This window comes from Nocardia colli, from assembly GCF_008704205.1.
In the GTDB taxonomy this organism is placed as follows: Bacteria; Actinomycetota; Actinomycetes; order Mycobacteriales; family Mycobacteriaceae; genus Nocardia; species Nocardia colli.
Genome location: NZ_VXLC01000010.1, coordinates 55,473 through 284,720, shown reverse-complemented (window position 1 = coordinate 284,720; position 229,248 = coordinate 55,473). Strand labels below are relative to the sequence as shown.

Here is a 229,248-nt window from a genome sequence, read left to right as displayed (position 1 = left end):
CAGCGGGTGGACCAGGCCCAGTCGGAAACCGCGGCCGCGCTGGAAACCGCGCGCGATTTCGCCGCGGTGTCCGCGCACGAGCTGCGCACTCCGCTCACCGCCATGCGCACCGATCTGGAGGTCTTACGCACCCTCGACCTGGACGAGGCGCAGCGCGCGGAGATCCTCGCCGATCTGCAACGCAGCCAGGGCCGAGTCGAAACCACCCTCGCGGCCCTGGAACGGCTCGCGACCGGCGATCTCACCAACGAACGCGACCACGTCGCCACCGATGTCGGCGACCTGTGCGACCAGGCCGCGCACGACGCCATGCGGCACTTCCCCGGGTTGAAGGTGCGCATCGACAGCGACACCGAGCTGGTCACGCTGGGCCTGCCCGCGGGTTTGCGCCTCGCGGTGGACAACGCGCTGGCCAACTCGGTCAAACACGGTCGCGCCACCGAGGCGCTGGTCTCCGCGCATCGAGCGCCGAACGGGCACATCGTGATCAGCGTGGACGACAACGGTCGCGGCATCCCGGCGGACGAGCGGCAGGCCGTGTTCGATCGGTTCTTCCGTGGCAGTCAGGCCAGCAAGGGCGGGTCGGGGCTGGGTCTCGCGCTGGTCGCCCAGCAGGCCCAATTGCACGGCGGGCGAGCCTATTTCGACGACGGCACAATGGGCGGTATCCGCCTGGTGCTGGAGCTCCCCGCGCCAACCGCCCCCTGATCGCCGCGCACATCCAGTCCTGCCGCGCACAGCTTCTCGCCCCGCGCACGAAACAGCTGGCGAATCCGTGCGCGGGACACCAGACCCCGCGCAGGACTCGTCGCGCGGGGTTTTGAGCGCCGCGCTGGTTTTCGTGGGCCGCGTGTGAAATCGTCGGCGAATTTGTGCGCGACAAGCGAAGACTTGCGCGGGGCCTTAGCGAACTCTCATAGAAACGCCAACGCTGAGGCCATGTGCGGGTTCTAGGGTCGGCGGGGTGACCGGAAAGAGTGCCCGCTTGGCCCTGCTCGTCGTTGCTCTCGTCAGTGCGGGCGCGCTCGGCGCCGGAATCACCGCGTGCAGCCGATCCGACGACAGCCCCACCCGCATCGCCCTGGTCAATGCCGACGCCGGGCCGACGGGCGCACGAGTCGTCAAAGCGTTGCAGGACGCGGGCGGGTACGAGTGGACCGCGGCCGAGCCGGGCGAGGCGAACACCGACGACTACGCCGCGGTGATCACCCTGCCTGCCGACCTCACCGAATCCATGGGCTCCCTGGCCGGCACCGAACCTCGTCGCGCGAAGGTCACCGTGGCCACGCACAAGGGCGCGGACACCGGCCTGGTGAACGGCGCGGTCACCGAGGTCACCCACCGGGTCGGCGCGGCGGGTGTCGACGCGGCGCTGTCCGCGGTCGGGCAGGCGCGCAGCCAGATGACGCAGGCGCAGTTCACCGCCCAGTTGCTGAAAGCGGGGGTGAACGCGGCGGCTTCGGGCGCCGAGCAGTTCAGCTCGGGCGCCGATCAGCTGCTCGGGTTCCTGAATTTCGCGAAAGAGGGTTCCGCCCAACTGACTTCGGCGATCGCGCTGCTGAACTCCACCGTCGACGGGGCGGCCAAGCAGGCGAATCAGCTTGCCGTCGCGCTGGATTCGACCGGCATCACGATCGCACAGGTGGAGCAGACGGCGAACACGGTGAGCACCGGGCTCGACCAGATCCTGCCGCCGCTGCGCGCGCTGCCGTTCGCCGGCGATCCGGCGCTGGCCGACATCATCAAGAAGCTCGAAGCGCTGCAAGGCATTTCAGGACAGGCCGGGTCCCAGCTCACCGGCCTCGGCGCGCTGGTCGGCGGCGCGGTCGACCCCAGTACCGACCTCGGCACCCTGCTGCACACCGTGGTCGACCGGATGACCAGTGCCAGTGCGCAATTGAACGAGGGCGCAAAACTGGCCGAGGACCTGCCCCGGCTGGCCGACGAGGGCGGCGCCCAATTGGTCAGCGCCATCAGCCAGCTCACCGGCGGCGTCACCCAGTTGCAGACCATCGTCGGCAACCTGAGCACGCAGACGGACAAGGCCGTCCAGGCCCTCCCCCAGCGCAGCACCGCCCAGCAGTCCGCGCTCGCCCTCGCACTCACCGATCCGGTCGAGATCGTGCACCAGTGAACGCGCCGCGGCCCGGGCCCCACCGAAGGGGAACCCGGGCCGCGGTCAGCGTTTTCGGACTAGTTCGCGTCGATCAGGTCGATGACGAAGACCAGCGTCTTGCCCGCGAGGGCGTGTCCGGCACCGGCCGGGCCGTAGGCCAGGGCCGGTGGGATGGTGAGCTGGCGGCGGCCGCCGACCTTCATGCCGGGTATGCCGTCCTGCCAGCCCTGGATCAGGCCGCGCAGCGGGAAGTTGATAGATTCGCCGCGGTTCCACGAGGAGTCGAATTCCTCGCCGGTGTCGAATTCCACGCCGACATAGTGCACCTCGACGTTGCCGCCGGGCACGGCTTCCTTGCCTTCGCCCTCGATGATGTCCTTGATCACCAGCTCGGCAGGCGCGGGGCCGCCCTGGAATTCGATCTCCGGCTTGGTCATTCGGCTTATCCCCTTCGATAGGTGATGGTGGGTGAAACGGTGGAGCTAACGATTGGTGATCTCGCGGTAGTCACGCGCACCGTAGCCGGTGTAGATCTGCCGCGGGCGGCCGATCTTCAGTGGCTCGCTGTGCATTTCGCGCCAGTGCGCGATCCAGCCCGGCAGCCGGCCCATGGCGAACAGCACGGTGAACATGCGGGTCGGGAAGCCCATGGCCTTGTAGATGACGCCGGTGTAGAAGTCGACGTTCGGGTACAGGCGACGCTCGACGAAGTACTCGTCGGTCAGCGCGGCCTCTTCCAGCGACTGGGCGATGTCGAACAACTCGTCGTTGCCCAGCTTCTGCAGGATCGCATCGGCGTGCTTCTTGGCGATCGCGGCGCGCGGGTCGTAGTTGCGGTAGACGCGGTGCCCGAAGCCCATGAGCTTCACGCCGTCTTCCTTGTTCTTGACCTTGCGGATGAATTCCTTGACGTCGCCGCCGTCGGACTTGATCCCGTCCAGCATCTCCAGCACGGCCTGGTTCGCGCCGCCGTGCAGCGGGCCCCACAGGGCGTTGATGCCGCCGGATACCGAGGTGAACAGGTTGGCGTCGGAGGAGCCGACCAGGCGGACCGTCGAGGTGGAGCAGTTCTGCTCGTGGTCGGCGTGCAGGATCAGCAGCATGTCCAGCGCGGCGGCGACCTCGGGGTCGACCTCGTACGGCTCGGCCGGGAACCCGAAGGTCATCCGCAGGAAGTTCTCCACCAGGCTCAGCGAGTTGTCCGGGTAGAGGAACGGCTGGCCGACCGACTTCTTGTACGAGTAGGCCGCGATCGTCGGCAGCTTGGCGAGTAGTCGGATGGTGGACAGCTCGACCTGTTCGGGGTCGCGCGGGTCCAGCGAGTCCTGGTAGTACGCCGAGAGGGCGTTCACCGCGGAGGACAGCACCGGCATCGGGTGCGCGTTGCGCGGGAAGCCGTCGAAGAACCGCTTCAGGTCCTCGTGCAGCAGCGTGTGCCTGCGGATCCGGTCGGTGAAGTCGTCCAGCTGGGCCTGCGAGGGCAGCTCGCCGTAGATCAGCAGGTAGCTGACCTCGATGAAGGTCGAGGTGCCGGCCAGCTGGTCGATCGGGTAACCGCGGTAGCGCAGGATGCCCGCCTCACCGTCGATGTAGGTGATCGCCGACTTGGTCGGGGCGGTGTTCATGAAGCCCGGGTCGTAGGTGACGTAACCCGTGCTGGCCAGGAGCTTTCCCAGCTCGATTCCGTCGTTGCCCTCAGCGGCCTTGGCGACCGTCATCGGGAACTCCCCGCCGGGGTAGGTAAGCACCGGCTTGGCGTCTTCGTCGACGTTGATGATGTTCTCAGCGGGCACGGAAGGATCCCTCTCAGGCTAGAACCGTAGGCACCGTCGCGGTCGGCGCACGATGCACTTGTCTCAACGCTAGACGTTCACCGACGCGGACAACCAGGAGGGTAGTCCTGCGCGACCGCACATTCATCTCTAGGCCACGTGCGGTGGTTGTAGCTCGCCGAACAGCGGTTGCCAGGTATTCGCAGGGCTCATGGTGCCACTATTTCCGCATGTGCGCGGCCTACTCGGTATCGGAGGAATGCCGGGAATGCCACGGCGGCGATCACCACGCCGATCACCACCAGCCCACCGCCACCGGCCGCGGCCACAGCGGTACCCAGACTGGCCGCCGCAAAACCGTGGGCAACATCACCGATTCGCGGCCCACCTGCGACGACCACGATGAACACGCCTTGCAGCCTGCCGCGCATCTCATCGGTCGCGACCTGCTGCAACATGGTCACCCGCAGCGCCGCCGAGACCATGTCCACCGCGCCGCCGAAGGCCGAGCAGAGCAGCGCGAGCCACAGTCCCAGGCCCAGACCGAGCCCGTGTCCGGTGAATCCGACGGCAACCCCGAAGCCGATCATCGCCACGCCCCACAGCGCGATGCAGATCAGCACGGCCAGGCCCTGGCGGCGGATTCGCGGAATCCAGCCGGAGAACACGCCGCCGAGCACCGCGCCCGCCGACATGGACGCGAACAGCAGGCCGAGCGCGACGCCGCCGGTGGTCGGATCGCCGAACGTCTCGTGCGCGATCTGCGGGAAGAGCGCGCGCGGCATGCCGAACACCATGGCGATCACGTCCACCGCGAACGACGCGAGCAGGATCCGCTGCGTCGCCAGATACGCGAAACCGTCCAGCACCGTGCGGAATCCGGCCTTGCGCGCGGTCCCGGTCGGCGGCAGCGCGGGCAGCCGCCACACCGCCCAGACGGTGGCGAGCAGCGCGATCGAGTCGATCAGATAGAGGGTGGACAGCCCGACCACCGGGATCAGCGCGCCCGCAAGCACCGGCCCGGCGATGGCGCCGAACTGCATCACCGTCATGCTCAGCGAATTGGCCGCGGCCAGTTGGTCTTCCGGCAGCAAGCGCGGGATGGTCGCGCTGCGCGTCGGCTGGTTCACCGCGAAGAAGGCCTGCTGCACCGCGAACAGGCCGAGCACCACCCACACGTTGTCGATGCCGGACGCGGCCTGCGCCCAGAACGCCACCGCGGTGAGGCCGGTGCCGACATTGGTGATGAGCATCAGCTTGCGCCGGTCCATCACGTCGGCGAGCGCGCCGCCCCACAGCCCGAACACGATCAGCGGCACCAGGCCGAAAAGCCCGGCCAGGCCGACATATCCGGAGCTGCCGGTGATCTGGAAGATCTGCTGGGGCACCGCGACGATGGACAGCTGCGCACCGATGATGGTGACGACACCCGAGGTCCACAGGCGCCGATAGTCGGGATTTCGCAGCGGTGTCGTGTCGGCCAGCAGTCTCACCGGCGGCAGCATAGCGAGTGCGGGAAGTAAGTCAGGGTTGTAGTCGCTCGACTTTCATCGCCCCGTCCGCGATCAGCACTCGAATCCGGTTGTGCAGCCTGCCCCGTCGGCCCTGCCAGAACTCCACCTCGTCCGGACGGAGCAGGAACCCGCCCCAGTGCGGCGGCACCGGAATCTCGTCGACGTCCTCGAAGCGGGCGATGGTCTCGGCCATGGTGCGGTCCAACTCCGCGCGCGACCCGATCGGCCTGGACTGCCGCGACGCCCAGGCGCCCAGCTGCGAATCGCGCGGGCGGGAACGCCAATAGACCCCGGTGGTCTCGGCGCCGACCCGCTCGATCGCGCCGCGCACATGCACCTGCCTGCCGAGCGCAGGCCAGACGAAGGTGGCCGCGGCGAACGGGACCGCCGCGAGCTGGTTGCCCTTGGCCGAGTCGTAGTTGGTGTAAAAAGTCACACCTTCGGGCGAGAGGCCTTTACACAGCACCGTCCGGGCGACCGGGCGGGGCGTGCCGTCGGTCATCGAAACGGTGGCCAGCACCATGGCGTTCGGCTCGGCGACGCCAACCGCGGTCGCCTGCTCGATCCAGTGGCGTAACAACGGCTCCCAGCCGCCGGCCAACCAGGTTTCGTCCAGATCGACGTCTTCGCCGCTGCCGAACGGGGTGCCCCCGTACTCGGCGCGCATGCCCGCGAGATCGGTGCTCGGCGGGAAATCGGCCGTCTCCTGGCCGCCGGGTGAATTGTCCAGGTCACGCATGGGCCAGACGTTACTCCGGGGTAGCAAGGATCTAAGGTGTTGGTGATCGGCATGTGCTCGAAATTGCAAGGAGAAGTCACAACATGACTACCAGCCCCGCGGTGCCTACCGGCCAGACCGCCGTACCCAGCGATTTCGTCAGCGGCCTGGAGGGTGTGGTGGCCTTCACCACCGATATCGCCGAGCCGGACAAGGACGGCGGCGCGCTGCGCTACCGCGGCGTCGATATCGAGAACCTGGTCGAGGGCCAGGTGACCTTCGGTGACGTCTGGGCGCTGCTGGTCGACGGCGAGTTCGGCCGGGGGCTGCCGCCCGCCGAACCGTTCCCGCTGCCGGTGCACACCGGCGATGTCCGCGTCGACGTGCAGGCCGGTCTGGCCATGCTCGCCCCGATCTGGGGTTACCAGCCGCTGCTGGACATCGACGACGAGACCGCCCGCGACAACCTGGCCCGCGCCTCGGTGATGGCGCTGTCCTACGTCGCGCAGTCCGCGCGCGGCATCTACCAGCCCGCGGTGCCGCAGAAAAAGATCGACGAGTGCACCACGGTCACCGAGCGGTTCATGACCCGCTGGAAGGGTGACCCGGACCCGAAGCACACCGAGGCCATCGACGCCTACTGGGTCTCCGCCGCCGAACACGGCATGAACGCCTCCACCTTTACCGCGCGCGTGATCGCCTCCACCGGCGCCGACGTCGCGGCCTCGCTGTCCGGCGCGATCGGCGCGATGTCCGGCCCGCTGCACGGCGGCGCGCCCGCCCGCGTGCTGCCGATGATCGAAGAGGTCGAGCAGACCGGCGACGCCCGGGCGCTGGTCAAGGGCATCCTGGATCGCAAGGAAAAGCTGATGGGCTTCGGCCACCGGGTCTACCGGGCCGAGGACCCGCGCGCCCGCGTGCTGCGCGCCACCGCCAAGCGGCTGGCCGCCCCGCGCTACGAGGTGGCCGCCGCGCTGGAGCAGGCCGCGCTGGCCGAGCTGCGCGAGCGTCGCCCGGACCGGGCGATCGAGACCAACGTGGAGTTCTGGGCCGCGGTGATCCTCGACTTCGCCGAGGTGCCCGCGCACATGATGCCCGCCATGTTCACCTGCGGCCGCACCGCAGGCTGGTGTGCGCACATCCTCGAGCAGAAGCAGCTGGGCAAGCTCGTGCGCCCGGCGGCCATCTACACCGGACCCGCCCCGCGCGGCCCGGAAGAGGTCGCGGGCTGGGCGGCGATCTCGCACGCCTAGCGCGATAGATAGACGGTATGACCGCGAGCCGAATGTCCTGCACCACTTGGACGTTCGGCTCGCGTAGCATCCGGGGCTGACTTCGGAAAGAGGGCTTACGGATGATGGATAAAGGCATGTCGCGCCGGCGGATGTTCGGCGTCGGCGCCGCGCTGGCCGCCGGGTTCGCCACCACCGGATGTGGCACGGCGCAGAGTGAGACGCCCGCACAGCCCAGTTCGACCGGCCGCTCTCCGGTCGCGGGCAATTCCGCCGTGATCGCCAAGAACGCACCGCCGCCGGGCAATTCCCCGGCCGCGGTGGCCGCCCGGCACGCGGGCGACCACCCGCAGCAGTGGGGCGTGGCGATGCCGGGGATCCTCAGCACGTTCGCGGCCACCGGCAAGCAGATGGCGCTGACCTTCGACGCGTGCGGCGGGGCGGGCAACAACGACATCGACGAGTCGCTGGTGAACTTCCTGATCGCCCAGCAGATTCCGGCCACCTTGTTCCTGAACAAGCGCTGGATCGACGCGAACCAGCAGCGGGCCGCGCAGCTGGCCATGAACCCGCTGTTCGAACTGGCCAATCACGGTGTGGCGCACAAGCCGCTGTCGGTGAACGGGCAGGCCGCCTACGGGATCGCGGGCACCGGCTCGGCACAGGAGGTCGCGGACGAGGTCTGGGCCAACCACGAGCGACTAACCGGGCTGGTCGGCCGCCCGCCGCGGTTCTTCCGCGCCGGCACCGCGCACTACGACGACGTCGCGGTCGCCATCGTGAACGAATTGGGCGAAATCCCGGTCGGTTTCAGCATCAATGCCGATTACGGCGCGACCGCGAGCGCGGCCAAGGTGCAGGGTGCGATGAATGCCGCTGCGCCCGGGGCGATTTCGCTCGCGCACATGCATCGGCCGCAATCCGGGACCGGTGCGGGGATGATCGCGGTGCTGCCGACGATTCGCGACATGGGTTTCACCTTCGTCCACCTCTGACCGAGATCAGTCCTCCCCGAGCGAGGCTGCCCAGTCGACCGCGACGGATTCGCCGTGGTCGACGGTGAAGAAGGCGACCTCCAGGTGCTGGCCGAGATCGACCAGGCCGATCGCGGACAACGGCACCGGTTGCACGAGCCGGACCAGCCACGGGGTCGGTTCGTCCCAGGCGCGCAGCTCGAGGTCGAGGCGAAGCACCGGGTCGTCGCGGCCGGAGTAGTCCGCCGCGACCGGGGTCGCGGCCAGCACGGTGGCGTCGGCGCGGCGGCCGTCGGCGAGGATCTTCGCGATGCTGACCCGGCCGGTCTCGGCGAAATCGGGCACATAGAGCACCAATCGATCCCGGTCGCCCGGATCGACCCGGCAGCACACCACGTCACCGGGTTGCATCCACTCCAGGTTCGCCGCGGGCACCCGCTGGCGAACCCTGGTCTCGTACGGCGGAATTCCGTCGACCAGGACCCGGACCCAGAACACGTGTCCGGGCGCGGCGGGCTCGCCGGCCGTCGCCTTCGAACTCGCCCGCACGCCGAGGACGGTTGCCGAACCCAGCGCGCCGCGCATCAGCAACTCCCGGCGCGCGTTATCGGAGATCGCGCCGACGCGCAGTCCGAAGGATCGTGGTCGTCGACCGAGCAATCGCCACCCCGAGTTCGCCGGCGCCATGTTCATGGGCGCAAAGGTTAGCTGGACTGTGGTCCGCGACACAGCAATTCCACTGCAACCCGAGCAGACCGGGACAATTCCGGCGTGGCGCGGCGACACCGGCGTCCGTGGCCTCGAGCACAGGTGCCGACCCGCACGAACCGGGCAGGTCCGACACGCTTTACCCTGTTCGCATGACCACTGCGCTCCCGACGATTCCCGCCGACCTCAAGCCCGCCGACGGACGATTCGGCTGTGGCCCGTCCAAGGTGCGCCCGGAGCAGTTGCAGTCCCTGGTGACCGTCGGCGCCTCGGTGTTCGGCACCAGTCATCGGCAGAAGCCGGTGAAAGATGTGGTCGCGCGGGTGCGCTCGGGCCTACGCGAACTGTTCGGGCTGCCCGACGGTTACGAGGTCGTGCTGGGCAACGGCGGCACCACCGCGTTCTGGGACGCCGCCGCGTTCGGCCTGATCCGGGAGCGTTCGCTGCACCTCACCAACGGTGAGTTCAGCTCGAAGTTCGCCAGTGTGGCCAAGGGCAACCCGTTCATCGGCGACCCGATCGTCGTCTCGGCCGAGCCGGGCAGCGCGCCGGAGCCGGTGTCGGACCCGTCGGTCGACCTGATCGGCTGGGCGCACAACGAAACCTCCACCGGCGTCTCGATTCCGGTGCAGCGCCCGGCGGGCTCGGCGAACGCGCTGATCGCCATCGACGCCACCTCCGGCGCGGGCGGTCTGCCGGTGAACATCACCGACGCCGATGTCTACTACTTCGCGCCGCAGAAGTGCTTCGCCGCCGACGGCGGCCTGTGGGTCGCGCTGATGAGCCCGGCCGCACTCGCCCGGGTGGACGAGATCAAGGCCTCGGGCCGTTGGACGCCGGAGTTCCTGTCGCTGCCGATCGCGATCGACAACAGCACCAAGGATCAGACCTACAACACCCCGGCGCTGGCCACCCTGCTGCTGTTCGCCGACCAGATCGAGTGGCTCAACGGCAACGGCGGCCTGGACTGGGCGGTCAAGCGGACGCTGGATTCGTCCTCGCGCCTGTACAACTGGGCCGAGTCGAGCGAATTCGCCACGCCGTACGTCAAGGACCCGGCGCACCGCTCGCAGGTGGTCGGCACCATCGACTTCGCCGACTCGGTCGACGCGGCCGCGGTGGCGAAGGTGCTGCGCGCCAACGGCATCGTCGACACCGAGCCGTACCGCAAGCTGGGTCGTAACCAGCTGCGCGTCGGCATGTTCCCGGCGATCGACCCGGAGGACGTCAGCCAGCTCACCCGCAGCATCGACTGGGTAGTGCAGAATCTGGGCTGACGCACTCGGATTCGAGCGCGACACGCCACAAATGACACGCCGCGCCGCGCGGTGCAGTAAGTCGAACAGAGCAGATTAGCGGGGTGCGGGAGTCTTTTTGGAGATTTCCGCACCGCGTGTCTCGCCCCACGGATCCCAGAAGTGCACTACTGTTTCGGAAAGGTGGCGGTGTCGCGGGTCGACGCGGTAAGGAGGTAACGGTGCGTGAACTTCGAGTGATCGGGGTGACGCCCGACTCCACGCACATCGTGTGTATCGACACCGAGTCCGGCGCGAAGTACCGGCTTCCCGCCGACGACAAGCTACGAGCCGCAGCGCGCGGAGACCTTGCCCGATTCGGCCAGATCGAGATCGAAATGGAAGCAACTATGCGTCCTCGCGATATCCAGGCTCGTATCCGTGCCGGCGCCTCCGTCGACCAGGTCACCGAAGAATCCGGCATGCCGGCCAGCCGCGTCGAGCGGTTCGCCTACCCGGTCCTGCTGGAACGGGCCCGCGCGGCCGAACTCGCGCAGAAGGCACACCCCGTCCGCCCCGACGGCCCCGCCGTGGAAATCCTCATCGATGTCGTCACCGCCGCCTTCACCGAGCGCGGTCACAACATCGAGGGCGCCGAATGGGATGCCTGGAAAGACGAAAAAGGCTTCTGGGTCGCCCAATTGCAGTGGCAGAACGGGCGTTCGGAAATCGCCGCGCACTGGCGCTACCAGCCGGACGCGCACGGCGGCTCGGTCTCCCCGCTCGACGACCCCGCCTCCGACCTGATCGATCCCGACTTCGGCCGCGCGCTACGCGGCCTGGCCACGATCGCGCCCGCCGAGCCCGAGGCCGCCGCACCCGCGCCGCAGCCCGAGCCCGCGGTCGAACCGCGTCCGACGCCCGCCGCGCCGCCCGCCCGCACCGCGGCCCGGCAGCAGAGCCAGCCCACCCTGGACGAGTACTACGAACAGCGGGCCGTCGCCGCAGGTGGCGCGAACACGCCTGCCATCACCGCCGGTGCGACCGCGACCCCCACTGCCACAACGACCGCGACGCCCACCGCGGCCGCCCCGGCGCCCGCACCGAGCGCGCCCGCGCCGACTACTCCGAGCACGCCGGCGGAACCCACCGCTCCGGCCGCGCCCGCCGCGTCGACCAAGCCCGCCGCCGAGGAGCCCGCCAAACCCGCGGCCAACGGCAAAGCGCCCGCTAAGCCCGCCCGCACCAAGCGCGGCAAGGCGCCTATGCCGTCCTGGGAGGACGTGCTGCTGGGAGTGCGTAGCTCCGGGCACTGAGTGTGCTTGAAGCTGCCTGCATTTCGATTGCTCAGTCGTCCTGAGGTCTTGTCGCATCCGCATGTCCGGAACGCGCAAACCCTTCGCTCGGCGAATTAGCCAGCGGTATCGCCGCGTTCCGGAAACGACGTCCGCCGACGGATTTCTGGTACGCACTGGCGTGTTCAGGGGCCGAAGGTCCGCCTAGCGACGTTCAGGGCGAGTAGATTTTTCGGTGTGTTGTCGACTGCGCACTGCGGCCCGGACGGTTCAAGAAGACGATGAATTGTTCGACACCCCAGTGCGTTGCTCGAAGTTCGCGGAGCTGATTCGTGCAACCATCGGGAGGTGCCGGAAATGCTATCGAAAGCTTCGACGCTCTGGTACGTCGACGCCCCCGACCCGTTGACGGTCCTGCGCGCCAACCACGATCCGGATCCGGATGCCGCACTGGCGCTGGCGAAACAGTTGCACGGCGACCGGGACGTGCTGCCGATCATGGTCGGCACCCTGGCCGGCTGTGCCGGCCCCGACCTCGACGAGGTATACATCGGTTGCTACCCGGGCGTGACGGTCGTGTGCTCGGCCCAGGCCGCGCGCGTGCATCCGACCGAGATCCCGGAGTTGCTGGTCCGGCCGCTGGCCTCCGAGCACACCTTCCTGGTGTCGTTCGACGCCGCGCACGGCTGGGGCGCGTTCGCGCATTGGGAGCGGGGCGAATTCCGCCGGGCGTTCAGTTCCAGCCGGGTGAACATCCTGGAGGACGAGGGCCTGCCGCTGGTGTGGGAGCGGCCGTATTGGGCCGGCGAGCATCCGGTGCGCTGGCAGGCGGGCGAACTGCCGGACCCGCAGACCCTGCCGTTCGACCCGCCCGATTTCGCCGACGCGGCCAACCACGAATGGCTCGGCTTCCACTACCGCTCCCCCGCCGCCGAGGGCGCCTTGGTCCCCGGCGATGTCGCGGTGTGCGGGTTCACGCTGTATCCGAAAGGCCAAGCGCCCGACCCGGCCACGCTGGTGCCGCCGCAGCACGAGCCGGACCTCGGCGCGCGACCCAAGCGCGGCCTGTTCGGCTGGCTGCGCGGCCACGACCGTGTTTCCTAAGCCGCGATCCCGCTGATCAGCAACGCCACCCAGCCGAGCAGCACACCCACCACGGCGCCGCCGACCACCCACCTGGTCACCGGCGTCCACCGCCACCGCCAGGCGGTCGGCGCGGCCCCGCCGGCCGCGACCAGGTTCACCGCCACCGCGAGCAGCGGATGCACCTCGGCGAGCGCGCGGCCGAAGGAGAACACCGCGACCGCGGCGAGCAACCCGACCATGATCGAGACGGTGATCCCGGCGCCCCAGGGCGTCGGGCCATGATGCGGTGGATAACTCACGTCCGGACCCGCTCGTAGAAGGCCATCGCGGCCGCGGTGGCCACGTTGAGCGAATCGGTGCCCGGTGACATCGGAATTCGCGCCCGCACATCGGTGGCTCGCATCGCGTCCTCGCTCAACCCTGGACCTTCGGCGCCGAGCAACAAGGCCACCCGGTCTCCGGTCATTGCCGCGGCCAGCGTCACCGCGGCGGGGTTCGGAGTTAACGCGATGATCTGGAACCCTTTGCGCCGCAGTATATCCAGACCCCGGGGCCAGTCGGGGACGGAAGCGAAAGGCACCCGCAGCACGTGCCCCATGGACACCCGCACCGCGCGCCGGTAGAGCGGGTCGGCGCACCGATCACCGAACAGGATGGCCTCGGCGCCCAGGCCGGCCGCGTTGCGGAACATCGAGCCGAGGTTCTCGTGATCGTTGACGCCCTCCAGCACGGCCACCGTGCGCGCCGACTCCAGGACCTCGTCCAGGGTGAGCGGTGCGGGGCGCTGGGCGACCGCGAGCACCCCTCGATTGAGATGGAAGCCGACCACCTCCGCCATCACCTCGGCGGACGCGCGGTAGTAGGGCACGTCGGCGCCGGCCAGGTCGTCGGCCAGCTCTTCGCGCCGCTTGTCCACGCCCAGTAAGGCGGTCGGCGCGAACCGGGAATCCAGCATTCGCTGCACGACCACCACGCCCTCGGCGATCACCAGACCCTTCCGGCCCGGCAGATCTGGCCGGCGATCGGCGGACTTGAGGTCGCGGAAGTCATCGACCCGCGGATCGGCGGGGTCGACGATATCGATCACTTCGGCCACGGATACATCCTGCCTGGGCCGGGCGCGCGCCGCCGCCTCCGGTGCGGCCGAGTCGCCCGGTACTAATTCGAATGCGCTGCCGCACGCCGCGTGGGAGTGTCGTGCCATGACGCTGCCAAACGGAATCACCATTCGGTCGGCCACTCCCGCCGACGACGCCGCGATCACGCTGGTCGCCGATACCTCCTTCGGCATGCGGCTGCCCGAGGCGTTCCGGAACCCGGCGACCAGGGTCTTCCCCGTCGAGGGCGCCATCGTCGCGCTGGACGGCGAACGGATAGTCGGGGCGACCAAGGCGGCCAGGATGACGCTGACGGTGCCCGGCGAACGCACGGTCGAGGCGTGCGGGATCGCGGGCGTCGTGGTCGCGCCGACGCATCGGCGGCGCGGGATCCTCCGGGCGATGTACACCGAGCAGCACCGGCGGACCGAGGCGGAGGGCGTGCCGCTGACCATCTTCACGGCCAGCCAGGGCACCATCTACGGGCGCTTCGGCTACGGGCCGACGATCCGGGAGAACGCGGTGCGCATCGATCGCCGGTTCGCCGAGTTCCGGCCGACGGCGCCGGATCCGGGTGGCGTCGTGCTCGCCACGCTGGCCGAGGTGACCGATCAGGTGCAGGCCGTCTACGACCGCTGGCGCCGGCTCGTGCCCGGCGCGCAGGCCCGCCCGGAGACCAGCTGGAAGATGCTGTTCGCCGACCCGGCCGAATACCGCGGCGGCGGCACCGATCTGTTCGCCCTGCTGCATCCGGACGGCTACGCGCTCTACCGCTACACCCGCAGCCAGGACGTCAATGTCGCCGAGGTGGTCGACATGCGGGCGGTGACCACCGACGCGCATGCCGCGCTGTGGCGGGTGCTGGCCGGGCTGGAACTGGTGACGCATATCGACGCGGTACTCAGCGACAACGACCCGCTGCCGTACCTGCTCACCGACATCCGGCTGGTCGGGACCACCGCGCGCTACGACGCACTGTGGTTGCGGCTCATGGACATTCCGGCCGCGCTCACCGCCCGCTCGTATCAGCGCGACCTGGAAGTCGTGCTCGCGGTGACCGATCCGTTCCGCGACGCGGGCGGCAGCTTCGCCCTCACCGTGCGCGACGGCATCGCCGAATGCACGCCGACCAACCGACCGGCTGACCTCGAACTCGGCATCGATGTGCTCGCCAGCATGTACCTCGGCGCCTATCCGGCACGGGTCTTCGCGGAGGCAAACCGCTTGCAGGCCAAGGACTCCGCGACGGTCCGCGCGTTCGGCGACGCCTTCGCCGCCGAACGCGACGCAATGCTCGGGTGGTTCTTCTGACCCATGCCCGGATATCGCGGCTGTGGCCGACGACGCACCGGCTCGGGGGAAACCCTGATGCCGGTGCCCGGTTCGGCTGGCATCCTGTTCACATGGCGCCGATTCGTTTGATCCTCAACGTCCTGTGGCTCGTGTTCGTCGGGGTGTGGATGGCGCTGGGTTACATCCTGGCCGGGATCATCTGCTGCATCCTGATCATCACCATCCCGTGGGGCATCGCGTCGTTCCGGATCGCGGCCTACGCGCTGTGGCCGTTCGGCCGGACCACGGTGGAGCGGCCGGGCGCGGGCGCCGGCTCGCTGGTCGGCAACATCATCTGGGTGATCGTCGCGGGCTGGTGGCTCGCCCTCGGCCACCTGCTGACCAGCATCCCGCTGTTCATCTCGATCATCGGAATCCCGTTCGGCTGGGCCAATTTGAAGCTCATCCCGCTGTCGCTGTTCCCGCTCGGGCGCGACATCGTGGACAGCGACCAGCCGTTCGGGGCGCGCTGACCGCCAGGGGATGGCAGGAGGCCTACTCGGATTCGGCGACTATCTGCTTCATGATGCCGACGGCCTGGGTGAGCACGTCGATCTGATTGTCGGTGAGGCCGGAGAGCTGTTCGGTCATCCAGGCCTCGCGGGCGTGCGTCTCGTCGGCGATGAGCGCGGTACCCGCCTCGGACAGCGACACGATGATCTGGCGACCATCGGTGGGGTGCGGCTTGCGCTCGACCATCCCCAGGTCGGTGAGCGAGGCGATCACGCGCGTCATCGACGGCGGCTGCACGCGCTCGCGCGCGGCCAGCGCTCCCGGCGTCATCTCGCCGTCGCGGGCCAGGGTCGCGAGGGCGGAGAGCTGGGTCAGCGAAATCTGGGAGTCGGCGCGGCGGCCGCGCAGATGACGCGTCAGTCGAACCACTGCCAGTGAGAGTTCACCGGCGAGGGCTCGAACATCGGATGGCGTTGTCACAGAGCTGAACGATACGGGACGGGTGCGCGTCGGACGCGCGTTCTCGCAGCTACGCTGGTGCCGTGACCGAGAATGTGCCGCAGATCCCGCCCCGGCTGACCGATCCGCGTCCGGTGCTCGCGGTCGGCAGCGCGCTCTGGTTGGTGGCCACGGTGGTGGTCTGGGCCAGCGGTGACCGGTGGGCATCGGTGCTGCCGGTCTGCCTGATGGGGCTGGTGGTCGGCGTGCTCGCGCTCGGGATCTTCCTGATCCAGCGGCGCGGGGCGCGCCGGGGCGACAAGGGCGCGCAGACCGGCCTGTAGCGCACGCACGGACGTCAGCCGACCTCGAAGTCGTTGGTAGTACCGGTGAACGGGTGCAGTGCGCCGTCCGGGCTCAGGCTGTCGGCGTAGTGCTGGAACCGGTATCGGCCCGGTGTGGCGTCGGCCGGGATGTCCCAGGTGAACCGGGCCACGGATTCGGCCGCGCCGCGTTTGCTCCAGAAGTACTTCACCGCCCACTCGCCCTCGTTGGCCACCCGCGTCCACTCCCCTGACGCGTTCTGCCGCTGCACTTCCAGGAACGTGCTGTTGCGGCGGGTGTTGTGTTTCGGGTGGGCAGAGACGAATTCGGCGGCGACCTGAGTGCCCGGGGCGTACGACGGGGCAGGCTGGGTCAGCACGTCACCGAAGCCGCGGCCGGGCGGCGTGCTGTCCGGGCCCGCGCCGGGCTGGAAGTTCGGTTGCAGGTTGGACACGTCGCGCGGGGCGGGACCGCGCGGGACCACCTGACGAGCCGCGAATGCCGTTGCCAGGCGGGTGAATTCCTGCTGGTAGGCGCAGAGGGTGTAGCGGCCGAACAGGGTCGAGGCGCCCTCGTACTGCTGCGAGTCGTATTCCTCTGGGGTGGTGACGTATTCGTGGTAGGCGTTCGCGTAGCCCTGCATCAGCACCTGCTCCAGCGGCACGCCGAGCGCGTCCGCCACCGCGCGGCGCACCCGCAGGCCGGACGTGATGGTGAATTCCCCACCGGCGGCGGCCAAGTAGAGCTCGCCGAGCCGAACGATCTGAATCGGCAACACATTCGGCACCCAGGCCACCGGCGGCATCAGGCCGAGCGGCGCGGCGATCGCCTTGGGCGCCTGGGCATCCGCGAGCCAGGCCGGGGCGGGGGTGTTCGCGCCGCCGAGGGCGTCCAGGAAGGGGTTGCGCACGCCCTCCGGGATGGGCGCGCCGGGGAAGCCGGGTCCGTCCTCGATGCTGCCCGCGATGAGCGAGACGCCGGCCGCCGCGGTCGCGGTGTGCCGCGGCTGCCCGTCCGGGGTGAATCGGCCGGCTACGGCGACGTCGGCCAGGTCGATGTAACAAAGCATCGAGTCGACCGGTCCGCTCATCGACTGTGCCTGGGCCAGTGTGTCTTTCGCCGCCTGATACTGGCGCTCGCCGATGATGCGGGTGTTGTCGAACTCGTTCTCGGTGGGTCCGGAGCCGGGGCGCAGGTTCAGGTTCGGGGACATGTCGCCCGCGTTGGTCTGGGCGAAGGCGGCGACGAAATCCGGTGTGCCGTCGAGGTAGCGCACGCCGTGCTCGAGGTGCTCGTAGGCGAATGCCGCGTAACCCTTGTTGTCCGAGCTGATCAGCCGGTTCTCGTTGGTCATCGAGGTGCAGTGGGTGGAGAACCAGGTGATGGCGCCGATCTGCCGGCCACCTTTGATCAGGGACAGGGCGGTCACCGCCGGGTCGATCGCTTCGGGGAAGTGTTGTTTGTCGGCAACGGGATTGAGTTCCCACGCCACCCGGGACCGGTTGACGCTCGCGTCGTGCAGTTCGCCGTGGCCCAGCGCCAGCGAGCCGGGGCCGAGATCGGCGTCCGCGGCGGCGATCGCCTCGACGATGCCGTTGACCTCCGCGTCGTACACCTGCTGCTGAAAACCCAAGATGGACAGGTTGTATGCGTAATCGTTACTGGAGCCGCCACAGGTCGCGTGCGAGTGCGTCGAGGTGAGCACCACGTTCTGCTCGGTGTACCGATCGCCGAAGCGCCGGGCCAGCTCCGCGAGCACGCCGCGGTGCACGGATTGGAAGATCATCCCGTTCTCCGCGACCACGAAAACGATCCGCCGCCCGGCGCTCCCGATGATGAACGCGCGCGCCCGCGGCCGCAGGTGAATACCCGCCGTCTGCTGTTCGAGCTGGGAATATCCCATCATTCCGCATCCCGCGGCAGGCCCGGTGATGTCGGAAATACCGACACCGAGCTCGTAGCCGCCGGAACCCGGGGCGGCCGCCGCCTCGGCGCCGAGCGCGCCGGACATGGCGGGCACCGCCGCGGCGGCGGCGAGCGTCGCCGAACCTGCGACGGTTCGGGCAAGAACGGTTCTGCGCGACAGCGGCATACGCGTCTCCTTCGATCTGATGGCAGCGAACCACACAACTGGTCACTCGTCCAGTCGAGATTTTTCTACCGGCGAATTGACTGCACGCTCCCCGAGCGCTTAACTCCCTGGGGTGTCCTCCCGATTGAGCGTCGAAGAAAGACGGGCCCACCTTATCGAGGCCGCTATCGGTCTTGCCGAAAAAAAGGGCGTTGCGGGCGTGACCACGCGCGATGTCGCCCAAGCGGCAGGAGTCTCGCTTGGAGTGGTGCATTACTGTTTCGAAAACAAGGACGCGCTGATGACCGAGCTGGTCAAGGCGTTGTCGATGGAATTACGCGATTCTGTCGACGCCAATGAAACGGTATGGCAAGACGTCGGAAGTGGAAAAGAAGCACTTCAAAAATTGATCCGCGCGGGACTGGAACTGATGTGGCTCAACATAGAAGCCACTCCGGAACGTCAACTGCTCACTTACGAAACCACCACTTACGCACTGCGCGAGGGTGAGCAAACTCCAGCGAAACTCGCAATCGCCCGCGAGCAGTACAACTTCAACGACTCCACCGTCGGCGACATCCTGGAACACGCGCGCGACGCGACCGGAAACCAGTGGTCGGTTCCGCTGCAATCGTTGAGCCGGTTCACCCTGAATGTGATCGACGGCGTGGTACTTCGGTGGTTGGTGGACAACGACAGTGAGAGCGTGCGGTCGCAGCTGGATCTGCTCAGCCAGATGATCGCGGAGTACGCCGCTTAGCGGTTGTCACTGCGGGACAGGCGGATTCGCCCGCTAGCGCGGTGTCCGGACATGCACGGTGTTGCCGTCGCGCCACCACGGGACCGAGGCGGTGATCTCGATCGCGCCGTGCAGGCGGACTTGCAGATCGTCGTGCAGCATCAGATCGCCCGTCTCCCGGGGCAGCGAGAAGAGTTGCCGCAGTATGACTCCCAGTGGTTCGGCGGACCAGGTGGTGCGGCGGCCGGGGGTCAGGATCTCGGCGGTGACCGACTCGGAGACCAGGGGCAGGTCGAGCAGGGTCGCCAAGGTGGGCGCGGCCTCGATGTCGCCGACTACCAGACGATTCGGGGGCACGGCCAGGCCGAACCAGGGCTGATCGAGGACGAGGGCCTGAGCCGGATCGATGACGTCGCCGGACAGCGCGCGCACCCGATCGGGCAGGGCGAGGTCGGCGAGATCCAGGCGATCTTCGGCCACAGCGGCGGCCAATGTCGCGTGCGTGCGCGAAACCACCTCGGGGGTAGGGGTTTTCGCCGGATCCGCGAGCGCATTGAGCAGGGCCGTGGCCAATTCGGGGGTGATCACGGACGAGTCGGCCAAGATCGCGCGCATCGCGGTGGCGTCGTCGGCGAGACCCGGAACCGCGAAAGTCGGCAGCAGCTCGGCGAATTCGGTATCCGAGGGATGGCGCATCAGGCCGAGCGGCGTGCCGTCGATGCGCGCGTTGGTGCGCAACCACCACCCGGTGTAGCCGTTGCGATCGGTGAGCAGGCGGCGGGTGCGCGGATCAGAAGCCAACTGCCACAACGCCTCCGGCCAGGCGGCGTCGTCCACCAGGTCGAGATCGCGGATCGCGGCGAACTCCGGCGGATCGTCCGCCAGCGTCGACCACCAGCGGTCCTCGTCGTCCAGATCGTGATCCGGGCCGGTCGGATCGGCCTCGGTCACCACGGTGAAGTCCCAGCCGACGCCGATGGCCCGCAACGCTTGCGCGCCATAGCCTTCCACCACGGCGGGATCGATCGCGCTGAACGGTGAATCCTCGACCAGCAGCTCACGCAGCGGGGCGTCGGGCAGCAGCAGTTCGTCGGCCGGGCGCAATTCGCCGTCCACGTCGGGCAATTCGATCAGGCTGAGCCAGGCCGGGAGCGCGGCCGGATCGGCGAGCACGGCCAGGCGCAGGACCGCGTCGATGGTGTCCGCGTCGTCCGGGTGATCCTCCAGCTCGGCGCGTAGATCGGGTTCGCTCAACAGGTCTTCGGCGGTCGCCGACCGCGCGCCGAGCCGGGCCAGCAGCGGATGCGCCGCCTCGGGATGGACCAGCCTGGCCCAATGCACCGGAATCGCGACCTCGAGGTGGTCGTCGAGCACCGTCGTGCGGGGGCCGGTGACCAGGCGCCCGTCGGCGAGCGGAACCGCAAGCGCGCCAAGCTCTTCGGCGGCCAACGGGTCCGCTACGAATACCTCCAGCGCCGCGTACAGCGAATACCACCAGTGCGGTGGGCGCTCCAGGCCGCTGGACAACTCGGCCAATCGCGCCAGTCCGAGCCGGTGCACGTCCAGCACTCCCAGTGCCTCGGCATGCCCGGGGCGGGACAACTCCGGAATCACCAACGGCCCGACCACATCATCGAGCAGACGCGCCAAGTCGTCGGTCAGGCCGGTGAAAGCACTCGCCCGGGTCGGCACGGCCACGTCGACCGGATCGGTAGCGGTTGCGTCGAATACGGCCGAGTCGTCGAGTAATTCGGCACCCGCGCCGGTGGACAGCGCGTTCGGCCATGCCGGTGCACCGTCGGTGTCTGTGGTTGCCGACGAATAGGGGTCGCCGGCCGAAATCTCGGCACCTGTGGATGAATCCGCATCCGGTGCGGCCGACAGGGGCGTTTCTGCGGAGCTGGGTGTGGCGTGTTGTGGCGCAGGGTCGAACAGGGCCGCTGCGGCGTCCTCAGCGGCCTTGCCGCCCGTGCCGGGGGCGACGACGATCGGGAGCCACGCCTTGGTCTGGAGTTCGTGGATCAGCGCTTCGCGGAGCAGGCCGTCGGCCTCGCTGCGGGCGAAGCCCGGAGTGGGGACGAGCACCAGACGATCGCCGGGCGGGAGGGCGCGGGCGAAATCCGCGTAGCCGGTGGCGAGTTCGGTGAGGCGGGCGCCGGGGAGCAGGCGGCGGCGGTCCGGCTGCATGGCGATGTCGGCGATCAGCAGGGCCGGGAGGGAGAGTTCCTCGTCGGAGCGGGTCGGGGCGCGCAGCACGTCCGGGGCGGCGGCGGTCGGCCTGCCGTTGCGCAGCGGGAGCAGCCAGCGGGCGTGTGCGGCGCGGTACTGCCACCAGGCGCGGTGCGTGCCGTCGGGGCCGTCGACGCGGATCTCTTGCAGGTCTTTGCCGAGATCGGTGGTGGTGCTGGTGAATTCCGCCGCTTCGATCGTGATGTGTTGCAGCGCGGGCAGTTCCAGCAGCAGATCGATGGCTTCGTCGTGCAGGCCGGTGAGCAGTGCTTCGGCATCGATGTCCGGGCGCAGGCGCAGCACGACTTCGGTGTCGAAGCCGGGTGCCGGTGCGGCCTCGGCCGGCCAGGCCATCCGCAGCACCGGCGGCGCGAACTCGTCCGCTTGGTCGTTGGCCGCATGGTCGGGGATCCGGATGTCGTTGCGCCGCAGCGCGTCCCAGGTCAAATCGCGGGAGAACCGGAGCGAGCCGGTGGTCGAGCGCAGCTCGATCTCGTCGCTGACCGACAGCACGGCGGTGAAGCCGACGCCGAACCGGCCGACCGCCGTGACGTCGGACTTCCCGGACGCGCGCAGCGCGGTGAGCGCATGCACGCCGGAGAGATCCAGCGGCGCACCGGTATTGGCGATACGCAGGTGCGCACCGTCGAGCCGCACCACCAGCCGGCCCACGACACCGGCCTTGGCAGCCGCGTCCGCCGCGTTCTGCGCCAGCTCGGTCAGCAGCCGGTCGCGGTAACCGGCGCGCACCAGATCCGCCTCGGTCGCCGCGTCCTCACGCAGCCGAGTCGGCGAATCACGCCAGGCGGCAAGCACGCCCGCCCGCAACGCCGAGGTGCCGAACGGATCGGCCGTCCCGGTCAGCTCTGCGGCGATGAGTCAGCCCCGCCGTCGACAACCCGCTCGTCATCAGAGGACACCCGCGCATCAGCCTCCGCGTCACCACCATCGGCAACCACAGTGACCGACCCACTCGGCTCCACCACAACATCGAAGCTGGACTTGGCCTCCGCCACATCGTCAGCCGCAGAACCACTTTCACCGGCTTGCACATCCGCACTAAGCGTGCCCTCGGCAACTCCCGCATCCGCAACCGACGCAACCGACTCGTCGCCGGATCCGGTCTCCACGGCCGAACCCTCCTCGACCGACGCAGCCCCAACATCTGTTGCCACATCAGCTGATTCGACAACCGTCTCGGCGCTGGACACATCGGCCGGTGCCGCATCAACATCCGCCACAACCGATTCGACCTCGACACTCGGCGCAACCTCGGCCGTTGCCGTCTCGGCAACCGGTGCAGCCGATTGGGCCACGGCCGATGCGCCCGACTCGTCAGCGGACTCGGTCTCGATAGCCGGAGCTACCTCGACCGGTGCTGCCACAACATCGGCAACCTCGGCCGCTGCCGCGTCAACATCAGCCACAACCGAAGCGGCCTCAGCGGCCGACGCGGTTTCGACATCCGCGACCACTACCGCATCGGCCGATCCGGTGTCAGCAACAGGAGTCACCGCATTCGGTGCAGGCGCGGTCTCAACCGCTGCCGACGCATCGGTGGATTCGACCTCGACATGCTGGGCTGCCTCGGTCTCTGCCGTATCGGCAACCGGTGCAACCGAATCGGCCTCAGCCGACGTGGTTTCGACATTCTTGACCACTGCCGCGTCGGCTGATCCCGTCTCAGCAACGGAAGTAGCCGCATTCGGCGCAGGCTCGGCCGCAACCGCCGCGTTTGCCGATTCAGCCTCGACACTCGGCGCGACCTCAGCCGGTGCCGCATCGACATCTGCCACCGAAGCGACCTCGGCGGCCGACTTGGTCGCGGCATCCGCGACAACTGCCGCATCGGCCGATTCCGTCTTGGCAACGGGGGTCGCCACATTCGACGCGGGCTCGGCCTCAACCACTGCCGACGCGTCGGTCGATTCGGCCTCGACGCTCGGCGCGGCCTCAGCCGGTGCCGCGTCGGCGACCGGTGCTGCCACAGCAGGCGCAACCTCGGTCGCGCCAGCAACCGAATCGACCCCGGCGGTCGGCGCGGTTTCGGCAGGTGCCGTATCGGCAACGGGAGTCGCCACGTTCGATGTCGGCTCGGCCTCAGCCGCTGCCGCTACATCGGCCGACTTGGTCTCCACGGCCTGAGCGGCCTCGACCGGTGCCGCTGCGACATCTGTTGCCACATCGGCCGACTCGGCGACGGTCTCGGCGGTGGGGGCGACCTCAGCTGGGGCTGCGTCGACATTCGCTACAGCCGATTCGGCCTCGGCGACAGGTGCTTCGGCGGATTCAGTGTCGGCGACCGGTGTCGCATCGGTAATCGGTGCGGGCGATTCGGCCACGACCGACTCTTCGGCGGAATCGGCCTCGGTCGACGGGGCTTCCTCTGCCGCCTTGTCGGTTGTGGCTGCCGCATCAGTTGATTCGGGCTCTGCCGCGGCAGGGGCGAGGAGTTCTTCGGCGGGGATCAGGTCCACGGCTGCGTCGTCGAAGGCCTCGTACAGGGGGGAACCGCCACCGGTGGGGGCGACTGTGTCGGAGTGGGCTCCGCAGCCGTAGGCGACGTGGACTACGTGGCCGTCGGCGCCCATCGCGTTGCCGCAGACGCCGAAGGCGGCGCGCATGGAGCCGGCGAGGGGGAGGTAGAAGCCGCACAGGCCGCAGGTGGAGGGGGCCGCCTTGGCCATGTCGGCGTCTGGGCCGAATTCGGTGTACCAGCGTTCGGCGGCTTCTTCGCGACCTTCGAGGCTGAGCACCTGGGGGCGGCCGAGACCGATCTCCAGGGCGACCTCGTCGACGGCCGGGTCGCCGTTGGCGACGTAGCCGGGTACCAGGCGCGGGTCGTTGGGGGGTGGCGCGAGTAGGTCGCCGGGGGCCAGGTCACCTGGCCGGATGCGCTGGTCCCAGGGCACGAAGTCGGGCGCGACCAGGGCGTCCGGCCCGGGCAGCAGCGCCGATTCGCTCACCGTCGCATACTCGGCCTCCGGTGGGGCCGCCACGACGACCGCCCACTGCCAGCCGCGATAGCCGGGCAGCGTGGCCTCGAAGTGGTGGGTTGCCGCGCTGTCGTCCTCGGCAGCCACGCCGAGATGCGCCCCGACACCGGCTGGTTCCAACTCCAGGAGCGCACGGCGGGCCAGATCGACGGCATCGGCCAGAATCGGCCGGACACCGGACTCAGAAACAGAAACTGCGCTCACGGCCTACATTTTGCCGTATGAAACGCAATCGGCAGACGTTGGCCATCGGTGTGCTGGTCGGTCTGGTCATCTGGGGCGGGTGTGCGGCGGCCGATGATGCGTCGCCCGCGATGAATGTCGAGGTCGTGGCCACCCGGTCGCATGATCCGCGCGCGTTCACCCAAGGTCTCGAAATCGATGGCGACGTTCTCTACGAAGGCACCGGACTGTCGGGCGCGTCGAGCGTGCGCGCGACGAACCGCTTCACCGGCGAGCAGTTGGCCCGGGTCGATCTGCCCGCACCCTATTTCGGCGAGGGACTCACCCTCGCCGGGGACAAGCTGTGGCAACTCACCTGGCAGGACCACACGGCCTTCGCCAGGGACCCGAACACGCTGGCCGAGATCGGCCGCGCGTCCTACGCGGGCGAGGGCTGGGGTCTGTGCACCCGGGCCGGCCGGCTGGTGATGAGCGACGGCACCGACACGCTCACCTTCCGCGATCCGGTCACCTTCGCGCCGACCGGCTCGATCCGGCTGACCAGCCACCAGAACGCGCGGCTCAACGAACTCGACTGCGCCGAGGACGGTTCGGTCTACGCCAACGACTGGCCCAGCGACAACATCCTGCGCATCGACCCTGACAGCGGTCAGGTGCTCGCGCAGATCAACGCGGCCGGCCTGCTGCCGCGGCCGCTCATCCCGAACGGCGAGGACACGCTCAACGGGATCGCCCAGATTCCCGGCACCGACCGGTTCCTGCTGGCGGGCAAGAACTGGCCGACCACCTTCGAGGTCCGCTTCGTGCCTGCCTGATCGCGGTGAGTTCCGGCACACCGATTCGCATGCGAATCGCCGTGCGGGGAAGTCCAGGGAGATGCACCGCCGTCAACGACGCGACGAACGTCACCTTCCGCCGACACCTTCGACAGCGAGTGAACGCCCAGCACCGAAGTACGACAGAATTGAGGATGTGACTACTCCCCGCGAACCTTCCGGTCCCGACCGTGATCGGTGGGACGGCGAGGAGTATCCGCCGATCGAACGGCACCCCGGTTTCGACCGGTATCCGCCGCCGAACACCCCGTCCGGCCGCAGGCCACTGCCGCCGCTGGACCCCGACCGGCTAGCCCGGCGCTCCGACCCGCCCGACCCCGCTGAAGCCGAGACCCGCAGGCACGCCACCCCGCGCCGGGTCTTCCCGCATCGCCCGGAACCGCCGCATCATCAGGAACCGCCGCGCCCGGAGCCGAAGGCCGCGATACCGCCGCCCACCGCGCCGCTGCCCGAGCAATCGGACGAGCCCGCCGACGATTCCCCGGTTCTGCCCGGCACCCAGCGCGTTCCGCGCAAACTCACGGTCACCCGCGTCGCCGCCATGCGCGGCCGCCAGCTGACCGAGAAGGGCATCGCCACCTTCCAGCGCGCGGCCAAGGCCGACGGCGCCGATAAGTCCGGCCTCACCGCGCTGACCTACGCGACTATGGCGAACTTCGCCCTGGACGCCGCGGTCGCGGTCTCGCTGGCCAACACCCTGTTCTTCGCCAGCGCCACCGCGGAGAGCAAGACGAAAGTCGCGCTGTACCTGCTGATCACGATCGCCCCGTTCGCGGTGATCGCCCCGCTGATCGGCCCGATGCTGGACCGGTTGCAGCACGGCCGCCGGGTGGCGCTGGCCACCTCGTTCGCGTTGCGCGCGGTGGTGGCGGTGGTGCTGATCCTCGAATTCGACAGCTGGGCACTGTATCCGCTCGCGCTGTGCATGCTGATCGGCAGTAAATCGTTCTCGGTGCTGAAGAGCGCGGTGACGCCGCGCGTGCTGCCACCCGATATCGACCTGGTGCGCACCAACTCCCGGCTCACCGTGTTCGGCCTGGTCGGCGGCACCATGGGCGCCGGCGCGATCGCCGCGCTGGCCGCCGCCATCGCCGGCTCCAGCGGCGCGCTGATCTTCGCGGCGGTGATCGCCTGTGCCGGAACCTATCTCAGCCTGCGCATCCCGTCCTGGGTGGAGGTCACCGAGGGCGAGGTGCCCGCGACGCTGAGCTACCACGCACCCACCGAGGCACTGACTCCGGAGAAGGAATCCGCGACGCCGCCGCGCAAACGCAGGCAGCCGCTCGGCCGCTCGGTGGTGACCTCGCTGTGGGGCAACAGCGCCATCCGAGTGCTGACCGGGTTCCTCACCTTCTACGTCGCGTTCGTGGCCAAGGCCACCGAACACCGCCCGGCCCAGCAGGCCGCGATGCTCGGCGTGGTCGGCGCGATGGCCGCGCTGGGCAACTTCGCCGGCAACGCCACCGGCGCCCGGCTCAAGCTCGGCAAGCCGACGCTGATCGTGCTCGGCTGCACCGCGGCCTGCACGCTGGTCGCGCTGTTCGCCACATTCGCCAACAACCTGCTCGGCGCGGCGCTGGCCGCCCTGATCGCCTCGTGCACCAGCGCGCTGGCGAAGGTGTCGCTGGACGCCTCGATCCAGGACGACCTGCCGCCCGAGTCGATCGCGTCCGGTTTCGGCCGCTCGGAGACCGTGCTGCAACTGAGCTGGGTGGTCGGCGGCGCGGCGGGCGTACTGCTGCCGACCGACTACTGGAAGGGCTTCGCGGTGATCACCGCGATCCTGGTGATCGGCCTGGTGCAGACCTTCGTCAGCTACCGCGGCCATTCGCTGCTGCCCGGCCTCGGCGGAAATCGTCCGCAACACGCGGAGCAGGAGGTTCCCGCGACCCGGCCGATGCCACACACTTCGAACGCATACCGTCGACCAGGGACGAGCGGCGGCGAGACCAGCCGTATCCAACCAGGGATAGGAGACCCGAGCCAGTGAGCGAGAAGCTCAGCCCGCGCGCGATCGGCGCACTCGTCGTTGCCGCACTACTCGTGTTCACCGTCGCCTTCGTCGGCGTCCTGGTGGTGCTGGTGCGCAACGCGGACGAGCACGATCCGGTGATCACGGCCTACGCCCACGGCAAGACGGTGGACGTCACGCCCTACGTGTACTGCACGGTGCGGATGGAGGACTGCCGCTACGGGCAGACCATCGAGCTGAAGGTGCCCAAGGACTATCCGTTGCAGCTGTCGCTGCCGAAGCAGGTGGCGGACGCGCCGTGGCTGGCCCAGCTGGTCTACGCGCTGCCCAACGGCGACCGGATCGACCGGGTGATCAGCCACGCCAACTTCGACGCCGGCGCGCTGGCCGTCACCATCGACTCGCATCCGGAACCGGATCTGCGGCTGGTCGGGGTCGAATTGCAGCTGCCGATCCTGGCCAGGGACAAGGACACCGGCAAGGAGTTCTATCTGCCGCACGCCGCCTGGTCGATCAGCACCGCCGCGTGACCTCAGCTACGACAATCAGCGCGTGGGCTCACGAAGAGCCCACGCGCTGATTTCTATCGATCAGTCGAAACGAATCAGTGGTCGAGTTCGCGGGCAACCGCGCGGACGACCTCTGAGATGCGCTGCGCCGTCTTGCGATCCGGGTAACGCCCCTTGCGCAGGTCCGGCTGCACCGTCGCCTCGAGCAGGGTGATCATGTCCTCGACCATCCCGTGCAGCTCGTCCGGCGTGTGCTTGCGGGCGACGGGCTCCTTGCGGACGCGCTCGCGCTCCTGACGCTCCTGGCCCTGTCGCACCGACGGCGGGGCCTCGAGCAGCTTCAGGCTCAGCGCCTGCGGGCCACGACGGCCCGCGGCCATGCCGAATTCGACGCGCTGCCCCGGCTTGAGTCCCTCGACGCCATCGGGCAACGCGGACGAACGGACATAGACGTCCTCACCCTCGTCCTGGGAAAGGAAGCCGAAGCCCTTTTCGACGTCGTACCACTTCACCCTGCCGGTCGGCACTGCGCTCACCCGTTCATCATCGAAAAACTCGAACCCCACCGGCCCGAGCACATCTGTTCACGGAACCCGCTGCGGCACAACGCCGGAGAGCGGGTTCTCTTCTGTTTGCGAAAAGAACGCGCCCAGCAGTGATGCGGGACGCGCTTGCCTACGAGTCTACCCCGGTGCCTATAACGCAAGCACATCAGTTTTACGGTCGTCCGGTGACGAACCCTTCCGCTTCACCACCGCCGCACGACGCCGATCCCTCGTCGACCGGGGGCGGGCAGCGCAGGCCCGGAGACTGGTTGCTACAGCTCGCGCTCGGCCTGTTCGCGCTGGGATTGCTGGCGATCGTCGCCATCTTCCTGATCCCGGTGCTCTCGGACGGATCCCCGGGGCTGTGGCTCTACTTCGCCGCGATGCTCGCGCCACTGGGATTTCTGTTCGCGATCTTCTTCGCCCTGCGATCGGGGCGGCGCTCGCGTTGATCGACCTGGACAGGAAAGATTATCGAACCCGTGTTCGGATCGATCTGACCCGAAGGTCACCGGTGCGCTGCGAACGGGTTACCCGGGTCTGTCGTTACCAAATCCCAGTTGTGATCCTCGTCACATAACGGGAAGGTCACGGACCGGTGACGGCCTGACACTCGTCTGAGCGCACCGCGTCTAGCTGCAAAGAAGGGTCTACGTCCGGGCCGAGACCGGGCCGAGACCCGCCCGTACACGCCGGTTACCAAATGGTGATTTTTCCCGCCGATCGTCGTACCGTTCTTAGCGAGCCGGGACAACCGGCACACACCGGGCCCGCCGCACCGAACCTCGCCCCGCGGGACACCGGAAACCCGACGGAAACGTAGGGGCGAGGGCGGGCATGACGACCTCTCAGTCCAGCCCGACCGATGACCTCGCAGGTGCGTCGAGAGGAAGACGAACCCGATATGAGTGGACGCCATCGCAAGCCAAGCTCCACCGGACGTACGGTAGCCAAGGTTGCTGTGACCGGTGCGATCATCGGCACCGCGGGTGTGGCCCTCGCTGGCAATGCCAGCGCGGCACCCGACTCCGACTGGGATCGCCTCGCACAGTGTGAGGCCGGCGGTAACTGGGGCATCGATACCGGCAACAGTTTCCAAGGTGGACTGCAGTTCTCCCCGAGCACCTGGCGGGCCCATGGCGGCGGCGAGTACGCGGCCAGCGCCAACCAGGCCACCCGCGAGCAGCAGATCGCCGTGGCCGAGAAGGTCCTCGCCTCCCAAGGCTGGGGCGCCTGGCCGAGCTGCTCCTCCAAACTGGGTCTGAGCAGCGCGCCCACCCCGCGCTCCGCCCCCACCACCAGCGAAACCCCGCGCTGGAGCCCCGAGCCCGCGCCGCAGGCCGCTCAGGCCGCGCCGGACAGCACCCAGCAGGTCTTCTCGGCCGTCGACCGCGCACTCGAGGTCGTTCAGGGCCAGGGCGTTCAGGTGCCCAAGGAAGCCTTCGACTTCTTCAACGCCGCCAAGGCGAGCAACGCCAAGCTCGATCCCGCCATCGTGAACTTCTACGAGGCGAACAAGGGTCTGCTGCCTTCTTGATCAACAACGAATAAGGCCCCGCATCCTCGGATGCGGGGCCTTATTCGTATCTGTCGGACTTCCCGTCCGGAAAATCAGCGGTTGATGACCGTGTTCGGGTGCATGTAAGGCAGCTGATCCGCCGGAAGCGGGAACTCGGTGTCCTCACCGTACGGCGAGAGCCCACCGGAACGGGTCGACGAGAGTTCGGTGACCGCGTGGTCACCTTCGGCGACCTTGGGCCAGCCGTTGTCGACATACGGTTTCTTCGATTTGTTCACCACAACCCTCATGCTAGCGGCTGGCGACCGCTCCGACTCGTCAGGCCGGAGCTACTCGGCAAACTCTTCGCGTCGGCGACCGGCGGTGCGGGAGTAGGCAAGTCGGCCGGTCCCCGACGAGTTGTCCATCCGCTCGCGAAATCTGCAGTGACCTGGGTATCTGCTGTGCAGTCAACGCCGCACCGGCGCACCCCGATCCGAGACCGTAGGCTGGATCGGATGACCGCGACCTCCCTCGCCGGATGGCTCGGTGCACGCAGTGATGCCCAACTGGTCACGCTGCTCGAACTCCGGCCTGATCTGGCTGTGCCGCTGCCCTCGTCGATGGCCGTGCTGGCCGCGCGGGCCGAGCAGCGTGCCTCGGTGCTGCGCGCCACCGATGACCTGGACACACTCGATTTCGCGATCCTGGAAACCCTTGCGGTGCACGGGGTGACGCGCACCGAGAGCAACGGCGCCCCGCTGACCCGCGCCGAGTTGCACGTGCAGCTGAACGAACGGGTGAGCGCCGCCGCGATCGATGCGGCGCTCGAGCGGCTGACCGCCCGCGCACTGGTCTGGACCAGCGACGATGGGCTGCACCTGATCACCGCCGCGGTCGAAGCACTGCCCTGGCCGATCGGCAGCACCACCGAGATCCCCGACTCGCTCACCGAGCCCGAGGTTCGCGCGGTCCTGCCCGAGCTGGGCTCGGCCGCCCGGGCGCTGCTGGACAAGCTGGCCAGTACCGGCCCGCGCGGGCGCACCAGGGACGCCGCGCCGGGCACCCCGGCCGACCGTCCGGTGCAGCAGCTACTTGCCCGCAGGCTGTTGAACCGGATCGACGACGAGACGGTGGAACTGCCCGTCACGGTCGGTCAGGTGCTGCGCAACGAGCCGGTGACGCACCCGCACGCGCTGACCCCGCCCGCGCCGAAGCCGAAGAAACAGGCCTCCGCCGAGGTGAACGCCGTCGCCGCGGGCGAAGTCGGCGAACTGCTGCGGCACTGCACCGCCATCCTGGATCTCCTCGGTCAGGCCCCGGCCCCCGCCTTGCGCGCGGGCGGGCTCGGCGTGCGCGAGCTGCGCCGGATCGCCAAGCAGGCCGGCATCGACGAGCCGCGGGCGGGTTTGCTGGTCGAACTGCTGGCCGCCGCGCGACTGATCGAAAAGGGTTTGCCGGACCCGCCGCCGGAGGTCGACTCGACCGACGACTTCTGGGCGCCGACTCCCGCGGTCGACGCCTGGCTGGAGGCGCCGCTCGCCCGGCGCTGGGCCGCCCTGGCCATCGCGTGGCTCGAGCTGGACCGAATGCCCTGGATGATCGGTCTCCGCGACGCCAACGACAAACCCCTCGCCGCGCTCTCGCTGGAGCTGCGCACCCCGCACGCGCCCCGCGACCGGCACGCGATACTCGGCCTGCTCGCCGAATATCCGTCCGGCAGCGCCCTCACCCCCGCCGACCTCGGCCGGGTGCTCGCCTGGCGGCAACCGCGCTGGCGCAGGCACTTTCGGCTGGAGGCGGTGGAACACACGCTGGCCGAGGCGGCGTCGCTCGGCTTCGTCGGCCGCGGCGCGCTCGGCTCCCCGGCCCGCGCGCTACTGCACGGCTCGTCGACCAGCGCGGCCGACGCCGAGGCGGCGATGGAGTCGGCGTTGCCCGCGCCGGTCGATCACGTGCTGGTCCAGGCGGATCTGACGGTGATCGCCCCGGGCCCGCTCACCGCGGACCTACAGCAGCGGATCGAACTGGTCGCCGACGTCGAATCCGCCGGTGCGGCAACGGTTTACCGCATCGGCGAAACGTCCGTGCGGCGGGCGCTCGACGCCGGGCTCACCGCCGCCGAACTGCACGCGCTGTTCACCAAGCACTCGCGCACCCCGATCCCGCAGGCGCTGACCTATCTGATCGACGACGTCGCCCGGCGGCACGGACAGCTGCGGGCCGGCATGGCTCAATCGTTCCTGCGCAGCGACGACCCGGCGCTGCTGGCCCAGGTGCTCGCCGCGCCGGTGGCGGGCACGCTCGCGCTGCGGGCCATCGCGCCGACCGTGGCGATCGCCCAGGCGCCGCTCGGCGAGGTGCTCGAGCAGCTGCGCGCGGCCGGTTTCGCGCCGGCGGGCGAGGATTCGGCGGGCATCATCGTGGATCTGCGGCAGCGCGGCGCGCGGATCTCCGCCCGGCCCAATGCCCGGCCGCCGTGGCGGCCGATGCCGCCGAGCACCGAACAGCTGGAACTGCTCGTCACCGAACTCCGCGCGGCCGAACGCGCCACCAGTGCGCGCTCCGCGCAATCGGTGCGGATGGACGGCACCCGCACCAACACCGCAGCGACCCTGGCCCTGCTGCAACTGGCGGCGCGGGTGCGGCGCTCGGTGAATATCGGCTACGTCGACGCGTCCGGGGTCGCGACCCAGCGTGTGGTGGAACCGCTCAAGGTCGGCAACGGCCAGCTGGACGCGCTCGACCCGGTGACCGGCTCGGTCCGGCACTTCACGCTGCACCGGATCGCGTCGGTCGCCCTGCTCGAATAATCAGGCCTTGGGCTTGGCCAGGCAGAAGGTGGTCTTCGGCGCCTCGGAGATCAGCCGGAAGCTGTCCGCGTCGGCCCCGCACAGCAGCTCGTCGGCCTCGCCGTCGATCCGCTTCACCACCTTGAAGGTGGCCTCGGTGGAACCGCAGTCCACGTTCTTGACCCCGGCGGCGCTGCTCTCGTTGTAGCAACTGCCCTGCTTGAAGTTGGGCGCCAGGCACAGGAATGCGGTGCCGCCGGCGAGGTTCGCCTGGTATGCGGTGTAGTCCGTCGCGCAGTCGACCTTCTTGTCGGAGCTCTGCGCGATCTTGTAGACCGCCTTGTCGGACGAGCAGTCGACCGTCTCGGTCTTGGCGTCGGCCGAGGCACCCTTGACGATGCAGTCACCGACCTTGGCCGCCCCGCCGGACTTGCTGTCGTCCTTGGCCGACGAACAACCGACCAGCGTGACGATTACCGCCGCCACCGCGACGAGGGCAAGCACCACGCGTGCCAGCAGCCTCGCTCCTGGAAACTTCACCTGAAAACCTCTCTCACCGAACACATTCACGCCGCTCGCGAACGCGGTGAGGATACCCGGACGCGGACCGCATCGGCTCTACGGGTGATATCGAAACTTGGCTGACGTGCGGACTACCAGGTGCTCCACAGGCCGAGGAGCGCGAACCCGAGGATGCTGGGCAGCAGGCGGCCGAGCAGTTGGAATCCAAAGCTATTCACTAGCAATGCCTTTCGCGTATGACCCATAACGTGGACATTCGTCCAACACGTGGGTTCTGTCGCTCCGGCGGACCGAGTCGTTACGCTTGGCCAGTATGACGCTGGACGAGGTTGCCCGCGACTTGTACGGACTCGCCCCGGGCGAGTTCGTCGCCGCGCGCACGGCCAAGGCCGACGCGGCCAAGGAGGCGGGCGACAAGGAGCTCGCGACCGCCATCGGCAAGCTGCGCAAACCCACGGTCACCGCGTGGACGGTGAACCTGCTCGCCCGCGAGGCGCCCGAAGACGTGGAAGCGCTGCTCCAGCTGGGCGCGGCGCTGCGTTCGGCGCAGCGCAAACTGTCCGGCGCCGAGCTGCGCAGCCTGAGCGGGCAGCGGCAACAGGCGGTCAACGCGCTGGCCAAGAAGGCGGGCGCGCTGGCCGCCGAGCACGAGCGCCCGGTGAACGAGGGCGTGCTGCGCGAGGTCGGGCAGACGCTGAACGCGGCGCTGGCCGATCCGGAGGTCGCCGAACAGGTGCACGCCGGAACACTGGTCACCGCGGCGACCTACGACGGGTTCGGCCCGGCCGGTCCCGGGCTGGTCGCGGTCGACGACGCCGAACCGGCCGGGGCGCCCGCCGAGGACAATCCGCGCCACGATCTGGACGACGCGCTGGAGTCGCTCGAAACCGCGCGCGCGGCAAGGGATTCGGCCCACGACGAGGCCGACCGCGCGGCAGATCAGCTGGGCGACATCGACTCCCGGATCACCGAACTGAAGGAAGCGCTCGCCCAGGCCGAACAGGAACGGCAGTTCGCGCGCGCCACCGAACGCGCGGCCCAGGACCAATTACGTTCGGCGCAAAAGCAACTCGACCGCGCCGAACGCTGGGTGGAGCGGGCGCGCGAGCGCGTCGACGGTGAGTGAGCCTCAGCCGCGCAGGCTGCCCGGATAGAGGTGCTCCTCCGGCGGCGGCGTGTTCGTGTTGAGCCAGGCGTCGAAGAACCCGGTCAGATCCGTCGGCGACTTCGACTGCACGAACGCGCGGAACTCCGGCATCGACGCGTTCGCGTAGGCGTGTGCGGCGTTGAATTCCCGTACCGCGGCGAAGAATACGGCGTCACCGAGCTGCCTGCGCAGCGCGTGCAGGAACAGCGGCCCGCGGTAGTAGACCGAGGTGAATTCCTTTCCGGCGCCGGGGTTTGCCAGCGGGATCTCCCAGAACTCGCTGTTGCCCAGGTACGTCTGGAGGGTCTGCCGGTATTCCGCGTCGACGTCCTTGCCCTCTTTCTGCTCCGGCCACAGATAGTCGGCGGTGTAGCTGGCGAAGCATTCGTTGAGGCACACGTCCGACCACTGCCGCACCGACACCGAATCGCCCCACCACTGGTGGGTGATCTCGTGCACCGCGGTCGGCAGGTCGGTCCACGGCGCGTAGATCGGCCGGGTCTGGGTCTCCAGCGAGAACATGATGTCGGCGTCCACGTAGATGCCGCCGGACGACTCGAACGGGTAAGGGCCGTAGAGGCTTTCGATGAAGTCGAGGATCTCCGGGAGGCGCTGCTCGGTCTCCCGGTTGCGTTCGGCCTGCGGGGCGAAGGCGCTGATCAGCGGGGCGCCGTTGGCCCGGCGCTGCTCCAGGAAGCTGAACTTGTCGATCGCGATGGTGGTCAGGTAGCCGATCACCGGCTGGTTGGCCGCCCAGCTGACCGTGCGCCGCTCGCCGCGCACCTCGTCCTGGGTGCGCAGGCCGTTGGAGACGACCTCCCATTCCGCGGGGACGGTCGCGTGCACCGCGAAGGTGGCCTTGTCCAGCGGGGTGTCGTTGAGCGGGTACCAGGTGGTCGCCGAGTGCGGCTCGCCCGCGGCGAACGCGCCACCGCTCGGCGCGTAGGTCCAGCCGTTGCCCTCGGTGTTCTGCGCGATGCCCGCGTAGTCCACGGTCACAGTGAACGGCAGGCCGGGCAGCAGCGGGATCGACGGGGTGATGGTGAGTTCGTGCTCGCCGTTGCGGTTGAACCCGGCGGGCAGGTTGTTCACCGTCACCGTGCGCACATCCGGGCCGGCGAAGTCGAGGTTGAACGCGCGCAGCGCCTGGGTCGAGACGGCGTCGATGCGGGTGCTCCCGGCGAGCTGGTGGCTGGCCGGGTCGTAGTCGAGGGTGACGTCGTAGTGGCGGGCGTCGTAGCCGCCGTTGCCGTCCTCCGGGTAGTACGGGTCGCCGAGGCCGGACGATCCGGTGAACGGATCGGGGGGCGGGGCCGCGGCGGCGGGCACTCCCGCGGTGACGACCGCGCCCACGACCACCGCACACATCCAGCCGGACAACCTCATTCGACAACCACCCCTCTTACTTCCGGTACAGCCGTACCAACCCCGATGGATGGTAGCCGGTTCAGTCCGTGCTTCCGCTCAGTGCCACCGACGCGCCGAGCCCGACGATCATCATCCCGCCGGCCCCGCCGACCGCCTCCAGCCTGCGCGGCGAGCGGGCGAACCAGCTGCGCGCCGAGGACGCGAGCAGCGCCCACGCGCTGTCGGAGACCACCGCGATCGCCAGGAAGATCGAGCCGAGGATCAGGAACTGCAGCGGCAGCGACCCGGCGGCCGGATCGGCGAAGTGCGGCAGGATGGCCGCGAAGAAGATGATCGCCTTCGGGTTGGTCACGCCGACGATCACGCTCTGGCGCAGCACCTTCGCGTCCGGCACCAGGTCGACCTTGGCGCCCAGCGCGTCGAGCAGCGTCTTACGCTCGCGAATCGCCTGCACGCCGATGTACATCAGGTACAGCGCGCCGGCGAACTTGATCACGGTGAGCGCGAGCGCGGAGGCCATGAGCAGCGTGCCGAGCCCCACCGCGACGAGCAGCAGCGCGACGAACACGCCCATGCAGTGTCCGATCACCGAGAGCAACGCCGCGCGCCTGCCGAGCGTGAGCGCCCGCCCGATGGTGAACAGCACCCCGGGCCCGGGGACGATGATGAGGACGGTCGCCGCCGCGAGAAACGCCAGCAGGTTGGACATCGGAACCATCTTCGGAGTCTAAGCGGCGGCGCAACCGGAAAATCGGCGATTGTTCCGACGTCAGGAACCGAGATCGTCGGGCAGCTGGTGCGGATCGAGCAGCAGCCGCTTGGCCGGCGCGCGCCGGACCTTCTCGGTGAGCGCGAGATTGTCGGTGAGCAAACGCCATTCGGCGTCGCTGATCGCGGCGCGGGCACGCTCGATGACCTCGTCGTCGGTGGTGCCCCAGGCGATCGGCATGGCACTGACCGACTGCCAGCGCTCGCCGACCTGCCGCGGCGCCCGGTCGGTGCGCACCGCGACTGCGGGCACCCGCTCCCCCGCGGCCATCTCGTGCCCGGGCAGCGTGCGGACCCGGCGGATGACCAGCGCGTAGCGCGGATCGGCGGCGTCCGGCTTGGCCACGTCGACCAGGGCGAGCAGCACCACGCTGGCCGGGTAAGTCTCCGAGACCACCGCGGGCACCAGCTCACCGTCGGTGTAGAGCTTGTCGATGCTGGCGTGTCGCGCGGTCCAGAAGGCCACCCACAGCGAGACCACCGCGCCGAGGATGAACGCGATGGTCAGCAGGTAGGCCCACGGGTGGTCCAGGTAGATCAAATACGCCGCGCCGGCGGTCGCGATGATCGCCGCGGCTATCGCCCCTATACGTAGTCGACGCTGATCGGCGAAGACTTCGTTGACCGCTCGGGCATGCTTACGGTCCACCGGGAATTCGAAGCGTCGCACGTCCCTATTCCTAGCACAGTTTACGGAGGAGTTGCCTCCACTTATCCGATGGGCGGACCGAGCAGGTCGTCGGCGTCCATGATTCGGTAGGCATACCCTTGTTCGGCCAGAAAACGCTGACGGTGCGCCGCGTATTCGGCGTCGAGGGTATCCCGAGCCACCACCGAGTAGAAATGGGCTTGGCCGCCATCGTGTTTCGGCCGCAGCAGCCGGCCAAGGCGCTGCGCCTCCTCCTGGCGGGAGCCGAAGGTGCCCGAAACCTGCACCGCGACCGAGGCTTCCGGCAGATCGATGGAGAAGTTCGCCACCTTGCTGACCACCAGCACCGGGATATCGCCCTGCCGGAACGCCTCGAAGAGTTCTTCGCGCTCTTTGGTTTTCGTCGAACCCTGGATCACCGGCGCGTTCAGCGCGGCGCCCAGCTCGTCGAGCTGGTCGAGGTAGGCGCCGATCACCAGGGTCGGCGCGTCCGTGTGCTTGGCCAGGATCGACTGCACCACCGGGATCTTCGTGCGCGCGGTCGAGCACAGCTTGTAGCGCTCCTCCGGCTCGGCGGTGGCATAGGACATCCGCTCGGCGTCGGTGAGCGTGACCCGCACCTCGATGCACTCGGCGGGGGCGATCCAGCCCTGCGCCTCGATGTCCTTCCACGGCGCGTCGTAGCGCTTCGGGCCGATCAGCGAGAACACGTCGCCCTCCCGGCCGTCCTCGCGGACCAGGGTCGCGGTGAGGCCGAGGCGGCGGCGCGACTGCAGGTCGGCGGTCATCCGGAAGACCGGCGCGGGCAGCAGGTGCACCTCGTCGTAGATGACCAGGCCCCAGTCGCGGCTGTCGAACAGCTCGAGGTGCCGGTATTCGCCCTTGGTGCGGCGGGTGATCACCTGGTAGGTCGCGATGGTGACCGGGCGGATCTCCTTGCGCTCGCCGGAGTATTCGCCGATCTCCTCCTCGGTCAGCGAGGTGCGGGCGAGCAGCTCGCGGCGCCACTGCCGGCCCGCGACGGTGTTGGTGACCAGGATCAGCGTGGTCGCCTTGGCCTTCGCCATGGCGGCGGCGCCGACCATCGTCTTGCCCGCGCCACACGGCAGCACCACGACCCCGGAACCGCCTGCCCAGAACGAGTCGGCGGCCATTTCCTGGTAGTCGCGCAGGTGCCACTTGTCGTCGGAGTAGTCCAGTTCGATCGGATGCGCCTCGCCGTCGACGTAGCCGGCCAGATCCTCGGCGGGCCAGCCGATCTTCAGCAGCATCTGCTTGATCCGGCCGCGCTCAGAGCCGTGCACCACGACCGTGTCGTCGTCGAGCCGGGCGCCGAACATCGGCGCGAGCTTCTTGTGCCGCAGCACCTCCTCGAGCACCGCGCGGTCCAGGCTGACCAGCACCAGCCCGTGCGCCGGATGCTTGACCAGCTGCAACCGTCCGTACCGGGCCATGGTGTCGACGATGTCCACCAGCAGCGGCTGCGGCACCGCGTACCGGGAGAAACTGACCAGCGCGTCCACCACCTGCTCGGCGTCGTGCCCGGCCGCCCGCGCGTTCCACAGCGCCAGCGGCGTCACCCGATAGGTGTGCACGTGCTCGGGCGCGCGCTCCAATTCGGCGAACGGCGCGATGGCCTGCCGCGCCGCGTCGGCCAACTCGTGGTCGACCTCCAGCAGCAGCGTCTTGTCACTCTGCACAATCAGTGGACCGTCGGTCACAGCCCCTCCTCGCATCGATTCCGGACCATTCTCCCTGAGACCCCCGACAGCCCGGCACGGCCGGTCCCCTGACCACGACAATTACCGTTGCAGCACCCGGTCGAACTCGGCGGGCCAGCCCTCCGCGGGGCCCGGCGGGTCGGTGGGGAGACGGGCGGCCAGCCAGTGGTCGCGGCTGCGGCCGCGTTGCAGGCTGCCCTGCCGGGCCAGGCCCTCGTAGCGGAAACCGGTGCGCCGGGCCACGGCGGCGGAGGGGTAGTTGCCGACGAACGCGCGCCAGCTGATCCGGCGCAGCGCCATGCCGTCGGGCCGGAAAGCGTAGTCGCAGACCAGGTTCACCGCCTGGGTCATCAGGCCGCGCGAGCGTTCGCCCTGCGCCAGCCAGAAGCCGATCTCGGCCGAGGACTCGTCCCGCTCGCCGAGCCCGATCATGCCGACCACGGTGCCGCCCTCGTGCAGGCGCAGCGCCCAGGTCGGGCTGCGGCCCGCCCAGCCGGGGCGGACGATGTCGTCGACGAAGGTCTGCGCGTTGTCCCGGGTATAGGGCACCGGAATGGTCACCCACTCGCCGATGGACGGGTGCTGACAACACTCGGTGATGGCGTCGATGTCCGCGGCGATGGGGGTCGATAGCCAGACCGTTCCGTTCGACAGCGCGTGTGCGTCCATCGAGTCATGTTGTCACGAATCGCCGGACCTGAGCATCGGCTTTCCCGCGGGCCGGGCCGGGATACCGCGGTAAACCGACCGGCCCGGAGATCGTAGAATCTCCCTGATGGTTGCCGCTCTGCTTGCCGGATTGTTCGAATCACATCGAGCGCATCTGCTCGCGGTCGCGTATCGGCTGACGGGCAGCGTCGGCGACGCCGAGGACGCGGTGCAGGAGAGCTGGCTGCGCCTGGCCGGCGCCCACCAATCCGAGATCGACGATCCGCGCGCCTGGCTGACCACCGTGGTGAGCCGAATCTGCCTGGACCGCTTGCGCAGTGCCGCGGTGCGCCGGGAAAGCTATGTGGGGCAATGGCTGCCGGAACCGGTGGTGACCGCGCGCACGCCGTCGAGCACGCCGGATCCGCTGGAGGCGGTGGTCCGCAAGCAGGAGTACCGGCTCGCGGCCATGGTCGTGCTGGACCGCCTGACCCCGCCGCAGCGAGTGGCTTTCGTACTGCACGACGGACTTTCGGTGCCGTTCGACGAGATCGCCGCGATCCTCGACGTGTCGGCGGAGGCCGCCCGCCAGCTCGCGGTGCGAGCCCGCAAGGCGGTGGCGGACACGCCGCCGCCGGTGCCGGATGCCGAGCACGAGGCCGCGGTGCAGCGCTTCCTGACCGCGCTGCGCTCCGGTGACGTGCGCGCGGTTACCGCTGCGCTGCACCCGGATTCGGTGGTGATCGGCGATGCCGACGGCACCACCTCGACCGCGGTGAACATCCTGCGCGGCGCGGATCGGATCGCGCGCTTCTACCTGGGCCTGGTGCGCAAGTACGGCTTGGACGGCAGCGCCGTGGATCCCGCGTACAACTACGAATTCGCCTCGGTCAACGGACAATTGGGCATGGTCGTCACGGCGGACTACGGACATCCGCCGCGGGTCATGGGTTTCACCATCCGCGACGGACTGGTCTGGGGCACTTACGATCTCGCGAATCCGGCCAAGCTGACCGGCATTCGACTGGGCTGAGCCCGCCGGGCCGGCCCCCTCATGACCGGCCCGGCGGGCTGCCGTCAGGGAGTGGCCGAGCCGGAGAACCAGTTGCCGGTGGACGAGCCGAGGCCGGGGTTGCCGGTCGAGGAACCGAGCCCCCAGTCCGGGGTACCGGAGCCGAAGCCCGCGATGAAGTCCTGCATGACGTGCCGAAGCAGACCGAGTGCGGATCCGGCGACCTCCGACGTGGCCGGATTCACAACAAGGTCGAGATATGAGGCCATGAATGCCCCTTTCGAGATACCCGCAGATCGCGGGACTGTGAGGTAGAACACGGCGAGGCTAGCCGCCGTTGGGAAACCGCACAACCATGCAGGTAGAAGGCTCAAAGTTGAAGTGAAGCATAGCTATTCGCTATTGAATAGCAACAATAGCGAATGCTGGGCTAGTCTCCGACTATGCCTCCGCAACCCGCCACCGTTGCTCGCCTGCGCCCCTTCGCCTCCACGATCTTCGCGGAGATGACCGAACTCGCCGTCCGGTTCGACGCGGTCAACTTGGGCCAGGGCTTCCCCGACACCGACGGCCCGGCCGGCATGCTCGAGGTCGCCAGGCAGGCCATCGCCGACGGCCTCAACCAGTACCCGCCCGGGCGCGGGATGCCGGTGCTGCGCCGCGCCATCGCCGACGACCGCGCCCGCCGCTACGGCACCCACTACGATCCCGACACCCAGGTGCTGGTGACCGTCGGGGCGACCGAGGCGATCGCCGCCGCCATCCTCGGCCTGGTCGAGCCGGGCGCCGAGGTCGTGCTGATCGAGCCGTACTACGACTCCTACGCTGCCGCAGTCGCTTTGGCCGGCGCGCAACGTCGCACCGCGCGCCTGGTCGCCGACGGCGATCGCTTCGTGCTCGACCTGGACAGCCTGCGCGCCGCGATCACGCCGGCCACCCGGATGCTGGTGGTCAACTCCCCGCACAACCCGACCGGCACCGTGCTCGGCCGCGCCGACCTCGAGGCCATCGCCGAGATCGCTTGCGAGCACGACATCCTGGTGCTCACCGACGAGGTCTACGAGCACCTGGTCTACGACGGCACCGAGCACATCAGCCTGGCCACGCTGCCCGGCATGGCCGAGCGCACCGTCGTGGTGTCCAGTGCGGCAAAGACATTCAGCGTCACCGGGTGGAAGACCGGCTGGGCGTGCGGTCCGGCGCCGTTGATCGACGGCGTACTCGCGGCCAAGCAGTTCATGACCTTCGTCGCCGGCGGCCCGTTCCAGCCCGCGGTCGCGCACGCGCTGAGCCATGAGCTGGAGTGGGTGGCCGGGCTGCGGGACACGTTGTCCGAGAAGCGGCTTCGGCTCGCCGCCGCCCTGGCCGACACCGGGCTGGAGGTGAAGCAGAGTCCGGGCGGCTATTTCGTCTGCGGCGACATCACCCCGCTGGGCGCGACCGACGGCCTCGCCTTCTGCCGCGAGCTGCCGAAGCGGCTCGGCGTAGCCGCCGTCCCGGTCAGCGTGTTCGCCGACGATGCCGCGTCCTGGAGTCATCTGGTGCGCTTCACCTTCTGCAAGCGCGACGAGACGCTCGACGAGGGCGTGCGCAGGCTCCGCGCGGGCGGGCGATAAAACTTGTCATACCCTGTCAGGTTTCGCTGACAGGGTATGACTCATGGCAACTCAATACTTCACCGCGACCAGCCTCGACGGTTACATCGCCGACGAGCACAACTCGCTCAGCTGGCTGTTCGAGGTAGCCGACGACGGCGGCGCCGAGCACAACATCACCGAGTTCCTGGCCGGCGTCGGCGCGATGTGCATGGGCGCGACCACCTACGAATGGATCATGGCCAACGACCCGCCGGAGAACTGGGCCAAGGTCTACGGCGACCGCCCGTGCTGGGTGTTCACCCATCGCACGCTGCCCGCCATCCCGGGCGCCAACCTGCGGTTCGTGTCCGGCCCGGTCGAGCCGGTGCACCGGGACATGCTGGAAGCCGCAGGCGGGCAGCACATCTGGATCGTCGGCGGCGGCGAGCTGACCGGACTGTTCGCCGACGCCGGGCTGCTCGACGAGATCATCGCGGGCGTCGCGCCGGTGACCCTCGGCGCCGGCGCGCCGGTGTTGCCGCGCCGAATTCTGGCCTCCCGCATGCAACTCGTCGACGTCGAGCAGATGGGTCAGTTCGCGCAGCTGCGTTATCGATTGAAGTAGCCCGCGCCCCTGATCTCCCGCACGTCGCGGGAGATCAGGACGGGTGCGGCGAGGTCGGATCGACCGGCGGCCTGGTCCGCGGATATCGGCGGGCTTGCGGCGCATGCCAGCCGAAGCGCAACGCGAGCAGCCGGAAGGCGATCGCGCCGAGCGCGGCCAGCGCCCCGGTCCACGCCTGGTAGACGCCGAAGTGCAGCAGCGTCGCCGTGGCGACGGCGCCGGCCAGCGCGGGCACCGCGTAGATCTGGTCCGGCCGAAGCACATTCGGCGTCTGCCCGCCGAGCAGGTCGCGGATCACGCCGCCGCCGATCGCGGTGACCAGGCCGAGCAGCGCCGCCGAGGGCGCGCCGAGGCCGTGCGAGTAGGCGATGACCGTGCCGGTGACACAGAACAATCCGAGCCCGAACGCGTCGGCGACCTCGAGCGGTCCCCTGGTCAGCCGCCGCGACGGATGCCAGAAGAAGATCACCGCCGCGGCCAGCACCGCCGTCCACAGATAACTGAGATCGACGAACGCCGCGGGCGGGGTGCGGCCGATCAGCAGGTCCCGGATGACGCCGCCGCCGAGCGCGGTGGCACAGGCCAGCACCACGATGCCGAAGATGTCGAAATCCCGCCGGACGGCCAGCAGCGCACCCGAACTCGCGAACGCGAACACCCCGAACAACTCCCCCGCGTGCTGCACCGCACCGGCCGCCGACCCGAACGGGCCGGCCAGCGCCGCGGCATCGAAATCCACCATGCCGCTCACCGTGTCATATCCCGGCGCGCGCTCCGCGCCGACAGGCCCGTGCGGTCAGGCGGGGGTGGGGCGGGCCCGGTCGGTGGCGAGCAGGACGGCGATGGCGCCGAGCATGGTGCCCATCAGGTAGCGCTGGACGCGCAGCCAGAGCGGCCGGCCGGTGAGGAAGGTCGCCAGGCCGGCCGCGCCGAGCACGATCAGTCCGTTCACCGTCAACGCCACCACGATCTGCACCGCGCCGAGGATCAGGCTCTGCAACCAGATCTGCCCGTGTTCGGGCGCGACGAACTGCGGGATCAGCGCCATGTAGAGGATCGCGATCTTCGGATTCAGCAGGTTCGTCAGGAACCCCATCACGAACAGCCGCCGGGCCGGATCCGCGGGCACCGTCGTGGGCTCGAATATCGAAGTGCCACCGGGCCGCAGCGCCTGCCAGGCCATCCACAGCAGGTACGCGGCACCGGTCAATTTCACCGCCAGGTACAACCCCGGCACCATCGCGAACACCGCGGTGATGCCGACCGTCGCCGCCACCAGGTACACCCCGAACCCCAGCGCGACCCCGCCCAGCGACACCAAACCGGCGCGGCGGCCCTGCGACACGGTCCGGGAAACCAGGTACATCATGTTCGGCCCGGGCGTCAGGACCAGCCCCAACGCCACCGCCGCAACACCCAGAACTGCCGCCATCTCGATCACGCTGTCGATCCTCGCCGACCGGCGCCGACCGGTCGCGGTCCACTTCAGACTTGCTGGTCTGGTGAGCTCGGCACCGCGTTGCCGGCCTCCCGCACCCGAGCACCGCGCGGGAGGCCGAAACCGGTGTGGCAGTCAGGGATTGCGGCGCTGCCGCACCGCCTCGGCCAGCGTGTCGAGCTGGCGGGCGGTGGTGTCCCAATCGAGGCAGGCATCGGTGATGGACTGGCCGTAGGTCAGTTCGCTCGCGTGCCCGAGGGTCAGATCCTGCCGGCCTTCCACCAGGAAGCTCTCCAGCATCACGCCGACCACGCCGGGTTCGCCGGCGCCGAGCCGGGCGGCGATGTCGGTGACCACGTCGACCTGCTTGTTGTGGTCCTTGTTGCTGTTGCCGTGGCTGGCATCGACGACCACCCGCTGCGGCAGTCCGGCCTTCTCCAGCCGCATGCCCGCCTCGGCGACCGAGGCCGCGTCGTAGTTGGTGCCGGAGGTGCCGCCGCGCAGGATGACGTGGCAGTCGGGATTGCCGGTGGTGCGGATCAGCGCGGCGCGCCCGTCCAGGTCGGTGCCGGGGAACACGTGGCTGGCCGCGGCGGCGCGGACGCCGTCGACGGCCACCTGCACGTCGCCGTCGGTGCCGTTCTTGATGCCGACCGGCATGGACAGCGCGCTGCTCAGCTGACGGTGCACCTGGCTGGCCGCGGTGCGGGCGCCGATCGCGCCGTAGGCGACCAGGTCCGCGATGTACTGCGGGGTGATCGGGTCGAGGAACTCGCACGCCACCGGCAGGCCGAGGCCGGTGATGTCGACCAGCAGCTTGCGGCCGATGCCGAGGCCGGTGTTGACGTCGAACGAGCCGTCCAGGTGCGGATCGTTGATCAACCCCTTCCAGCCCAGGGTGGTGCGCGGCTTCTCGAAGTAGACCCGCATCACCACGTGCAGCCGGTCGTCCAGCTCGGCGGCCTTGGCGGCCAGGCGGCGCGCGTAGTCGAGGGCGGCGGCGGGGTCGTGCACCGAGCACGGGCCGACGATCACCATCAGGCGGTCGTCCGCGCCGTTGAGCACGTCGACGGTGGCCGCGCGGCCGCGGCGAACGGTGTCGGCGAGCGCGTCGGTGATCCGGTGGACCTGACGGACCTCGGCGGGCGAGCGCAGCGGACTGACGCTGAGAGTGCGTTGATCGTCCAGGTCGGAATGCCGTGGATCGACGTCGACAGCGGTTGTCATGTGGGTTCCTTTTCTTCGGCCGACCCACGGACGTGAAACCCCGTCGAGCCGGTCTTCCGGCTCGGGGTGGAATGTCGTCAGCGCAAGTGGTTGCCGCAGACCAGCCCACCCGGGGCCGGCTTGCTAAACCAGAAATAGACGCGCTGCACGTCAGGCACTGTACCAGGCAGATATCGAGAGGTGGCTCGATCGTGCCGCAGGCCACAGCACGGTCGAGCCGGCTTGCCTCACCCCCACTGGCCGGGCTGGTAGTCGCCGGCCGGGGTGCGGGCGATGACGTTGAGCCGGTTCCAGGCGTTGATCATCGCGATGGCCGAGATCAGGGCGGCGGCCTGGTCCTCGTCGTAGTGCTTGCGCACCTCCTGCCACACCTCGTCGCTGACGCCGGCGCTGTCCGCGATCCGGGTGGCCTCCTCGGTCAGCGCGAGCGCGGCCCGCTCGGCCTCGGTGAACACGGTGGCCTCGCGCCAGGCGGCGACCAGGTTGAGCCGCACCGAGGTCTCGCCGTGATGCGCGGCGTCCTTGGTGTGCATGTCGGTGCAGTAGCCGCAGCCGTTGATCTGGCTGGCCCGGATCTTGATCAGCTCGTGCGTGGCGGCGGGCAGGGTGGAGTCGTTGATGATCCGGGCGGCGTTGTTGAGCCGCTTGATGAAGCTGCCGGCGACCTGGTTGCCGAAGAGGTTGATGCGAGCGTCCATGATGTTGCCTTCCTTCGTGGTTGTTCTTGCGTCTTCGTAGAGAGGACGACACGGGTAGGCGATGTGTGACATCGAGGCGGCTACTTCGCGAAATCGTAAGTGACGCCGGTCAGTCTCTCCGACAGCTCCCACAGGCCACGGGCGACGTTCTCGTCGCGCGAGGCCTTCGTCGAACCGGAGCGGCCCGGGTAGCCGCGCAGCCCGCGCCAGCCGGTCGGCCCGTAGTAGCGGCCGGGCTCGACGTCGGTCGTCGCGGCGTAAAGCGTGGACAGCGCGCCCATTTCGGCGCTCTGCGCGAGCAGCAGGTTGCCGAGCCACATCACCGCGTCCTGGATCGACTCGGTGTGCGACATCAGCTCGGTCGCGGCATAACCGGGGTGCGCGGCGACCGAGATCTTCGGCGAGCCCGCCGCGCTCAGCCTGCGCTGCAACTCGTAGGCGAACATCAGGTTGGCCAGCTTCGCCTGCCCGTAGGCCGGCCAGCGCCGATACGGGCGCCGCTCCCAGTTGAGATCGTCCAGATCGATCTTCCCGATGACGTGCGCACCGCTGGCCACCGTGACGATCCGCGCCGAAATCTTGTCCAGCAGCAGCCCGGTCAGCGCGAAGTGGCCGAGATGGTTTGTGCCGACCTGCATTTCGAAACCGTCCGCGGTGCGCGCCTGCGGCAGCGCCATCACCCCGGCGTTGTTGATCAGCACGTCGGCCCGATCCGTCGCCTCGGCGAACTCCCGCACCGACGCCAGATCCGCGAGATCCAGCTTCCGCACCACCGCCCGCTCGCCCAGTTCCGCCGCGACCTGCTCCCCCTTGGCCACGTTCCGGCAGGCCAGCACCACGTCCGCCCCGGCCGCCGCCAATGCTCGTACCGTGGCCGCCCCCAGCCCGCTGTTCGCACCGGTCACAATGAACTTCCGACCGGCCTGATCGGGCATCGCCGAGGTATCCCACCTGCTCATGGCGGGGAGTCTAAACCGAGACGCTGCGTCATACCTGGGCCAGCACAGCGGCGATCGAGACTTGCTCGAATCAGCACGCGATCGTGAGATAGGGTTGCCTTACCTATGTTCACCGAGCTCGGCTCGGGTTAGCCGTGAGGTACGACCGTGACTTCGACATCCACCCCGCATCGCGATGGTTATGTGCCCTTTCCGACCGAGGCCGGCGAGGCCTATCGGGCCGCCGGATATTGGGACGGGCGGGCGCTGGGCGAGCTGCTGCGGGAGACGGCTCGGCGGCATCCGCATCGGCCCGCGCTGCTGGAGGCGGACGGCGTGCGCAGCTACGCGTGGCTGGACGCGGAGTCCGATCGGATGGCGCACGGGCTGCTCGCGCTGGGGATTTCGCCCGGCGATCGGGTAGTGGTGCAGTTGCCGAATGTGCCGGAGTTCGCGACGGTGCTGTTCGGGTTGTTGCGGGCCGGGATCATTCCGGTGCTGACCCTGCCCGCGCATCGGCGGGCCGAAATCGAGCATCTGACAGCGCTTTCCGAGGCCGTCGCCTACATCGTGATCGATCGGCTCGGGGATTTCGACTATCGGGAGCTGGCCGCCGCCGTGCGGGAGTCGGTGCCGTCGCTGCGGCACGTGCTGGTGCTCGGCGAACCGGGATCCGGCGTCGCCTTGAATTCGGTGCCGCGCGAAGGCGATTCGCTGCCGGTGATCGATTCCAGCGATATCGCGCTGATGCTGGTCTCCGGCGGTACCACCGGCTTGCCGAAGCTGATCGCCCGCACGCACGACGACTACGTCTACAACGCCACCGCCAGCGCCGAGGTGTGCGCGCTGACCGCGGACGACGTCTACCTCGCGACGCTGCCTGCGGCGCACAACTTCCCGCTGGCCTGCCCGGGGATTCTCGGCACCGTGAGCGTCGGCGGCGCGGTCGCGTTCATCACCGATCCCAGTCCGGAGAGCGCCTTCGCCGCCATCGAGCAGCATCGGGTCACGGTCACCGCGGTGGTCCCGCCGCTGGCCCAGCTGTGGTGTGCCGCAACCGAATGGGAGGAGGCCGACCTGAGTTCGCTGCGGCTGCTCCAGGTCGGCGGCGCCCGGCTGGCCGAGGTCAACGCCCGCGAGGTGACCCCCGCGCTCGGCGCCACCTTGCAGCAGGTGTTCGGCATGGCCGAGGGGCTGCTCAACTTCACCCGGCTCGACGACGCCGCCGAACTGCTGCACACCACGCAGGGGCGGGCGCTGTCCCCCGCCGACGAGATCCGGGTGGTGGACGCGGACGGCAACGACGTCGCGCCGGGCGCCGAGGGCGAGCTGCTCACCAAGGGGCCGTACACCATTCGCGGCTACTACCGCGCACCCGAGCACAACGCGCGCGCCTTCACCCCGGACGGCTACTACCGCAGCGGCGATCTGGTGCGCAGGCTGCCGAGCGGGCACCTGATCGTCTCCGGGCGGATCAAGGACGTGATCAACCGCGGCGGCGAGAACGTCTCGTGCGACGAGCTGGAGGAGCATCTGCTCGCGCATCCGGCCGTCCGGCACGCCGCGGCGGTCGGCCTGCCCGACGCCGCGCTCGGCGAAAAAGTCTGCGCCGTACTGGTTGTCGACGGCGAGATGCCGAAACTGGCCGAGATCAAGACCTTCCTGACCGAACGCGGCCTGGCGACCTACAAGCTCCCCGACGTCCTGCGGCGCGCGGACCGGTTGCCGATCACCGCCGTCGGAAAGATCGACAAGAAGGCGTTGCGCGCCACCGCGGGGTGAGCTGCTCGATATGGAAAAGACAATGGGCAGCGCATCTTTCGATGCGCTGCCCGAAGATCCGATCGAACGGCTACTGCGCCTGCACCACATAGGGCGCGATGCTGCCCAGCTTCTCGCAGGTCTCCTCGAATTCCCGCTCCGGCCGCGACTGCGCGACGATACCCGCCCCGGCCCGCAGCCAGGCGCCCTCGGTGGTCTGATAGATCGCCCGCAGCACCAGCGTCGCCTCCAGCGCGCCGGTCGGCGAAATCGTCACCACCGCACCGGAGTACAGCCCGCGCGCGTCGTGGTCGAGCCGGAACACCGAGTCGATGCCCTCGGCCTTGGGGATCCCGGACGCGGTGACCGAGGGGAACAGCACCTCGAGCGCGTCCCAGCTGGTCCGGTCGGCGGCCAGCGTGCCGCACACGGTGGAGGAGATGTGCTGCACGCTGCCGCGCTCGCGCACCGCCATGAAGTCGGTGACCGCGACGGTGCCCCGGTCGGCCACCGAGGTCATCTCGGCGAACGAGGTCTGCACCGAAATCGCGTGCTCCACGATCTCTTTGGGGTCGGCGAGCAGGTCCGCGCGGGCCGCCGCGTCGACGTCCGCGCCACGGCCGAAGGCTCGGGTGCCCGCGACCGGCTCGGTGGTCACCTTGCGGTCCTCGTCCACCGACGCGACGAGTTCCGGGCTGAACCCGGCCGCCTCGAGCCCGCCGAGCCGCAGCAGGAACGAGCGCGCGGGCGTGTTGTGCGCGCGGCCGAGCCGATAGGTGGCCGGCACGTCCACCACGAACGGCAGATCGACCTTCCGGGACAGGATGACCTTCTGATACCGGTTCGCCTGGATCTCGCCGACGGCCTCGGCGACCCGGCCCGCGTAGCCGGTCGGGTCGAGCCGGATATCCGTCGGATGCGGCTGCGGCAGTTCGCTTTCCTGCGATTCGGTGATCAGGTCGTGGATGTCGCCGGTCTCGGCCGGCGTGGCGCCGGAGATCCGGATGCCGTATTCGCCGATCCGCACCTCGATGCGCGGAATCATCAACTGCACCAACGTGGTCCGCGGGTCCAGATGCGCGGTCGCGCTGTAGGCCCACGCGCAGAACTCGAATCCGATCCAGCCGTAGGCATTACGGCCGTCGAGCGGCAGCGCGGCGAGCGCCCGGTCGACGACTCCCGCCGGGCGGCCCTCCCATGCGGTCGCGGTGGTCTGCCCGTCCCAGCTGACCCGCAGTTCCTCGACATCCAGCTCGATACCGCCGATCGGATCGGCGGCGAATACCCACTCACCCGGTCGTTCGTACATCACGTACTCACCGAACCGATCGGCCCCCGCCAGCCGGGACATCGCTGCCGCCGGATCGGTCACATACTCCACCCGCAAGCGTTCGTCCGTGGTCGACAACGATCCTCCAAAGTTCTAACTGGCCTTGCTTTGGAGGTAAGGTTAGCATTACCTGACTGACTGCATACTGTGCCCGCAAACACATCGAACGACCACCGAAAGATCACTTCGCCGGACTTGAACGGTCATTTCGCCGGCACGGCAAGGGCCGAACGCTCGACGCTCAGCAAACTCTCCGCGCTGTGTTCCGCGTGGTACGCGGCCGCGCCACCGCGCAACCCGAACAGCCGCTTCGAGTAGAGCAGCCAGACCACCGCGGCGATGTTGACCAGCAGCGCGCCGATCCGCAGCACGGTCACCTTCTCGGTCAACTCGTAGATCTCCAGCGGCAGGAACAGACTCGTCGCGACGACGGCGAAATACTCGCCCCAGCGCTTCATCAGCCACAGCCCGAGCGCCTCGATACCCTGCAACCCCGCATAGCCGAAGACGCCGACGGCCACCCACAGCAGCGTCGTATTCGACAGCGAGAAGGCCTGATCGATCAGGTGCACGATCTTGGATCGATCGACATCCCAGCCGAATTGGTCGGCCAGCGGGCGCAGCAGCGGCAGATCCTGGTCGAACGCGGCCCGCATCGTCTCCCGCGACGTCCGGAACTTCAACACCGCGAACGCCACACCGATCAGCACCAACCCGCGCAGCAGTCGCTCGATCGCCAGCGCGCGCATCAACCAGCGATCGCGCAGCAGCCGCCCGCGCGGCACCTCCGGCGCGTGGTCGGCCGGACCGGACCCGACCGGGTCGCCCGGCACGAAGGTCCCGCAGCGCAAACAGCGCCAGGCCACCCCGGCCACGGTGTCGACCCGCAACCGATCGGCCAGGTCCGCCTCGTCCGGTGCGTAGGTGTAATGACCGTGCCAGCCACATGCGCGCAGCGCCCAATCCATAAGCGCAGCGTAATTCGCACTCGCCCGGAACGCGGGATCATGGCCGCGCGTTCAACTTGCGGGCCCGAGTGCCTGCGCGGAATCGCCCTAGGGGGATTCAATAGGGAGATCTTCTGTCGGAGGGAATCGGTAATGATCGAGCACCGTGGCGGATCGCCCGCGGATATTGAGCGAGCATCGGCACCGGGGTCGGTGGTGGCGCTGGTCGACGCGGCCTCCGGCGTGGAGCGCGAACTCATCGGCGCCTGGTTGACCGAGGGCGGGATCGCCAAGGAGTTCGGCACCGACGCGCCGATCACCCAGCTGGATCTCGATGCCGGCGCGGTGGCGTCGCGGCTGGTCGGCCGCCACGACGATCCGCTGGTGGTGCCGGTGCGGGTGCTCTGGCGGCCGCCGGAGCGCGACGGCGTACGCCGGATCACCTTCGCCGACATGGCGCTGCTCACCAACCCGCGCAAGCCGAATCGACTGGCCCAGCGCAAGCTGGCCGGCCAGCCGAACCGGCACGTGGTGCTCACCGGGCAGCCCGCGCTGCTCAGCGAATTGCGCACGAACAACCCCGAAGCCGCCGCGCTGGTCACCAAGGGCACCGCCGAGCCGTTCGCCCGCGCCGTCGTGCGCGCGGCCGTGGTGGCGTTGGAACGGGCCGAGCGCACCATCATCGGCGACCGGTACAAGGTGCCCCGGCTGGTGGCCGAGGAGATCCTCGACTCCCCCGACTTCGTGCGCCGGCTCGAACTCATCGCCGACCAGATCGGCGCCGGCCCGCACGAGGTGTACCGGCGCGCGGAGAAGGCGCTGAACGAACTCGTCGCCGCGCAAAGCAGATTGGTCTCCGACCTGTTCACCCAGGCGATGCGGCCGATCCACGCGTCGACCTGGAAGGTGGACTCCGACGATTCGGGGCTGGCCGGGCTGCGCGACCTCAACCGCCGCTACCCGCTGGTGTTCCTGCCGTCGCACCGGTCCTACGTCGACGCGTTCGTGCTCGGTGATGTGCTGGCCCGCAACGACTTCCCGCCGAACCACGTGATCGGCGGCGCGAACCTGAGCTTCTGGCCGATGGGCCCGATCGCCCGGCGCACCGGAACCGTGTTCATCCGGCGCAGTTTCGGCGACGACGAGGTGTACAAGGCGGTGGTCGAGGAGTACTTCGCCTACCTGCTGGCCAAGCGCTTCAACCTGGAGTGGTACTTCGAGGGCGGCCGCACCCGCACCGGCAAGCTGCGCCCGCCGCGCTACGGATTGCTGAATTACCTTGCGGCGGCGGTCCGCGCGGACCGGGTCGAGGACGTCATGCTGGTGCCGGTGTCGATCACCTACGAGCGGCTCAACGAGCTCGGCGCCATCTCGACCGAGCAGGTCGGCGGCAAGAAGAAGCCGGAGGGGCTGGCCTGGCTCGCGCGTTACGTACGCAGCCAGCAGCATTCGGCCGGGCACGTGTATGTGCGCTTCGGCGAACCGCTTTCGGCACGCGACCGGCTCGCCGCGCACGGCGATCCGCTCACCACGCCGCCGCTGACCATCCCGCTGCATCGCACCGAACCCGCGCCCGCCGGGCTCACCGAGACCGGACAGGGCGCGCCGGACGCACCCGACGTCGCGGAGCTGGAACGCAAAGCCGTGCAGCGGTTGGCGTTCGAGATCGCCGTCGGCATCAACGCGGTCACCCCGGTGACGGTCAACGCGCTGGTCACCCTCGCGCTGCTCGGCGTGCACGAGCGCGCGCTCACCCTCGGCGAGGTGCGCACGGTGCTCGCGCCGGTGCTCGGCTACATCGAGGAGCGGAATCTGCCGCACGGCGAGCTGGCCGCGTTGCGCGACGATCAGGGCCTGGCCGTTGTGCTGGAACAACTCTCGCTGGCCAAGGTGGTGACGGTCTATCGCGGCGGGCTGGAGCCGGTCTATTCGATCGAGGCGGGCGCGCACCTGGAGGCCGCGTTCTATCGCAACAGCGCCGTGCACTGGTTCGTCAACCGCGCCATCCTCGAGCTGTCCATCCTGGCCGCGCTGGACAGCGACGGCGCCGACCAGCTGACCACCGGCTGGGACGAGGCGTTCCGGCTGCGCGATCTGCTGAAGTTCGAGTTCTTCTTCCCCGAGCGGGCCGAGTTCGCCGAGCAGATGACCGCCGAGATGCTGCTGCTGGATCCGCAGTGGCACAGCCACACCCGGGACAACACCCTCGGCTCGGAGGTGATGGCCAAGCTCACCGGTTCCGGATTCATGATGGCGCACCGGGTGCTTCGCTCGTTCTTCGACGCGCAGCTGGTGGTGGCCGAGCGGCTGGCCGACCGGGACCCCGAGGTGGAACTCGACCGCAAGCAGTTCATCGCCGACTGTGTCGCGGTCGGCAAACAGATGATGCTGCAACAGCGGCTGCACAGCCCGGAATCGGTCTCCACCGAATTGTTCACCAGCGCACTGAAACTCGCGGACAACTACGGGCTGCTCGAAGGGGTGTCGCACGATTCGGCCAAGCGCCGCGCGGATTTGACCGAGCGGCGGGTGGAATTCGCCGATCAGCTGCGCACCATCGGGACCCGCATCTCCCGCGCGGCGGCGCTGGATCCGTCCAATCGGGAGACCCGGTGAGCGCGGAGCTCGACGGCGCGCTCGCCGAGATCCGTTCCGGGCTGACGGGCGCGCAGATCGCCGCCATCTTCGACTTCGGCGGCACCGTCGTCGACGGCTTTCCGCGGCCGGGGACGTTCCAGCGGCTGTTCCGCCGGCGCGGCACCGAGGAGGTGCTGCTGCGCGGTATCCGCAACGGCGCCACCGACGGCGAGTACGGCCGGTTCCTGAACCAGCTCGCCGAGGCGCTCGCGGGCAGATCCGAAGCCGACCTGGACGCGCTGGGCGAGCGGTTGTTCCGGCGCACGGTGTACGGACATCTGTATTTCGAAGCGTGGCAACTGATTCGGACGCATCAGGCGGCCGGGCACACCATCGTGCTGGCCAGCTCGCTGACCCGTTTTCAGGTCGCGCCCGCGGCGGCCGAGCTCGGCATCGAGCATGTGCTCTATACCCCGATGGCCGCCCAGGACGGCATCCTCACCGGCTATCCGGACGGAAAGACGTTGTGGCGCAACGGCAAGGCCGATGCGGTCCGGGAATTCGCCGCCGGCCACGAGGTGGACCTCACCCGCAGCTATGTCTACGCCGACAGCACCGCCGATCTGCCGCTGCTGTCCCTGGTCGGTCATCCGACTGCGGTGAACCCCGACCAAGAGCTCACCTCGGTGGCCGCCGAACGCAATTGGCCGGCCCTGCGCTTTCACCCGCGCCAGGGTGCGCGCCCGGCCGACTATGCCCGCACCACAGCGGGTTTCGCTGGACTGCTCGGCGGCGCGTTCTACGGCGTCGCGTCGAAGTCACCGACCAGGGACCATCGGCAAATGGCCGATGCGCTGCTGGAGCACGCCGCCGGAAACACCTTGAGCCTCGCCGGAGTGCACCTCCGGGTGAGCGGCGCCCAGAACGCGCGCGCACCGCGGCCCGCGGTGTTCCTGTTCAACCATCAGAGCCAGTTCGACATCATCATCGTCCCCGAGGTGCTCCAGGGCGGGGTCACCGGAATCGGGAAGAAGGAGCTGACCCGCAACCCGGTCTTCGGCCCGCTGATGCGCTTCGTCGGCGTGACCTTCATCGATCGGTCGAGCACCGACAAGGCCAAGGCCGCGCTCGCGCCGGTCGTCGACACGCTGCGCGGCGGACTGTCGATCGCGGTCGCGCCCGAGGGAACCCGTTCCTACACACCGGATGTCGGGCCGTTCAAGAAGGGTGCCTTCCACATCGCCATCCAGGCGGGCGTGCCGGTCATCCCCATCGTGATCCGCAACGCGGGCGAAATCTGCTGGCGCAACTCGATGGTCGCGCGGCCCGGCACCGTGGATGTGGCGATCCTCGATCCCATCGATGTCAGCGGCTGGGATCCGAATGACCTGGACGACAAGGTCGCCGCGGTTCGCCAGCTGTATGTGGACACGTTGCTGGACTGGCCGAAGCCCGACTGATTCGCGCGAACCTCCGCGGACCGCGCCGAATTCCGTTGCGGCGGTTACCGGCCGGAGTGATACAGGCCACACCGGCGCGAATTGACCTCAAGAATTGTTGAGGTTTGATGATTGTTCTCAGCACCAAGCAGCACAGCTTCGGATGAGGAGAACATCATGACCATCGCTCAAACCTCCACCCCCGCACTGCGTATCCCCGCGGTCGGCCGGCCGACCGCCGTCGTGGGCAGCGTCGTCGCCGCGGTCGCGGTCAACCTGATCGTCTGGCTGCTCGGCGAAGCCGCCGGCGGCTCGTTCGAAGTGGTCGACCAGGGGGTCACCACATCCGTCGGCGCGGGCGGGGTGATCGTCTCCTCCGGCCTGCCGCTGCTCGTCGGCATGACGGCGGCCGCGCTGGTGTCGTACTTCTGGACCGGTGCGCTGCGGGTGGCGCAGATCGTCGGTGCCGTTCTCGCCATCGCGACCATCGGCTTGACCATCGCCGCACCGTTCGACGCCGTGACCACCGTCGCGCTGTCGGTCATGCATGTGGTGCTGGCACCGGTGCTCGTCGTCGGACTGGAAGCGATGCGCCGTGGCCTGTCCGCCCACTGAACCGGCAATGACGTAGGGCCCCACATCCATCGCGGATGTGGGGCCCTACGCCTGTCTGTCCTAGACCGAACGGCCGAAGAGCAGCTTCCACGGCATCAGCGCCGACTCCAGCTGCACCTTCAGGCTCATCTTCGAGGCGCCCAGGGTGCGCTCCTCGAAGCGGATCGGCACCTCGGCGATCTCGATGCCCTTCTTGACCGTCCGATAGTTCATCTCGACCTGGAACGAGTAGCCGTTGCTGCGGATCGAGGCCACGTCGATCGCGCGCAGCGTGTCCGCCTTCCACGCCTTGAACCCGGCCGTGGCGTCTTTCACGCCGAGCCGCAGGATCAGGTTCACGTAGAAGTTGGCCCACGCGGACAGCGCCTTGCGGTGCCACTTCCACTCGTCGGCGGTCGAGCCGCCCGGCACATAGCGCGAGCCGAGCACGACGCCGGCGTCGGTGGTGGTCAGCTTCTCCAGCATGGCCGGAATCACCTCGGCCGGATGCGACAGGTCGGCGTCCATCTGGATCACCACGTCCGCGCCCTCGTCCAGCGCCCGGGTGATGCCCGCGATGTAGGCCCGGCCGAGGCCGTCCTTCTCCGTGCGGTGCAGCACGCCGACCACGTTCGGCAGCTCGGCGGCCAGCTTGTCGGCGACGTCACCGGTGCCGTCCGGCGAACTGTCGTCGACCACGAGCACGTGCAGGTCGGGTACCGGCAGCGCGGTCAGGCGCTGCACCGCAACCGGCAGATTCTCCCGCTCGTTGTAGGTCGGCACAACAACGGTAACCCTCAAGGGTCGCCCTCCCTGCTGATCCTGGTCCAGCTCGCAGCCCACGTCAGGACCACCGAGCAATCGTTTGAGTTCGGAGAAACCGTACTTGATACAGCTGAAGCAGGCCTGAGTGGATCTACCTGGTGACCGATATCGGGCAGGCATCCGCGCACGTCACAAGATCACTTTTGCGCCGCGGCCGCCCGCCCCGCGTCCACGCTCGCGGTCAGATCACTTGTCGCACACCGGACTACCGGCCTCGGTCAGTCCTCGTCCCCGGAATCGGCCTGCGCATTGCGCGCCTTGACGATCTCCAGTGCCCGTTCCGCGGTCGCCTGGTCCGGGTACGGCCCCATCCGATCCTGGAACCAGCACTGCCTGCCCTTTTCGGCCCGCTTGTGCTTCAAGCAGTAATACCAGCGCTCAGCCATGCCCCCAGCATTCCACCGTCAGCGCCCGTTCAACCCCATTTCCAAGATCATCGGGCCGGCTCGCGATTCGCGAGCCGCTCGCGGCATGGGTTACCAGAGGTGGCGGAAGTGGACGAGTGCGTCGACCACCAGAACTGTGCCGAAAAGCACGAAAAGAACACGTAATGCGGGTGGGGCGTAGCGAGTGAGGATCCGCACCACGGCGCGGTAGACGCGCCGCGCCCGCGGGGTCCGGCGCAGGGACAACAGCAGCACCAGCAATGGCGGCAACAGCGCCAGCGCGCAATACGCGACCACGATCAGCGGCCACAACACCGGCAACGGATCCTGCGCCGAGATCATCGCCAGCCCCGCCAGATACGGCACCGCCGTCGGCGCCTGCACGAGACCGATTGCCATCCCGACGAATCCGAACAACCACGGCCGCCGCCGCACCGCCGCCGCCCAGGCCGGCGGCTCGGTCCGGTTAGCCACCGGAACCCGGCTGATGGCGATCAACACCATCCCCAACCCCAACTCACCCCAATACCGCACCCCCGGCGTCAGTTCGAACTCCACCAGCCCCGTCAGGAAGTTCAACCCGAGCACCGTACAGATGCCGAAAGCGGTGGTAACCGCGAAAACCCCCGCGATGAAACTCACCCCACCCGGCACCGGCGACCGCCGCCCGATCCGGCTGTCCGCCACCACCGCCGTCGTAACCCCCACCAGCAGCACATCCAGCGAATCCAGAAACGCGAAACCCGCGAGCGCTAGAAGGAGGGTCAGCATGACCCGGCCAGCCTACGGGAGCGCCGGACCACACCCCCACGACGCCGAGCGGGACCTGACGGTGGCGCTACTCGCGTTTCGCCGCCGCCAGGTCCCGCTCGCGGTGAATCACTCGGTGGGCGGGCCCGCCTGGGGGCCGACGAGGGGTTCGAAGGTCGCGGAGTAGGTGTCGAAGCGGGATTTCCAGTCGACGGGCTCGAGCCCAGCCAGGCGGTCGAGGCACTCGTCCCAACCGGCGGCGTTGCGGGCCGCGGAATCGGCCGGCAGCTCATCGATCAAGACCAGCAGAGTCCCGCTCCCGTGCGGCGTCAGCTCGAACTGCAACCGTTCCTCGCCCCAGCTGAACGCAAGCAGCTTCGGCTCATCGACCGCGAATACCTCACCGCTGAGCGTACTTCCACCCATCTCGTCGCCGAAGTCGAACGTGATCGCCGCCCCCACCTCCCACACACCGCCGACCACCTCCACGTCGCACGGGAACCAGGCCCGCAACTGCTCCCGCTCCGTGATCGCCTGCCACACCACCGCCGGCGGATCCGCCAGCTTCCGTTCCAGCCGCACCGCCGGCCGCGCCCCATCGGTACGAAGCTCTGCCTGACTCATTCCTGCCTCCGTCGCTCGAGATGTTCTTCCAATAGATCGAGATGCGTGCTCCACAACCGGCGATAAGGCGCCAGCCAATCGTCAACCCCCACCAGCGGCTCCGTCCGAATCCGATACACCCGCCGCTGCGCCTCCACCCGAACCTCAACCAACCCCGCCTCCTTCAACACCCGAAGATGCTTCGAAACCGCAGGCTGACTAAGCCCCACCCGCCCCACCAACTCCCCCACCGGCTGCTCCCCCTGCCGCAAAACCTCGAGGATCGCCAACCTGCTCGGCTCCCCCAACACCTGAAAAACGCTAGCCGTGGTCACCCCTACATATTCCCCTACAGTTATATAACTGTCAAGGCATACAAGAGAGAAACGGATACAACAGCCAGACCCAAGGCCAGCTCGCGCGGATTGCATTACAAGGGAGGGAGTCCGGGAGGAGAACCACACCAAGCAGATCTCGACCAGGTCGAATCCGCAGCCCGCCCCCAAAAGGCGACCACAGCCCAAGGGGGTTCGGGGGGCGAAGCCCCGCCGAGCGGGGCGTGGGGGTTGCACCCCCACAAGAAACGAACAAAACGAGCCCCGCACGCGCACTCCGCGTGCAGGGCTCGCCTACGAGTTTTGTGGCCAGGGCCGGGATCGAACCGGCGACCTTCCGCTTTTCAGGCGGACGCTCGTACCAACTGAGCTACCTGGCCGCAGGCACCCGAGTTGAATGCCATACGCGAAACGCCGGATTGCTCCGGCGCCTCACTTGCGACCCTGACGGGACTCGAACCCGCGACCTCCGCCGTGACAGGGCGGCGCGCTAACCAACTGCGCCACAGGGCCTTGCATACTACCAACGGTCCGAAGACCGTACCCCCTACGGGATTCGAACCCGCGCTACCGCCTTGAAAGGGCGGCGTCCTAGGCCGCTAGACGAAGGGGGCTCGTCTCCGGATTTCTCCGGAACCGGCTTCAACGGCTATCCGTTGGGAGCCCGGTTAGCTTATGACAGACCGGACTCGATTCCCAAATCGGCTGTTCAGAGTCCCAAACTGAGCTCTTCGAGGCGGGCGTGGGTGCGCCAGCCGTCGTTGCGGAACTTCTCCGCCCACTCGGTGGTGGACATGGACTCGATGACCACCTCGAGCGCCTCCTCGAAGCGCGCGCGCAGATCGATGCCGGTGCCGTGCGCGTCGACCATGTAGCGCTGGCCGGCCAGCGCGGCGGTCAGTGTGCGGGTGAACCGGTCCGCGTCCGCGTCGGCGCGCAACTGCCCTTGGTCGATGGAGCGGACCGCGAGCGCGCGGACGGCGCGCCCGAGTATTCGCCCACCGCCGGTTTGCACGTCCCGATAGAAGTCGGGCTCGATGATCAACCGGTATTCGGCCTGCACGATGATGTCGTGCTCGAGCCGCAATGCCATCTCGTCGATCATGCCGTGCATGACGTCCAGTGGTCCGAGATCCGTTCGGCCGAGCCAACGCTCGGCCGATGCGCGATAGCGTTCGACCGCCGTCTCCAGTACGGCGCGTGCTAGATCTTCCTTGGAATCGAAATGGAAGTACATGGCGCCCTTGGTGGCACGCGACCCTTCCAATATGCGGTTGAGCGATGCAGCGGCATAGCCGCTCTTCCCGAACTCAACGGCGGCGGACCTGATAATCGCCGCACGTGTCCGGCGGGCCCGCTCTTGCTGCCGTGCCATGCTCGAAACGCCTCCGAAGCCTACTCGCCGCCAAACAGCCACCCCCAAAGGAACGGGCCCTTGGCGCGAAGTTATGAGTTTTATCAATACTTCAAACCGGGTTTTCGCCCAGTTTCAAACTTTCGGTACGAAAACTTGCGAAAAACCTGAAACACACCAGCTGGTATAGTTTTCCTGCCCGGGTGCGCCGCAGGGGGTGCGCACCCGGGTATTTCTTCGTCTCGGATCTGCCTCCTGCGGCGTTGTCTCCAGGGAAGTCACGATCGGCCGGACCGCTCGCGACACGTTCGGGCACATCAACGATAAGCCGAATTCCGAATCACCGGACGAGTAGACGATTCTTACGGAATTCATCAAGTCGTCACCGTACCCGGAATCCCCTTCCGACACGCGGCAAACCGACGAGTCAGGTAACTGACCGGTTCGGTTTACTGTTACAGCAAACATCAAGCAACCAAGCTTCCCTCTGTGCTCGTTCCCCCAATTCGACAGCGTCCCAGCAACGTTCACCCGAGGAGACCGGCCGACCGGAGCGCGGGCCATCGTGGGCAGCCCGCCCGCTCACCCCACCCGCACATGCGCCCGAGCTCAGGCCCCTCACCCCCCGCAAATCCAAAGACATTGCTAGCCAACATGATTGGATGGTAGCCAATTCTCGGCGCAATGAACAAAGTTGGGTACCAAATGTTTACCGGCGAGATCGCGAGCCACACATCGCGCGTTACTAGGCGCGACAACAAGTCTCGGCGTCAGATTGCCACTACTCGCCGGCCCTTGCGATCCGAGCCGCCGCCGGCCCGCGACTCGCCCCGCTCCCCCATTTGGGCCATCGCGCCGCGCCCACTACACTGGCCCACCGCGCCCCTATAGCTCAGTTGGTAGAGCTACGGACTTTTAATCCGCAGGTCGTAGGTTCGAGCCCTACTGGGGGCACTCGTCGGGCGCCCGGTCTACCGGGCGCCCGCTCTCGTTTCAGCTGGACTGTCGCCGGCTCCGGCGGCCGGGCCATACTTGCAACGCGCCCTCGGCGCGCGGGTTCGAAACACCACACTCCCTCCGGGCATTCCCCTACTGTGAGCGCGACACGGGCAATCCCGGTCATCCCTCGACAAGGCGGAGCTGATGACTTCCTTCGATGATTTGCTCTCCCAGGTACCGATCGGCCAGATCGCCGCGAAGCTCGGCGTCGACGAGAGCACCGCGACCAACGCGGTCAAGGCCGCGCTGCCCACCCTGCTCGGCGGTCTGCAGGCGAACGCGACCCAGCCCGACGGCGCGGCCTCCCTGGTCGGCGCCCTGGACAACCACGGCGACCTGGTCGAGGGCGAAGGCCAGGTGGACATCGACAAGGTCGACGTCACCGACGGCTCGAAGATCGTCGAGAACGTCTTCGGCCAGGAGAAGAACACGGTGATCAGCACCCTCGGCGCGACCGAGGGCACCGGCGGCAACGACCTGATCGCCAAGCTGATGCCGATTCTCGCCCCGATCGTGCTCGCCTACCTGGCCAAGCAGATGACCGGTGGCGGCGGCAACGCGGCGCCGCAGACCCAGCCGGCCGGCAACGGCGGCATCGGCGACATCGGCGACATCCTCGGCGGCCTGCTCGGCGGCAGCAGCAAGAGCGGCGGCATCGGCGGCGCGATCGGCGAGGCGCTGGCCAAGAATGCCGGCGGCGCGCTGGGCAACGTGCTCGGCGGCCTCTTCGGCGGGAAACGCTGAGCTGGGCGCACTATGCAATTTGCCCCGGCGTGTGCAGTGCAGCACGCCGGGCTAACACTTCTCGGCCCGTAGCGATAGTCCCCTCGCTGCGGGCCGAAGCCATACACTCGACAGTGGTCGCCGAACGCCAACGACGGCGTATGACGTGCATCACGGGGCATCAACAGGCATTCGGATGCGTTTCGCATCACACCTACGGTGCCGTAAGGTATGGCCGCACGGCATCGGTCTACCTTGGGGGGATGACCTGCTCGACCGGACGCACAGACTGAAGGGTTCATACATGGCAAGGGATCTGACTCAACTCGAGCTTCTTACGGAGTTGGAGCCGGTTGCCGCAGAAAACGTCAACCGGCACTTCTCCTTGGCAAAGGAATGGCATCCGCACGACTACGTCCCGTGGGATGAAGGCCGCAATTTCGCCGCACTCGGGGGCATCGACTGGGATCCTGAGCAGTCCCGGTTGAGCGAAGTCGCGAAGGCCGCCATGGTCACCAATCTGCTGACCGAGGACAACCTCCCCTCCTACCACCGCGAGATCGCCGAGAACTTCTCCCAGGACGGTGCCTGGGGTACCTGGGTCGGCCGCTGGACCGCCGAGGAGAACCGGCACGGCATCGTGATGCGGGACTACCTGGTGGTCACCCGCGGCGTCGATCCGGTCGCCCTCGAAGAGGCGCGGATGATCCACATGACCAACGGTTTCGCGTCGCCGACCGAGGCCGACGCCGGCTTCCTGCACTCCGTCGCGTACGTGACCTTCCAGGAGCTGGCCACCCGCGTCAGCCACCGCAACACCGGCAAGGTCTGTGACGACCCGATCGCCGACCGCATGCTCCAGCGCGTCGCCGCGGACGAGAACCTGCACATGATCTTCTACCGCAACATGTGCGCCGCCGCGCTCGACCTGTCTCCGGACCAGGCGATCGAGGCCATCACGCTGATCCTGGAGAACTTCCAGATGCCCGGCGCGGGCATGCCCAACTTCCGCCGCAACGGCGTCCTGATGGCCAAGCACGGCATCTACGACCTGCGCCAGCACATGGAAGAGGTGGTGCAGCCGGTGCTCAAGAAGTGGAACATCTTCGAGCGCGAGGACTTCACCGGCCGCGGCGAGGCCTGCCGCGAGCGGCTCGCCGCCTACCTGGACAAGCTCGGCAAGGACGTGCTGAAGTTCGAGGAGCAGCGCGACCGCATGCTCGCCCGCGAGGCCGCCAAGGCCGACCGCCAGATGGCGAGCAGCACCGCGAGCTGAGCTCGCACCCCGATCGACCACGAGCCGCCGTCCGGAGCACCGGACGGCGGCTCGCGTATGTCCGGCTAACGCTGTATCCAGCAATTATCTGCTTTCGAGGTTTATTGCGTCGAAGATCGAACTTCGACGCAATAAACCTTCAAACGTTGCGCGCACCGCAATAGGATTCTGCGCGGTACCGCCGTTCACATTCACGAACGCATTCGCCGCGCAGGTGTCGCTATGTTCGCCAACTGGGGAGCGGTATTCGTCGTCGCCCAGTTCACTCGAACATTCATGTCCTGGCAGTTCGGTGTCGCGGTGCCCGACCCATGTATTCGATCGATATCCGTTCGGCCTGCGGCCGCCGGCGTTTCGATCGGCGATATCGCCGCGGGCAAGCGCTGCGGTCATCGGATTCGGGCGGCTCGGTCCTTACCCGCGGGACCTGCGAATTCCTACCGTGGGGAGAAGACGACGGCGTCGGCTGCGCGAAGGGACGGGCGAACATGGCAAAGCACCGCTCACGGTGGATGGATGCGGAAATGGATGCGCTGGCGGAGCTGTCGCGCGACTTCTTCGGTAAAGAGTGCGCGCCGCACGAGGAGCGCTGGGCCGAGCAGCAGCACATCGACCGCGAGGTGTGGTTGCGGGCCGGCCAGCTCGGCCTGCTGTGCCCGAGCGTGCCGGAGGAGTTCGGCGGCGGGGGCGGGGACTTCCGGCACGACGCGGTGATCGCCATCGAACAGGTGCGCGCGCTGGCGCCCAGCTTCGGCGGTCCGGTGCACAGCACGATCATCGCGCACTACATCGCCGGATACGGCACGGACGAGCAGAAGAAGACCTGGCTGCCCAAGCTGGCCTCCGGCGAGATCGTCGCGGCGATCGCGATGACCGAGCCGGGCACCGGATCGGACCTGCAGGCGATCCGCACCACCGCGACGGTGCAGGGCGACGAGTACGTGGTCAACGGCGCGAAGACGTTCATCTCCAACGGTTTCCTGGCCGACCTGGTGCTGGTCGTCGCCAAGACCAACGAGCAGGGCGGCGCGGGCGGGCTCTCGCTGATCGCGGTCGAGACCACCCGCGAGGGGTTCCGGCGCGGGCGCAATCTGCACAAGATCGGCCAGCACGGGCAGGACACCTGCGAGCTGTTCTTCGACGAGGTGCGGGTGCCGCGGACGAACCTGATCGGCGAGGCGGAGAACCAGGGTTTCATCCAGCTGATGCAGCAGCTCGCGCAGGAGCGGCTGATCATCGCCGTCACCGCGATGGCGACGATGGAGAAGACGGTCGAGCTGACCCTGGAATACACCAGGGAGCGCACCGCCTTCGGCAAGCCGCTGTTCGGCTTCCAGAACACCAAATTCACGCTGGCCGAATGCGATACGGCGGTCACCGTCGGCTGGAGCTTCCTCGACGACTGCGTGGAGAAGCACGTCCGCGGCGAGCTGGACATCCCCACCGCGGCCAAGGCGAAGCTGTGGCTGTCCGAGCAGCAGAACATCCTGGCCGACCGCTGTTTGCAGCTGTTCGGCGGCTACGGCTACATGGCCGAGTATCCGATCGCGCGGATCTTCACCGATTCGCGGATCCAGAAGATCTACGGCGGCACCAACGAGATCATGAAGGAGATCATCGCGCGCGGGCTCTGAGCGCGCCGGTCCCGCTGCGCCGCTTCGTGATTGCCGAATCCGCCGACGATCGCCGCGGCAACGCCGACACTGGGTGTATCGCGCCGTACCGGTCGGCCGTTCGCACCGGCCGTGGCCGATCGAATCAGGAAGGCCGAGAACATGACCAGTGCACCCCACGGCGACGCCCCGCTGACCGGGAAGGTCGTCGCGATCACCGGCGGCGCGCGCGGGATCGGCCGGGCGACCGCCGAGGCGTTCCTCGGGGCAGGCGCCACGGTCGCGATCGGCGACATCGATGTGGAGCTGGTCGACAAGACCGCCGTGGAGCTCGGCGCGGACCCGGACGCCAAGATCATCGGCCTGCCCTTGAACGTGACCGACCGCGAGTCGTTCGCCGTGTTCCTCGACACGCTGGAAAAGGAGCTCGGGCCGCTGGACGTGCTGGTCAACAACGCCGGCATCATGCCGACCGGGCTGTTCGCGGACGAGGACGAGGCGATGACCGACCGGATCGTCGACATCAACCTGCGCGGGGTGATCACCGGGTCGCGGCTGGCCACCAGGCGGTTCCTGGCGCGGGGCAGCGGGCATCTGATCAACATCGCGTCTTTGGCAGGCACGCAAGGGTTTCCGGGGCTGGCCACCTACTGCGCGACCAAGCACGCGGTGGTCGGCTTCACCTCGGCGCTGCATCTGGAACTGAAGGAACACGGCGTGCAGGTCTCGGCGGTGCTGCCGGGCATCGTGCGCACCGAGCTGTCCGCCGGGGCGAACATGCCGGGCTGGATCGAGCCGATGACCACCGTCGATCCCGAGGATGTCGCGCAGGCCATCGTGCGGACGGTGGTCAAGGGCAAGCCGCTGGTGACCGTCCCGCGCAAGCTGGCCGCGATCATCAAGACCGCACAGCTGCTGCCGTATCGAGCGCAGCTCGTGGTCGCGCGATTCACCGGCGCGACAACGGCTTACGCGCAGCCCGATCCGGAAATCCGGGAGCGGTATCACCGCCGGCTGCGCGATCAGTAGCGATCCGCTGCCGCGCAGGAAGATTCAGCCGGCGGTCGGCGCGGACCCGCGATAGGAGCCGGGCGGGCTGCCGGTCCAGCGGCGGAACGCGCGCCGGAACGCGCTCGGTTCGGAGAAGCCGAGCCGCGCCGAGAGCGCCTCGACGGTCTCGTCGCCGCGCACCAGGCTGGCCACCGCCGCGTCGCGCAGGATGTCCTCGCGGATCTGGGTGATCGAGGTGCCCTCCTCACCGAGCTTGCGGCGCACCGTCTGTGGGCTCATGGCCAGCCGTTTGGCCACCTCGTCGGCGGTGGGCCAGCGATCGCCGGCGGTCTTGTCCCGGACCCCGTGCAGGCCGCGGGTGAGGATCTTGCGCACCTGCTCGGCGAGCGAGGTGCCGTAGTCGCGCCGGGACAGCACGTCGATCGGGGCGTTGCGGGCCCAGTCGATGAGGTCTTCCTCGGTCCGGGTGAGCGGCGCGTTCAATAGTTCGCTGTCGAAAGTTATTGCGGCGGTGGCGGCGTCGAAGACCAGCGGGGCGCCGAAGACGAGGTCGTAGTCGGCGATATTGCGCGGCCGCGGATACGGGAACTCGACCTGGCGCAAGGCAACTCGGCGGCCGATACCCCAGGAGACCATCCGGTGGATCGCCGCGAGCAGGAACACGGCGAGCAGCTCTTCGCCGGCGGCCAGCACGCTGGTGTCGAGCGTGCACCGGGTGCGTTCGCCGTCGGTGGTCACCGCCATCGGCGGCAGGCCGGGCAGCAGGCGCTGATATTCGCCGAACCGGCGGATCGCCGCGCCCAGATCCGGGCAGGCGATGAGGCCGAAGCCGACCAGCCGGACCGATCCCCGTGGCACCGGCGCCGGGCCGAGGCCGAACAGTTCGTCATCGGTGATCCGCCACAGCTGGCGCATGGTCGCGGCCACCTGATCGACCGTCACCCGCGCCCGGTCCTGGGCGAGCAGCTCGGGCGCGACGCCCACGCTGCCGAGCAGCTGGGTGATGTCGACGCCCTGCCGCTGCGCGGTGGCGACGGCGGAGCGCACGAAGTCGATCGGCACCGTCCTCGCCGCCACCAATACCTCCTGCGTCCCTGGTCGAGGCGAACCTACCAGGCCGGATGCGGTGAGCGCGGCGGTCACCGAACGTGCGCCGCGCGGTCATCCCGGGGGCCCGCCCGGATTCCTAGCGTTGCTGGTATGAGCAACGACGCGTCGACCAGGCCGGGTTCGACCTCGGCGCCGGACGGGACGACCTTCAACCTGGACCGGCTGGGAAACTGGGGTGCGCGCGACACCTTCGTGGTGGACCAGGAACGCACGATCGCCTACGCCGCCGCGACCAACGATCCGATTCGCCAACACCTCGACGGGACATACGCGCCACCGGTTTTCGCGGTGGTGCCGATCACGGTGATGATGGCCGACGCCGCGATGTCGGTGGTGCCGGACGAGCTGATGCTGCGAATCCTGCACGGCGAGCACGACTTCCGCTTCCACCGGCCGATCGAACCGGGCGAGACACTAGAGGTACGGGCCCGGCCGATCGGAATCGAGGGCAAATCCTCGGGCGTGGTCGTCACCTCGCACATCGAGACCTACAGCGGCGACGAGCTGGTGAACGAACAGTACTTCGTCGGCTTCTTCCGCGGTGGCGAATTCGACAGCGCCCGCGGCGAACCCAGCCCGGCGCACGCCTTCGACGAGCGGCTGCGCGCCCGCGAGCCGGACTTCCTCGCGGCGCAGACCTTCGACCCGGATCAGACCTTCCGCTACGCCCAGCCCGCGGGCGACCCGATGCCGATCCACCTGGTGGACGAGTTCGCCAAGGCGATGGGGTTGCCCGGCATCATCATTCACGGCCTGTGCACCATCGCGTTCATCTCGCACGCGCTGATCACGAGGATCAGCCCGGAGGATCCGACGCGGCTGAAAAGGCTTGCCGTGCGGCTGAGTTCGCCGGCGTTCCCACAGCAGACCATCAACACCGCGGTATGGGCGACCGAGCGGCAAGCCGGGCGTGATCGCTACGCGTTCGAAACTTGTTCCGACAACGACCAATTCGTCATCCAGGACGGGCTCGCAGAGTTCGAGGCCGTAAGCGACAAGGAAACGATATGAGCAACCGGGTTTTCGTCATCGGTGTCGGCATGACCAAGTTCGAGAAGCCGGGCCGCCGGGAGGGCTGGGACTACCCGGCCATGGCACAGGAGTCCGGCACCAAAGCGCTGGCCGACGCGGGCATCCGCTACGACCAGGTGCAGGAGGCCTACGTCGGCTACGTCTACGGCGATTCCACCAGCGGGCAGCGCGCCGTCTACGAACTCGGGCTGACCGGGCTGCTGGTGGTCAACGTGAACAACAACTGTTCCACCGGATCCTCGGCGCTGTACCTGGCCGCCAGGGCGATTCGCGGCGGGCTGGCCGACTGCGCCATGGCGCTCGGCTTCGAGAAGATGCAGTCCGGCTCGCTTGAGGCGGGCTACACCGATCGGGAGCAGCCGCTGCTGCGTCACATCGAGGCGCTGGCCCAGCTGCGCGAGTTCGCGATGCCGGTGGCGCCGTGGATGTTCGGCGCGGCGGGGGTCGAGCACATGGAGCAATACGGCTCCACCCGTGCGCATTTCGCCAAGATCGCGGAGAAGAACCACCGGCACTCGGCGAACAATCCGTACGCGCAGTTCCAGGATGTGTACACGTTCGACGAGATCGCCGCCGCCAAAATGGTTTACGAGCCGCTCGGGCTGACCCGGTTGCAGTGCTCGCCGACCTCCGACGGTTCGGGCGCGGCGGTGCTGGCCAGCGAGCGTTTCGTCGACGAACACGACCTCGGCGCCCGGGCCGTGGAGATCGTCGGCCAGGCGATGGTGACCGACCTCGAATCCACCTTCGCCACCAAGACGGCGCGCTCACTCGTCGGCGTCGACATGACCGCCGCGGCCGCCCGAAAGGTGTACGCGCAGGCCGACATCGGCCCGGACGATCTCGACGTGATTGAGCTGCACGACTGCTTCTCCCCCAACGAGCTGCTCACCTACGAGGCGCTCGGCCTGTGCGGCGAGGGCGAGGGACACAAGCTGGTCGACGCCGCGGACACCACCTACGGCGGGCGCTGGGTGGTCAATCCGTCCGGCGGCCTGATCTCCAAGGGTCATCCGCTCGGCGCCACCGGCCTGGCCCAGTGCGCCGAGCTGACCTGGCAGCTGCGCGGCGAGGCCGACGCCCGCCAGGTCGGCGACGCGAAAGTCGCACTCGCGCACAACATCGGCCTCGGCGGCGCGGCCATCGTCACCGCCTACCGCCCCGCCGAACGCTGAATCCGGCACCACGCCAACCGCTTTACCGAAGTAGAGGAGAACGACCATGGCACAAGCCAAGGTGTCCAAGGAGTTTGCCGCCGCGCCGGAGAAGGTGTGGGCGGTGCTGTCCGACCCGAACCGGTTCGAGGAGTGGCTGACCGTGCACACCAAGTGGAAGGAGCCGCCGCCCGCGCAACTGTCCATCGGAACGACCATGACCGAGGTGCTCACCATCATGGGGATGGCGAACACCATCACCTTCACCGTGGACGCCTACGACGCGCCGAACTCGACGAAGTTCTCCGGCGTCGGCCTGGCCGGCGCACAGATCAGCTTCACCCTCACCGTGCAGGCCCAGGGCGACAACGCTGCGCTGGTCACCATCGACGCGGAATTCATCAGCCAGATGATGGTCGGCGCGATCGGCGGCGCGATCGAACGCGCCTCCACCAAGGAACTCGACGCCTCCCTCGCCAACCTCGCCGGTCTGCTCGCCTGACCACGCTCTCCCCCTCGAAAGGAACATCATGGGTTCGCTGGACGGACGCGTCGCCATCGTCACCGGCGCGGGGCGCGGCATCGGCCGGGCACACGCGCTGCTGCTGGCCGCCGAAGGAGCCGCCGTCGTGGTCAACGACCTCGGCGGTGACAACGAGGGCGTCGGCGCCGACGCCGGGCCCGCGCAGCAGGTGGTCGAGGAGATCGTCGCGGCGGGCGGGCGCGCGGTCGCCGACGGCGCGAACATCGCCGACTGGGCGGGCGCGAAAGCCCTTGTCGAGCAGGCGATCACCGCCTTCGGCGGGCTGGACATCCTGGTCAACAACGCGGGCATCCTGCGTGACGCGTTCATCGCCGCGATGGACGAGGCGCAGTGGGACGCGGTGATCGCGGTGCACCTCAAGGGGCATTTCGCGGTGCTGCACCACGCCGCCGCGTACTGGAAGGCGCAGTCGAAGGCCGGGCAGCAGGTCGCGGCGTCGGTGATCAACACCGCCTCCGCGTCCGGCACCTTCCTGCCCAATCCGGGCCAGGCCAACTACGGCGCGGCCAAGGCGGGCATCGCCGCGCTCACCCAGGTCGCCGCGCTCGAACTGGAGCGATACGGCGTGCGCGCCAACGCGATCGCCCCCGTCGCCCGCACCCGGCTCACCCTGGCCACCCCCGGCATGGGCGCCATGTTCGCCGAGGAGGTCCCCGCGGGCGAGTTCGATGCCTTTGCCCCGGAGAACATTTCCCCCCTCGTCGCCTACCTCGCCCAGGAGAAGTGCCCGATCACCGGCAAGGTCTTCGCCGTCCAAGGCGGCGCGATCTCGGCCCTCAACGGCTGGACCGCCACCGGGACCATCGAAACCGACGGCCCCTGGCAACTGACAGATCTGGCCGACCGCCTCCCGGACATCGCCTGATTCACCGCACTCGCCGGCACGGCCCCACGCGCCGGCGAGTGCGGTGCGCCGCCGCCGGTCCCGCGCACCAGCTGCATTGCCCGTGCGAGCAGGCCGTTTCGGGGGCGCACAGGCCCGTTACGTGCGGAAATGAGAGACTGGACGGCGTGACGATGACTACCGGGGCGAAGAGTGCGCTGCGGATCGGGCCGTATCCGGTCGATCCGGCGGTGGTGCTCGCGCCGATGGCGGGCATCACGAATCTGGCGTTTCGCAAGCTGTGCCGCGAGTTCGGTAGCCCCACCTCCATCTATGTCTGCGAGATGATCACCGCGCGGGCGGTGGTCGAGCGCAACGAGAAGACCCTGGACATGATGGCCTTCGACGCGGACGAGTCGCCGCGCTCGATGCAGCTCTACGGCGTCGACCCGGCCACCCTCGGCGAGGCGGTGCGGATCATCGTCGGCGAGGGCAAGGCCGATCACATCGACATGAACTTCGGCTGCCCGGTGCCCAAGGTGACCAAGCTCGGCGGCGGCGCGGCGCTGCCGTACAAGCGGGCGCTGTTCAGCCAGATCGTGCGCGCCATGGTGGCCGCCGCCGAACCGGCCGGCGTCCCGGTGACGGTGAAATTCCGCATCGGCATCGACGACGAACACCTGACCTACCTCGATGCCGGGCGCATCGCGGAAGCCGAAGGGGCGCAAGCGGTCGCGCTGCACGCCAGGACCGCCGCGCAGCGCTACTCCGGCCAGGCCGACTGGTCGGCCATCGCACGGCTCAAGGAAGCCGTCACCACGATTCCGGTGCTCGGCAACGGCGATATCTTCTCCGCCGCCGACGCGGTCCGGATGATGGCCGAGACCGGCTGCGACGGTGTCGTGGTCGGCCGCGGCTGCCTCGGCCGGCCGTGGCTGTTCGCCGAGCTCCAGGCCGCGCTGCGCGGAGAGGCCCTGCCCACCCCGCCGAATCTCGGCAAGGTCGGCGAGGTGCTGTACCGGCACGGCACGCTGCTGTCGGAGACCTTCGGCGAGGACAAGGCCATGCGTGACCTACGCAAGCACATGGCCTGGTACCTGATGGGCTTCCCGGTCGGCGCCGATCTGCGCCGCGCGTTCGCCACGGTGTCCAGCCTCACCGAGCTGGAAGACCTTGTCGGGCAGCTGGATCCGACCGCGCCGTTCCCCAGGGACGCGGAGGGTCCGCGCGGAAGACAAGGCTCCCCAGGCAAAGTCGCGCTGCCGCACGGCTGGCTGGACGACCCGCAGGACCCGGCCGTACCGCACGCCGCCGACGTAATGCACAGTGGCGGCTGAGAACCGGACGATAGCGCACCGCTGATACCCAGGCGAACCGACGCCGGTTCGGGTATCCAAATCAGCGTGTGGCAAATTCGATTTCGCACTCAGGTGGCTCACCGTGGCGGAATCGTTATCATTGCGGAATCGGTCAAGCCGGTCGAGTACGGCCCGAGGCGGCGACGTAGACGAAAAGCGAGGTTCGTTGGTGGGTGACGATCGGCACGGGCGTTCGCCACGGCCCGGAGATCGCGCCCCGTGGGAGCGCTATCCCACGGAGGACAACGACCGAGACGGCTCCCGGTCGTCCCGGCGATCCCGGCATACCGACGCCACCGCCGACGCGGGCTCCGCCCCGCTCACCGTGCAGGATCTGGTGCAGAAGGTCGACAACGAGCGCTCCGGCCGCCGTGGCCGCCGCGCCGCCCAGCCTCCGGAAACCGGTGCGGCGCCGAGTCGCGGCCCGCGCCAGCCTGCTCCCACCGGATCCGAACCGCGTCCTGCCGAACCAACTCAGCGCCGCCCGGCGGAATCAACTCAGCGCCGCCCGGCGGAATCAACTCAGCGCCGCCCGGCGGAACCGACTCAACGCCGCCCGGCCGAACCGCCGCGCCGCCAAGACCCGCCGCGCCAGCCGGACCAGGCCGCCCGGCGCCCGAGCGAGCCGACCCGTCGGCAGCCCGCACCGGGCCGCCCGGCCGAGCAGCCACCCCGGCGTCCCGCCGACACCCCGCCGCCCCGCACCGCGGGCTCACCGGTCGCTCAGGACATCGCGGGCGCACCCGCGGCGCGCACGCCGAACCGGCGCGGCGAGGACAGCCGCAAAGCCACCCCCACGGCCGCCAGGGCGAAGCAGGAAACGGCCGAAGAGGTCACCGACATCCTGCCGCCGCTGGCCGAGACCACCCGGGCCAAGCGCAAGCAGACCGACTGGCCCACCAACGACGAATCCGGTGCCGCACAACCCAAATCCGTCGGCGCCGCGCCGCTGTCCCGGCTGGCCGCCAGCAAGCAGCGCCGCAACAAGCGGCTGCGCCTGGCCGGGCGCAGCGCCCTGACCATGTTCGCGGTACTCTGCCTGCTCGTCACCGGCGGCGGCTGGAGCTACCTGCGCTCCACCGGCAACAACTTCACCCAGATCTCGGCGATCGACGACAACAGCGACGACGTGGTCGACTCGGACGCACAGCTCGGCGACGAGAACTATCTGCTCGTCGGCACCGACACCCGCGCGGGCGTGAACAGTCAGGTCGGCGCGGGCACACTCGACGACGCCGAGGGTTCCCGCGCGGACACCGTCATGCTGGTGAACATCCCGAAGAACCGCTCGCGGGTGGTGGTCGTCTCGTTCCCGCGCGACCTCGACGTCACCCGGCCGCAGTGCAACGGCTGGGACAACGACAAGGCCCAGTACACCGCCGAGACCTTCCCGTCGGCCATCGGCGACAAGCTCAACGCGGTCTACGCGCTCGGCGGCCCCAAGTGCCTGTTCACCACGATCCAGCGGATGACCGGCAGCGCGATCAATCACTTCATCGCCGTCGACTTCGCCGGCTTCGAGGCCATGGTCGATCAGATCGGCGGCGTCGAGGTGTGCTCGCCGAAGCCGATCAACGACGAGATCCTCGGCACCGTGCTGGAGACCCCGGGCAAGCAGAAGGTCAACGGCTCGACCGCGCTGAACTACGTGCGCGCCCGGCACGTCTACGGCGAAGAGCGCAGCGACTACGACCGGATCAACCGGCAGCAACGCTTCATGGCCTCGCTGCTGCGCGGCGCGCTGTCCAGCAAGGTGCTCTTCGATCCCGGCAAGCTGAACGGCTTCATCAACGCGTTCACCAACCACACCTCGGTCGACCGGGTCACGCCCCAGGACCTGCTCACCCTCGGCCGCTCGCTGCAGAAGCTGGACGCGGGCACGGTCACCTTCCTGACCATCCCAACTGCCGGCACCACCTCCTACGGCAACGAGATCCCGCGCGAGCAGGACATCAAGGCGATCTTCAAGGCGATCCGCGACGATCAGCCGCTGCCCGGCGAGAAGAAGATCACCCCCGCCCCCGGCTCCATCCCGTCCGCGCCGCCGACCCCGCCCAAACTGACCGCCGTCGATCCGAGCACGGTGTCGCTGCTGGTCTCCAACGGTTCCGGCACCTCGGGCCTGGCCCAGCGGGCCGCGACCAAGCTGGGCAACCAGGGCTTCGGCATCTTCAACATCGGCAACTACTCCGGCGGCAGCGAGGTCACCTCGAAGGTCCGGTACGGGGCCGGGCAGGAGGCCGCCGCGGCCACCGTGGCCAGCGCGATCCCCGGTGCGCTGATGGAATCGGCCAGCGACCTCGGCGGCATCGTCGAGGTGGTTATCGGCGGCGACTTCAACGGCACGGTGCGCACGCCGACACCGGTGGGCGACCCGATCTCGAACATGCCCTCGATGGCGCCTGCGACGCCGGTCACCCTGCCGTCGGATCTGGAGCACGTCAACGCGGCCGACGAGACCTGCAAGTAAGCACGGACCCGACCTGCGGCAACACCGTCGCTACCGTTCGGCACCGGTCATTCACCCTCCGTTCGTGACTTGGTCAGCGCTGGGAACTAATGTCTGGTTTTATGCGTGTCATCTACAACGAGCAAATGGCCGATCTCGCCCACCTGTTGGGCGAGATGGCCGGGCTGGCGGGCTCGGCCATGGACCGGGCCACCCAGTCGCTGCTCCAGGCCGACCTCGCTCTGGCAGAGCAGGTGATCACCGAGTCCGACCGGATCGCCGAACTGATCCAGGATGCCGAGGAACGGGCGTTCGCTCTGCTCGCGCTGCAGGCGCCGGTCGCGGGTGACCTGCGGCAGGTGGTGAGCGCGATCCAGATCGTGGCCGACGTCAACCGGATGGGCGCGCTCGCGCTGCACGTGGCCAAGGTGGCCCGGCGGCGCCACCCCAACCACGCGCTGCCCGAGGCGGTCAACGGCTACTTCGCCGAGATGGGCCGCATCGCGGTCAACATGGGCGCGGGCGCCAAAGAGGTGCTCGAGACCCGCGATCCGGAGCGCGCCGCGCAGCTCAACGAGGACGACGAGGCGATGGATGATCTGCATCGTCACCTGTTCACGCTGCTGATGGACCGCGACTGGAAGTACGGCGTCGCCGCGGCCGTCGACGTCACCCTGCTCGGCCGCTACTACGAGCGCTTCGCCGACCATGCCGTCGAGATCGGCCGCCGGGTCATCTTCTTGGTTACCGGCGTATTGCCGCCGGACCCGGACGCCGAGTCCTGATCGGGAACTGCCTGCCATCCGAACAAGATGGCAGGCAGTTTTACCTTGCGGGACTTGACGTCTCATGGGCGGGGAATGAAAGATTGGCCACGTAGCTGAGCGGTGGATGACTCGCTACGCGGATGCCGTTATGGGAGTTGCGGCACAGAGGGGGCGGACATGAAGGTCGATCCAACCGAGCTGCGCGCATTGGCCGCGTCGATGGACAAGATCAGTGGCGAGATCGCCGCGCTGAAGGTGAACACGACCATCAGCGCGCTCGGTGCCGCGCTACCCGGCTCCACCGTGACCGACGCCTGCACCACGGCCGGCGCGACCATCGAGGCCGGCTGGCTGCGAATGGCACAGCGCGGCAAGGCGATATCCAACATCGCCAAGGGCGGCGCCACCAACTACGAGGTGACCGACACCGACTTCCAGGCGAGCCTGAAGAAGCTGGGCGGCGGGCAATGAAGAGCGGCGACCAGAATCCGACCCTCAGCCAGGTCCAAAACCAATGGCAGCCTTGGAAACTCAACGAGGCCGGCGAGGAAATCAAGACGCGCAATACCGATTTCGGGACGCTGATCGATCAGACGGTCACGCAGATCCGGGACGCGGGCTCACATTGGAGCGGCGATGCCTATTACGCGGCATACGACCGGATAGCCGGAGATCGCGACACTGCCAACAAAATGGCACTGGAGACGACCGAACTCGCCAATGCGCTGATCAACGGCGGCACGACGCTCACCGGATATCGGCAGTCGTTGCTGGACAAGGTCACCGAGGCGACCACCGCCGGATTCAAAGTGTCCGACGATTGGCAGGTCACCGCGTCGGGTGACAGCTCTGACGAGGAAGACCTGCACACCCATCAGACGGCGATCACCACCGCGCTCAACGAGATGGTCGGCACCCAGGCGGGCATCGTCACTGCCATCGAGCAGGCGAATACCGCGGTGCAGACGCAGAGCTCGGCGCTCGGCGAGGGCGATCCGATCGACACGGTCACCGGCTCGCCGAAATCGACGCTGACCGCGCAGGAGATCAGCGCCGACCAGCCCGCGAGCACGGTTCCCGCGGCGACTCAGGAAAAGGCGCAGGACCAGCAGGTGCCCGTGGCGGGCAGTCCGAAGAGCGTCGTGGACGACAAGTCCGAAGTTCCGAAAACGACCGAGCAACCCAAGACGACCGAACAACCAAAAACCACCGAACAACCAAAAACCACCGAACAACCAAAAACCACCGAGCAGCCCAAAACGACCGAGCAACCAAAAACCACCGAGGAACCCAAGACCACCGAACAGCCCAAGACCACGGATCCGGCGGACACCACCAAGGTTGGGTCCGGTTCGGCCAACGACCCGAATTCCTGGACTCCGGCGAACGTCATCAGCATGGTCACCGCGGTCGGCACGATCACCGGCAATGTGCCCACCCTGATCGAGTCCATCGGCAAACTCGACGACGATTGGGACGACATCATCAAGGCAGGCGGCGAGGCAGGCAAGAACCTCGTCGACTCCGCGGGCGGCGCGGCCGAAAAGTTTGCCACCGCCGCGGACAAGATCATCACCAGCGTGGATCACGCGGTCGACAACACACCCGCCACACCGGCGACGAACAACCCCGGCGCCACCCCCGACAACCCGGCGGGCACCACCGACAAGCCCCAAACCCCGCCGTCCGACGCGCCCACCGGACAGCCCGCCGGACAACAGCCCCCGGCCAACGCCCCCGCCGGACAACAGCCCCCGGCCAACGCCCCCGCCGGACAACAACCGCCGGCCAACGCCCCCGCCGGACAACAACCTCCGTCGAACACGCCTGCCGGACAACCGCAATCGCCGGCCAACACGCACACTCAATCAGCCGAACAGGCCCCGGCCGCGAACAACCCGGCCACCTATACCGCCAACCCCGCCGCGACCACACCGGCGAGCAGCAGCCTCTTCGGCCTCCCGTCACCGACCCGCGGCAACGAATCCGATCGCGAACACCGCCCGAACAATTACGTGATCGAAACGACCGAAACCGAAGCGGCCGAACAGTAATCGGCCCGAAATAGGCGCGATACTGCAATGCGGAACCGCGCCTTAATATTTCGCGCTCACCGACCGCAAGATCACCACAAGCGAACCTTAAGCCCGGCCCGACATAATTTACATCGAGGCAAGGGAGACAACAGGATTCAGCCTCGCGCAAGCAATTCACAAAATGGAGGGGAACCATGTCACGCATCAAGCAGAGCCTGCTCACTGGCGCCACCATCGCGGCCGCGGCTTTCGCCATGACGGTCGGCGGTACCGGCCTTGCAAGCGCCAGCCCGCAGGTCGGCCAATCGCAAGGCTCGTGCACCTACACCATCGACGTCTTCCCGGTCGGCGGCGTCGACCGGGACGCGTACGGCAACGTGCATTTCATCAACATCGGCCGCAATGACAACAGCGGTGTCAACTGCCGCTACAACATCGAAATCAAGTTCCGGGTAAAGGCCACCGGCGCGACCTTCGTCGCGACCCATTCCGGGCATTCGCTGAACGACGTGCAAGAGGTCGACGGTGGCGGCCTGCGGACCTTCCAGGCCGGCCTCCAGGTGTGCACCGACAGCGGCTGCTCCCCGTGGGCTTATTCCACCATCGACCGCAACCGCTGATCCGGGAAATGCGAATGGCCCGCGCACTGCGCGGGCCATTGTTCGTATATACCAACCGATCTCGGACTAGCCGAAGCGGCCGGAGATGTAGTCCTCGGTCGCCTTCTGGCCGGGGTTGGAGAAGATCTTCTCGGTGTCGTCGATCTCGACCAGGCGGCCGGGCTTGCCCTGGGCCTCCAGGTTGAAGAAGCCGGTCTGGTCACTCACCCGGGCAGCCTGCTGCATGTTGTGGGTGACGATGACGATGGTGAATTCCTTCTTCAGCTCGGTGATCAGGTCCTCGATCGCCAGCGTGGAGATCGGGTCCAGGGCCGAACAGGGCTCGTCCATCAGCAGCACGTCCGGAGACACCGCGATCGCGCGGGCGATGCACAGTCGCTGCTGCTGACCGCCGGACAGGCCGCCACCCGGCTTGTCCAGACGGTCCTTGACCTCGTTCCAGAGGTTCGCGCCGCGCAGCGAGCGCTCGGCGACCTCGTCGAGCTCCTTCTTGTTGCGCACGCCCTGCAGCTTCAGCCCGGCCACCACGTTGTCGCGAATCGACATGGTGGGGAACGGGTTCGGGCGCTGGAACACCATGCCGATGGTGCGGCGCACGCCCACCGGGTCGACCTGCGAGCCGTAGATGTCCTCGCCGTCGAGCAGCACCGCGCCCTCGACGCGGGCGTTCGGCGTCACCTCGTGCATGCGGTTGAGCGAGCGCAGCACGGTGGACTTGCCACAGCCCGACGGGCCGATGAAGGCGGTGACGCTGCGCGGCAGCACGGTCAGGTCCACGTCGGCGACCGCGTGGAACTTTGCGTAGAAGATGTTCAGGTCTTTGACGTCGATCCGCTTGGCCATCTGAGTTTCCTATCGATTCCGCGTGAGCAGCTTGTTGACGACCGCGGCCGCCGCGTACAGCAGCGCGATGAGCAGGATCAGTGTCAGCGCCGCACCCCACACCCTGGCCCGGCCCTCCGGCTCCGGGTTCGCCAGCTCCTGGTAGATCAGCAGCGGGAGCGAGGCCATGTTGCCGTCGAAGAGGTTGGTGTTGATCGACTTGCTGTAGCCGACCAGCACCAGCACCGGCGCGGTCTCGCCCATCACACGGGCGAGCGCGAGCAGAATGCCGCTGATCATGCCGGGCAGCGCGGTCGGCACCACGATCCGCGCGATGGTCTTCCACTTCGGAATACCGAGCGCATAGGACGCCTCACGCAGCTCGTCCGGAACCAGCTTCAGCATTTCCTCGGTGCTGCGCACCACCACCGGAAGCATCAGCAGCACCAGCGCCAGTGACACCGCGAACGCGCTCTGCGGTGCGCCGAAGGTGGCGATCCACAGCGCGAAGATGAACAGCGCCGCGACAATGGACGGCACGCCCGCGAGGATGTCGACCATGAATGTGGTGGTCTTGGCCAGCATTCCGCGACCGTATTCCACCAGGTAGACAGCGGCCATGATGCCGAGTGGCACCGCGATCACCGCGGCGACCGCAGACTGCACGATGGTGCCGTAGATGGCGTGATACACGCCGCCACCGGACTGGTCGGGCAGGATACCCTTCTGCGACTTCTGCCACCAGTCAAGGGAGACAACCGATTCGAACCCCTTGCTCACCACCATGATGAGCACCCAGGCCAGCGGGATCAGCGCGATCGCGAAACACAGCCAGACCAGGCCGGTCGCGATGTTGTTGCGGATCTTGCGGCCGGTGCTGACGTCACGGAAGGTCGGCGCCTTGATCGGCTTGTCGAGCGTGGTCGTGGTCATCACCCGTTCACCCTTCCGCCCGCGGCGAGTCGCGCCAGCGCGTTGACGACGAAGGTCAGTGCGAACAAGACAAAGCCTGCCGCGATGTAGGCGCCGGTCGGCAGCGGCGAGCTGAATTCCGAAGCCGAGGCGGCGATTCGAGAGGCGAAGGTGTAGCCGCCGTCGAACAACGACCAGCCACCCGCCTTCGCCGCGGTGTGCAGCACGACGAGCACGGCGATGGTCTCACCGAGCGCACGACCGAGGCCGAGCATCGAACCGGCGATCACACCGCTGCGGCCATAGGGCAGCACGGTCATCCGGACCATCTCCCACTTCGTCGCGCCCAGCGCGTGCGCCGCCTCTATGTGCGCGGCGGGGGTGAGGTTGAAGACCTCACGCGACACCGACGTGATAATCGGCAGGATCATCACAGCGAGCACGACGCCCGCGGTGAAGATGGTGCCGCCACCGGAGATCGACACGTTGCCGTCGGCGAACAGGAAGAACCAGCTCAGGTTCTTGTTCAAGAACCGTTCGGCCGGCTCTAGCTGCGGCGCCAGCACCAGCACGCCCCACAGGCCGAATACGATCGACGGCACCGCGGCGAGCAGGTCTACCAGCATCGCGAACGGCCGGGCCAGCGGCTTCGGCGAGTAGTGCGTCAGGAACAGGGCAATGCCGACACCGATCGGCACCGCGATCACCAACGCGAACACCGCGCTCAGCACAGTGACCATGAACAGGTCTCGGATGCCGAAGCGTAGGTGGTCCGCGTTGGTGGTGTTGAACTCGGTGCTGGTGATGAAGTTGGCCTCGTTCGCCATGACCGAGGGCACCGCGCGGATCAACAGGAACAACGCGATCAGCGCGATAGCGGCGACGATGGTCGCGCCCGAAGCGGTGGCCAGAGACCGGAAGACGATCTCGGCCCGGTTGCTGTGGGCGGGACGAGCCTTTTTGGCCGGCTCGGTGCCAGGTTCACTCGACATAGGGGGAATGTCTCCGGCCGCCCGCGGGCCCGTCGAATCCGACGAGCCCGCGGCGGTCACCTCAGGGTGCACGGTCATGGCTACAACAGTGCGATCAGGAGATGGCGTTGATCGCGGTGGTCAGGCGGGTCTTGAACTTGTCCGGGATCGGGACGTACCCGGCCTCGTCGAGACCCTTCTGGCCGTTGGTGGTCGCCGAGGTCAGGAACGCCTTGACCGCCTTGGCGGTGTCCGCGTCCTTGTACTTCGAGCAGACGATCTCATAGGTGGCGAGCATGATCGGGTAGGCGCCGGCCTCGGTCGGCTTGTAGAACGAGCTGGTGTCGAGCACCAGGTCGTTGCCCTCGCCCTTGACCTTCACGCCGTCGATGGACTTGCCCGCCGAGGCCGCGGTCAGCTTGACCGGGTCCTTGCTCGCCGAGGTGATGATCTGCGCGATGGACAGGTTCTGCGACTTCGCGAACGCCCACTCGTTGTAGGTGATCGAGTTCTTGGTGCTCTTGATGGCGGCCGAGGTGCCCTCGTTGCCCTTCGCACCCTCACCGACACCGCCGGCGAACGCCTTGCCCGCGCCCTTGCCCCACGCGCCGTCGGCGGCCGCGTCCAGGTAGAGCTGGAAGTTGTCGGTGGTGCCCGACTCGTCGCTGCGGAAGATCACCGAGATCTTGTCCGAGGGCAGCTTGGCGCTCGGGTTGAGCGCCTTGATCTCCGGGGCGTCCCAGGTGGTGACGGTGCCGTTGAACACCTTGGCGGCGGTCGGGCCGTCCAGCACGAGGTCGGTGACGCCGTCGATGTTGTAGGTGATGGCGATCGGGCCGAAGACGGTCGGCAGGTTCCAGGCGGGCGCGCCGCAGCGGTCCTGCGCCTTGGTGGTCTCGTCCTTCTTCGCGTTGAGCGGCGAGTCGGAGCCGCCGAAATCGGTCTGGGCTCCGAGGAACTCGTTGACGCCCGCGCCGGAGCCGCTCGACGTGTAGTTCAGGGTGTTGCCGTCGCAGTTGGCCTCGTAGGCCGCGACGAAGCGGTCCATGGCGTTCTTCTGCGCCGAGGAGCCGCTCGCCTTGAGCGCCTTCTTGCCACCGCAGGCGATGTCCGACTTGGCAGTGGTGCCGCCGTTGCTGGTGCTGGTGTTGTCGTCGCTGCCACAGGCGGCGAGCGTCATGGCACCAACGGCCAGCACACCAACGAGGGCGCTGCTGCGCTTGAGATTCACTATTCCTCCGGAAAGGCGTCCTACTCGTCCGGTCCCTCACCTGGCCCGGACGGGTGATGTGGTGCTGTTCGCGGGGAACTCGCGCACCAGGCAGCCGTGGGCTGCCCACCAATCAACGTAAAGTCACGTGGTTGACAGTTGGACCGACCTGAGTGAACGGCGAGTGAACAGGCAAGCGCGATTGAGCCCGTTATGTGTGACATTTGCCGCAGTTTTACTCAGACGCCCCCGACGGGGCCCCTGCTATTCAGCTGAGGCCGCCGAATAGGCGACATCGATGTGCGCCGGAGTGAACCCGAGCCGGGTGTAGGTATGCACCGCGGCGGTGTTGTCGGCCTCGGTGTAGAGCAACACCTCGGCGAGGCCGCGTTCGCGCAGATGATGCAGGCCGACCAGGGTCAGCAGCCGGCCAAGCCCGCGGCCCTGCGCGGCCGGATCGATGCCGACCACATAGACCTCGCCGACCGCCGGGTTCTCGTCGTAATGCACCTTGGTCCAATGGAATCCGAGGACGCGGCCGGGATCGGCGGTGTCCGTCGCGAGGAACAGGCCCTTCGGGTCGAACCAGGACTCGGCGCGGCGTACCTCGATATCGCGTTCGGTCCAGCCGCCCTGCTCCGGATGCCAGGCGAACGCGGCGTTGTTCACGCGCAGGATTTCGGCGTCGTCGGCGGGCCCCGCGTAGGTGCGGATGGTCACCCGGCCGCGAGCCGTGATTTCGGGTAGCTCGGGCGTTGCCAGGGGTCGGCGCATCTGCCAGAGCTCGCGCGCGGTGCGCAATTCGAGCCGGGCCGCGACCGCCTCGGCGGCGGGCAGATTTCCGTGTGCCCAGACCCGGGTGCCCGGTCCGCCCTCGGCAAGTGCCGCGGCGACCAAACCGGCGCCGATGCCGTGCCCGCGGGCCGGCGGATCGACCGCGACCTCGGCCATCGCCGGGTGTTCGCCATGGGCCGGAACGAGATTCGCGTAACCCGCGATCGCGTCGTCGCGCACGGCGATCAGATGCCGCACCGCGGGGTCATCGCCCGCGCTCAGCGACAGGATGGCCTGTTCGGAAACCGGGGCCACGCCGTCGGCGGCGACCGCGCGTTCGAGCAGTTGCCGGACGTCCGCGGCGGCGGCCGCATCCAGCCGCTCGGTCCACTCTGTTGCCACGCCGTTCATCGGGCTCCATTCCTCGCGCTCGGCGGCATCCCGAGTGGGAGCCCTACCCGGACAACGTCATTGCGCAGCCCAGCATTTCGCGACCGGCCGAAGCCGATCCGCGTCTCGATCGCGGTGCGTCGAACACCGCGTCCGGCGCGCTGAACGCGACGCGAACACATAATGACGCGACGGTGTTTCGGATTGTTCGGCGGGCCCGCCGAACTCACTGCACGGAGCCGTTGACCGGAGCGAGCGGCGCGTCGTCGGTGCCCTCCGGCTCGTCCTCCGGAACGGGCGCCGAGTCGCCCTTGGTCGCCGTCCGCGACGGGCGCACCGCCTTGTAGCCGACGTTGCGCACGGTGCCGATGAGCGATTCGTACTCGCTGCCGAGCTTGGCCCGCAGCCGCCGGACGTGCACGTCGACCGTGCGGGTGCCGCCGAAGAAGTCGTAGCCCCATACCTCTTGCAGCAGCTGGGCCCGGGTGAACACCCGGCCCGCGTGCTGCGCGAGATACTTGAGCAGCTCGAATTCCTTGTAGGTCAGGTCGAGCGGACGACCGCGCAGCCGGGCGGTGTAGGTGCCCTCGTCGATCACCAGCTCGCCCAGGGTGATCTTGCCGGAGTTCTCCGGGCTGGCCACGCCGCCGTTGCGGCCGACCAGCAGGCGCAGCCGGGCGTCCAGCTCGGCCGGCCCGGTGCCGGGCAGCAGGATGTCGTCGAGTCCCCAGTCGGCGTTCACCGCGACCAGGCCACCCTCGGTGAGCACGGCGACCACCGGCACCGACGACCCGGTGCTGCCGAGCAGGCGGCACAGGCCGCGCGCGGCGGCCAGGTCGGTCCGGGCGTCGACCAATGCGACGTCCGCGGTCCCCGCCTCCAGCAGCGAACTGACCTCGGTCGGCGCCGGACGCACGTTGTGCGCCAGCAACGACAGCGAGGGCAACACCGCGTCGGGGTTGGGGTCGGAGGTCAGCAGGAGTAGCTCCACAAGCTCTCCTCCCATCTCGTAGCTCCGTTGGACAACAGCCGCACTGCCGGGGGCCACGTCGCTGATCACAGGTAATTCGGATGCAAGATTAGCGCGTCAACCCCGATGACCTCGCCATCCGGGTCGCCGAGCCACGCCGAGTGATATGTCTGATACCAGAAATGCACTGTCGCGCCTGCTTCCCGATGCGACGACGCCCGCAACCGCTCTATAAGGTTCAGCAATGCGCAAGCTCATCATCGGGCTGCTGATTCTCGCGGGACTGGCAGTGGTCATTGATTTCAGCGTCGCCGCCTATTCGGAATACCGGGTCTCGCGCGCGCTGCGCCAGGGCACCGATCTGCCCGCCGATCCCGCGGTCGCGATCCGCGGTGTTTCCTTCCTCGTGCAGGCCGCGGGCGGTCGCTATGACGATGTCTGGATCCGGGCGAGCGGCAATCTTCCGCATACGCCGGGGGAATACGAATTCGAGGCGAATCTGACCGGCGTGCGGATCCCGCTGCACGATCTGGTCGACGGCAGCCTGAAAGACGTGCCCGCGGAGCAGGTCGACAGTTCGCTGCGGATCGGGCCGACCGAGCTCGGCCGCTTGTTCACCATCCCCGACCTGCAGGTGAAGGGCCCGCCGCAGCGGGACAAGTCCGACGGCACGGGCGGATCCGGCGGCTCCGGCATGACCTCGACCGACGACGAACCGCTGTGCCTGTTCGGCAGCCTGCCGGAATTGCCGAGCGCCCAGTACGGCACCGACAAGGTCTTCGTGCAGGCCGACCTGTCCCTCGACGGTGACCAGGTGAAAGTCGTCGCGACCGGCTTCTGCCCGCAGGCGGGCAACGACAAGACCATCCCCGAGGAGGCCATCCCGGCGGCCACTCGCTCGGCGGTGCTCGCGCGCTTCACCCGTACTATCGACATCAAGGAATTGCCGTTCGGTGTCCATCCCACCAAGGTGAGCGCGCAAGGCGGATGGATCGTAGTGGAGGGCAAGGGCGTGAACGTGACGATCGACCTCGACCGATTGCAGCGATCATGATCGAAATCACAATTCTGGCAGTGATGTTGCTGGCCGCGCTGGCGGTGGGCGTTCTCCTGCGCCGCCGCGACGGCAAAGTCCGCGCCGCCGACGTCACCGAAACCCGCTCGGCCCGGGCCGATCTGCTCGCCGCCGTCGGCGTGACCGGCTCGGTGCCCGCGGTGCTGCACTTCTCCGCGGACTGGTGCGGGCCCTGTGCCGCGGTGCGCCGCGTCGTCGCCGACGTCACCGGCCAGCTGGCCGAGTCCGCGCAGCCGCCGCTGGACATCGAGGTCGACATCGACGCCGAGCCGGTGCTGGCCAAAGAACTGAACGTGCTCTCGCTGCCGACCACGTTCGTCTTCGATAGTGAAGGCCGCGAACGCTTTCGGATCTCCGGCGTGCCGAAGGTGACCGATCTGCGTTCCGCGCTCGAGCCGCTGACGCTCGCCGCTTAGCCGCCTTGACAGGATTCCCGGGCAGCTGTGATCAACCCGGGGTCCTTTTCTCCCGCCCGATTAGGTAAACTGCATTCGTGCTTTACAACCACGAGCTGATGCTCACCCGACGCCGCACAGTTGATCTGTGCCGCCTCGGTGGTTGTTGCTGCCTGTGCCGCTGAGCGGTCGGCTTTCCCAGATTTCCTGACGCCGACCTCTGTCCGCCGTGCGAGTGATCTCGATGATCCCCCGGCGAACTGGCAATTTTCCAGCCATCAGTCGCATCCAGCGCAGGAGTACGCACAATGTCCACCGAAATCGGTAAAACTTCGCAGAATCAGTCAATTGCCAACGGGCAGGTCGATGTTCGCGGACCCCGCTTCGCCGCGTGGGTCACCACCGCCGTCCTCGTTCTGGTGCTGATCGCAGCCATCTTCTCCCCCATCGCCGCCGCGATACTCATCGCCATTCAGGCCGTCGTCTTCGCGATCGGCGCCGCCTACGGTCCGCGCAAGCATCCGTACGGCCGGATCTACGCGAAGTTCGTCGCGCCCCGGGTGGCCCCGACCACCGAGACCGAACCCGTGCCGCCGCTGAAGTTCGCGCAGCTGCTTGGCCTGGTCTTCGCGGCGGTCTCCCTGCTGGGCTTCGCGCTCGGCTCCACAGTTGTCGGCGCGGTCTTCGCCGGCTTTGCCCTGTTCGCCGCGTTCTTGAACGCGGCGTTCGGGATCTGCCTGGGTTGCCAGATCTATCCCCTGGTCGCCCGTTTCCGCCGGATTACCCCGTCCCCGGCACCGAACTGATCCGCAAGTCATCTCTGAAAGGAACAACATGGCTCGCTCCGATGTCCTGGTCTCCGTGGACTGGGCCGAAGAGAACCTCAACGCCCCCGGCATCGTCTTCGTCGAGGTCGACGAGGACACCTCCGCCTATGACGGTGGCCACATCGAAGGTGCCGTCCGGCTCGACTGGAAGAAGGACCTGCAGGATCAAGTTCGTCGTGACTTCGTGAACCAGGAGCAGTTCTCCGATCTGCTCTCGGCGCGCGGCATCTCGAACGACGACGAGGTAGTCCTGTACGGCGGCAACAACAACTGGTTCGCCGCGTACGCCTACTGGTACTTCAAGCTGTACGGCCACAACAACGTCAAGCTGCTCGACGGTGGCCGCAAGAAGTGGGAACTGGACGGCCGCCCGCTGTCCACCGACGGCGTCAGCCGCCCGGCCACCCAGTACAAGGCCGCCGCCCCCGACGTGACCATCCGCGCGTTCCGCGACGAGGTCATCGCCGCCATCGGCACCAAGAACCTGGTCGACGTCCGTTCGCCCGACGAGTTCTCCGGCAAGATCCTGGCGCCCGCGCACCTGCCGCAGGAGCAGAGCCAGCGTCCCGGCCACATCCCCACCGCGATCAACGTGCCGTGGAGCAAGGCCGCGAACGAGGACGGCACCTTCAAGTCCGACGACGAGCTCACCGAGATCTACCAGGAAGCGGGCTTGGACGGCGAGAAGGAGACCATCGCCTACTGCCGCATCGGTGAGCGTTCCTCGCACACCTGGTTCGTGCTGCAGGAACTGCTCGGCCACAGCAATGTCAAGAACTACGACGGGAGCTGGACCGAATACGGCTCCCTCGTCGGTGCACCGATCGAGTTGGGAGCGTAAATATGTGCGCAGCACCTACCCAGGGCCAGGCCATCCCCGCCGGCGTCGACGTGGAGAAGGAGACGGTCATCACCGGCCGCGTCCTGAGCACCGACGGTCAGCCGGTCGGCGGCGCGTTCGTGCGCCTGCTCGACGGCAACGGTGACTTCACCGCCGAGGTCGTCGCCTCCGGCACCGGCGACTTCCGCTTCTTCGCCGCGCCGGGCGCGTGGACGTTGCGGGCGCTCTCCTCGGCCGGCAACGGCTCGGCGGAGGTTCGCCCGGAAGGCGCGGGCATCCACCCCGTGGACGTCGCGGTCGCCAAGTAAGCCGACCGTACGCAGCCGACGGCCCCGGGCTTCCCCAACTATGACGGGAAGCACCGGGGTCGTCTGCGTATAGAGCAGCGGATGTCGTTAGACTCCAAATGTGGTCCTCTTCTTCGAGATTCTGCTGGTGGCCGTCGCCATCCTCATCGGCTGGTTCGGCCTGTACGTCTTCTACCGGCTGTTCACCGAGTCATGAGCGATCTCGCTAGCGAGGGTTCTAATCCGGCCGAGCAAGCGAGTGAACAACTGAACGGCAACGGCTCCGCCGATTCGGCTGCTCGCCGAAGCGGCGATCAAGCCGTGTCCGAGGCCGTCGAGCGGGCGAAGTCGACCGGCTCCCGCAACATTCCGGCGCTGCCGGATCTCCCACTGCCGGAGGACACCGCGAACCTGCGCCTCGGGCCGGACCTGAGTTCCTCCATGCTCGCGCTGCTGCCCATGGTCGGCGTCTGGCGCGGCGAGGGCGAGGGCAACAGCCCCGAGCGCGGCGACTACCGCTTCGGTCAGCAGATCATCGTGGCGCACGACGGCGGCGACTACCTGTCCTGGGAGTCCCGCTCCTGGGTGCTCGACACCGAGGGCAACTATTCAGGCCCGGATCTGCGCGAGAGCGGTTTCTGGCGGGTCGGCATCGACGGCAACGACGAGGTGATCGAGCTGCTGCTCACGCACAGCACCGGCATCGTCGAACTGTTCTACGGTCAGGCGCTCACCCAGTCGTCCTGGGAGCTCGCCACCGACGTGGTCATCCGCAGCCAGTCCGGGATCGTCGTCGGCGGCGCCAAGCGCCTCTACGGCATCGTCGAGGGCGGCGATCTGGCCTACGTCGAGGAGCGAGTGGTGGCCGACGGTCCTTTGGAACCACGCCTCTCGGCCCGCTTGCAGCGCTACATCGGCTGATTCGCGGGCTTTCCGCCGCTTGTTCGAACCTGCTCCGAAAAAGGAACGACCCCCGAGCCTTACCGGTGTAATGGTTAGTTACACGGGTCCCGTTCGGACTCAAACGGGGGCTCGGGGGCCGGGTGACTGCGTGGAATTCGCTAACGCTCGCGCGGCGAATCACCTGCAGCGGTGGCGCTAGCGCGCAGCCACCTCACGAGTCCTTTGAACATACATTCGTCGAACCACCTCCTTCCTTGTGTACAAACGAATCTAGCCACGAGTCAGCGAGTCGGCAACGGAATTTCTCGATGAGCTGAAGTGGGGACTCCACGGTCCGTGAAATCCGCCGTGACCTGGGCTGATGCGTCGACGTGGACGATGGCTTCGGCGCGGTTGCCCGGCGGCAGTTGATGTGTGACGACGACCACAGTTCGATCGGGGGCGACCAGTCCGCTGTCGGCATCGAGCAAGGCGCACAACAGGTCTGCGCCCGCCTCGGCCTCGAGGTGCTCGGTGGGTTCGTCGAGCAGCAACACCCTGGCCGGGGACACCAGCGCTCGGGCGAGCAGGATGCGGCGGCGTTGACCACCGGAGACGGCGGCGGCGCCACCGACCACACCGGTGTGCACGCCCTTCGGCAGCGAATCCAGCCAGTCACCGAGACCTACTGTGCGCAAGGCGGTTTCGGCCTCGTCCTCGGTGACGTCGCCGCGTGCGACGCGCAGGTTCTCCAGCACGGAGGTGCCGAAGAGGTGGGCGTCTTCGGCGAAGAAGGTGACGCCGGGCCGGGGGGTGTCGAACAGGCCGGCCCACAGCATCAGCAGCGTGGTCTTTCCCGCACCGCTCGGTCCGACTACGGCGATTCTGCGGCCGGCGGGTATCTCCGGAAGTTGTTGGGACAGTTGCACTTCGAGCGCATCAGCAGTTGATCGGTTGTCGACCGCCGCGTCATTGTTCGAGCGAGCGCCGCCGTCGAGCCGGATCAGCCGATGCAAGGCCGCACGGGCCGTAGTCAGTGCCTGTGCCGCGGCAGGGAGCGGACCGACTGCTTCGAAGGCCGAGAGCGGCAGCAGGACGAGCACGGTGAGCGCCATCGGTGTCATCGCGCCCGGTGCACCGCCGGACGGTCCGTAGAGCGTAATTCCGATCAGCAAGGCCCCCAGCACGCTCGCACCGATCGAGAGCGGGGTGGCGGCGGCCGACCACGCACTGTGCGCGGCCGCCTTGTCTTCCGCCGCGACCGCACGCTGAGATGCATTGTTAGCAGCGCCGAGTGCCGCGTCCAGCCGGCCCGCGACCCGCAGTTCCGCCGCGTGATCCAGCACCGTCAGCGCCTGCGCGGTGAACTCGGCCCGGTCCGCATGCACGGCCCGTTCCGCCGCACGCGCCGCCTTAGCCGACAGCCACGGCGCGAGAATCCCCGAAAGTGCCAGTGCCCCCGCCAGAATCGCGGCCGCGGCCACCGAAATCGTGGCGAGCAGGCCGATCGCGACCGCGGACAACACGGCGGCGACCGCGACCGGAACGAACACTCGAACCACGACCGCGCCGAGATCGTCTATGTCGCTACCGATCCGGACGAGCAGATCACCACGCCGCAGCGGCCCTTCAGCACCGGGCCGGCCCGCATCCGACCGTTGTGGCCTGCGCAACCAGAAGTCCGAGCCCGCCAACGTCCGATAGACCGTCGTCCGCGCCGTGGCCATCGCCCGCAACGCAACATCATGCGTAGCAAGCCGTTCCAGATACCGAGCCAGCCCCCGCGAAATCCCCAACGCCCGCACGGTCACCACCGCGATGCTCAAATCCAGCACCGGCGGCATCTGCCAGGCCCGAGCAATCAACCACGCCGCAAGCGCCGCCAACCCCAGCCCACTCCCGAGCGCCAGCACGCCCCACGCAACCGCCACCACCACGCGCCACCGAGACAACTCGAGCAACGCCCACATCCGCCGCAGATCGCCACGCACCGAAGCCCCCTCCGTCGCCGCGGTCATCGCCGCACCATGCCTGAACCGCCTGTTGCGGCATGCACATCAACCATGCGTGGCCGCCTGCCGATGCCGAGCGGGTAGTGGCCGCCACCCAGTCGGATCGCCGCTGCGCCGCTCATCAGATCGTCACCTCGGCCAGATCGGCGGCTGCCGCGCGCACCCGGACAACGTGGTCGCCCGCGGCGAGAACTGTTGGGCGGTGGCCGATCACGAGGACGGTGGCGCCGTCGCGGGCGCGTTGGCGCAGGGCCGCGAGGACGGCGGCTTCGCCGTCGGTGTCGAGGTGGGCGGTGGGCTCGTCGAGGAGCAGGATGGGGCGGTCGGTGGCGAGGACTCTGGTGAGTGCGAGGCGTTGGCGTTGGCCCAGGGAGAGGCCGACGCCGCCGGGACCGACGACGGTGTCCCAGCGGTCGGGCAGTTCGTCCAGGACCGTGTCGAATCCGGTGGCGACACAGGCGGCTTCGAGGTCGTCGACGACGCGGGTCGGGCCGTGGGCGGAGGGTGACTCGGCCTGTGCGCCGAACAGTTCCAGGTTCTCGCGCAGGGTGCCGGGCACCAGGACCGGTCGCTGTGGCAGCCACGCCACCTGGGCCCACCACTCGTCCTGATCCAGGTCACGCAGGTCTACGCCGTCGACGGTCACCGACCCGCGGTCCGGCGCGATCAGGCCGAGGATCGCCTGCACCGCCGTCGACTTCCCGCTGCCGTTCGGTCCGGCGAGCACGGTCACCGCACCGGGGCGCAGTTCCACCGACAACTCTTCGGGCGCAAAGCCGTTGCGCGCCGCGACGGAAAGATCCTGTAGTCGGACGACGCCGGAACAGCGCCACGGCTCGGCCGCATCGCCGATCCGGTCACCCGAATCGGCTGCCTCCGGCGCGGATTCGAGGACGGCGAAGGCCTTGTCCGCGGCCGCCATTCCGTCCTGTGCGGCATGAAACCGCTCCCCCACCATCCGCAGTGGCAGATACACCTCAGGGGCCAGCACCAGGGCAACCAGGCCCGCGTACAGGCTCATCTCACCGAACACCAGCCGCAGGCCGATGGACACCGCGACCAAGGCCACGCTCAATGTCGCGAGCAACTCCAGCACCATGGAGGAGAGGAACGCTATGCGCAGCGCCCGCATCGTCCGCTGCCGCAACCCGTCGCCCAGCTCACGCACCCGTCCGGCCATCGAGCCGGGCCGCGTCTCCGTCGAATCGGCGACGCTCGCAGCAGAACTCCCGGATTCACCGCGCTCGCGCCCCAGCGCCCGCAGCGTGGGCATGCCGGCGAACAGATCGAGCAGTTGATCCGAAAGCCGCGTCGTCGCCGCTAGAGTCGCCTCGGCCCGCCCCTGCGTCAGCAGGCCGATCAGGATCATGAAGACCGGAATCAACGGCAGCGTGACCACCACGATCAGGCCCGCGACCGGATCATGAATCGCGATGACCGCCAACACGATCGGCGGGACCAGCACCGCAAGCAGCAGTGCGGGAACGTATCCGATCAGGTATCCGCGCAGCCCGGACAGTCCGGTCCCCACCACGACCGCGAGTTCGGTTCTGCGACTTTCGAGTTCCCGCGGCGACAACCGCGCCCCGGCGGTGAGCACGGCGGTCTCGAGCTCCGCCACCACGCCCGCCCCGGCCCGGTGCGCCAGCCGCGATTGCACCCAGGTGGCGAGCACCCGGCAGCCGACGGCGAGCGCGAGCACGAGCAGTTCCGTCGTCCACGCGCCGAGCGTGCGCCGGCCGGGATCGGTGACGACCCCGGCCAGCACCCGGGCCAGCATGACCGCCGCGACCACAATCGATCCCGTGATCACCACGGACAGTGCGACACTCAGCGCCAGGTAGCGGCGGGCCGAGCGGGCATACCGCCACAGGCGCGGATCGACGGGCGGGCGAGCCATGACTCACTCCTTCGCGGAGCCGAGCGGCAAGCCGACCGGTGCCGGAATCTGATCGACGGTGATCCGCTTGCGGAACACCCAGTACGTCCAGCCCTGGTAGAGCAGCACCACCGGCGTGACCAGTACGGCCGCCCAGCTCATCACCTTCAGCGTGTACGGCGTCGACGACGCGTTGTGAATGGTCAGGTCGAACGCGGAATCGATGGTGGAGGGCAGCACATTCGGGAACAGCGACCCGAACAGCAGCGTGGTCGCCGCCGCCACCACGACGGTGGTGCCGAGGAACGCCCACCCGTCGCGATCGGCGAACACCGCGACCGCGGCGGCCACCAGCCCGATCACCGCGAGCGCCAACGGAATCCAGGTCCAGCCGGTGCCGTAGGCCAGCTGGGTCCAGAGGCCGAACCCGCCGACGACCACCGCCGTCGGCGCCAGCAGCAGCTTGGCCGTGCGCTGCGCGTCGTCGCGCACCTCGCCGCCGGTCTTCAGCCCGAGGAACACCGCGCCGTGCAGGGCGAACAGCAGGCCAGTGGTCAGCCCGCCGAGCAGTGCGTACGGCCCGAGCAGGTCCCACACCGAGCCGGCGAACTGCTTCTTCTCGTTCAGCGGCACCCCGCGCACGATGTTGGCGAACACCCAGCCCCACGCGAGTGCCGGTATCCAGGAACCGATTCCGATGCCGAGGTCGCAGCGCGCCCGCCAGCGCGGGTCGTTGATCTTGCCGCGGTATTCGATCGCGCAGATCCGCAGGATCAGCGCGACCAGCAGCAACAGCAGGGCCAGGTAGAACCCGGAGAACATGCTGGCGTACCACTCCGGGAAGGCGGCGAACATGGCGCCGCCCGCGGTGATCACCCAGACCTCGTTGCCGTCCCACACCGGGCCGATGGTGTTGAGCACCACCCGCCTTCGCGTGTCCGAGCCCCGGCCGAGGATCGGCATCAGCATGCCGACGCCGAAGTCGAAGCCCTCCAGCACGAAGTAACCGGTGAACAGCACCCCGATCAGCACGAACCAGAACTCTTGCAGACTCATCGTCGGCTCCTAGTAGGCGAACGAAAGTTGTTCGACGGCAGGCTCTTCGGCGCGATGCCGACCCGGACCACCGGAGTCGCCGGGACCGTCGCCGACCACCGGGGCCGGATCCGGTCCGTGAATCACGTAGCGCCGCATCAGGTAGAACCAGACGATCGCCAATCCGCCGTAGAGCAGCGTGAAGACGATCAGCGAGAACAGCACCACGCCGGCCGAATGGTTCGACACACCCTGCTGCACCATCAAGCGCAGATTCAGATCACCCGTCGGATTCGGCGCGACAACCCAAGGCTGGCGGCCCATTTCGGTGAACACCCAGCCCGCGCTGTTGGCCAGGAACGGCGTCGGAATCATCAGCAGGCTGAGCCAGGAGAACCAGCGCTGGTCCGGCACCCGGCCGCGGCGGGTCAGCCACAGCCCGGCCAGCGCGAGCAGCGCCGAGCCCGCGGCCAGGCCGATCATCGCGCGGAACGACCAGTAGGTGACGAACAGGTTCGGCCGGTAGTCGCCGACGCCGTACTTCTCGTTGTATTCCTTTTGCAGATCGACTACACCGGGCAGGGTGACGCCGCTGAACTCGCCCTTGGCCAGGTACGGCAGCACCACCGGCACCTCGAGCACGTGCGTGACGCTGTCGCAGTTGTTGTGCGTGCCGACGGTCAGGATGGAGAAGTCGGGGTCGGTTTCGGTGTGGCACAACGATTCCGCCGAGGCCATCTTCATCGGCTGCTGCTCGAACATCAGCTTGCCCTGGGTGTCGCCGGTGAAGAACAACCCGGCCAGCGAGATCAGCATCACCCAGATGCCGACCAGCGCCGCGGGCCGCCACATGGTGCGCGCCTCGGCCAGCTGCGCGGCATCGCCGCTGCGCGCCTTGCGCACCATCCACCAACCGGCGATGCCCGCCACGAAAGTGCCTGCCGTGACGAAGGATCCGGCGACCACGTGTGGAAAGGCCGCCAGCAGTGTGTTGTTCGTGAGCACCGCGACGATGCTTTCGAGTTCAGCGCGCCCGGTCTCCGGGTTGAACCGCGCCCCGACCGGATGCTGCATGAACGAGTTCGCCGCGACGATGAAGTACGCCGACGCGTTCACCCCGATGGCGACCATCCAGATCGCCGCCAGGTGCGCGAGTTTCGGCAATCGCGACCAGCCGAAGATCCACAGCCCGAGGAACGTCGACTCCATGAAGAAGGCGACCAGCCCCTCCAGCGCGAGCGGCGCGCCGAACACGTCACCGACGAACCGGGAGTACTCGCTCCAGTTCATCCCGAACTGGAATTCCTGCACGATGCCGGTGGCGACCCCGAGCGCGAAGTTGATCAGGAACAACTTGCCGAAGAACTTGGTCAGCCGCAGCCAGTGATCCTTACCGGTGATCACCCAAGCGGTCTGCATGGCGGCGACCAGAGGAGCAAGTCCAATAGTCAGCGGCACCAAGAGAAAGTGGTAGACCGTCGTGATGCCGAACTGCCATCGAGAGATGTCCAGGGCGTCCAACACGACCTCCTCGTCGTCTACGACATTACGTAGTAATACTACGTCCGAGGAGGTCCGGAACAATGAGTCCTACGCCACGACACGCCTACCAGTTCAACTCCTACCAGCACGTTTACTGCTCGCATCGACGGCGATAGGACCGAGATCACGCCGTGACAGCTGATTTCGTCAGCACATGGGTAACTCACCGGGTACCGGCCGACTCGCCCACAGCACTACCGCCGGTCGCCAACGGCACCGGCGAGGCACACGAATCTGGCCTGAATACTCGGACAGGCGGATGAGCCGCCCGAGGGAGTTAGTTGTCACCAATCGCCGATGGCGCCCGCTCGCTCGATGCCGCGATCGACCAGATCGATGATCTCCTGCGCGTTGTCCGGGGCCGACATCCGCAGCCCGTCCAGCGAATTCACGCGGGCGGCGAGCGAGATGCTGGACATCATCCAGACGCTGTCACAGGTGAGCAGATCGGCGGTGAACAGCGACTTGTAGACGCACTCCCAGCCGGCCTTCTCCGCCTCGGCGAACAGCGCGCGCTGGGTGACGCCCGGCAGCACACCGTTCTTCGCGGGCGGGGTGATCAGCTGCTTGTCCCTGGCGATCACCACGGACGAGCGCGGGCCTTCCAGCACCCGGTTCTCGGTGCTGGTGAAGATCGCGTCGTCGGCGCCCATCCGCGCGGCGAACCGCAGTGCCGCCATGTTGGACGCGTAGGACAGGGTCTTCGCGCCGAGCAGCTGCCACGGCGCGGCCTGTGCCAGGTCGATCGAGATACCCCGGGACAGGGTCACCACCGAGACGCCCTCGGTGCGCGCCTTCTGCACCCGATCCGGCACCGGCAGCACGAGCACGTACGCGGTGGGCACCGGAACGGCGGCGGCGAGATCGCCGGACGTCACCTTCTCGGCCACCCCGGACAGCTCGCTGTCGCGGCCGCGGGTGAGCACCAGCCGCATCACGCCCTCGCGGTCGGTTCCCCACTCCTTGGCCGCCCGCTCGACCGCCTCGCGCCACCGGCCGATTTCCGGCTCGGGTAGATCCAGCGCCTGCGCCGAGCGACGCAGCCGGCCTAGATGAAATTCGATCGCGCACGCGTTGCCCGCGCGCACCAGCACCGTTTCGAAAATACCGTCGCCACGCAATACGCCGATATCGTCCGCATACAACAACGGCGCGTCCGCGTCCCGGACCGCGCCGTCGAGTGAGACAAGAACCCGATCTACCATGCGTCGAGACTAGGCGGTTCGGCAATGTCTCGCCTAGGTCACGGAAGACTTCGCAGCATCTTTTACAAGCTGCCGCCCGAGGTTCACGCGCAGGCCGCGCGGACGACGGCCGGACCGTCTCCCCGCTGCCCCGGTTCGGGCACCCGAGCGCGACCCCGCCTACAGTGGAAACGTGTCCGTGGTCGTTGCGCCCAGCCCTATCCTCGCTGTTTCGGGAGCCGTCGCGGGAGCGCCGGGTTCACCCGACGCCGCCGTCGCCTGGCACTACGGTGATCCGCTCGGTGAACAGCGGGCCGCGGTAACCCGCACGGCGGTCATCGATCGGTCCCATCGTTTCGTCCTCCGGATCACCGGCGCCGAGCGCCTGACCTGGCTGCACACCATCTCCAGCCAGCACATCGCCGGCCTCGGCGACGGGCAGTCGGCGGAGAACCTCGACCTCGATCTCAACGGCCGGGTGCTGAACCACTTCGTGCTGACCGAGCTGGACAGCGCGGTCTGGATCGACACCGAGGGCGACCGCGGCCAAGCGCTGCTGGACTTCCTGAAGAAGATGGTCTTCTGGGCCGACGCCCAACCGGCCGAGGCGGACTACGCGGTACTGAGCCTGCTCGGACCGAAGGCCGCCGAGGTGCTCGCGACGCTCGGCGTCGCGACCGTGCCCGGCACCTACGAAGCGGTCGCGCTGCCGGACGGCGGGTTCGTGCGCCGGATGCCGTGGCCGACCGCCGACTCCTTCGATCTGGTCGTCCCCCGCGATCGGCTCGCCGAGTTCTGGACCCGCCTGACCGAGGCCGGCGCCGAACCCGCGGGCATGTGGACCTTCGAGGCCCTGCGGGTCGCCGCTGTGCGCCCGCGGATCGGACTCGACACCGACGAGCGCACCATCCCGCACGAGGCCCGCTGGATCGGCGGCCCCGCCGAATTCGGCGCGGTGCACCTGGACAAGGGCTGCTACCGCGGCCAGGAGACCGTGGCCCGGGTGCACAACCTCGGCAAGCCGCCGCGGCACCTGGTGCTGCTGCACCTGGACGGCTCGGCCGACGAGCGCCCCGAGATCGGCGCCGACATCACCGCGGGCGGCCGCGCGATCGGCCGCCTCGGCACCGTCATCGACCACTACGAACTCGGCCCGATCGCGCTCGCGCTGATCAAACGCACCGTCCCGGCCGACACCGCGCTCACCGCCGGCCCGGCCGCCGCGGCCATCGACCCGGACTCGGTGCCGTCGGACGACTCACCCCAGGCGGGCAGGCTCGCCGTCGATCGGCTCCGCGGACGCTGACCCGACCATGACCGCCGAATACCGAAGGGGCGCAAGCTCCACGTCTCGCGCTGAATCACGCCCGAACCGCGAATTCCCGGCCCGACGACCCGACGAGAGGAGTGCCGCCGATGCGAACCGATGACTCCGGCGAGGTCGTGGCCGTCTGCGTGGTGCACGCCGAGCTCGACGTGCCGGGCCGGGTCGGCAAGTCCGCGATCGACAAGCGCCCGACGCCGGGCCGGGTAGCGGTGCGCGCCCTCGGTCTCGACGGGGATCACGTGTGCAACACCAAAGACCACGGCGGCGTGCACCAGGCCGTCTACGCCTACGCCGACGAGGACGCCCGGCGCTGGGGCAACGCCCTGGATCGGGAGCTGCCCATCGGCTGGTTCGGCGAGAACCTGCGCATCGCCGGCCTCGCGGTCAGCGACGCGGTGCTCGGCGCCCGCTGGGCCATCGGCGACACGCTGCTCGAGGTGAGCGCGCCGCGGGTCCCGTGCGCCACCTTCCAGCACTGGAGCGGAGAAGCCCAGTGGGTCAAGCGATTCACCATGCAGGCCGACACCGGCGCGTACCTGCGGGTGCTGACCGAGGGCACGATCGGCGCGGGTGACCGGGTGTCCGTGGTGCACGTCCCGGACCACGGCATCACCGTCCGCGACCTGTTCACCGGCGACGACCCCGACCTGCTGGCCATCCTGCTCGCCGCCGAGCCGACCATTTCCGACGACGTGCGCAGGCAAGTCGAACGGCACGCCCGCAGACACGCCAACGCCGACCGCGCGGCGCAACGACGCGCCGACGAATCCGCCGAACCGGCCACGCAGCGTGGCACCGAACTCGACACGGGAGCGCAACTGTGAGTGTGGAACTGGTCGAAGTAGTCCGCTCCGGCTTCCGCGAGTGCGTGCACCGCGGCTCGGCCGTCATCCTCGATCCGACCGGCGAGCCGACGCTCACCCTCGGCGAGGTGCACCTGCCGATCTTCCCCCGCTCGACCAACAAGCCCATGCAGGCGATCACCCTGCTGCGAAACGGGTTCGACCCGGTCGACGACGCCGAGCTGGCCATCTCGACCGCCTCGCACTACGGCGAACCTGACCATGTCGCGCTGGTCCGCCGGCTGCTCGACCGCTTCGGCTTCGACGAGAAGTCCCTCGAATGCCCGCCGGATCTGCCGGTCGACGAGAAGGCGCGCGCGGCCGTGCTCTCGGGTTCGCACGAACCGCGCCGGATCTACATGAACTGCTCGGGCAAGCACGCCGCGATGCTGGCCACCTGCAAGATCAACGACTGGCCGACCGAGGGCTACCTCGACGAGGCGCATCCGCTACAGCAGGCGGTCATCGCCACCGTCGCCGATCTCACCGGCGAGCCGGAGACCGATCTCGGCATCGATGGCTGTGGCCTGCCGATCATTCCGGTGTCGCTGGTCAACCTGGCCCGGGTGTTCGCCACCATGGCGACCGCGGATTCCGACGCGCCGGAGCGGCGCGTCGCGGACGCCATCCGCGCCCATCCGCGAGTGATTTCGGGCACCAACGCACCCGATCTGCTGACCATGCAGGCCACCCCTGGACTGGTCTGCAAGATCGGCGCGGACGGGGTGCACGCCGGTGCGCTGCCCGATGGAACGGCCTTCGCGTACAAGATCGAGGACGGCAGCGACCGGGCCCGAATCCCCTTGACGCTGGCAATTTTGCAGCGGATCGGCGTCGACTGGACCGACGCGCACACCGAGCTGGCGGCCCCCGCGGTGCTCGGCGGCGGCGCCCGGGTCGGCGTGATCCGGGCGATCCCTGGGGTGCTCTAGCCGGACCGGCCGAGGGCGACAACCGGGCAAACGGAACCACTTCGGAGGTTCTTCACCCACTCCTGGAAGCGGGACGGCCGGACACACGCTAAAGTGTCTGTCAGGAAGAGTATTAATTCGAACGGGGCCGCCAACCAAACCCCAGGCCGCCCCGCAGTGACGCGAGGGGGTCAGCCATGGGCCGTGGCCGGGCTAAGGCAAAGCAGACCAAAGTCGCACGCGAGCTGAAGTACAGCAGCCCGCCGAGCGACTTCGCGAGCCTTCAGCGCGAGCTTTCGGGAAGCCCCCACTCCCAACGGAGTGGTGTGCTGTCCGATGAGCACGACGCGGACAAGTCCTCATCTCAATTCGAAGAGGACGACTACGACGACTGGCGCCGCTGACTCGGAGCAACGTTCGAAAGGGGAGGTCAGCGTGCCTCCTCTTTCTGCCGTTGCCGCGCGTTGACGGATAACGCCGAAAAGGCTTAGAACACACCAGCGTCCCGCATCTGAGCGATGCGGGACGCTGGTTTGTGTTTGTGTACGGGTCTCAGAACCGCGGGTGTTCGCCCACCAGAACGGCACGCAGGGCGTCGGAATCCTTGGCCTTCTTCACGGTGCCCAGGGTCCAGCACTCGATGTGCCGCGCGGTCAGCACGGCGAGCGCCCGGTCCACGTCCTCGGGCGCGACGATGGCGACCATGCCGACGCCCATGTTGAACGTCTTCTCCATCTCGACCCGCTCGACCCGGCCGCGCTGGGCGATCATCTTGAACACCGGCGCCGGGTTCCAGGTGCCGCGATCCAGCTCGGCCACCATGCCCGCCGGCAGCACCCGTCCGAGGTTGGCAGCCAGTCCGCCGCCGGTGACGTGGGCGAAGGTGCGCACGTCGGTCTCGGCGATCAGCGCGAGGCAGTCCTTGGCGTAGATCCGGGTCGGCTCCAGCAGTTCCTCGCCGAGCGTGCGGCCGAACTCCTCGATGTGCCCGGTGAGCGACATCCGGTCGATGTCCAGCAGCACCTTGCGGGCCAGGCTGTAGCCGTTGGAGTGCAGGCCGGACGAGCCCATCGCGATGACCACGTCACCGGGACGCACCCGGTCCGGGCCCAGTACCGCGTCGGCCTCGACCACGCCGACACCGGTCGCGGACAGGTCGTAGTCGTCCGGGTCCATCAGGCCCGGGTGCTCGGCGGTCTCGCCGCCCAGCAGCGCGCAGCCGGCCCGGACGCAGCCCTCGGCGATGCCGGAGACCAGCTCGGCGACCTTCTCCGGGACGACCTTGCCGATGGCGATGTAGTCCTGCAGGAACAGCGGCTCGGCGCCGCACACGACGAGGTCGTCGACGACCATCGCGACCAGGTCGAGGCCGACGGTGTCGTGCTTGTCCATCGCCTGCGCCACCGCGATCTTGGTGCCGACCCCGTCGGTGGACGCGGCGAGCAGGGGTTCGCGGTATCCGCCCTTCAGCGCGAACAGTCCGGCGAACCCGCCGAGGCCGCCCTGGACCTCGGGTCGGCTCGCCTTCTTCGCCAATGGCCCGAACAACTCGACTGCGCGGTCACCTGCCTCGATGTCCACGCCTGCCGCGGCGTAAGAGGCACCACCACTGGGGGTCTGTTCAGTCATTTTCGGGGAAAGCTCCAAACCGAATCGGCGGATAGATGCCTGCTCACGCTACCGGAGCCCGATAACGACGTTGCACCGGTATTGGCTCGCCCTATTGACAATCGGGCGAGCCAAACCGTATTGCGACAATCAGCCTGCGGCGTTGGTCGCGAACAATGCCGCGCTCTCCGCCCGGCGTCTGCGCTGCTCTACCGGATCGGGCACCGGTACCGCGGCCACCAGACGCTGGGTGTACTCCTCGGTCGGCGCCCGCAGGATGCGATCTCGATCACCCTGCTCGACCACCGCGCCGTTGCGCAGCACCACGATCCGGTCGGCCAGCTGGTCCACCACCGCGAGATCGTGGCTGATGAACAGGCAGGCCCAGCCGCATTCGCGCTGCAGCTGCCCGAACAGCTCCAGCACCGCGGCCTGCACCGAGACGTCCAGCGCGCTGGTCGGCTCGTCGGCGACCAGCAGGTCCGGGTCCAGGACCAGGGCCCTGGCCAGGCTGGCGCGCTGACGCTGACCGCCGGACAGCTCGTGCGGATACCGGCGTTCGGTGCCCGCCGGCAGCTGCACGTCATCGAGCAGTTTGCGCACCCGCGCCTTGATCTCGGCCGCGCTGCCCATCTTGTGCACGAGCAGCGGCTCGGCCACGCACTCGCCGACGGTGAGCCGCGGATTCAGCGAGCTGGCCGGGTCCTGGAACACGAACCCGAAGCGCCGCCGGATCGGCTTCATCTTGCGCCCGGACATGCCGGCGATGTCCTGCCCGCGGATCTTCACCACGCCCGAGGTCGGGCGCTGCAGCGCGGCGACACAGCGGCCGATGGTCGACTTGCCCGAGCCGGATTCGCCGACCAGGCCGAGGGTTTCGCCGGGTCCGATGCAGAGGTTGACATCGTCGACCGCGCGGAACGCGGGCCGCCCGAACGAGCCGGGGAACTCCACGACCAGATCGCTCACCTCGAGCACCGGCTCGGCGGTGGTGGCCACCTCGTCGGCCGGACCGTGCGCCAGCTGCTCGGTGCCGAGGTGCGGCACCGCCGCGAGCAAGGCCCGGGTGTAGTCCTCCTTCGGGCTGGCGAACAGCTCGTCCACCGGCGCCTGCTCGACCACCTTGCCGTTGCGCATCACCACGACGCGGTCGGCCAGGTCGGCCACCACGCCCATGTTGTGCGTGATCAGCACGATGGCGCTGCCGATCCGGTCGCGCAGATCCCGCAGCAGCTCCAGGATCTCCGCCTGCACGGTCACGTCGAGCGCCGTGGTCGGCTCGTCGGCGATGATCACCTTCGGCTCGCAGGCGATCGCGATGGCGATCACCACGCGCTGCTTCTGGCCGCCGGAGAGCTGGTGCGGGTAGTAGTCCACCCGGTGCTCGGGGTCCGGCAGGCCGACCATGCGCAGCAGTTCGATCGCGCGCGCCTTGGCGTCCTTCTTGCTCATCTTCGAGTGCGCGCGCAGCGCCTCGCCGATCTGGAAGCCGACGGTGAACAGCGGGTCGAGCGCGAGGCCCGGCTCCTGGAACACCATCGAGATGGCGCCGCCGCGCAGCGCGGTGAGCTGCCGCTCGTTCATCGAGGTGATGGCCTCGGTGCCGAGCGTGACCAGACCGCGCACCCGCGCGGTCAGCGGCAACAGGCCCATCGCGGTGCGCGAACTCACCGACTTGCCCGAGCCGGACTCGCCGACGATGGCGAGCACCTCGCCGGGATACACCTCGTAGGAGACGTCGGTGACCGCATAGACGGGTCCGGCGTCGGTGGCGAAGGTGACCGACAGTGATTCGATGGACAGGGCCGGTTTGCTGCGGTCGGTAACCACGGCTGGCTCGGTCATGATGTCTCCTTCCCGGCAGTGCTGTCCTTGGTCGGATCGACCTCGGCCCCAGCGGTTTCGACGCCCGCGACGGTGATCGCGTCGCCGGGCGCGGCGGACACCGCACGCCGGGTGCGCAGCACCGGGTTGAGCACCTCGTTGAGGCTCTCGCCGACCAGGGTCATGCCGAGCACCACCAGCACGATGGCGAAACCGGGGAAGATACCGGTCCACCAGATGCCGTTGGAAACGTCCGACAGCGCCTTGTTCAGGTCGTAGCCCCACTCGGCGGCCTGGGTCGGCTCGATGCCGAACCCGAGGAAGCCCAGACCCGCCAGGGTCAGGATGGCCTCGGAGCCGTTGAGCGTGACGATGACCGGCAGCGACTGGGTGACGTTGGCGAAGATGTGCCGGAACAGAATTCGCGCGGTGGACGCGCCGGTGACCCGGGCGGCGTCCACGTACGGCTCGTTCTTCACCGAGACGGTCGCGTTGCGCACCACTCGGAAGTATTGCGGCACAAAGACCGCCGTGATCGCCACCGCCGCGGACAGCACGCCGCCCAGGCTGGTCGATCGGCCGCCCGCGACCACGATGGACACCACGATCGCCAGCAGCAGCGTCGGGAAGGCGTACATCGCGTCCATGAACAGCACCAGCACCCGGTCGAACCAGCGGCCGAGGTAACCCGACAGCAGGCCGAGCGGCACGCCGATGAACAGCGACAGCACCAGCGAGATCACGATCACGAACAGCGCGGTGCGCGCACCCCAGATCACCCGGGAGAACACGTCCTCACCGCGCACCGAGGTGCCGAACCAATGATCCGCCGACGGCGCCTGCTGACGGACGAAATCGACACCGTCGGAGGCGCTTTGGGCGAACCCGTAGGGCGCGATCAGCGGCGCGAAGATGGCCGCGAGCACGAACACGGCGACCAGCGCCAACCCGAGGATCAGCGTCGCGCGTTGCAGGCCCGCGGTCATGGTGAACAGCCGGAGGCCGGGGATGCCGCGCCGGCCCGGCGGTACCACCGGCGCGACGACGGGCTCGTTCAGCAATTCCGGTGCGGTCATCAGAACCTCACCCTCGGATCGATCAGTGCGACAAGGGTATCCACCAGGAAGCTCATCAACGCGACGAAGATCGCGATGAACGCGACGATGCCCTGCACCGCCACGAAGTCCCGGGCGGACAGATACTGCGCGAGCTGATAGCCGAGGCCCTTCCACTCGAAGGTGGTCTCGGTCAGCACCGCGCCGCCGAGCATCATGGCGATCTGCATGCCCATCACGGTGACGATCGGAATCATCGCGTTGCGGAACGCATGTCGTCCGGTGACCACCCGCTGGGAGAGGCCACGGGCGCGCGCGGCATCCACATAATCCGAACGCAGCGTCTGGATCAGGTTGATCCGCACCAGCCGCAGGAAGATGCCCGCGGTGAGCAGTCCGAGCGCGATCGCAGGCAGGACAGCGTGTTTGAGCACATCGATGATGTAACCCGTGTCCCCGTAAAGGAATCCGTCGATCAACATGACGTTGGTCTTCGGCGAGACATGCTGCAGTTGCAGTTCAACATTCGTGCTCGCGCGACCCGCCACCGGCAGCCAGCCCAGCTTCACCGCGAAGACCAGCTTCAGCAGCAGGCCGACGAAGAACACCGGCGCCGCGTAGGCCAGGATCGCGAACAACCGCAGACCGGTGTCAGAGATCGAATCCCGGTGCGTCGCCGCGTATCTGCCCAGCGGGATGCCGATCGCGAAGGCCACGATGAGCGCCCAGAACATCAGCTCGGCCGACGCCGCACCGTAGGTGGTGATCACGTCGCTGATCTGCCGGTTGTCCTGCGACTTACCGAAGTCCCCTTGCAGCAGCCCGGAGATGTAGTCCCAGTACTGCGACAGGATCGGCCGGTTCAGCCCGGCCGCCTCTTTGCGAATCTCGATCTGCTCCTGGGTCATTCGCCCACCCATGGCCGCACTGATCGGATCGCCCGCCACGCGCATCAGGAAGAACACGACGGTGGCCAGGATCCACGCGGTCACCGGGATCAGCAGCAGTCGCACGCCGAGGTAACGCAGCAGGGCGAGCTGGCGCGAATCGCCGCCGCCCTTCCGTGGTCGGGGCACGCCGAAGCGCCGGGCCCGGGCCGGCGCTGGCTTCGTTTCTGGAGCAGCTATCGTCCCGGGCCCGGCTTCGCCGGATGTCACTTGCTCAGCACCGTGTAACGGAACTTGAAGGACGCGTCGAGAGTCTGTTCAACGCCCTGCACGTTCTTGCCGGAGACGGCGATCTGCTTGCCGGACAACAGCGGGAGGATCGGCACGAAGTTCTGCGCCAGGTCCGTCTGCACACCCTTGAGGATCTCGAGCCGCTTGGTCTTGTCCGTGGTCGTGGTCTCCGCGAGCAGCTGGGCGGTGATGCCCGGGTTCTCGAAGTGCGACTGCAGGAAGTTGTTCGGCGCGAAGAACGGGGTCAGGTAGTTGTCCGGGTCCGGAAAGTCCGGGAACCAGCCGAATTGGTACAGCGGGTAGGAGTCGCGGGCGCGCTCACGCTGGTAGCTCACCCATTCAGTGGACTGCAGGTTCACCCGGAACAGGCCGCTGGCCTCGAGCTGCGACTTGAGCGCCGCGTATTCCTCGGAGCTGCTCGAACCGTAGTGGTCCGGGTTGTACTGCAGGTTCAGCTCGACCGGCGTCGCGACACCGGCGTCGGCGAGGAACTTCGCCGCCTTGTCCTTGCTCGGGCCCGCGCCGTAGATGTCCTTGTACGGCTCGGTCGCACCCGGAACGCCCTGCGGGATGGACGAATACGCGGGCAGGTAGGTGCCCTTGTAGACACCCTCGGCCAGCGCGGCGCGGTCGACGGTGGAGGCGAGCGCCTTACGCACGGCCAGCTTCTGCTCCGGCGTGCCGCCCGGCATGGTGTTCATGTTGAACACGATGTAGCGCAGTTCACCGCCGGGCCCCTCGTGCACCGCGACCTTGCTGTCGCCGCGCAGCGAACCCACGTCGGTCGGGGTGAAGGAGCGGTAGCCGACGTCGAGCGACCCGTTCTGCAGGTCGAGCTTCATGTTGTCGGTGGTGGCGTAGTACTTGGTCGAGACCGTCTTGGTCTTCGGGGTACCGAGGATGCCGTTGTAATCCGGGAACGCCGTGTACTCGACCAGCTTGTTCTTGTCGTAGCTGGCGATGGTGTAGGGACCGGAGTAGCCCTTGTTCTTCACCACATCTTCGTCGGCCATCACCTTGTCCGGCGAGTAGACCTTCTCGTCCACGATCGGACCGGCCTGGGTCGGCAGGATCGCCGGGAAGGTCTGGTCGTTGGCGACCTTCAGGGTGAAGTTGACCGTGCGGTCGTCCGGGGCCTCGGTCTTCTCGAGATTGCCGAGCAGCGAGGCGGGGCCGTTCGGGTCGTTGATCTTGAGCATCCGGTCGAAGGAGAACTTGACGCTCTTGGCCGTCAGCGGGTTGCCGTTGGCGAACTTCAGGCCCGCCTTCAGGGTGCAGGAGTACACCGTGGGGGAGGTGAAATCGCACTTCTCCGCGGCGTCCGGCTTCGGCGTCGCGTCGCCGGGCGCGAAGTTCAACACGTACTGGTAGAACTGCGTTTCCGCGACCAGGGAGCCGTTGTCATAGGCGGCCGCCGGGTCGAGGGAGAAGATCTTATCCGTGGTGCCGGCCACCAAGCCGCCACCACCACCACTATCACCGGTCCGGCCCGAACCGCAGCCGGCCAAGGCGGACGCAACCAGCGTCGCCAGGCCGACGGCCGCGATGGTTCGCGTCCGGGTCCGGCCCCCAGGTGTTCTAGAAACCAACATCAGGGCCCCACTTCTCGAGCGCCGCACCGCGTTGTCCTGGATCGCAGGACAGGTGCGGACACATATGAACTTCCGATCTGACGGGCACCGTACCCACGAACCATTTCCGGCACGTTGCGTTTTCACAGAAAAATGATCGGGAGATTAGGTTGCGTTGCAAAATGCGCATCGCAGGGGCCAGATCACCGGACGAATGTCCAGGAACGCGCCCTCCCGGCGGTTGACGTGTCACAAGTACGCCAGGGCACGCCGACGGACAAACAGCGCGGGTTACCGCGACGCGCGTGATCGACCCGCCGTGCGCACACCATGTTTTGGGCAGGACCGAGCACGCCGGAGGGCAGTCGACGATGACGGGAAATCCGCTCGAAATCGAGACAACGATGTGCTCGAAAACCGGGCGGCTATGTGCTCGACCTCGCGACAGCTATATGTCGGAGATACCGGCACTCGATGGGCAGCCGTGTAACACGACCGCCCGATGGATCAGGGACGGCTCAGCGCGCTAGCGTTGGCGTTCTCGCCCAGCAGCAAGGCCTCGGGCTGCCCGGTGAGCATGCCTTCGAGCACGTTCTTGCCGATGGCCGCCTCGGTGGGCAGCGCGATCGGGTAGGTGCCGTCGAAGCAGGCGCAGCACAACCGCGAGCGCGGCTGTTCGGTGGCGGCGATCATGCCCTCGGTGGAGATGTAGCCGAGGGTGTCCGCGCCGATCGAGCGGCGCACGCCCTCCACCATCTCGTCGAAGCTGCCCTCGGCGCCGGAGCCGTTGGCAATCAGCTCGGCCGGCGAGGCGAAGTCGATGCCGTAGAAGCACGGCCACTTCACCGGCGGCGACGCGATCCGGACGTGGATCTCCAGCGCGCCCGCCTCGCGCAGCATGCGGATCAGTGCGCGCTGGGTGTTGCCGCGCACGATCGAGTCGTCCACCACGATGAGCCGCTTGCCGCGGATGACCTCGCGCAGCGGATTGAGCTTGAGCCGGATGCCGAGCTGGCGAATGGTCTGACTCGGCTGGATGAAGGTGCGTCCGACATAGGCGTTCTTCATCAGGCCCTGGCCGTAGGGCACGCCGGAGCCCTGCGCGTAACCGACCGCGGCCGGAGTACCGGATTCGGGCACCGGGATCACCAGGTCGGCGTCGACCGGATGCTCCTTGGCCAATAGTCGGCCGATCTCGACCCGGGTGGCGTGCACCGAGCGGCCGGAGATGGTGCTGTCCGGCCTGGCCAGGTAGACGAATTCGAAGACGCAGCCCTTGGGTTCGGGGTTGGCGAAGCGCATCGACCGCACGCCGTCGGCATCGATCGCCAGCAGTTCGCCGGGTTCGATCTCCCGGACGAACGCGGCGCCGACGATGTCCAGCGCGGCGGTTTCGCTGGCAACAACCCAGCCACGGTCGAGCCTGCCCAGGCACAGCGGGCGCACGCCGTGCGGGTCACGCGCGGCGTAGAGGGTGTGCTCGTCCATGAAGGTCAGGCAGAACGCGCCCTTCAGGGTCGGCAGCAACTCCATCGCGGCCTGCTCGATGCTGGAGTCGGCGGAGGCGTGCGCGAGCAGCGCGGTGATCACGTCGGAGTCCGACGTCGCGGCGATCGGCTGCGGGCGGCCGTTGGCCACCGTCGCGCCGATGAGTCCGTATTCCCTTGCCCGGCCTGCCAATTCGGCGGTGTTGACCAGATTGCCGTTGTGCCCCAGGGCAAGTCCGGAACCGACCGAGGTGGTGCGGAAGATGGGCTGGGCGTTTTCCCAGGTCACGCCGCCGGTGGTGGAGTAACGGCAGTGCCCGACGGCGATGTGGCCCGGCATGGCGGCCAGCGTCTGCTCGTCGAATACCTGACTGACCAGCCCGAGATCCTTGAAGACCAGGATCTGTGAACCGTCGGATACCGCGATGCCCGCCGCCTCCTGCCCGCGGTGTTGCAGCGCGTACAAGCCGTAGTACGTGAGCTTCGCCACGTCCTCGCTCGGCGCCCAGACTCCGAACACACCACACTCTTCGCGTGGCTCGTTCTCGACCTGATCGGAGGTGGCGGAAATAGCGTCAACCGGCAGTTCGGCCTTGGTCACCGTTTGCTCCCTGTTCGGGCGGGCTGGGGGCAGCACCCAGTCTACGGGTGAAAGTTCGATCACGATCACCCCCACCGCATACGAGCAGCAATCGGCGTGGCGTGCGGACCGGGAAATTCGGCCTCGGCAGCTGTTACGGTGCGAGCCGTGACGACTACCGACAGCGCGGATTCAGGCAGCGGGACGGGATCGACCACCGGGACAACCCCGCCGCCACGCAGGCCGTGGGCGCGCATGGTGCTGTTTCCGATGGCCGTGCTCACACTGCTGACCGCGTTGCTCGGCATCATGTATCTGGATTACGTCGTCGATCCGGAGAAGAATCTGCACGATTTTCCGATCGCGCTGGTGAACCAAGATGTGGGCGATGTCATCAAAACCGCCGATCGTCAGCAGCAGGTGAACTTCGGTAACCAGATCACCGACGCGCTGGCGAAGGGGGTGCCTGCGGACAAGGTCGACCTGCGGGTGCTCAGCATCAGCGAATCCGAGCGGCAGATGCAGTCCGGCGAGGTCTACGGCGCGCTCATCATTCCGGGCGACTTCAGCAAGCGGCTCGGCATCCTCGGGGTCGGCAGCGTGATTCCGGGTGAGATGGAACGCCCGATCATCACCATGCAGACCAATCCGCGCACCGGCGCGTTCGGCACCCAGATCGTGCTGCGGGTCGGCAATCAGGCGCTGACCGAGGTGAACAAGCAGGTCGGCAAGCAGCTCACCGATCAGGTGACCGAGCAGCTGAAGCCGCAGCCCGGTGGGCCGCCGGCGCCCGAGCTGTCCGGCGCGGCTCGGGTCGCGCTCGCGGATCCGGTGAAAGTCGTTGTCCAGCAGTACCATCCGCTGCCCGACGGCACCGGCCAGGGGCTCAGCGCGTTCTTCTACTCGCTGCTGTTGCTGCTCGCCGGGGTGGTCGGCGCGATGGTCATCCACACCATGATCGACGCCCAGCTCGGGTTCATCCCCACCGAATACGGGCCGTGGTTCGTGCACTATCCGCCGACGCCGATCTCCCGCTTCCGCACCCTGCTGATCAAGTGGGGCGTGATGGTGGTGACCGCGAACATCGTCTCGGCCGTCTTCCTGATCGTCGGCAAGATCCTGGACATGCCGATCGATCACCCGCTGGCCCTGTTCCTCTACAGCGCGCTGGCCATCATCGCCGTCGGCGTCACCGGCCTGTCCACGCTGGCCGCCATCGGCTCGGCCGGCCTGCTGGTGAACCTGATCCTGTTCATCATTCTCGGCCTGCCGTCCTCCGGTGGCACCGTCCCGATCGAGGCAACCCCGCAGTACTTCGGCTGGCTGGCCTCGTTCGAACCGATGCACCAGGTCTTCCTCGGCGTCCGCGCCATCCTCTACTTCGACGCCAGCTTCGAAGCCGGCCTCAGCCGCGGCGTCTGGATGGCCGTCCTCGGCCTCGCCATCGGCCTGCTCTTCGGCGCCGTGATCTCCCGCTTCTACGACCGCAAGGGCCTGCACCGCAGCAGCAACCGCGCCGCCGCCTGATTCGCCGGTAGGTCAGTCCTCGGCGCGGGCGATCGGAAGCCAGTGCGCGACTTCGGGGGCGCGGCTACCCGAGGCGGTGAGGGCGCCGGAGTCGAGGGCGGTGGCGAAATCGAGCAGGCCGGTGGCCAGGAGAAGCCAAGTGCGGGGGTCGGTTTCGACGACGTTCGGCGGGGTGCCGCGGGTGTGGCGCGGGCCTTCGATGCATTGGACGGCGACGAACGGGGGGACGCGGACCTCGACCGAATGGCCGGGGGCGGAGGCGGCCAGGGTGCGGGCGGTCGTGCGCACCGCGGCCGCGAGTTCGGTACGCGCGGGGGCGGCGACCGAGTCGTCGCGGAGCCATTCGCTGACTGCGTCCACTGCTGAGCGCAGCTCTGCCGGACTCACCGATTGTCTTGCCACCCGGCCGAGATTACCGGCTCAGGGCAGGTCCGCGGCCGGTCGGGAGGTGCGGGATCGCGGAAAGGGTTGTGCGACCGGATCGCTCGCTCTTACAGTAAGTAAGCAATTACTTATCGGGGTGTGTCATGGCTGACTCCACGCGGGATCGCGTCATCGCGGCGGCGTTGCGCCTGTTCGGGGAGCAGGGATTCGCGCGGACCACGGTGACCCAGATCGAGCGGGCCGCGGGGCTCTCGGGTGGGTCGGGGGCGATGTACCGGCACTTCAAGTCCAAGGACGAGCTGCTGGTCGAGGCGGTCCGATCGCGGCTGACCGAGCGGGGCGAATGGGCGGCCTTCCTCGCGCCGGACTTCTCCGTGCTGGCCTGGCTCGAATCGCTGGAGCCGCGCGGCTCGACCGCGGACAAGCTGACCCTGCTGTTCCGGATCGGCCTGGCCCGGCTCGAGCACGACCGCGACGTCAACCGAATCCTGATGCGCGACAACTCGATCGGCACGGACGTGCTCGAGGTGTTCCGGCGCGAGGAGTACTCGGTCTTCGTCTCGGCGGTGCTGCGCGGGCTGGCCGAACTCACCGATCCCGAGTCGCGGGAGGATTGGGAGTCCGCCGCCGCGGTGATCGTCGGCGCGGTCGCGCACTACTGGCTGATCAGCGACACCTTCGGCGGCCACCACCCGACCGCGGTCGATCCCGATCGCTATCTGCGGTCCATCGCCGAAATGGTTGTCGCCCGGCTGCATTGGACGGACGAATAAGGGAGAGGGAACACCATGAACACGCATGTCACGGTGATCGGCGGGGGCCTGGCCGGATTGACGGCGGCCATCGCGGTCGCCGAAACCGGCGCCCCGGTCCGGCTGTACGAGGCGCATCAGACCCTGGGCGGGCGCGGACGCGCCACTGCCCCACCGTATGTCGTGCACGACGGTGCGCACGTCTTCTATGCCGACGGCCCGCATTACGCCTGGCTGAAGCAGCGCGGATTCGTCGGCGATCTCGGCTGGCCGCGGCTCGGCGACTGGGCGCGCGCGGGTTTCCGGGTCGGGGGCCGCGTGCGATCGCTGCCGCCGGTGCGGATGCTGCGGGCGCAGGCGCGCGGCCGGCTCACCGCGCCGGTCGACCTGGACTTCCGCGGCTGGGCCGCGGATCGGTGGGGCGAGCCCACCGCCGAGCAGCTGGCCAACGCGATCAGCGTGGTGACCTATGACGCCGATACCGGCCGGCTCTCCGCTGCCTTCGTGTGGGAACTGTTCCAGCGCGTCTTCGGTGCGAACGTGCCGGCCGTGCGCTGGGTACGCGGCGGCTGGCAGCGGGTGATCGATCAGATGGCCGCGCACGCAACCGAACTCGGCGGCGCCATCGAAACCGGCGCACGGATCGACCGGCTGCCCACCGGCGGACCGGTCATCGTCGCCACCGATCTGAACGCGGCCCGAACGCTGCTCGGTGACGACAGCCTGCATTGGACCAGCGGTCATTGCGCCCTGCTCGATATCGCCGTCCCCGCGTCGCGCGGCGACCGCACCCTGGTGTTCGATCTCGACGAAGGCGGCCTCCACGAGAGTTACACCATGCAGGACGACACCATCGCGCCGCCGGGCGAATCGCTGTTCCAGCTCCAGATGCCCACGCGCACCGGCGAATCCGCCAGCATGACGCTGACCCGGCTGGAGCTGTTCGCCGACACCGTCGTGCCCGGCTGGCGGGACCGCGCCACCTTCCAGCGTTCCGCGACGGCGAAGGGCCGCACCGGTGCGCTCGATCTGCCCGGCCAGACCTGGCGCGACCGGCCCGCCATCGATCGCGGCGATGACGTCTATCTGATCGGCGACCAGGTCGCCGCGCCGGGGATGCGCGGTGAAATCTCCATCAACAGCGCCTTGCTCGCCGCCCGCGCCGCGACCCGGACCGCGAAGACCGACGCCTGACCTGTTTTGCGCATGCCGAAGGGCCGGGTAGTGGCCCGGCCCTTCGGTTTTCGCGAATGATCAGTGCGCGCCGGCCGGCTGCTTGGGGGTGACCCGCATGCCGACGAAGCAGGCTTCGGTGCCGTCGTCCAGGGTCTCGAAGACGACGGGCATGTAGTCCTCACTGAAGGAGGGACCCGCGCCCGAGGCCGCGAAGACCGTCGCCGAGACCGGGGTGAGCTCCATGCTCAGCGGCGGGGACATGTCCTTCATGCCGTCGACGAATTCGTACAGCATGTGGGCGGAGCCGTCGTCCTGCTTACTGACCGTGATGACCACGCCCGCCCGCAGGTAGGTGCCGACGAACGGATCGATGGACACCGGAACCGGCGGGTCGGCCGGAGCGAACGGCTCGGGCATCTCGACTCCGGCCAGCTCGGCGAGCAGTTCGCGGAACAGCGCCGCGTAAAGCTGGCGCGCGCCACCACCATTGGTGAGCAGCGCGACGGCGACTCCCGCCTCGGGGACCGCCCGCAGGTACGCGTACTGGCCGATCGCGGCGCCGTCGTGGCCGAAGCCCTTGATGCCGTTCCAGTCGTAGAGCGTCCAGCCCAGCCCCCAGCCGTCCGCGCTGACGGTCCACTTGTCCGGCACCTCGACCTCCAGATTCTGCATCGCCGCAACGGTTTCCGGAGTCAGCACCGCCGTTCCGCCGGCGGCGCGACCACCCTCCAGGTGCAGGCGCGCGAACCGCACCATGTCCCCCGCCGAGCTGATGACCCGCCCGGCCGGCGCGAACGAGCGCGGCATGAGGTCCCACTCCGGCGCCGGATCGGGGTACTGCCCCGGTTCGCCGAGGTGGCTCATCGCGGTGCGGAATTTCAGCGCCTGCTCCGGCAGCGTCACCAGGTGGTCGAGGCCGAGCGGCGTGGCGAGCAGGTCTTGCACGGCCTGGTCGAAGGTCGTGCCGGTCAGCACCTCGATGACCCGGCCGAGCACCACGTAACCGAGGCTGCCGTAGGACATCGCCGTGCCCGGCTTGCAGTCCAGCGCGACTTCCCGTGCGGCCCGGACATATTCGGCCAGGCAGTTGTCACCGCGCCCACCGTCGAAGGCGAAGTCGTTGGTCACCCCACCCGTGTGGTTGAGCAGCTGCCGGATGGTGATCACCGCGGTGGCTTCCTCGTCCGGGGTGCCGAACTCGGGCAGCACGTCGACCACGGCGGCGTCCAGATCGAGCTTGCCCTGATCGACCAGGCGCATGATCATCGTCGCGGTGTAGACCTTGGCGACCGAGCCGCACAGGAACACCGAGTCGGTGCTGACCGGAACGCCGGTGCCCCGATGCAGGACGCCGCTGGCGATCTCGTAGACCTTGCCGTCGACCAGGATGGCCAGCGCCGCGCCGGGCACGTGGTTGGCGATCCGGAGCTCGTCGAGGCGCTGCTGCCACCGCGCGACCGAGAAATCGCGCCCGGCCGAGTCCGCGCCGCCCCACTCGCCCTGCACTTTCCAGTCGCCCTCGGCGCTCCAGTTCACGTTGCTCGACATGTTCTTCTCCCTGCTCTGAATCTGATCTGCCGTACGTTGTTCTCCGTTGCGAACACTGTACGCACAGCGGAACGTTGTGCGCAATAGCGCATGACGCACTTCCACGTTTTGGCTGATCAACGGGATATCGACGGCTCTTCAGAGCAGCGGATCGACAGATTCGGAGGCGTCGCTACGGAAAAATCGCGCCGACAGACGTGAGCACGACCTCGCGGAACTACGGCTTCGCGGACGTGCCGAGGAGCCGGGCGATGCGGGGCGCCACGGCACCGCCGACGTTGACGGCCAGGTGCAGCAGAGCCGGGGCGGTGGCGCTGCCGGTGCGCCGGCGCAGCCGGCCCAGCGCGACCCCGCCCGCGGCCGTCGCGGCGACCGTGACCGGGATGCCGTCGCCCGCGGCCCGAGCCGGGTGCACATGCCAGAGGCCGAAGGTCAACGCACCGAGAACCGATCCGGCCCGAGTGCCGAACGTGTTGTCCAGCAACGGATCCAGCGTGGCGCGAAAGATCAGCTCTTCGCTGTAGACCGTACCGATCGGGATATGCACCGCGATCCATTCGGCCGGCGATACCTCCGGCCCACGATCGTCGAACTCGTGCAACTTGCTCCGCACCGACGGAATCGCCAGTGCCACACCGTAACCAGCGGAAACCAGCGCGGCCGCAACCGCGCCGTACCGAAACCCTTTCGCCGAGAACCAATTCGGCGATCCGTGAAAAGTTGCGCCGTAGCCGGTGGCGAATGCCGCGTTGGCGGCGGTCCGGCCGCGCACGCCGAGCCCGAGCCGCGGCAACACCCAGTTGCTCCAGGTCAACGGAATAACCACGGCGGCAACAGTTTCCGGAACCTTACTCATTTGGTCTTCCGCTCGAAGTCCTCGGCCGCCTCGATCTCCGCCCGGATCCGGTCGGACATCGCCGCGGTCCAATCCGGCGGCGCGGCGATCGCCGCCCACCCATCGAGCACCAGGCTGCCGTAGCGGTGCCCGTGCCCGTCGGTGACGCCCTGGGCATTGGTGAGATCGGCGGCGACCTGCCAGAAGGTCACGAACGGCCACCAGCGCATCTGCGAGGACACGTCCGCGCCGCGCGGCTCGGACAGCCAATCCGGCTGGGAGAAAATGAGATCCGTCGACCACCAGACGATCGGGTCGGACGCGTGCTGTAGGTAGGCGATCCGCGGCGGCCGCCACTCGGTGGACGGGCGGGCGAGATCGGCGCTGTCCGAGGCGAATCGCACCACCAGTCCGTCCGCGTACACCGGCTCGACCTCGCGCGAGCCGGGGTCGCGCCGCGAAACGAACTGTTCCCATAGTCGATTCGAGTTCGGCGGCCCGACCCACAGCGCGCCGTCCACCTTGGTTCGCAGATCCGCGAGCCCGTCGAAGGCGGCCTCGGACCCCTGCGAGCCCAGGCTCTCCCCGTACACCAGCAGCTTCGGCCGCTGTTCCGGCGGCCGCGCGCGCCAGTGCGCGTAGATCGCGTCGAACATGGCCCGGCCCGCGGTCGCGGCCTTGCTGCGGTCCGCGAGGAACGACAGCACGCTGGGCAGATACGAATACTGCGAGGCGACGATCGCGCTGTCGCCGCCGTACATGTACTCGACCGCGGCGGCCGCCATGCCGTTCACCCAGCCGGTGCCGGTGGTGGTCACCACGACTAGCACCTTCCGGTCGAACGCGCCGGTGCGCTCGAGTTCGGCGGCGGCCAGTTCGGCCGGCTCCTGGTCGGCCTCGGCCGATTCCAGTCCGACATAGGCGCGGATCGGCTCGCGGGCCGGCTTGCCGGTCACCTCGCTGATCTTGCTCGCGGTCGGCCCGTGCGAAACGAACCAGCGCCCTTCGTATCCGAGGGTCTCCCACTTCGCCAGCGAGGCCGGGCTGCCGGAACGTTCGGGCTGCACCGGCTGGATCGCGTTCGCCGAGCTGTGGTCGTTGCGCACGCTGAACGCCGAGTTCGCCACCGCGAAGAAGGCCCGCGAGGCGACGCCGTTGAAGATGGTCACGGCCAGCACCACCAGCACGAGGAACCCGGCGGCCGGCGCCAATTCGCGCGGCACCCGCACCCACTTGTTGAGCAGGCGGGCCAGGAACCGGATGATCTCGCGCACCGTCCGATACACCGCGACGACCGCCATGCCGACGGACAGACTCAGCAATCCGGTGCGCAGATAGGCCGGCGTGGTGGTGCCCTCCATGCCCATCAGCGCGGTGATCTCGCGCTGCCAGCGCGCCGACTGGACCAGCATCAGCGCCGCATTGAGCGCGGCGGTGATCAGGACCGCCGACTTCACCGCGTAGCGCACCCAGGTCGGCGGCGGCGCAATCTTGGTCAGCCGCGGCCGCACCCACAGCCGGAACAACCACTCCAGCACGCAGCCGACGCCATAACCGAGCGCGGCGTTGATCCCGCTGATCAGCCCCTGGAACAGCCAGTCCCGCGGCAGCAGCGACGGCGTCACCGACAGCACGAAGAACACCGTCGCGAAGACCAGCCCGACATAGTTCAGATCGATGATGTCCTCCGCGCGCCGCACGATGACGACGCCGCGCGCACGCAGCTTCGTCAGGGTGGAGGCGGACTCGAGCACCCGAACAGTATGGCGTTCCGGTACCGTCGGCGCGGCGATGCCCTGGCCGCCACGCGGTGGCGTAGACGCAGATCACTGCCGACCGGCAACTACCCAGGCCGCTCGAGTAGTTGTACACGGTTGCCCGCCTGCGCGTGTCGGCAGAATTTCTCGCATGAGCACTCCCAACGCCCAGTCGAAAACCACTTCGGCCTTCATCGCGCAAGCCGCGATCGCGTTCGGCGTCAGCTTCTTCGGGGTCGGCGTCGGCATCTGCTATCTCCCACTGGACATGTGGCAGCGCGGGTTTCTCGCGATGTCGCTGCTGTTCCTGGTGACCAGCACCTTCAGCCTGGCGAAGGTGGTGCGTGACCAGCACGAGGCCGCGACCGTGCACGGTCGCATCGATCAGGCACGGCTGGAAAAGCTGCTCGCAGAGCACGATCCGTTCAACACCGTGACCTGACGCGCCTGGGCGGGCCCGGTGCACGAGGGGTCCAGGTCCGCCCAGGTCCGCGTCCTACCAACTCATTTGAGCGAGCGTTCCCGAATCGCGGACTGCTCCAAGTAGTTCCGGATCCGGTCGGACAGGTCCGCGGACCAGTCCGGCGGTTCGGCCAGCGCGGCCCAGGCGTCGAGCACCAGCGTGCCGTAGCGATGGCCGTGCCCGTCGGTGACGCCCTGCGCGTTCGGCAGGTCCGCCGCGACCTGCCAGAACGTGACGATCGGATACCACGCCATGGTCGGCGACACGTCCGAGCCGCGCGGCTCGCGCAGCCAATCCGGCTCGTTGAACAGCAGATCCGGCGACCACCAGACCACCGGATCGGACGCGTGTTGCAGATAGGCGATGCGCGGGGTGAGCCAGGTGCTCGACGGCTGCCACAGATCGCCGCGGCCGTCGGCGAAGCGCACCACGAGTCCGTCCGCGTAGGTCGGCAATACCTCGGGCGAGCCCGGATCCCGGCGGGCGACGAACTCGCCCCACAGCCGGTTCGAGTTGGGCGGCCCGACCCACAGCACCCCGTCGGCCTTGGTGCGCAGGTCGGCCAGGCCGTTGAACGCGCCCTCCGACCCCTGCGAGCCGAGGCTCTCGCCGTAGACCAGCAGCTTCGGCCTGGCCTGCGCCGGCCGCGCCGACCAGTGCTCATAGACCTTGTCGAACACCAGCTTTCCCATCCGCGTCGCCTTGGCCTTGTCCGAGAGGAACGACAGCACGCTGGGCAGATACGAATACTGGGTGGCGACGATCGCGGTATCCCCGCCGTACATCATCTCGACGGATTCGGCGCTGGTCGAGTCGACCCAGCCGGTGCCGGTCGTGGTCACCACCACCAGCGCCTTCCGCTCGAACGCGCCGGTGCGCTCGAGTTCGGCGACGGCCAGCTCGGCCTGCGCCTCCGGGCTGTCCGCCGATTCCAGTCCGGTGTAGACCCGGATCGGTTCGCGCGCGGGTTTGCCGGTGACCCTGGCGATGTCGTCCGCGGTCGGCACGTAGGAGACGAACCAGCGGCCCTCCGAGCCGAGCGTCTCCCACTTGGCCAGCGAGCTCGGGCTGCCGGAACGTTCGGGCAGCTGCGGCTGCACGGCATTGGGTGAGGTGTGACTGTTGCGCACGCTGAACGCCGAATTCGCCACCGCGAAAAAGCCTTTGGCGAGCACGCCGTTGAACAGCGTGACCGCGAGGATGGTGACGATCAGGAACCCGATGGGCAGCGCGAACTTTCGCGGGATGTGCACCCACTCGGTCAGCTCGCCGGCCACCCAGCGCACCAGCCACCGCACGGCGCGGAACACCCCGATCACCAGCGCGATCACCGCCGCACTCAGCGCGCCGGTGCGCAGGAAGCCGGTGGTCGTGGTGTCGTCCATGCCCATCAGCTCGGTGATCTCGCGCTGCCAGCGCGCCGACTGGATCAGCATCACGATCGCGACCACCACGCAGGCAACCACCACGAGCGCCTTGACCGCACCGGGCACCCAGCTGGGCAGATCGGCGAAAACCTTTGTCACGGAGGCGGGTAGTCGCGGCCGGACCCAGCTACGGAACGCCCACTCCAGCAGGCAGCCCACGCCGTACCCGATGGCCGCGTTGACCCCGCCGATCAGCCCCTCGAACAGCCAGTCCCGGGGCAGCAGCGACGGCGTCAGCGACAACGAGAAGAACAGCGTGGCCACGACCAGCCCGACGTAGTTCGGGCGGAAGAAGCGCTCGACAGTGCCGACGATGTCGCCGGCACCACCGGCCAGACGCGTTGAGACCGCTTCAGCCTCGGGCGCCATCAGATCGCGCTTGCCCCGAACAACTTCGGCAGCGTGCCCTCGTGCGCGGCCCGCAGCTCGTCCATGGGGACGGAGAACTGTCCTTGCACCTCGACCGAATCCGTGCCCTGGTCGACCACGCCGATACGCGTCCACGGCAGGCCGCGGGCGGTGCACATCTTAGTGAACCGGGTCTCCTCCGAACGCGGCACCGCGACCAGCACGCGACCGGCGGACTCGGAGAACAGCGTCACGAACGGATCGGCATCCTCGGGCAGCAGCACCCGGCAACCGGTTTCGCCGGCCAGCGCCGCCTCGACGACGGTCTGGATCAGCCCGCCCTCCGAAAGGTCGTGCGCGGCACTGATCATGCCGTCGCGCGAACCCGCGGTGAGCACCTCGGCCAGCAGCTGCTCGCGGGCGAAGTCGACCACCGGCGGCACACCGCCGAGGTGATCGTGCACGACCTGCGACCAGATGGAGCCGCCGAATTCGTCGCGGGTATCGCCGAGCAGGATCAGCGTCTCCCCCGGCTCCAGGCCGAGCCCGGTCGGGATGCGCCGGTGCACGTCGTCGATCACGCCGAGCACGCCGACCACCGGGGTCGGCAGGATGGCGGTCTGCCCGGTCTGGTTGTAGAAGCTGACGTTGCCGCCGGTAACCGGAATGCCAAGCGCCACACAGCCGTCCGCGAGGCCGCGCACGGCCTGCTGGAACTGCCACATCACGCCCGGATCCTCTGGCGAACCGAAGTTCAGGCAGTTGGTGACCGCCTTCGGGGTGGCGCCGGTGGTGGCGACATTGCGGAAGGCCTCGGCCAGCGCGAGCTGCGCGCCGGTGTACGGATCCAGCTTGGTGTAGCGACCGGACGCGTCGGTGGCCAGCGCGATGCCGAGGCCGGTCTCCTCGTCGATCCGGATGACGCCCGCGTCCGCGTGCTCGGCGAGCACCGTGTTGCCGCGCACGTAGCGGTCGTACTGCTCGGTGATCCACTTGCGGCTGCACAGCTGCGGGCTGGCCAGCATCTGCAACAGGGTCGCGCGCAGTTCGTCGCCGGTCTTCGGGCGGGCCAGCTTGTCGGTGCTGTCCGCGATCAGCGCGTCCTGCTCGTCCGGACGCTGCACCGGGCGCTCGTACACCGGGCCCTCGTGCGCGACGGTGCGCGGCGGCACGTCGACCACGGTCTCGCCGTGCCAGGTGATGACCAGGCGGTCACCGTCGGTGACCTCGCCGATCACCGTGGCCAGGGTGTCCCACTTGCGACACACCGCCATGAACGCATCCACGTTCTCCGGGGTGACCACGGCGCACATGCGCTCCTGCGATTCGCTGGAGAGCACCTCGGCCGGGTTCATCCCGGTGGCGCGCATCGGCACCTTTTCCAGGTCGATGTGCATGCCGCCGTCGCCGGCGGCCGCGAGTTCGGAAGTGGCACAGGACAGCCCGGCGCCGCCGAGGTCCTGGATGCCGACCACCAGCTTGGCCGCGTACAGCTCGAGACAGCACTCGATGAGCACCTTCTCGGTGAACGGGTCGCCGACCTGCACGCTGGGCAGCTTCTTGCGGCCGGTGCCGGACTCGTCCCCGGAGAAGGTGTCCGAGGCCAGCACGGAGACGCCGCCGATGCCGTCCAGGCCGGTGCGCGCGCCGAACAGAATGATCTTGTTGCCGGTGCCGGAGGCGAAGGCCAGGTGCAGGTCCTCGACCCGCATCACGCCCGCGCACAGCGCGTTCACCAGCGGATTGCCTTGGTAGGACGGGTCGAACACGGTCTCGCCACCGATGTTCGGCAGGCCGAGCGAGTTGCCGTAACCGCCCACGCCGCGCACCACACCGTCGACCACGCGCCGGGTGTCGGCCGCGTCCGCCGCGCCGAAGCGCAGCTGATCCATGACCGCGATCGGCCGGGCGCCCATCGCCATGATGTCGCGCACGATGCCGCCGACGCCGGTCGCCGCGCCCTGATACGGCTCGACATAGGACGGGTGGTTGTGGCTCTCCACCTTGAAGGTGACGGCCCAGCCGTCGCCGATGTCGACCACGCCCGCGTTCTCGCCGATGCCGGCCAGCATCGAGGAGCGCATCTCCTCGGTGGTGGTCTGGCCGAAGTAGCGCAGGTGCACCTTCGACGACTTGTAGGAGCAGTGCTCGCTCCACATCACCGAGTACATCGCCAGTTCGGCGTCGGTCGGCCGACGGCCGAGAATTTTCTTGATGCGGGCGTACTCGTCGTCCTTCAGACCCAGCTCTTTATAGGGTTGCGGCACGTCGGGAGTTGCTGCGGCTGCGCTGACGGTGTCGACCTGCGAAGTCACGGGATACAGCGTCCTTTCGACATGATCCGGTCGGGCCGGGAACGCGAAGCTGGGGATTCGCCTGGAAGTTTAGCTGTGGCGGTCGATGGGCAGCGTGGCGCATCGGCATCCCGCCCGGTTCGCCGTATTCCTGTGCGCGAGGTCACAGGCCGCGGGCGGGATCGCGCGCGCCGACGGGGGTCACACCACGGTCACAGATACTCTGGGCCCGTGAACGAACGATCGGGGGTTGCGGATTCCGCTGAGCCGGTTGCCTCGAAGAACCTGACCGGCGGTGCGTCCGCCGAACCGACCGCCGCCGAACCCGCCGCGTCCGGGCGCGTTCCACTCTCGCGCGAGCAGCTGCACTGGCTGCTGGCCGCGATCGGCCTGTTCGCCGCGTCGGCGGTGCTCTCGCTACTGGTCCACTGGTGGTCCGGCTATATCGATCTGCAGGTGTACCGCAACGGCGCCCGGGTCTGGCTGGACGACGGCGAGCTGTACGGGCCGATGCCGCCGGTCGCGGGCATCGGACTGCCGTTCACCTATCCCCCGCTGGCCGCGCTGTTCTTCGCGCCGCTCGCGCTGATCCCGCTGCCGGTGGCCGAGGTGCTGGTCCTGGTGACCTCGCTGGCCAGCCTGGGCGCGACGCTGTGGGTGGTACTCGCGCGGATCCGGCCCGAGCTGCCCCGGGTCACCGTCGTGACGATCGTGATCGGCGCGGTCGCGCTGCTGCAAACGTTCGAACCGCTGCGCCAGACCTTCGGTTTCGGCCAGATCAACCTGGTGCTGATGGCCGCCATCACGCTGGATTGCCTGGTGCGCAAGCCCTTCTGGCCGCGCGGCATGCTGATCGGCATCGCGGTGTCGGTGAAGCTGATCCCTGGCGGGTACCTGCTGTACTTCCTGCTGCGCAAAGACTGGAAGGCCGCGGGCACGCTGGTCGTCTCCGCGATCGGCGCGGTAGGCCTGGGTTTCCTGCTGTTCCCGAGTGATTCGGCCGAGTACTGGTTCCACACCCTGGCCGACACCGGCCGGATCGGGCCGCCGTACTTCGCCGGCAACCAGTCGATCAAGGGCCTGACCTTCCGGCTGGGCGTCGCCGACTCGGTGGCCACCGTGCTCTGGATCGCGCTGTCGCTGGTGGCGATCGGGCTGGCCGCGATCTGGATGCGCAGGCTGATCGAGGCGGGCGCGAACGTGGCCGCGCTGCTGGTGAATGCCGCGGCGGTGCTGCTGGTTTCGCCGGTCTCCTGGTCGCACCACTGGGTGTGGATCGCGCCCGCGCTGGTGGTGACCGCGGACGCGATCGTGCGCGGCCGGCGCAGCCCGCTGTTCCTCGGCTCGGTCGGGCTGCTGACCGTCATGTTCATCATCGGGCCGCAATGGCTGCTGCCGCACTCCGAGGACAAGGAACTCGGCTGGGCCTGGTGGCAACAGCTCATCGGCAGCAGTTACGTCCTCGCCACCCTCGCGGTGTTCGTCGTCGCGGTGGCGACCTATCACCCGGTGACGGCGGGCGTGAGGAAAGCGGCCAGCGCCGCGGCATAGGCCGCGACGTCCGCGGCGCCCATCATTTCGCGCGCCGAATGCATGGCCAGCTGGGCCGCGCCCACGTCGACCGTCGTCATGCCGGTGCCCGCGGCGGTCATCGGCCCGATGGTCGATCCGCACGGCAGATCGGCGCGATGCACGTAGCGCTGCAACGGAACTCCGGCCTGCGCACAGGCCAGCGCGAACGCGCCCGCGCCGACGGCGTCGGTGGCGTAGCGCAGGTTCTGGTTGACCTTGAGCACCGGCCCGCCGTTCACCTGGATCCGGTGCGCGGGCTCGTGCCGCTCGGCGTAGTTGGGATGCGTCGCGTGCGCCATGTCGCCGGAGGCGCAGACCGAACCGGCAAGCGCCGCAAAGTATTCGGACCGGTCGCCACCGCGGGACAGCACGATCCGCTCCAGCACGGTCGGCAGCAGATCGGACTGGGCGCCGCGATCGGACTGGCTGCCGACCTCCTCGTGGTCGAAGGTGGCGAACACCGGAATGGCCGCGCCCGGTTCCGCGCTCGCGGCGAGGAAGGCGTGCAGGCCCGCGTAGCAGGTGCCCTGGTTGTCCAGCCGGGGCGCGCTGACCAGATCCTGGTCGCGGCCGACGATCCGGCTCGGCGCGAGATCGTGCGTCATCAGTTCCCAGCCGAGCAGCGCGGCCGGATCGACCTCCGCGTGCTCGGCCACGAAGGCGAGGAACGAGCGCGGCTCGCCGCCGACCCCCCACACCGCGTTGACGTGCCGCTGCGGATCCAGCGTGACGCCCTTGCGGTCGTCGGACAGGTGAATGGCCAGCTGCGGCACCCGCAGGATCGGCTCGTCGATGCGAACCAGCTTCTCCCGCACCGTGTTTCCATCCCGCACGCTGAGCCGGCCGGAGAGGCCGAGCTCGCGATCCAGCCAGGAATTGAGCCACGCGCCGCCGTAGGGTTCCAGGCCGACCAGCTGCCAGCCGGCCGAGGTCAGATCGGGATGCTGCTTGACCCGCAGGTTCGGGCTGTCGGTGTGTGCGCCGACCACCCGGAACGGGGTCACGCCCGCGGCGTCCGCACTCGCCCACGCGATCAGCGAGGCGCCGCGCACCACGTAATGCTTGCTCGGGCCGTCCGCTGGCCACGACGCCGATTCGTCGAGCCGGGTGAAGCCGTTGGCGTCCAATTCGGCGGCCAGCGTGCGGCAGACGTGGAAGGGCGAGGGCGACTCGTCGATGAACGCGCACAACCCGGTGGCCGTGGCAGCAGTGGTGGAAACGGGCATGCTGCGATCCTAGGGTCAGGTGATCTTGTGCGCGGAAGGTGCTGATCAGGGCAGGGCCGGTGGCGTCCCCGCCAGGCGCGAACGCCGACCTGCCCACCTACTACCTGCTAAGTCATCCGCTAAGTCATCCTGCTGCTGCTCGGTACTACTGGTGGAGCGGAACTACTGGGCGTACGTGTCGCAGGTCGCGCCGACCCGGCCCATCTTGGCGCCGAGGTCCGGGCTCTCACCCATCGCCTGGTCCAGGCCGTTGGTCAGCTTCTGGCCGACCAGCTGCTGCAGCGTGTTCGCCCGCATTTCCGGCGCGACCTCGTAGGCCATCTTCAGCATGCCCTTCTGCATCGGCGAGGCGTCCAGGCGCGCGGCCATCTCCGGCAGTTCCGCGTGGATCGCGGCGTCGATTTGCGTGAAGGAGCACTGCGAGGTGAGCAGCGGTGACAGATCGCCGATCATATCCGCCGACGCAATTCCCGTTCCGAACAACGAAGCACCTGCGGCGATCCCGCTGATGGCGAGAGAGGCGAAGGCGTAACGCGGGTTGAGCATCTTCATGAATTCACCCTTCGGAGAGCTCGATCGGATGTTCGGGGCTGAATACCCCGGCGGTGATGGTACCCAAGGAATTCCGCGAGCCTCCGGCCACGTCCGGTAAGCGCACGTTCACCCCGCATTCGCCGAGCTCCATTTGCCTGCCGGACATGGGCGGATCGCTCGAATTATTTCCGTACGGACAGGTCAGGGACCGTTGGCGCGTCGAACATCGTTGCGCCCCATGGCGGGAACCGATACGGCCGCATGTCAACTGACCAGTTCGTAAGGCATTCTACGTAATTCGGACATTACATCGTGTCGCCGCACGAACCGTACTCGCGACGTGCTAAAAGCTTGTCCTATGAATTGGAGCGTAAACGCAGAAGCGCACAACTCCCGCAGATCACGTTCCGTAGCCACCATCGCGGCGTCCGGACTGATCGCCTGCGCTATGACCACACTGGGTGTATCGACGGCCGCGGCCGATCCGAGCGCCGATGCGAAACTCGTGAACACTTCGGTCAGTTCTCCGGACGGTTCCCGGATAACCGGCACAGAGTCCATGGACGATCGCAATATCCGACTTCAGGTTTATTCCGCGGCAATGGACAAGACTTTTCCGGTCGAGGTCCAACTGCCCGCCGATACTTCGGTACCGCGCCCCGCGCTGTATCTGCTGAGTGGCGCCGGCGGCGGGATCGACATCGCCTCCTGGCAGGCGCAGAGCGATGCCCGCGAGTTCATGGCGGACAAAAACGTGAACCTGGTGTTGCCGATCGGTGGCATGTTCAGTTATTACACCGACTGGATCAAGGATGACCCGGTACTCGGGCGCAACAAGTGGAAGACCTATCTGACCGAGGAACTGCCCCCGCTGATCGACGCGGCCCTCGGCACCAATGGCGTGAATTCGATCGCCGGCATCTCCACCTCGGCCACCACCGTGCTCGCCCTGCCGATCGCCAAGCCGGGTCTCTACAAAGCCGCCGCCGCATACAGCGGCTGCGCCCAGACCAGCGATCCGCTCGGTTCCCGGTTCGTGAAATTCGTGGTCGACGGATACGGCAATGCCAACCACGAGAACATGTGGGGGCCGACCGGATCGCCCGAATGGCTGGCCAATGATCCGTATATCAATGCCGAGGGCCTGCGCGGCACGGATCTGTACATCTCCTCGGGCAATGGCCTGCCGGGTCGTTACGACACCCTGGATGGCCCGCATACCCAGCCGGGCGTGAGCGGGCTGGCGAATCAGATCATCATCGGCGGCATGATCGAGGCGGCCACCAACAACTGCGCGCAGAACCTGCGGACGCGGCTGAACGAACTCGGTATCCCGGCGACCTACGCGCTGCGCGATTCCGGCACGCACTCGTGGGGCTACTGGCAGGACGAGCTGAAGGCGTCCTGGCCGGTGCTCGCGCGCGGCATGGGCTTGCCTGCCTAAACCGCTACCACCAGCTGCTGGACGGTCCTGGAGGACCGGGTAAGGCCCGCACCGCGGCCGCCCGGTCCTCCTTTGCGTTACCGGGTACGAGTTGCTGTGCGGGACAGGCAGGTACGCGGACGGCGTGGGCGTGCGGAGTTGTCCGACAGGGCGGCAAGCATTTTCGGGGAGACCGAGCGGCGCGGATCCGCGACCGTTCCTCGGGTGAGCGCGGGTGGGATTCTCCGAGTTACGACATCAAGAGTCATCCACGCAGACGCGCAGGCAATACATCGGGCCGTTCAAGTGCACGAGCGGTCTGTCCGGAAAACGAGACGTGCCGGACGCCTGCAGTGCGTCCGGCACGATCTCGATCTGTCCAGCTAGGCAGGGGCCCAGCCGGGCGGGTGCAAACTAGACGACCGCGATGATGATCGCCAGAATCACACCGAGGGCCGCGACAGCAGCACCGAGAAAACTACCAACACCGGGGAGCAGCATTCTTCCTCCTGTTTATGGATTGATCCACTGCAACGAGCAGTGGCGAGCATTGCCAATGTGTGGCTGGTGAATGTCGAACAACCTCACTCCGGAGGTGTTCATGATCTCGGCCGGCGCGGAGACTGCCAGTTGGACGCTCGATTCTGCGGAGTATCCGACACGATCTCGATCGCAGCAGGCCGGAGAGGTTTCTAGCTAGACGACGGCGATGATGATTGCGAGAATCACGCCGAGGGCCGCAACGGCAGCACCCAGAAAACTACCAACACCGGGCAGAAGCACAGTTCCTCCTGTTTGTCGGTCGAGCTTGGTGATCAGTGTGTCTAACTGCCTCGACCTCGGAAACTCGGCCGAGGTTTCGCCTCACCGTGGAGGCATGCAGAACTCAGTTGGCCGAAGCCGACCGATTTAGACGACGGCGATGATGATCGCCAGAATCACGCCGAGGGCCGCGACAGCAGCACCGAGGAAACTACCAACACCGGGGAGCAGCATTTTTTCTCCTGTTTGTCGGTTGATCAATTGATCGAGCAGCGGCGTGCACGCATACTGCCGAGTGGAGACTGTAGAACATCTACGGCCGATAAGAAAATCGGCCGAGGCCGCCTCTCTGCGGAGACGGCTTCGTGATCTCGATCGATCAGCTCGGGGAGCTAGATGACCGCGATGATGATGCCGAGAATCACGGTCAGAGCGGCAACAGCGGCACCGGCCATACTTCCAACAACGGGGAGCAGCATTGTTCCTCCTGATAGTAGGTCGAACCATTTGATCGATCAGTGACGGCTTGCCACTGGCGATTTCAGACTGTCGACTTCCTCGACATATCAGAAAGTAGCCGACGTTGCCTCACATCGGAGGCTTTTGACGAACTCGGTCAGCTGGAAACTTAGATGACCGCGATGATGATGCCGAGAATGACGGTCAGCGCGGCAACAGCGGCACCGGCCATACTTCCGACCACGGGCAGCAGCATTGTTCCTCCTGATAGTAGGTCGATCCATGGATGACTTAGCGTTGGTGATCATGCCAACTGTCAAGGAACAAAGGGCAATCCGACCCGGCGTGTCGGGAAATTCGCCGGGACACCCCCGTTGTGGGCGGCGAATTTTATTGGACGCCAATGCTCAATAATCGAATTGGACGATCGACCGACCAGCCGAATGCTCAACCGGCGCAAGCAAATCCATCGAACGCAGCCCCCATCGGGCAGCCCCATACCATCCATCCCACGCAATACGCAAAAGCGCAGGAGTGCAGAGAATTTGTCCGGCGGCCGACAATGGGCGCCAGAACGCGCTGCGGGACACCGGAACCGCCCGCGGGATCAGCGGAACGAACCGCGCCGCCCAGGCGCCGCCGGCGATCATCGCGCACAATCAGAAAGATTTGCGCTTCTGATCCGTCGCGCAGTTCATGATCAATCAATTCCACGCAGAATTAAAGAACGAACAGTCCGATCCATCGATGACCGACAGATCGGACTTTCGGGACATTCGTCCGTGAATCCGTGCTACTCCGGGTTCGTGGAAACAAGTTCCAGTAAACGCATCAGTTCCGCGTACCGGCGCGCACCGATCCGCGACCGCAGTTCCTGCTCCGCCCGCGCCTCCTCGGCGCGCACCGAAGCGACCAGTTCCGCGCCGAGCCGGCTCAGCCCGATCAGGATCCGCCGGCGGTCGTCCTGCGCCGCCAGCCGGAAGATCAAACCGCGCTCGGCCAGGTAGTCCGCGTGCCGGGTGGCCGAGGACGGGGCTAGCTGCGACCTGGCCGCCAGCTCGCTCATGGTGATGCCGGTCTCACTGGAGAGATTCGACAACATCGACCACTGGTCGGGTGTTAGCTGCCTGGCACACAGTGCGGCGTCCAAGTGACGCAGCCAACCGCGTTCCGCGGCACGCAGCGCACCATGCAGCGTCGAATATCCGCTTACAATGGTCGTCATTGTTATTCCTGCCTGCCATGAATTTCGCTCTAACGAGAAGAAGAGTACCGAATGCCGGCGTTCGGCGAGAGCCCAGAGGGCACTATCGAGATCCTGAACATAGTCCCGATGCAGGGACCTGGCGGTATCGTGGCCCCCTCCTGCGACGCGGCGATTTCGCTTGCCGTCGACGAAATCAACCGGGGCACAGGAATTCTCGGCCGCGAAATTCGTACTACGAATATTGATGGCGGCCGCCCGCCGCACGAGGTGGCGAGCGAGGTTTCCGCGCTGCTCGCCACCGGCATGGTGGACGCGATCACCGGTTGGCACACCTCCGCGGTGCGCCGGGTGGTGGCCAAGGCGACCGCAAGCCGGGTGCCCTATTTATTCGCCACCGGGCACGAGGGTCTGCCGGACGAACTACCCGGCGTTCTGATGCTCGGCGAGCACCCGGCAGGGCAGACCTTGCCCGCTTTGCACTGGCTCGCCCGCGAGCACGGCATCCGCCGCTGGGCCATCATCGGCAACGATTACATCTGGCCGCGCGAGTCCGCCAAGGCGATCCGCAACAGCCTGTCCGACCCCGCCGACGTGGTGCTGGAGCGGTTCGTGCCGCTCGGCGCACCCGATTTCGGCGACTTCCTGTCCCACCCGGCGCTGGACAAGGCCGACGGCGTGGTGATCCTGATGGTCGGCGCGGACGTGTCCCGGTTCAACCGCCAGTTCGCCGCGACCGGACGCGCGGCCAGTCAGCTGCGGATCAGCCTCGCGGCCGACGAGAACGTGTTACTGGCCGGCGGCGCGAGCGCCAATCACAACTTCTATGTCGCGTCGAGTTTCTTCATCGACGAGCACACCTCGGACGGGCGGGATCGGGTCGACCGCTATCGCAAGCTGCACGGCGAATTCGCGCCCGCGCTGACCAGTTTCAGCAATATGACCTACGAGGCGATCCACACGCTGGCCGGGCTGGCCCACGCGGTCGGCTCGCTGCGGGTGCCGGACGTGCTGGGCGCGATCGATCACGGCGTGCTGCTGGAGACCCCGGGCGGGCAGCGCGCGTTCCAGGGCAACCAGGCCATCCAGCACGGCTATATCGCCCGCGCCAACGGCGTCCGGTTCGACATCGTCGCCAGAATCACCTGAGCCGCACCCTTTTCGGCCTCCCGCGCGCGGACGCGCGGCGGATCGAAAAGTGTGCGGCTCGTGGTGGTTACGCGGAGACCAAAGTGTCCAGCACCGAGAGGAACAGGCCGAGGCCGTCGTCGCTCGGGCCGGTCAGTGCCTCGGTGGCGTGTTCCGGGTGCGGCATCAGGCCGACGATGCGGCCGTCGGCCGACGCGATCCCGGCGATGCCGCGCTGCGAACCGTTCGGGTTGTCGCCGGCGTAGCGGAAGACCACCCGGCCCTCGCCCTCCAGTTCGTCCAGCACGGCGGTCGAGGCCTGGAAGCGGCCCTCACCGGACTTCAGCGGGACCAGGATCTGCGCACCGGCCTCGTAGCGCGAGGTCCACAGCGTCGACGCCGATTCCACCCGCAGCCATTCGTCCCGGCAGATGAAGTGCAGGCCCTCGTTGCGGGTCAGCGCGCCGGGCAGCAGCCCGGCCTCGCACAGCACCTGGAAACCGTTGCAGATGCCGAGCACCGGCAGGCCGGTCTTGGCGGCGCGCACGACCTCGCCCATCACCGGCGCGAACCGGGCGATGGCGCCCGCGCGCAGGTAGTCGCCGTAGGAGAAGCCGCCGGGCACGATCACCGCGTCGACGTTCTTCAGATCGGCGTCGGCATGCCACAGGCTCACGGCCTCGGCGCCGGCCAGGCGCACCGCGCGGGCCGCGTCGACATCATCGAGCGTCCCCGGAAAGGTGATGACTCCGATGCGCGCGGTCATGACAGCCGCGTGACTTTCCACTCTTCGATCACGGTGTTGCACAGCAGTGCCTCCGCGATCTGCTCGAGCTCGGCGTCACCGACACTGTCGTCGACATCGAGTTCGAATCGCTTGCCCTGCCGTACATCCGAGATGCCCTCGAATCCCAGGCGCGGGAGCGCACCGACGATGGCCTGTCCCTGGGGGTCCAGGATCTCGGCCTTCGGCATCACCTCGACCACGACTCGTGCCACGCGTTGCTCCTCATGTGGTGGTGGGGGGTTACCTGAGCAGCGTAGTTGTTTCGGCGGACGTGCCCGACTCCGGGTGGCGCAATAGCATGGCGGAATGCGCATAGCTCACTTCGGCCACTCCTGTCTGCTCGTCGAGCTACACGGCAAGCAGGTGCTCTTCGATCCGGGCACCTTCTCGCACGGTTTCGAGGGGCTCACCGGCCTGGACGCCATCGCGATCACCCACCAGCATCCGGACCACATCGATCCGAACCGGATCGAGGCCCTGATCGACGCGAATCCCGGTGCCCGGCTGCTGTCCGACCCGCAGACCGCGCAGCAGCGCGGGGAAAAGTGGGAGGCGGTGCACGCGGGCAACGTGCTCACCCTCGGCGAGCTCCAGATCACCGGGGGCGGCGGCAGGCACGCGGTGATCCACCCGGAGATCCCGGTCGTCGACAACACCGTTTTCCAGCTGGGCACCGCCGACGATCCGGCGGAACTGGTGCATCCCGGCGACTCGCTGTGGGTGCCGCCGGTGCCGGTCGGCGTGCTCGCGCTGCCGGCCGCCGCGCCGTGGATGAAGCTCAGCGAGGCGGTGGACTACCTGCGCGCGGTGACGCCGCGCGCAGCGCTGCCCATCCACTACGGCATCATCGAGCAGGCGGCGCAGGGCATCTACTTCGGCCGGCTGGCCGAAATGGGCCCGGCCGGTACGGAATTCACCGTGGTGGAGCCGGAAGACCAGCGCGAGTTCTAGGTCTCCCGGCTCGGCCCGCTACCCGGACCGGTCGGCGTAGTCCAGCAGGAACAGCGCCTCGGCCAGTGCCATGTGCTCGATCTCGGACGGATCCACGCTCTCGTTGGGGGCGTGGATCAGGCACGTCGGTTCCTCGACGCCGAGCAGCATGATCTCGGCATCGGGGTAGGTGTCGGCGAAGACGTTGCACAGCGGGATCGATCCGCCCTGCCCCTGTGTGGTGGCGGCGCGGCCGTAGGACGCGGCCAGCGCCGTCTCCATCGCCTCGCGCGCCGGGCCGCCGTTGCCGGAGCGGAATGCCGCGCCGATGCCCTCCAGTTCGATGGTGAGTTCGGCATTCCACGGGGTGTTCGTCTCGAGGTGCGCGACCAGCGCCTTGTGCGCCTGCTCCGGATCGGTGCCCGGCGGGATGCGCAGATTCAGCCGGGCGCGCGCGGAGGGCTGCACGGCGCCGGTCGAGCCGACCACCGGCGGGGCGTCGATGCCGAGCACCGTCAAAGCCGGTCGCGCCCAGAGCATGTCGGCGACGGTGCCGTCGCCGATCAGCTCGACGCCGCGCAGCACGCCCGCGTCGATGCGGAACTGGTCCTCGGGATACTGCACGCCGGACCAGCGCTGGTCGTTGGGCAACCCGGCCACCGTGGTGTTGCCGTGCTCGTCGCGCAGCGTGGCCAGCAGCTGGATCAGCGCGGCCAATGCGTCCGGAGACGGTCCGCCGAACATGCCGGAATGCAAAGGGCCGGCGAGGGTTTGCACCGTGACCACGACATTCACGCTGCCGCGCAACGTTTCCGTCAGGGTGGGCACGCCCGCGGCGAAGTTGCCGCAGTCGCCGATCAGGATCGTGTCCGCCCGCAACAGGTCCGGGTTGGCCTCGACGAAGCGTTCCAGCCCGCCGGTGCCCTGCTCCTCGGAGCCCTCGGCCACCACCATGACGCCGAGCGGCAGGTCGGGACCCAGCGCGCGCAACGCGGTCAGGTGCATGACGATGTTGCCCTTGCAGTCCGCCGCGCCGCGGCCGTACCAGCGGCCGTTCTTCTCGGTCAGCTCCCAGACCGGGGTGCGCCAGGCGCCGCTGTCCAGCGGCGGCTGCACGTCGTAGTGGCAGTACAGCAGCACCGTCGGCGCGCCGGGCGGCGCGGGCCGGGCGGCGATGACGGCCTTGCTGCCGTCCGGCGTCTCGTGCAGGCCCGCCCTGGTCAGCCCGGCCGCGACGAACGCGTCGGCCACCCACTGCGCGGCCCGCTCGCATTCCTCCGGCGGGAACTGCCGCGGATCGGCCACCGACTTGAACGAAACAAGCTGCGTCAGATCGGTTTTCGCCTGCGGCATGAGCGCGGCCACCTTCGCGCGCAGCTCTGCGGTGCGAGAATCGTCGGTCATTGCCAGCGCCTCACTTCTTCGTCGTCGCGCGGCCGACACGCCGCTGTTCCACTCTGGCACGAACCGTCCAGCACAACGGTGGAAATCTAGTCGACCGAGCAGTTCGTGTCGCCCGACTTCCGCCGGCCCGGATCGGACCGGTGTGGTTGTGTTGGGTGACGCCAGCACGCGAGCCGACACTGCGGAGGTAATCCGATGTCCCCAAGCGCAGACTCCGACGACCTGTTCGCCCTGCCCGGCATGAGCCGGGTCGCGCCCAAAGGCGGATTCCCGCAGGGCGAACTCTTCGCCGAGGTGGCCTACGAGATCGTGCACGACGAGCTCATGCTCGACGGCGTCTCCCGGATGAATCTGGCCACCTTCTGCACCACCTGGGTGGACGAGCAGGCGCGCAAACTGATGGTCGAGTCGATGGACAAGAACATCGTGGACAAGGACGAATACCCGCAGACCGCCGAGCTCGAGCGGCGGTGCGTCCGGATGCTCGCCGACCTGTGGCACTCCCCCGACCCGGCCGGCACGCACGGCACCTCGACCACCGGGTCCAGCGAGGCCGCGATGCTCGGCGGGCTGGCCGCCAAGTTCCGCTGGCGGCAGCGCGGCGGCACCGGCACACCCAATTTCGTGTGCGGGCCGGTGCAGGTCTGCTGGGAAAAATTCGCGCGGTATTTCGATGTCGAGATCCGGCAGATTCCGCTGCGCGGGGACCGGCTGACCATGCATCCGGACGACGTAGCCGCCTACTGCGACGAGCGAACCATCATGGTGGTGCCCACTTTCGGTCAGACCTTCACCGGGCTGTTCGAGGACGTCGCGGGGATCAGCCGCGCGCTCGACGAGTTGCAGGAGACGAGCGGCCTGGATATCCCGATCCACGTCGACGCGGCGAGCGGCGGCTTCCTCGCCCCGTTCACCGCGTCCGATCTGGTGTGGGATTTCCGGCTGCCGCGGGTGAAGTCGATCAATGCCTCCGGGCACAAGACCGGGCTGGCGCCGCTCGGCGTCGGCTGGGCGATCTGGCGCGAGGCGGCCGACCTGCCCGCGGAATTGGTCTTCGACGTGGACTATCTCGGCGGCAGCATCGGCACGTTCAACTTGAATTTCTCCCGGCCGGGCGGACAGGCGATCACGCAGTACTACGAATTCATTCGACTGGGCCGCACCGGATACACCCGCGTGCAGTCGGCCATCTACCGCGCAGCCCAGCAGCTGGCGGCGGGCCTGCGCGAACTCGGGCCGTTCGAGCTGATCCACGACGGTGACCCGCACCGGGGTATCACCGCCGTGGCGTGGCGGTTGACCGGCGATCCCGGGTTCAACCTGTACGACCTGTCGGATCGGCTGCGCAGTCGCGGCTGGCTGATCGCCGCCTATCCGCTACCCGCGGACCGGGAGGACGAGACGATCATGCGGGCGGTGATCCGGCACGGCTTCACCGTCGACCTGGCCGATCTGCTGCTGGCCGATGTCACCCGGTGCATGAAACAGCTGGCGCGGCATCCGTTTTCGACGTCGCTCACCCAGCAGGAGGCGGGCGGATTCACGCACAGTGCGCGGGCGGCGGTGCCGAGCAAGCAGAGTGAGACCGCCTGATCGGGCGGAGCGACGCCGCCGCCCGATTACGCCATTCACGAGCGGCGGCGTCGATCGGCCCGCTCGGCGGTGCCGATAACCAGCCCAGCCGCGCTGCCCGACCGCAGCACGACGCGGCGTATTTTCAGGCCGCGCGCGCGATGGCGGGCGGTTCCCAGCGGTAGACGGCGCCGGTCGCGCCGTGGAACAGGGCGAGGTCTACGGCATCGAGCATGGCCTGCCGCGGGCCGGAGCGTTCCAGTTGCGCGGCCGATACCGCGAGCCGCAGCATGCCGCCGCGGCGGGCCGTCCGCGCGGCGCCCATCACCAGGGCCCGACACCACCACGGTTCGGCGCGGAAGCCCTCGCCGATCCCGTACACCCGAACCTTCTGCGCCACATTGTGTTCCAGGTCCAGGATCGAGGTCAGGCCGAGCGCGACCCGGAAACCGACCTCGGGCAGCGCCTCGATGGCGCCGGCGGAGGCATCCCAGCGCGGCGCGGCGAACAGCCGGGTGCGCAGCTCCACCCGCTCCATCACCCGATCCGCCGCCATCAGCCGCAACCGCGCCTCATGCCTTGGCAGCGTGGCGAATTCGGCCCGCCGGCTCTTGGTCGCCGCCTGGTCGTAGCCGTGCAGCACGATCGCGTCGCCGCGAGCCCGGCGCCCGCGCAACCACGCCTGCGTCGCGGGATCCTCGACCAGTTTGTACTTGCCCTTCAACCGGGGCGCCACGAGCAGCGACAGTGGCACACCGCGCTGATCGAGCTCCGCGGCGAACTCGATCGCCGCGTCCCGAGTGGTGTCCCGGATCCCGGAAATGGATACGACCAGCTCAGCGTTCATGAATCAACGGTGCCAGGGGCAGATGTACTGGGCGTGCAGGCCGGATGACCAGGCGACGAACACCTTGACACACGTTCTCGCCGCAGATCCCGAAGAGGCCGGCCAGCGGAAACCGGCCTCCCGTCCGCGGACTACGCGCCGGCCAGACCGACCCGGTCCAGCACCCACGCGTACTCGAAGGCGACTTCCTTCCACTTCTCGTACCGGCCGCTGACCCCGCCGTGGCCCGCGCTCATCTCCGTCTTCAGCAGCAGCTGCGCGTCGCCGGTCTTGGTGGCGCGCAGCTTCGCGACCCACTTGGCCGGTTCGACGTAGAGCACGCGGGTGTCGTTGAGGCTGGTGATCGCCAGGATCGCCGGGTAGTCCTTGGCCTCGATATTCTCGTACGGGGCGTAGGACTTCATGTAGTCGTAGACGTCCTTGTCCGCCAACGGGTTACCCCACTCGTCCCATTCGATGACGGTCAGCGGCAGCGACGGATCGAGGATCGAGGTGAGCGGATCGACGAACGGGACGTTCGCCAGGATGCCGGTGAACAGCTCCGGCGCCAGGTTCGCCACCGCGCCCATCAGCAGGCCGCCCGCGCTGCCGCCGTCGGCGATCATCCGGTCCGCCGAGGTCTTCCCGGTCTCGATCAAATGCTGTGCGCAGGAGACGAAGTCGGTAAAGGTGTTCTTCTTGGTGAGCGTCTTGCCGTTCTCGTACCAGAGCCGGCCCATCTCGCCGCCGCCGCGCACGTGCGCGACCGCGAACACCATGCCGCGATCCAGCAGCGACAGCCGGGAGACGGAGAAGGACGGATCCATGCTCGCCTCGTAGGAGCCATATCCGTAGAGCAGCAAGGGCTTCGGCGAATCCAGCGCCAGCCCCTTCTTCCAGACCAGCGAGATCGGGATCCGGGTGCCGTCCGCGGCGATCGCCCAATCCCGGTGCTGCTCATAGTCGTTCGCGTCGTAGCCGCCGAGCACCGGCTGCTCCTTGCGCAGCAGCAGATCGCCGGTGGCCGGCACGTAGTCGAACACCTGCACCGGGGTGATGAACGAGGTCAGGCCGATGCGCAGGGTCGGCTGCGCCCACTCCGGGTTGGCGCCCGCGCCGACCGCGAACAGTTCCAGATCGAAGTCCAGCTCGCGTCGCTCGCCGTAGCCGCTCTCGGTCAGCGGCCACACCGCGACCCGGGTGAGCGCCTCGCGCCGGTAGCTCAGCACCAGGTGATCGGAGTAGGCGTCGACGTCTTCGAGCCGCACGTCGTCGCGGTGCTCGATCAGCAAGGTCAGGTCCGACGGATCGGCGACCGGGGCGTCGGCGAGCACGAAGTTCTCCGCCTTCACCCCGTCGACCACGTCGTTGTGCAGGATCAGGAACCGATCCGCGCCGCCGACCACCGCGTGCTCAGCCGAGTACTCGACCCCCTCGCGGCGCGGCAGGATGACCCGGAATTCGCCCTCGGGATCATCGGATTCGAGCACCCAGCCCTCGGTGGTGATCTTGGAACCGACCCAGATCATCAGGTACTTCTCCGAGCGGGTCGAGGTGATGCTCACCCAGTAGCGCTCGTCCGGCTCGTGGAACACCTTCACGTCGCCGGCGGTCGGGGCGCCGAGACGGTGCCGCCACACGGTGTCGGGCCGCCAGGACTCGTCCACCGTTTGGTAGAAGACGTGCGTGCCGTCCAGCGACCAGGTCGCGCCGGGCGCGGTCTCGGCGATCGCGTCGGACAGCATCTCGCCGGTGCGCAGGTCCTTGAACCGCAGCACATAGCGCTCGTCGCCGACCGTGTCCACGGAGTAGGCGAGCAGGTTGCCGTCGTGGCTGAGCGAGAACGCGCCGAGCGCGAAGAAGTCGTGGCCCTCGGCTACCACGTTGCTGTCCAGCAGGATCTGCTCGCCGGGCACCTCGGTGCCGGCCTCCAGCTGCGGCGGCGTCCAGGCGTCGATGCCCTCGGCGTCGGCCGCGATCGGACAGCGGCAGTGCACGCCGTACTGCTTGCCCTCGAAGCTGCGCGAGTAGTACCAGTAGTCGCCCATCCGGGTCGGCACGGACAGGTCCGTCTCCTGGGTACGGCCCTTGATCTCGTCGAAGATCGAGTCGCGCAGCCCGGCCAGATGCGCGGTCTGCGCCTCGGTATAGGCGTTCTCCGCCTCTAGGTGCGCGATGACCTCGGGGTTCTCTTTGTCCCGCAGCCACTCGTACTCGTCGACGAACACATCGCCGTGATGCACGCGTTCGGTGGGCACCGTCTTGGCGATCGGCGCCGTCACCCCGTCGAGGTCTGAGATCGTTCCGGTACCGCTGTCGAGAGCCATGGGCTCCACCGTAGCGGCGCGGACCCCTGCCGTCCCGCCAGGACCCGGCAACACCCCTGCTCGAGCTGCCGCACCTCGCCGAATCCGGTCTAGCCCTTGCCTTCCGGGCGCGGCACGGCGCCGGACGCGGCGTGGATCACGCTGTCGAGGACGTCGTGGGTGCGTTGCAGGTCGCGCATGGCCTGCTCGATCCGCTCGCGCTCGCCGGTGAGCCGCTCCACCAGGAACGGCGTGGCGGCCGCGTTCGGCGTGCCGTCCACGTCGTGGATGCAAGGCAGCAGCTCGCCGACGGTGTCGCTGTGCAGGCCGGCGGCGAACATCTCCTGGATGCGCCGGACCCGATCCACCGCGGCCTCCGGGTACTCGCGTTGCCCGCCGGAGGTCCGCTCCGAGCCGAGCAGGCCCTTGGTCTCGTAATACCGCAGCGACCGGACGCTCACGCCGGTCCGCTCGGCCAGTTCACCGATGCGCACAAATCGCTCCTTGACCTGACATTGATGTCAGGTTTTACGGTACAGGAATGTTGCTGCTGACCGAATACCGCAATTCCGCCCGCACCCTGCCCAACCGCATCGTCATGTCGCCGATGACCCGGCTGCGTTCGCTGCCGGACGGCTCGCCGACCAGTGATGTCGCCGACTACTACGCCCAGCGGGCGGCGGCCGGGCTGATCGTGACCGAGGGCATCTGGCCGCATTCGACCGGGCAGAGCGAGGCCTGGGTGCCCGGGCTGCAAACCGAACAGCATGTCCAGGCGTGGCGGAGAGTTACCGAGGCCGTGCACGCGAACGGCGGGCGCATCTTCGCGCAGCTGATGCACGGCGGGCGCAAAGGACACCCGCAGGCCCGGATCGACGGCTCCTGGCCGGCCGGTCCGTCCGCGGTGCTGGACGAGGATCGGGTGCACCTGATCGCGGGCGGCAAGGGCGACCCGATCACGCCGGCGGCACTCGACCGAGCCGATATCCACGAGGCCGTCGAGCATCATGCCAGGGCCGCGCGCAACGCCATCGCCGCGGGCTTCGACGGGGTCGAAATCCACGGTGCCAACAGCTATTTCGTGCATCAGTTCCTGGCCGACAACACCAACCTGCGCACCGACGAATTCGGCGGATCGATCGAGAACCGGATGCGGTTGCCGCTGGCCGTGGTCGACGCCGTGGCCGCGGAGATCGGCGCGCAGCGCACCGGCATCCGGCTGTCCCCCGGCAATCCGCAGTTCAACATGTTCGAAGCGGACCCGGCGCCGCTCTATCGCGCGCTGGTCACCGAACTCGACGGTCGCGGCCTGGCCTACCTGCACCTGACCGACAACGACACCTACTCCGCGCTGGCCGATCTGCGGCCACGCTGGCACGGCACGCTCATCGCCAATGTCGGTGAAAACCGGGAGGCGACAACGGCGGAGGCGGCCGAGAGCGTGCTTCGATCCGGCGTGGCCGACCTGGTGTCGTTCGGCCGGCAGTTCATCTCGAACCCGGATCTGGTCCACCGCATCGCCCACGACCTGCCGCTGGCCCCGATCCGCGAGCACCTGCTCTACGGGCGTACCGCCGAGGGGTACAGCGACTACCCGCACTGGGAGCCTGCCACCGTTGCGTCCCACTGATTCGGGGTTTACCCGCAGCCGAGCATCAGGGTTCAGGCTTCGAGCAGCTTGACCCTGTTGTTCGACCGTTCGGCGAGCACTCCGCCGGCCGTGGCCAGCACCAGCAGCACCGCGAGCTGGCCGCCCCAGCCGCCCGGCACCCAGTCGAGCAGGCCCCACACCTGGGATTTGCGGTGATCGATGAGCAAACGGATGACGGCCTGGGCCGACGCGACCATTACGACCATGCCGACGATCTGCAATCCGATCCACGCGTTCTTGCCCATCACACTCTCCATTTCCGACATGTCCGGTGGCGACGTATCTCATGGTTGTCCCGGGGCAGGTCATCGCGCATCGGCCGTCGGTCGGCGAGCAGTTCATCCTTTGGTAGATCCGATTTCGCCCTGCAGGCCGATGCGCGGGCCGTCCGCGGGCACTTACAGTCGCGTCATGTCCACCGATCCGCTCTCGTCGGCGCCACCGCTTCGGCCGTGGTCGCACGCCTGGCGGATGGTGGCGGTGATCCTCATCGGCCTGCTGGCGTGGTCGTCCACCAAGGGCGAGATGGCGCCGATCGACGGTGCGCTGCTGATCTGGTTCCAGGTCGGGGATCCGCTGCTCGGGGTGGCGTGCATGCTGCTCACGCTGCTGCGGCGGCGGTATCCGGTGGCCATCGCGGCGATCGTGACGGTCGCGTCCACCGCCTCGGTCACCGCCAACGGGGCGGCGGCGCTGGTGCTGTGTTCGCTGGCCACCCGGCGGCGCTACGCCGAGACCGCCGCGCTGGCCATCGTCAGCATCGGCACCGGGCTGCTCACGGACAGCGTGATCTATCCGAAAGAGACTGCGTTGCAGCCCTATTGGATCGACACCGCGGTGCTCACGGCCGCCATCGCCACCATCGTCGCGATCGGCTTCGCGGTGGGTGCGCGGCGAGATCTGGTGTGGTCGTTGCGCTCTCGCGCGGAGACCGCCGAGCGGGAACAGCACGCGCGGGCGGCCGAGGCGCGGCTGCTGGAACGCAATCGGATCGCGCGGGAGATGCACGACGTACTGGCGCACCGGATCTCGGTGGTGGCGATGCACGCCGGGGCGCTCGGTTTCCGCACCGACCTGACCAGGGAGCAGACCGCCGCGACGGCGAAGACCATCGCCGAGAACGCGCATCTGGCGTTGCAGGAACTGCGCGAGGTGCTGGGAGTGCTGCGCACCAGCGACGATTCGCTCACCGCCACCCCGGAACCGCCGCAGCCGACGCTGGCCGATCTCGCCCGGCTGGTCGACGAGGCGCGCTCGGCGGGGATGGACGTGTCGATCACCGACACGACCACCGACGATCTTCCCGCGACCAGCGCGCGCACGGCGTATCGCATCGCCCAGGAGGGACTGACCAACGCGCGCAAGCACTCTCCCGGCGCCGCGGTCCGGGTGCGGATCGATGGCGGGCCGGGGCAGGATCTGATCGTCGACGTCGGCAACTCCGCGCCGCGGCAGCCGGGACTCGCGCTGCCGTCCTCCGGTTACGGTCTGCTCGGACTCGCCGAACGGGCCGAACTAGTCGGCGGCACACTGGATTACGGCCCCGATTCGAGCGGTGGCTTCCGGCTGCGGGCCGTGCTGCCGTGGCCCGCCGTCGTCGCGACGAGCGACAGATGACCGCACGCGTCCGCGTGGTCGTGGTCGACGACGAGCCGCTGGCTCGTTCGGCGCTGACCATGATTCTCGGCGGCGATCCCGAGCTGGAACTGGTCGGCGAGGCGGCCAACGGCGAACAAGCGCTGGCCGTGATCGCCGAGCGATCCCCCGACATCGTGCTGATGGACATCCGGATGCCGGTGCGCGACGGGCTCGACGCCACCCGCGAACTGCTCAGCTGGGCCGACCCGCCCAGGGTGATGGTGCTGACTACCTTCGACGCCGACGACATGGTGTTGCGGGCGCTGCGCATCGGCGCGCACGGATTCCTGCTCAAGGACACCCCGCCCGGGGATATCGTCGCCGCGGTCAAGCAGGTGGCGGCGGGGCGGCCGATGCTCTCGCCGAGCGTTACCGCGCAACTGATCTCGGTCGCCACCGCCGGGCCGAGCGCGCAGGACGCGGCCCGGGAACAGGCCCGCGCCGCGCTCACCACGCTGACCGAGCGGGAGCGCGATATCGCCGAGGCGATCGGCCGTGGGCTGGCCAATTCCGATATCGCCAAGGAGATGCACCTCAGCGTCGCCACCGTGAAGTCCTATACCAGCAGGCTGCTCACCAAGCTCGATGCCGAAAACCGGGTCCAGATCGCGATTGTCGTGCTTACTGCGGGGCACAACTAGCTGATCTCGCTGTGCCCGTTATGGATTCAAGCTCCGATGGCCGGTGCGATGGTCGGCCAGGACGCGTGCAGCGTGTCCTGCCAATAGGACCAGGAGTGAGTTCCGGTGGCGCTGTAGTCGACTCGGGCCGGGATGCCCAGCCCCCGCAGGCGCTGCTCGAACGAGACGACGCAGGCGTTGACGCCGAACTCGACCGGGCCGCCGAGGAAGATGTTCTCCGCCAGTTGGGGTTTGATCTCCGTCTCGTGCGGGCCGGGAATGCCGGTGCCGCTGGACAGATAGATCGTCTTGCCGCGCAAGCGTTCTGCCAGCAGCGCCGGATCGTGCTCGGCCCAAGCCGGGCTGCCCGGAGGACCCCACATGTTGATCGGGTTGCCGCCGCGGTTGGCGATCGAGAACATCACCGCGCCCATCGCCAGACCGGTGTCGGGGCAGGCGCTGTAGCCGGCGACGGCGCGGTACAGCCACGGATTGCGGGCGGCCAGGATGAAGGCCGCGTTGCCGCCCATCGAGAGTCCGCCGATCGCGTTGACGCCGTTGCCGTTGAACCGGGCGTCGATCAGCGGCGGCAGTTCCTCGGTCAGGAACGTCTCCCACCGGTAGTGGCCGAGTTGCGGGTCGTCCTGCTGCCAGTCGGTGTAGTAGCTGGCCTCGCCGCCGACCGGCAGCACCACATTGACATTCGCACCCGCGAAGAACCGCTCCGCGTCGGTGGCGTTGGTCCAGGTGCTCTGGCTGGTGCCGGGGTCGAGCCCGTCGAGCAGGTAGTACGCGGGTCGCGCGCCGCCGCCCGCCGGATGCAGCACCTGAACCTGCACCGTCCGGCCCATCGCGGGTGAATCGATGAACACCGCGGCACGCGTCGGGGTCAGGTTGTCCACCCGCTCGATCTGCGCGGCCGAGGCCGTCGCGGGTCCGACGACCGCGGGGCCCACCACCGCGAGCGCCATCGTCAGCACTGCCACAGCAACTGGTGTTCGACGCATGGTCACACCTCCATCACCGCATCACAACGGCTTTCAAAGGTAACTCACCACGAATTATTGCGGAAGTGACGTTGCTCTCCGGCTCTTATTCAGCAAACTATCCGGTACACAACCCGCCTACCGCCGAAACCGCCACTCAGCGGCCCAGCGCACCCCGAATCGACCCGGCCAGATAATCCAGATCCGCCCGCCGCGGACTCGTCGGCCGCCCCCGCAACCCGAACCCGTCCCCCGGCGTCCGCGGAATCACATGCAGATGCACATGGAACACCTCCTGCCCCGCCGTCACCCCGTCGGCCAGAAAGAAATTCACCCCGTCACACCCGACCTCACTCACCCGCAACGCCGCCGCCACCCGCTGCCCCACCTGAAACAGCTTCCCCCCGACCACCGGATCCAACTCCGCCAAACTCCGCGCCGCCACCTTCGGCACCACCAGCACATGCCCCGGCGTCATCGGCCGAATATCCATGAACGCCAACACATCATCGTCCTCATACACCCGACTGGCCGCAGCCCGCCCAGCAACAATGTCGGCAAAAATCGTGTACGGATTCACGCCCGAAACCCTAGCCCGCCGCCCCGCCCAGAAATTCGATACCGCCACCGAACCGACCGGCCCATACTGGCTCCCAGCTCCTGGCACTAGCCGGGAGAAGTGGGCCCGGCTCGTCACCGGACGGTGGGAAGCCGGTACCGCGCCTCGCTTCCGGCCGTAGCCGGAGGAAGTGGACCCGGGTCCTGGCCGGACGACCAGCATCCGGGCTCCGCGCCGGCCGGAGTCTCCTGTGTCGACATCACCTTCCAGCCGCGCAATTCCATAGCCGTCAAGCAACCGGTGCAGTATCATCGAAACCAGCTCCCGGCACTAGCTGGAAGAAGTGAGCCCGACTCCTGGATGGATGTCCAGCAGTCGGGTTTCGCGCTTTTAGCAGGCTCCCACGTCCTTGACCGTGTGGATGAACGGTGTCACGGACGACTTCCATGTCCCTCCGGCACCGAAGGACCAGGCGACCGCATCGGGCCACCATAGAGCTGGCTCATTATGCGGTGGTAGATGAACGTATGGCAGGTCTCCCGACATCTTGGCCAGAACGCCGGCAACAGTGCTGCGATCCCTTCCGTCCTGACTTTCGCGAGATTCGATGACGAGGCGACCAGCCCGGAGCTCGAGCAAATCGATCACCAACGCGGCCAAGCACTCGTGACGTACCGTCACCTCGCGTCCTCGACCCTCGAAAACCCTGATCTGCATGCCCCGCAAATGACGCAGCGAGGCGAGGATCTTCCGCTGCCGCTGGACGGACTCATGCCAAAAGTGCCATCGGCGATGGCCCGGCAGGCAAAAGCTCCGGGCCAGTGCTCGAGCGGCAGCTAGTTCCGCCACCGGGATCAGCACTGCGCACAAGATGTAGCGATCTCGTCGAATCGACTCGTCCACGAACGCATGAAAGGGCACGCCGGGACGATACCGTTCAGCTATGACACCTGCTAGCGAATTCGCGGCGAAACGGCCGCTCCCGCTACAGGATTGGCGAAGGCGTGTAGTTCGCGGCGGCCGGGTTCTGGTCGACGAGTTTTTGGACTGCGGCGATGACGTCGGAGACCTGGGCTTCGGCGGCGCCGATGAAGGCGGACTTGTCGGCGAGCGCCGCGTCCAGGGCGGGGCGGTCGAGGGGGAGGCGGTCGTCTGCGGCGAGGCGGTCGAGGAGGTCGGGTTCGCGGCCTTGTTCGCGCATGGCCAGGGCTACGGCTACCGCGTGTTCCTTGATCACCTCGTGGGCGGTTTCGCGGCCGACGCCGGCCCGGACCGCGGCCATGAGGATGCGGGTGGTGGCGAGGAAGGGGAGGTAGCGGTCGAGTTCGCGGGCGATGACGGCGGGGTAGGCGCCGAATTCGGCGAGCACGGTGAGGAAGGTTTCCATCATGCCGTCGATGGCGAAGAAGGCGTCCGGCAGCGCGACGCGGCGCACCACCGAGCAGAAGACGTCGCCCTCGTTCCATTGCGCGCCGGCCAGTTCCGCGCCCATCGAGGCGTAGCCGCGCAGCACCACCTGCAGGCCGTTGACCCGTTCGCAGGAGCGGGTGTTCATCTTGTGCGGCATGGCCGAGCTGCCCACCTGGCCGGGCTGGAAGCCCTCGGTGACCAGTTCGTTTCCGGCCATCAGCCGGATGGTGTGGGCGAACGACGACGGTCCGGCGCCGACCTGGACCAGCGCGGAGAGCACTTCGTGGTCGAGCGAGCGCGGGTACACCTGGCCGACGCTGGTGAGCACGGTCGCGAAGCCGAGATGCCGGGCCACCTGCTGCTCCAGCGCCGACAGCTTGGCCGGATCGCCGCCGAGCAGGTCGAGCATGTCCTGGGCGGTGCCCATCGGGCCCTTGATGCCGCGCAGCGGGTACCGGTCGATCAGCTCGCGCACCCGGGTCAGCGCGATCAGCAGTTCGTCGGCGGCCGAGGCGAACCGCTTGCCGAGCGTGGTGGCCTGCGCGGCGACATTGTGCGAGCGCCCCGCCATCACCAGCGTCTGATATTCGGCGGCCCGCTCGGTGAGCCGGGCCGCGATCGCGATGCCGTGCGCGTGCACATGCTCGAGCGAGAGCCGGATCTGCAGCTGCTCCACGTTCTCGGTGAGGTCGCGGCTGGTCATGCCCTTGTGCACGTGCTCGTGCCCGGCGAGCGCGTTGAATTCCTCGATGCGCGCCTTCACGTCGTGCCGGGTGACCCGCTCGCGCTCGGCGATCGAAGCCAGGTCGACCTGGTCGATCACCCGCTCGTAATCGTCGAGCACGCCCGCGGGCAGCTCGATGCCGAGCTCCGACTGCGCCCGCAGCACCTCCAGCCAGAGCCGCCGCTCGAGCACGATCTTGTGTTCGGGCGACCACAGCCGCACCAGTTCCGGACTGGCATAACGGGTGGCGAGGACGTTCGGGACAAGGCTCACGTCTGGTCAGTCTAATGCGCGGAAACGGTCCACTTGCTGGGGCGTCGCCGGGGCGACGATGTCGATCACCTCGAGCAGGGCGCCGCGGGCCATTCGGCGTGGTTCGGGCTCCAATTCGGTGAGGGCCGCGACCACCGCGCCGTCGACCACCGCGACCAGCCTGCGCAGTTGCTCGGGACGAACCAATCGGTCGGAGCGGCGCAGCACATCGGCAAGTAACTCGTCGAGCTGAGCTCTGAGGCGTAGCTGTACTTCGCGTAGCTCGGGGTGCCGCGCGGACGCGACGGACCGCTCGTACCGGGCGATCAACTGCCCGCGCGCACCCTCGTCGTGCCAGTGCCCGTCGACGCCGACCAAGAGATCGAGCACCAGATCGACGGTCGCCTCGGCGCCGCGGCGGCGGTGGCTCACCTCGCCGACGCGGCGGCGCATCGCGTCGAGTTCCACGTTGCCGCTGAATTCGACCGCGCGCGCGATCAGATCTTCCAGTGATTCGAAGTAGTAGGTGGTCGACGCCAGCGGAAGATCAGCGCGGGTCGCGACCGATCGGTGTCGCACCGCCTCGAACCCGCCTTCGAGCAACAACTCGGCGGCAGCAGCTACCAAAGCCTGGCGACGCCGTTCGCCTTTCGGGGTCGTCGCGGTGATCACCGTGCCATCGTGCCAGTCGTCATCAGTTCTTCCAGGGGAAATCAGCGAGGAAAAGCAACCATCGATGTTTTACCGTATCCGCGCGGCCACGGTGCCGAACTGCGGAAAGTTGTTGCCGGACACGACGATCAAACACCCAGATAGTGCCCTAGACGAACCAGGGCCTGCTCGATGTCCGCGGTGGCTCCCGCGAAGGAGAACCGAACTGTCCGATTTCCGTGCACCGTGTCGAAGTCGATGCCCGGTGCGAGCGCGACACCGGTGTTGTCTAGCACGTCCGCGCACCAGACGCGCGCGTCATCGGTGAGATGGCCGATATCCGCGTACGCGTAGAAGGCGCCGTCGGCCGGGGCCAGGTCGGTGATGCCGATCTTCGGCAGACCGTCCAGCAGCAGCTGCCGGTTGATCGCGTAGCGGCGCACGTGGCCGTCGAGCTCGGCCTTGGCCTCCGCGCCGAACGCGTGCAGCGCCGCGTACTGCGAGATCGCGGGCGGGCACACGGTGAGATTGGAGGCGAGTCGTTGCAGCGCGGGACGTAATCCGCTGGGCGCCAACATCCAGCCGAGCCGCCAGCCGGTCATCGAGAAGTATTTGGACACCGAGCCGATGACGACCGATTCGCGCGAGGTCTCCCAGGACGAGGAGGTCGCGGTGTCGGAGCTGGCGTAGGTGATGCCGTGGTAGATCTCGTCGGAGATGAGCAGGGTGGCGTGGTCGTCGCACCAGCGGGCGAGGGCGGCCAGTTCGGCGGGGGCGATCATGGTGCCGGTCGGGTTCGCCGGGCTCGCGACCACCAGCCCGGCCGGGGGTTCGGGCAACGCGTCCAGCATGGCGACCGTCGGCTGAAACCTGGTCTCCGCGCCGCAATCCAGCTCCACCACCCGGCAACCGAGCGCGGTGAGCGTGTTCCGGTAGGCGGGATAACCGGGACGGGCGACGACCACCGTGTCGCCGGGGTCGAAGGCGGCCAGGAAAATCAGCGAGAACGCGCCCGACGAACCGGTCGTGACCACCACGTCGTCCGGGTCCACGGCGTAGCCATAGGTCTCGGTGTGATGCCCGGCGATCGCCTCGCGCAACGGCAGGATACCGAAAGTCTCGGTGTAGCCGAGCAATTCGGATTCGATCGCGGCCTTCGTCGCGCGCAGCACCGGTGCGGGCGCGGGCGTCGACGGCTGTCCGGCGGCCAGCACGAGCACATCGCCGTGCGTCCTGGCCCGTTGCGCGGCAGCTTTCCAGACGTCCATCACGTAGAAAGGTGGAATGGTCGACCGGCGAGATTCTCTGGACACCCGTCAGACGGTAGACGGTGTCGCATCCCGACACGGCGCTGACGCTCGCCTTTCCACCTGGTCGTGCGCGCCACTCCCGCCCGGGTTATGGTCGGCTTGATGCTCGAGGATGCTCGACGAGCTGGGCTCGACCGGGTGCGCGGAGTGGGTGGCATCGGGGTCATTCCGCCGGACTGGCGCGCCCGGCTCCGGGAACGACCGGCGCGCGGCCTGCGGGTCCTGCTCGATCGGCGCAACGTCCAGGAACTCCTGCGACGCCGCCCCGATCCGCGGGAACTGTGGCAGCGGCGCTCCGAGCTGCGCGACCGGTGGGACAAACGCCCCGACCGCGACAAGATCCTCGCCCTGCTGCGCAAACATCGAGTGCTGCTGGCCGCGCTCGCGGTCACGGCCGTCTTCGCCGCGGGCGACGCCTCGTTCGCGGGCGTGATCAGCGATCGCACGCCGGACCCGGACCACGCCCAGCGCGTCGCGGTGGCCTATCCCTTGCAGGTGCAGGCCACGCCGCCGTCGGTGCGCCGGCTCCTGAACGCCATCGACAACGGTGAACGCCTGCGCGAACAGGCGGTGGTCGCGGCCGCCGCCCGCGCCACGCTGGAACGGGCCAAGGCCGAAGCGGCCGCGGCGGCCGCCGGTGAATGGCAACCGTGGATGGGCGGCAACACCTCGACCACCACGCCGGGCGCGATCCTGCCCAGCATCGGCGGCTTCGTTATGCCCGCCCGCGGCACCTTCACCTCCGGATTCGGTTCCCGCTGGGGCACTTTCCACGCGGGCATCGACATCGCGGCGCCGATCGGCACGCCGATCTACGCGGTCGCCGACGGCACCGTCATCGACGCGGGCCCGGCCCAGGGCTTCGGGCTATGGGTGCGGATCCGGCACGACGACGGCACCATCACCGTGTACGGCCACATGTACGACTTCTTCGTCTCCCGCGGCGAACGCGTCCCGGCCGGCATGCAGATCGCCCGCGTCGGCAACCGCGGCGATTCCACCGGCCCGCACCTGCACTTCGAGGTGATCGTGGGCGGGCAGCACATCGACCCGCAGCCGTGGCTGGCCCTGCACGGGCTCACCTTCAGCTAGGGACGGCGATACGGTCCTCGACCGCGGCGAGGCCGATGTCGGTGCGGTAGTGGCTGCCCGGCAGCTTGATCGACGGGATGCGCGCGTAGGCGTTGGTGCGGGCCTCGGCGAGGTCCGCGCCGACGCCGACCACGTTGAGCACGCGGCCGCCCGCGGAGACCAGGGCGCCGTCTTCGCGCAGCGCGGTTCCGGCGTGCAGCACCGCGGCGGAGTCGTCGACCGCGCCGTCGCCCGCGCCGGTGATGACATCACCGATGCGCGGGCGGCCCGGGTAGTTCTCGGCGGCGATCACCACGGTGATCGCGGAACCGTCGCGCCAGCGCGGCGGGTCGACCTCGGCCAGCGTGCCGGTCGCGGTGGCGTTGAGCAGTTCGGCCAGCGGGCTTTCCAGCAGCGCGAGCACGGCCTGAGTTTCGGGATCGCCGAAGCGGCAATTGAATTCGACCACGGCGGGTCCGGCGGCACCCATCGCGAGGCCGGCGTACAGCAGTCCGGAGAACGCGCAGTCGCGGCGAACCAGTTCGGCGGCAACGGGTTTCACCACGTCCTCGACGATCGCGGTCACCGCTTCGTCGGACAGCCACGGCAGCGGCGTGTACGCGCCCATGCCGCCGGTGTTCGGTCCGGTGTCTCCGTCGCCGACTCGCTTGTGATCCTGCGCGGGCAGCAACGGCACCACCGTCTCCCCGTCGACCAGGCAGAACAGCGAAACCTCCGGCCCGTCCAGGAACGACTCGAGCAGCACCGGATGTCCCTGCTCCAGCAGCTCGGCACCGTGATCGCGGGCCGCGGAACGGTCGGCGGTCACCACCACGCCCTTGCCCGCGGCGAGCCCGTCGTCCTTCACCACCCAGGTCGGCCCGAACCGGCTCAGCGCGGCATCGAGGTCGGCCGGGGTGTCCACGATCTCGCTGTGCGCGGTCCGCACGCCCGCGACCGCCATCACGTCCTTGGCGAAGGCCTTCGAGCCCTCGATCCGCGCGGCCGCGGCGGACGGTCCGAAGCAGGCGAACCCGGCGGCCCGCACCGCGTCGGCGACGCCGAGCACCAGCGGCACCTCGGGCCCGATCACGACGAGGTCGGCGGCCGCCTCGGTGGCCAGCGCGACCACCGCTTCCGCGGAGCACGGATCGACCGGCCTGGTCGTCGCGTGCTGCGCGATACCCGCGTTGCCCGGCGCGGCGACGATCGCGCTGACCGCGGGGTCGCGGCGCAGAGCCAGGACGAGGGCATGTTCACGGGCTCCGGAACCGATGACGAGTACGCGCACGGCAGACAGCTTAGGTGAAGGCCCGCGGCGCGCTGCGCTCACTCATGAACAGCAGTCGACCATCGAATATCGGTCTCGCGACATGGATGATGGAAAGGGATGGTTCGGGCAGACCGCATCCGGGCCACGCACCCACACCGCGCGAAGGATGTGCACACGATGGGTCTGATCGACGGACTGATGGGCAATGCCGGACGGATCGATCCCGGCCGGGCGCAACAGGAGTACGCGAAACTGATGGGCGACGGCGAGCAGGTCTATGCCGCGTATCTGCTGGTTCGCGATGCCATCCTGTTCACCAACCGGCGCCTGATCCTGGTCGACAAGCAGGGCATGACCGGCCGCAAGGTCAGTTATCACAGCATTCTCTACCGCTCGATCACCCACTTCTCGGTGGAGACCGCGGGCACCTTCGACCTGGACGCCGAGCTCTACATCTGGATCTCCGGCAGCCACGAGCCGTTGCAGAAGCGGTTCAACCGTCAGGTCGACATCTACGAGGTGCAGGGCATCCTGTCGCATTTCGTCGCGGTGTAGCCGCTCAGGCCTCGGCGCGGTGTTCCGCGTCGGTGACCAGCGGACGCACCTTGGTCAGCAGCAGCTCGAGAAACTGCGCGGGCTGCCAGAACGACGCGAAGTGCGTCGCGTCGGTGATCAGCGCGAACTCCTTGTGCGGCGCCTGCACGTCGTCGAAGTAGCGGCGGGCGCGGGCGACGGGCGTCAGGCTGTCGTGCTCGCCCTGAAAGATGAAGAACGGCAACTCGAATCGCGTGCCGTCGCGCCACGCGTCGAACTGCACGGACTCGACGCCGATCCGCTCGGAGAACTTCATGCCGTCCGCGCCCGTCTTCAGGTCGCGCAGCCGATGCTGCGGCGAGAACCACATCGCGGGCAGGAGCATTTTCTTGATCATGGCGGCGATGAACGGGTCGACGCTGGCCACCAGCTTGGCGTGCAGCCCCCAGTCGGCGGCGGTCCAGGTGGTGGGGTCCGGGCCGATCCGCTCCAGCTTCGCCGCGGCGGAACGCTTGCCGCCCGAACGCAGCCGGCGCACCACCGCGTGGAACGCGATGTCGTCACGCTCGCTGCCGGCGATGTTCTGATCGGTGCCGACGTAGGCGGAGTACAGCTCGGGGTGCTTGCGGGCCAGCCGGAGTCCGAACACCGAGCCGAAGGAGTTGGCGAGCAACACCACCTTGTCCGTGGACAGTCGCTCGTGCACGTAGCGGGTGACTTCCACTGCGTCGGTGAGCAATTGGTCGAAGGTGACCGCGCCCTGCTCGCCGTGGCCGAACGTCTTCCCGGTGCCGCGCATATCCCAGCGGACGATGGTGAAGTGCCGTTCCCAGGCCCGGGTTCGGTTGGCGAAGTAGGTATTGGTGACGCCCGGACCGCCGTGCAGCTCCAGCAGCACCGGGTTGGCCAGGTCCTCGCCGCGGATCTCGATCCACTGGTCGATGCCGCCGATGCGCACGAAGCCGGACTCGGCGATGCCGTTCGGGGTGTCGATCCGGAGTTCGGCCGCGGCCCGGCGGCGGCGCAGCTGGCGATGGGCGAGCAGGCCGGCGGGGGCGGCGGAAACTGTGGCGGCGGTGGCGAGCGCGAGCGTGATCATGCCGGGTTCCTAAACTGTGTCCAATGGAAACTTATACGTGTACGATAGACACAGTTTCGCTCTCGCGCAACACCACGACGCCGCCGATACCAGCGGGCCACCGCAACCCGCGGCGCGTAGCCTGCGGGGCATGGCTTCTGTATTCAGCGCGATCATCGCCGGACAGCTTCCGGGCCGATTCGTCTGGGAGGACGACGAATTCGTCGGTTTCCTCACCATCGCACCGGTCACCACCGGGCACACCCTCGTGGTGCCCCGCAAGGAGATCGATCAGTGGCAGGACATCGACGCGGACACCTTCGCCCGGTTGAACGTCGTCGCACAGAAGATCGGCCAGGCCGTGCGCGCCGCCTGGGACGCGCCGCGCGCGGGTCTGCTGATCGCCGGGCTCGAGGTGCCGCACCTGCACGTGCACGTCTTCCCGGCGTTCACCATGGGTGACTTCGACATCTCCGGCGCCGACACCGACCCGAGCCCCGAGTCCATGGACGAGGCGCAGACCAAGATCAAGCAGGCGTTGCGCGACCTCGGCTACGGCGCCAACGTTCCCGACTGAGTCCGTCGATCGGAACCAGGGTGGTCCGAACGCCGAAGCGGCGTTCGGACCACCCTTTTCGTTCACCGGTTGTAGGGCTGTTCCTGCACCCAGCTGAAACCGCGTTCGAGCAACGGAAAGGACTTCGGGTCGACCTCGGTGAAGAAGGTATGGATACGGTGACCGGCGTAGTCGTTCGCGTCGATGACCATGCGGCCGGGGGCCGGCCACCAGTAGGTGAGCCGCACCCGGACCGGGGTTTCCTCGAAGGTGCCCAGAGCGATGCGGTGGTGCAGGTCGATGATGTGCCGCTTCGGATCGATGGTGCCGCCGTACACCTCGAACGAGTCGTCCATGTGCTGAATGGTGAGCACCATCGGATCCGAGACGTGGAACGGACGGTCGATAACCACTCGGCGCCACCGTAATTCGTCGGTGAGCAGCGGGTCGCGGGCATAACCCTCGGAGGAGAAGCCGTCCACCCGGTAGATGCCGTAGAGGTCGGGAGTCTCCTTCGACCACTGCTGCCAGTTCTGCGCACCGAACACGCCGAGCAGGCCCAGACCCACCGCCAGCTGCGCCGCCAGCGCGATCCGATTGGCCCGCGCGGAACCGAACAGCGGCACGGTCCGGATCGCGGGCCCGGGGTTGCCGTCGAACAGTGCCGCAAACAACCGGCGCGCATAGGGTGCCAGCAGGAACAGGCTCAGCAGCAGGAACTGCGACGACACCGTCTTCAGCCGGATGTCATAGGTCATATTCAGCAGAAACACCTGCGTCATATCCACCGCGCACAACAGCGCTCCCGCCGCCGTCGCCCGCGGCACCAGCAACAACACCCCCGCCAGCAATTCCGCTGCGCCCAGCGCGATTTCATACGGCTGCGAAACACTGACCTGCGACCACAACACCCCCTCCGGACTGAAATTCCCGTAGGGCTCCACCAGCCGATTCAGCACGAACGGCATCTGCGTCGGAATCGCTTTCGCCATCCCGAAATAGAACATCGCCAACGCCAGCACAAACCGCAGATACAACTGCGTCCAAGCGAACAGCCGCGTGTACCCCACCCGCCCACGATCCAGCACCGACCACACCCCAGTCGCCACCCCAGACATCACCACCAGCAAAAACAGCCCGGTCCACTGAAACGCACTGTCACTCCCCACCTGCGCACTGGTAACCCGCAAACCCAGCACATGCGCAGCAGTCCATTCAATAGGCGGCCGCACCAAACTCGACAAATGCAACACCGAGCCCGTCTCGACCCCCACCCCCGCCAGCAAAATCGGCACCAGCCCCAACACCCCCGCCACCCCGATCCCCCCGAAATAACCCACCCCGAACCGAAACCCGATGCGCGTCAACGGATGCCACCACCCCGCAACCCCACCCCCATCCTCCTGCACCACCGAACCTCCCCTACTCGCGAACTCTGTGCCGCGACAGTAGAAGCGCCCCCTTAACGAGGACCGGTCAGCCGCCTTAACAACCGCACCTGCACGCAGACGCACAGCGAATCACTGCATCGGATACGTCCATTCAGGATGATCACTACATGGATCGAGAAACATCGAGACGAGGCGCCGAGTTGCTGGCAGCCGACATCGAGTCGGCTCTCGGCTTCGAGGTCCACATCGACGAAACGATCCCTGAGCACCTTCGCCGGCAACCGTCTTCACCCGGGTGGTGGATCGAATGCACTGTCCCAGCCTTGAATGTCCTTATCGGCTGTACCCCAAGCGAGTCCACCCCGAGCGGTGTGGCGTGCGGACTGGCTCGGCGCATTCACGACGATGTCCTGGCCCGCAGCGGAAAGATCTGGCCCGCCGACCCTGCGGGTGGGGACCAACCATTACTCCCCACCCAGGATGGCTGGCAGGGGCAGAGCAGCTCGATACCGTACGGGCAGATCGTGACCGCAAAGGATCCCGATCCGAGTCTCGACGGCGTGATCCGATGGTGGCTCCCCCACAGCTATGACGGTCTGATCGCCAGTGACTCCGGCGATGACGTGTGGTTCTCCCGCTGGGAATTCCGGGGCGACGACCAACGCATCACACCGGGCATGCCGGTCACCTGGCTGATCGGCGAGGGCCAGCACGGAAAGTACCGCAAGGCAAGCGAAGTCCGGCCGGCGCAACCGTAACCGATTTGAGCAAGCGCCCCACCAAAGCAAGAGTCCGTGACCTGCTGCTTCAACCCCGAGTCAGCAGCTCGCCGCCGAACACAAATCGAAAGTTAATGGTGTTCAATCTCCAGGACCGCTTGGCGGCGGAACTCGACAGCATCGTTGTCACGAAGTGGCGGGTACCCCCGGTCAGGTACCCGCCAATTTCAGCGAACAGTGGATATCTATCGATTCCGTTAGCTCACGGCTTGTCGTTGATCAGCTCACCAATGTCGACTGGCAGGGCGAGGTGGAGGTCGTAGGTGGGCCACGTCAGCGTCAGCTTGTCGTCCCATCGTTCCTGCGGCCACCAGTACTCGAGGGTCCACACGTACTCCCACGGCTCACTGGTCTGCGGGTCGCCCCCCCGCGTCGGCAGCCGACCAGAACTGAGCTGGACTTTGCCATGTCCGGACTCGACCGAGATCAACTCGCGTTCGTGCCCATCCAATAGCTGGATCGTGGCAAATAGTGCCTTCGAGTCCGAATCCTGATATTCCGGCCTTTGACCGTCAGGAATCAGGCGGATACGCAGCAGGCAACCGGTGGAATAGACCTCCACTGGCCACAGCGCCCAGGAGACCTCTCCGGTTCGGCCGGTCGTCAGCTGGCCCACCAGTACTGGAATCGCCGTGTTCGTCATCTTGGGTAGCTTACAACGAACGGATGGGCCGAATTGTCTTGGATCCCATGAGGAGTCAAGAACTTGACATGCACGCCCACGTTCACCTGGTCTCCTGCCGTGTATGGGTATATGACGGTCTTCGAGGCCCGGCCGCCGCCGAAGGTCGATGACGACGAAGCAGAGTTCAACCCGACCGGAGACAGGGTAACCTCCATTCCTGTGGCACCCTGCGTGTTGACGATGTCATAGGTCAGAGCAATCCGACCTTCGTCGAACGGTCGCAGCGTGATGTAGATCGAGCCCGCTGGCCCGGTCTCGGAGTACTCCGGACCGGCCGATGCAGTCGGAGCCAGAAGAAGTGATCCCAGCACCGCCAAGCCTGCCGCTATGGCGAGAACGAATATCCGGGCGAAACTCGAGCCTGAGACTCCACTTCCCGCAGGTCTCGGTAAGGCTGCGTCGATGCCGGTCTGGGACGTAGATCGGTGAGCACCGGAACCGCGAACCGCGGCACCTTCATCAGTGAACAACATGAGAACCCCTCCGTAAGAAAAGGCGGGGAATCCCTTGGACCACAACGTCTTCACTCCCCCCGCAGTTTGGATACATAGGGTTAGACGGCAACCATCGCAGATCGGTTCCATCGGAGTTCGACGAATTTCTTTGCGGCTCTTCGCAACGGGGGCGGCCTGCGCGACGAGACCGCCTCGACCCGTCGCCATCACCGGGCCGAGTTGTCAGCGGTCGACCGATAGCCTCGTACTCGACAGCGTGACAAGATGTTCGGGTCGATGAGCGTCCCGGTGATCCGAGACGAAGGCCGAGGGGGCTCCAAGATGGTGACGACCGGATCGCGACGGCAACTGCTGAAACCCCCCTTCTCTTACCTCGACGGAAAGATCAGCTTCGGACAAGGGGCGCTTCGTGCAGCGGCCGCTTCCGCTGTGGTGGCGAGTATCGCGATCATCGTCGGTGGCGGAGTCGTGCGCGTGTCTGGTTCCGGCCTCGGCTGCCCGGACTGGCCCACATGCGCGAATGGTGCACTGTCTCCGACTCCCGAGATGGGTCTGCACGCCATCATCGAATTCGTCAACCGACTGCTCACCAGCGTTATTTGCGTAGTGGTCGGAGCAGTGATCGTCGTCGCACGTTTTCAGCGAGAACCCCGGCCACAGGTCACCCGGTGGGCGTGGGCGCAGTTCTGGGTTATCGTGCTCAACGCTGTGATCGGCGGACTGACCGTGTGGGCACGCTTGAACCCATTTGTGGTCGCTGGGCACTTTCTGGCCGCCACCCTGCTACTCGCTGCGGCAGCGGTGACCTGGGACATCGTCAGCCGACCCGATCATGACACCGTTCGGCCGATCGATACCAGCGCAACAATGCAACGGCAACTGGCCTGGGTACTACTGGCTACCACCACCGCACTGATGATCGTTGGAACAGCAGTAACCGGGGCGGGCCCCCACGCCGGTGATTCGAGCGACGTGCAGCGCATGCCGTTCGACTGGGCCACAGCGACCTGGATCCATGCCGTGCTTGCCGGCACCGTCACCATCACGGCAGCGAGCATATGGAGGTCGAGTGCTCCAGGCACCGACCTACGCCGCCGCACCACTTGGGTTCTACTGGCGCTAACGGCGCAGGTGGGTGTGGGAATCACCCAATCGGCGACCGGGCTGCCGAATACCCTTGTCGTCGTTCACATGTTGGTCGCTGCATTGGTGTTCATCGGGGCAATCCGGGTGTTCCTGGAAACCGCTCCGCACGTTCGAGCGACGTGCTCCACCTGAACGAAAATCCGTGACCTGCTGCGACAGCAGGTCACGGATGGTTGAGCCCCCTGTCAGGATTGAACTGACGACCTTCGCTTTACAAGAGCGGTGCTCTACCACTGAGCTAAGGAGGCGGGTGGAAAGCGGTTGCCATCATAGCCGGGCATGCCGACTGCGTGACACCGGGTTTACGGCATCACGCAGTCGGCACAGTGTCCCGGCGCAGTATTCAGCTACCGCGGGATCAGGACTGGGCGCCCTGACGGGCCGCGTCGTCGGCGGCCATCGCGTCGCGCAGGCTCTTCGGACGCATATCGGTCCAGTTCTTCTCGACGTACTCGACGCAGGCAGCGCGGCTGTCCTCGCCGAACACGACGCGCCATCCGGCCGGGACCTCGGCAAAAGCAGGCCACAGGGAGTGCTGTTCTTCGTCGTTGACCAGGACGAAGAAGCGGCCGTCTTCGTCATCGAAGGGGTTGGTGCTCAATTTCACCTCACTGGATACTGGCGCTATGTACGGGATCGCTCGTGGATCCTTCGGCGCCGGGTCCGACGAACCGAGGGTTCAACGGACTTGCGCGCCGTTGGAGTCCCGAGCGTTGTTTCGACCCTAGCAAGGGAGACGTTACGCCTGGGCGGTTACCTCTGGCCGGGGAATCTCAGCTCGCGAAAAAGTCGAGCAGAATCTTGTTCACTGTCTCAGGGCGCTCGAGGTAGCCGAAGTGACCGGCGTCCGGCACTTCCTGATAGCGCGCACCGGGGATGACCTCGGCGACTTCCCTGGACAGATAGGGCGGGATCATCCGGTCATCGGCGAATCCGACGGCCAGGCACGGCACGGTGATCGCCCGGTAGGCCTGCACCCGGTCGAAATCGTGATCCATCCGACGCTGCGCCCGGATGCCCGGAGTGACCGGGCCGCCGGTGAATTCGAACAGATCGAGCCAGTCGCGCGCCGAGTTCGGGTCGGCCAGCGTCGCCGGCGAGAGGTTCATCACCGCGGTCACCGCCGCCTCGTACTTCTCCGGCAGCTTCACCCCGCTGGCGTCGAGTTCGTGCTCGCCGAGCGAGAGCGTCTTCTGGAACTGGTCGAGGCGTCCGTGCCCGGCCATGAAGACCGCCTTGCGCACCAGCTCGGGCCGGGCCAGCGCCAGCTCCTGCGCGACCCGCGCCCCCATCGAGGTGCCGACGACCAGCGCCGGACCCTCGTCCAGGAACTCGATCAGCGCGGCGGTGTCGGCGGCCAGCTGGTCGATGGTCATCCCGGTCGCGGCCTCGAACGACGGCGCGATCCCGCGGTTGTCGAACGTGCACACCCGGTAACCGGCCGCGACCAGCGCGGGCACCTGATGCAGTTCCCAGACCCGCCCCGGGCTGCCGGTGCCCATGATCATGACCACAAGCGGCCCCGAACCCTTGACATCGGTACCCCGCGCGCGGTCACCTTTGACCTGGTAGTTGAGGGAAATTCCGTTCACCGTGGCCAGCGGCATATCGACCCTTTCGTGGAGTTGATGCTCCGTCCCACGGTATAGGGCGGGAGGGAGTCGGCACACCGGCCGGGGGCCGGTCTGACGCGGGTGCCACCCGCGCTCGGCGACGCCAGATACCATTGACTATTCGCACGTACGAGCGTAGTGAACCGGGAGGACTTGAAGATGGCCGCGAAGGGCAGCGCGAACGACATCGCGGACGACGATCTGGAACCACTGGCCGACGAAACCGCACGTCAGGCCCAGCGCGTTGTCGCGGCCTACGCCGAGGACGCCGACGAGTGCCGGATGCTGTTGTCGATGCTCGGCATCGCACCGAGCGCCCGGGCAGAGTAAGCCCCGCCCTTCGACGCCAACGGCGACGTCGACTACACCCGATTTCCCAGGGGACCCAGCGACGCGCAAAGGATGCGTGAGTGGACCAGATGACATCGTCCGACGACTCCGACCCCGCCCTAGACCCCGCACCTGACGAGAACACCCCGGCGATCACCGGCCCGGCCGAGTCCGGTTCCGGTTTCGTCGTCGTGGCCAACCGGCTCCCGGTCGACCTGGAACGCCTGCCCGACGGCACGACCCGCTGGAAGCGCAGCCCCGGCGGCCTGGTCACCGCGCTGGAACCGGTGCTACGCAGCAACAAAGGCGCGTGGGTCGGCTGGGCCGGCGTCCCCGACGCGGACGTCGATCCGATCATCGAGGACGGCCTCGAACTGCATCCGGTGCCGCTGACCGCGGAGGAAGTCGCCGACTACTACGAGGGCTTCTCCAACGGCACGCTGTGGCCGCTCTATCACGACGTGATCGTGCGCCCGGTCTACGACCGCAAGTGGTGGGCCGCCTACGTCACGGTGAACCGGCGCTTCGCCGAGGCGACCGCGAAGGTGGCCGCCGAGGGCGCCACCGTGTGGGTGCAGGACTACCAGCTGCAACTGGTGCCGAAGATGCTGCGCATGCTGCGCCCCGATCTGACCATCGGTTTCTTCCTGCACATCCCGTTCCCGCCGGTCGAGCTGTTCATGCAGATGCCGTGGCGCACCGAGATCGTCGAGGGCCTGCTCGGCGCCGACCTGATCGGCTTCCACCTGCCCGGCGGCGCGCAGAACTTCCTCTATCTGGCCCGCAGGCTGGCCGGTCAGCCGACCTCGCGCGGCACCGTCGGCGTGCGGTCCAAGCTCGGCGTCGTGCAGGTCGGGTTCCGCACGGTCCGGGTCGGCGCGTTCCCGATCTCCATCTCCTCGGCCGAACTCGACGAGCACTCCCGGCGGCGTTCGATCCGCGAACGGGCCGCGAAAATCCGTGCGGAACTGGGCAATCCGAAGAACATCCTGCTCGGCGTCGACCGCCTGGACTACACCAAGGGCATCGACATCCGGCTCAACGCGCTGGAAGAACTGCTGCTGGAGGAGCGGATCGATCCGTCCGAGACGGTCATGGTCCAGCTGGCCACGCCGAGCCGCGAACGGGTGGAGAGCTACATCCAGATGCGCGGCGACATCGAGCGCCAGGTCGGCCGGATCAACGGCGAGTTCGCCCAGGTCGGCTACCCGGTGGTGCACTATCTGCACCGCCCGATCCCGCGCGACGAGCTGATCGCCTTCTTCGTCGCCGCCGACGTGATGCTGGTGACGCCGCTGCGCGACGGCATGAACCTGGTCGCCAAGGAGTACGTCGCCTGCCACAGCGGCCTCAACGGCGCCCTGGTGCTCAGCGAGTTCACCGGCGCCGCAGCCGAATTGCGGCAGTCCTACCTGTGCAACCCGCACGACCTGGACAGCGTCAAGGACGCCATCGTCTCCGCCATCGAGGACGATCGCGACACCAAGCGCCGCCGCATGCGCTCGCTGCGCCGCCAGGTCCTCGCGCACGACGTGGACCGCTGGGCCCGCGCCTTCCTCGAGGCCCTCGCCCAGGGTCAGGTCGCGGGCAGCGCGCTGCTGACCGACGACGACACCTACCCCGAGGAGCGCCAGCCGTCGCGGTAAACCGTTCACAGGAATCACCCAGGTTTGGTCCAGCAAGTTCGCAGGCGGATAACGGACTATGAACCCATGAGTGGTGCGCCTGCGGAGCAGGCACCCGAGGCGCGGGTGCTGGTGGTCGACGACGAGCCGATGATCGTGGAGCTGCTCGCGGTGAGCCTGCGCTACCAGGGTTTCGCGGTGGACACGGCGGTCGACGGGGCGCAGGCGCTGGACAAGGCGCGCAGTTTCCGGCCGCAGGCGCTGATCGTCGACGTGATGATGCCCGGCATGGACGGCTTCGGCCTGCTGCGCCGGCTCCGCGCCGACGGCATCGACTCTCCCGTGCTGTTCCTGACCGCGCGCGACGAGGTGCAGGACAAGATCACCGGCCTCACCCTCGGCGCCGACGACTACGTGACCAAGCCGTTCAGCCTCGAAGAAGTGGTGGCCCGGCTGCGGGTGATTCTGCGCCGCGCGGGTCACGCCGCGCCGCAGCGGGAGAGTTCCCGGCTGCGGTTCGAGGACATCGAACTCGACGACGACACGCACGAGGTGTGGAAGGCGGGCGAGCCGGTCGCGCTCTCCCCCACCGAGTTCACCCTGCTGCGCTACTTCATGGTCAACGCGGGCACGGTGCTGAGCAAGCCGCGCATCCTCGATCACGTGTGGCGCTACGACTTCGGCGGCGAGGTCGGCGTGGTCGAGACCTATGTGTCGTACCTGCGGAAGAAGGTCGACACCGGCGACGAGCGGCTCATTCACACGCTGCGCGGGGTCGGCTATGTGATGCGCGCGCCGAGTCGCAGCCGGTCGGCTGGGAAATGACCCGGGGCCGGATCGCGGCGCTGCGCGCCAAGACCTCCGGTGTGCTGTCGGCGATCCCGCTGCGGGTGACCCTGATGCTGATCCTGGTCGCCACGGCCGGACTCGGGCTGCTGATCTCCGGCATGGTGGTCACCTCCGGCCTGGAACGCTCGCTGACCGATCGCACCGATCAGCAGCTGCGCAACGGCGCGATCGAATGGTCGCGCCGCCGGGTGCCCCCGCCGCCCAGCCTGCCCGGCGATCCGCGGCACACCAGCCAGTTCTACGTCCGGTCGGTGCAGGACGACGGACGGGTCTACGTGATCAAGGCGTTCGGCCTCGATGCCGAACCGGCCCTTCCGGATTCGCCGCAGATCGGCCCGATGACCGTGCGCTCGGTCGGCGGCGGCCCGATCGAGTGGCGGACCCTGACCGTCCGGGTGCCGGACGGCACCACCACGGTCGCGCTGCCGCTCAATCAGAACTTCGAGATCGTGCAACGCCTGGTGATGCTGGAACTGGTGGTCGGGCTGATCGTGCTGACCGCGCTGGCTTTCGCCGCCTACTTCGTGATCCGGCGCAGTCTGCGCCCGCTGCTGCGGGTGGAGAACACCGCCGCCGCCATCGCCCGCGGCGACCTGTATCGGCGAGTTCCGGTGCGCGGCAGCAACACCGAGGTCGACCGGCTGTCCAGATCGCTCAACGGCATGCTCACCCAGATCCAGCAGGCGTTCGCCAAGACCGAGGCCTCGGAGGCGGCGGCCAAGCGGTCGGAGGCGAAGATGCGCCAGTTCGTCGCCGACGCCAGCCACGAATTGCGCACGCCGCTCACCACTATTCGCGGTTTCGCCGAGCTCTACCGCCAGGGCGCGACCACCGATCCCGACCTCTTCATGGACCGCATCGAACGCGAATCGCAACGGATGGGCATTCTGGTCGAGGACCTGCTGATGCTGGCCAGGCTGGACGCACAGCGCCCATTGGAGCAGGGTCAGGTCGATCTGCTCGCCGTGGCCAGCGATGCCGTGCACAGCGCACGGGCGATGGCCGCGGCCGCGGATCCGGACGGGTCCAGCCGCCGCATCGAACTCGAAATCGAAACCGGCGAGGGCACTTTGGAGATCGTCGGCGACGAGACCCGGCTGCGCCAGGTGCTGGCCAACCTGCTCAACAACGCGCTCACGCATACCCCGCCGGAGGCCGCGGTCGCCGTCCGGCTCACCCCTACCGCCGACGAAGTCCTGCTCGAGGTTGCCGACACCGGCCCCGGCCTACCCGCCGACGAGGCCGACCGCATCTTCGAACGCTTCTACCGCACGGACAACTCCCGCGCCCGGACCAGCGGCGGCACCGGCCTCGGCCTGTCCATCGTGCAGGCGCTGGTCACCGCGCACGGCGGCTCGGTCGATGTGCGCAGCACCGAGGGTGCCGGCACCACCTTCACCGTCCGGCTGCCGCGCGAAACGACCGCGTGACAGCCGTTTTCGACTAAACCGGCGTGACCTGATCCACCAGCCAGCGATCGCCGTCCTTCTCCACCGTGGCCCGGACCCGGCTGCCCGTGGTCGTGCCCTCCGGCGAATCCTTGCTGGTGGTCACCTGATTCAGGAACAGCAGCACGACCACCTTCGACTTGTCGCCGGAAACGACGCCGCCCGCCTGCGTGGTCGCCTTGACGTTGAGCTGCTTCTCCTTGGCGCCCGGGGCGATCGCCTGCTCGATGAGCTTGAGGTAGTCGTCCTTGAACTTCGGCGAGAGGTTGTCGGCCGCCTTCGGCAGTTCCTTGTCCACCGTCTGGAAGTCGTAGGTGAACATGGCCGAGACGGTCCGGCTCGCGGCGGTCACCGCGTCCTTGCGGGCCTGCTCGGCCTGGTCGTCGTTCCAGATCCGGTAGCCGCTGACGCCGAGCACCACGATCGCCGCGAGGGCGAGCACGCTCAGCGTGGCCAGGAAGATCTTGCCGCGCTTGGTCATTCCACGAAGTGTCATCCGACGAACTCCACCTTCGAAACCGTCATGCCGGAGTCGCCGCTGCTCACGGTGACCCGGAAGCGATAGAACCGGGTCTGCTCGCCCTGCTGGCCTGCGTTGGTGAGCGACTGCTTGGCCGCGACCAGCACCGTCGCGGAGTCGTCGCTGTCGTTCTCCAGCGCCGCGTCGACGATCTCGCCGTTGGAGACCACCTTGGCCTGCTGCACGATATTCATGAACGGGTCGACCCGCCCGTCGAATTCGTTCTTGAACTGGCCGGAGGCGACCGAGAGGATCCGGTCGATGTCGGCCTTGGCCGAATCGGCGCGGATGGTGGTGAGGTTCAGGATGGCCTGCCGCGCGGTCTGCTCGTATTCGGCGCGGCGGTCGTCGCGGGCGTCGATCGAACGCACCTTCATACCCGCGAAGCCCGCGCCGACCAGCAATGCGAGCACCAGGACCGCGGCCGCGGCAACGCCGACGATGCGCCACGTCCCGGGCCGGGCCCGCGCGGTATCGGCGTCCTGCGCTTCGGCGGCGGGCACGCCCTTGGCGAGGTCGATCACCTTGCCGTCCACCGAGTCTTCGGCGACAACCGCGTCGACCGGTGCCGCGGCCTTCGTGTCGGTTGTCGCCGAGGTGGAAGCCGGTACCGGAACCGACGTCACCGCGGCGCCCGTGGTCTCCTCGACCGGCGGACCCACCGAGCGCACCGCGCGTCGCCGCGTCCGGTGCTGATCTGCGTTTTTCTCGCTCATCGTTGCTGCTCCTCGAGCATCGCCTGCCAGCTCGACGGTACCGTGCCCGAACCGCCCGGTCCGATATCGCCCTGTCGGTAGGTGCGGCCGTCCGGGCCGATGTACTGGCCGGTGGACGGGTCATAGGATCTCGCGGCAGCGGGCGTGCCGGTGCCGTACGCGGCGGGTGCCACCTGTGTCGTCCCCGGTGCGACCGGCGCGGAGGCCGGGGCTACCGGTCGCGGCGGGCCGAACGCGGGGTTGTCCCCTTCCGGGACGTAACCGGTCCGGCAGAGCTCGGGGGTCGGCGCTCGCACGCCGGGGAATTCGGCGCACGGCGTGTTGCGGATGCCGCGCACGTCGATCGGCGAGTCCTGCGGCACTTTGCAGTACAGGCCGGGCGGGGAGGGGATCGAATCCAGCTCGCTCGGCGAGCGTCGTTCGTTGGGCGGCAGGAAGCCGGTCGTGCAGGCGGGCGGGTCGTTGACCACCACCATGAAGTCGACCATGGCGCCGTATTCCACCGGTCCGCGGATGATCGTCCGCAATGCCGCGATCAGCGGCGGGAAGACGACCAGGAGTTGTTCCAGCCCAGCGTGATACGTGACGCCGACCTGTCCGGTGCTGACCAGGTTGGTCAGCAGCAGCGGCAGGGTCGGGCGCAGCGATTCGAACTGGGCGCTGACCCGCTGCATCGCGGACGGCCCGTCACGCAGCACATTACGCAGCGACGGATCGTGCGCGCGCAGCTGATCGGTGACCGTGGCCAGGTCGCTGGTCCAGGACCGGATGGCCGCGTCGGACTCGATCTGGGTGTCCAGCAGCGGTCCGATCTGGTCGAGCAGCTTCTTCGTCGGTTCCGCGCTGTTCTGCGCCTCCTGCACCAGCAGCGACGCCGAGTCGATGAATCGCTGCAGGTCGGGTCCCGCGCCGTTGAACGCCTTGAATGCCTCGTCGATCACCTGCCGCAGCCGGGTGTCGGCGACGCTGGACAGCAGCCGATCGGACTGGTCGAGCAGCGTGCCGACATCTTGCGGAAGTTTGGTGCGGCCCACCGGAATCACCGCGCCGTCGGCCAGGTTCCGGCCGGCCGGGTGGTCGGGCGGGATCAGGTCGACGTACTGCTCGCCGATCGCGGAGACGCTGCGCACCCAGGCGTTGACGTCCGCGGGGACCTTGTAGTCGCTGTCGATGGACAGCTTCGCCTCGACCCCGCTGGTGGTGAGCCGGACATCCTGCACCACACCGACATTGGTGCCGCGGTAGGCGACGTTGGCGGTCGGGTAGAGACCACCCGTCGCCGCCAGCTGCACCGTGACGTCGTAGCGGCCGATGCCGAACATCGCGGGCACCTTCACATACACCCCGCCCATGATCACCAGGCCGATCACCGTGAGCACGGCGAAGATAGACAGCTGGATGCGGACGAATCGGGTGAGCGTCATCGGCCCGGACCCCCTTGTGGCGCAGTGTCTCCCGGCATCGGCACGGTCAGCCCGGGGATGGCGGGCAGACCCGGAATCGGCGGCAGGCCTGGAATGGTCGGCGTCGGCTGGGCGCCCGGGGCGGGCGTCGGCTGCAAGGGTCCGGTCGCCGGATTCCCGCTCTGCGTCGCGGTGTCCGGCGCGAAACTGCCGATCACGCCCTCGACGCCGCCGAATCGGCCACCGAGCGGCGTGCCGGTCAACCAGTTGCTGTCCAACCGCTTTCCGGTGAGGTCGACCGTGATGAACAGGTTCAAGTAATCGCCCATGATCGCTTTGTCGAGGTTCTTCATCGGGAACGGGAAGGTCGGGATGATCTTCAGCGACTCGACCAGGTTGTTCCCCGTATCGGCCAGCGTCTGCAGGACGGGGGCGAGGCTGCGCAGGTTGGCCTTCAGGTTGTCGCCGCTGCTGGCGATGAGCCGGTCGGTGACGTCGCTGAGGTCACCGAGCGCGTTGATCGTCGCGGTGATGTTCTTGGTGCGGTCGGCGAGCACGGTGAGCGCGGGATGGATCCGCTCGATCGCGGCGGCGACCACGTCGCGCTGCTGGGCCAGCTGGCCGCCCAGGCGGTCGAGTCCGCTCATCGCCGCGATGATGTCGTTGCGCTGCTTGTCCAGGTTGGTGGTCAGCTCGTTGAGCTGCGGCAGCAGATCGCGAATGTCGTCGGCCCGGCCGCTGAGCGCGGAATTCAGTTCGCGGGTAATGGTTTCCAGCTGCGAGATGCCGCCGCCGTTGAGCACCACCGACAGCGACGAGAGCACCTGCTCGGTCGTCGGAAAGGCGCCGGCCCGCTCCAGCGGAATCAGGTCGCCGTCCTTCAACTGTCCTTGCGGCACAGCGTCACTCGGCGGCGCGAGCTCGATGTGGTTGCTGCCCAGCAGACTGGTCTGGCCGATCTTGGCGACCGCGTTGGCGGGCAGCCGCACGCTCGGGTTCAACGTGACGGTGACCAGCGCGTGCCAGCCCTCCACCTCGATGTTCGACACGGTCCCGACGGTCACGTCGTCGACCCGGACCGGTGAATTCCTGGTCAGCGTGGTCACATTCGGCATCTGGATGCGCACCTTGTAAGCGCCGTCCATGGTGCCCTCGGTGCCCGGCATCGGCAGCGAGTTCAGCCCGTCCCACTCACAACCCGAGCTGCCCAGCGCCACGGCGAGACCCACCATCAGCATGGCCATCCGGCGTGGCTTTCTCATCGCCCTCCTCCTGGAACAGCAAGTCCGGTAAGGCCGTTCGGCACGGTCACCGGCGCCGGTCCCGGCGCGGGCCCGGGCGGGGCGGTCTGCCCGGCCAGGCTCGGCGGGCTGTAGGTCAGCTGGTTCGGGAACGCGTGCACGCCGGTGGCCGGATTCAGCATGATCGGCGCGTAATTCATGGCGAGCGAACTGATCACCGGCGCGAGGTACTGCGCGCACAGATCGGCGGAGCGATCCGAGTCGTTGGTTTCCAGCGCGCGCACCGAACCGCAGAGGAAGCCGAGCGGATCGGCGGTGTTGTTGAGCGAGACCGCACCGGCCAGCGTGCCCTGCGCCGGCTTGTAGATCTGGTAGAAGTTCACCAGCGCCGTCGGCCCCGAATGCAGCACTCGCTCCAGTTCGGGCCGCTTGTCCACCAGCTGCTGGGTGACCTCGGCCAGCCGCTGCACGCCCTCGGTGAGCTCCGCGCCGCTGCCGTCCAGGAACCGCTTCACGTCGCCGAGCGCGGTATCCAGATTGTCCAGTCCCGCACCGAGTTCCTGCGCGGTACCGGCCAGCACCGAGGAGACCGACGCGAGGCGGCCGCCGAACTGCACGATCTGCTCGTTGCTCGCCGACAGCACGTCGACGAACTTCTGCAGATTGCGAATGGTGCCGAACAGGTCGGTTCGCCCGTCGGACAACGTATTCAGGGTCGCGGACAGCTCGCGCAACGTGTCCCGCAGCTTCTGCCCGTTGCCGTCCATATTGTCGGCGGCGGTGTTGACGAAGCGGCCGAACGAGCCCTGCGTGTCGTCACCGACCGGACCGAGCGTGGTCGACAGCTTGGACAGTTCGGCCTTGATGTCGTCCCACTCCACCGGCACGGCCGTGTGCTCGAGCGGAATCTCCGCGCCGTCCCGCATTTTCGGGCCGCCGACGTAGGCGGGCGCCACCTGGATGAACCGCGCCGAGACCAGCGACGGCGAGATGATCACCGCGCGCGCGTCGGCGGGCAGGTCGATGCCGCGGTCGATGGTCATCTCGACCTTCACCCGGTCCTTGCCCGGCTCGATCGAATCGATCCGGCCGACGCTCACACCGAGCACCCGGACCTCGTCGCCCTGATACAACCCGGACGTCGACGGGAAATACGCGGTGATCTTGGTCTTCCCGATCCGGGTCACGCCGCTGTAGATCGCGGCGACCACCAGCACGGCGACCAGCCCACCGGCGATCAGCAGCGCCCAGCGCGGCAGCTTGCGAGCTCTGTCCAGCATGTTCATCGCGGTGGCTCCTGAAGGGCGGGCCCGATCGACGGCGGTGCCGGGTTGGTGAAGATGTTGCGCAGGTCCTCGGGCAGATGCTCGGGCCACACCAGCGCGTCGACCAGCGGCTGCAACTCGGTGCTGGTCGCGTTGACCACGTAGGCGTTGAACCACGGCCCGTTGCCGACCTGCTCGCCCAGCGCCGCGGCGTACGGGCCGAGGCTGTCGAGCGCGTCGGAGATGTTCTGCTTGTTCCGCTGCAACAGGCCGAGCACCGAATTCAGTTTGTCCAGTGCGGGTTTGAGGATCGGCTCGTTGTCCGAGACCAGGCCGGACAGCTGCTTGGCCACCTCGTTGACGTAGACGATCAACTGCCCGATCGCGGCCCGGCGCCGGTCCAGCTCGCCGAGCAGGTTGTTGCCGTCCAGCAGCAGCGCGTTGATCTGGTTGCTCCGGTCGGCCAGGATCTTGGTGACGTTCTGCGCCCGGGTCAGCAGCTCGGACAGGGCCTGGTCGCGGGCATTGATGCTGCGCGACAACGCGGTAACGCCGTCCAGCGCCGCGCGCAGCGGCGCCGGGGTGTCGGCGAAGGTCGCGGAGAGCGTGTCCAGGGTCTTGTCCACCTGATCCATGTCCAGCCCCTGCACCGTGCGGCCGAGGTCGCCGAGCGCGTCGTTGAGCGAGTACGGAGAAGTGGTGCGGTCCAACGGAATCGTGTCGTCCCGCCGCAGCGCGCCCGAACCGGTCGGGGTCAGCTCCAGCGACTTGCGGCCGAGCACGGTGTTGGTCTTGATCGCGGCGGAGGTCTTCTGGCCGAGCACGATCGACTCGTCGAGGGTGAACCGGACCAGCACCTTGGCGCCGTCCAGATGGACATCGTCCACCCGGCCGGAGCGCACGCCGGCCACCTGGACCGGGTCGCCGGGCAGCAGCCCGCCCGCGTCGGCGAAGTACGCGGTGTAGCCCGCGCCGCTGCGAATGAACGGCAACCGGTCGAACTGCAAGGCGGACAGGGCGACACACGCCGCGACGACTATCCCGACGATGCCGATGGTGACGGCGCGTGATCGCTCGTTCATCAGGGCGTGCACCTTCCGGTCGTCTGCTTACCCGGCAGGTTCACCTGCATCGGCTGCCCGTTCGGGCCGTCCACGACCAGGTTGGTCCCGCAGACGTAGAGCTGCAGGAACGAACCGTAGGCGCCGATGCGGATCAGCTTCTTGTAGGTGTCGGGCAACTTGTCGAGCACCCACTGGATGGTGTCCGAGCCGTTGTCGAGGTTGGTGGACAGCCGGCCGGTCTGCTCGATGGTGGAGCGCAGGTCCGGCCGTGCCTGCTGGAGCAGTCCGGTCAGGTCGCGGGTCGCGCCGGCGATCCGCGGCAGCGCGTCGCCGATCGGGTCGCGGTCGGCGGCCAAACCGCTGACCAGCCGCTGCAATTCGTCGAGCGTGGTGGCGAACTGGTCGCCGCGCTGATCGATGGTCTGCAGCACCGTGTTCAGGTTGTTGATCACGTTGCCGATCAGCTCGTCGCGGTCGGCGAGGGTCTTCGCGAACGAGCCGCCGCTGTTGAGCAGCGAGACCAGCGTGCCGCCCTGGCCTTGGAAGATCTGCAACAGCGCGCCGGTCAGGTCGTTCACCTGAGCCGGATCCAGGCCGCGCAGCAGCGGGCGGAACCCGCCGAGCAGCATGTCCAGGTCCAGCGCGGGCGCGGTCTTGTCCTTGCCGATGGTGCCGCCGTCGCGCAGCGCCTCGGTCGTGCCCGGACCCTCCAGCAGCTCCAGATACCGGTCCCCGACCAGGTTTTCGTAGCGGATGGTGGCGCGGGTGCTGGTGAGCAGCCGGTACTTGCGGTCGACGGCGAACTCGACGTGCGCGAGATGGTCCTTGCCCACCTTCACCGAGGAGACCGAGCCGACCGGCACACCGGCGATGCGGACCTTCGATCCGGGCAGCATCCCGGACGAGCTGGTGAACACGGCGTGGTAGCCGTACTCCCGAGCGAAACGCATCTGGCTGAACACGATCACCAGGCCGGCGAACACCAGCGCCATCACCAGGGTGAAGATGAGCAGCTTTACCGTCGTCGCGGTGTTCTTCACAGCGAGCCCACCCCCGGCAGTCCGGCGAACAGAAGCTGGAACACCTTCGGTGCTTCGTTGGGCTTGGTGAAACCCGTGTTCGGCACGTACGGCGCTCCCTCGTTCGTGTCGGTGACGACGTAACCCGCATGGCTGCCCGGCACTCGATCGACCACGCCCTCGCAGTGCGGGCCGCCGGTCGCGTTCACCTTCGGCAGGTCGTCCGGATACTTGTAGGGCTGCGCGCCGAACATGAAGTTGGTGTTCATGCCGATGCCGGGCAGCTTGCCGCCGAACACCTCCTCGGCCAGCGGCATCATCGGGCCGAGGCCGTTGATGATGCAGCTCAGCGCGGGGGCGTACTCGAAGAGCAGGCTCGTGGTCGGGCGCAGCAGATCCAGCGCGGTGCTGAAGTTGGCCTCGTTCTCCCGCAGCACCGAGCCGGTGGTGTCGGCCAGGCCGATCAGGTTGGCCAGCACGTCGTCCAGGCTCTGCTGCTCGTCGACCAGCGTCTGGCTGGTGACGGTGGCGTTGTCCACGGTGCGCAACAGGTCCGGGACGGTGTCCGCGTACAGGTTGGTGACGTCGCCGGTCTTCACCAGATCCTGTTGCAGGGTGGGCAGATACGGGTTGATGTCGCGCAGGTAGGCGTCGCTGCGGGCGAGCAGGTCGCCCAGCTTCTCACCGCGGCCCTGCAGCGCCGTGCCGAGCGCGGACAGCGTCGCGTTCAGCTTCTCCGGCTCCACCTTGGCCAGCACGTCGGACAGATGCTGGAACAGCGTGTTGAATTCGACGGTCACGTGCTGCGCCGTCACCCGCGCGCCCGGTTGCAGCGAGGCCGACGAAGGCTGTTGCGGCACGGTGAAGTTCACGTACTTCGCGCCGAAGACGGTGGTGGAGCGGATGTCCACGCCGGCGTTGGCCGGAACCAGCTTCAGCTGTTCGGGATTCAGCGCGAGTTTCAGGCTGGCGCCGTCGGCGGTCTGATCGATCGAGACCACCCGGCCGATCTCCACCCCGCGCACCTTGACCTTGGCGTCGGGGTCGAGCACGAGCCCGCTGCGCGGCGCGTCGATGGTCACGGTGGCCGTCGAGGTGAACCCGCCGACGAACATCACCAGCGCGACGGCGACGATCGCGACCAGCGCGAGCACCATCGCGGAGCCGGCCAACTTGTAACCCACTGCTGCGCGCACTTTGTTCGAATCCGCCATATCGCGTTACCCGGAGAGGTGAAAGTTGCCGGAGGTGCCGTAGATGGCCAGCGAGATCAGCAGGGTCACCGTGACCACCGCGACCAGGGAGGCGCGCACCGCGTTGCCGACCGCGACGCCGACCCCGACCGGTCCGCCCGCGGCATGGAAGCCGTAATAGGTGTGGATCAGCATGACCGCCAGGGCCATGAAGATCGCCTGGGCGAACGACCAGAGGATGTCGCTCGGGATCAGGAAGGTGGAGAAGTAGTGGTCGTACACGCCCGCCGACTGCCCGTAGATCACCACCGTGGCGAACCGGCTGGCCAGGAACGACGCGATCACCGCGAGGGCGTACAGCGGCACGATCGCGATCATCCCGGCGAGCACCCGGGTGCCGACCAGATACGGCACCGGCCGGATCGCCATCGATTCCAGCGCGTCGATCTCCTCGGCCACCCGCATGGCGCCCAGCTGCGCCGTCGACCCGGCCCCGATGGTGGCGGCCAGGCCGATGCCGGAGATCACCGGCGCGGCGATGCGGACATTGATGAAGGCGGCGAAGAAGCCGGTGAGCGCCTCGACGCCGATATTGCCGAGCGAGCTGTAGCCCTGCACGGCAATGGTGCCGCCAGCGAACAGCGTCAGGAAGCCGACGATCACGACAGTGCCGCCGATCACCGCCAAAGCGCCGCTGCCCATGCTGATTTCGGCGATGAGCCGAATGGTTTCGGTGCGATAGTGGGTCAGGGCACGCGGAATGGCCCCCAGGGCCTGTGCATAGAACACAGCGTGTTTACCAACAGAATCGAGCGAGTCCGACATCCGACGCACTCGTCGCACGGTACGCGGGAAGCGGGATTCGATCACGAAGGCCATGCGGTCACCGCGCCGTGAACTTGATACCGACCGCGGTGACCACCACGTTGACCACGAACAAGGCCATAAAGGCGAAGACAACGGTCTGATTCACCGCATCACCGACACTCTTCGGACCACCTTTGACATTCAGGCCCAGATAACAGGCCACCAGCCCGGCGATCAGCCCGAACAATCCGGCCTTCACCTCCGAGATGACCAATTCGGGCAAATGCGTCAGCAGCGTGATGCCGTTGACGAACGCGCCCGGGTTCACGTCCTGCAGAAAGACGGAGAACAAAAATCCGCCGACGATACCGATCGTGCAGACCAGGCTGTTGAGCATCAGCGCGACGAACATCGACGCGAGCACCCGCGGCACCACCAGGCGTTGCACCGGATTGATGCCGAGCACCCGCATCGCGTCTATTTCCTCGCGAATCGTGCGTGCGCCCAGGTCAGCGCATATCGCGGTGGCGCCGGCCCCCGCGACGATCAGCACGGTGACGATCGGGCCGACCTGGGTGACCGCGCCGAAAGCCGCGCCCGCCCCGCTGAGATCGGCGGCGCCGATCTCGCGCAACAAGATGTTCAGCGTGAAGCTCACCAAAACGGTGAATGGAATCGCGACCAACAGTGTCGGCACGATGGAAACGCGTGCGATGAACCAGGACTGGTCGATGAACTCGCGACCTTGAAATGGTCTGCGCACACTGGAACGCGCGACTTCGGCCGTCAGTTCGAAGAACCCACCCACTGCGCGCAATGGCACAGCAAGGACCTCGTTCATCTTTGAACCTCCTTGCTGAAATCTGCGCGAACTGCTCACGGCACGATTCTTCACCGAGGCCGCACCGCCTCAACGATTAGAACACGTTCACTGCGTCGCCGGAAGATGTTTGCCACTTTTGAACTGCACTTTTTCTTTGCATCGGCATATGAATGTGGAACGAGTGTCAGGAGATTGATCCCACCTTTGTGCGGCGGCACACATCTCACACTCCAATGTCTACCAACTGCCCGACCCTTGATCAACAGTTGGACGGCCGATCAGCAGTTCATTGTCAGCGGGTCTTGCAGAAGTCAGTCCTCGATCGGCGTGCTTCGCCCGAGGAGTTCCACCGAACGAGCTCAGCCGAGATCGAGCAGCGCCGAGGCCGAGAAGGTTTGCCCGGCAGGGCGTTCGGCGAAATAGCCGCCGAGGGTGGCAGCGAGGTCGTCGGCGGACCATTGCCCACCGGTGGCATCGAAGCGTTGCTCGACGACGGGAGCTGCCATGAGCGCCACCATGCCGCCGTAGACCACGAAGAGTTGACCGTTCACCGCGTCGGCGGCCGGCGAGGCGAGATACGCGACCAGCCTGGCCACATGATCGGGCGAGAGCGGGTCCACCTCACCCTCGGGCGCGGCGCTGAACACGGCCTCGGTCATCGCGGTCCGCGCGCGCGGCGCGATCGCGTTGGCGCGCACGCCATATCGGGACAGCGCCCGCGCGGCCGACAGGGTCAGCGCGGTGATGCCCGCCTTGGCCGCGCCGTAGTTGGCCTGGCCCTCCGGGCCCAGCAGACCGGCCTCGGAGGAGGTGTTGATCAGCCTGCCGTAGACCGGTGCGCCGGCCGCCTTGGACTTGCCGCGCCAGTACGTTGCGGCGTTGCGGGACAACAGGAAATGACCACGCAGATGGACCGCGACCACCGCGTCGAAGTCCTCGTCGGTCATGTTGAACAGCATCCGGTCCCTGGTGATGCCCGCGTTGTTCACCACGATGTCGACGCCGCCGAAGGCCTCGTCGGCGGTCCGGATCAACGCGTCCGCGGTCGCCCGCTCGGCGATGCTGCCCGCGACGAATTCGGCCTTCGCGCCGAGCGCGCGGATCTCCGACAGGGTGTCGGACACCGCGTCGGATTCCGACAGGTCGTTGACCACCACCGAAGCGCCGGCCGCCGCCAGTGCGAGCGCCTCTGCCCGCCCCAGCCCCGCGCCGGACCCCGTAACAATCGCCACCCGGCCCGCAAGACTCAACTCATCACTCACGGCTGCGCCTCGCTGACGCTCGGCTCCGCCGTTCCTGCGGACGCTGTGTCCATGGCTCGTTCGCTGCGCTCACTCACGAGCCCGACCCTAGAACGTGTTCCATTCCATGGCAAGGGTCGGCTTCACTGGAGCCGCAGCGCGGCTTTCGGGCACTGCGCCACCGCGTCCTCGACGTCGGCCAGCCGGTCCGCGGGGACGTCCGCCGCGAGGATGTGCAGCTGGTCGTCGTCATCGAGTTCGAACACGTCGGGGGCGATTCCGACACAGATTCCGTTCGCCTCGCACTGGTCCAGATCGACGCTGACCTTCATGGGAACTCCTTTACCGCGATCCTTGCCGAAGCCTAACAAGCCGGTGCCCCCGCAGGTGGCGGCATCGACCCGATTCACCCTCAATACTGGAACATGTTTCAGTCCATATGCAATGATCGGGTGAACCCACATCGACGAAGGCCTGAGGTATTTGCCATGCGCATTGCGTACACGCCGCAGCAGGAGGAGCTACGCGCGGAGCTGCGCGACTACTTCGCGCGACTCATCACTCCCGAGCGCCGGGCTGCGCTCAGCGCGCAGACCGGCGAGTACGGCCAGGGCAACGTCTACCGCGAGGTCGTGCAGGAGATGGGCCGCGACGGCTGGCTGACCCTGGCCTGGCCGAAGGAGTTCGGCGGGCAGGACCGGCCGACCATGGATCAGCTGATCTTCACCGACGAGGCCGCGATCGCCGGCGCGCCGGTGCCGTTCCTGACCATCAACTCGGTCGCGCCGACGATCATGCACTACGGCAGCGAGGAGCAGAAGCGCTTCTTCCTGCCCAAGATCGCCGCGGGCGAGCTGCACTTCGCCATCGGCTACTCCGAGCCCGGCGCGGGCACCGACCTGGCCAGCCTGCGCACCAGCGCGGTGCGCGACGGCGACGACTACGTGATCAACGGTCAGAAGATGTGGACCAGCCTGATCGCGTACGCCGACTACATCTGGCTCGCGGTGCGCACCGACCCGAACGTCAAGAAGCACAAGGGCATCAGCATGCTCATCGTGCCGACCACGGCCGAGGGCTTCTCCTGGACGCCCGTGCACACCATGGCCGGACCGGACACCAGCGCCACTTACTACCAGGACGTCCGGGTGCCCGCGAGCGCACTGGTCGGGCAGGAGAACGGCGGCTGGTCGCTGATCACCAACCAGCTCAATCACGAGCGCGTCGCGCTGACCTCGGCCGGGCCGCTCGGCCTCGCGGTGAGCCAGACCGTCGAATGGGCGCGTAACACCAAGGCGAGCAACGGCTCCCGGGTGATCGATCAGGAATGGGTGCAGCTCAACCTGGCCCGGGTGTACGCCAAGGTCGAGTACCTGAAGCTGCTCAACTGGGAGATCGCCAGCCGGGCCGACGCGGGCGGTGACGCCGCGCCGCGGCCGTGGGACGCCTCCACCTGCAAGGTGTACGGCACCGAGCTGGCCACCGAGGCCTACCGGCTGCTCATGGAAGTCCTCGGCCCGCAGGCGTATCTGCGCCAGGACTCACATGGCGAAGCACTGCGCGGCCGGCTCGAACGGATGCACCGGGCCGCGCTGATCCTCACGTTCGGCGGCGGCACCAACGAGGTGCAGCGCGACATCATCGCCATGACCGCCCTCAAGCAGCCCGCCGCGGCGCGCTGACTCGGAAAGCAGGTAGCAGACATGGATTTCATGCCCACCGAGGCGCAACTCGATCTGGGCCGGCTGACCGGCGAGGTGTGCGGCAAGCTCGTCACCGCCGACCGGCTGCGCGAACTCGACACCGCGACCGAACGATTCGACGAGGCGCTGTGGGGATCGCTGGCCGAGACCGGCGTGCTCGCGGCGGCGCTGCCGGAGGCCGTCGGCGGCAACGACTTCGGCGTGCTCGAGCAGACCGCCGTGCTGCGGGAGCTCGGCAAGCATCTGGCCGCGGTGCCGTACCTGTGGTCGATCGTGGTCGGGGCCGGTGCGCTGGCCCGGTTCGGCGATGCGGCGCAACAGGATCGGGCGACGCAGGCGGGTGCGGGTCAGGTGATCCTGACCGCCGCGCTCAGCGAAGAGCGCAACTGGGAGCCCACCAAGCCCGCCACCACTGCCGTCGAGGCGGACGGCGGCTGGCGGCTCACCGGCGCCAAGATCACCGTGCCGTTCGCCGGCCGGGCCGACCGAATCCTGGTTCCGGCCACGGTATCCGGTGCGGCGGCGGTGTTCCTCGTCGATCCAGCGGCGGTGACGGTGACCGCGCAGGAAGTGGTCGACCACACGCCGGAGTACGCGATCGAACTCACCGATGCGCCTGCCGAATTGGTCGGCACCGTCGAGGGCGGCGCCGAGATTCTCGACTGGCTGCTCACCCGCGCCTGGCTCGGGCTCAGCGCGCTCCAGCTCGGGACCTTGGAGCGTGCCCTCGAACTGGTCGCCGAATATGCCCGTGAGCGTGAGCAATTCGGTAAAGCGGTCGGCAGCTTCCAGGCCGTGGCGCAGCGGCTGTCCGATGCCTACATCGATGTTCAGGGCCTGCGACTGGCGGTTACCCAGGCGGCCTGGCAGATCTCCGAAGATCTGCCCAGCGGGGAAGCGGTGCACACGGCCAAGTTCTGGGCCGCCGACGCGGGGCATCGGGTGGCGCACACCGTCATTCACGTGCACGGCGGTGTCGGCATCGACCGGGATCACATCGTGCACAACTACTTCACCGCGGCCAAGCACAACGAGTTCGCGCTCGGCGGCGGGACCGATCACCTTCGCGCGCTCGGTGCGCTGTTGGCGGCCGGGGCGTCCTGATCTGTCCCGAACAAGAACGCCTCGCCGGTACCGGCGGGGCGTTTTTGCTATGCCGACATGAAGAGCGCGTCTCACGAGTTACGTTGCGAGCAAAGCTCTTTGCGGCAACGCACAGCTGCGGTCCGGCGAACGAAGGGTCGGCCCCCGATCGAGAACGGAACCATCCGGCCCCTCGCTGGTACCGAATATCGTGCATGCCCGGGCAACCGCCCGCGTGACACCGCGTGCGCACCGCGCACCGCATAGTCCGGAGGACGATATTCCAGCCGTACGTTCCGCCTTCGCCCGCCTCGCGGTCGCCGTGCTCGGGATGCTCGCCGTGGCGGGTGCCGCGCCGGCAACCGACGCGCGTCCCGACGTCACGAGCGGGCAGGGTGCCGAGACCGCGCTACCGGTGGCCGACCTCACCGCACTGATCGAGCAAGCAGGCGCCCGCGCCGCCAGCGCCGAGGCGCGCGGCGCCTCCGCACTCGAGGCGATCGCGTCTGTCCACACCGACGAGCCGGGGACCTCGCCGAGCGACACCACCCAGACCCAGGAGGTCAAACCGGTTGCGGCCGAAGACATCCAGTTCCGGCCGTCGCTGCCTGCCGCACAGAAGGCCACGGTAGCGGCGGCCAAGGCCGCGACCGCCGCCCTCACCAGCATCGAGAAGCTGCCGAACCCGCCGAAGAACGTCCAACTGACCGCGGCGGCAGCGAAACACGCCGCCGACCAGGCAGCGGCGGCGCCGATCGATATCGCGCTCGCCAATATCGCCGCGACAGCGGAGAACAAGGCCCTCGCCGCCAGCGCCGCGGCATTCGGCACGACCTCGGCCGAGGTGGAGTGGGTCACGACCGGCTAGCCGCCGACCAGGCCGAAGTCATTGCGGCGCAGTCGAAGTCAGATAGCGCTGGAGGGTCGGCGCGATGTCGGCGATGAGTTCGTCGCGGGTGAACGCGACGACCGGGGGGATGCGCAGGATGTAGCGGCAGAGGGCGATGCCGAGGAGCTGGGCGACGACCAGGCCGCTGCGGCGGGGGGCGTCGGCGGGGTCGCCGAAGCGGAGGACGGCGGGGAGGACCTGCTGGGCGAAGACGTTGCGGAAGCGTTCGGTGACGGCTTCGTCGGTGATGGACGAGCGCAGCAAGGTCAGCAGAACGGCGTTGCCCGGCGGCTCTTCCCAGAGGGCGAGGAAGCGGCGGATCAGCAGTTCGCCGACCTCGCCCTCGTCGGCGGCGGCCAGATCGGGCAGGGCGAGATCGATGTCGACCGCGGCGGCGAACAGGCCGTCCTTGCTGCCGAAATAGCGCATGACCATGGACGGGTCGATCGCCGCGTCTCCGGCGATCGCGCGGATGGTCGCCTTGCCGTATCCCTCGGCGGCAAATCGGGCACGGGCGGCGTCCAGGATCGCCGCACGGGTCGCATCCGAGCGACGCGCGGGCTGCTGATCAGGCTCGATCGTCATGCCAACGAATGTAGGCCAACAACTGTTGACTTCGCAACGTGAACCGCGCTACGGTTATGCCAACAGGCGTTGGCCTACAGTTGTTGACCTCAGGAGTTCCGATGAACACCACCCAGAACCCGCTCCCCGACAGCACTTCCGTCGTGATCGTCGGCGCGGGCCCCGCCGGACTGACCGCGGCGATCACCCTGGCCGATGCCGGCGTCGACTTCGTCCTGCTCGACCGGCTCACCGAGGGCGCCAACACTTCTCGCGCCGCCGTCGTGCACGCCAGGACCCTCGAGGTGCTACACGAGCTCGGCATCGCCGAGGAGCTGATCGCCAAAGGCCTTGTGGTGCCGCGATTCACGGTGCACGACGGTGCCCGCACCCTGGCGACCATCCGATTCGACGGCCTCCCGACCCGGTACCCGTACACCCTCATGGCACCGCAGGACACCACCGAGGCGGTACTGCTCGCCCGGCTGCGCAAGGCAGGCGGCGACGTCCACCGGCCGTACCAGGTGACCCGCGTTGCCGACGAAAACAACGGCGTCACAGTCGAATACACCGACAGCGTCGGCGCCACCGGCACGGTCCGCGCCGACTACGTCATCGGTGCCGACGGCATGCACAGCGTCGTCCGCGAGCAAGCGGGCATCGGATTCACCGGCGACACCTACCCCACCTCCTTCGTCCTCGCCGACGTCCGCATGGACTGGCCGATCGCCCGCGACGAAGTGGCACTGCACCTTTCGCCAGAGGGCGTCACCGTGGTCGCACCCCTGCCCGACGAGTCCGAACCGAACCGCTACCGCGTAGTCGCCACCCTCGACGAAGCCCCCGAACACCCCACCCGCGACGACATCCAGACCATCCTCGACACCCGCGGCCCCGGCGGCGACGTCAAAGTCCGTGAGGTGCTGTGGAGCTCACGCTTCCGCGTCCACCACCGCGTCGCCGACCACTACCGCGCCGGCCGAATCCTCCTGGCCGGCGACGCCGCCCACGTACACAGCCCCGCCGGCGGCCAAGGCATGAACACCGGCATCCAAGACGCCGCCACCCTGGGCCCCCTCCTCGCCCGAGTCCTCCACGGCGACCCCACAACCCTCCTCGACACCTACGAAACCACCAGGCGCCCGATAGCCCTCGCCGTAGTCACCTTCACCGACCGCATGACCCGCATGGCCACCCTCCGCCCCCGCCCCGCCCGCACCCTCCGCAACCTAGCCCTCTCCACCCTCACCCGAATCCCCGCCATCCGCACCACCCTCGCCCACCGCTTGGCCGAACTCGCCAACCGCTGACTCGGCTACATCACGTCGGGCGGCCAGAGTTGGCGGACGTTGAAGCGGGCGGGGCGGTGGTCCGGGTCGGCGAAAGCGGCCCGGTCGCTGGTTTCCAGTTGGAAGAGGACGGAGAAGTCGTCCAGGCCGAACTTGCCGAAGAGCCGCGGCCAGGAGGTCAGCATTTCGACCGCCGCGGAGGTTGCGGCGATCGTGCTGCCGACACACAGGAATACGGCCGGGCAGTTGCCGAAGTTCTTGATCTTCTGAATGTAGAAGAGCTCGGTGTAGAAGGGGGTGCCGTCGGCGGCCTGGTCTTCGCGACGTTCGAACGGCCGGTCTTCTTCGCCGCAGACCACCGCGCACCAGGTGGGCGTGCCGTCCGAGGCGCGCCGCGGCACCATCTGGATGGTTCCGCGAATGCCTGCTTGCCGCTGCACCACGTATGCGGTGAGGGGGTTGTAGACCGGGCCACCGATCAGTACGTACGTGCACGGCTGGGCGAGCGCGACCTGGGCGATCTCGCGAATGGCGGCGTCGGTGTGCAGCTCGAGGTCGGCGTCCGGATGGTTGACCTTGGTGTACGGCGGGCTGACGCTGATGTCGCTGCGCAACACCACATCCGGCCCTTGCAGGCCGAGCTGGCCGGCCAGGGCGGTGAACAACTTGCTGGTGATCGAGGTGCGTGGCTGGAATACCGTGCGAAGCCTGGTGGCCGCCCGGTATTCACCTTCGGTGATCGTGGTGCCGTAATAGCTTCCGGTATGCAGCCCTACCGTTCCGCCCGGGCGCACTTGGATATTCGAGACAACGACCTCGATACGCGCCGAACCATCCCGGCGGCTACCGAAGAACGCGCGCAATCGGCGCTTGCGCCGAGTACCGACCGCGTGGATGAGACCCAGCGCCACCACGGTGATCACGATCAGCGACGCGACATTGGCGACGACTCCGAGGAAGATCTGAGCCGCCGGTGCGGACCAACCCATGCCAACCACATCCAGTCATTCGGCACGCCGGATATCGGGCTCCCCCGCCCGTCCGACAGGGATCGATAGATCACACAGCAGTTGACAACACGAGCCAGCCCATTACAGCACGGCCGGGAATCGAACGTTCTCGGAACTGCCACACGCGCGAAAGGCGTTAGCGGATACCGGCCTTCGCGGCGGTGAGGTCGCCGTTGGTGAAGTCGACCTGCCGTTCCGCATTCGACAACGCGGTGACGACGCAGGTGCCGAAGGGGCCGGTTCGGTCGAAGAGGGTGGCGCTGCCTACGGCGACGCCGTCGGCGCTGAGGTGGCTGTCGGCTTCTACGCCGATCTCGGAGCCGACCGGGGTGCGGGCCAGGGCGAGGGTCATGTCGGTGTTGATGAAGCCGACGCCGGCGCTGCCCCAGTTGGTCATCAGGCTGGTGGTCTCACCGATGACCACGGCACCGACGAAAGGTGAGGGCGGTTCGCCCTCGAGCACCCGCATCGGCACCTGCCACATGCGCTTTCGGCTGTCGTTCTGGTGTTCGCCGATATCGGTGGACCAGCCGTCGGCGTGCGCGTCACTGCCCCAGAGCGGACGCGTGGGTTCGGAGGCGACCGGCACGGACGGCGGCTGTGGAACTTCCGTGCGCGTCCACAACTGCCCCGGCGGCTGGACCGAGCGCTTGAGGAAGACGACGGTCGCGCGGGCGACGTCGACGCCGTCCTGCATCAGCGCGGCATCGGCGACACGGATCCGTCGTCCGTCCCGGACCAGCTCCGTCACCACGGTCACCGGTTTGGCCAGAGTGGGCCGGAACAGGTCGACGGTCAACCGGGCGGGGAGGAACCCCGCCGAACAGTGTTGCTGTTCCAGCGCTCTGGCCATCAGTCCGCAGACCGCGGGCCCGTTGATCATCGTGGGCGACCAGGCACTCGCGGCGAACGGCAACGGCTCGAAGCCGTGCGCGGTCGCCTCGAAGAACCCGTAGCGGACAACCACTCTCGATTTCCCCCTGTATCCGATCGACCTACTTGCGGCTCGCCTCGGCGTGCTCGTCGGCGGCACGTTCCTCGGTCTGCGACTTGGCCCAACGATAGTCCGGCTTACCCGCAGGCGAGCGCTTGATCTCATCGACGAACCAGAGGCTGCGGGGCAGCTTGTAGGGGGCGATCTCCTTGGTGAGGAAGGGACGCAGATCATCGATGGTCGGGCGGTTCTCGCCGCGACATTGCACGACCGCGACGACGCGCTGACCCCAGCGTTCGTCGTCGACCCCGACCACGAGCGCGTCGAAGATCTCCGGGTGCGTCTTCAGCGCGCCTTCGACCTCTTCGGGGTAGATCTTCTCGCCGCCGCTGTTGATGCTGACCGAGCCGCGGCCGAGCATGGTGACCGTGCCGTCTTCCTCGACCCTGGCGTAGTCGCCGGGGATGGCGTAGCGAATTCCGTTGTACTCCTTGAACGTTGCGGCGGTCTTCGCCTCGTCCTTGTAGTAGCCGAGCGGAATGTGCCCGCGCCGCGCCAGAATTCCGACCACACCCGAACCGGGCTGCACCGGGTTCCCGTCTTCGTCGAGCACCTCGGTGGACCCGTCGATCTTCACCCGCGGCCCACCGGTGTGGTTGACCCCCTTGGCCACGATCGACAGCCCGCCGAAACCGGTCTCCGAGGAGCCGATGGAATCGGAGATCATCCGGTTCGGCAGCAACTCCAGGAACTGGTCCTTGATCGCGGGCGAGAACAGCGCCGCGCTGCTCGCCATCACGTACAGGCTCGAAAGGTCATAGGGCTGACCGGTTTCCGGGTTGCCCTCGACCAACGCGTCCAGCATCGGCCGCGCCATCGCGTCGCCGGTGATGAAGATCAGGTTGATCTTGTGCCGGTCGATCGCCTGCCACACCCCGTGCCCGCTGAACTCGGGCAGCATCACGGCCTTGCCGCCGTCGAACAAGCTGTGGAAGGTCGCCGTCTGCGAGCCGCCGTGGATCATCGGCGGAATCGGGAACCGGACCATGCTCGGGTTGTTGGCCGCGCCCACCTTGGACTGCTGCCACTCGTCCTCGATCGGCTCACCGGTGATGAAGTTGATGCCGCCGCCGAGCACCCGCCACCAGTCCTCGTGCCGCCACATCACACCCTTCGGCAGGCCGGTGGTGCCACCGGTGTAGAGCATGAAGATGTCGTCGGGGGAACGTTCACCGAAGTCCCGCTCGCCCGAGGACTGCGCGAGGGCCGCCTCGTATTCGACCGAATCCGCTGCGGTCGGGATCGTCCCGGTCGTATCGTCGTCGACGACGAGAACCGTCTTCAGCAACGGGGTATTCGGCCGGACCCCGGCCACTCGATCGCTGTAGCGGCGCTCGTGGATCAGCGCGACCATGTCCGAATTGTCGAAGATGTATTGCAACTCGTTCTCGACGTATCGGAAGTTCACGTTGATCATCACCGCGCGCGCCTTGAACACCGCGACCATCGCCTCGACGGCCTCGATCGTGTTGCGCGAGTAGATGCCTACCTTGTCGCCCGGCTCGACACCGTGTTCGAGCAGGTAGTGAGCCAACTTGTTGGCGCGCTCCTCCAGCTGTGCGTAGGTCACCTCGCGGCCGTCGTCAGCGAGCGCGACGCGGTCGGGCATCAGGTCGATGGAATGTTCGACAAGGTCCGCTATGTTGTAGCTCACAAGGCTAAAAATAGAACGTGTTACTGTTCCTGGCAAGGTGCGAACGTCAGGAGATTCGTCAATGCCCCACTGCCTCGTCGAGAAACGCGACCATGTCCTCATCGTGACGATGAATCGCCCCGAGGCGCGCAACGCGCTTTCGGCGGAGATGATGGCGATCATGCGCGACGCCTGGGACCAGGTGGACAGCGATCCGGACATCCGGGTGGCGATCCTGACCGGCGCCGGCGGCGCGTTCTGCGCGGGCGCGGACCTCAAGGCGATGACCACCCAGCACCCCGGCGATTCGTTCGCCGGCGGCGGCTGGGACCTGTCCAAGATCGAGGCGCTGCTCAAGGGCCGCAGGCTGACCAAGCCGCTGATCGCGGCGGTCGAGGGCGCGGCCATCGCGGGCGGCACCGAGATCCTGCAGGGCACCGATATCCGGGTGGCCGGGGAGAGCGCGAAATTCGGTGTGTCCGAGGCGCGCTGGGGCCTGTTCCCGCTCGGCGGGTCCGCGGTGCGGCTGGTCCGCCAGATTCCGTACACCGTGGCCGCCGACATCCTGCTGACCGGCCGGCACGTCACCGCCGCCGAGGCCAAGGAGATCGGGCTGATCGGGCACGTGGTGCCGGACGGCGGCGCGCTGGACAAGGCGCTCGAACTGGCCGCGCTGATCGCCGCGAACGGCCCGCTGGCGGTGCAGGCCATCCTGCGCACCATCCGGGATACCGAGGGCATGCACGAGGAAGAGGCGTTCCAGATCGACGCGAAGCTCGGCACCGCCGTGTTCCGTTCGACGGACGCCAAAGAGGGTCCGAAAGCCTTCGCGGAGAAGCGGAAGCCGACCTTCACCGGCAGCTGAGAAACGACGCCCCCGGCACCTTTCCGGTGCCGGGGGCGACCCCTCGCCGGGGCTCAGCAACTCGTGTAATCCATCCAGAACGGCTCCCACTGATGGCCGTCCGGATCGAGGAAGCTGCGGCTGTACATGCCGACCTGCTCCTCCTGCGCCCGCTTGTCCGCGTTGATCTCCTCGGTGCCGCCCGCGGCGAGCGCGGCGGTCGCCAGCGCGTCCACCTCCGCGGCGCTGGTCAATGCCAAACCGTAAGTGGCGCCGACCTTCTCGCCGGTGTCGGCGACCTTGCGCTGACAGAACGTGGTGAAGAACTGCGTGGTCAGCAGCATGACGCAGATGTTGTCGTCGATGACGATGCAGGCCGCGTTATCGTCGGTGAACTCCTGGTTGACCTTCCAGCCGAGCGCCTCGTAGAAATCTTTCGACCGATTCAGCTCGGCGACGGGTAGGTTGAGAAAAATCATCCGGCTGGTCATGTCTCGGGCACCTCTTCGTAGTCCGCCTGTTTAGTTGCGCATCAATAGAGACGAATCCCGGCGGCCGAACTAATCGCTCGCCTGCCCGATGTGATCGCACCCACTGCGGCGGCCCGCTCGATGATCTTGATGGTGCTGGTAGCGGACTTTTGGGTCTCGAATGTGTCGGTGGGCTGTGGCAGGGTGACACCCATGAACGACTTGTCCGGCCAGACCGCCGGCCTCGCTCCCGACGTGCTCGAATCCTTCGAGAAGCACCGCCGGGAATTGTGCGCTTACGCTTACCGCATGCTCGGCTCGTCCTTCGAGGCCGAGGATGCCGTCCAGGAGACCTTCACCCGCGCGTGGAAGTCCTACGACTCGTTCGAGGGCCGCGCGAGCCTGCGCTCCTGGCTGTACCGGATCACCACCAACGTCTGCCTCGACATGCTCGACGGGCCGCAGCGCCGGGCCAGGCCGATGGACCTGTCCGGGCCGTCGCGACCGGATTCGCCACTACCCGCGCCCCAGCCGGACTACGTCTGGATCGAGCCGATCCCGAACGCGCTGGCCTTCGGCGCCGACCCGGCCGACCACGCCTCGGCCAAGGACACGTTGCGCCTGGCCTTCGTCGCCGCCTGTCAGCACCTGCCCGCCACCCAGCGCGCGATCCTGATCATGCGCGAGGTGCTGCGGTTCTCCGCCAACGAGACCGCCGAGGCGCTCACCATGTCCCCCGCGTCGGTCAACAGCGCGTTGCAACGGGCCAGGGCCACCATGTCGAAGGTGCAGCCGGCCGCCACGGACACCTACGACGAGTCGAACGAGGACCAGCGCAAGCTGATCGACAACTTCGTCAAGGCGTTCGAGGCCTACGACATGGACGCCCTCACCACGCTGCTGAAGACCGACGTGTCGCTGTCCATGCCGCCGCTCGAGTTCTGGGTCTCCGGCCCGGCCGATGTCACCGCGTTCATGCTCGGCCACGGCAGCGCGTGCCGCAATTCCCGCATGATCCGGCTCGAAGGCGCCAACGGCGAACCGGCCTTCGGCCAGTACAAGCCCGGCGACGAGCCCGGCGTGTGGATCCCGTGGTCGGTCATCGTGCTCGAGCTGGACGGCGACGCCGTATCGAACATGTGCTTCTTCCTGGACACGGCGAAGCTGTTCCCGCTCTTCGGCCTACCCCCGGAGCTGCGCGAACCGGTCTGACGCACAGCGAAGGCGACCTCCACGGTCCGGAGGTCGCCTTCGACGGTCTTACGACGCGGGGACGTACCGCTCGCGCAGCTTGCGCTTGTACAGCTTCCCGTTCGGATCCCGGGGCAGCTCGGCCAGATAGTCGACCGACTTCGGCATCTTGTACTTCGCCAATTGCGTTGCGGCGAAGGCCAGTAGCTCGGCGGTGAGTTCGTCGCTGCCCTCGATGCCTTCCGCGGGCTGCACCACGGCCTTGACCTCGGCGCCCCAATCCGGGTGCGGGATACCGAAGACCGCGACATCGCCGACCTTCGGGTGGGTGATCAGCACGTTCTCGATCTCGGCCGGGTAGATGTTCACCCCGCCGGACAGGATCAGGTCGGAGCGGCGGTCGTGCAGGTAGAGGTAGCCGTCCTCGTCGAGGTGGCCGATGTCGCCGACGGTGAACAGGTCACCGACCCGCGAATCCTCGGTCTTGGCCTTGTCGTGGTGGTACTCGAAACTCGAAGCGCCCATCCGCATGTAGACCAGGCCGGGTTCGCCGGCGGGCACCTCGGTGCCGTCTTCCTCGCTGAGCACCTTGATCACCGACCACGGCCACGCCTTGCCGACCGAGCCAGGCTTACGCAACCACTCGGTCCCGTTGATCACCGTGCCGCCACCCTCGGTGGCCGCGTAGTACTCGGTGACCGTCGGCCCCCACCACTCCAGCATCTTCCGCTTGGTCTCCTGCGGACACGGCGCGGCGCCGTGCACCATGCTGCGCAGCGAGGACACGTCGTACTTGGCGCGCACCTCCTCGGGCAGCCCGAGCAGTCGATGGAACTGGGTCGGCACCATGTGACTGTGCGTCACCCGATACTTGTCGATCAGCCGCAACATCTCCTCGGCCTCCCACCGATCCATCAGAACGAGCTTGTGCCCCAACTGAATCGAGATGGTCGCGAAGTTCAGCACCGCGGTGTGATAGAGCGGCGACCCGCAGATATGCACGTGATCGTCGTAGGGCGCCAGCTCGAACAGGCCGAAGAACGCGCCGGTGTGCGGCGGTACGACATCCGGGTCGGCGCCGGTCAGCGGGCGGCGAACGCCCTTGGGCCGCCCCGTGGTTCCGGACGTGTAGAGCATCGGCGCGCCGGTGCTGCGATCGGACGGCCGCCCGGTGTCCGCGGCGCCCAGCCAGGCCACCGACTTGAAACCCTCGATCTCGCCCACCGAAAAGCGCGCCGACGCAGGCAATTTCGCCTCGTCGGCGGCGGCCTTGCCGGTGGCGGCGAACCGATCGCTGACCAGGAACGCCTTCGCCTCGCTGTCCTGCAGGATGTAGGCGACCTCCGGGCCGGTGAGATGCCAGTTCACCGCGACGATGTACAGCCCGGCCTGGTACGCCGCGAAGTAGGCGGCGATCGCCTCGACGCAGTTGTGCACCATGCTGACCAGCACGTCGCCGGTTTCCAGGCCGAGCCCGCGCAGGCCGGTGGCATAGCGGTTGGCGAGCGTGGCCAATTCGCGATATGTCACCTCCCGGCCCGCCGGATCGACCATGGCGATCCGATCGGGTTCGGCTTCGGCGATGTTCCAGAGACCGAGAATTTTTACTGACTCCTGCACTGGGGGATGGTGAGGAGGGGTAGCCGACGGGGTGGGTGAGGCATTCACAGTATTGAATCTAGAACGTGTTCTACATATCGACAAGGGGTGCGAGCCGACGTAATTGTTCGACATCGGGAGCCGACACCAACATCATGGTGACCCCGGCCGCCGACCAGACCCCGAGTTGCTTGCGGACATGCTCCTCGTCGCCGATGATCGCGGTATCCAGAATCATCTCGTCCGGCACCACGGCCGCGGCCTCGGCCTTCTTGCCCGCCATGAACAGCCTGCCGATCTCGTCGACCTCGCGCTCGTACCCCATCCGCCGATACACCTGCGCGTGGAAATTCTGTTCCGGCGCACCCATGCCGCCGATGTAGAGCGACATGATCCAGCGCATTTTCTCCAGCTCGCTCGCCGGGTCGTCGGTGATCACCACCTGGCAGCTCGCGGCGATCTCGAAGTCGTCGCGCGAGCGGCGCGCGCCGGCCCGTGCGAACCCCTCGTCGAGCCAGTCGTTGTACATGTTCGCCAGCCGCGGCGCGTAGTAGATGGCCAGCCAGCCGTCGGCGATCTCCGCGGTCAGCGCGACATTCTTCGGCCCTTCGGCGCCCAGCCAGATCGGCAAATCCGCACGTAGCGGATGCACGATCGGCTTGAGCGGCTTGCCGAGTCCGGTCGACCCCGGCCCGGTGTAGGGCAGCGGATAATTCGGCCCGTCGCTGGTGACCGGCGCCTGACGGTCGAGGATGCGCCGGATGATCCCGACGTATTCGCGGGTGCGTTGCAGCGGCTTGGCGAACGGCTGGCCGTACCAGCCCTCCACCACCTGCGGCCCGGACACCCCGAGCCCGAGGATCGCCCGGCCGCCGCTGAGATGATCCAGCGTGAGCGCGTGCATCGCGGTCGCGGCCGGCGTGCGGGCCGACATCTGCACCACCGAAGTGCCGAGGCGCACCCGCTCGGTCGACGATCCCCACCAGGTCAGCGGGCCGAACGCGTCCGATCCCCACGATTCCGCGGCGAATACCGCATCGAACCCGGCATCCTCGGCCGCGACCACCAACTCCCCCGCGTTCTGCGGCGGCTGTGCCATCCAGTACCCGAGTTGCAGTCCGAACTTCATGGAACACCCTTTCCGAGCCAACTGCTTGCCAGCAGAATAAGAACCTGTTCTACTCGACATTGTGACTCAGGGGAATACTGCATCCGGCGTAATCGCGGATGAGAGAGGGGCGAAATTGAACACTTCGTCGCGCAGCGACTCCATGAGGGGCGGCGGTCGGGCGACGGGTGGGCACACCGCACCTGATGTACTCAGCGCGCCTCTTCGGGTGCGATTCGACTACACCCGGTCCGTCGGACCGACGATCGGCAACTTTCTGACCAACCTGCGTGCCCGCAAGGTCGTCGGCGTGCGCGGCTCGGACGGACGCGTGCTGGTGCCGCCGCCGGAATACGATCCGGTGACCGCCCAACCACTCACCGAGTTCGTCGATGTCGCCGATACCGGCACCGTCGAGACCTGGACCTGGGTGCGCGAGCCGCTGCCCGGCCAGCCGTTCGACCGGCCGTTCGCCTGGGCGTTGATCCGGCTGGACGGCGCGGACACCACGCTGCTGCACGCGGTCGACGTCGCCGCGCCCGAGGACATCCACACCGGCCTGCGCGTGCGGGTCAAGTGGGCCGCGGAGACCACCGGCAGCATCCATGACATCGCCTCTTTCGTGCCGGGCGAAGAGTCCGAAGCACCGGTGGCAGCAACCGACGGTGAACCGATCACGGTGATCACCACCCCGGTCGCCCTGGACTACAAGCACACCGCCTCACCCCAGGAAACCGTCTACCTGCGCGGACTCGCCGAGGGCAAGCTGCTCGGCGGCCGCACCGACGCCGCGGGCAAGGTGTACTTCCCGCCGCGCGGCGCCAACCCGACCGACGGCAGGCCCACCGACGAGGTCGTCGAGCTGCCCGACCGCGGCACCGTCACCACGTTCTGCATCGTGAACGTGCCGTTCCTCGGCCAGCGGATCAAGCCGCCCTACGTCGCCGCCTATGTGCTGCTGGACGGCGCGGATATCCCGGTGCTGCACCTTGTACTCGGTTGCGAGGCAAGCGAAGTGCGGATGGGCATGCGGGTGGAAGCCGTGTGGAAGCCGCGCGAGGAGTGGGGCTTCGGCCTGGAGAACGTGGACCACTTCCGCCCCTCCGGCGAACCCGACGCCGAGTACGACACCTACAAGCATCACCTCTGAGAGAGGCGCACGTTGACTGACAACGACCCGTCGACCCACCCCGCCGTCTCCGCAGGCTCCGACGGCTACCATCCCCCGGTTGACATCGCGGTCGTGGGTTTCGCCCACGCGCCGCACGTGCCGGAGACCTTCGGCACCACCAATGGTGTGGAGATGCTGGTGCCCTGCTTCCAGCAGCTCTACAGCCAGCTCGGCATCACCAAGTCCGACATCGACTTCTGGTGCTCCGGTTCCTCCGATTACCTGGCCGGCCGGGCCTTTTCGTTCATCTCGGCGATCGACGCGATCGGCGCGGTGCCGCCGATCAACGAGTCGCACGTGGAGATGGACGCGGCTTGGGCGCTGTACGAGGCGTGGGTGAAACTGCGCTCGGGACAGGCGACGACCGCGCTGGTGTACGGCTTCGGCAAGTCCTCGGCAGGCACGCTGCGCCAGGTGCTCACCATGCAGCTCGATCCGTATCTGGTGACCCCGCTGTGGCCGGACGCGTGGTCCATCGCGGGCTTGCAGGCCAGGGCCGGGCTCGACGCGGGCCGCTGGACCGAACGCGACATGGCGGCGGTGGCCGCGGGTGACGGCGGCGACGTCGAAAGTCTGCTCGGCGCACCCTATGTCGCGGATCCGCTGCGCGCACACGACGTCGCGCCGATCACCGATGGCGCGGCCGCGATCGTGCTCGCCGTCGGCGACCGGGCCCGCGAACTCTGCGAGCGCCCGGCCTGGATCACCGGCATGGCGCACCGGGTGGACACCCCGGTGCTCGGGGCGCGCGACCTCACCGTCTCACCGTCCACTTCGGCTGCGGCACAGGCGGTTACCAGTGGCGATACCACCTTCGACCTCGCCGAACTGCACGCACCGTTCAGTCATCAGCAGCTGATTCTCGCCGAGGCGATCGGCCTGAAGAACGGCACTAAGGTGAACCCGTCGGGCGGCGCGCTCGCCGCGAACCCGATGTTCTCCGCAGGTCTGGAGCGAATCGGGTTCGCCGCGAAGGCCATCATGGCGGGCGACGCTAATCGCGCGCTCGCCCACGCCACCAGCGGGCCGGCGTTGCAGCAAAACCTTGTGACAGTTCTGGATTCGGAGGCGAGCCGATGAGTTTCCCGGCCGCGGTGCTCGGCACCGGACAAACCCATCACGTGACGAAAAGAACCGATGTATCGATGGCGGGCATGTGCCGCGAAGCCATCGATCGCGCGCTCGACGACGCCGGACTCACCATCGCCGATATCGACGCGGTGGTGGTCGGTAAGGCGCCGGATCTGTTCGAGGGCGTCATGATGCCCGAGCTGTATCTGGCGGATGCGTTGGGTGCCACCGGAAAACCGCTGTTGCGCGTGCATACCGCCGGTTCGGTCGGCGGCTCCACCGGTGTGGTCGCCGCCAATCTGGTGCAGGCGGGCGTGCACAAGCGGGTGCTCGCGATCGCCTGGGAGAAGCAGTCGGAGTCGAATGCCATGTGGGCGTTGTCGATTCCGGTGCCGTTCACCATGCCGGTCGGCGCGGGTGCCGGCGGCTACTTCGCCCCGCACGTGCGCTCCTACATCCGGCGCTCCAACGCGCCGAGCCATATCGGCGCGATGGTCGCGGTCAAGGATCGCCGCAACGGCGCGAAGAATCCCCTTGCCCACCTGAAACAGCCTGACATCACACTGGAATCGGTGCTGGCCTCCCAAATGCTGTGGGACCCCATCCGTTTCGACGAGACCTGCCCGTCCTCCGACGGCGCGTGCGCCCTGGTGATCGGCGACGAGGAGGCAGCGACCGCGGTCGAGGCCACCGGCAAGAAGGTCGCATGGGTGCACGGCACCGCGATGCGCACCGAGCCGACCACCTTCGCCGGACGCGATCAGGTCAACCCGCAGGCCGGCCAGGACGCGGCCGCCGCGCTGTGGCAGGCCGCCGGAATCACCGACCCGCTCAACGAGATCGACGTGGCCGAGATCTACGTGCCGTTCTCCTGGTTCGAACCGATGTGGCTGGAGAACCTCGGCTTCGTGCCGCAGGGCGACGGCTGGAAGCTCACCGACAAGGGCGAAACCGAGATCGGCGGCATCCTGCCGGTCAATCCGTCCGGCGGCGTGCTCTCCTCCAACCCGATCGGCGCCTCCGGGCTGATTCGCTTCGCCGAGGCGGCCAAGCAGGTCATGGGCCGGGCCGGGGCCTACCAGGTCGAAGGGGCGCGCAAGGCCTTCGGCCACGCCTACGGCGGTGGGTCCCAGTACTTCTCGATGTGGGTAGTCGGGTCGGACAAGCGATGAGCCCGTTGCAGTTCACCCTCGGTATCGCGCTGAGCCCGCTGGAGCAGCTACCGGAGCTGGCGAAAACCGCTGAGGAGTGCGGGTTCTCGTCGATCGCGCTGCCGGACTCGCTGTTCTACATGAAGTCGGCGGCAGCGAAGTATCCGTATACCGCTGACGGCAGCCGGTTCTGGGGACCGGAGACCCCCTGGGTCGACCCGCTGATCGGCGCGACCGCGATGGCGGCGGTGACCAGCCGGATCCGGTTCTACACCAACGTACTCAAGCTCGGTTCGCGCAATCCGCTGCTGCTGGCCCGCCAGGTCGGCTCGGTGGCCAATCTTTCCGGCAACCGCTTCGGCTTCGGCGTCGGGATCGGCTGGGCCCCGGAGGAATTCGAGTGGTGCGGGGTGCCGTACGCGCGGCGCGGCGCCCGGGTGGACGAGATGATCGAGGTGATCAAGCTGGTCCTCGGCGGCGGCATGGTCGAATTCCACGGCGAGTTCTTCGATTTCGACGAGCTCCAGGTCAGCCCCGCGCCGACCGAGCCGGTGCCGTTCTATATCGGCGGGCACACCGAGGTGGCGCTGCGTCGCGCCGCCCGGGTGGGCGACGGCTGGACCTCGGCGATGATGACCTACGACGAGCTGTGCCGCACCATCGGCAAGCTGGACGCGCTGCGCGCCGAATTCGGCCGCGGCGACGCGCCGTTCGAGATCCAGGCCGTGTGCATCGACCGGTTCGGCCGCTCGGGCTACCAGGATCTGGCCAACGCCAGCGTCACCGACGCGATCGTGGTCCCCTGGCTCTTCGACGGCATCGGCTTCGACGGCGACCTCGCCGCCAAACAGGACTCGCTGCGCCGATTCGCCGCGGCGAACATCGAAGATCCGATCGTCGCGGAGGTTTCGGCATGACTGCCACCGACCATCCGGCGCGGGCCGCCGGGCTCGCCTCGCAGGCCGCGGTGCGGGCCAGGGACAAGGACGCGTGGGTCGCGCTGTTCGCCGAAGACGGCATCGTCGAAGATCCCATCGGCCCTTCGGGTTTCGACCCGGAGGGCAAGGGGCATCGCGGTAAGGAGGCGATCGCGGCGTTCTGGGACAAGGCGATCGCGCAGACCGAGCTGATCGAGTTCCTGTTCGGCGACTCGTTCGCCTGCGGGAACGAGATCGCGTTCACCGGCACCATCCGCAGCACGCTCGGCGGCCATCAGATCGACGCGGACGGTGTGTTCACCTACCGCGTCGACGAGACCGGCAAAATCGCTGCGCTGCGGGCATTTTGGGAAGTCGATCGCGCGATGGCCACCGCGAAGAAGATCGGCTGACCACAGACCAACGGGCGAAAGGCCCTCGTACCGGAAGTGGGGACTGCCGGGACGAGGGCCTTTGTTCTGTGCTCAGTGCGCGACGGGACAGGTCTTGAAATCGACCTGGAATTCCTTGATCCCGTTGAGCCAGCCGGAGCGCAGCCGCTTCGGATCACCGAGCTTGGTGATGTCGGGCAGGTGGTCGGCGATGGCGTTGAAGATCAGGTCGATCTCCAGCCGGGCCAGGTTCGCGCCGACACAGAAGTGCGCGCCGGTGCCGCCAAAGGACACGTGCTGGTTGTCCTTGCGCATGATGTCGAACTGCTCGGGGTTCTCGAACACCTCGTCGTCGAAGTTGGCCGACCGGTACAGCATCACCAGCCGCTGCCCCTTCTTGATCTGCACCCCACCGAGTTCGGTGTCCGCCAACGCCGTCCGCTGGAACGAGATGATCGGCGAGGCCCACCGGATGATCTCGTCGACGGCGGTCGCCGGCCGCTCCTTCTTGTACAACTCCCACTGATCCGGGTTGTCCAGGAAGGCCATCATGCCGTGGGTGATCGCGTTGCGCGTGGTCTCGTTGCCGGCCACCGCGAGCAGGATCACGAAGAAGCCGAACTCCTCCGGGGTCAGCTGATCGCCGTCCACGTCGGCCTCGACCAGCTTGGTGACGATGTCGTCGGCCGGACAGGCCTTGCGATCGGCCGCCATTTGGTACGCGTAGCCGAGGATTTCGGCCGACGAGGCGACCGGGTCGACGTCGATATCCGGGTCGTCGTAGCCGGTCATCTCGTTCGACCAGGTGAAGACCTTCATCCGGTCCTCCTGCGGGATGCCGATCAGCTCGGCGATCGCCTGCAGCGGCAGCTCGCACGCGACCTTGGCGACGAAGTCACCGGACCCGGATTCGGCTGCGGCCTTGACGATCTCGTGGGCGCGGGCCGAAAGTTCCGCGCGCAGACCGTTGATCGCCCGCGGGGTGAAGCCGCGCGAGATAATCTTGCGCAGCTTGGTGTGTTCCGGGGCGTCCTTGTTGAGCAGGACGAACCGCTGCAATTCGATCTGCTCGCGGGTGATGTCGTCGTTGAAGCGCGGGATCGCGGTGTTCTCGAAGGTGGAGAAGACCTCGCCCCGTCGGGATACCTCTTTGACGTCGGCGTGCTTGCTCACCACCCAGAAGCCCTGGTCATGGAAGCCACTGACCTCGACCGGCTGTGGATTCCACCAGACCGGGGCGGTCCGGCGCAGCTCGGCGAACTCCTCGACCGGAATCCGTTCGGCGTAAATATCGGGGTCTGTGACGTCGAATCCGTCCGGCAGATTCGGCCGGACATTCCGAGGGTCTACCACCAGATGTCTCCTTCGACAAACTGAAACACGTTCTATAATCATTGAAGCATAGGCGGCCGGATCAGGAAAGAAACCGGACAGAACCGCCCACGAGCTACCCGAACTCGTTTCAGTTTCTGCATCAAATGAAAGGTTGGACATGGGCACACCCGTCATCGTCGAGGCCGCTCGAACCCCCATCGGCAAGCGCGGCGGCTGGCTGTCCGGCCTGCACGCGTCCGAGTTGCTCGGCCTGGCCCAGCGCGGCCTGCTCGAGCGCGCCCACCTGGATCCGGCCCAGGTCGAGCAGGTCATCGGCGGCTGCGTCACCCAGGCGGGCGAGCAGTCCAACAACGTGACCCGGGTCGCCTGGCTGCACGCCGGACTGCCCTGGCAGGTCGGCGCGACCACCATCGACGCGCAGTGCGGCTCGGCGCAGCAGGCCAACCACCTCATCGCTGGGCTCATCGCGACCGGCGCGATCGACGTCGGCGTCGCCTGCGGCATCGAGGCGATGAGCCGAGTTCCGTTGGGCGCCAACGTCGGCGAGCACGCCGGCCCGCGCAGGCCGGCCTCCTGGAACATCGACCTGCCGAATCAGTTCGAGGCGGCGGAGCGGATTGCCAAGCGGCGCGGCATCACTCGCGCCGATGTCGACGCGTTCGGCGCGCGCTCGCAGCGCCTGGCCGGACAGGCCTGGGCCGAGGGCCGCTTCGATCGCGAGGTGCTGACCGTGACCGCACCGGCCGTGGACAAGGAGGGAAACCTGACCGGCGAGAAGCTGGACGTGTCCCGCGACCAAGGCCTGCGCGAGACCACCGCCGAGGGACTGGCCAAGCTGAAGCCGGTACTGGAGGGCGGCATCCACACAGCAGGCAGCTCGTCGCAGATCTCCGACGGCGCGGCCGCCGTGCTGCTGATGGACGAAAAGGCCGCGCAGCGAGCCGGATTGCGGCCGCGGGCGCGGATCATCACCCAGGCGCTCGTCGGTTCGGAGCCGGAGTTCCACCTGGACGGCCCGGTTCAGGCGTGCTCGCGCCTGTTGGAGCGATCGGGTATGACCATTTCGGACATCGATCTGTTCGAGATCAACGAGGCGTTCGCCTCGGTCGCGCTGTCCTGGGCCTCGGTGCATCAGCCGGACATGGACCGGGTGAACGTCAACGGCGGCGCGATCGCGCTCGGCCATCCGGTGGGCTCGACCGGATCCCGGCTCATCACAACGGCTTTGCACGAGCTGGAGCGAACCGGCCGCAGCACCGCCATGGTGCTGATGTGTGCCGGTGGCGCATTGGCGACAGGGACCATCATCGAACGGATTTAGGGCCTTCGACCCCCGGAAACCGGATTGTTGAACGTTCATCCCCCAGGCCCGGAAACGTGTCGTACGCCACATGGCAGCTACGACTTGCAACTAGATGAGACGTCAGCTATCTTTCCGCTATCAGGACCGTATCGGGGAAGACCTCCGCGACGGGCCAGAACCGGTCCGTACCTCGGCTTCTCGAGAGCCGTTGGGGTGACCCGCAAACGCGACGGTCCCAGTACCTTCGCCGGAGTGGCACCTAGAAGCTTCAAGGAAATCCGGAATCAGGCGTAGGTTTTCAGTTACTGAGCCGCTAATATCAATGATACGTATCCGAGATAACGACTGTTAGTACAGCGAAGGGAATTGGGCGGCTCACAATGGCTGATTTCGCGGCGCGGCTGAACAAGCTGTTCGAAACCGTGCATCCCCCGGGGCGTAAGCCGCACACCAACGCGGAGGTTGCGGCTGCGCTGACGGCCTCCGGACATCCGATCTCGAAACCGTACCTGTCGCAGTTGCGGTCGGGACAACGGACGAACCCGTCCGATGAGACGGTGGCCGCCCTGGCGAAGTTCTTCAAGGTCAAGCCGGACTACTTCTTCAACGACATCTATGCCGCCAAGATCGATCATGATCTGGAGTTGCTGTCCCAGCTGCAGGGCTACGGACTGCGACGGCTGTCGAGTAGAGCGTTCGACCTGTCCGAAGAATCTCAGAACCTACTCACGTCCATGGCGGAGAAGTTGCGAGCAAGTGAAGGCTTGCCCGAAATTCCTCCGGATGGCACCGAATAGGTTCGCTTGCACGTCAAGCACAGTGCGACCCCTCCGGGTCGCACTGTGCTGTGTTATGTGTGCGTCAATGTGAACAGTGGAACAGGGCATGCCCGGAAAAATAGGGGCAGGTCCGCCCGATGCCCGAACGCGCTCAGATGCACACACATTCGACAATTCTCGGACAACAGATTCATGCGCGCGTGGGTAAACCATCGGTGCGCGCAGAACTCGCGGGTGCCGTCGCCGCAGCCCCGCAGCACAAGATCTCGTAGTACGTACTAGAGCGCCGAATACCCGGCGGAGCGCAGCCCCGCCGGCTCAATTTCGGACGTGCTCCAAAGATGTCGCGTCATACGCTCGCGCGATGGCCTGGACCCAGCCACGCGGACTAATCCCCTCCGGCGGAGCAATCCACCGAGCGTCGACCGCCACATCGCCCAACGGGTTTCTCGCCCACTGCGCGACGGTGTCCGCGCGCTCGGCGACCGACCGCGGTGGCGGCGCGACCGCCGCGAGCACCACACCGCCGCCGGACTGCAGATAAAGCGCGTCCATGATCTGCGCCACTTGATCGGATGCCTTCAACTGAGTCGAGGTGCCGGTCTGGTCGTGCGCGACCACCTCGGGAAAGCGGCCGACCAGAATCCGGTGCAGCAGCCGAATCTGGCGCAGCAGCAGGCGCGCTCGCACCCACAGCTCCACCACGATCCACACCGCGCCGAACGCGATGAGCAGGGCGGCGACCTCCCACACCGGCCACGCCCAGTTCGGCTGGCCCGGCGGCACCGGCGCCGCGTCGGTGAACGCGCGCCGGACCTCCAGCACCGCGAGCACCGCGACGACCGCGGAACCCGTGGTGTAGATCGCGATTCCGCGACCGAGGGTGGTCCAGTCCAAATTGCGCAGGCCGGTGATCACGATGAAAATCGCGCCGAACGCGACCACCTCCCAGCCGAAGGTGAACGACCAGGCGATGGCGGCCGCCACGGCGACCAAGCCCATGCTGTAGATCACCATGGCGACCTGACGCAGGTTCTGCCGGGAGACGACCGGCCAGGCGGCCGAGGCGACCACCGAGGTGGCGGTCACGAAGGCGATCCAGGCCGAGACCACGACACCGTCGGACAGCCAGCCCGCGTGCACGCCGTGCGGGCGCAGGTTGTCGATGGCCACCGCGATCTCGGGGACCGCGACGGTGGCGGCCAGCGCGACGGCGGCGACCGCGACCACGATGGCCACCCGGGCCGTGGTCGCCGGCTTGACCAGCACGCGGCCGACTCGGGCGCCTGCCGCCATCCAGACCAGCAGAGCCGTCAACCAGAGGGTCATCCCAGAGCCTCATCGAATCGAAGGACCGAGACGCCTGCGCCTCGACTGTTGAACACGCGGAGCCGGGTCATCAGCATGGCGGCGAAGGTCTCGGCCTCCCACTCGGCGAGCTCGTCCGCGCCGTCGTCGACGATCTGCTGGTGCGCCCGCTGGCTCAGCATGTAGGCGATCAGATCGTCGCTGGCCTCAAGGGTCACCTCGGGTGCGGGCGCGCCCTCGTGGTTGAACACGATGTGCCCCAGCTCATGTGCCAGGGTGTGCTCCCGGCTCGGCAGCGACTGGGCGAGCACGATCACGTCGCGATCCGGGTAGAGCCGGCGCTGACCGCACACGCCGGGGCCCAATTCCGCACTGGCGATTTCGATTTCGCGCCGACGCTCGCTCGCGATGGCGAGCACCACCTCGTCGAGCGTGGTGGCGTCCGAGTCCGCGGCGACCGCGCACACGGCATCCACCGCGGCCGCGACCCGGCGGTACGACCGCGAGCTACTCTGCGTCTTGCTCTCACTCATGCCACACCCCTCACGGTCTCGGGAAGAACACGGCACGGGCGGCGTCGACTCGGGCCTGTGCGGCCGAGGCACCCTGGAAACTGACTGCGCCGGAACCGGCTCCGGCCAGCCCGAGGGCGAGCAGGCCACCGATCACCGACAGCAGTTTGGGTTTGGGGAGACCGTCGTTCGCGCTGGTCGGACGCACGTCGGGGTTGGGCTTGGCCGGGGCTGCCTGCACGGGGGCGGGCGGCGGAGGAGGCGGCGGTGGGGGCACGGCCGCCGGAGCCGCGGCAGGGGCGGGCACGAGCACCGGCAGGGCCGGAATGGCTGGGATCACCGGGGACGGCACCGGCGGGACCGCGATCGGCGGAGCCGCCGGGGGCGCGGGCGGTGCGGGGATCGGGATCAAAAGCAGCAGCAGCGGCGCGGCGGAACCGACGGCCGCAGAGCCCACCGCGGCGGAACCGACTGCGGCAGAACCGGTTCCGGCCGAACCGACACCCGCGGAGCCGACGCCCGCCGACCCGACACCGGCCGAACCCACTGCCGCCGAGCCGACGCCTGCGGAGCCGACGGCGGCGGAACCTGTTGCGCCGACACCGATTCCGGTGGAACCGACAGCTGCGGAACCCGTGGCCAACGCGCCGATGCCGGCGGAACCGGTGACGCCGAGCGCGGCCGAGCCGGAACCAAGGACGAGGCCGAGCCCGGCCGAACCGGATCCGAGCGTCAAGCCGAGTCCGGCCGAACCGGTACCGAGGACCGCGCCGAGTCCGGCGGAACCGGCGGCGCCTGCCGCGGCCGAGCCACCTGCCGCCGCGGAACCACCGGCGGCTGATCCACCGGCCGCGGCCGAACCGACGGCAGCGGACCCGGCGGCCGAACCGGAACCGATCGCGGGGTTAGTAGGCACCGCACTGACATCTGAGGGCTGTCCGGGCACCGACAGTGGGTACCAGGGATCTCCGGTGTCGTACGGGGGCGGAGCGGGGTCCACAGCGCACCCTGGGCACCGTTCTGAGGGTTGCGCCTGCGCGGCCACCGGACCGAGTAGCGCAAAGCCGGCCACAGTCCCAGCTACTGCAACCACACGGAACGTGCGACCAACGGCCATGCGCCGAGCCTTCCCCTCATTCGTAAAGCGCAGATCTCACCCGGTCGCCACTCTCACACGGGACTTCTAACGGATGGGGGCCATAGTAAACCCCTATCGTCAGGTGCGCAGGAAGAAGGTCGGAAGCCCGGTCAGGCCCCGTACACCGGTTCGGGCGGCATCCCCTTGGCAATCAGGTCAGCTACTACCGGGCCTAGTTCGGCGGGTGACCACCGGGCCCCGCGGTCGACCGCGACCCCGTGCCGCCAACCGTCGGCGAGGGCCACTTTCCCGCCTTCTACCTCGAACATGCGTCCGGTGACCGCCGCGGATTGCGCGCTGCCGAGCCAGACGACCAGCGGCGAAATGTTCTCCGGAGCCATCGCGTCGAAGCCGTCTTCCGGCCGGGCCATGGTGTCGGCAAACACGGTCTCGGTCATCCGCGTGCGGGCCGCAGGTGCGATGGAATTCACAGTCACGCCGTAGCGGCCGAACTCCGCGGACGCGGTCAGCGTCAGTCCGGCGATGCCGGCCTTGGCCGCACCGTAGTTGCCCTGGCCGACGCTGCCTTGCAGGCCCGCGCCGGAGCTGGTGTTGATGATCCGGGCGTCGACCGGACGGCCCGCCTTGGACTCACCCCGCCAGTATTCGATCGCGTGCCGCATGGTGACGAAGTGGCCCTTGAGGTGCACGCGGATCACCGCGTCCCACTCGTCCTCGCCGAGGTTGACCAGCATCCGGTCGCGGACGAAACCGGCGTTGTTGACCAGCACGTCCAGTCCGCCGAAGGTATCGATGGCCTGCTGGATAAGCCGTTGCCCGCCTTGCCAATCCGCGACGTCGTCGCCGTTGGCCACGGCGCTGCCGCCGAGCGCCTCGATCTCCGCGACCACCTGTTCGGCGGGGGTCTCGCCGGTCGCGGCGCCGTCGAGCGCCGAGCCGAGGTCGTTGACCACCACCTTCGCCCCGGCCGCGGCGAAGGCGAGCGCGTGCGCGCGGCCGATGCCGCGGCCGGCGCCGGTGACGATGACGGTGCGGCCTGCGCAGATCTGCTCGGTGTCCATATCTATGTCCTCTTCGTGGTGTCCGTTGTGTTCAGGACTGCTGACCGACCGCCGCGGTGGACGCGGCCAGGAAGGCCGGGCGCTCGCCGCCGCCGTGCACCAATAGGGCGGCTCCGCTGACATAGGCGGCCAGCGAGGAGGCGAGGAAGACGGCGCAGCGGCCGACGTCGTCCGGCTCGGCCATCCGGCCGAGCGGAATGGTCTCCCCGACCGCGTCGATGCCGGCCTGGTCGCCGTAGTGCAGCTGGCTCTGCTCGGTGACGACCGGGCCGACGACGAGCGAGTTGACCCGCACCTTCGGCGCCCATTCGACCGCGAGCGAGGAGGTCAGGCTGTCGATCCCGGCCTTGGCCGCGCCGTAGGCGGCGGTGCCCGGCGAGGGCCGGGTGCTGCTGACGCTGGAGATGTTGACGATCGAGCCGCCGTCCGGCTGCTGCTGCATCACCGCGTTCGCCGCCTGCGAAACCAGCAGCGGGGCAAGCAGATTCAGCTCGACGATCTTGGCGTGGAAGTTCTTGCTCGCGGTGGCGGCGAGGGCGAACGGGGCGCCGCCCGCGTTGTTGACCAGGTGGTCGAGGCGGCCGTGCCGCTCGACGACGGTCTCGATCAGTCCGCGCACCGCGTCCGCGTCGCGAATATCACAGGGCAGGAAATCGATGGCCCGGCCGTCGGCCTCGACCGGGGCCTCGGCGGGCCGCCGGGCACAGGCGATCACGGTCGCGCCGGCCGCGAGGAAGGCCCTGCTCACACCCGCACCCACGCCGCGGACGCCGCCGGTCACCAGAACGACGCGGTCGGCCAGATCGATTTCGAGTGCCACCGTGCTAACCTACCAAGCAACTGCTTGCTTTGCCAATGCTGAGCTCAGGCCGGGCCGGGTCGATCCGACGGGCCGCGGCCTTCATGAAGGGATAGGGCGATGGGGATCAACCGTCACGCCGAATCAACCGGCATCACCGTGGTCACGGTCGACTACCCGCCGGTCAACGCGATACCGACGGACGGCTGGTTCGATATCGCCGACGCCATCCGGGAGGCGGGGCGGGACAAGGAGACCCGAGTCGTGGTGCTGCGCGCCGAGAATCGCGGTTTCAATGCCGGCGTGGACATCAAGGAGATCCAGAGCAAGCCGGGTCACCAGGCGCTGATCGACGCGAATCACGGCTGCTTCGAGGCGTTCGCGGCGGTGTACGACTGCCCGGTGCCGGTGATCGCGGTGGTGCAGGGCTTCTGTCTCGGCGGCGGGATCGGCCTGGTCGGCAACGCGGACGTCGTGATCGCCTCGGACGACGCCACTTTCGGCCTGCCCGAGGTCGACCGCGGCGCGCTCGGCGCGGCCACCCACCTGTCCCGGCTGGTGCCGCAGCATCTGATGCGCGCGCTGTTCTACACCGCGAGCACCATCACCGCGCAGCAGCTCCAGCACTTCGGCTCGGTGTATCAGGTGGTGCCCCGCGCCGAACTCGACGCCGCGGCAATGGAAGTCGCCAAGAACATCGCGGCCAAGGACGGCCGGGTGATCCGCGCGGCGAAGCGGGCGCTCAACGGCATCGATCCGCAGGATGTGCACCGCAGCTACCGCTACGAGCAGGGATTCACCTTCGAACTCAACCTCGCCGGTGTCGCCGACGAGATCCGCGCCCGGTTCGACGAGGATCTGGCCGCGCGCAAGGTCGAGAAGTAAGGGGTCGGAAAGTCATGCGAGACAAGCGAATGTCGCTCGACGAGGTCGTCGGCGAGTTGCGCAGCGGAATGACCATCGGGATCGGCGGCTGGGGTTCGCGGCGCAAGCCGATGGCACTGGTGCGGGCCATCTTGCGCTCGGACCTCACCGATCTGACCGTGGTCAGTTACGGCGGACCGGATCTGGGCCTGCTGTGTTCGGCGGGCAAGGTGCGCAAGGCGTATTACGGCTTCGTGTCCCTGGATTCGGCGCCGTTCTACGACCCGTGGTTCGCCAAGGCCAGGACCTCGGGCGCGCTGGTCGCGCGCGAGATGGACGAGGGCATGCTCAAGTGCGGGCTGGAGGCGGCCGCGGCGCGGTTGCCGTTCCTGCCGATCCGGGCCGGGCTCGGCTCGGACGTGCCGAACTTCTGGGACGGCGAATTGCGCACGGTCGCTTCGCCGTACCCCGATGCCGACGGACAGACCGAGACGCTGATCGCGATGCCCGCGCTGAATCTCGATGCGGCGCTGGTGCATCTGAACATCGGCGACCGGCACGGCAATGCCGCATACACCGGCGTCGACCCGTACTTCGACGACCTGTACTGCCTGGCCGCCGAGCGCCGGTATGTCTCGGTGGAACGGATCGTCGAAACCGACGAACTGGTGAAAACTGTTCCGCTGCAATCACTGCTGCTCAACCGGATGATGATCGACGGCGTGGTCGAGGCGCCTAATGGCGCGCATTTCACCCTGGCCGGGGACAGTTACGGCCGGGACGAGAAGTTCCAGAAGCACTACGTCCAGTCGGCGAAGACGCCCGAGGCGTGGCAGCAGTTCGCCGACAAGTATCTGGCCGTCTCCGAGGACGAGTACCAGGCCGCCGTCCGCGAGTTCGCCCAGGAGGCTGCGCGATGACCACCGAAACCATCACTCGCGCCGAGGTGTGCGCGGTCGCCTGCGCGGAGATCTTCAGCGGCGCAGGCGAGATCATGGCCAGCCCGATGTCGCCGATGTCGATCATCGGTGCGCGCCTGGCCAAGCTGACCACCGAGCCGGACCTGCTGCTCTCCGACGGTGAAGCGCTGTTGTTCGCCGACACTCCCCCGCTGGGCGGCAAGGCGCCGATCGAGGGCTGGATTCCGTTCCGCCGCGTGTTCGACGTGGTGGCCTCCGGACGGCGGCACGTGGTGATGGGCGCCAACCAGATCGACCGCTTCGGCAATCAGAACCTGTCCGCGTTCGGTGCGTTGCAGCAACCGACCCGGCAGATGTTCGGCGTCCGCGGCGCGCCGGGCAACACGATCAATCACGCGACCAGCTACTGGGTTTCGCGGCACACCAACCGGGTGTTCACCGATCGGGTCGACATCGTCTCCGGCGTCGGCTACGACAAGGTGGACCCGGCCAACCCCGCGTTCCGGTTCCATCACCTGCACCGAGTGGTCACCAACCTGGGCGTCTTCGACTTCGAGGGACCCGACCACACCATGCGGGCGCGCAGCCTGCACCCCGGCGTTACCGCCGCGGAGGTCGCCGAGAACACCTCGTTCGAGATCCACGGCCTCGCCGACGCACCGGAAAGCCGGCTGCCCTCGGCCGAGGAGCTGCGGCTGATCCGGGACGTGCTGGATCCCAAGCAGATTCGCGACACCGAGGTGCCGTCGTGACCGGCAGGCTGCGCACCACGCTGACCGATCTGGTCGGCGTCGAACACCCGATCGTGCAGACCGGCATGGGCTGGGTGGCCGGACCGAGCCTGGTCGCGGCGACCGCCGAGGCGGGCGGTCTCGGCATCCTGGCCTCGGCCACCATGACCTACCCGGAGCTCGAGGCGGCGATCGCGAAGACCAAGGCGCACACCGGGAAACCGTTCGGCGTGAACATCCGCGCCGACGCCTCGGACGCGCCCGAGCGCATCGATCTGCTGATCCGGGAAAAGGTGGCGGTCGCGTCGTTCGCGCTCGCCCCCAAGCAGGACCTCATCGCCAAGCTGAAAGACGCCGGCGTGGTGGTGATTCCGTCGATCGGCGCGGCCAAGCACGCGGTGAAGGTCGCGTCCTGGGGCGCCGACGCGGTGATCGTGCAGGGCGGCGAGGGCGGCGGGCATACCGGCCCGGTCGCCACCACGCTGCTGCTGCCGTCGGTGCTGGACGCGGTGGACATCCCGGTGGTCGCCGCGGGCGGCTTCTTCGACGGACGTGGCCTGGCCGCCGCGTTGGCCTACGGCGCGGCGGGCGTCGCGATGGGCACCCGCTTCCTGCTCACCCAGGAGAGCACCGTGCCCGAGGCGGTCAAGCAGGAGTACCTGCGCAGGCAGCTGCAGGACACCGTGGTCTCCACCAAGGTCGACGGCATGCCGCATCGGGTGCTGAACACCGAACTCGTGCAGCGGCTGGAACATTCGGGCCGCACCCGCGGGCTGGCCGCCGCGGTGGCCAATGCCGCCAAGTTCAAGAACATGACCGGCATGAAGTGGTCCACCCTGGTCCGCGACGGACTGACCATGCGAAAGACCAAGGACCTCACCTGGTCTCAGGTCGTCATGGCCGCCAATACGCCGATGCTGTTGCGCGCCGGTCTGGTCGAGGGCAACACCCAGGCGGGTGTGCTGGCCGCCGGTCAGGTCACCGGCATCATCGAAGATCTGCCCACGTGTCAGGAGCTGATCGATCGCATCGTCGCCGACGCGATCACCCGCATCGAAGCGCTGCACAAGAATCTCTGAGTCCGTCCGGCGAGATGCCCCGCACCCGCATCGGGGGCGGGGTGTTTTCGCTCAGCGAACTGCGGTCGCCGCGCACCTCGCTGTGCCCGTAGCATCCCGCTCATGAACCAGCCGATGCCCCCGCAACAGCCCCAATATCCGCAGCAGCAGCCCGGATTCCAGCAGCAGCCACCGCCGGGGTACCAGCAGCAACCGCAACCGCAGCCCGCGCCGCAGTTCCCCATCCTCGTCTCCACCATGAACGACGTGCCGGGGCACCGGGTCGTCCGGGTCTACGGCGAGGTCGCGGGCCTGACCGTGCGCAGCCGCGGCCTCGGCTCCAACCTCGCGGCGGGGTTCCGTTCGCTCGGCGGCGGCGAGATCACCGAATACACCCAGCTCCTGTACCAGTCCCGCCACGAGGCGATCATGCGGATGTGTCAGCACGCCATGTCCTTCGGCGCCAACGGCATCCTGGCCATGCGCTTCGACTGCAACGAGATCGCCAACACCATGAGCGAAGTCGCGGCCTATGGGACCGCGGTGCTGCTCGAGCCCGCCGACAAGGCGTAGTTACGCGGGGAGCCATTCCGGACGGCTGGAGCCACGAGGTTCCAGCCCGAAGCGGTCGAACGTTGAGAGCAGGGCTAGACCGCAGGTTGGTTGTCGACCTTCGCCAGCGCTTCCAGCACGGCATGCGTGCGGCGATCGCGTTTGGCGACGAGACGCTCGTAGTTCTGCTGGCCGGAGCCGTACGCGCCCTCGATGTGCTCGATGAGTTCCTCCCGCAGCGCGGGGTCCGCGGATGGCTTACCCGGCTCGATCTTGCCGACTTCCGCGCCGACGCCCTCGAAGAGGTGCCTGGCCCCGCCGGGACCGCCGCCGAGGACATTGCCCTCGAAGAGGCCGATGGTGGCCCAGCGCAGGCCGAGCGAGTTCTGCAAGATGATGTCGAGGTCCTCGACGCTGACCACGCCGGACTGCACCAGATAGGTCGCCTCGGTGCTCAGCACCTTTTGCAGGCGATTGGCCACGAATCCGGGGATTTCCCTGCGGATTACGACCGGCACGCGGTCGAGTTCGGTGTAGAGCTCGACGGCGCGGGTGACGGTCGACTCGTCGGTCTTCGCGCCGGGCAGCACCTCCACCAGCGGCATCAGCTCCGGCGGATTGAACGGGTGCCCGACCAGGATCCGGCCGGCGTTGTCCAGGCCGGCGGCGATCAGGGACGCGGTGATCGACGAACTGGAAGTGGCCAGCACGGCATCGGCGGGTGCGGCACGCAGGATCTCGGCGAAGAGCTCCTGTTTGACGGGCAGACGCTCCGGGCCGTTCTCCTGCACCAGGTCGGCCGCTTCGACTGCCTTCGCCAGATCGGCGGTCCAGGACACGCGGTCGTCGCCGCCGAATTCGGACTCGACCAGCTCGCGCAGGTCCGGGCGTGGGTCGGTGATCACCACGCGCCAGCCGTGCCGGTGCGCCAGCCGCGCCCAGGACAAGCCGATCACGCCCGCGCCGACCACGGCCATGGTGCGCTGAGAGTTCATGGGAGACCTACGATTCCGGTCAATGACTGACCTTCGAATTTCGCGATGACGCGCTCGGCGGAGCCGTCCAATGCGACGGCGCGGACATTGCCGCCCAGATCGGTGACGTAGGCAAAGCCCGCCTCCAGATCGACGGTGAGTCCGATGGCTTCGGCGAAACCGCGGGCCAGGATTTCCGGAGTGCCGCCGGTTTCGCCGGGCTCTGGAATCGGCGCGCGATTGAGTGTGTTGCCCGAGGGCTCAGCACCGCGGTCGGTCCAGTAGAGGTAGCGATCGGTGGTGTCGAGCCAGAGGTCGATCGGCTCGGGCAGATGGTCCCACAGCACCTCGATATCGGTGCGGGCCGCGGCCGTCTCACCTTCCGGCACAGCGAGATTCGCGCGGAAAATGCGGCCGCGACCGCCTTTGGCCGGACCCTTCTGAGTCCAGTACAGCGCGCTCCCGGCCGGGTCGACGGCGATGCCTACGCACTCCTCGGCCTTGTCCCCGGTCGCGGGATTGACCACCAGATCGGTCAATCCGGTGCCGTCGACACCTACTCGGCTCACCCGGCGACCTTCGCGATCACTCCAATAGAGTTGCCCGGCAGCGAAATCCGCGTCGAGTTGCTTGCCGGTGGTCAGCGCGCCGACCGGCAGGACCTGCCGCCGACCGGTGCCGTCGAGCGCCGCGGACTCGAGTGAACCGTTCTTCGGCGAGAAGTCGAAGTTATCGTCATCAAGCGGCAGCGCGGGATCGAAATCGGGTGCGCCCATGATGGTCCAATAGATGCGTCCGGCGGCTTCGTCGTAGGCGATGCCATCGGGAACCGCACCGGCATCGCGAACGACGGTCGTCACCGACCCGTCGGCGAGATCGATGCGAGCGATGGTGCGGTTTCCGAGATCGAGCACCAACAGCGCCTGGAACACGATGCACCTCCATGGTGTGCCGCCTGCGTCGGGCGGATCGACTTCCACGCTAATTCGATAGATCAGCTAACGGAACTACCATGTTCCACAGTGTCATTATGTCCACGTTGATAATAGTCAAAAAATGACGTCTAGCTGCGACTTTATCGCAGTGATCGAAATGTGAGAAATGTCCAGAGCGGTCAACTGAAGCATCGTCAGGTCAGATAGCTACCATGGCGCAAATGGAGATCCACCACCTGCTGCGCTACTTCTTGACGGTCGCCCGGGAACTCGATTTCACCAAGGCGGCGCAGGCGTTGCAGATGTCCGTTCCGCCGTTGAGCCGGCGCATCAAGGCCTTGGAAACCGAACTCGGCGAAGCACTGTTCGAACGCTCCACCCGGCACGTCCGGCTGACCCCGACCGGCGCCCGGCTGGTGCCCCTGGCCGCCTCGATCGTCACCGACTTCGACGCGCTACGCGAGCGACTATCCACCCCGGACGATCGGCCGATCGACGTACGCCTCGCCGTCCCCGAACTGCTCGGCACCGAGATCAGCCACCGGTTGACCACCGCGATGACCGAGCTCGCCCCCGAATACGCCTTCGCACTGGAGCAGATGCGCTCCGCCGATATCGGGGCCGGCCTGCGCAGCCGGCACATCGACCTCGCCCTGTCGCACATCCCGTCGTCCGGATCGGGCGTCGAGTCGGTGGTCATCGCCACCGAACCGGTCGGCGTCCTGGTCGAATCCACCCGGTTCGAGGGCCGAACCTCGCTGCGGGTAGCCGACTTACGCGGCTTCACCCACATCCAAGGCCCCAAGCACTGGGAACTCGCCCTCGGCGACCGCGCCGAAACCACGCTGTCCGGTGCAGGCATCAGCGCGGGCCGCGGCCGGTTCAAGACCCTCGACGGCATGCTCATGATGCTGCGGCAGACCCGCGGCTTCATCGTCGCGCCCTTCGATTCCGAGGGGCTGCACGCCGTCGACCGGGCCGAATTCCGTTTCCTCCCGGTCGAAGACCTCAACCTCGACGTGCGCACCGCCCTGCTCTGGCGCACCGGCGACGAGCGGTTCGCCCGGCTCGCCGCCGAACTCACCGCCCGCCTGCCCGGCTGACTCAGCTGCCGAGGCGCTCGATGATGGTGACGTTGGCGGTGCCGCCGCCCTCGCAGATGGTGAGTAGGCCGTAGCGGCCGTCGACCCGCTCCAGTTCGTTGAGCAGCGAGGCGAAAAGCTTTGCGCCGGTGGCGCCGAGCGGGTGGCCGAGCGCGATCGCGCCGCCGTTGACGTTGACCCGCTCCGGGTCCGCGCCGGTCTCCTTCAGCCAGGCGAGCACGACCGGGGCGAACGCCTCGTTGATCTCCACCACGTCGATGTCGTCGATGGTCAGGCCGGTTTTCTCCAGCGCCCACTTGGTCGCCGGGATCGGCGCGGTGAGCATGAAGATCGGGTCGGCGCCGCGCGCGCTGACGTGATGGATGCGCGCCCGCGGCGTCAAACCGTAGGCCTCGACGGCCCATTCGGAGGCGAGCAGGGTGGCGCTCGCGCCGTCGGAGATCTGGCTGGCGACGGCCGCGGTCAGCGGGCTGCCCTCGGCCAGCGGCGGCAGCGACGCCATCTTCTCCAGGCTGGTCTCGCGCGGTCCCTGATCGATCCAGAAGTCGCCGACCGGCACGATCTCCTTGTCGAAGCGGCCGTTCTTGATCGCGTCGCGCGCCCGCTCGTGGCTGCGCAATGCCCAGCGCTCCATGTCTTCCCGGCTGATGTCCCACTTCTCCGCGATCAGCTGCGCGGCCCTGAACTGGGTGACCTCGGCGGTGCCGTAGCGGTGATCCCAGCCTTCGGAACCGACGAACGGCGAGTCGAAGCCGTACTCCTTGCCCGCGTACATGGCGGCCGAGATCGGGATGGCGCTCATGTTCTGCAACCCGCCCGCGACGATCACCTCGGCGGTGCCGCTCATGATCGCCTGCGCGCCGAAATTGATGGCCTGCTGGCTGGATCCGCACTGCCGGTCGACGGTGACGCCGGGCACCTCTTCCGGGTAGCCCGCGGCCAACCACGCGGTGCGCCCGACGTTTCCGGCCTGCGGGCCGACATTGTCGACGCAGCCGACGATCACGTCGTCGACATTGCCCGGGTCGATCGGATTGCGGTCCAGCAGCCCGCGCAGCGCGGCCGCGCCGAGGTCGGCGGGGTGCACGGCGGCCAGCGCGCCGCCGCGCTTGCCGACCGGGGTGCGCACCGCGTCGATCACGTAGGCGTCCCGCAGCGGGGTGTAGGGGCGGCGGGGTGCGGAAGGTGCAGACATCTAGAACTCCTACGTGGTGTGCCCGGCGGAAAGCGTGAGGCCGTCGAGCACGATGGTCAGATATTGCTTGGCGAGGTTGTCCACGGTGATGGGGCCGCCCGGCTGGTACCAGCGCACCGCGACCCACACGGTGTCGCGCAGGAACCGGTAGGCCAGTTCGACGTCGATCTCGGGCCGGAAGCTGCCGTCGGTGACGCCGTTGGTCAGCACCCGGTGCCAGAGCTCGCGGAATTCACGGTTGTAGTCGGCGATGTAGGTGAACCGCTCGGCGGTGCGCAGGCGCTTGGCCTCGGCCTGGTAGATCGCCACCGCGGCGTGATGCCGGTCGAAGGACTGGTAGGACGCGATCACCAAGGCTTCCAAGGTGTCTCGCGGGCTGAGCCCGGCGCCGACGATCTCCCGGTAGTGCCCGAACAGCTCGTCGAGGAAGCCGCGCAGGATCTCGTCGACCATCGACTCCTTGGAGTCGAAGTGGTGGTAGAGGCTCCCGGATAGAATTCCGGCCGCGTCGGCGATGTCGCGCACGGTGGTGGCGCGCAGGCCACGCTCGGCGAACAGTTCGGCCGCCAGCGTGAGCAGTTCATTGCGCCGTGCGGATTTCGAAGCCTCGGGTGCGGTCACATCGGCCATAATACAACCAAGCATTTGCTTGGTACAGGGTGGCGCGCCAATGTGCTTGCCGAAGGCCGGGCAGTAGGTCTGTTCAGCGGACCGAATAGCGCAGCGGAGAGGACACCGATAGGTCGGCTAGCAGCCGGTCGCAGATCACCACCGGCGCGATACCCGCTCTGGCCATTCGGGCCACCAGCGCGAGCCGGCGTTCGCAGCTGTCCCACTCGACGGTCAGCTGACCGCGCCCCGGGCCGGCGTCCACGGTCGCCATCACCCGCGGCGGACCGAAGGCCATCGGCTCCTCGATCAGCTTGAGCACCATGCCGCGCTGCCATGCCTGATAGGTGTCCATGTCCGCGCCGACCACCAGCTTGTCGGTGGCGGCGCACAGGCCCTGCGCGATCTCCTCGTCGAAGGCCACCCGATCGAAGCGGAACTTGCGGCATTTGGCCACCACGTCGAGCAGGTCCGCGCGCACCTCGCACAGCAGCGCGGACTGCCGATGCCTGCGCCGGTCCTGCTCGTCCTCCGCCGGATCGGAGCCGAGCCCGATCTGCTTGGCCCGCTCCCGATCTCGCGCCATGTCGGCGCGCAGCGCGCCCCGCGGGTCGCGGGTCACCTCGCGCTCGTCGACGGCGTACTGCTCGAGAATCTGGGCCGCGCGCAACGCGGTCGCACATTCGGAGGTGTGCTCCATCAGTTCGGCGCCAAGGGTTAGCGCGGCGAGCACCATGCTGTCCAGCCTGCGCCTGGCTAGCACCACTTCGCGCACCAATTCGAGTTCCAGTTGTTCGCGGGCAGCTGGGCTATCCAGGCCCATAGCCATCGCCCCTTTGGAGAGTGCGGGATCCGATCTCAACCAGCATCGCACACCCCGGGGACATCTGGCGCTGCCTTTTCTACCTGATCAGCCGCCCATTTGCTCGATGTGCGCCAGAAGCTGGAAGGCGATCGCACTCTGGCGCGGTGTGCGGTCCGTCCAGTCTGTCGCGGCGGAGCGAACGTGCCGGGTAGCCAACGACGGGCAACGCGAAAGCGATTCGAGCAACCGATAGCGAAAGATGTTGCGGCCTACGCCGGATCGCCGAATTTCCCGTGTGCGGCGCCGGTGGTGCGCGAAGATCGCGGAGAATCGCCCGAGCGCGCGCGGGGCCCGTCACCGCGACTCCGGCCGCGGCCGGCACCACCCGGAGAATCCTGGGACACGATCTACGCCGTGCCCCACCGCGGGACTCCGCGCCCGTGTGACCCGCCCCGGGCATCGCCGGCCGCGGTTTCCCCAATTGCGGTGTCGGGGAAACCGAACCGGCTCAGGCGCGCTGGCTGCTGACCGAGACGACCTCGCCGGTCAGGTACGAGGTGTAGTCGCTGGCCAGCATGGCGATGGTGGCCGCGACCTCCCACGGTTCGGCGGCCCGGCCGAAGGCTTCCCGCTCGGAGAGCCGGTCGAGCAGCTCGGTCGAGCTGACCTTGTCCAGGAACGCGTGCCGGGCGATGCTCGGCGCGACCGCGTTGATCCGCACGCCGAGTTCGGCCGCCTCGACCGCACTGCATCGGGTCAGCGCCATCACGCCGGCTTTGGCTGCGGCGTAATGGGCTTGGCCGTGCTGCGCGCGCCAACCGAGCACGCTGGCGTTGTTGACGATCACGCCGCCGTGGCCCGCGTCGCGGAAGTAGCCGAGCGCGGCGCGGGTGCAGCGGAAGGTGCCGTTGAGGGTGATGTCGAGGACGCGGTCCCACTGCTCGTCGGTCATGTCGACCACCGGGGTCTCGCCGCCGAGCCCGGCGTTGTTGACCATGATGTCGATCCGGCCGATCGCCTCGGCCGCGCCGCGCACCAGCGCGTTCACCTGCTCGGTACGCTGCACGTCGCAGGCGATCGAGGCGACCTTGCGGTCCGGGAACTCGGCCGCGAGTTCGGTCGCGGTCTCGGCCAGCCGTCGCTCGTGCCAATCGGAGACGACCACGTCGGCGCCCTCGGCGAGCAGCCTGCGCGCGGTGGCCGAGCCGATGCCGGTACCCGCCGCCGCGGTGATGACGGCGGTGCGCCCGGTCAGCAGGCCGTGCCCGGGAACCGGCTGCGGCGCAACAGAAAGATCGGTCACGGACGTGCCTCTCGCGGCAGGCCGAGCACGCGCTCGGCGATGATGTTGCGCTGCACTTCGTTCGAACCTCCGTAGATCGTGTCGGCGCGGGTGAACAGGTAGAGCCGCTGCCATTCGTTCAGGTCGTTCTCCTCGGCCACCAGGCCGGCCGGGCCGAGCACCGCCATGGCGAGTTCGCCGAGGCCGCGATGCCAGTTGGCCCACAACAGCTTTGCCACCGAGGCCTGTCCCCCGTCGTCGACGCCCGCGCCCTCCATGGTGCGGATGGCGTGCGCGCGCAAGACGCGCAGCCCGACCCAGGCCCGGTCGATCCGGTCGGCGATGAGCGGGTTGTCGGCGGCGCCGGTCCGGCGGGCCAGCGCCTCGACGTCGGCGAGTTCCCTGGCGAACCTGATCTGCTGGCCGAGCGTGGAGATGCCGCGCTCGAAGGTCAGTGTGCCCATGGCGATCCGCCAGCCCTCGCCCGGCGCGCCGACCACTAGGTCCGCGGCGGTGCGCGCGTTGTCGAAGAACACCTCGTTGAACTCCGAGGTGCCGGTGAGCTGGATGATCGGGCGCACGTCGATGCCCGGCTGATTCATCGGAACCAGCAGGTAGGACAGGCCCTGGTGGCGCGCCGATCCGCGCTCGGTGCGGGCGATCACGAAGCACCAGTCGGCCACGTGGGCCAGCGAGGTCCAGATCTTCTGGCCGTTGATCGACCACTCGTCGCCGTCGAGCTGCGCCGCCGTGGTGATCGCGGCCAGGTCCGAGCCGGCGCCCGGCTCCGAATAGCCCTGGCACCACAGCTCGCTCACCGTGCGGATGCCCGGCAGGAAGCGGTCCTTCTGCGCCCGGGTGCCGAAGGCGAGCACGGTCGGGCCGAGCAGTTCCTCGCCGACGTGCGAGACCCGGGCCGGCGCGTTCGCCTTGGCGTACTCCTCGTGGAAGATCACCTGCTGGCGCACGGTCGCCTCGCGGCCGCCGTACTCCTTCGGCCAGCCGAGACAGGTCCAGCCCGCCGCGGCCAGATGCCGGTCCCAGGCGAGCCGCTCGTCGAACGCCTCGTGTTCGCGGCCTGGACCGCCGAGCCCGCGCAGTTCGCGGAATTCGCCGTTCAGGTTCTCCGCCAGCCACTCGCGCACGTCGGCGGCGAATTGCGCGTCTTGCGTCGCGGAAAACCGCCCGCCCTGCGCGGCGGTGTCGGATTCTGAGGTCTGGATCGCACCCACGCCGGTAGGATAACCTACCAAGCACTTGCTTTGTAGGGCGCTTGCATAAGTGCTCTAACACGGACGGTAAGGACAACCGTGACATCCCCTGCACTGACGACACCGCTGGCGCTGCACCATGCCGCGCGCACGTTCGGCACCGCTCCCGCCCTGGCCGACGGCCCGGTGCGACTGGACTGGACCCAGCTGCTGGCGGCGGTCCAGGAGGTGGCGCGGGCGCTGATCGCGCGCGGCGTGCAATCCGGCGACCGGGTCGCGATGTGGGCGCCCAACACCCACCACTGGGTGGTCGCCGCGCTGGCCGCGCACTATGCCGGCGCATCGCTGGTCCCGTTGAACACCCGCTATGTCGCCGACGAGGCGGCCGACGTCCTGGTCCGGGTCGACGCGCGGGCGCTGTTCATCGCCGGCACCTTCCTCGGCCGCGATCGGCTCGCCGAATTGCGCAAGGCCGCACCGGAACTCGACATCGAGACGGTCGTCGTCATCCCGGTCGAGCCGGGCACGAAGACCGGCGACGAGACCGCGTTCGACTGGTCCGAGCTGGCCGGGGTCGCCGAGAAGGCCACGCTCGCGGAAGCCGAGGCGCGCGCCACGGCGGTGAGTCCCGAGGACACCGCCGACATCCTGTTCACCTCCGGCACCACCGGCCGCAGCAAGGGCACCGTGGTCGCGCATCGGCAGGCGCTGTCGGTGGTGCGCGCCTGGGCCGAGTGCGCGACGCTCACCGGCGACGATCGGTATCTGGTGGTCAGCCCGTTCTTCCACAACTTCGGCTATAAGGCGGGCATTCTGGCCTGCCTGGTCACCGGGGCCGCGATCATCCCGCAGGCGGTGTTCGACGTGCCCGCCACCATGCGGCTGGTGAGCGAGGAGAAGATCACCGTGCTGCCCGGGCCGCCGACCATCTATCAGACGCTGCTCGACTACCCGGACCGCGCGGAGTTCGACCTCGGCACGCTGCGGGTCGCGGTGACCGGCGCGGCGACCGTGCCGGTGGTGCTGGTCGAGCGGATGCGCGCCGAGCTCGACTTCGAGGTGGTCATCACCGCGTACGGCCTGTCCGAGGCGGCGGGCTTCGGCACCATGTGCCGTCCGGACGACGACGCCGAGACCATTTCCGGTACCTGCGGCCGCCCGATCGCCGACTTCGAACTGCGGCTCGCGCCCAACGGCGAGGTGCTGCTGCGCGGGCCGAACGTGATGCTCGGTTACCTCGACGATCCCGAAAGCACCGCGGAGGCCATCGATTCCGACGGCTGGTTGCACACCGGCGACGTCGGCACGGTGGACGAGCGCGGCTATCTGAAGATCACCGACCGGCTCAAGGACATGTACATCTCCGGCGGGTTCAACGTGTATCCGGCCGAGATCGAGCAGGCCCTCGCGCGGCTCGACGGCGTCGCCGAATCCGCCGTGATCGGGGTGCCGGACACCCGAATGGGCGAGGTGGGCAAGGCTTTCGTGGTCCGCAAGGCGGGCGCGCAGCTCACCGCGGACCAGGTGCTCGCCCATGCCACCACCGTGCTGGCCAACTTCAAGGTGCCGCGGTTCGTCGAATTCCGTGACCAGCTGCCCTACAGCGCCGCCGGGAAAGTGCTCAAGCGTCAACTACGTGAGGAGATTTCGTAATGTCGGAACCGATCCCGGACGAGGGTGACGTGGTCACGTACGAGGTGCGCGGCCGCACGGCGATCGTCACGCTGAACCGGCCGGACTACCGCAACGCGCAGAACTCGGTGATGACCTACGCCCTCGACGCCGCCTTCGAGCGCGCGGTCGAGGACCCCGAGGTCGGCGTGATCGTGCTGGCGGGCAACGGGAAACACTTCAGCGCCGGGCACGACATCGGCACTCCCGGGCGCGATCATCACATCCACTACCCGAACAAGGCCGCGCTGTGGTGGGACCACGTCGACCGGGTCGGCGGCGATCAGCGCTTCGCCCGCGAGCTCGAGGTCTACCTCGGCATGTGCCGGCGCTGGCGGGAGATCCCCAAGCCGACCATCGCGATGGTGCAGGGCGCGTGCATCGCGGGCGGGCTCATGCTGGCCTGGGTGTGCGATCTGATCATTGCCTCCGACGACGCGTTCTTCTCCGATCCCGTTGTGCGGATGGGCATTCCGGGGGTCGAATACTTCGCGCACCCGTGGGTGATGGGGCCGCGCGCCGCCAAGGAGTTCCTGTTCACCGGGGACCGGTTCGGGGCCGCGCAGGCCAAGGAGTGGGGCATGGTCAACCGGGTGGTGCCGCGCGCCGAACTGGAGGCGGAGACGCTCGCGCTGGCCGAAAAGATCGGCACCATGCCGCAATTCGGGCTCGCGCTGACCAAGAAGGCGGTCAACCAGGCCGAGGATCAGATGGGCATGCGCACCGGAATGGATTCGGTGTTCGGGCTGCATCACTTCGCGCACGCGCACAACGCCGAGGTCGGCGCCGATTCGCTGGGCGGCATGAACGCCAAGTCGATGAAGGCGCAGGCGGCTTCGACCGGCGAGAACGGGGCGAAGTAAGTGGATCTCGAGATCGACCAGGCGACCCGGGAATTCCAGACCGAGGTCCGGGAGTTCCTGGCGGCCAGCAAGCCCGCGCAACCGCTGCCCTCGATGGATACCAAAACCGGGTTCGAGGCGCACCGCGCCTGGGAGCGCACCCTCGCCGACGCGCGGCTCTCCGTCGTCGCCTGGCCCGAGGAGTACGGCGGCCGCGATGCCTCGCTGCTGGAATGGGTGCTGTTCGAGCAGGAGTACTACGCCGCCGGCGCGCCGGGACGGGTGAGCCAGAACGGCATCTTCCTGCTGGCCCCAACGCTTTTCGAACACGGCACGCCCGAGCAGCTCGACCGGATCATGCCGCGGATGGCGCGCGGCGAGGACATCTGGGCGCAGGCCTGGTCGGAGCCGGAGGCGGGCAGCGACCTGGCCGGCATCCGGTCGACCGCGCGCCGGACCAACGGCGGCTGGCTGCTGAGCGGGCAGAAGACGTGGAGTTCGCGAGCGGCCTACGCGGACTGGGCCTTCGGGCTGTTCCGCAGCGATCCGGAGGCGGAGCGGCACAAGGGGCTGACTTATGTGATGTTCCCGCTGTCCGCCGATGGTGTTGCGGTGCGGCCGATTCCGCAGTTGGACGGCGAGCCCGGCTTCGCGGAGATCTTCCTCGACGAGGTGTTCGTGCCGGATCGCGATGTGATCGGCGCGCCGGGCGAGGGCTGGCGGGTGGCGATGAGCACGTCCAGCAACGAGCGCGGCCTGTCGCTGCGCAGCCCCGGACGGTTCAGCGCGACGTCGCAGCGGTTGATCGATCTATGGCTCGACGCCGGCGACGACGCGAACACCGGGCAGCGAGATGCCGTGGTGGACGCGTGGATCGGCAGCGAGGCCTACCGGCTGCACACGTTCGGCACGGTGACCCGGCTGAACGAGGGCGGCAAGCTCGGCGCGGAATCCTCGATCACCAAGGTGTTCTGGTCCGAGCTCGACATCGCCATGCACGAGACCGCGCTGGAGGTGCTCGGCGCGAGCGCCGAACGCTCCGGGTCGTGGACCGACGGCTATCTGTTCTCGCTGTCCGGTCCGATCTATGCGGGCACCAACGAGATTCAGCGCAATATCGTCGCCGAGCGGCTGCTCGGACTACCGAGAGGAAGCAGTCGATGAGATTCGCGCTCAGTCCCGAACAACTCGACTTCGGCACCAGCGTGCGCAAGCTGCTGGACGCGGGGCGCACGCCCGCCGCGGGGCGCGCCTGGGCGACCGGGGATCCGCGGCCCGGCCGCGGGCTGATCCGTCAGCTCGCCGGTGCGGGGGTGCTCGGTCTGGCCATCGATGACGAGCACGGTGGGGTCGGCGCGGAGCCGATCGATCTGGTGGTCGCGTTCGTCGAACTCGGGCGCGCTGCCGCACCGGGTCCGCTGGTGGAGACCGCTGCCGCGATACCTGCTCTGCTGCAAGCACTTCCGGATACGGAACTGGCCGCGCGCTGGTTGCCCGGCTTCGCCGAAGGTGCCGAGCTGGGCACCCTCGCTTTCGCCTCGCCGGATCACAGCGCGGTGGCGCTGGACGCAGACAGCGCTGAGGTGGTGTTGATCGCGGACGGCGATCAGCTGCACGTCGGTCATCGGACCGGTCTGGTGCGGTCGATCGATCCGGCACGGCGGCTGTTCGCCGTGGCCGCTGACGAATCGGTCGCGGAGGGCGTGGCCGACGCGATCGCCACCGGGTTCGACACCGGCGCACTGGCTTGTGCGGCACAGCTGCTGGGCGCCGGTCGCGCGCTGCTCGACTCGACCACCGGATATGCCAAGCAGCGCAAGCAGTTCGGCAAGCCGATCGGCGAATTCCAGGCGGTCAAGCAGAAACTCGCGGATGTGCTGATCGGCCTGGATCTGGCCGAACCGCTGCTCTACCGCGCCGCGCTCACCATGGGCGAGCCGACGCGCGGGCGCGACGTCTCGGCCGCCGTGATCGCCTGCGGCGACGCGGCCTACCGGGCCGCCAGGGCGGCGCTACAGGTGCACGGCGCGATCGGCTACACCGCCGAATACGACCTGTCGCTGTGGTTGACCAAGGTCACCGCGCTCCGGTCCGCCTGGGGCACACCGGATCTGCACCGGGCACGGATCGCGCGGGCGCTGCGTGCCGAGGCGGCGGATCGGCAACTTCGAGGGACGGCATGACCAGCACCGAACATCAGGAGTTCACCGCATCGGTGCGCGCCTTGCTCACCAAGCACGCCGGATCGGCCGCGGTGCGCACCGCGATGGATACCGAGCTCGGCTACGACCAGGCCCTGTGGCAGCGACTGTGCGAACAGATCGGCGTCGCGGCGCTGGCCATTCCCGAGGAATACGGCGGTATCGGCGCGAGCCTGGTCGAATCCCTGCTCGTGGTCGGCGAACTCGGCCGCACCCTGGCCGGCGTGCCGATGCTCGGCTCCGCCGTCCTCGGCGTGCAGGCGGTGCTGCTGTCGGGCGATGAAGAGGCGTGCGCGCGGCTGCTTCCCGAGGTCGCGGAGGGCACGCGCACCCTCGCGGTGTGCTGGGCAGGCGAGAACGGCTGGGACGAGCCCGGAGTCCACGAGGCCGACGGAACCCTCAGCGGCACAGCTCGATACGTGCTCGACGGCAGCATCGCCGACACACTGATCGTGGTCACCGCGACCGGGTTCTTCGAGGTCGACCCCACCGCGACCGGGGTCACCCGGCGCGTCGTGCCGACCATGGACCCCACCCGCAAACTGACCGAAATCACCTTCACCACCGCCGAAGCCCGCCGCCTCGGCACCGCCGATCCGCAACCGGCCATCGCCCGCCTACGCGAAATCGCCTGGGCCGCAATCGCCGCCGAGCAAGTGGGCGCCGCCGAGCACTGCCTGACCATGACGGTCGAATACACCAAGTCCCGAGTCCAGTTCGGCCGCCCCATCGGCAGCTTCCAAGCCCTCAAGCACCGCATGGCCGACATGTACGTCCTCCTCGAATCGGCCAAGTCCGCCTCCGCCGCCGCCACCCTCGCGGTAGCCGAGCACACCCCCACCGCCCCCGAGGACGTCTGGGTCGCCCGCCTGCACTGCTCCGACGCCCTCACCACCATCGTCGCCGAAACCGTCCAACTCCACGGCGGCATAGCCATCACCTGGGAACACGACGCCCACCTCTACTTCAAACGCGCCCACGGCACCGCCCACCTCTTCGGCACGCCGCAGCGTCCGGTGGCGCATAGTTCCTGAATCACCTGGTCAGAGCCTCGGTATGTGTTGCATGCCGGGGCTTTGGCGTGTTCGTGATCGAGTTCACGGGACATATATAGTTAGCTTATGTAATAATATCTGGGTGCAGCAGGCTCAGGTGAACACAGCGGATGACATCGTCGTCGATCTACTCGTAACCGCGGGCAGGCTCACTCGGCTGGCCGGGGTGATCAGCGGCGACGACCTGCCGCGGGCGGTGTTGCGGGCACTTGCGGTGCTCGACGAACACGGCGCCGTGCGGGTCAGCGAGTTCGCCAGGATCGACCGATGTTCGCAGCCGGCAGCAACGACGCTGATCGGCAGGCTGGTCGCGGATGGTTTCGCGACCCGGCGCAAGGACTCGGCCGATTCCCGGGCCGTCGTCGTCGAACTCACCCCGGCCGGACGCAACCGGCTCACCCAGGCGCGGCAGGCCTTCGCCGCCGCGCTCACCACGCGGCTCGACGGCTTCGACACCGAACGCCTCGCCCGCATGGACACCGATTTGAACGAACTGCTGGAGGCCCTGAAAACGGCTACGCCACAGCATCATCCGATATAGAGGGAAGATCAATGAGCACCTTGGCTCCTGATCGCGCCGCAGGCGCGGAACCCACCGCGAGCAATCGCCAACCGAAAGCCGTTTGGGCCGTCGCCTTCGCCAGCGTGATCGCCTTCATGGGCATCGGGCTGGTGGACCCGATCCTGAAACCGATCGGCGAACAACTGCACGCCTCGCCGTCACAGGTGTCGCTGCTGTTCACCAGCTACATGCTCGTGACCGGCGTGGCCATGCTGATCACGGGCGTGGTGTCCAGCCGCTTCGGCGCGAAGAAGACGCTGGTAGCCGGCCTGGCCATCATCATCGTGTTCGCGGCGCTGGCGGGGTTGTCCGACACCGTCACGCAGATCGTCGGGTTCCGCGCGGGGTGGGGTCTGGGCAATGCCTTGTTCATCGCCACCGCGCTCGCCACCATTGTCGGCGCGGCCAGCGGCGGCGTCGCCCGGGCGATCATCCTCTATGAAGCCGCGCTCGGCATCGGCATCGCGACCGGACCGCTGCTCGGCGGCGTGCTCGGCGGAATCAGCTGGCGTGGACCGTTTTTCGGCGTCTCGGTGCTGATGGCCGTAGCCCTGGTCAGCATCGTCGTGCTACTGCCCGAGGGCCCGAAGCCGACGCACCACACCTCGATCACCGCGCCGTTCCGCGCGCTGCGCCACCGCGGGCTGCTGACCGTCAGCCTCACCGCGCTGCTCTACAACTTCGGCTTCTTCACGCTGCTCGCCTACACCCCGTTCCCACTGGACATGGGCACCTACGCGATCGGCTTCATCTTCTGCGGCTGGGGCATCCTGCTCGCGTTCTCCTCGGTGTTCCTGGCGCCGCGGTTGCAGCGGCGGTTCGGGTCGCTGCCGATGATGGGCCTGTCCATCGCGCTGTTCGCCGCGGACCTCGCGGTGATGGCGGCGTTCGCCGAGCACAAGCCGGTGCTGATCATCGGCACCGTGCTGGCCGGGCTGTTCCTCGGCGTGAACAACACGCTGATCACCGAGGCCGTGATGATCTCCGCGCCGGTCGAGCGGTCGACCGCGTCCGCGGCCTACAGCTTCGTTCGCTTCGCCGGTGGTGCGGCCGCGCCGTACCTGGCGGGCAAGCTCGGTGAGCACAGCGTCGCGCTGCCGTTCTGGGTCGGCGCAGCCTGTACTGCGGGCGCGGTGCTGGTCCTGGTGGCCGGGCGCGCGGCCCTCGCGCACATCGATGACCACGATCCGGCGCCGCACAGCGTCACCGAGGCGGAAGCGATCACCGTCGGCGACTGACCTCGCACCCGCGGCTGCCTGGACCCGCTCAGGGTTCAGGCAGCTGTTCTGTCTGCGATAACTACTCGGACAGCCGCCCGGGAGTACCGTCGAATGTCATGGGCGATGCGCAACGCGGGCGGGTAAAGATCGAAACCAGCCAGAAGCGAGTTCGGGTGTTCCTCGGCGGCCGGGTGGTGGCCGATACGGCGCAGCCGGTGCTGGTGTGGGAGGGTCCGCACTATCCGACCTACTACATCCGCGCCGCGGATCTCCAGGCGAAACTCGAACCGACCGGCCAGTCGCACCACTCCCCCAGCCGCGGCGACGCGACCGAGTACGACGTGGTCGTGGACGGCACCACCGCAACCGCCGCCGCGCTCCGCTATCACGATTCCCCGCTGGCCGAGCTGAACGACCTGGTGCGGCTCGACTGGAACAAGATGGACGAGTGGTTCGAGGAGGACGAGCCGGTCTACGTCCACCCGCGCGATCCGTACTCCCGGGTCGACATCCTCGGCAGCTCCCGGCATGTGCGAGTCGAGATCGACGGCGTCACCGTCGCCGACTCGCACTCGCCACGCATCCTCTTCGAAACCGGCCTGCCGGCAAGGTATTACCTGCCGATGACCGATGTGCGCATGGACCTGCTGCACCCGTCGGACACGCACACCAGCTGCCCGTACAAGGGCACCGCCGACTACTGGACGGTGCGCGTCGGCGACAACGAATACCAGGATTACGTGTGGGGTTACCGCACGCCGCTGCCGGAGAGCCAGAAGGTCGCAGGCCTGGTCTGCTTCTACAACGAGAAGGTCGACATCTACCTCGACGGCGAGTTGCAGGAACGTCCGAAGTCGCCGTTCAGCTGAGTCAGCGGTAGCCGATCAAGCCGTCCGCCAGCTCCTCGGCGTCACGGATACAAAACTGGCCCATAGTCACCGATCGACTATGGGCCTGCACTGCGTTGGTACCGATCAGAGATCGCGATACACGTCCCGGCGCCACCCGACCTTCACCACCAGGATCACCAGCACATCGTCTTGCACTTGGTAGACGACTCGGAAGCGGCCGACTCGCAGGCGATACGCATCCACGTTCACCAACTTTCGGATGGCCAACCCCTCGGCGTACGGATCGTCGCCAAGGACAGTGAGCGCGGTGAGGATGCGCATCGCGTCTCGTTGTTCCAGGTCTCGCAGTTCACGCCGGGCAGACTCGAGGAACTGAAACGTATATTTCACTTACGCGCCTCGAAAATATCGGCGAGCACTTCGGCCATGCTGGAGGTCTTTTCACCGGCGGCGAGGCGGGCGACGGCCTCTCGCGCCAACATTTCGTCTTCGGCGTCATCGACCGCTTCCACCACAGACAGGGGAACCAGCGCGGCGGCAGGAGTGCCGTCGCGGAGAATGATCACCTGCTCACCAGACTCGGCGGCATCGATGTATTTCGCCAGGTTGGTGCGTAGTTCGCGGGTGCTGATCTCACTCATATACACAGTGTACACGCATATGTGTACACGGCAGCCTTTGCCCTCTTCAACTCGGACAGCCGAGTACCCGGAGCAACCGGCGCATCACCTCCCCATACGCCTCCAGCACCCGAGCCTCCATCCCCCGAACCTACAGCCGCACGCCTTTCGATTTCCCGCACCTGGATTTGCATGCGATTTTCGGTGCGGGAAATCAGAAGGGGTGCGGCGGGGTCAGACTGCGACCAGTGGGGGTTTGTGGTCGGCTCGGCGGTATTGGCCTGGGGCTAGGCCGTATTCGCGTTTGAAGGCCTTGGCGAAGGCGAATTCGGAGGTGTAGCCGACCTTTCGGGCTATCGTGCCGAGTGGGGCGTCGGTGTCGCGGAGTAGGCGGGCGGCGGTGAGCATGCGCCAGCGGGTGACGTAGGCGAGGGGCGGTTCGCCGATGGTGGCGGTGAAGCGGCGGGCGAGGGTGGCGCGGGAGACGCCGGCGATGTCGCTGAGATCCGGGACGGTCCAGGATCGGGCCGGTTCTTCGTGCACGGCTCGAAGCGCGGCGGCGACCGCGGGATCGGCGAAAGCGCCTGCCCAGCCGGTGGATTGCGCGCTGGACTGCTCTTCGAACCAGGCGCGCAGCACGAAGAGCAGCAGGGTTTCGAGGATGGCCGGAACGGCGGCGTCGCTGCCCGGGCGCGGTTCGGCGATTTCGGCGGCGAGCAGGTCGACCGCGCCGCGCAGCGCGGGATGGCGACCGGGACGGGCCGGGAGATGGATGAATTCCGGTAGCTCGTCGAGCAGCGGATGGCTGCGCTGCTTACCGAGTTCGTATGCGCCGCACAGCAATGCGGTGCGCACCCCGGCCCCGGTGATCTCCCTCGGCTCCCCCGGCTGCGCCTTCTCGGTGACCGGACTGTCGAGGCTGTCGATCAGCACATGATCCGCGCCGCGCGGCATGAACACGACGTCGCCGACACCGAGCGCCATCGGCGTGCCGCCCGGCGGCACCAGCCAGCACGAGCCCTGCAACACGACGTGGAAACCGGCGCCGGGCACGACCGGATAGTCGCGACCCCAGGGGGCGTGCCGGATGAACATTCCGGAGGTCGGACTGCCCGTTCGGATGGCGGCGATGGTTTCACTGAGAACGTCCACTTGCTCACCATAGCGCTCCACAATGAGTGTTTGAGATATAGCAGCGAGTATCACGGCCATTGGTTAACTCATACAGCGCTCATAGATTGATGGCATGACATCGACGAGCCCCACCGGATCCAGCAAGAACATCGCCGTCTACGGTGCCACCGGCATCACCGGCGGCTACCTCCTCACCGAACTACACCGCCGCGGCTTCACTCCGATCCTGGTGGGCCGCAACGAAACACGCATCCGCGCCGCCGCGGTCGCCGCCGATCTCCCGAACGCCGAGATCCGCGTCGCCGACCTCGCCGACCACGACGCACTGGTCGCCGCGTTCACCGGCGCCGACGTGGTGATCAGCAGCCTGCCCGCCTACGTGGAGCACGGTGCGGCGGTCCTGGCCGCGGCGATCGAGGCCGGCGCGCACTACACCGACATGTCCGGCGAGCAGCTGTTCCTGAAGCAGGTCTTCGACGAGTTCGGCCCACGTGCCGAGGCGGCCGGGGTGAGCCTGGTCCCCGGCGTCACCGACAGCAATCTGCCCGGTGACCTGCTCGGCTACCTGACCACCCGCCGGGTGAGCGGCCCGGCCGAGGTAGTGGTCAGCCATCTGAGCAAGAGCGGCGGCAACGGTTCCAAGGGCAGCGCGAAGACGGTGCTGGCGAGTCTGGACTGGTTCCGCAGCGGCGGCTGGAACTACGCGGACGGCGAATTGCACACCGGCGCAACGGCCCGGCACTCCACGATGACCTTCCCCGGCGAGACCGCGCCGACCGCGGTGGCGAAATTCCCCCAGCCGCCGGTACTGACGATCCCGCGCCACTCCGACGTCTCCTATGTCGAAGGCGTGCTTGCCACTTCGATCCTCGACACTCTCAGCGGCTTCACCGCCGAGATCATCGACTCGCTGCCCGACGCACCGAGCGCCGATCTGCGCTATGACCTGGTCGTCGACGCGTTCGGGGCGGACGGCCGGACGGTCCGCGGCGTGGTGAGCGGCGTGCACTCCTACCGCGATTCGGCGCTGATGGCGGTAGCGGTGGCGACTCGATTGGCGGAGGGCACCACCAAGCCGGGTGCGCTCGCGCCTGCTGAAGCCTTCGACGCGGCCGAATTCCTCGATATATTGGCGCCTTTCGGCATCACCTGGCGCATCGCGGAACTCTGAACCAGGCGCCTTTGGGGTGAGTGACCGGACTTGAACCCGCGACCTCCTGGATCACAACCAGGCGCTCTGACCAACTGAGCTACACCCACCATGTGTTCAGCCACGGTAACGCGGCCGTTCAGCTCCGGTCACCTGGTTTTTCACCGGGGACGTCCGGCACCACCGCGCGCGGATCAGGCATAGTCGAATGATGACCGACAATCGACCCGAGCTCGCCGCCGTCCTCGACCTGTCCCCGCATCCGGAAGGTGGCTGGTTCCGCGAAACCTGGCGCAGCGCCGTGGAATTCAAGCCGGAGGGCTACGACGGCGCACGGTCCAGCGCGACCGCGATCCACTTCCTGCTGCTGCCGGGCGAGCAGTCCGCGCCGCACACGGTCCGCTCCGACGAGCTGTGGCTCTGGCATCGCGGCGGTCCGCTGGTGCTGAACATCGGCGGCGAGGAGATCGTGCTCGGGCCGGATGTCGAGCACGGTCAGGTGCTCCAGGCGGTGGTGCCGGGTGGGGTCAGTCAAGCGGCGCGCCCCGCAGGCGACGAGTACGTGCTGGTCAGCTGCTTCGTCTCGCCCGGTTTCGACTTCGCCGACTTCCAGATGGACTGAGCCTCACTCCCCGGCGTACTCGCGCCGCGTCCGTTCGACGAGTTCGGCGACGCCGAGCACCTCGGTGACCCCGGACGCGGCGTGGCCGGCGCTCCAGATGTCCGACCAGTTCTTCGGCGCGCCGGGATCGGCGAAATGCGCTGCGGTGTCGAAGGTTCCGGCACGCAGGGCGGCGACATCGATGCCGAGCGACTGCATCGAGCCGGCCAGCATATTGGTCGGCAGACCGGTGAACGCGGAGGTCAGCACCACGTCGTCGAGGCTGGACGCGGCGATCAGATCCTTGTGCGCGGGCGCGGCCATGCTCTCCGCGGTGGCGAGGAACTTGGTACCCATGTAGGCGAGGTCCGCACCGAGGGTGATCGCCGCACGTAAGGCGACACCATCGGCGATCCCGCCGGCCAAAACGACTGGACCGTCGAAGAATTCGCGCACGGCACGGACGAACGCGAACGGATTCGCCCAGCCGGTCTGCCCGCCCGCACCGGCGGTGAGCAGGATCAACCCGTCGACACCGCACTCGACCGCCCGCACCGCGTGCTGCACCGACGCCACATCCGCGAGAACCAGCGAGCCCACCTCGTGCAACGGGCCGACCACAGCGCGCGGCGTCCCGACCGAGGTGATCACGATCTCCGTCGGCTGCTCGCGCAACACCTGCAGATCCGGCAGCAGCCGCGCGTTCCCCGGGTGCACGATCAGATTCGCCGCGACCGGGGCCGGACGCGCCCCGTTACCCGACGCCAACGCGACATCGATCGCCGACAACCACTCCGACAGTTGTTCCGGCGTACGGGCATTCACCGTCGGGAACGCGCCGACCACGCCGGCCCGGCAGGCCGCGATCACCAACTCCGGCCCGGAGACCTGGAACATCGGCGCGGCGATCAACGGAACGGTCAGCCGCGCCGCGAGTTCGGTGAATCCAGGATGAGCCATGCCCGGACAATAGAGCAGCCCGCGTGACATCGAAAAACAGTTGGCGAACTGCCCATACGGCACCTGCCGACGTTGTCACTTCGCCCGCAGGTGACTACTCCGGCACCTCGACCACGCCCTCGTCGACCGCCCATTTGATCGTCTTCTCCAACTGCGGGCAGGAATCGGGGCGACCGAGGCCACCCCCGTTCCGGCTGAGTTCGGCGAAGACCGGGCAGTGCGTCTGCGGCGGCTCGGTCCACTGCACCGAGGTCTGATGCGAACTGCTCTTGCGCACCAGCACCCGGCTCTGGCAGGCCTGACACGCCAGCGGTGTCAGGCCCTGTTCCAGATAGTGCTGCTTGTCGACCACGGTCTGGGCGCGCACTTCAGCCTGCCGCGCCGGTTGGTCGGCGAAGTCGGGTGCTTTCGCCCAGGTGGCCATCAGACTCCGGCCTCCGCCTGGTTGGCGGCAGCCTCGTCGGCCTCCCGCTTGCGCCGCAGGTTCTCCGCGACCTCGGCCTCCCAGACCTCGTTCGCCTTGGTGGTGTCCACCTCGAACTCGAAGCGCTGGGTCATCTTGTCGGTGACGTCGGCGAGGTCGACGTAGAACTGGTCGTACCAGCGACGCAGCTGGTAGACCGGGCCGTCCTCCTCGCACAGCAGCGGGTTCTCGACCTTGGACTTGTGCTTCCAGATCTCCACGTCCTGGAGGAAGCCGACGCTGATGCCCTCGGTCATCTTGGCGGCCAGCTTGTCCGCCATCTCGCCCTCGACGCCCTGCGGCTTCTCCAGCGTGATGCCCCATTGCAGCACGAAGGAGTCCTGGGTCACCGGGTAGTGGCAGTTGATCAGGACGCTCTTGACCTCGTAGCCGGTGTACAGGTTGACCAGCGGATTGATCATGTAGGACGGCCCGAAGTACGAGGCCTCCGAGGTCAGCGTGGTGTCGCCGCCGTATTTGGAGGCCATCCCGATGTCCGGCCTGCCCTTCGTATTCAAGTACTGAGTGGCGATGTGCCCCTCGAAGACGTTCTTGAAGAAGGTCGGGAAGGCGAAGTGGATGTAGAAGAAGTGCGCCATGTCGACCACGTTGTCGATGATCTCGCGGCAGTTCGCGCCCTCGATCAGCATGGAGTTCCAGGTCCAGTCGGTCCAGCCGCTGTCGAGCTGCTCGACCGGGTTGCCGTCCGCATCGGTGTAAGGGCCCTTGATATGCGGGATGGTCACCTCGGGCGGCGGCTGGCTGCCCTCGACGTCGTGCCAGACGAACAGCTGGCCGTTGCGCTCCAGCGTGGTCCATTTACGGGTACGCGCCAGTGGCGGCACGCGCTTCCCGTACGGAATCGCGGTGCATTTGCCGTTCGTGCCGGACCAGCGCCAGTCGTGGAACGGGCAGGCGATGTCGTCACCCTTGACCTCGCCCATGCTCAGATCGCCGCCCATGTGCCTGCAGTAGGCATCGAGCACCCGCAGCTCGTCGTTGCTGTCGGCCCAGATCACGAGCTTGGTGCCGAACACATTCACCGCGTGCGGCTTGCCGTCGCGGAACGACTTGGCCAGACCGAGGCAATGCCATCCCCTCGCATAGCGGGTGGGCACGGTGCCGACGTCTAACTCCCGGACCTTCGCACCGCTCCCCTGTGGGGTAACTGCCATCGCGAATCCTCCTCCTTCTGTACTAGAACACGTTACAAAAATGTGGCGTTCCACGCCAGCGATTCACGCCACTTCCTGCACATGTCCATCCAGGACACGCGATCGACACCCGTTCTCGACAGAAATAAGAACCTGTTCTAGTCTCAGAAGCAAATGAGTACCGGTTATCCAATTGACCAGGCAGGAGCAGGTCCCGAGATGACGCAAGAAGTGACCGAACGGGTCGACGCGCTGTTGCCGACCCTGCGCGAGCGCGCGCAGGAGGCCGAGGACCTACGCCGCATCCCCGACGAATCCATGAAGGCGTTGCAGGAGACCGGGTTCTTCCGGCTGCTGCAGCCCAAGCAGTGGGGCGGTCACGCGGCCGACCCGGTGGTCTTCTACGACACCGTGCGCAAGCTGGCCAGCGCCTGCGGATCCACCGGTTGGGTGGCGGGCATTGTCGGCGTACACAATTGGCATCTGGCGCTGTTCGACCAGCGGGCGCAGGAAGACGTCTGGGGCGAGGACACCGAGGTGCGGATCTCCTCGTCGTACGCGCCGATGGGCGCGGGCACGGTGGTCGAGGGCGGCTACCTGGTCAACGGGTCCTGGGCCTGGTCCTCGGGGTGCGATCACGCCACCTGGGCGGTGCTCGGTGGTCCGGTGATCAAGGACGGCAAGCCGGTCGACTTCGGCAGCTTCCTCATCCCGCGCGACGACTACCGCATCGACGATGTCTGGAATGTGGTCGGATTGCGCGGCACCGGGTCCAATACTGTTGTGGTGAAGGACGTTTTCGTCCCGACGCACCGCTTCCTCAGCTTCCGCAAGATGAGCGAACTGACCGCGCCGGGCCTCGAGCAGAACACCGATCCGGTGTACCGGATGCCCTGGGGCACCATCCATCCCACCACCATCGCGACCCCGATCGTCGGCATGGCCTACGGCGCGTACGCGGCGCACGTCGAACATCAGGGCAAGCGGGTGCGCGCGGCCTACGCGGGCGAGAAGGCCAAGGACGATCCGTTCGCCAAGGTGCGCATCGCGGAGGCGTCCAGCGACATCGACGCGGGCTGGCGTCAGCTGTCCGGCAATGTCGCCGACGAATACGCACTGCTGTTGGCGGGCAAGGAGATTCCGTTCGACCTGCGGGTGCGCGCGCGGCGCGACCAGGTGCGTGCGACCGGACGCTCGATCGCCGCCATCGACAAGCTGTTCGAGAGCTCGGGCGCCACCGCGCTGGCGAACGGCACTCCGCTGCAACGGTTCTGGCGCGACGCGCACGCGGGCCGGGTGCACGCGGCGAACGATCCGGAACGGGCTTACCAGATGTACGGCCAGCACGAGTTCGGGCTGCCCGTCGTCGACGCGATGGTCTAGGAGCTGCTGTGACCTCTACCGTGGAACTCACCGCGGAATCGACCTCCCGGTTCGCGCAGGTGCGGCCGGATCTGCGGCTGCACTATCACGAGGCCGGCGTCGGCAACGGGCCGACGATCGTGCTGCTGCACGGCGGCGGGCCGGGCGCGTCCTCCTGGTCGAACTTCGCCCGCAATATCTCGGTGCTGGCGCAGAGTTTTCATGTGCTCGCCGTGGATCAGCCCGGATACGGGCAGTCGGACAAGCCGACCGAGCATCCGCAGTACTTCGTGCACAGCGCCTCGGCGCTGAAGGACCTGCTCGATCACTTGCAGATCACCTCGCGGGTGCACCTGCTGGGCAACTCGCTCGGCGGCGGCGCGGCCGTGCGGTTCGCGCTGGACTATCCGGATCGGGCCGGGAAACTGGTGCTGATGGGCCCGGGCGGGTTGAGCACCAACCTGTTCGCACCCGACCCGACCGAGGGCGTGAAGCTGCTCGGCAAGTTCAGCTACCAGCCGACCAGGGAGAACCTGGAGGCGTTCCTGCGCATCATGGTCTTCGATCAGTCGCTGATCACCGACGAGCTGATCGACCAGCGCTTCGCCGCGGCGAGCACGCCGGAATCGCTGGCCGCGGCCAAGGCGATGGGAAAGTCGTTCGCCGGTGCGGATTTCGAGCTGGGCATGCTCTGGCGCGACGCCTATAAACTGCGTCAGCCCGTGCTGTTGATCTGGGGTCGGGAAGACCGGGTCAATCCGCTGGACGGCGCGCTGGTCGCGACCAAACTGATTCCGCGCGTTCAGCTGCATGTGTTCGGCGGATGCGGGCACTGGGCACAGCTGGAGAAGTTCCACGAATTCAACCGGCTGACCATCGACTTCCTCGCCGGTTCGAAGGAGAAGTAATGGGGATTCGATCACTGGCCTACCTGCGCATCGAGGCGACCGACATGGCCGCCTGGCGCGAGTACGGCCTCAAGGTGCTCGGCATGATCGAAGGCAAGGGCGGGAATCCGGACGCGCTGTATCTGCGGATGGACGAATTTCCGGCCCGGCTGGTGATCGTGCCCGGCGAGCAGGACCGATTGCAGATCTCGGGGTGGGAGACCGCCAATGCCGGGGAGCTGCAGGACATTCGGACCCGGCTCGAAGGCGCGGGCGTGCCCTACAAGGAGGGCACCGCCGCGGAACTGGCCGATCGGCGAGTGCACGAGCTGATCCGTTTCGATGACCCCTCCGGCAACACCCTCGAGGCGTTTCACGGTGCGGCACTGGAACATCGGCGGGTGGTGAGCCCGTACGGGCACCGGTTCGTCACCGAGGAGCAGGGGCTCGGGCACGTCGTGCTCAGCACCAAGGACGATCAGGCCGCGCTGGAGTTCTACCGGGACGTGCTCGGTTTCCGGCTGCGCGACTCGATGCGGTTGCCACCGCAGATGGTCGGGCGACCGGCCGACGGCGACCCGGCCTGGCTGCGCTTCTTCGGCTGCAACCCGCGGCATCACTC

At 67.9% G+C, this 229,248-nt stretch carries 219 protein-coding genes, 6 tRNA genes and 1 pseudogene (2 of these 226 running past the window's edge); 104 read left to right on the top strand and 122 right to left on the bottom strand.

What is annotated here, in order from left to right; all coding sequences use genetic code 11:
• Positions 1-708, top strand: partial view of a sensor histidine kinase gene (locus F3087_RS22300; RefSeq protein WP_150403954.1) — the 3' portion only. Its footprint begins 666 nt before the window's first position; the window shows 708 of its 1,374 coding nt (coding positions 667-1,374); its start codon lies beyond the left edge, outside the window; its stop codon occupies positions 706-708.
• A 256-nt stretch (positions 709-964) separates the two neighbouring features.
• On the top strand, positions 965-2,134 hold the full coding sequence (locus tag F3087_RS22295; RefSeq protein WP_150403953.1) for a YhgE/Pip domain-containing protein: 1,170 nt from the start codon (positions 965-967) through the stop codon (positions 2,132-2,134).
• 59 nt (positions 2,135-2,193) lie between these two features.
• Here F3087_RS22295 and F3087_RS22290 read toward each other — a convergent pair whose 3' ends face one another.
• From F3087_RS22290 to pdxH, 4 genes are all read right to left on the bottom strand, one after another.
• Positions 2,194-2,553: an FKBP-type peptidyl-prolyl cis-trans isomerase gene (locus F3087_RS22290; RefSeq protein WP_150403952.1), complete on the bottom strand. Its 360-nt coding sequence runs from the start codon at positions 2,551-2,553 to the stop codon at positions 2,194-2,196.
• Between the two features lie 45 nt (positions 2,554-2,598).
• Positions 2,599-3,909 carry a citrate synthase gene (locus F3087_RS22285; protein WP_150403951.1) on the bottom strand — a complete coding sequence of 437 codons (1,311 nt, stop codon included), beginning with the start codon at positions 3,907-3,909 and terminating at the stop codon, positions 2,599-2,601.
• A gap of 188 nt (positions 3,910-4,097) precedes the next feature.
• On the bottom strand, positions 4,098-5,381 hold the full coding sequence (locus tag F3087_RS22280) for an MFS transporter (RefSeq protein ID WP_375915132.1): 1,284 nt from the start codon (positions 5,379-5,381) through the stop codon (positions 4,098-4,100).
• Positions 5,382-5,412: 31 nt separating this feature from the next.
• A complete protein-coding gene (gene pdxH, locus F3087_RS22275; RefSeq protein WP_150403949.1) occupies positions 5,413-6,141 on the bottom strand; it encodes a pyridoxamine 5'-phosphate oxidase in 729 nt (242 codons plus the stop codon).
• Positions 6,142-6,224: 83 nt separating this feature from the next.
• Here pdxH and F3087_RS22270 point away from each other — a divergent pair, with 83 nt between their 5' ends.
• Both F3087_RS22270 and F3087_RS22265 read left to right on the top strand, forming a co-directional pair.
• Positions 6,225-7,373, top strand: coding sequence for a citrate synthase 2 (locus F3087_RS22270; protein ID WP_150403948.1), 1,149 nt, complete (start codon positions 6,225-6,227; stop codon positions 7,371-7,373).
• 116 nt (positions 7,374-7,489) lie between these two features.
• Positions 7,490-8,347 carry a polysaccharide deacetylase family protein gene (locus F3087_RS22265; protein WP_150403947.1) on the top strand — a complete coding sequence of 286 codons (858 nt, stop codon included), beginning with the start codon at positions 7,490-7,492 and terminating at the stop codon, positions 8,345-8,347.
• Positions 8,348-8,353: 6 nt separating this feature from the next.
• Here the strand turns inward: F3087_RS22265 and F3087_RS22260 are convergent, their stop codons facing one another.
• On the bottom strand, positions 8,354-9,019 hold the full coding sequence (locus F3087_RS22260) for a hypothetical protein (protein WP_150403946.1): 666 nt from the start codon (positions 9,017-9,019) through the stop codon (positions 8,354-8,356).
• A gap of 167 nt (positions 9,020-9,186) precedes the next feature.
• Here F3087_RS22260 and serC point away from each other — a divergent pair, with 167 nt between their 5' ends.
• The 3 genes from serC to F3087_RS22245 all read left to right on the top strand — a co-directional run bounded on the left by serC (position 9,187) and on the right by F3087_RS22245 (position 12,668).
• Positions 9,187-10,311 carry a phosphoserine transaminase gene (gene serC / locus F3087_RS22255; protein ID WP_150403945.1) on the top strand — a complete coding sequence of 375 codons (1,125 nt, stop codon included), beginning with the start codon at positions 9,187-9,189 and terminating at the stop codon, positions 10,309-10,311.
• 200 nt (positions 10,312-10,511) lie between these two features.
• Positions 10,512-11,585 carry a septation protein SepH gene (gene sepH / locus F3087_RS22250; RefSeq protein WP_150403944.1) on the top strand — a complete coding sequence of 358 codons (1,074 nt, stop codon included), beginning with the start codon at positions 10,512-10,514 and terminating at the stop codon, positions 11,583-11,585.
• 336 nt (positions 11,586-11,921) lie between these two features.
• Positions 11,922-12,668 carry a DUF6928 family protein gene (locus F3087_RS22245; RefSeq protein ID WP_150403943.1) on the top strand — a complete coding sequence of 249 codons (747 nt, stop codon included), beginning with the start codon at positions 11,922-11,924 and terminating at the stop codon, positions 12,666-12,668.
• Here the strand turns inward: F3087_RS22245 and F3087_RS22240 are convergent.
• Both F3087_RS22240 and F3087_RS22235 read right to left on the bottom strand, forming a co-directional pair.
• Positions 12,665-12,949, bottom strand: a complete 285-nt coding sequence (locus tag F3087_RS22240) for a DUF2537 domain-containing protein (RefSeq protein ID WP_150403942.1) — start codon at positions 12,947-12,949, stop codon at positions 12,665-12,667. The two genes, F3087_RS22245 and F3087_RS22240, sit on opposite strands and share 4 nt — an antisense overlap.
• The gene (locus tag F3087_RS22235; protein WP_150403941.1) at positions 12,946-13,746 is read right to left on the bottom strand and encodes a TrmH family RNA methyltransferase; all 801 of its coding nucleotides are present in this window, start codon (positions 13,744-13,746) and stop codon (positions 12,946-12,948) included. The genes F3087_RS22240 and F3087_RS22235 overlap by 4 nt, the downstream gene beginning before the upstream one ends.
• A 106-nt stretch (positions 13,747-13,852) precedes the next feature.
• On the opposite strand from F3087_RS22235, the gene F3087_RS22230 reads away from it, so the two are divergent.
• The gene (locus F3087_RS22230; protein ID WP_150403940.1) at positions 13,853-15,058 is read left to right on the top strand and encodes a GNAT family N-acetyltransferase; all 1,206 of its coding nucleotides are present in this window, start codon (positions 13,853-13,855) and stop codon (positions 15,056-15,058) included.
• 101 nt (positions 15,059-15,159) lie between these two features.
• Positions 15,160-15,552 (top strand): YccF domain-containing protein, encoded by a 393-nt coding sequence (locus F3087_RS22225; protein ID WP_375915685.1) that lies wholly within the window; start codon positions 15,160-15,162, stop codon positions 15,550-15,552.
• Between the two features lie 22 nt (positions 15,553-15,574).
• Here the strand turns inward: F3087_RS22225 and F3087_RS22220 are convergent, their stop codons facing one another.
• The gene (locus F3087_RS22220) at positions 15,575-16,012 is read right to left on the bottom strand and encodes an Rv0880 family HTH-type transcriptional regulator (RefSeq protein ID WP_150403938.1); all 438 of its coding nucleotides are present in this window, start codon (positions 16,010-16,012) and stop codon (positions 15,575-15,577) included.
• 62 nt (positions 16,013-16,074) lie between these two features.
• Between F3087_RS22220 and F3087_RS22215 the strand changes: the two genes are divergently transcribed.
• Positions 16,075-16,314 carry a DUF2530 domain-containing protein gene (locus F3087_RS22215; RefSeq protein WP_150403937.1) on the top strand — a complete coding sequence of 80 codons (240 nt, stop codon included), beginning with the start codon at positions 16,075-16,077 and terminating at the stop codon, positions 16,312-16,314.
• Positions 16,315-16,328: 14 nt separating this feature from the next.
• Here F3087_RS22215 and F3087_RS22210 read toward each other — a convergent pair whose 3' ends face one another.
• On the bottom strand, positions 16,329-18,386 hold the full coding sequence (locus tag F3087_RS22210) for a neutral/alkaline ceramidase (protein WP_150403936.1): 2,058 nt from the start codon (positions 18,384-18,386) through the stop codon (positions 16,329-16,331).
• 124 nt (positions 18,387-18,510) lie between these two features.
• Between F3087_RS22210 and F3087_RS22205 the strand changes: the two genes are divergently transcribed.
• Positions 18,511-19,125: a TetR/AcrR family transcriptional regulator gene (locus tag F3087_RS22205; protein ID WP_223885260.1), complete on the top strand. Its 615-nt coding sequence runs from the start codon at positions 18,511-18,513 to the stop codon at positions 19,123-19,125.
• A gap of 33 nt (positions 19,126-19,158) precedes the next feature.
• Here the strand turns inward: F3087_RS22205 and F3087_RS22200 are convergent, their stop codons facing one another.
• Both F3087_RS22200 and F3087_RS47460 read right to left on the bottom strand, forming a co-directional pair.
• A complete protein-coding gene (locus F3087_RS22200) occupies positions 19,159-22,149 on the bottom strand; it encodes a sacsin N-terminal ATP-binding-like domain-containing protein (protein ID WP_150403935.1) in 2,991 nt (996 codons plus the stop codon).
• A gap of 1,553 nt (positions 22,150-23,702) precedes the next feature.
• Positions 23,703-24,533, bottom strand: a pseudogene (locus tag F3087_RS47460) (DUF3027 domain-containing protein); the annotation flags it as partial.
• A 17-nt stretch (positions 24,534-24,550) separates the two neighbouring features.
• Here F3087_RS47460 and F3087_RS22180 point away from each other — a divergent pair.
• The 3 genes from F3087_RS22180 (at position 24,551) to F3087_RS22170 (ending at position 27,850) form a co-directional block, all read left to right on the top strand.
• Entirely contained in the window at positions 24,551-25,327 is a 777-nt protein-coding gene (locus F3087_RS22180) for a glutaminyl-peptide cyclotransferase (RefSeq protein WP_150403933.1), read from the top strand.
• Positions 25,328-25,484: 157 nt separating this feature from the next.
• Positions 25,485-27,338, top strand: coding sequence for an MFS transporter (locus F3087_RS22175; protein ID WP_223885259.1), 1,854 nt, complete (start codon positions 25,485-25,487; stop codon positions 27,336-27,338).
• The gene (locus tag F3087_RS22170) at positions 27,335-27,850 is read left to right on the top strand and encodes a DUF2771 domain-containing protein (RefSeq protein WP_150403931.1); all 516 of its coding nucleotides are present in this window, start codon (positions 27,335-27,337) and stop codon (positions 27,848-27,850) included. The genes F3087_RS22175 and F3087_RS22170 overlap by 4 nt, the downstream gene beginning before the upstream one ends.
• Before the next feature lie 74 nt (positions 27,851-27,924).
• On the opposite strand, the gene F3087_RS22165 is transcribed toward F3087_RS22170, so the two are convergent.
• Positions 27,925-28,356 (bottom strand): cold-shock protein, encoded by a 432-nt coding sequence (locus F3087_RS22165; RefSeq protein WP_191094095.1) that lies wholly within the window; start codon positions 28,354-28,356, stop codon positions 27,925-27,927.
• Positions 28,357-28,559: 203 nt separating this feature from the next.
• Here F3087_RS22165 and F3087_RS22160 point away from each other — a divergent pair, with 203 nt between their 5' ends.
• The gene (locus F3087_RS22160; RefSeq protein ID WP_223885258.1) at positions 28,560-28,826 is read left to right on the top strand and encodes a hypothetical protein; all 267 of its coding nucleotides are present in this window, start codon (positions 28,560-28,562) and stop codon (positions 28,824-28,826) included.
• Positions 28,827-29,278: 452 nt separating this feature from the next.
• Entirely contained in the window at positions 29,279-29,911 is a 633-nt protein-coding gene (locus tag F3087_RS22155; RefSeq protein WP_150403930.1) for a resuscitation-promoting factor Rpf1 domain-containing protein, read from the top strand.
• 74 nt (positions 29,912-29,985) lie between these two features.
• Here the strand turns inward: F3087_RS22155 and F3087_RS22150 are convergent, their stop codons facing one another.
• Positions 29,986-30,174, bottom strand: coding sequence for a hypothetical protein (locus F3087_RS22150; RefSeq protein ID WP_150403929.1), 189 nt, complete (start codon positions 30,172-30,174; stop codon positions 29,986-29,988).
• A gap of 216 nt (positions 30,175-30,390) precedes the next feature.
• Here F3087_RS22150 and F3087_RS22145 point away from each other — a divergent pair, with 216 nt between their 5' ends.
• A complete protein-coding gene (locus F3087_RS22145) occupies positions 30,391-32,685 on the top strand; it encodes a helicase-associated domain-containing protein (protein ID WP_150403928.1) in 2,295 nt (764 codons plus the stop codon).
• On the opposite strand, the gene F3087_RS22140 is transcribed toward F3087_RS22145, so the two are convergent.
• Entirely contained in the window at positions 32,686-33,204 is a 519-nt protein-coding gene (locus F3087_RS22140) for an LppU/SCO3897 family protein (RefSeq protein WP_191094087.1), read from the bottom strand. It lies immediately after the preceding gene.
• 295 nt (positions 33,205-33,499) lie between these two features.
• On the opposite strand from F3087_RS22140, the gene F3087_RS22135 reads away from it, so the two are divergent.
• The gene (locus F3087_RS22135; RefSeq protein WP_150403927.1) at positions 33,500-34,312 is read left to right on the top strand and encodes a coiled-coil domain-containing protein; all 813 of its coding nucleotides are present in this window, start codon (positions 33,500-33,502) and stop codon (positions 34,310-34,312) included.
• Between the two features lie 3 nt (positions 34,313-34,315).
• Here F3087_RS22135 and F3087_RS22130 read toward each other — a convergent pair whose 3' ends face one another.
• The 5 genes from F3087_RS22130 to F3087_RS22110 form a co-directional block, all read right to left on the bottom strand.
• On the bottom strand, positions 34,316-35,719 hold the full coding sequence (locus tag F3087_RS22130; protein ID WP_150403926.1) for a M1 family metallopeptidase: 1,404 nt from the start codon (positions 35,717-35,719) through the stop codon (positions 34,316-34,318).
• 61 nt (positions 35,720-35,780) lie between these two features.
• Positions 35,781-36,419 carry a LysE family translocator gene (locus F3087_RS22125; RefSeq protein ID WP_150403925.1) on the bottom strand — a complete coding sequence of 213 codons (639 nt, stop codon included), beginning with the start codon at positions 36,417-36,419 and terminating at the stop codon, positions 35,781-35,783.
• A 51-nt stretch (positions 36,420-36,470) separates the two neighbouring features.
• Positions 36,471-37,139 carry a DUF3239 domain-containing protein gene (locus F3087_RS22120; RefSeq protein ID WP_150403924.1) on the bottom strand — a complete coding sequence of 223 codons (669 nt, stop codon included), beginning with the start codon at positions 37,137-37,139 and terminating at the stop codon, positions 36,471-36,473.
• Positions 37,140-37,180: 41 nt separating this feature from the next.
• Positions 37,181-38,839 (bottom strand): DNA repair helicase XPB, encoded by a 1,659-nt coding sequence (locus tag F3087_RS22115; RefSeq protein ID WP_150403923.1) that lies wholly within the window; start codon positions 38,837-38,839, stop codon positions 37,181-37,183.
• A gap of 81 nt (positions 38,840-38,920) precedes the next feature.
• Positions 38,921-39,508, bottom strand: a complete 588-nt coding sequence (locus F3087_RS22110; protein WP_150403922.1) for a GNAT family N-acetyltransferase — start codon at positions 39,506-39,508, stop codon at positions 38,921-38,923.
• 106 nt (positions 39,509-39,614) lie between these two features.
• Between F3087_RS22110 and F3087_RS22105 the strand changes: the two genes are divergently transcribed.
• The gene (locus F3087_RS22105) at positions 39,615-40,520 is read left to right on the top strand and encodes a sigma-70 family RNA polymerase sigma factor (RefSeq protein ID WP_150403921.1); all 906 of its coding nucleotides are present in this window, start codon (positions 39,615-39,617) and stop codon (positions 40,518-40,520) included.
• Positions 40,521-40,564: 44 nt separating this feature from the next.
• On the opposite strand, the gene F3087_RS22100 is transcribed toward F3087_RS22105, so the two are convergent.
• Complete coding sequence (locus tag F3087_RS22100) at positions 40,565-40,768, bottom strand: hypothetical protein (RefSeq protein WP_150403920.1); 204 nt, start codon at positions 40,766-40,768, stop codon at positions 40,565-40,567.
• Between the two features lie 174 nt (positions 40,769-40,942).
• On the opposite strand from F3087_RS22100, the gene F3087_RS22095 reads away from it, so the two are divergent.
• Together F3087_RS22095 and F3087_RS22090 are read left to right on the top strand one after the other, a co-directional pair.
• A complete protein-coding gene (locus F3087_RS22095; RefSeq protein WP_150403919.1) occupies positions 40,943-42,115 on the top strand; it encodes a pyridoxal phosphate-dependent aminotransferase in 1,173 nt (390 codons plus the stop codon).
• 43 nt (positions 42,116-42,158) lie between these two features.
• On the top strand, positions 42,159-42,701 hold the full coding sequence (locus F3087_RS22090) for a dihydrofolate reductase family protein (protein ID WP_150403918.1): 543 nt from the start codon (positions 42,159-42,161) through the stop codon (positions 42,699-42,701).
• A 34-nt stretch (positions 42,702-42,735) separates the two neighbouring features.
• Here F3087_RS22090 and F3087_RS22085 read toward each other — a convergent pair whose 3' ends face one another.
• The 5 genes from F3087_RS22085 to F3087_RS22065 all read right to left on the bottom strand — a co-directional run bounded on the left by F3087_RS22085 (position 42,736) and on the right by F3087_RS22065 (position 47,023).
• Positions 42,736-43,443 (bottom strand): trimeric intracellular cation channel family protein, encoded by a 708-nt coding sequence (locus tag F3087_RS22085; protein ID WP_150403917.1) that lies wholly within the window; start codon positions 43,441-43,443, stop codon positions 42,736-42,738.
• A gap of 54 nt (positions 43,444-43,497) precedes the next feature.
• On the bottom strand, positions 43,498-44,142 hold the full coding sequence (locus F3087_RS22080) for a LysE family translocator (protein ID WP_150403916.1): 645 nt from the start codon (positions 44,140-44,142) through the stop codon (positions 43,498-43,500).
• Between the two features lie 132 nt (positions 44,143-44,274).
• Positions 44,275-45,366 carry a 3-deoxy-7-phosphoheptulonate synthase gene (locus F3087_RS22075; protein ID WP_150403915.1) on the bottom strand — a complete coding sequence of 364 codons (1,092 nt, stop codon included), beginning with the start codon at positions 45,364-45,366 and terminating at the stop codon, positions 44,275-44,277.
• Between the two features lie 227 nt (positions 45,367-45,593).
• Entirely contained in the window at positions 45,594-46,064 is a 471-nt protein-coding gene (locus tag F3087_RS22070) for a carboxymuconolactone decarboxylase family protein (RefSeq protein ID WP_150403914.1), read from the bottom strand.
• Between the two features lie 80 nt (positions 46,065-46,144).
• Entirely contained in the window at positions 46,145-47,023 is an 879-nt protein-coding gene (locus tag F3087_RS22065; protein ID WP_150403913.1) for an oxidoreductase, read from the bottom strand.
• A 147-nt stretch (positions 47,024-47,170) separates the two neighbouring features.
• Here F3087_RS22065 and F3087_RS22060 point away from each other — a divergent pair, with 147 nt between their 5' ends.
• Positions 47,171-48,784 (top strand): (2,3-dihydroxybenzoyl)adenylate synthase, encoded by a 1,614-nt coding sequence (locus F3087_RS22060; RefSeq protein WP_150403912.1) that lies wholly within the window; start codon positions 47,171-47,173, stop codon positions 48,782-48,784.
• 70 nt (positions 48,785-48,854) lie between these two features.
• On the opposite strand, the gene F3087_RS22055 is transcribed toward F3087_RS22060, so the two are convergent.
• On the bottom strand, positions 48,855-50,171 hold the full coding sequence (locus F3087_RS22055) for a salicylate synthase (RefSeq protein ID WP_150403911.1): 1,317 nt from the start codon (positions 50,169-50,171) through the stop codon (positions 48,855-48,857).
• Between the two features lie 125 nt (positions 50,172-50,296).
• Entirely contained in the window at positions 50,297-51,061 is a 765-nt protein-coding gene (locus tag F3087_RS22050) for a DUF2127 domain-containing protein (protein WP_150403910.1), read from the bottom strand.
• Between the two features lie 132 nt (positions 51,062-51,193).
• Here F3087_RS22050 and F3087_RS22045 point away from each other — a divergent pair, with 132 nt between their 5' ends.
• From F3087_RS22045 to F3087_RS22035, 3 genes are all read left to right on the top strand, one after another.
• Positions 51,194-53,656 (top strand): glycerol-3-phosphate 1-O-acyltransferase, encoded by a 2,463-nt coding sequence (locus tag F3087_RS22045; protein ID WP_150403909.1) that lies wholly within the window; start codon positions 51,194-51,196, stop codon positions 53,654-53,656.
• Positions 53,653-55,077, top strand: coding sequence for an HAD-IB family hydrolase (locus F3087_RS22040; RefSeq protein ID WP_150403908.1), 1,425 nt, complete (start codon positions 53,653-53,655; stop codon positions 55,075-55,077). Before F3087_RS22045 ends, F3087_RS22040 begins: the two co-directional genes overlap by 4 nt.
• A 156-nt stretch (positions 55,078-55,233) precedes the next feature.
• Positions 55,234-55,671, top strand: coding sequence for a DUF6069 family protein (locus F3087_RS22035; protein WP_150403907.1), 438 nt, complete (start codon positions 55,234-55,236; stop codon positions 55,669-55,671).
• A gap of 60 nt (positions 55,672-55,731) precedes the next feature.
• Here the strand turns inward: F3087_RS22035 and F3087_RS22030 are convergent, their stop codons facing one another.
• From F3087_RS22030 to F3087_RS21995, 9 genes are all read right to left on the bottom strand, one after another.
• Positions 55,732-56,433: a polyprenol monophosphomannose synthase gene (locus F3087_RS22030; protein ID WP_150404012.1), complete on the bottom strand. Its 702-nt coding sequence runs from the start codon at positions 56,431-56,433 to the stop codon at positions 55,732-55,734.
• A gap of 260 nt (positions 56,434-56,693) precedes the next feature.
• Positions 56,694-56,861, bottom strand: a complete 168-nt coding sequence (locus F3087_RS46025; protein WP_191094086.1) for a hypothetical protein — start codon at positions 56,859-56,861, stop codon at positions 56,694-56,696.
• 90 nt (positions 56,862-56,951) lie between these two features.
• The gene (locus F3087_RS22025; RefSeq protein ID WP_150403906.1) at positions 56,952-57,632 is read right to left on the bottom strand and encodes a GAP family protein; all 681 of its coding nucleotides are present in this window, start codon (positions 57,630-57,632) and stop codon (positions 56,952-56,954) included.
• Positions 57,633-57,740: 108 nt separating this feature from the next.
• A complete protein-coding gene (locus F3087_RS22020) occupies positions 57,741-58,235 on the bottom strand; it encodes an SRPBCC domain-containing protein (protein WP_150403905.1) in 495 nt (164 codons plus the stop codon).
• On the bottom strand, positions 58,232-58,549 hold the full coding sequence (locus tag F3087_RS22015) for an ArsR/SmtB family transcription factor (protein WP_223885257.1): 318 nt from the start codon (positions 58,547-58,549) through the stop codon (positions 58,232-58,234). Before F3087_RS22015 ends, F3087_RS22020 begins: the two co-directional genes overlap by 4 nt.
• Before the next feature lie 306 nt (positions 58,550-58,855).
• A tRNA-Phe gene (locus F3087_RS22010) sits at positions 58,856-58,929 on the bottom strand.
• 59 nt (positions 58,930-58,988) lie between these two features.
• Positions 58,989-59,062: transfer RNA gene (locus tag F3087_RS22005), tRNA-Asp, on the bottom strand.
• 28 nt (positions 59,063-59,090) lie between these two features.
• Positions 59,091-59,163 (bottom strand) — tRNA-Glu (locus F3087_RS22000).
• A gap of 95 nt (positions 59,164-59,258) precedes the next feature.
• On the bottom strand, positions 59,259-59,924 hold the full coding sequence (locus F3087_RS21995; protein WP_150403903.1) for a TetR/AcrR family transcriptional regulator: 666 nt from the start codon (positions 59,922-59,924) through the stop codon (positions 59,259-59,261).
• A gap of 860 nt (positions 59,925-60,784) precedes the next feature.
• Between F3087_RS21995 and F3087_RS21990 the strand changes: the two genes are divergently transcribed.
• The 3 genes from F3087_RS21990 to F3087_RS21980 all read left to right on the top strand — a co-directional run bounded on the left by F3087_RS21990 (position 60,785) and on the right by F3087_RS21980 (position 62,901).
• Positions 60,785-60,857 (top strand) — tRNA-Lys (locus F3087_RS21990).
• A 189-nt stretch (positions 60,858-61,046) separates the two neighbouring features.
• Positions 61,047-61,646, top strand: coding sequence for a DUF937 domain-containing protein (locus F3087_RS21985; RefSeq protein ID WP_150403902.1), 600 nt, complete (start codon positions 61,047-61,049; stop codon positions 61,644-61,646).
• A 283-nt stretch (positions 61,647-61,929) separates the two neighbouring features.
• Positions 61,930-62,901, top strand: coding sequence for an acyl-ACP desaturase (locus F3087_RS21980; protein WP_150403901.1), 972 nt, complete (start codon positions 61,930-61,932; stop codon positions 62,899-62,901).
• 84 nt (positions 62,902-62,985) lie between these two features.
• On the opposite strand, the gene F3087_RS21975 is transcribed toward F3087_RS21980, so the two are convergent.
• Positions 62,986-63,294, bottom strand: a complete 309-nt coding sequence (locus F3087_RS21975) for a hypothetical protein (RefSeq protein ID WP_150403900.1) — start codon at positions 63,292-63,294, stop codon at positions 62,986-62,988.
• Positions 63,295-63,425: 131 nt separating this feature from the next.
• Between F3087_RS21975 and F3087_RS21970 the strand changes: the two genes are divergently transcribed.
• On the top strand, positions 63,426-64,535 hold the full coding sequence (locus F3087_RS21970) for an acyl-CoA dehydrogenase family protein (protein WP_396897575.1): 1,110 nt from the start codon (positions 63,426-63,428) through the stop codon (positions 64,533-64,535).
• 141 nt (positions 64,536-64,676) lie between these two features.
• Complete coding sequence (locus F3087_RS21965) at positions 64,677-65,543, top strand: SDR family oxidoreductase (RefSeq protein WP_150403898.1); 867 nt, start codon at positions 64,677-64,679, stop codon at positions 65,541-65,543.
• Positions 65,544-65,567: 24 nt separating this feature from the next.
• Here the strand turns inward: F3087_RS21965 and F3087_RS21960 are convergent, their stop codons facing one another.
• Positions 65,568-66,602, bottom strand: coding sequence for an AraC family transcriptional regulator (locus tag F3087_RS21960; protein ID WP_191094085.1), 1,035 nt, complete (start codon positions 66,600-66,602; stop codon positions 65,568-65,570).
• A 123-nt stretch (positions 66,603-66,725) separates the two neighbouring features.
• On the opposite strand from F3087_RS21960, the gene F3087_RS21955 reads away from it, so the two are divergent.
• From F3087_RS21955 to F3087_RS21910, 10 genes are all read left to right on the top strand, one after another.
• Positions 66,726-67,646, top strand: coding sequence for a MaoC/PaaZ C-terminal domain-containing protein (locus F3087_RS21955; RefSeq protein WP_150403896.1), 921 nt, complete (start codon positions 66,726-66,728; stop codon positions 67,644-67,646).
• Positions 67,643-68,842 carry a lipid-transfer protein gene (locus F3087_RS21950; RefSeq protein ID WP_150403895.1) on the top strand — a complete coding sequence of 400 codons (1,200 nt, stop codon included), beginning with the start codon at positions 67,643-67,645 and terminating at the stop codon, positions 68,840-68,842. Before F3087_RS21955 ends, F3087_RS21950 begins: the two co-directional genes overlap by 4 nt.
• 46 nt (positions 68,843-68,888) lie before the next feature.
• The gene (locus F3087_RS21945) at positions 68,889-69,323 is read left to right on the top strand and encodes a type II toxin-antitoxin system Rv0910 family toxin (protein WP_150403894.1); all 435 of its coding nucleotides are present in this window, start codon (positions 68,889-68,891) and stop codon (positions 69,321-69,323) included.
• A gap of 28 nt (positions 69,324-69,351) precedes the next feature.
• Positions 69,352-70,230 (top strand): SDR family oxidoreductase, encoded by an 879-nt coding sequence (locus F3087_RS21940; protein ID WP_150403893.1) that lies wholly within the window; start codon positions 69,352-69,354, stop codon positions 70,228-70,230.
• Positions 70,231-70,382: 152 nt separating this feature from the next.
• Entirely contained in the window at positions 70,383-71,525 is a 1,143-nt protein-coding gene (gene dusB, locus F3087_RS21935; RefSeq protein WP_150404011.1) for a tRNA dihydrouridine synthase DusB, read from the top strand.
• 190 nt (positions 71,526-71,715) lie between these two features.
• Entirely contained in the window at positions 71,716-74,016 is a 2,301-nt protein-coding gene (locus F3087_RS21930) for an LCP family glycopolymer transferase (protein WP_150403892.1), read from the top strand.
• 101 nt (positions 74,017-74,117) lie between these two features.
• On the top strand, positions 74,118-74,780 hold the full coding sequence (gene phoU / locus F3087_RS21925) for a phosphate signaling complex protein PhoU (protein ID WP_150403891.1): 663 nt from the start codon (positions 74,118-74,120) through the stop codon (positions 74,778-74,780).
• A 159-nt stretch (positions 74,781-74,939) separates the two neighbouring features.
• Complete coding sequence (locus F3087_RS21920; protein ID WP_150403890.1) at positions 74,940-75,233, top strand: type VII secretion target; 294 nt, start codon at positions 74,940-74,942, stop codon at positions 75,231-75,233.
• Positions 75,230-76,816 carry a hypothetical protein gene (locus F3087_RS21915; protein ID WP_150403889.1) on the top strand — a complete coding sequence of 529 codons (1,587 nt, stop codon included), beginning with the start codon at positions 75,230-75,232 and terminating at the stop codon, positions 76,814-76,816. Before F3087_RS21920 ends, F3087_RS21915 begins: the two co-directional genes overlap by 4 nt.
• A gap of 176 nt (positions 76,817-76,992) precedes the next feature.
• Entirely contained in the window at positions 76,993-77,418 is a 426-nt protein-coding gene (locus F3087_RS21910; RefSeq protein ID WP_150403888.1) for a hypothetical protein, read from the top strand.
• 66 nt (positions 77,419-77,484) lie between these two features.
• Here the strand turns inward: F3087_RS21910 and pstB are convergent, their stop codons facing one another.
• The 6 genes from pstB to F3087_RS21880 form a co-directional block, all read right to left on the bottom strand.
• The gene (pstB, locus tag F3087_RS21905; RefSeq protein WP_150403887.1) at positions 77,485-78,261 is read right to left on the bottom strand and encodes a phosphate ABC transporter ATP-binding protein PstB; all 777 of its coding nucleotides are present in this window, start codon (positions 78,259-78,261) and stop codon (positions 77,485-77,487) included.
• Between the two features lie 9 nt (positions 78,262-78,270).
• A complete protein-coding gene (pstA, locus tag F3087_RS21900; RefSeq protein WP_150403886.1) occupies positions 78,271-79,173 on the bottom strand; it encodes a phosphate ABC transporter permease PstA in 903 nt (300 codons plus the stop codon).
• Entirely contained in the window at positions 79,173-80,144 is a 972-nt protein-coding gene (pstC, locus tag F3087_RS21895; protein ID WP_223885256.1) for a phosphate ABC transporter permease subunit PstC, read from the bottom strand. Before pstC ends, pstA begins: the two co-directional genes overlap by 1 nt.
• Positions 80,145-80,238: 94 nt before the next feature.
• Positions 80,239-81,354 (bottom strand): phosphate ABC transporter substrate-binding protein PstS, encoded by a 1,116-nt coding sequence (gene pstS / locus F3087_RS21890; protein WP_150403884.1) that lies wholly within the window; start codon positions 81,352-81,354, stop codon positions 80,239-80,241.
• A 243-nt stretch (positions 81,355-81,597) separates the two neighbouring features.
• Positions 81,598-82,518, bottom strand: a complete 921-nt coding sequence (mshD, locus tag F3087_RS21885) for a mycothiol synthase (protein WP_150403883.1) — start codon at positions 82,516-82,518, stop codon at positions 81,598-81,600.
• 205 nt (positions 82,519-82,723) lie between these two features.
• Entirely contained in the window at positions 82,724-83,488 is a 765-nt protein-coding gene (locus F3087_RS21880) for a winged helix-turn-helix transcriptional regulator (protein ID WP_150404010.1), read from the bottom strand.
• Between the two features lie 223 nt (positions 83,489-83,711).
• Between F3087_RS21880 and F3087_RS21875 the strand changes: the two genes are divergently transcribed.
• The 6 genes from F3087_RS21875 to F3087_RS21850 all read left to right on the top strand — a co-directional run bounded on the left by F3087_RS21875 (position 83,712) and on the right by F3087_RS21850 (position 87,813).
• Positions 83,712-84,521 (top strand): LmeA family phospholipid-binding protein, encoded by an 810-nt coding sequence (locus tag F3087_RS21875; RefSeq protein WP_150403882.1) that lies wholly within the window; start codon positions 83,712-83,714, stop codon positions 84,519-84,521.
• Positions 84,518-84,958, top strand: a complete 441-nt coding sequence (locus tag F3087_RS21870) for a thioredoxin family protein (RefSeq protein ID WP_150403881.1) — start codon at positions 84,518-84,520, stop codon at positions 84,956-84,958. Before F3087_RS21875 ends, F3087_RS21870 begins: the two co-directional genes overlap by 4 nt.
• A gap of 287 nt (positions 84,959-85,245) precedes the next feature.
• Positions 85,246-85,743, top strand: coding sequence for a DUF4395 domain-containing protein (locus F3087_RS21865; protein ID WP_150403880.1), 498 nt, complete (start codon positions 85,246-85,248; stop codon positions 85,741-85,743).
• Positions 85,744-85,771: 28 nt separating this feature from the next.
• Positions 85,772-86,605, top strand: coding sequence for a sulfurtransferase (locus tag F3087_RS21860; RefSeq protein ID WP_150403879.1), 834 nt, complete (start codon positions 85,772-85,774; stop codon positions 86,603-86,605).
• Between the two features lie 2 nt (positions 86,606-86,607).
• Positions 86,608-86,913 carry a DUF1416 domain-containing protein gene (locus tag F3087_RS21855; RefSeq protein ID WP_040730884.1) on the top strand — a complete coding sequence of 102 codons (306 nt, stop codon included), beginning with the start codon at positions 86,608-86,610 and terminating at the stop codon, positions 86,911-86,913.
• 192 nt (positions 86,914-87,105) lie between these two features.
• Positions 87,106-87,813 (top strand): FABP family protein, encoded by a 708-nt coding sequence (locus tag F3087_RS21850; RefSeq protein WP_150403878.1) that lies wholly within the window; start codon positions 87,106-87,108, stop codon positions 87,811-87,813.
• 263 nt (positions 87,814-88,076) lie between these two features.
• On the opposite strand, the gene cydC is transcribed toward F3087_RS21850, so the two are convergent.
• From cydC to F3087_RS21825, 5 genes are all read right to left on the bottom strand, one after another.
• Entirely contained in the window at positions 88,077-89,792 is a 1,716-nt protein-coding gene (gene cydC, locus F3087_RS21845; protein ID WP_150403877.1) for a thiol reductant ABC exporter subunit CydC, read from the bottom strand.
• 115 nt (positions 89,793-89,907) lie between these two features.
• Complete coding sequence (gene cydD, locus F3087_RS21840) at positions 89,908-91,686, bottom strand: thiol reductant ABC exporter subunit CydD (RefSeq protein WP_150403876.1); 1,779 nt, start codon at positions 91,684-91,686, stop codon at positions 89,908-89,910.
• Positions 91,687-91,689: 3 nt separating this feature from the next.
• A complete protein-coding gene (cydB, locus tag F3087_RS21835; RefSeq protein WP_150403875.1) occupies positions 91,690-92,721 on the bottom strand; it encodes a cytochrome d ubiquinol oxidase subunit II in 1,032 nt (343 codons plus the stop codon).
• Positions 92,722-92,730: 9 nt separating this feature from the next.
• Positions 92,731-94,221 carry a cytochrome ubiquinol oxidase subunit I gene (locus F3087_RS21830; RefSeq protein WP_150404009.1) on the bottom strand — a complete coding sequence of 497 codons (1,491 nt, stop codon included), beginning with the start codon at positions 94,219-94,221 and terminating at the stop codon, positions 92,731-92,733.
• A 305-nt stretch (positions 94,222-94,526) separates the two neighbouring features.
• Entirely contained in the window at positions 94,527-95,447 is a 921-nt protein-coding gene (locus F3087_RS21825) for an aminodeoxychorismate lyase (RefSeq protein WP_150403874.1), read from the bottom strand.
• Between the two features lie 172 nt (positions 95,448-95,619).
• Here F3087_RS21825 and ygfZ point away from each other — a divergent pair, with 172 nt between their 5' ends.
• The 4 genes from ygfZ (at position 95,620) to F3087_RS21805 (ending at position 98,910) form a co-directional block, all read left to right on the top strand.
• Positions 95,620-96,732, top strand: a complete 1,113-nt coding sequence (ygfZ, locus tag F3087_RS21820; RefSeq protein ID WP_150403873.1) for a CAF17-like 4Fe-4S cluster assembly/insertion protein YgfZ — start codon at positions 95,620-95,622, stop codon at positions 96,730-96,732.
• A gap of 110 nt (positions 96,733-96,842) precedes the next feature.
• A complete protein-coding gene (locus F3087_RS21815; protein WP_150403872.1) occupies positions 96,843-97,577 on the top strand; it encodes an MOSC domain-containing protein in 735 nt (244 codons plus the stop codon).
• Positions 97,574-98,527 (top strand): asparaginase, encoded by a 954-nt coding sequence (locus F3087_RS21810; RefSeq protein ID WP_150403871.1) that lies wholly within the window; start codon positions 97,574-97,576, stop codon positions 98,525-98,527. The genes F3087_RS21815 and F3087_RS21810 overlap by 4 nt, the downstream gene beginning before the upstream one ends.
• 176 nt (positions 98,528-98,703) lie before the next feature.
• Complete coding sequence (locus F3087_RS21805) at positions 98,704-98,910, top strand: DUF3073 domain-containing protein (protein WP_150403870.1); 207 nt, start codon at positions 98,704-98,706, stop codon at positions 98,908-98,910.
• A 148-nt stretch (positions 98,911-99,058) separates the two neighbouring features.
• On the opposite strand, the gene purM is transcribed toward F3087_RS21805, so the two are convergent.
• From purM to purF, 6 genes are all read right to left on the bottom strand, one after another.
• The gene (gene purM, locus F3087_RS21800; protein ID WP_150403869.1) at positions 99,059-100,135 is read right to left on the bottom strand and encodes a phosphoribosylformylglycinamidine cyclo-ligase; all 1,077 of its coding nucleotides are present in this window, start codon (positions 100,133-100,135) and stop codon (positions 99,059-99,061) included.
• A 129-nt stretch (positions 100,136-100,264) separates the two neighbouring features.
• Positions 100,265-101,959 (bottom strand): ABC transporter ATP-binding protein, encoded by a 1,695-nt coding sequence (locus F3087_RS21795; RefSeq protein ID WP_150403868.1) that lies wholly within the window; start codon positions 101,957-101,959, stop codon positions 100,265-100,267.
• Entirely contained in the window at positions 101,956-103,014 is a 1,059-nt protein-coding gene (locus F3087_RS21790) for an ABC transporter permease (RefSeq protein WP_150403867.1), read from the bottom strand. The genes F3087_RS21795 and F3087_RS21790 overlap by 4 nt, the downstream gene beginning before the upstream one ends.
• Positions 103,014-104,024, bottom strand: coding sequence for an ABC transporter permease (locus F3087_RS21785; RefSeq protein ID WP_191094094.1), 1,011 nt, complete (start codon positions 104,022-104,024; stop codon positions 103,014-103,016). The genes F3087_RS21790 and F3087_RS21785 overlap by 1 nt, the downstream gene beginning before the upstream one ends.
• 122 nt (positions 104,025-104,146) lie before the next feature.
• Positions 104,147-105,763, bottom strand: a complete 1,617-nt coding sequence (locus F3087_RS21780; RefSeq protein ID WP_150403866.1) for an ABC transporter substrate-binding protein — start codon at positions 105,761-105,763, stop codon at positions 104,147-104,149.
• A gap of 486 nt (positions 105,764-106,249) precedes the next feature.
• Entirely contained in the window at positions 106,250-107,830 is a 1,581-nt protein-coding gene (purF, locus tag F3087_RS21775; protein WP_150403865.1) for an amidophosphoribosyltransferase, read from the bottom strand.
• Positions 107,831-108,064: 234 nt separating this feature from the next.
• Between purF and F3087_RS21770 the strand changes: the two genes are divergently transcribed.
• Positions 108,065-109,336, top strand: a complete 1,272-nt coding sequence (locus F3087_RS21770) for a YhgE/Pip domain-containing protein (protein WP_150404007.1) — start codon at positions 108,065-108,067, stop codon at positions 109,334-109,336.
• A gap of 12 nt (positions 109,337-109,348) precedes the next feature.
• Here the strand turns inward: F3087_RS21770 and F3087_RS21765 are convergent, their stop codons facing one another.
• On the bottom strand, positions 109,349-109,738 hold the full coding sequence (locus F3087_RS21765; protein ID WP_150403864.1) for a sterol carrier family protein: 390 nt from the start codon (positions 109,736-109,738) through the stop codon (positions 109,349-109,351).
• A 125-nt stretch (positions 109,739-109,863) separates the two neighbouring features.
• Between F3087_RS21765 and F3087_RS21760 the strand changes: the two genes are divergently transcribed.
• Positions 109,864-110,493: a TetR/AcrR family transcriptional regulator gene (locus F3087_RS21760; protein WP_150403863.1), complete on the top strand. Its 630-nt coding sequence runs from the start codon at positions 109,864-109,866 to the stop codon at positions 110,491-110,493.
• Positions 110,494-110,508: 15 nt separating this feature from the next.
• Positions 110,509-111,666 (top strand): NAD(P)-binding protein, encoded by a 1,158-nt coding sequence (locus tag F3087_RS21755; RefSeq protein WP_150403862.1) that lies wholly within the window; start codon positions 110,509-110,511, stop codon positions 111,664-111,666.
• A gap of 60 nt (positions 111,667-111,726) precedes the next feature.
• Here the strand turns inward: F3087_RS21755 and F3087_RS21750 are convergent, their stop codons facing one another.
• The 3 genes from F3087_RS21750 to F3087_RS21740 all read right to left on the bottom strand — a co-directional run bounded on the left by F3087_RS21750 (position 111,727) and on the right by F3087_RS21740 (position 115,785).
• Positions 111,727-113,196 (bottom strand): serine hydrolase domain-containing protein, encoded by a 1,470-nt coding sequence (locus tag F3087_RS21750; protein ID WP_150403861.1) that lies wholly within the window; start codon positions 113,194-113,196, stop codon positions 111,727-111,729.
• A 217-nt stretch (positions 113,197-113,413) separates the two neighbouring features.
• Positions 113,414-114,052 carry a CPBP family intramembrane glutamic endopeptidase gene (locus F3087_RS21745; RefSeq protein ID WP_150403860.1) on the bottom strand — a complete coding sequence of 213 codons (639 nt, stop codon included), beginning with the start codon at positions 114,050-114,052 and terminating at the stop codon, positions 113,414-113,416.
• The gene (locus F3087_RS21740) at positions 114,049-115,785 is read right to left on the bottom strand and encodes an alpha/beta hydrolase (protein ID WP_150403859.1); all 1,737 of its coding nucleotides are present in this window, start codon (positions 115,783-115,785) and stop codon (positions 114,049-114,051) included. The genes F3087_RS21745 and F3087_RS21740 overlap by 4 nt, the downstream gene beginning before the upstream one ends.
• A 154-nt stretch (positions 115,786-115,939) precedes the next feature.
• Here F3087_RS21740 and F3087_RS21735 point away from each other — a divergent pair, with 154 nt between their 5' ends.
• Complete coding sequence (locus F3087_RS21735; RefSeq protein ID WP_150403858.1) at positions 115,940-116,230, top strand: YiaA/YiaB family inner membrane protein; 291 nt, start codon at positions 115,940-115,942, stop codon at positions 116,228-116,230.
• Between the two features lie 62 nt (positions 116,231-116,292).
• On the opposite strand, the gene F3087_RS21730 is transcribed toward F3087_RS21735, so the two are convergent.
• Positions 116,293-118,047, bottom strand: coding sequence for an alpha/beta hydrolase (locus F3087_RS21730; RefSeq protein ID WP_191094084.1), 1,755 nt, complete (start codon positions 118,045-118,047; stop codon positions 116,293-116,295).
• Positions 118,047-120,341 (bottom strand): phosphoribosylformylglycinamidine synthase subunit PurL, encoded by a 2,295-nt coding sequence (purL, locus tag F3087_RS21725; RefSeq protein WP_150403857.1) that lies wholly within the window; start codon positions 120,339-120,341, stop codon positions 118,047-118,049. The genes F3087_RS21730 and purL overlap by 1 nt, the downstream gene beginning before the upstream one ends.
• A 210-nt stretch (positions 120,342-120,551) precedes the next feature.
• On the opposite strand from purL, the gene F3087_RS21720 reads away from it, so the two are divergent.
• A complete protein-coding gene (locus tag F3087_RS21720) occupies positions 120,552-121,871 on the top strand; it encodes a glycosyltransferase 87 family protein (RefSeq protein ID WP_150403856.1) in 1,320 nt (439 codons plus the stop codon).
• On the opposite strand, the gene F3087_RS21715 is transcribed toward F3087_RS21720, so the two are convergent.
• The gene (locus tag F3087_RS21715) at positions 121,823-123,118 is read right to left on the bottom strand and encodes a M18 family aminopeptidase (protein WP_150403855.1); all 1,296 of its coding nucleotides are present in this window, start codon (positions 123,116-123,118) and stop codon (positions 121,823-121,825) included. The two genes, F3087_RS21720 and F3087_RS21715, sit on opposite strands and share 49 nt — an antisense overlap.
• Before the next feature lie 162 nt (positions 123,119-123,280).
• Positions 123,281-123,670, bottom strand: a complete 390-nt coding sequence (locus tag F3087_RS21710) for a hemophore-related protein (RefSeq protein ID WP_150403854.1) — start codon at positions 123,668-123,670, stop codon at positions 123,281-123,283.
• Between the two features lie 430 nt (positions 123,671-124,100).
• Here F3087_RS21710 and F3087_RS21705 point away from each other — a divergent pair, with 430 nt between their 5' ends.
• Complete coding sequence (locus tag F3087_RS21705; RefSeq protein WP_150403853.1) at positions 124,101-125,096, top strand: alpha/beta hydrolase; 996 nt, start codon at positions 124,101-124,103, stop codon at positions 125,094-125,096.
• 1,993 nt (positions 125,097-127,089) lie between these two features.
• On the opposite strand, the gene F3087_RS21700 is transcribed toward F3087_RS21705, so the two are convergent.
• The gene (locus F3087_RS21700) at positions 127,090-127,521 is read right to left on the bottom strand and encodes a MarR family winged helix-turn-helix transcriptional regulator (protein ID WP_150403852.1); all 432 of its coding nucleotides are present in this window, start codon (positions 127,519-127,521) and stop codon (positions 127,090-127,092) included.
• A 51-nt stretch (positions 127,522-127,572) separates the two neighbouring features.
• Between F3087_RS21700 and F3087_RS21695 the strand changes: the two genes are divergently transcribed.
• Positions 127,573-128,649 (top strand): substrate-binding domain-containing protein, encoded by a 1,077-nt coding sequence (locus tag F3087_RS21695; protein WP_150403851.1) that lies wholly within the window; start codon positions 127,573-127,575, stop codon positions 128,647-128,649.
• Between the two features lie 67 nt (positions 128,650-128,716).
• Here F3087_RS21695 and purQ read toward each other — a convergent pair whose 3' ends face one another.
• Entirely contained in the window at positions 128,717-129,394 is a 678-nt protein-coding gene (gene purQ / locus F3087_RS21690; RefSeq protein WP_150403850.1) for a phosphoribosylformylglycinamidine synthase subunit PurQ, read from the bottom strand.
• Positions 129,391-129,627 carry a phosphoribosylformylglycinamidine synthase subunit PurS gene (gene purS / locus F3087_RS21685; protein WP_150403849.1) on the bottom strand — a complete coding sequence of 79 codons (237 nt, stop codon included), beginning with the start codon at positions 129,625-129,627 and terminating at the stop codon, positions 129,391-129,393. Before purS ends, purQ begins: the two co-directional genes overlap by 4 nt.
• A gap of 94 nt (positions 129,628-129,721) precedes the next feature.
• Between purS and F3087_RS21680 the strand changes: the two genes are divergently transcribed.
• On the top strand, positions 129,722-130,366 hold the full coding sequence (locus tag F3087_RS21680) for an MBL fold metallo-hydrolase (RefSeq protein ID WP_150403848.1): 645 nt from the start codon (positions 129,722-129,724) through the stop codon (positions 130,364-130,366).
• An 18-nt stretch (positions 130,367-130,384) separates the two neighbouring features.
• On the opposite strand, the gene F3087_RS21675 is transcribed toward F3087_RS21680, so the two are convergent.
• The gene (locus F3087_RS21675; RefSeq protein ID WP_150403847.1) at positions 130,385-131,749 is read right to left on the bottom strand and encodes a dipeptidase; all 1,365 of its coding nucleotides are present in this window, start codon (positions 131,747-131,749) and stop codon (positions 130,385-130,387) included.
• 195 nt (positions 131,750-131,944) lie between these two features.
• On the opposite strand from F3087_RS21675, the gene F3087_RS21670 reads away from it, so the two are divergent.
• Positions 131,945-133,342 (top strand): glutamate decarboxylase, encoded by a 1,398-nt coding sequence (locus tag F3087_RS21670; RefSeq protein ID WP_150403846.1) that lies wholly within the window; start codon positions 131,945-131,947, stop codon positions 133,340-133,342.
• A 124-nt stretch (positions 133,343-133,466) separates the two neighbouring features.
• Here F3087_RS21670 and F3087_RS21665 read toward each other — a convergent pair whose 3' ends face one another.
• From F3087_RS21665 to F3087_RS21655, 3 genes are all read right to left on the bottom strand, one after another.
• Positions 133,467-134,168, bottom strand: a complete 702-nt coding sequence (locus F3087_RS21665; RefSeq protein WP_150403845.1) for a DUF2334 domain-containing protein — start codon at positions 134,166-134,168, stop codon at positions 133,467-133,469.
• A 131-nt stretch (positions 134,169-134,299) separates the two neighbouring features.
• A complete protein-coding gene (locus tag F3087_RS21660) occupies positions 134,300-136,474 on the bottom strand; it encodes a S9 family peptidase (RefSeq protein WP_150403844.1) in 2,175 nt (724 codons plus the stop codon).
• A gap of 89 nt (positions 136,475-136,563) precedes the next feature.
• Positions 136,564-136,947, bottom strand: a complete 384-nt coding sequence (locus F3087_RS21655; RefSeq protein WP_150403843.1) for a MerR family transcriptional regulator — start codon at positions 136,945-136,947, stop codon at positions 136,564-136,566.
• Positions 136,948-136,994: 47 nt separating this feature from the next.
• Here F3087_RS21655 and F3087_RS21650 point away from each other — a divergent pair, with 47 nt between their 5' ends.
• Entirely contained in the window at positions 136,995-138,083 is a 1,089-nt protein-coding gene (locus F3087_RS21650; RefSeq protein ID WP_150403842.1) for an alkene reductase, read from the top strand.
• 32 nt (positions 138,084-138,115) lie between these two features.
• Here the strand turns inward: F3087_RS21650 and F3087_RS21645 are convergent, their stop codons facing one another.
• Entirely contained in the window at positions 138,116-138,349 is a 234-nt protein-coding gene (locus tag F3087_RS21645; protein ID WP_150403841.1) for a hypothetical protein, read from the bottom strand.
• A gap of 166 nt (positions 138,350-138,515) precedes the next feature.
• Here F3087_RS21645 and F3087_RS21640 point away from each other — a divergent pair, with 166 nt between their 5' ends.
• Together F3087_RS21640 and F3087_RS21635 are read left to right on the top strand one after the other, a co-directional pair.
• The gene (locus F3087_RS21640) at positions 138,516-139,721 is read left to right on the top strand and encodes a sensor histidine kinase (protein WP_150403840.1); all 1,206 of its coding nucleotides are present in this window, start codon (positions 138,516-138,518) and stop codon (positions 139,719-139,721) included.
• Positions 139,718-140,383: a response regulator gene (locus F3087_RS21635; protein WP_150403839.1), complete on the top strand. Its 666-nt coding sequence runs from the start codon at positions 139,718-139,720 to the stop codon at positions 140,381-140,383. Before F3087_RS21640 ends, F3087_RS21635 begins: the two co-directional genes overlap by 4 nt.
• Positions 140,384-140,409: 26 nt before the next feature.
• Here F3087_RS21635 and F3087_RS21630 read toward each other — a convergent pair whose 3' ends face one another.
• Positions 140,410-141,369: an alpha/beta hydrolase gene (locus F3087_RS21630; protein ID WP_150403838.1), complete on the bottom strand. Its 960-nt coding sequence runs from the start codon at positions 141,367-141,369 to the stop codon at positions 140,410-140,412.
• A gap of 136 nt (positions 141,370-141,505) precedes the next feature.
• Complete coding sequence (locus F3087_RS21625) at positions 141,506-141,928, bottom strand: HIT family protein (RefSeq protein ID WP_150403837.1); 423 nt, start codon at positions 141,926-141,928, stop codon at positions 141,506-141,508.
• A gap of 498 nt (positions 141,929-142,426) precedes the next feature.
• On the opposite strand from F3087_RS21625, the gene F3087_RS21620 reads away from it, so the two are divergent.
• Positions 142,427-142,747, top strand: coding sequence for a hypothetical protein (locus tag F3087_RS21620; RefSeq protein ID WP_150403836.1), 321 nt, complete (start codon positions 142,427-142,429; stop codon positions 142,745-142,747).
• A 145-nt stretch (positions 142,748-142,892) separates the two neighbouring features.
• Here the strand turns inward: F3087_RS21620 and purB are convergent, their stop codons facing one another.
• The 3 genes from purB to F3087_RS21605 all read right to left on the bottom strand — a co-directional run bounded on the left by purB (position 142,893) and on the right by F3087_RS21605 (position 146,257).
• Complete coding sequence (gene purB, locus F3087_RS21615; RefSeq protein WP_150403835.1) at positions 142,893-144,314, bottom strand: adenylosuccinate lyase; 1,422 nt, start codon at positions 144,312-144,314, stop codon at positions 142,893-142,895.
• A 6-nt stretch (positions 144,315-144,320) separates the two neighbouring features.
• Entirely contained in the window at positions 144,321-144,965 is a 645-nt protein-coding gene (locus tag F3087_RS21610) for a TetR/AcrR family transcriptional regulator (RefSeq protein WP_150403834.1), read from the bottom strand.
• A gap of 128 nt (positions 144,966-145,093) precedes the next feature.
• Entirely contained in the window at positions 145,094-146,257 is a 1,164-nt protein-coding gene (locus F3087_RS21605) for a pyridoxal phosphate-dependent aminotransferase (protein ID WP_150403833.1), read from the bottom strand.
• Positions 146,258-146,356: 99 nt separating this feature from the next.
• Here F3087_RS21605 and F3087_RS21600 point away from each other — a divergent pair, with 99 nt between their 5' ends.
• Positions 146,357-147,346 carry a M23 family metallopeptidase gene (locus F3087_RS21600; RefSeq protein WP_150403832.1) on the top strand — a complete coding sequence of 330 codons (990 nt, stop codon included), beginning with the start codon at positions 146,357-146,359 and terminating at the stop codon, positions 147,344-147,346.
• On the opposite strand, the gene purD is transcribed toward F3087_RS21600, so the two are convergent.
• Positions 147,339-148,616 (bottom strand): phosphoribosylamine--glycine ligase, encoded by a 1,278-nt coding sequence (purD, locus tag F3087_RS21595; protein ID WP_150403831.1) that lies wholly within the window; start codon positions 148,614-148,616, stop codon positions 147,339-147,341. The two genes, F3087_RS21600 and purD, sit on opposite strands and share 8 nt — an antisense overlap.
• Before the next feature lie 159 nt (positions 148,617-148,775).
• Here purD and F3087_RS21590 point away from each other — a divergent pair, with 159 nt between their 5' ends.
• On the top strand, positions 148,776-149,153 hold the full coding sequence (locus F3087_RS21590) for a PH domain-containing protein (RefSeq protein ID WP_150403830.1): 378 nt from the start codon (positions 148,776-148,778) through the stop codon (positions 149,151-149,153).
• A 4-nt stretch (positions 149,154-149,157) separates the two neighbouring features.
• On the opposite strand, the gene F3087_RS21585 is transcribed toward F3087_RS21590, so the two are convergent.
• Entirely contained in the window at positions 149,158-150,231 is a 1,074-nt protein-coding gene (locus F3087_RS21585) for an alpha/beta fold hydrolase (RefSeq protein ID WP_150403829.1), read from the bottom strand.
• 130 nt (positions 150,232-150,361) lie between these two features.
• Between F3087_RS21585 and F3087_RS21580 the strand changes: the two genes are divergently transcribed.
• Positions 150,362-150,787 (top strand): HIT family protein, encoded by a 426-nt coding sequence (locus F3087_RS21580; protein ID WP_150403828.1) that lies wholly within the window; start codon positions 150,362-150,364, stop codon positions 150,785-150,787.
• Between the two features lie 62 nt (positions 150,788-150,849).
• Here the strand turns inward: F3087_RS21580 and F3087_RS21575 are convergent, their stop codons facing one another.
• Positions 150,850-152,178 (bottom strand): DoxX family protein, encoded by a 1,329-nt coding sequence (locus F3087_RS21575; protein WP_223885265.1) that lies wholly within the window; start codon positions 152,176-152,178, stop codon positions 150,850-150,852.
• A 302-nt stretch (positions 152,179-152,480) separates the two neighbouring features.
• Here F3087_RS21575 and F3087_RS21570 point away from each other — a divergent pair, with 302 nt between their 5' ends.
• Positions 152,481-152,915: a hypothetical protein gene (locus F3087_RS21570; RefSeq protein WP_150403827.1), complete on the top strand. Its 435-nt coding sequence runs from the start codon at positions 152,481-152,483 to the stop codon at positions 152,913-152,915.
• Positions 152,916-153,138: 223 nt separating this feature from the next.
• On the opposite strand, the gene F3087_RS21565 is transcribed toward F3087_RS21570, so the two are convergent.
• Positions 153,139-153,579, bottom strand: a complete 441-nt coding sequence (locus F3087_RS21565; protein WP_150403826.1) for a hypothetical protein — start codon at positions 153,577-153,579, stop codon at positions 153,139-153,141.
• A gap of 818 nt (positions 153,580-154,397) precedes the next feature.
• Here F3087_RS21565 and F3087_RS21560 point away from each other — a divergent pair.
• Positions 154,398-155,354: a COX15/CtaA family protein gene (locus F3087_RS21560; RefSeq protein WP_223885254.1), complete on the top strand. Its 957-nt coding sequence runs from the start codon at positions 154,398-154,400 to the stop codon at positions 155,352-155,354.
• A gap of 44 nt (positions 155,355-155,398) precedes the next feature.
• Here the strand turns inward: F3087_RS21560 and F3087_RS21555 are convergent.
• The 3 genes from F3087_RS21555 to F3087_RS21545 form a co-directional block, all read right to left on the bottom strand.
• A tRNA-Thr gene (locus F3087_RS21555) sits at positions 155,399-155,470 on the bottom strand.
• Positions 155,471-155,580: 110 nt separating this feature from the next.
• Positions 155,581-155,823, bottom strand: coding sequence for an MbtH family protein (locus F3087_RS21550; protein ID WP_011207082.1), 243 nt, complete (start codon positions 155,821-155,823; stop codon positions 155,581-155,583).
• A 172-nt stretch (positions 155,824-155,995) separates the two neighbouring features.
• A complete protein-coding gene (locus F3087_RS21545) occupies positions 155,996-156,829 on the bottom strand; it encodes an alpha/beta fold hydrolase (RefSeq protein ID WP_150403825.1) in 834 nt (277 codons plus the stop codon).
• Positions 156,830-156,973: 144 nt separating this feature from the next.
• Between F3087_RS21545 and F3087_RS21540 the strand changes: the two genes are divergently transcribed.
• The 4 genes from F3087_RS21540 to F3087_RS21525 all read left to right on the top strand — a co-directional run bounded on the left by F3087_RS21540 (position 156,974) and on the right by F3087_RS21525 (position 161,069).
• Entirely contained in the window at positions 156,974-157,165 is a 192-nt protein-coding gene (locus F3087_RS21540) for a hypothetical protein (RefSeq protein ID WP_150403824.1), read from the top strand.
• 89 nt (positions 157,166-157,254) lie between these two features.
• Positions 157,255-158,811, top strand: coding sequence for an alpha,alpha-trehalose-phosphate synthase (UDP-forming) (locus tag F3087_RS21535; RefSeq protein ID WP_150404003.1), 1,557 nt, complete (start codon positions 157,255-157,257; stop codon positions 158,809-158,811).
• A gap of 66 nt (positions 158,812-158,877) precedes the next feature.
• Positions 158,878-159,615, top strand: a complete 738-nt coding sequence (locus F3087_RS21530) for a response regulator transcription factor (protein ID WP_150403823.1) — start codon at positions 158,878-158,880, stop codon at positions 159,613-159,615.
• Positions 159,612-161,069, top strand: a complete 1,458-nt coding sequence (locus tag F3087_RS21525; protein ID WP_150403822.1) for a sensor histidine kinase — start codon at positions 159,612-159,614, stop codon at positions 161,067-161,069. The genes F3087_RS21530 and F3087_RS21525 overlap by 4 nt, the downstream gene beginning before the upstream one ends.
• 13 nt (positions 161,070-161,082) lie before the next feature.
• Here F3087_RS21525 and F3087_RS21520 read toward each other — a convergent pair whose 3' ends face one another.
• The 12 genes from F3087_RS21520 to F3087_RS21465 form a co-directional block, all read right to left on the bottom strand.
• Positions 161,083-161,583 carry a h domain protein gene (locus tag F3087_RS21520; RefSeq protein WP_223885253.1) on the bottom strand — a complete coding sequence of 167 codons (501 nt, stop codon included), beginning with the start codon at positions 161,581-161,583 and terminating at the stop codon, positions 161,083-161,085.
• Entirely contained in the window at positions 161,580-162,323 is a 744-nt protein-coding gene (locus F3087_RS21515; RefSeq protein ID WP_150403821.1) for a hypothetical protein, read from the bottom strand. The genes F3087_RS21520 and F3087_RS21515 overlap by 4 nt, the downstream gene beginning before the upstream one ends.
• A complete protein-coding gene (locus tag F3087_RS21510; RefSeq protein ID WP_150403820.1) occupies positions 162,320-163,747 on the bottom strand; it encodes an MCE family protein in 1,428 nt (475 codons plus the stop codon). Before F3087_RS21510 ends, F3087_RS21515 begins: the two co-directional genes overlap by 4 nt.
• The gene (locus tag F3087_RS21505) at positions 163,744-164,988 is read right to left on the bottom strand and encodes an MCE family protein (RefSeq protein WP_150403819.1); all 1,245 of its coding nucleotides are present in this window, start codon (positions 164,986-164,988) and stop codon (positions 163,744-163,746) included. Before F3087_RS21505 ends, F3087_RS21510 begins: the two co-directional genes overlap by 4 nt.
• The gene (locus F3087_RS21500; protein ID WP_150403818.1) at positions 164,985-166,253 is read right to left on the bottom strand and encodes an MCE family protein; all 1,269 of its coding nucleotides are present in this window, start codon (positions 166,251-166,253) and stop codon (positions 164,985-164,987) included. The genes F3087_RS21505 and F3087_RS21500 overlap by 4 nt, the downstream gene beginning before the upstream one ends.
• A complete protein-coding gene (locus F3087_RS21495) occupies positions 166,250-167,314 on the bottom strand; it encodes an MCE family protein (RefSeq protein ID WP_150403817.1) in 1,065 nt (354 codons plus the stop codon). The genes F3087_RS21500 and F3087_RS21495 overlap by 4 nt, the downstream gene beginning before the upstream one ends.
• Entirely contained in the window at positions 167,314-168,336 is a 1,023-nt protein-coding gene (locus F3087_RS21490; RefSeq protein ID WP_150403816.1) for an MCE family protein, read from the bottom strand. Before F3087_RS21490 ends, F3087_RS21495 begins: the two co-directional genes overlap by 1 nt.
• Positions 168,333-169,529, bottom strand: coding sequence for an MCE family protein (locus tag F3087_RS21485; protein WP_150403815.1), 1,197 nt, complete (start codon positions 169,527-169,529; stop codon positions 168,333-168,335). The genes F3087_RS21490 and F3087_RS21485 overlap by 4 nt, the downstream gene beginning before the upstream one ends.
• Positions 169,530-169,535: 6 nt before the next feature.
• Positions 169,536-170,387 carry an MlaE family ABC transporter permease gene (locus F3087_RS21480; RefSeq protein WP_150403814.1) on the bottom strand — a complete coding sequence of 284 codons (852 nt, stop codon included), beginning with the start codon at positions 170,385-170,387 and terminating at the stop codon, positions 169,536-169,538.
• A gap of 4 nt (positions 170,388-170,391) precedes the next feature.
• A complete protein-coding gene (locus tag F3087_RS21475) occupies positions 170,392-171,156 on the bottom strand; it encodes an MlaE family ABC transporter permease (RefSeq protein WP_150403813.1) in 765 nt (254 codons plus the stop codon).
• Positions 171,157-171,497: 341 nt separating this feature from the next.
• Positions 171,498-172,400, bottom strand: coding sequence for a 3-oxoacyl-ACP reductase (locus F3087_RS21470; protein ID WP_150403812.1), 903 nt, complete (start codon positions 172,398-172,400; stop codon positions 171,498-171,500).
• Between the two features lie 122 nt (positions 172,401-172,522).
• Positions 172,523-172,711, bottom strand: coding sequence for a ferredoxin (locus tag F3087_RS21465; RefSeq protein WP_150403811.1), 189 nt, complete (start codon positions 172,709-172,711; stop codon positions 172,523-172,525).
• Positions 172,712-172,867: 156 nt separating this feature from the next.
• Between F3087_RS21465 and F3087_RS21460 the strand changes: the two genes are divergently transcribed.
• The 3 genes from F3087_RS21460 (at position 172,868) to F3087_RS21450 (ending at position 176,033) form a co-directional block, all read left to right on the top strand.
• On the top strand, positions 172,868-174,061 hold the full coding sequence (locus F3087_RS21460; protein ID WP_150403810.1) for an acyl-CoA dehydrogenase family protein: 1,194 nt from the start codon (positions 172,868-172,870) through the stop codon (positions 174,059-174,061).
• Between the two features lie 21 nt (positions 174,062-174,082).
• Positions 174,083-175,186, top strand: coding sequence for an acyl-CoA dehydrogenase family protein (locus F3087_RS21455; RefSeq protein WP_150403809.1), 1,104 nt, complete (start codon positions 174,083-174,085; stop codon positions 175,184-175,186).
• Between the two features lie 214 nt (positions 175,187-175,400).
• A complete protein-coding gene (locus tag F3087_RS21450; protein WP_150403808.1) occupies positions 175,401-176,033 on the top strand; it encodes a hypothetical protein in 633 nt (210 codons plus the stop codon).
• Positions 176,034-176,051: 18 nt separating this feature from the next.
• Here F3087_RS21450 and F3087_RS21445 read toward each other — a convergent pair whose 3' ends face one another.
• Positions 176,052-176,639 carry a TetR/AcrR family transcriptional regulator gene (locus F3087_RS21445; RefSeq protein ID WP_150403807.1) on the bottom strand — a complete coding sequence of 196 codons (588 nt, stop codon included), beginning with the start codon at positions 176,637-176,639 and terminating at the stop codon, positions 176,052-176,054.
• Positions 176,640-176,740: 101 nt separating this feature from the next.
• On the opposite strand from F3087_RS21445, the gene F3087_RS21440 reads away from it, so the two are divergent.
• The gene (locus F3087_RS21440; RefSeq protein ID WP_150403806.1) at positions 176,741-177,928 is read left to right on the top strand and encodes an FAD-dependent oxidoreductase; all 1,188 of its coding nucleotides are present in this window, start codon (positions 176,741-176,743) and stop codon (positions 177,926-177,928) included.
• A gap of 5 nt (positions 177,929-177,933) precedes the next feature.
• Here F3087_RS21440 and F3087_RS21435 read toward each other — a convergent pair whose 3' ends face one another.
• The 3 genes from F3087_RS21435 to F3087_RS21425 form a co-directional block, all read right to left on the bottom strand.
• A complete protein-coding gene (locus F3087_RS21435; protein ID WP_150403805.1) occupies positions 177,934-178,896 on the bottom strand; it encodes a hypothetical protein in 963 nt (320 codons plus the stop codon).
• Positions 178,897-179,053: 157 nt separating this feature from the next.
• Positions 179,054-179,884, bottom strand: coding sequence for a thioesterase family protein (locus F3087_RS21430; protein ID WP_223885252.1), 831 nt, complete (start codon positions 179,882-179,884; stop codon positions 179,054-179,056).
• A 28-nt stretch (positions 179,885-179,912) separates the two neighbouring features.
• Positions 179,913-181,565: an acyl-CoA synthetase gene (locus tag F3087_RS21425; RefSeq protein WP_150403803.1), complete on the bottom strand. Its 1,653-nt coding sequence runs from the start codon at positions 181,563-181,565 to the stop codon at positions 179,913-179,915.
• 61 nt (positions 181,566-181,626) lie between these two features.
• On the opposite strand from F3087_RS21425, the gene F3087_RS21420 reads away from it, so the two are divergent.
• Entirely contained in the window at positions 181,627-182,409 is a 783-nt protein-coding gene (locus F3087_RS21420; protein WP_150403802.1) for a crotonase/enoyl-CoA hydratase family protein, read from the top strand.
• A 53-nt stretch (positions 182,410-182,462) separates the two neighbouring features.
• On the opposite strand, the gene F3087_RS21415 is transcribed toward F3087_RS21420, so the two are convergent.
• A complete protein-coding gene (locus F3087_RS21415) occupies positions 182,463-182,879 on the bottom strand; it encodes a VOC family protein (RefSeq protein WP_150403801.1) in 417 nt (138 codons plus the stop codon).
• A gap of 192 nt (positions 182,880-183,071) precedes the next feature.
• On the opposite strand from F3087_RS21415, the gene F3087_RS21410 reads away from it, so the two are divergent.
• Positions 183,072-184,070 (top strand): sigma-70 family RNA polymerase sigma factor, encoded by a 999-nt coding sequence (locus F3087_RS21410; protein WP_150403800.1) that lies wholly within the window; start codon positions 183,072-183,074, stop codon positions 184,068-184,070.
• Between the two features lie 48 nt (positions 184,071-184,118).
• Here the strand turns inward: F3087_RS21410 and F3087_RS21405 are convergent, their stop codons facing one another.
• Positions 184,119-185,669 (bottom strand): acyl-CoA synthetase, encoded by a 1,551-nt coding sequence (locus F3087_RS21405; protein ID WP_150403799.1) that lies wholly within the window; start codon positions 185,667-185,669, stop codon positions 184,119-184,121.
• 70 nt (positions 185,670-185,739) lie between these two features.
• Complete coding sequence (locus F3087_RS21400) at positions 185,740-186,777, bottom strand: LLM class F420-dependent oxidoreductase (protein ID WP_150403798.1); 1,038 nt, start codon at positions 186,775-186,777, stop codon at positions 185,740-185,742.
• A 142-nt stretch (positions 186,778-186,919) separates the two neighbouring features.
• Here F3087_RS21400 and F3087_RS21395 point away from each other — a divergent pair, with 142 nt between their 5' ends.
• From F3087_RS21395 to F3087_RS21375, 5 genes are all read left to right on the top strand, one after another.
• Positions 186,920-187,906 (top strand): Zn-ribbon domain-containing OB-fold protein, encoded by a 987-nt coding sequence (locus F3087_RS21395; protein WP_150403797.1) that lies wholly within the window; start codon positions 186,920-186,922, stop codon positions 187,904-187,906.
• An 84-nt stretch (positions 187,907-187,990) separates the two neighbouring features.
• On the top strand, positions 187,991-189,007 hold the full coding sequence (locus F3087_RS21390) for a thiolase domain-containing protein (protein ID WP_150404001.1): 1,017 nt from the start codon (positions 187,991-187,993) through the stop codon (positions 189,005-189,007).
• Positions 189,004-190,170 (top strand): thiolase domain-containing protein, encoded by a 1,167-nt coding sequence (locus F3087_RS21385; RefSeq protein ID WP_150403796.1) that lies wholly within the window; start codon positions 189,004-189,006, stop codon positions 190,168-190,170. The genes F3087_RS21390 and F3087_RS21385 overlap by 4 nt, the downstream gene beginning before the upstream one ends.
• A 5-nt stretch (positions 190,171-190,175) precedes the next feature.
• On the top strand, positions 190,176-191,066 hold the full coding sequence (locus tag F3087_RS21380; RefSeq protein WP_150404000.1) for a TIGR03619 family F420-dependent LLM class oxidoreductase: 891 nt from the start codon (positions 190,176-190,178) through the stop codon (positions 191,064-191,066).
• Positions 191,063-191,479 carry a nuclear transport factor 2 family protein gene (locus F3087_RS21375; RefSeq protein WP_150403795.1) on the top strand — a complete coding sequence of 139 codons (417 nt, stop codon included), beginning with the start codon at positions 191,063-191,065 and terminating at the stop codon, positions 191,477-191,479. Before F3087_RS21380 ends, F3087_RS21375 begins: the two co-directional genes overlap by 4 nt.
• Positions 191,480-191,551: 72 nt before the next feature.
• Here the strand turns inward: F3087_RS21375 and F3087_RS21370 are convergent, their stop codons facing one another.
• Entirely contained in the window at positions 191,552-192,811 is a 1,260-nt protein-coding gene (locus F3087_RS21370) for a cytochrome P450 (protein ID WP_223885251.1), read from the bottom strand.
• A 139-nt stretch (positions 192,812-192,950) separates the two neighbouring features.
• Here F3087_RS21370 and F3087_RS21365 point away from each other — a divergent pair, with 139 nt between their 5' ends.
• Together F3087_RS21365 and F3087_RS21360 are read left to right on the top strand one after the other, a co-directional pair.
• Positions 192,951-194,114: a steroid 3-ketoacyl-CoA thiolase gene (locus F3087_RS21365; protein WP_150403794.1), complete on the top strand. Its 1,164-nt coding sequence runs from the start codon at positions 192,951-192,953 to the stop codon at positions 194,112-194,114.
• Between the two features lie 362 nt (positions 194,115-194,476).
• Positions 194,477-194,893 carry a helix-turn-helix domain-containing protein gene (locus F3087_RS21360; RefSeq protein WP_011207048.1) on the top strand — a complete coding sequence of 139 codons (417 nt, stop codon included), beginning with the start codon at positions 194,477-194,479 and terminating at the stop codon, positions 194,891-194,893.
• Positions 194,894-195,193: 300 nt separating this feature from the next.
• On the opposite strand, the gene F3087_RS21355 is transcribed toward F3087_RS21360, so the two are convergent.
• From F3087_RS21355 to F3087_RS21335, 5 genes are all read right to left on the bottom strand, one after another.
• Positions 195,194-196,204 (bottom strand): hypothetical protein, encoded by a 1,011-nt coding sequence (locus F3087_RS21355; RefSeq protein WP_150403793.1) that lies wholly within the window; start codon positions 196,202-196,204, stop codon positions 195,194-195,196.
• Complete coding sequence (locus tag F3087_RS21350) at positions 196,201-196,716, bottom strand: ImmA/IrrE family metallo-endopeptidase (protein WP_150403792.1); 516 nt, start codon at positions 196,714-196,716, stop codon at positions 196,201-196,203. Before F3087_RS21350 ends, F3087_RS21355 begins: the two co-directional genes overlap by 4 nt.
• Positions 196,717-196,726: 10 nt before the next feature.
• A complete protein-coding gene (locus F3087_RS21345; protein ID WP_150403791.1) occupies positions 196,727-197,611 on the bottom strand; it encodes a hypothetical protein in 885 nt (294 codons plus the stop codon).
• A gap of 332 nt (positions 197,612-197,943) precedes the next feature.
• On the bottom strand, positions 197,944-198,855 hold the full coding sequence (locus F3087_RS21340; protein WP_150403790.1) for an SDR family oxidoreductase: 912 nt from the start codon (positions 198,853-198,855) through the stop codon (positions 197,944-197,946).
• 31 nt (positions 198,856-198,886) lie between these two features.
• Positions 198,887-199,675, bottom strand: a complete 789-nt coding sequence (locus F3087_RS21335) for an SDR family oxidoreductase (RefSeq protein WP_150403789.1) — start codon at positions 199,673-199,675, stop codon at positions 198,887-198,889.
• Between the two features lie 99 nt (positions 199,676-199,774).
• Here F3087_RS21335 and F3087_RS21330 point away from each other — a divergent pair, with 99 nt between their 5' ends.
• The 5 genes from F3087_RS21330 (at position 199,775) to F3087_RS21310 (ending at position 203,800) form a co-directional block, all read left to right on the top strand.
• The gene (locus tag F3087_RS21330; protein ID WP_150403788.1) at positions 199,775-200,539 is read left to right on the top strand and encodes an enoyl-CoA hydratase family protein; all 765 of its coding nucleotides are present in this window, start codon (positions 199,775-199,777) and stop codon (positions 200,537-200,539) included.
• Positions 200,540-200,553: 14 nt separating this feature from the next.
• The gene (locus F3087_RS21325; protein ID WP_191094083.1) at positions 200,554-201,438 is read left to right on the top strand and encodes a CoA transferase subunit A; all 885 of its coding nucleotides are present in this window, start codon (positions 200,554-200,556) and stop codon (positions 201,436-201,438) included.
• On the top strand, positions 201,435-202,190 hold the full coding sequence (locus F3087_RS21320; RefSeq protein WP_150403787.1) for a CoA-transferase subunit beta: 756 nt from the start codon (positions 201,435-201,437) through the stop codon (positions 202,188-202,190). The genes F3087_RS21325 and F3087_RS21320 overlap by 4 nt, the downstream gene beginning before the upstream one ends.
• The gene (locus tag F3087_RS21315) at positions 202,187-203,248 is read left to right on the top strand and encodes an NAD(P)H-dependent flavin oxidoreductase (protein ID WP_150403786.1); all 1,062 of its coding nucleotides are present in this window, start codon (positions 202,187-202,189) and stop codon (positions 203,246-203,248) included. The genes F3087_RS21320 and F3087_RS21315 overlap by 4 nt, the downstream gene beginning before the upstream one ends.
• A 222-nt stretch (positions 203,249-203,470) precedes the next feature.
• Positions 203,471-203,800, top strand: a complete 330-nt coding sequence (locus F3087_RS21310; RefSeq protein ID WP_223885264.1) for a YbjQ family protein — start codon at positions 203,471-203,473, stop codon at positions 203,798-203,800.
• A 74-nt stretch (positions 203,801-203,874) separates the two neighbouring features.
• Here the strand turns inward: F3087_RS21310 and F3087_RS21305 are convergent, their stop codons facing one another.
• Positions 203,875-204,774: a 3-hydroxyacyl-CoA dehydrogenase NAD-binding domain-containing protein gene (locus F3087_RS21305; RefSeq protein WP_223885250.1), complete on the bottom strand. Its 900-nt coding sequence runs from the start codon at positions 204,772-204,774 to the stop codon at positions 203,875-203,877.
• Positions 204,771-205,685, bottom strand: a complete 915-nt coding sequence (locus F3087_RS21300; RefSeq protein WP_150403784.1) for a YncE family protein — start codon at positions 205,683-205,685, stop codon at positions 204,771-204,773. The genes F3087_RS21305 and F3087_RS21300 overlap by 4 nt, the downstream gene beginning before the upstream one ends.
• Positions 205,686-205,909: 224 nt before the next feature.
• Here F3087_RS21300 and F3087_RS21295 point away from each other — a divergent pair, with 224 nt between their 5' ends.
• Positions 205,910-206,791 (top strand): LysR family transcriptional regulator, encoded by an 882-nt coding sequence (locus F3087_RS21295; RefSeq protein ID WP_317983931.1) that lies wholly within the window; start codon positions 205,910-205,912, stop codon positions 206,789-206,791.
• Position 206,792: 1 nt separating this feature from the next.
• Here the strand turns inward: F3087_RS21295 and F3087_RS21290 are convergent, their stop codons facing one another.
• The 5 genes from F3087_RS21290 to F3087_RS21270 all read right to left on the bottom strand — a co-directional run bounded on the left by F3087_RS21290 (position 206,793) and on the right by F3087_RS21270 (position 211,905).
• Positions 206,793-207,947 (bottom strand): acetyl-CoA C-acetyltransferase, encoded by a 1,155-nt coding sequence (locus F3087_RS21290; protein WP_150403996.1) that lies wholly within the window; start codon positions 207,945-207,947, stop codon positions 206,793-206,795.
• Between the two features lie 48 nt (positions 207,948-207,995).
• The gene (locus F3087_RS21285; protein ID WP_150403782.1) at positions 207,996-208,616 is read right to left on the bottom strand and encodes a TetR/AcrR family transcriptional regulator; all 621 of its coding nucleotides are present in this window, start codon (positions 208,614-208,616) and stop codon (positions 207,996-207,998) included.
• A 73-nt stretch (positions 208,617-208,689) separates the two neighbouring features.
• Positions 208,690-209,418 carry a hypothetical protein gene (locus F3087_RS21280; RefSeq protein WP_150403781.1) on the bottom strand — a complete coding sequence of 243 codons (729 nt, stop codon included), beginning with the start codon at positions 209,416-209,418 and terminating at the stop codon, positions 208,690-208,692.
• A gap of 490 nt (positions 209,419-209,908) precedes the next feature.
• Complete coding sequence (locus F3087_RS21275; protein ID WP_150403780.1) at positions 209,909-210,703, bottom strand: SDR family oxidoreductase; 795 nt, start codon at positions 210,701-210,703, stop codon at positions 209,909-209,911.
• Positions 210,700-211,905 carry an acyl-CoA dehydrogenase family protein gene (locus F3087_RS21270; RefSeq protein ID WP_263407230.1) on the bottom strand — a complete coding sequence of 402 codons (1,206 nt, stop codon included), beginning with the start codon at positions 211,903-211,905 and terminating at the stop codon, positions 210,700-210,702. Before F3087_RS21270 ends, F3087_RS21275 begins: the two co-directional genes overlap by 4 nt.
• Before the next feature lie 87 nt (positions 211,906-211,992).
• Between F3087_RS21270 and F3087_RS21265 the strand changes: the two genes are divergently transcribed.
• The 8 genes from F3087_RS21265 to F3087_RS21230 all read left to right on the top strand — a co-directional run bounded on the left by F3087_RS21265 (position 211,993) and on the right by F3087_RS21230 (position 220,313).
• A complete protein-coding gene (locus F3087_RS21265; RefSeq protein WP_150403778.1) occupies positions 211,993-213,546 on the top strand; it encodes a FadD3 family acyl-CoA ligase in 1,554 nt (517 codons plus the stop codon).
• Positions 213,546-214,427: an enoyl-CoA hydratase gene (locus F3087_RS21260; protein ID WP_150403777.1), complete on the top strand. Its 882-nt coding sequence runs from the start codon at positions 213,546-213,548 to the stop codon at positions 214,425-214,427. Before F3087_RS21265 ends, F3087_RS21260 begins: the two co-directional genes overlap by 1 nt.
• A complete protein-coding gene (locus F3087_RS21255; RefSeq protein WP_150403776.1) occupies positions 214,428-215,570 on the top strand; it encodes an acyl-CoA dehydrogenase family protein in 1,143 nt (380 codons plus the stop codon).
• A complete protein-coding gene (locus F3087_RS21250) occupies positions 215,567-216,589 on the top strand; it encodes an acyl-CoA dehydrogenase family protein (RefSeq protein ID WP_150403775.1) in 1,023 nt (340 codons plus the stop codon). Before F3087_RS21255 ends, F3087_RS21250 begins: the two co-directional genes overlap by 4 nt.
• Positions 216,586-217,641: an acyl-CoA dehydrogenase family protein gene (locus tag F3087_RS21245; protein WP_150403774.1), complete on the top strand. Its 1,056-nt coding sequence runs from the start codon at positions 216,586-216,588 to the stop codon at positions 217,639-217,641. Before F3087_RS21250 ends, F3087_RS21245 begins: the two co-directional genes overlap by 4 nt.
• Positions 217,642-217,759: 118 nt before the next feature.
• Complete coding sequence (locus F3087_RS21240; protein WP_223885249.1) at positions 217,760-218,203, top strand: MarR family winged helix-turn-helix transcriptional regulator; 444 nt, start codon at positions 217,760-217,762, stop codon at positions 218,201-218,203.
• Between the two features lie 11 nt (positions 218,204-218,214).
• Positions 218,215-219,462, top strand: coding sequence for an MFS transporter (locus F3087_RS21235; protein WP_150403772.1), 1,248 nt, complete (start codon positions 218,215-218,217; stop codon positions 219,460-219,462).
• 98 nt (positions 219,463-219,560) lie between these two features.
• Positions 219,561-220,313 carry a DUF427 domain-containing protein gene (locus tag F3087_RS21230; RefSeq protein ID WP_150403771.1) on the top strand — a complete coding sequence of 251 codons (753 nt, stop codon included), beginning with the start codon at positions 219,561-219,563 and terminating at the stop codon, positions 220,311-220,313.
• A gap of 105 nt (positions 220,314-220,418) precedes the next feature.
• Here the strand turns inward: F3087_RS21230 and F3087_RS21225 are convergent, their stop codons facing one another.
• The 3 genes from F3087_RS21225 to F3087_RS21215 form a co-directional block, all read right to left on the bottom strand.
• On the bottom strand, positions 220,419-220,685 hold the full coding sequence (locus F3087_RS21225; RefSeq protein ID WP_150403770.1) for a type II toxin-antitoxin system RelE family toxin: 267 nt from the start codon (positions 220,683-220,685) through the stop codon (positions 220,419-220,421).
• Positions 220,682-220,936, bottom strand: a complete 255-nt coding sequence (locus F3087_RS21220) for a type II toxin-antitoxin system Phd/YefM family antitoxin (protein ID WP_150403769.1) — start codon at positions 220,934-220,936, stop codon at positions 220,682-220,684. The genes F3087_RS21225 and F3087_RS21220 overlap by 4 nt, the downstream gene beginning before the upstream one ends.
• A 213-nt stretch (positions 220,937-221,149) precedes the next feature.
• The gene (locus tag F3087_RS21215; RefSeq protein WP_150403768.1) at positions 221,150-222,067 is read right to left on the bottom strand and encodes an AraC family transcriptional regulator; all 918 of its coding nucleotides are present in this window, start codon (positions 222,065-222,067) and stop codon (positions 221,150-221,152) included.
• A 94-nt stretch (positions 222,068-222,161) separates the two neighbouring features.
• On the opposite strand from F3087_RS21215, the gene F3087_RS21210 reads away from it, so the two are divergent.
• The gene (locus tag F3087_RS21210) at positions 222,162-223,220 is read left to right on the top strand and encodes a saccharopine dehydrogenase NADP-binding domain-containing protein (protein WP_150403767.1); all 1,059 of its coding nucleotides are present in this window, start codon (positions 222,162-222,164) and stop codon (positions 223,218-223,220) included.
• Positions 223,221-223,232: 12 nt separating this feature from the next.
• Here F3087_RS21210 and F3087_RS21205 read toward each other — a convergent pair.
• Positions 223,233-223,309, bottom strand: a tRNA-His gene (locus tag F3087_RS21205).
• Positions 223,310-223,407: 98 nt separating this feature from the next.
• Here F3087_RS21205 and F3087_RS21200 point away from each other — a divergent pair.
• The gene (locus tag F3087_RS21200) at positions 223,408-223,821 is read left to right on the top strand and encodes a cupin domain-containing protein (RefSeq protein ID WP_396897574.1); all 414 of its coding nucleotides are present in this window, start codon (positions 223,408-223,410) and stop codon (positions 223,819-223,821) included.
• Between the two features lie 3 nt (positions 223,822-223,824).
• Here the strand turns inward: F3087_RS21200 and F3087_RS21195 are convergent, their stop codons facing one another.
• The 3 genes from F3087_RS21195 to F3087_RS21185 all read right to left on the bottom strand — a co-directional run bounded on the left by F3087_RS21195 (position 223,825) and on the right by F3087_RS21185 (position 226,398).
• On the bottom strand, positions 223,825-224,760 hold the full coding sequence (locus tag F3087_RS21195) for an NAD(P)H-dependent flavin oxidoreductase (RefSeq protein ID WP_150403765.1): 936 nt from the start codon (positions 224,758-224,760) through the stop codon (positions 223,825-223,827).
• Between the two features lie 94 nt (positions 224,761-224,854).
• Positions 224,855-225,184 (bottom strand): hypothetical protein, encoded by a 330-nt coding sequence (locus F3087_RS21190; RefSeq protein ID WP_150403764.1) that lies wholly within the window; start codon positions 225,182-225,184, stop codon positions 224,855-224,857.
• Entirely contained in the window at positions 225,184-226,398 is a 1,215-nt protein-coding gene (locus tag F3087_RS21185) for a Rieske 2Fe-2S domain-containing protein (RefSeq protein ID WP_150403763.1), read from the bottom strand. Before F3087_RS21185 ends, F3087_RS21190 begins: the two co-directional genes overlap by 1 nt.
• Before the next feature lie 198 nt (positions 226,399-226,596).
• Here F3087_RS21185 and hsaA point away from each other — a divergent pair, with 198 nt between their 5' ends.
• The 3 genes in view from hsaA to hsaC are tightly spaced (at most 8 nt apart) and all read left to right on the top strand, a layout consistent with a single transcriptional unit that may run on beyond the window.
• The gene (gene hsaA / locus F3087_RS21180; protein ID WP_150403762.1) at positions 226,597-227,760 is read left to right on the top strand and encodes a 3-hydroxy-9,10-secoandrosta-1,3,5(10)-triene-9,17-dione monooxygenase oxygenase subunit; all 1,164 of its coding nucleotides are present in this window, start codon (positions 226,597-226,599) and stop codon (positions 227,758-227,760) included.
• Positions 227,761-227,768: 8 nt separating this feature from the next.
• Positions 227,769-228,647, top strand: coding sequence for a 4,5:9,10-diseco-3-hydroxy-5,9,17-trioxoandrosta-1(10),2-diene-4-oate hydrolase (hsaD, locus tag F3087_RS21175; RefSeq protein ID WP_150403761.1), 879 nt, complete (start codon positions 227,769-227,771; stop codon positions 228,645-228,647).
• Positions 228,647-229,248, top strand: the 5' portion of a protein-coding gene (hsaC, locus tag F3087_RS21170) for an iron-dependent extradiol dioxygenase HsaC (protein ID WP_150403760.1). Its footprint extends 304 nt past the window's final position; the window shows 602 of its 906 coding nt (coding positions 1-602); its start codon is at positions 228,647-228,649; its stop codon lies off the right edge, out of view. Before hsaD ends, hsaC begins: the two co-directional genes overlap by 1 nt.

Bases quoted from the DNA above. Each gene is read 5' to 3' on its own strand.
- F3087_RS22290 (WP_150403952.1), bottom strand. From the start codon at position 2,553: ATGACCAAGCCGGAGATCGAATTCCAGGGCGGCCCCGCGCCTGCCGAG.
- pdxH (WP_150403949.1), bottom strand. From the start codon at position 6,141: ATGCGTGACCTGGACAATTCACCCGGCGGCCAGGAGACGGCCGATTTC.
- F3087_RS22270 (WP_150403948.1), top strand. From the start codon at position 6,225: ATGACTACCAGCCCCGCGGTGCCTACCGGCCAGACCGCCGTACCCAGC.
- F3087_RS22265 (WP_150403947.1), top strand. From the start codon at position 7,490: ATGTCGCGCCGGCGGATGTTCGGCGTCGGCGCCGCGCTGGCCGCCGGG.
- F3087_RS22260 (WP_150403946.1), bottom strand. From the start codon at position 9,019: ATGAACATGGCGCCGGCGAACTCGGGGTGGCGATTGCTCGGTCGACGA.
- serC (WP_150403945.1), top strand. From the start codon at position 9,187: ATGACCACTGCGCTCCCGACGATTCCCGCCGACCTCAAGCCCGCCGAC.
- F3087_RS22245 (WP_150403943.1), top strand. From the start codon at position 11,922: ATGCTATCGAAAGCTTCGACGCTCTGGTACGTCGACGCCCCCGACCCG.
- F3087_RS22230 (WP_150403940.1), top strand. From the start codon at position 13,853: ATGACGCTGCCAAACGGAATCACCATTCGGTCGGCCACTCCCGCCGAC.
- F3087_RS22210 (WP_150403936.1), bottom strand. From the start codon at position 18,386: ATGCCGCTGTCGCGCAGAACCGTTCTTGCCCGAACCGTCGCAGGTTCG.
- F3087_RS22180 (WP_150403933.1), top strand. From the start codon at position 24,551: ATGAAACGCAATCGGCAGACGTTGGCCATCGGTGTGCTGGTCGGTCTG.
- F3087_RS22155 (WP_150403930.1), top strand. From the start codon at position 29,279: ATGAGTGGACGCCATCGCAAGCCAAGCTCCACCGGACGTACGGTAGCC.
- F3087_RS22145 (WP_150403928.1), top strand. From the start codon at position 30,391: ATGACCGCGACCTCCCTCGCCGGATGGCTCGGTGCACGCAGTGATGCC.
- F3087_RS22135 (WP_150403927.1), top strand. From the start codon at position 33,500: ATGACGCTGGACGAGGTTGCCCGCGACTTGTACGGACTCGCCCCGGGC.
- F3087_RS22130 (WP_150403926.1), bottom strand. From the start codon at position 35,719: ATGAGGTTGTCCGGCTGGATGTGTGCGGTGGTCGTGGGCGCGGTCGTC.
- F3087_RS22125 (WP_150403925.1), bottom strand. From the start codon at position 36,419: ATGGTTCCGATGTCCAACCTGCTGGCGTTTCTCGCGGCGGCGACCGTC.
- F3087_RS22110 (WP_150403922.1), bottom strand. From the start codon at position 39,508: ATGGACGCACACGCGCTGTCGAACGGAACGGTCTGGCTATCGACCCCC.
- F3087_RS22105 (WP_150403921.1), top strand. From the start codon at position 39,615: ATGGTTGCCGCTCTGCTTGCCGGATTGTTCGAATCACATCGAGCGCAT.
- F3087_RS22100 (WP_150403920.1), bottom strand. From the start codon at position 40,768: ATGGCCTCATATCTCGACCTTGTTGTGAATCCGGCCACGTCGGAGGTC.
- F3087_RS22095 (WP_150403919.1), top strand. From the start codon at position 40,943: ATGCCTCCGCAACCCGCCACCGTTGCTCGCCTGCGCCCCTTCGCCTCC.
- F3087_RS22090 (WP_150403918.1), top strand. From the start codon at position 42,159: ATGGCAACTCAATACTTCACCGCGACCAGCCTCGACGGTTACATCGCC.
- F3087_RS22085 (WP_150403917.1), bottom strand. From the start codon at position 43,443: ATGGTGGATTTCGATGCCGCGGCGCTGGCCGGCCCGTTCGGGTCGGCG.
- F3087_RS22075 (WP_150403915.1), bottom strand. From the start codon at position 45,366: ATGACAACCGCTGTCGACGTCGATCCACGGCATTCCGACCTGGACGAT.
- F3087_RS22070 (WP_150403914.1), bottom strand. From the start codon at position 46,064: ATGGACGCTCGCATCAACCTCTTCGGCAACCAGGTCGCCGGCAGCTTC.
- F3087_RS22065 (WP_150403913.1), bottom strand. From the start codon at position 47,023: ATGAGCAGGTGGGATACCTCGGCGATGCCCGATCAGGCCGGTCGGAAG.
- F3087_RS22050 (WP_150403910.1), bottom strand. From the start codon at position 51,061: ATGGATTGGGCGCTGCGCGCATGTGGCTGGCACGGTCATTACACCTAC.
- F3087_RS22045 (WP_150403909.1), top strand. From the start codon at position 51,194: ATGATCGAGCACCGTGGCGGATCGCCCGCGGATATTGAGCGAGCATCG.
- F3087_RS22035 (WP_150403907.1), top strand. From the start codon at position 55,234: ATGACCATCGCTCAAACCTCCACCCCCGCACTGCGTATCCCCGCGGTC.
- F3087_RS46025 (WP_191094086.1), bottom strand. From the start codon at position 56,861: ATGGCTGAGCGCTGGTATTACTGCTTGAAGCACAAGCGGGCCGAAAAG.
- F3087_RS22025 (WP_150403906.1), bottom strand. From the start codon at position 57,632: ATGCTGACCCTCCTTCTAGCGCTCGCGGGTTTCGCGTTTCTGGATTCG.
- F3087_RS22020 (WP_150403905.1), bottom strand. From the start codon at position 58,235: ATGAGTCAGGCAGAGCTTCGTACCGATGGGGCGCGGCCGGCGGTGCGG.
- F3087_RS21995 (WP_150403903.1), bottom strand. From the start codon at position 59,924: ATGGCACGGCAGCAAGAGCGGGCCCGCCGGACACGTGCGGCGATTATC.
- F3087_RS21985 (WP_150403902.1), top strand. From the start codon at position 61,047: ATGACTTCCTTCGATGATTTGCTCTCCCAGGTACCGATCGGCCAGATC.
- F3087_RS21980 (WP_150403901.1), top strand. From the start codon at position 61,930: ATGGCAAGGGATCTGACTCAACTCGAGCTTCTTACGGAGTTGGAGCCG.
- F3087_RS21975 (WP_150403900.1), bottom strand. From the start codon at position 63,294: ATGACCGCAGCGCTTGCCCGCGGCGATATCGCCGATCGAAACGCCGGC.
- F3087_RS21970 (WP_396897575.1), top strand. From the start codon at position 63,426: ATGGATGCGCTGGCGGAGCTGTCGCGCGACTTCTTCGGTAAAGAGTGC.
- F3087_RS21965 (WP_150403898.1), top strand. From the start codon at position 64,677: ATGACCAGTGCACCCCACGGCGACGCCCCGCTGACCGGGAAGGTCGTC.
- F3087_RS21955 (WP_150403896.1), top strand. From the start codon at position 66,726: ATGAGCAACGACGCGTCGACCAGGCCGGGTTCGACCTCGGCGCCGGAC.
- F3087_RS21950 (WP_150403895.1), top strand. From the start codon at position 67,643: ATGAGCAACCGGGTTTTCGTCATCGGTGTCGGCATGACCAAGTTCGAG.
- F3087_RS21945 (WP_150403894.1), top strand. From the start codon at position 68,889: ATGGCACAAGCCAAGGTGTCCAAGGAGTTTGCCGCCGCGCCGGAGAAG.
- F3087_RS21940 (WP_150403893.1), top strand. From the start codon at position 69,352: ATGGGTTCGCTGGACGGACGCGTCGCCATCGTCACCGGCGCGGGGCGC.
- dusB (WP_150404011.1), top strand. From the start codon at position 70,383: ATGACTACCGGGGCGAAGAGTGCGCTGCGGATCGGGCCGTATCCGGTC.
- phoU (WP_150403891.1), top strand. From the start codon at position 74,118: ATGCGTGTCATCTACAACGAGCAAATGGCCGATCTCGCCCACCTGTTG.
- F3087_RS21920 (WP_150403890.1), top strand. From the start codon at position 74,940: ATGAAGGTCGATCCAACCGAGCTGCGCGCATTGGCCGCGTCGATGGAC.
- F3087_RS21915 (WP_150403889.1), top strand. From the start codon at position 75,230: ATGAAGAGCGGCGACCAGAATCCGACCCTCAGCCAGGTCCAAAACCAA.
- F3087_RS21910 (WP_150403888.1), top strand. From the start codon at position 76,993: ATGTCACGCATCAAGCAGAGCCTGCTCACTGGCGCCACCATCGCGGCC.
- pstB (WP_150403887.1), bottom strand. From the start codon at position 78,261: ATGGCCAAGCGGATCGACGTCAAAGACCTGAACATCTTCTACGCAAAG.
- pstA (WP_150403886.1), bottom strand. From the start codon at position 79,173: ATGACCACGACCACGCTCGACAAGCCGATCAAGGCGCCGACCTTCCGT.
- pstC (WP_223885256.1), bottom strand. From the start codon at position 80,144: ATGTCGAGTGAACCTGGCACCGAGCCGGCCAAAAAGGCTCGTCCCGCC.
- mshD (WP_150403883.1), bottom strand. From the start codon at position 82,518: ATGAACGGCGTGGCAACAGAGTGGACCGAGCGGCTGGATGCGGCCGCC.
- F3087_RS21875 (WP_150403882.1), top strand. From the start codon at position 83,712: ATGCGCAAGCTCATCATCGGGCTGCTGATTCTCGCGGGACTGGCAGTG.
- F3087_RS21870 (WP_150403881.1), top strand. From the start codon at position 84,518: ATGATCGAAATCACAATTCTGGCAGTGATGTTGCTGGCCGCGCTGGCG.
- F3087_RS21865 (WP_150403880.1), top strand. From the start codon at position 85,246: ATGTCCACCGAAATCGGTAAAACTTCGCAGAATCAGTCAATTGCCAAC.
- F3087_RS21860 (WP_150403879.1), top strand. From the start codon at position 85,772: ATGGCTCGCTCCGATGTCCTGGTCTCCGTGGACTGGGCCGAAGAGAAC.
- F3087_RS21855 (WP_040730884.1), top strand. From the start codon at position 86,608: ATGTGCGCAGCACCTACCCAGGGCCAGGCCATCCCCGCCGGCGTCGAC.
- F3087_RS21850 (WP_150403878.1), top strand. From the start codon at position 87,106: ATGAGCGATCTCGCTAGCGAGGGTTCTAATCCGGCCGAGCAAGCGAGT.
- cydC (WP_150403877.1), bottom strand. From the start codon at position 89,792: ATGACCGCGGCGACGGAGGGGGCTTCGGTGCGTGGCGATCTGCGGCGG.
- cydD (WP_150403876.1), bottom strand. From the start codon at position 91,686: ATGGCTCGCCCGCCCGTCGATCCGCGCCTGTGGCGGTATGCCCGCTCG.
- cydB (WP_150403875.1), bottom strand. From the start codon at position 92,721: ATGAGTCTGCAAGAGTTCTGGTTCGTGCTGATCGGGGTGCTGTTCACC.
- F3087_RS21825 (WP_150403874.1), bottom strand. From the start codon at position 95,447: ATGGTAGATCGGGTTCTTGTCTCACTCGACGGCGCGGTCCGGGACGCG.
- F3087_RS21815 (WP_150403872.1), top strand. From the start codon at position 96,843: ATGCGAACCGATGACTCCGGCGAGGTCGTGGCCGTCTGCGTGGTGCAC.
- F3087_RS21805 (WP_150403870.1), top strand. From the start codon at position 98,704: ATGGGCCGTGGCCGGGCTAAGGCAAAGCAGACCAAAGTCGCACGCGAG.
- purM (WP_150403869.1), bottom strand. From the start codon at position 100,135: ATGACTGAACAGACCCCCAGTGGTGGTGCCTCTTACGCCGCGGCAGGC.
- F3087_RS21795 (WP_150403868.1), bottom strand. From the start codon at position 101,959: ATGACCGAGCCAGCCGTGGTTACCGACCGCAGCAAACCGGCCCTGTCC.
- F3087_RS21790 (WP_150403867.1), bottom strand. From the start codon at position 103,014: ATGACCGCACCGGAATTGCTGAACGAGCCCGTCGTCGCGCCGGTGGTA.
- F3087_RS21780 (WP_150403866.1), bottom strand. From the start codon at position 105,763: ATGTTGGTTTCTAGAACACCTGGGGGCCGGACCCGGACGCGAACCATC.
- F3087_RS21770 (WP_150404007.1), top strand. From the start codon at position 108,065: ATGGTGCTGTTTCCGATGGCCGTGCTCACACTGCTGACCGCGTTGCTC.
- F3087_RS21760 (WP_150403863.1), top strand. From the start codon at position 109,864: ATGGCTGACTCCACGCGGGATCGCGTCATCGCGGCGGCGTTGCGCCTG.
- F3087_RS21755 (WP_150403862.1), top strand. From the start codon at position 110,509: ATGAACACGCATGTCACGGTGATCGGCGGGGGCCTGGCCGGATTGACG.
- F3087_RS21750 (WP_150403861.1), bottom strand. From the start codon at position 113,196: ATGTCGAGCAACGTGAACTGGAGCGCCGAGGGCGACTGGAAAGTGCAG.
- F3087_RS21745 (WP_150403860.1), bottom strand. From the start codon at position 114,052: ATGAGTAAGGTTCCGGAAACTGTTGCCGCCGTGGTTATTCCGTTGACC.
- F3087_RS21735 (WP_150403858.1), top strand. From the start codon at position 115,940: ATGAGCACTCCCAACGCCCAGTCGAAAACCACTTCGGCCTTCATCGCG.
- F3087_RS21730 (WP_191094084.1), bottom strand. From the start codon at position 118,047: ATGGCGCCCGAGGCTGAAGCGGTCTCAACGCGTCTGGCCGGTGGTGCC.
- F3087_RS21715 (WP_150403855.1), bottom strand. From the start codon at position 123,118: ATGCCCGTTTCCACCACTGCTGCCACGGCCACCGGGTTGTGCGCGTTC.
- F3087_RS21710 (WP_150403854.1), bottom strand. From the start codon at position 123,670: ATGAAGATGCTCAACCCGCGTTACGCCTTCGCCTCTCTCGCCATCAGC.
- F3087_RS21705 (WP_150403853.1), top strand. From the start codon at position 124,101: ATGACCACACTGGGTGTATCGACGGCCGCGGCCGATCCGAGCGCCGAT.
- F3087_RS21700 (WP_150403852.1), bottom strand. From the start codon at position 127,521: ATGACGACCATTGTAAGCGGATATTCGACGCTGCATGGTGCGCTGCGT.
- F3087_RS21695 (WP_150403851.1), top strand. From the start codon at position 127,573: ATGCCGGCGTTCGGCGAGAGCCCAGAGGGCACTATCGAGATCCTGAAC.
- purQ (WP_150403850.1), bottom strand. From the start codon at position 129,394: ATGACCGCGCGCATCGGAGTCATCACCTTTCCGGGGACGCTCGATGAT.
- F3087_RS21680 (WP_150403848.1), top strand. From the start codon at position 129,722: ATGCGCATAGCTCACTTCGGCCACTCCTGTCTGCTCGTCGAGCTACAC.
- F3087_RS21675 (WP_150403847.1), bottom strand. From the start codon at position 131,749: ATGACCGACGATTCTCGCACCGCAGAGCTGCGCGCGAAGGTGGCCGCG.
- F3087_RS21670 (WP_150403846.1), top strand. From the start codon at position 131,945: ATGTCCCCAAGCGCAGACTCCGACGACCTGTTCGCCCTGCCCGGCATG.
- F3087_RS21665 (WP_150403845.1), bottom strand. From the start codon at position 134,168: ATGAACGCTGAGCTGGTCGTATCCATTTCCGGGATCCGGGACACCACT.
- F3087_RS21660 (WP_150403844.1), bottom strand. From the start codon at position 136,474: ATGGCTCTCGACAGCGGTACCGGAACGATCTCAGACCTCGACGGGGTG.
- F3087_RS21650 (WP_150403842.1), top strand. From the start codon at position 136,995: ATGTTGCTGCTGACCGAATACCGCAATTCCGCCCGCACCCTGCCCAAC.
- F3087_RS21645 (WP_150403841.1), bottom strand. From the start codon at position 138,349: ATGGGCAAGAACGCGTGGATCGGATTGCAGATCGTCGGCATGGTCGTA.
- F3087_RS21640 (WP_150403840.1), top strand. From the start codon at position 138,516: ATGTCCACCGATCCGCTCTCGTCGGCGCCACCGCTTCGGCCGTGGTCG.
- F3087_RS21635 (WP_150403839.1), top strand. From the start codon at position 139,718: ATGACCGCACGCGTCCGCGTGGTCGTGGTCGACGACGAGCCGCTGGCT.
- F3087_RS21630 (WP_150403838.1), bottom strand. From the start codon at position 141,369: ATGCGTCGAACACCAGTTGCTGTGGCAGTGCTGACGATGGCGCTCGCG.
- F3087_RS21620 (WP_150403836.1), top strand. From the start codon at position 142,427: ATGAACGTATGGCAGGTCTCCCGACATCTTGGCCAGAACGCCGGCAAC.
- F3087_RS21600 (WP_150403832.1), top strand. From the start codon at position 146,357: ATGCTCGAGGATGCTCGACGAGCTGGGCTCGACCGGGTGCGCGGAGTG.
- F3087_RS21590 (WP_150403830.1), top strand. From the start codon at position 148,776: ATGGGTCTGATCGACGGACTGATGGGCAATGCCGGACGGATCGATCCC.
- F3087_RS21585 (WP_150403829.1), bottom strand. From the start codon at position 150,231: ATGATCACGCTCGCGCTCGCCACCGCCGCCACAGTTTCCGCCGCCCCC.
- F3087_RS21580 (WP_150403828.1), top strand. From the start codon at position 150,362: ATGGCTTCTGTATTCAGCGCGATCATCGCCGGACAGCTTCCGGGCCGA.
- F3087_RS21565 (WP_150403826.1), bottom strand. From the start codon at position 153,579: ATGACGAACACGGCGATTCCAGTACTGGTGGGCCAGCTGACGACCGGC.
- F3087_RS21560 (WP_223885254.1), top strand. From the start codon at position 154,398: ATGGTGACGACCGGATCGCGACGGCAACTGCTGAAACCCCCCTTCTCT.
- F3087_RS21545 (WP_150403825.1), bottom strand. From the start codon at position 156,829: ATGCCGCTGGCCACGGTGAACGGAATTTCCCTCAACTACCAGGTCAAA.
- F3087_RS21535 (WP_150404003.1), top strand. From the start codon at position 157,255: ATGACATCGTCCGACGACTCCGACCCCGCCCTAGACCCCGCACCTGAC.
- F3087_RS21530 (WP_150403823.1), top strand. From the start codon at position 158,878: ATGAGTGGTGCGCCTGCGGAGCAGGCACCCGAGGCGCGGGTGCTGGTG.
- F3087_RS21525 (WP_150403822.1), top strand. From the start codon at position 159,612: ATGACCCGGGGCCGGATCGCGGCGCTGCGCGCCAAGACCTCCGGTGTG.
- F3087_RS21520 (WP_223885253.1), bottom strand. From the start codon at position 161,583: ATGACACTTCGTGGAATGACCAAGCGCGGCAAGATCTTCCTGGCCACG.
- F3087_RS21515 (WP_150403821.1), bottom strand. From the start codon at position 162,323: ATGAGCGAGAAAAACGCAGATCAGCACCGGACGCGGCGACGCGCGGTG.
- F3087_RS21510 (WP_150403820.1), bottom strand. From the start codon at position 163,747: ATGACGCTCACCCGATTCGTCCGCATCCAGCTGTCTATCTTCGCCGTG.
- F3087_RS21505 (WP_150403819.1), bottom strand. From the start codon at position 164,988: ATGAGAAAGCCACGCCGGATGGCCATGCTGATGGTGGGTCTCGCCGTG.
- F3087_RS21500 (WP_150403818.1), bottom strand. From the start codon at position 166,253: ATGAACATGCTGGACAGAGCTCGCAAGCTGCCGCGCTGGGCGCTGCTG.
- F3087_RS21495 (WP_150403817.1), bottom strand. From the start codon at position 167,314: ATGAACGAGCGATCACGCGCCGTCACCATCGGCATCGTCGGGATAGTC.
- F3087_RS21485 (WP_150403815.1), bottom strand. From the start codon at position 169,529: ATGGCGGATTCGAACAAAGTGCGCGCAGCAGTGGGTTACAAGTTGGCC.
- F3087_RS21480 (WP_150403814.1), bottom strand. From the start codon at position 170,387: ATGGCCTTCGTGATCGAATCCCGCTTCCCGCGTACCGTGCGACGAGTG.
- F3087_RS21475 (WP_150403813.1), bottom strand. From the start codon at position 171,156: ATGAACGAGGTCCTTGCTGTGCCATTGCGCGCAGTGGGTGGGTTCTTC.
- F3087_RS21465 (WP_150403811.1), bottom strand. From the start codon at position 172,711: ATGAAGGTCAGCGTCGATCTGGACCAGTGCGAGGCGAACGGAATCTGT.
- F3087_RS21460 (WP_150403810.1), top strand. From the start codon at position 172,868: ATGCGCATTGCGTACACGCCGCAGCAGGAGGAGCTACGCGCGGAGCTG.
- F3087_RS21455 (WP_150403809.1), top strand. From the start codon at position 174,083: ATGGATTTCATGCCCACCGAGGCGCAACTCGATCTGGGCCGGCTGACC.
- F3087_RS21445 (WP_150403807.1), bottom strand. From the start codon at position 176,639: ATGACGATCGAGCCTGATCAGCAGCCCGCGCGTCGCTCGGATGCGACC.
- F3087_RS21440 (WP_150403806.1), top strand. From the start codon at position 176,741: ATGAACACCACCCAGAACCCGCTCCCCGACAGCACTTCCGTCGTGATC.
- F3087_RS21435 (WP_150403805.1), bottom strand. From the start codon at position 178,896: ATGGGTTGGTCCGCACCGGCGGCTCAGATCTTCCTCGGAGTCGTCGCC.
- F3087_RS21420 (WP_150403802.1), top strand. From the start codon at position 181,627: ATGCCCCACTGCCTCGTCGAGAAACGCGACCATGTCCTCATCGTGACG.
- F3087_RS21415 (WP_150403801.1), bottom strand. From the start codon at position 182,879: ATGACCAGCCGGATGATTTTTCTCAACCTACCCGTCGCCGAGCTGAAT.
- F3087_RS21410 (WP_150403800.1), top strand. From the start codon at position 183,072: ATGAACGACTTGTCCGGCCAGACCGCCGGCCTCGCTCCCGACGTGCTC.
- F3087_RS21400 (WP_150403798.1), bottom strand. From the start codon at position 186,777: ATGAAGTTCGGACTGCAACTCGGGTACTGGATGGCACAGCCGCCGCAG.
- F3087_RS21395 (WP_150403797.1), top strand. From the start codon at position 186,920: ATGAGGGGCGGCGGTCGGGCGACGGGTGGGCACACCGCACCTGATGTA.
- F3087_RS21385 (WP_150403796.1), top strand. From the start codon at position 189,004: ATGAGTTTCCCGGCCGCGGTGCTCGGCACCGGACAAACCCATCACGTG.
- F3087_RS21375 (WP_150403795.1), top strand. From the start codon at position 191,063: ATGACTGCCACCGACCATCCGGCGCGGGCCGCCGGGCTCGCCTCGCAG.
- F3087_RS21365 (WP_150403794.1), top strand. From the start codon at position 192,951: ATGGGCACACCCGTCATCGTCGAGGCCGCTCGAACCCCCATCGGCAAG.
- F3087_RS21360 (WP_011207048.1), top strand. From the start codon at position 194,477: ATGGCTGATTTCGCGGCGCGGCTGAACAAGCTGTTCGAAACCGTGCAT.
- F3087_RS21355 (WP_150403793.1), bottom strand. From the start codon at position 196,204: ATGACCCTCTGGTTGACGGCTCTGCTGGTCTGGATGGCGGCAGGCGCC.
- F3087_RS21350 (WP_150403792.1), bottom strand. From the start codon at position 196,716: ATGAGTGAGAGCAAGACGCAGAGTAGCTCGCGGTCGTACCGCCGGGTC.
- F3087_RS21340 (WP_150403790.1), bottom strand. From the start codon at position 198,855: ATGGACACCGAGCAGATCTGCGCAGGCCGCACCGTCATCGTCACCGGC.
- F3087_RS21330 (WP_150403788.1), top strand. From the start codon at position 199,775: ATGGGGATCAACCGTCACGCCGAATCAACCGGCATCACCGTGGTCACG.
- F3087_RS21325 (WP_191094083.1), top strand. From the start codon at position 200,554: ATGCGAGACAAGCGAATGTCGCTCGACGAGGTCGTCGGCGAGTTGCGC.
- F3087_RS21320 (WP_150403787.1), top strand. From the start codon at position 201,435: ATGACCACCGAAACCATCACTCGCGCCGAGGTGTGCGCGGTCGCCTGC.
- F3087_RS21305 (WP_223885250.1), bottom strand. From the start codon at position 204,774: ATGAACTCTCAGCGCACCATGGCCGTGGTCGGCGCGGGCGTGATCGGC.
- F3087_RS21295 (WP_317983931.1), top strand. From the start codon at position 205,910: ATGGAGATCCACCACCTGCTGCGCTACTTCTTGACGGTCGCCCGGGAA.
- F3087_RS21285 (WP_150403782.1), bottom strand. From the start codon at position 208,616: ATGGCCGATGTGACCGCACCCGAGGCTTCGAAATCCGCACGGCGCAAT.
- F3087_RS21280 (WP_150403781.1), bottom strand. From the start codon at position 209,418: ATGGGCCTGGATAGCCCAGCTGCCCGCGAACAACTGGAACTCGAATTG.
- F3087_RS21260 (WP_150403777.1), top strand. From the start codon at position 213,546: ATGTCGGAACCGATCCCGGACGAGGGTGACGTGGTCACGTACGAGGTG.
- F3087_RS21250 (WP_150403775.1), top strand. From the start codon at position 215,567: ATGAGATTCGCGCTCAGTCCCGAACAACTCGACTTCGGCACCAGCGTG.
- F3087_RS21245 (WP_150403774.1), top strand. From the start codon at position 216,586: ATGACCAGCACCGAACATCAGGAGTTCACCGCATCGGTGCGCGCCTTG.
- F3087_RS21235 (WP_150403772.1), top strand. From the start codon at position 218,215: ATGAGCACCTTGGCTCCTGATCGCGCCGCAGGCGCGGAACCCACCGCG.
- F3087_RS21230 (WP_150403771.1), top strand. From the start codon at position 219,561: ATGGGCGATGCGCAACGCGGGCGGGTAAAGATCGAAACCAGCCAGAAG.
- F3087_RS21220 (WP_150403769.1), bottom strand. From the start codon at position 220,936: ATGAGTGAGATCAGCACCCGCGAACTACGCACCAACCTGGCGAAATAC.
- F3087_RS21210 (WP_150403767.1), top strand. From the start codon at position 222,162: ATGACATCGACGAGCCCCACCGGATCCAGCAAGAACATCGCCGTCTAC.
- F3087_RS21200 (WP_396897574.1), top strand. From the start codon at position 223,408: ATGATGACCGACAATCGACCCGAGCTCGCCGCCGTCCTCGACCTGTCC.
- F3087_RS21195 (WP_150403765.1), bottom strand. From the start codon at position 224,760: ATGGCTCATCCTGGATTCACCGAACTCGCGGCGCGGCTGACCGTTCCG.
- F3087_RS21190 (WP_150403764.1), bottom strand. From the start codon at position 225,184: ATGGCCACCTGGGCGAAAGCACCCGACTTCGCCGACCAACCGGCGCGG.
- F3087_RS21185 (WP_150403763.1), bottom strand. From the start codon at position 226,398: ATGGCAGTTACCCCACAGGGGAGCGGTGCGAAGGTCCGGGAGTTAGAC.
- hsaA (WP_150403762.1), top strand. From the start codon at position 226,597: ATGACGCAAGAAGTGACCGAACGGGTCGACGCGCTGTTGCCGACCCTG.